The following is a 230686-nucleotide window of genomic DNA, read 5'->3' on the forward strand; positions in this document are numbered from 1 at the left end:
TGGAACTTCTCACTGACACGATTAAGCAATGACGCCGGCAATGGAGAATAACGAAGTAGATCAAGCATAATATCCGGCGTAATCGCATTTTGAAGCAATGGAAGCAGTTGTGTGATAATGCCAAAGGTGCGTTCTTTCTCATTCGGGCTGGTTGGCGCATCATCGACAACAATGTCATACTCAACACTCGTTACTTCTTCACGCGTCAAAGGAATATATTGCGCATTCTCCTCACCAGATATCCGTACCAAACGACCATCGGACAAGTAATTCTGTATCAAGTGCAAAATAATCTTACCTTGCCGCTTGCGGTACAAACGTAAACCATCAAACAGACAAGCAAGCAGATTTAAACTGGATTGGCGTCGTTGTGCCTCCAAAATACCGGCTTGTGTCACTTCTCTTGTGCCAATGAATTCGGGCGATAAACCAGTCACCTGATTAATTGCTTCCTTAGCTTCATTAAACAGCTGGAAAAAGCCTTGTGGAAACTGTGCTACGGGTTTGGGTTGGATCTTTCCTTGTGCCAATGCGTTAGGTTTAACCCATGTAATACTGTCTGACCGGCTTAAACTTTTTGCTGCTTCTCTCTCATCCTTAAATGCACCACTCTCTGCCATTATCCCGCCTTTGGATTGGCTATTAAGGATATACATCACTTGACTGAAATATTTATTCGCCCACCGTTGAGGGTCTTTTGTAGGACGCACAACACCATAAAATTGCCGTTCTATCTTGTCAAAATAACCGGTAATACACTCCCAACCCAATTGACCAGCTGGAACCATGGGTTGATCGGGCGATTCAAGCAATTTCCTCCCTAAAAAAGCACGCCTTACAACCTTTTTATTGAAAGCTGCCCCTTGAATATTAGGCATCATGCATTGGAACCGCTTAAATTCCTCTTCGCTATAGTCACGAAGTTCCCCCGTTTCTAAATCAGGTGCCTTGTAATATCGCTCGCTTTCAAACCAACGGCATTCAACAAGCGTGACCATCCGACGACCATTTTCAACATCAATGCTCCCCTCATCACTGTAATAATCAAGATCATTATGGTGAACACCTTCATGAGAACTCCCATCCCTTGCCCAATCTGCACTCAGCTCTGTCCAATGAGATTTGGGAAACATCTGCTTGGCTACTTCCAAAGGCTTGCGGTCCACATACCACAAACGTTGCGCATCGGTTAAGTTCGGTTGCACCGCTGCACTGTCCCAAACCATTTTTAAAGGATCTAAACGCGTAATTACCGGTTCACCATCAAAGCTGTTTTCATAATCAAGACGCGTATCAGTCCACCCCATGCCGCAGATAACCGCATCTTGGAAAGCGTCACTATCAGCGTATTCTGCATGCGCCATGTCCCGAAACCATTCTGCCGCACCGGTAAGCAGTTCACTAGGCAATGCCTTACCTACTTGACGTGGAATAAACTGCACTTCGCGCTTGTTATTGCGCTCTGACCCCACAACGGCATTGACCAATGGGGCAATACGATTAAAGGTCATAACGGGGCGGCGTTGCTCTTTTAACGCCGCTAAATCAGCCTCATTCCACTGATCACCATTGTAAAAACGAAAATCCTCCCGCGCATGTTCACGCCATTTATTCACATGCTCCACATCTTCTTTGTACCAACTGACAAGCTTGCGAAATAAGCCTTCTGTCGACAGATCTGATGCGTTACTTTCTTTATCTAAATGCTCTTCATCATACATCATTCTGCCATCCATGAGGTACTCTCATATTCCGTTCTGCCGCTATAAGCTGGTCGCCTTTGTATCGTCGGAGGTTCTTCATAAGCCACGCACATCAATCCAAAGGCATCTGCTCCATGACTGGACCAATCATGCTCTGCTCCCAAGCCAATATTGCGCTTCTCATCCCATTTCTCATGATACCAATTCAGCGCCTTACGCCCTGCTACCGTCGTCTTTTCATTGAACCAAACAGACGGCAAAATACGACGCACCGCCTCTATACGCATCTTAACCGCCCCTGCTCCCTGATTGGGAACAACCTGTGTTTCAAAGCCCGCATCATTTAAAGCACTCTCAAAACTCACATTGTGCACACGGTCTCTGGTCGCACCATCATGGGGCAAAACCATCAGTGCCTTCTCATAACCATTTTGACGTAACCAGCCTATATGTTCCGATAAAGGCTGTCCCTGTGCTTCGTAATAATTAAGCACTCTGATTTCTCGACCAACAAATTGCGCTATCCATATCGCTGTGGCATCTGCCTTAGCACCCGTGCCCCCAATATCCCAAAAGGCGCGTATTTGCATTAAAGGATCACGAGCAACACGCCCTATCCGCCCCTCCTGCTCGGCTGCCAACATTTCCTTTTGATAATAAGCGCCTTGAACCGCTGTAAGATAAGCCCCTTCCCAGATATGCTTATAGGTCTCTGGACGGTTTCTAAGATCATCAAGCCGCGCTTCATTCAAGATCTTGGGAAACTTCGGATTGTCTGACCAGTTGATCTCAACACGCTTAATTGCCTCATTGTCTGAAAAGCGAAACCGCTTCTCAACGGGGGCATTCTCTCGCAATGGGTTCCATGTCACCCATAACTCTGCTCTCCACCCCTCTCCCTCTTCACGCAACGTCGGTATAAGCGTTTGCCAAGCTGTCTCTGTAACGGGCTCTGCCTCATCAACCCAACAAAGCAAAATACGCCCCATGGATTTGATACTTGCAATATTCCGGTCAAGTCCAGAAAACTGAAAGGCTATACGACCATCAATCGACTTAATCGACGACTCCCCAACCTTGTAATAGTCCTTTAAAAAGTCATGCGCTTCAATGGCGCGCTTAATTTCCTCCAATGAACTTTCTGCCAAAGAATTCTGAAACTGACGTGCACAAAGAATAGTTCCTGATATCCCTTGCATACCAAATTGATAGCCTTTTAAAGCAGCCATCAAGGCAAATGATCTTGTCTTTCCAGACCCTCTCCCTCCCCATGCCGCCCGTACCAAAGCGTCCCCTGCAAAAATAGGAATGAGTTTTGGTACAATACTAATCTGTCGTGTTGTCATTGACCAAAGGCGCGATTTCTACACGCGTTATCACCTTAATGGCTCCCCCATCTTCACCTGTTACCTGTAAAGGCAACACCTTACCAAGCAACGCTAAATAAGCAGCGGGGCATTCCATAGCCTGCTTTTCCAAATAAGAAATCAAACCATCATTGCCAATTTTATTCCCAGCATTCTCAGCAGCCTTAACCACTGCTTCTTTTAAAATGCGCGTCATCTTATTCGGAACGCCTTTGACACGCCCTTGACCTGCCTTTGGGGGTATACGCTTTTTAATCGGTTGTGGAGCCTGCTGTGTATTTTCTGATGTCATAAAATACGCCCTCCAAATAATAAAAAACCCCGCATTTGCGGGGATTCCAAACTGCACTGCCTCTCGTCTAGACAAAATACGCCTAAGTACAGCAATGTCATTAAATACGATTTGCTACACTTTGTCAACACTAAAATAACACATATTGATAACTTCAAAGGGAATCAGTTAAACAGCGCTTATAATAATTAGGGATTCAAAACGATGAAATCATTATCCATAACACGCATCATAACATTTATAGCTTTCTTTTCTATATCAGCGCTACCTGCATCAGCGTCATTTGGATTTATAGACAAATTGACGCGTATGTTTACAAGTGTAGATACTAAAGAGAAGTATAATCAACTTTACAACAAATACGTAAGTGAATCATATATTGGCTCTATGCATTCTGAAAAGATACGCAAAGCAGAAGAACTTTCACTCAGCACGGGCACAGAATATTCGTTTTTTAAACAGGAAGATATATTGTATCGTCACATATCAGTTGTTGGTTGTGCATCCCTTATGAGTTTATTGCGGGGTGATTATAATAAGGAGATGTCGCAAATGGATCTACCCAATGTAATAAAGCGTTTACGCGATGAATATGATTGGAGTGAAAGCGATTTTATGTGGGCATACGACGTGGTCAATGATAACGAGGATCCAATGATTTATTATGCAAAAAAATTTATGATGGCTATAGATAAGCGTTCCGATTTAAGAAAAGAACAAGTAAATAACATAGTATCTCAAGTGAAAAGAAATGATCATAAAAGTTTAAAGGAATCCATTGAATTTTGCAGAAACTTACAAACGATATACAATATAATGAAACCGTAATAGAGATTGTCATTTACGATCAAAATGTTTCTGAAGAGCATTAAGAGCAACACGTAATGAATTCACAAGATATGGTAGCATTTGATCTTCTATCACGAGGTACTGTAGTGCTGCGTGAAGATTGTACTGTCTATAGAGGCATTGTGCTTCTTTTATTGCCTCTTGCATATTGAAAAACTGCTCTGTAGCAAATTCTACCCATTTGTCTCTTGCCTTATCATCTGATGATGAGGGCATCTCATCATAAACAGCACTTGGAAAGCCTTTTGCACAAAGGTAATCGTTTCTGATCTGTAGATATTGTTGCGCGGCGTCATATTGCTCTTGTGTAAGCACACCTTGCAAACAAAGTCGCCCTATGTAAGTACCAGAGAGTGGATTTTTTGCCTCTTGTAGCGTTAAACCGAAGCGCTTTGCACGCATTTCTATTGCCAATTTATCAACGGCTTCACGTAGTGCTTTTGCACGTGATATACGTCCATTTGGTTCTCTTACCTGCCCTGCTATTTTAGGGCGTCCCCTTTTTTTATTTTTTTTCACAGATAACCTCAGACACCTGTTTAACGTTTTCCCAAATTTTCTCTGAGTTTGACCGTGTCTCTCCACCCAAAATCACTACAAATAACAGTAACACTACTGATATACCAAAGGCTGCTAATTTTTTCCAATCATCATCATCACGTATCATCCACACGAAGATAATGACCATCATTACAATTAGAAAGTCTGATGATATATTACAGAATGTCTCAATCTTATTATTATGTTGTAATGATTTTATCTCTTGCTCTGTAATAGTATAGTTATAAACTGGCTTAGATTTACAGATTGCACTAAAGGTATGGAGCGGCGGCTTATCAGACATTTAAATACCCTCTATTAAAAAGGAACACTGTCATTCATAACGGTATGGGGTGTATCAAGAGGTCTGTAAATGCTTCTGTCATAAGTTGATGACGGCTCTTGATTATCATCATTTTTGCCATCTAAAAGCTTTAACTCGCCTTTGTACTGAGGCAATATGACTTCTGTTACATACCGTTCAACACCGTTTTTATCTTGCCATTTACGAGTTTGTAGTCGCCCCTCGATATAAACTTTGCTACCTTTACTGAGATACTGAAGTGCTACTTTTGCCAAATGTGGATTAAACACCACAATGGAATGCCATTCAGTTTTGTCTACTTTCTTATTGGTTGCCTTGTCTGTATAGCTCTCAGACGTTGCCATTCGAAAATTGACCACCTCGATGCCAGATGACATTGTTTTGCTTTCTGGATTGGCACCTAAATGACCAATTAAAATCACTTTATTAAGCATTTGTTTTCTGTCCTTTAATGGAAAATAGTACTTAGAACAAAACAAACTCACAACTGATGATAGTATAACACATTATGGGGTGTAATTACAAACGAAATTTATTATAACCCACTGAATCTAAAGAATGAATCTCATTTTTATTTTACTTAACAGCTTGCGTTTTGATACGTTTTGTGTAATAAGGAGACGTTCTTTTATATTTCGATTGGTTATTTTAATCGTTTATTTAGATCGCTAGCTGTTTTGATAATAAAAGCCGTGTCTTAAAGGACGCGGCTTTTTTGCTATAAAGAAGCCCCCCGCGTTATTTAAGCAGCGTCTTTTAGTGACAGATTATCATCACAGATATCATTACGAATTTTTGCACGGCTATTGACAACAGCATTGCCATAAATTTGCACATGATGATCAATATTTGATTTGCCATAGACCTTGGCATGATCATAAATCCTTACAAAGCAACCAACACGAGCCGAGCCAGAAACCTTGGCATGACCATAGATACTTGAATAATCCTTAATCCAGGCATTACAAAAAACATGGGCATTATCATAAACGCGTGCCCAGACATAAATGCGTGACTTGCCATACACATGGGCATTGCCAAAAATATAGCCACAAACATAGGCACTTTCATAGACACGGGCATTGTCATAAACCTTGGCACCATTAGAAATAGTAGCATTATCACTAATTACGGCATTACCATAAACATGCCCACAGACCTTAGCGTTATCATGAATTTTTGCGTTATCATAAATATGAGCGGTTGTATCAAAAACCAATGCCTTGCCATTAACGATAGCATTGCCATACACCTTGGCACCTCTAAAGATTTTAGCATCATTATAAATTTTAGCATTTTCATAAACAGTTGCATCGAAAAGAACCGCGGCATTATCATAGACCCAGCAATTGCCATCATGGGATAAGTTACTTTCATTTTCAATAAAACCGCCGAGGTCTCCCGCCTTAACATCATCAAAATCTCTTAGAGCACGTATGCGGTGTAAAGTAAGACCATCAAAAGTGAAGTTTTCATTAGTAAATTCATATTTTTTAGATACAGTTGTAGTGGTCATAGGTAGCTCCCTAATCTAATATTCAAACAAATTTTTAAATGAAATGGTTATAAGGAGGCGCCCCCGCCGCGCCCGCGCCGTTATTTAAGCTGTTTTCCTATGAGGACGACACATAACAAAGCAAATTTCACCATAAGGAGAAAGGCGTTCTGTATAAACATTCTTCATTGTGTCACCACAAATATTCTTAGTAACAATAGCCATGCCACATGCATTGGCATTTTCATAAACATGCACTTTACTTACAATTTTTGCACTATCGAAAACATGGGCATTATCATACACATGGGCATTGGCAAAAACCTTTGCTGAATCGTAGACGCGAGCATTACCATATACAAAACCACCAACACCTGCATTGCCATAAACCTGCGCATTTTCGTAAACACGACCAGGGCTCACAACAATGGCCTGATCACCAACCCAGCAATTACCATCATGGGAAAGATTTTCTTCAGATTCAATATAGCCACCAAGTTGACCAGCTTTAACATCACCAAAATCTCTTAACGCCTTAATGCGATAAAGTTTTTTACCCTCACGAAGAATTGTTTGATTGGTGAGTTGATATTTTGGAGATGTTTTTTGATTTTTAACTGTAGCTTTCATGCTAGTAATCCTATTCAATAGAGTTTTTAATTGACAACCCTAAAAGGGCGCCGGGCGCTAAAAACACGGTGAATAGTCCGCCGCTATGCTTTTCCCTCGCGAAGGGTATTGTATGGCATAGCTACACCCGACATAATCATTATACGCTCTTAAAGCATAAAAGAAAGCCAGTCTTTTAAAGAAATGGGAGAAACCTTATCGTGGTTTACTCGCTATTCATATAGTGTTTTTAGCACTTGACGCCTTTCTAAACGAACCTTTCCTTAATGTCAATACGTATTTTTTATTTTTTTCAATTTTTTCATTTTGATACCTACCTAGTTGAATATCAAGTGCTTTTAAATTTTACTTTTGGTTTTTAGTATAAAAATGTAGTGCGTAAATGGACATGTTTATTAAACTGCGTGTATGCAACATGAGAAAGAATGAATAAATTAAAAAAAAGTACCAAATAACGATATCTAAATACCAAAATACAGTATAACTATTTGGAAAAATTAAAACGACAAGTGCTAAACTTATTAGCTTTAAGAGTCGGTGCATATACTGTTGTAAATCACGTGTTAATATCTTCCAACCTGTTGTATCATCATCTTTTTTATATTTTGGATTGTTCTGCAACTCAAAAGGAATATGAGAATTGCATAAAATTACAAAAATATTTGTTATTATTATCAAACCAAAAGATGCAAATATCAAAATACCTTGGATAAAGTAGGGATTTTTTTTAATTCCTAAAAAGCATAAAAATATAAAAATTATAATACCAAACAAGGCTCTTAGCTGCTTATCTGTAAACATATTTATTTCCTGCGGTTTTTGATAATTTTTTGATCTCTTTATTGATCTCGTCTATAAGAGGTTCGTAATTGAGAACGCTTTGCGGAATACCACCCCCATAAACCCATGCTTTCACTTGCGCCTTGGTACTGTAATCAACTTTACAAGGCATCTCATGATACTGACCACCGTCAAATTCTTCGTATTCTCTTGTGCCATCATCATATTCGTAAAGATTATAAAAATACTCTGCTACCCCTAATCCCCATGGTGCATGACCGACCGCCGTTGCAACCCACTTTTTTTGCCCTTTCTGTTTACGTTTTTTTAAAAACATCTGGTTTAATATCCCCTATCTAAATCCATAACTTTACCAATGGGTTTATTTGCCTCAAAATGGACTGTACAGAAGCGTTTTTAATTTCAATGTGGTTTTTATCATAAAATCTTTAAATCGCTCTGTACGGTGCCTTTCTGTCAATTTAAACGCATGTCTATTCTCAAAATCATCAGCAAATTTCACTACTTTGCTGTTTATCCTTCAATGCCCTTTAAAACCTCTTCAAGACTTCTATGAGGCTTTTCAATGCGTTCTGATGGCATCGGTGCCTTTTGATTTGTTCCCTTTTCAGGCTTTTCAAGATTCCTAAGAATGTGTTTTGCACGAAAGCGAATATCGCTTTCAAGCTTTTCGCAGTAACGATAAAAATCTGCTGTTGAGGGCATAAAGGTTGCATTCAAGCCCTCGGCTTTGCCTTTCAAAGCGTTCTTTGTTGCCGTTTGCAATACCCAGCTGCTTATGCCTTCAAGAGCGTAAAGATACGCAAGCGCTGTCGCTTTTTCATCTGATCCCATGGGGCTCTTAAGTCCATTTGAAAGGACAAGATACGTTGTTTGAATTTCTTCTTCAGTCGCTTTCTTTTCAAGCTTTTGCAATGCATCATGGACTAATGAGGTAATTCTCTCCGCTTCTGCAATCAATGGTTTTTGCCCCGTTTTCCAAAGGAATGGTGGTTCGGTTGTCATCCTCGAATAAAAATTTGTACACACTATCTGAATTTTTGATATTGGACATGTGCTGTGCAACGCGATAACTCCATCCACGCTGCTGTTCTGTTGTTTCAGTGCTTGGCTTTCCATAGTTTTTTCCTTTCTGTAAATCTTCAATTGCCTTGCGTACCCAATTGCGCCATGTTGCTTGCCAATCCGTTTTGCATGCGTCCTTACCTGCCTTGGCATTCCAATAATCTCTAAATTTTGCGATTTCGACTTTCACACGCTCTGGAGGCAAGCCCTCTCTAATCGCAAAATCGCAATCGGGTTCAAAATCCGCAGGCAATCGACAGCCTCTATCGGTTTTAACCCGCTTGGCTTTCTTAGGAACGCTTTCTTGCTCGTGAATGATTGGTTGGTTGGTTTCTAACGTTTCGATTTGTTCTGATTGGCTGTCAACAGCAGCAACCTCAGTTGGCTCTTGAACCAAATTAGTTGTTTCTAAACTTTCAGAACCAATTTCTTTTTTTGCTAAAACGATAGTTTTAGTTTTTTTATATATATTGTTATTGTTAATGTTATTGGCATCATTTAGCATTGCATATGCATTACTTGTGCATTGCTCATGCATTGCACGTGCATCATCATTACTTTTATCTTTGTTTTTATCCCATCTAGCTTTTGCTGCTTTTGAAGCCTTTTCCGAAGCTTTATCTAAATTCTCATTAGAGTTATTGAGTTCTTCCTCAACATCTAAATTCCATAAGCGACCATCTGCTAAACGAATGAGATATCCTTCTTCAAGCAAAACATTCAGTGCCGCTTCAAACTTCTTCACTGAATAACCAGTGTAATGAGATAAAACTTTAATATTATAAAAAAGAGGTTCACCAGTACGCAACATACGTAACCGTAATCGCATATAGATATTGCCCTCTACAGCAGGCAAATAATCAACAACTATTGCCCACTTGTCTGCAAAAAGCCTCGTCCATGGTAATTTACTGGACATACCCCAATTCCCTTTCTTTAACTAAATATAAAATTGCTAAAGCATCTGCTTCGTTATCATCTTTCGGATTGTGCCCTTTTGCACGCACCGCCTTAATCATCTCTTCTTTCGACGCATTCCCCTTGCCTGTCGTCGCTTTCTTAATCGTACTTACTGGTATTCCCTCATACGGTATCTGATGATGTTCACACCACGCCGTTAACGTTGCTAACAAACCTCCGTAAACATGCGCTGCATCCGTGCCAACATGACGCCTCACCTCCTCAAAATACACTGCGTCAATTTGACCTGCTGTCTGCTTTATTTCTGATAGCCATTGTTTAAAACGCAAGTAACGCATTCCACCGCCTTCAAAACGGCGTGATTGAAAATTCACGGTACCACTGAACATGTCACCACTTGCACCACGTATCGCCCACCCCGTTTTGGTACCTAGATCAAAACAAAGAATCGTGTTAATCACAGCGCTACTCCATACACAATGTGTTTTATTAGGTTGTTTTTTTCCGAAAATGAAAGAAAGAACGGTGTGTAAAATATGCAAGCAGTTTTAAATTGGATAGAACAGCATCCTGTATTATTTTCAGCGTTTTCTGTATTATTTTCAGCACTTTCTTCGGTTGGTGCTTTATTATCAGCAATTTTTGCTTTTCGTTCTATTAAACAGACATTGAAATTAAGAAAGGAAGACAAAATAGAAGCTGAAAAATTAAGAAAAGAAGATCTAGAAAAGTTTAAAGCTGAATTAGCTAATGCCATGAACATAGCTAAATCAACTAAACAACAAGCACAAGCGCTAGAAAAGCTTACCAACGTTCTAGAAAAACAGACAGAAATTTTAGAGCAAAGAAAACTTAATGTTTTGTCACAATATATGCGAACATATAAAGATCCCGATAGTGACGTATTTTTATTCATCGATATAGCTTTATTCATTGCAAATCCTACAAAACAACCAATTACAATCAATTCGATTAGTATAAATAAAGACAGCCTTTTTAGATTTATTCATGCAACATATAGTATATCCTATCCTTTTCCTCCTTATAAAAAGGTACACACCATCTCCCCCAAAAATTTCAAACTTCTCTGTTTTAAAAAACCTAAAGTAGAACCTAAAATATATGATACTCTTAATGTATTTAGCCTTGATGTTTCCGGCTCGCTATACTTGGTTCTTACTATCGTACCTATAAATAATAATACACCATCTAGACTAACATTCACTTTAGAACACACTGCCGTAGATCCTCAAAATCCACCAGAAAAAGTGAATTTTCCCGTCCGCGATATTCAATACTTTGAACCAGAACCAGAGCTCTTACAGCTGTTACGTTCAAAGAATAATGGTTTTCCAATTTGAACAATAACGCTGTTGTTCCTCAATACTTTTTTCAGCCAACTCAGCCCATGTCAGTGGCTTTGGCCTCACAAGATGAAATAATAAATATTGCGATCTATCCCATTTATTAACTTCTTCAATTGTAACGGTTTTTTTTGCCATAAACCATGTATGGACATCGTTAATAATTTGAATTGCTTCATTCTTTCTCTGTTCATCCATCATTAATTGTTGCAATATCTTTCGTGCTCTATCATCATCTTTTTCATCACTATATTCATTTATAATTGGAGCTTTGTTTACAAACTCTCTTACAAGCGCACGAACATCTTCAGGCTCTTGAAGATTGTCATTAATATTTTCATATTCAGTCAAATATTCTTGCTCTTTAGATTTCTTCTGTTCAGATTCCAACAAACGTTCTTGCACTTCTTTTTGTAATTTTTGTAAATGTTGTATTTTCTCTTCATTTTCTGCTAGCTGTCCTTCCATCAACGCTTTTTGTGACGCTATTAACTCATCTCGTTCTTTTATCGCTTGTCTAAGCATTTTTATGTTTTTAAAATTGGTATAAACCGCATAACATGAACACAAATTAGCAATACAAGATATAATAAGTGCAATTAAGCCCATCCCTCTCTCCTCACTTACCCTTCTTCTTACTCTTCTTATTCTTATGAGCCGGCGCTTTTACTACTTCATCACGCTGTTTAAGCTCTTGTGTTAGTCTTTCAACTTCCTCGTCGCGTGATTGAACATCTGCTTTTAGTGCCTGTATCTTTTCACTGTTCCGTTTAAACTCTTCTCGGTACGCATCTATCTTTTGTTTAAGTTCTTCAATTTCCTCGTCACGTTCTTCAATCTCTTGCTTCAGTTCTTCCATTTCCTCGTCGTCACATTCTTCCATCTTTTGTTTCAGTTCATCAATTTCCTCGTCGCGTTCTTCAATCTCTTGCTTCAATTCTTTAATTTCCTCGTCGCGTAATTGCACATCTACTTCGAGTTCTTTAATTTCTTGCTTCAGTTCTTTAATTTCCTCGTCGTCACATTCTTTCATCTTTTGTTTCAGTTCATCAATTTCCGTATCACGTGATTGAACATCTGCTTTTAGTGCCTGTATCTTTTCACTTTTCCGTTTAAACTCTTCTCGGTACGCATCTATCTTTTGCTTAAGTTCTTCAATTTCCTCGTCACGTTCTTCAATCTCTTGCTTCAGTTCTTCAATTAGCTTGTCGCATTGTTCAAGATCCGCATCACATTGATCAATTGTCTGCTTGCTTTCCTTTAAATACCTAAACTCATTCTCTCTCATTTCTTTCTTAAGATCTTGAACCTGCTCTTTAAGTGCTTTAACTTGGTTGCGATAATGCAATGCAATACGAAACATCACTCCGCTTAAGAGCAAAACTGAAACCACTGCTATCCATAAAATTTCATTCGAACTCATCTTTATCTCCTTTAATTTTTATGAGGGCGGTCATCATGACCAATCTGTTGTGCTTCGCATTCCATTAAAAAAAGAATGCAACAAGCCGCATGTGCCAAGTGTGATAAATCACTCTCAGCATCCTTATGCTCTCCACCAAACCATGCTAATAAATGACGTAAAGCAGCACCGTGTAACCTGCTCCAGTGCATGCCATTACGCCAATTGTTTGCTCCGTACTTCTTTGCCCCAAACTCTAAAACTTTACCGATTTCAAGCAGTGCCAACGGCGGTATAAGCTCTATACGAGGCTTACCAGCATCATCCTTATGCGCTTCGTTTGTGCTATATGAAACGTGTTTACGTATGTAAACTTCGTCGTTATCGCTAACCTCTCCATAGCCACAAACCTTGGTATATCCACAAACCTTGGCATTTCCGTAAACACGAGCATTTTCACAAACCTTAGCATTCCCATACACATGCGCATTGCCATAAACCGAAGCATCATTACTAACACAGACATAGCCACAAACCTTGGCATTGCCATAAACACGGGCATGGTCACTAACATGCGCATGCCCACTAACACGAGCATTTTCATAAACTCTAGCTCTGCCATAAATATGGGCATTGCCATAAACATAGCTATCTCCATAAATAAAAGCATCTATACCAACACGGGCATTGCCATAAACACGGGCGTTTCCATAAACGTTGGCTCCATTAAAAACCCATGCATTTTCATAAACCTTGGCATTATCAAAAACACAAGCCTTCGGAGCAACCCAACATTCACCATGATGACTTAAGTTGCTCTCTTTTTCGATATACCCCCCAATCTCTCCAGCCTTCACATCTCCAAAATCTCTTAAGGCTTTAATACGATGAAGTGTGTGATTACCAAAAACACGTGTCTCATCCGTGAATTCATATTTCTTTTCTACAGCCATCTTTATCTCCTTAAGGCTGCAAAGTCTCACGCGCGCTATCAACGCTGGAACTTTTGCAAATTTTCGTAATTGGGGGGTGTTGCTCTTGCATTAATCTCTGCAAGCGCTCGGGATAAAAAAAATCTTCTGGACGCAAATCTATCCCATGCTCACGTGCATAGTTCAAAAGCATAATTTGGTATTTAGCTGGAATGATGCCGCCTTTACCCTCTCGCTTTTCAAAGGGGTAAGTCCATTTATAAACAGCAGACACATGGCATTGAGAAATCAACGACACACGTTTTGCACCACCTAAATATTTTATAATCATAACTGCTGGAGTAATCATGTAATCCAAAATTTCTGTCATATATTTACGTATTACGCAAATATACGCAAAATTTTCGTAATACGCAATATTGATTATTTAATAATTTTAAGAGAGAAAAATAAAATGGATTTTCAAAAGCTAATAAAAATGTGGATTAATGAAAAATTAAATGAAATGGGGCATGGAAGCCGTAAGGCTTTAGGGCAACATTTAGGATTGAGTCCATCATCTATTACGCGCTTATTATCGATTGATGACTCTGACTCTAAAGCCTACCGTGATATCACCGCAGAAGAGCTAGTGAAGCTACACAGTTTCTTTAAGGAGTATCCTCCGTATCCGGCTTTAAGCAAGATAGATCAAGATTTTTATGATCTATATTCGTCTTGCAATGAAGAAGAACGGAGGGCAGTTTTAGCGTTTCTTCATACTTTAATCGAATCAAAAAAGCGATAACTGCTATTTTTTCTTCATTTGACAATTGTAAAAATTTTCTTTTGGCAGTCTTATAACCTTTCATAAAATCTCCAAATATCTATAAAAACACACTAATCTTTAGATGAATACTCATAAAATAATTTTCGTTATACGGTATTTTTATGTTGACATTACCGTAAAGCGAAAATATATTCACTCCATATCTTAGAAAATAACTTTTGCCAATAGGCTCTATGGAGGCATTTGTGACAAAACCAGTGTTTATAAAATCTGATGAAATTCTCTTAGTGATGTGCGAAAATGAAGAGCAAAATCTCGCTAAATATGGAACTTTCTTCGAAGAAAAGGACATTATCAATTTTATCGACCAAGCCGATAATGCTGTCCAAATCTTGCGTATTGAACCAACGACTAATCGTTGCGAAGACATCTCTGAAGATATTGCCGAATTCTATCTTAAAGAATGTGAAGAGCAGTGTTTCAACGGAAACATTCCTCACGACTTTGTTACGCATAGTTCAGCATACGGTTTTTTTTTAGATGATATAAAACAGCGCGAATATGATGATGCAATGTATGGTTCTTACGAAAAACAACACCGTTTGCGTCCTTGTGATGTGCTTTAAAAGCTAAAGGCGTTTTTAAAAGACGCCACCTTTTCAAAAAATTCACCACACAATGCAATGCCGTTCTTTTGCAAGAACGACAAAGGCAGAATCTAACTTAAAGGAGTAAAACCATGGAAAAAAAATACGAAATGACTGATGAAACAATCGAAGTTGGGCGCAGAACGCTCCGCCGCATTCGTGCATTAAGGGATTTCGATGATGTCAAGGCTGGTGATCTTGGCGGCTATATCGAGAAAGAAGACAATCTAAGTCATGATGGCAATTGCTGGGTTGGGGGCTATGCCAAGGTTTATGATGATGCTAAGGTTTACGAAAATGCACAAGTTTACGGTTATGCCGAGGTTTACGACAATTCTCGTATTTATGGCAAAGCAGAAGTTTTCGATGAACCATGCATTTACGGTCATGCAGAAGTTTACGGTGAGGCATATATTTGCGGTGAACCGCATGTCTTTGATAATGCAGAAGTTTATGGCAATGCACAAGTTTACGGTGAGGCATACATTTACGACAATTCTCGTATTTATGGAAGTGCACAAGTTTACGGTGATGCGCATGTTTACGGTCATGCAAAAATTTACGGTGATGCATGTGTATGTTGGGACGACTGGATTAATGACAATAGAAGAATCTCAACTAGGAAACAAACCAGATGAGAAAATACGAACTTACTGATGAAACAATTCAGTTTGATGGAAAAACTCTTCACCGTATTCGTGCTTTAAGGGATTTTGATGATGTCAAAAAAGGAGATCTTGGTGGTTTTATTGAAAAGGAATATAACTTAGGTCATAAAGGTAATTGCTGGGTGTATGATGATGCCAAGGTGTATGAAAGCGCTACCATTTTTCATAATGCTAAGATATTTGATGGCGCTTGTATTAGTGGAAATGCTTCAGTTTATTCTGATGCACAAGTTTACAGTCGTGCTGTTGTTTACGGTAATGCCAAGGTTTCTGGTAGAGCACATGTTTTTGGTGATGCTGTTGTTCGCGACAAATCTCATGTTTGCGGTGATGCAGAAGTTTACAATGACGCACGTATTTATGGTGACGCAGCAGTTTTTGAGAATGCACGAATAAAGAATAGTGCCAAGGTTTACGACAATGCTCGTGTATATGGGAACGCAATAATTTGTGGTCCTGCTCTCATTTATAACAATGCTAAAGTTTATGGTGATGTCATTATATCATGCTCCAATTTCACGTATGAGGATGATGTTAATTATGGAAATGTTGAGATTTTTGGAGATGCAAAAGTTTATGATAGTGCTCGCATTTATGACGCAGTCAAGATTTTTAGAAATGCCGAAATTCGTGGATTAGCTAATATTCGCGGAAACACGAGAATTCCTCAAGACATAAAAATTTAACAACCAACCAGCCTTTTAACAGATGCGTGATTCACGACACGGGTGAATTGCGCGCAATGTAGGAAATCAAGATGACAAATTCTACTTTTTTAAAAGAAATGGCAGAAAAATATGGATTTTCTGCTGAAGAATTTCGAGCCACAATCATAAAAACTTGTATTGGAGATAAAAATGCTAGTGTCATCACTGATGCAGAATTTGCCGTTTTTCTTTTTGTTGCCAATACTTATGGACTTAACCCTTTAACAAAAGAAATCTATGCACTCCCTAAAAAAGGCGGCGGCATCATACCCGTTGTTTCTATCGACGGTTGGATAAAGATCATCAAATCAAATCCTGACTTTGATGGCATGACCTTTCAAGATCAACTCAATGAGGATGGGAATATCATTGCTATCAAATGTGCTATTCGTCTCAAAGGCATTAAAGACCCTATCGAAGTCACCGAATATCGCAAAGAATGCGAACAAGCCCACAGTGAACCTTGGAAAAAATACCCCGCACGTATGTTGCGCCATAAAGCCACTATACAATGTGCTCGCTATGCTTTCGGGCTTTCCGGTATTTATGAAGAAGATGAAGCCGCACGTATCCATGAAGCAAACCATAACGTACAAACGAAGTTAGTTTCTTATGACGTGCTTACGCAAATCAAACAATTAATAAACATCACTCAAACAGAAGAAGAAAAAGTGCTTGAGTATGGACGAGTCCAAAAGCTTGAAGATCTTCCTGATGAAAGAGCACAAAGGATTTTGGATGTTTTGCAAAAGAGACAGCATGAAAAAGAACAATCTTTCCTACAACAAAAGCAAATAGAAGCGCCTATACAAGATGCCGAATATATTCACGTCCAAGATATAGAATATGCACCACAAGAACAAAGAACGGTGGTGTGAGATGGAACAAAGAACAGCAGAATGGTTCCAAGCACGCTTGGGTAAAGTCACCGCATCTAATGTTTACAACATTATCAGTAAGACAGCAAAAGGATTGCCTACAAGCAAATATGAAGACTACAAAATCAAACTCATAACAGAGCGCTTAACAAGAGAAACAAGCCCCTATTATGAAACTGAAGATATGCGTTGGGGTATTGAGCATGAAGAAGATGCCTTGAGAGAATATGGCTTCATTTATGATGCCGATATAACAAAATGCGGCTTTATCCAACACCCCACAATCCAAATGGCGGGGGCTAGCCCCGATGGTCTCATTGGAGAAGACGGTTTAATCGAAGTCAAATGCCCCAGATCAGTAACACATATGCGCTTTTGTATAGGTGACGAAATCAAACCAGAATATCACGCACAAATGCAATTCCAAATGGCTTGTACAGAACGAAAATGGTGTGATTTCGTAAGCTATGACCCACGTTTTACGGGGGAATTCTTTCACTTACGCATGAAAGTCAAGCGTGTTTTCCGTGATGATCAACAAATTGAACAGATTAATCAAGCTGTTGAAACCTTTTTAGCAGAGATAGAACGAGAGATACAACAACTCTCAACAAAAGCTGCTTAACCTTATGGGGGTGTTTTGTTCCCCGCATATCTACGAGCACCCCCACCCTTCCTAACAACTTTCAACACAAGCGTGATTCACGCCACACGTGAATTGCATCTCAATGTAAGGAGAAAAGATATGGCGCCTCGTCCAGCTGCTATAACGCAACCAGCCATTGCACGCGCTTTAAGAGAAGCTAAAAAACAAGGTTGTGAACTCGTAGAAATCAAACCTACCGGTGAACTGCTTATCTATCTCAAATCCGATATTCCACTACCAAATTCAGCAGCGCATCCAGACAAACTTTTAGATTTGTCAAAGAATGAATATTACGAAACCGCGCTCTCTAAGATGTAAAATTGATTATGCCAAAACCACGCCCTCCTCATCTTGTCAAACAAATTACTCAACATGGCAAAATTGTATGGTATGTACGTATTGGTCATGGCAAACGCATTAGAATACGCGGTACCTATGGAACGCAAGAGTTTGTTGATAACTACAAAAGCGCACTTGCCGAGTTACAAGGACTTATACTTCCTAAATCCAAAACCGGTAAACTTGTTGAAGGTTCATTTGCATGGCTGCTTAAACAATACTTTAACAGCTCTAATTGGCATAGCTACTCTAATACTACAAAGAAACAAAAAGAATACATTCTTATGAAGATATGCGACTCCATAGGAAATATTCCATACCAAGCAATTGAAAAGAAACATATCATAGCCGGTGTTGAACGGCGCAAAGAAACACCAGCAATGGCTAGAAACTTTCTGAAAGCCCTTAATGGACTTTTTAATTGGGCAATTGATCAAGGTCTTTTGGAAAATAATCCAACTTTAGGCGTCAAAAAACCTCCTCTTAAAAATAAAAGCGGCTTTCCTATTTGGACAGAAGAAGATGTTGAGAAATATTATCAAAGATGGTCCCATGGTACCCATGAACGCGTTTGGATTGATGTTCTTTTATATACGGGCTTGCGTCGTGGTGATGCGGTACGAATTGGTTGGAAAGATGTGAAAGATAATATCATTCATCTTAAGACAGAGAAAAGTAAATTCCAAACAGATGTCTTTCTACCTATTTTACCGGAATTAGCCAAAACGCTTGAAGCTGGTCCTATTGGAGTAGAAACATTCATCTGTAGTAAAACTAATCAAAAACTCTCCAAAGAAAGCTTTGGCGATACATTTAGAGACGCTTGTAATGCGGCTGGCATTAAAAAATCGGCGCATGGATTAAGAAAATTAGCAGCAACACGCGCAGCTAACTCTGGTGCAACAGTATCACAACTCAAAGCAATTTTTGGCTGGACAAATGATGCTATGGCATCTCTTTACACAAAGAGCGCAGATCGTAAAAGACTAGCTCTTGAAGCTATAAAAAAGCTCCAAAAAGATGAGGGATAGAGGCAAAAAAACTCAATAGAATCAAGATTCACCTATTCCCCCATATTAGACATAACTATTTTATTTTACTTGCTTTTTATATACCATTCACAGACGCCGTCGCGAAATAGGAGTTGAGTTCCTTAAGAAAGCTTTCTTTAAAAAAAAAGCACAGCTCAAATTGCATACAAAATATATGAAATAATGCACTTTCATTATCAAAACAACAAATGTTCCCTTGTCAAACTTTTCATCTTAAACTGAAGTTTATTTTAGTTTATAAACTTCATTATCCGCTGGGAAAGCACGAGATGTGACATCCTTTGCATAATTCTTTATTGCAGTTTCCATGGCTTGTTCAAGGTCTCCATAACGGCGTACAAATTTTGGCACATGAGCACCATAGCCCAACATATCTTCCATAACCAATACTTGTCCATCGCACTGATTGGATGCACCAATACCGATCGTAGGGATAGAAAGCTTTTCTGTCAGTTTTACTGCTAAAGGTTCGACAATCCCTTCTAAAACAATAGCAAAAGCACCGGCCTCCTCAATTGCAGCCCCATCGGCTTCAATTCTTTGCCAATCACTCTGTTTTCGTCCTTGTGTTTTGAAACCACCAAAACGATTCACCGCCTGGGGTGTGAGACCGATGTGCCCCATCACTGGAATGCCACGTTTACACAAAAAATCAATTGTTTCCGCTATATAAACACCACCTTCAAGCTTAACTGCACCACACCCCGTTTGAGCAAGAATACGCGATGCATTAAAAAAAGCTTGCTCTGGACTTTCCTCATAAGAGCCAAAAGGCATATCAATAACCACAAGAGCTTTTTGAGATCCACGCACCACGGCTTGTCCGTGTAAAATCATCATATCTAAATTAACAGGAAGCGTTGTCTCAAACCCATACACAACCATACCAACGCTATCACCAACCAAAAGGATATCGCAATATGGATCAGCAATCCGCGCAGTATAAGCTTGATAAGCTGTTAAAGAAACAATTGGCTGTTGTCCCTTTCTTGCACGTATTTCGGAAGATGTTATACGCTTTACGGTTTTATGTACACTCATTTTCCGCCCTTCTCTTGCAATATATATTGATCAATCAGCCTTACCTCTCCAAAGCGAACAGTAAGAAGTAAAACTGCTGGTTTATTCAATGTTCCTTTAACCACGCATAAAGTTTCCATATCCCGTAAATCTATTGCTTCAATGATTGCACGCGTTTCTTGTTGTAAAATATCACGAACAGTTTTGCATAATTTATCAACCGACCGTTCACCTTCATGGTAAAGCTTTTCAGCTGCTTTCCCACTTTCAGGAATAATTTTGGCAGCTTTACGATCTTCTAATGTTAAAAACTGATTGCGTGAAGAACAAGCTACACCATCTGACTCCCGTAGAATAGGAACTCCAACAATTTCAATAGGAAAAGCCAAATCTTCAACCATACGCCGAATAATTAAAATTTGTTGAAAATCCTTTTCCCCAAAAAAAGCCTTATCTGGTTGGACAATGTTAAAAAGTTTAGCAACAACGCTTGTCACACCACAAAAGTGCCCTGGACGTAATTTTCCCATCAAAATACGTGATAATTTTTTCACTTGCACAATTGTATCATTTCCCAGTGGCCACATTTCATCTACAGAAGGGGCAAAAACACATTCAACACCTGCTTCTTCTAACAAAGCACAATCGCCCTTCAAATCTCTTGGATATTGAGCAAAATCTTCATGAGGTCCAAATTGCTTTGGATTGACAAAAATAGAAACCAATACGCGATCACACATTGCTCTTGCATACTGTACTAATGCAAGATGACCATCATGCAATGCCCCCATTGTTGGAACAAAACCAATCGAAAAACCTAAACGTCGTTCCTCTGAAGTATATTGTCGGACTTCAGCAATTGTCTTTAAAACTTTCATTTTCCCATTCAATTATCATCAGATTAATAAATTAATGCTTGTATATCAAATTGGCGCTCAAATAATTGTATCAAATTCATGCGCACTGACGGCTGCTTTATATCTCGTGGCTCCCAGACATGACGCATAAGAAAAAAACCCGTCAGTATAAAACCATTTATTATGTCACTAGAATCAGTAGGACGAGTCGTTCTTTGCACAAGAAATTGTGGTAGAATGAGAAGCTTTTTTTTCCAAGGTTCCCCTGCTTCTTCACAGACAGCCCGTCCAGATTTTGGTGATACGTAATGAAGCCTTTCCTGACGACCTGTTGCAGCACAACAAGATAAATCAAGACCAAAACCAAGTTCTTCAAGAAGCCGCATTTCAAAACGTACAAGCAATTCTGCATTTACAAATGGTTCATCAAAATTCTGCATAAAAAGGTGTAAAATATCATATAAAACGGGGTGCGGATCACGTTCGGGAAGAAGTCGCAAATGAAAAGCTATCAATTGCAAAGCATAAAGTGCTTCTGGTAGACAGATTAATCTTGCCGCATGTAAATCAAGAGCTTCAAGCCGAAAAAGTCCCAAATGTTCTTCTAAACGAGCCCACCATTCAGCCTCCACAAAATTTCCAGGTTGAAGAAGAGCTGCCATACGACGCGATCGCCCCCCTTTTACCACTCCCATATAACGACCATGTTCACGTGTCATAACCTCAAGAATAACACTTGTTTCACCATATTGGCGTGTACCAAGAATAACAGCTTGTTCTTTCCACTTCATTTTACTTTAATTATTTTTAAAAATCTTATTTTAAAAAATCCAATCCCATTTCGCGATAACGTTCTGGATCGGTATCCCAATTATCGCGCACTTTCACAAAGAGAAAAAGATGAACCTTTTGATCCATAATTTCCATGAGTTCTTTACGTGCTGCTTGACCAATCGCTTTAATTGTATCGCCTTTTGCTCCTAAGACAATTTTTTTCTGACTCTCACGCTCGACATAAATAACTTGATTAATTTTAACGGAACCATCTGAACGCTCTTCCCAGTTTTCTGTTTCAACCGTTGAGGAATAAGGAAGTTCATCATGAAGACGAAGAAAAAGTTTTTCACGCGTAATTTCAGCAGCAAGATGACGCATGGGCATATCGGAAATTTGATCTTCCGGATAATACCATGGTCCCTCCTGCATCATATTACTCAACGCATGAAGTAAATCCTTGCAACCAGAACCGTTTAGAGCAGAAATCATAAATGTTTGCGCAAACTTTACACGTTCATTTATTTTAGTGGTTAACGCTAGAAGAGATGATTTAACAACTGTATCAACCTTATTAAGAACAAGAACTTTTTCTTGTTTCATGTTGTTTACAATATCTAACATCATATCAACTTCATCCGAAAGACCACTTTGAGCGTCAATTAAAACGAGCAGAACATCCGCGCTCTTAGCCCCTCCCCAAGCAGCAGAGACCATGGCACGTTCTAAGCGCTTATGGGGACGAAAAACACCCGGTGTATCGACCAACACAATTTGCACATCATCATGAATGACAATACCGCGGATTAAAGTTCGTGTTGTTTGTACCTTATGTGTTACAATTGAAACCTTTGTTCCAACCAATTGATTAACCAATGTCGATTTACCGGCATTAGGCATCCCAATAAGCACAACAAACCCAGAACGCGTTTTCATAACGTCACTCATGATCATTTTTTCCCACTGTTTTCCATACACCCTCTCGTCGCAAAATTTTTTCAGCTGCCATTCTTTCGGCATATCTTTTGGAGCTTCCCTGCCCAATCTCTGAAGCAAACCCAGAAATACTTACCTCTACCATAAAAACAGGATCGTGATCTGGACCTGAACGTTTTATAACCTGATAATGTGGTTGTGCATTGCCTTGGATATGCGCCCATTCCTGTAATTCGGTCTTGGCATCACGCCGACCAGCATCCATTTTCTTTGCCCGACTATGCCAATATTTTTGAATAAAAGGGCGAACGCTTTCCAATCCTCCATCGAGATATATCACGGCAATCAAAGCTTCCACGACATCTGCATGCATATTGATGAGTCGACGCCCCTCGAAATTTTTCATCTCAAAACCAACACGGATCATATCAGGCAGCCTCATTTCACGCGCAATATCAGCACATGTCTGGGCATTGACCAGATGATTCAAACGGACTGATAATTCACCTTCACTTGCCTGAGGAAAAAGTTGATACAGCATTTCTGCAATCAAAAGCCCTAAAACCCGATCCCCTAGAAACTCTAGTCGTTCATAATTCCCCTGTTCCGAATCTTGTACACTCGAGTGTGTTAATGCCTTCTTTAACCTCTCTTCATCTTTAAAACGATGCCCCGTCAGCTTGAAAAGCTGATCAATCATTAGACGTTTCATCGTTGTTTCCTTGCTTGATAAGCGGCAAATCATGAACCGTATTTATGAAAGAAAACAAACGCTTCCAACGCACATCAAATGGCCAGCGCCAAACCTGCCAAGCACTTGAACCGTTACTGATAGAAAAGAAAATCACGCTCGCGCGACCAATAAGATTTTCTTCTGGAACATAGCCTACATCTAAACGACTATCATCTGAATTGTCGCGGTTATCTCCCATCATAAAGTAATGTCCTTGAGGAACTTCAAAAACTTTTGTATCATCAACTTTCGGGATGAAAGCTAAATCAAGTGTATCATAACTAACACCGTTAGGCATTGTCTCGCGATAAACCTCAACAGGATAGTTAACCTCTGTTATATCAGAATTATCAATCTCCCCCATAAAGTGACGTGAAACAGCCTCATCATTAATATAAAGAACACTTTGACGGACTTGTATACGATCACCTGGTAGCCCAACAACGCGTTTTATATAATCAATCTTCGGATTACTTGGTAAGCGAAAAACGACCACATCTCCACGTTGAGGTTGAGATGCCCAAATCCGTCCAGAAAAAAGAGGAGGAGAAAAGGGGATGGAAAAACGAGAATACCCATATGCATACTTAGAAACAAACAGATAATCTCCCACCAACAAAGTAGGACGCATTGAACCGGACGGAATACTAAAAGGCTGGAAAAAAAGTGTCCGAATAACCGCTGCTAAAAGCAGAGCCTGTACTAAAACAGAAATAAATTCACGAACCCCGCCTTTTTTTTCTTTTTTATGCACTTTATCTTTTTGGATCATCACCAACTGCCTTCTCATCACAGATATAATTTATTTCATCATAATATTCAAATAACAAAAGCACAATCTCTCACACCATCTATCCACGTGGAAGTGCTTCGATAATAATAAATGCCTGTGCCCAAGGAAAATCATCTGTTATGCTAAGATGAATAACTGCATCATGATGAGGAGGTAATAACTTTTGAAGTTGCACTTGCGCACGATTTGTTAATTGCATTATTGGTTTACCAGATGGCAAATTAACGACCCCCATGTCTTTCCAATTGATACCACAAGCGATTCCCGTTCCTAAGGCTTTAGCGCATGCTTCTTTAGCAGCAAATCTTTTTGCATAGGAAGAGGAGCTTTTTTTGAGATTTTCGGATCTATTCCTTTCAATATCCGTAAAAATACGTTGGGTAAAACGCTCACCATAGCGAACCAACATTTTCTCAATACGTCGTATATCAACCAGATCATTTCCAAGACCAACAATCATACGGTATTACCCGATCTTTCTTCCGATGAACGCTTCTTTAAACGCCTTTTTTTTATAATCTTTTGATATCGCTTTTGTTTAAAACGAACCGTTGCTCTGTAAACACCTATATAAGATAAACCACCAAAAACAATACCTAAAAGAGTTCCACCTAAAATCATAGGACTCATAATTGTGTCCCATGCGCCTTTAAAGAGGAGAGAGAGATTTGACAATGTCAAACCATTAAATAGAGCACGAATTTGCGAAAGAGAAATCTCTTTGACATCGCTAAAAAGTGATAAACAAAAATACCCTACTTTATAATCAGCCATGACAATCAATAAAAATGTGAGTGGATTAGAAAAAATCGTCCCAATGATTGCGGCAGCAAAGTTTGCACGCAAAAGCCAAGAAAAAAATATTGCCAAAATAATATGCAACCCAAAGAAAGGGGAACAAGCTAAAAAAATGCCAACAGCAACCCCTAATGCTACTTCATGCGGTGTTGCTGATATACGCAAAATACGTTTATGTATGTAGCAAAATGAGCGAGAAAATGAACGACGTGGCCATAACCAAAGTCGAATACGCGTTACAAAATCTATTGGTTCTCGACTACGAAAAAGCATATGACTCTCAATATACATCTTTTGATGATGAAATAATTTATATCATCCAAATTAATCTTTTTAAGCTTTTGCACAAAAAAAATAGAACGACAATTAAATATTTCGACTGCCTGGTTTAATCGCTGGAAGAACAGAAAGCTCTGCAGGAAGTGCATCACTAGTATAAGAGGTTATCTCATATTCAGCAAGCGCAATCAATGGAACTCCAACATTGACCTTACCACCAGAACGATCAAGGATACATGCACTGGCCAATACCTCTGCTCCTGCTGCAACAAGCGCCTCAATAGTCTCACGAATGGAAAGACCCGTTGTCACAATATCTTCGACAATAACAACCCGTGCACCCTTCTTGATTTCAAAACGACGCAATTCAAAGATGCCATTTACACGCTCTACCCAAAGAGAAGGAACACCAAGTTGACGTGAAGTTTCATAGGAAGGAATAAGGCCGCCAATTGCGGGACCAACAACATAATCAATTTTTCCCTCGATAGATTTTTTGATTTTTTCAGCCAATCCACGACATAACTTTTCCGTCAAGTCAGCATGCATGAATACTTTCGCTTTTTGCATATAAGTCGCACTATGGCGCCCCGATGTTAAAATAAAATGCCCTTCTAGAATAGCATCTGCTTGTTTAAAAATATCAATGACATCTTGTGTATTCATTGCAAAATCTTTCTTTTTATCCATGAACTCGCCGTACTGTACTTACTGAACCTGCCTCTTTTAACTGAGAAAAAATACGATTCAAATGTTTTAAATCCCACACTTCCAAATCAATCATAATTTCTGTAAAATCCGGTGCTGTACGGATAAAAGATAAATTTTGGATATTGGCATCGTTAGCAGAAATTATTTGTGTAATTTCAGCCAAAGAGCCAGGACTATTTACAACCAAAATATTTATCCGTGCAGGAAAACGTTCATTCATTTGGGCATCAATATCCCAGCGGACATCAATCCATCGTTCTGGCTGATCATCATATGCCATCAAAGCTGAAGACTGTATTGGATAAATAACGATCCCAGCTCCGGGCTGCATAATACCAACAATCCGATCTCCAGGTACTGCTCCTTCCGGTGAAAAACGTACGGGTATATCTCCACGGGTTCCTCTAATAGGCAATGCTTTAGATTGATGATTCTCGACCATTGCATTTTTTTCATTTTCTGGAACTTTAAAAATCATACCTTGAGCATTCTCAATATTAAACCAACCTTCTTCCCCAGGCTTAAAAGATGACTTTTGTACCACACGGTGATCTTGATAATCAGGATAAACCGCTTTAATCACATCAGCGGAAAACAGCTCTCCACGCCCAACAGCAGCCAATACATCCTCTACATCTTTACGTGCTAAACGTGGCAAAACTTTCTTCAAAACGTCTTTTGAAAATTGTTTTCCCATATATTCAAATGAACGCTCGAGAATACGATATCCTAAACCCGAATATTGTTTACGTACCGCGGCACGACTTGCTCGTCGAATAGCTGAACGTGCTTTACCTGTGACAACAAGAAATTCCCATGCAGCTGGCGGAATTTGAGCGTGTGAACGAATAATATCAACCTCATCACCATTTTTTAATTTGGTCATTAAAGGCATAATACGACCATTGATTTTTACACCCACACAAGAATCACCGATGTCTGTATGGACGGCATAAGCAAAATCAATAGGCGTAGCTCCTTTAGGAAAAGCAATTAATCGACCTTTCGGCGTAAAACAAAAAACTTGGTCTTGAAAAAGCTCAAGCTTTGTGTGTTCTAAAAATTCTTCCGGATTATCTCCATCTGACAAAGATTGAATCGTTTGACGCAACCATGCATACGCATTTGTTTCATTTGATAACCTCGAAGCCGAATAATTAGAACCTTGCTCTTTATAAATGGAATGTGCCGCAACGCCATATTCAGCAATTTCATCCATAGCAGCAGTTCTAATCTGCAATTCAACACGTTGTCGCGATGGTCCCACAATCGTTGTATGAATGGAACGATAATCATTCTGCTTTGGTATAGAAATATAATCTTTAAAACGACCAGGAACCATTGGCCACGTCGTATGAATGACACCAAGAGCGCGATAACAATCATGCACTGTTTCAACAATCACACGAAATCCAAAAATATCGGATAATTGTTCAAAAGAAAGCGCCTTGCTTTCCATTTTGCGAAAGACGGAATACGATTTTTTCTGACGGCTTTTAACATTCGCTTTAATGCCATGCTCGAAAAAAAGTTTTGTCAACTCGTTTTCAATTGTGGAAAGCAAATCACGATTGCGTTTTGATAACTCAGAAAGACGATTGGTAATCGTACGATAACCTTCTGGATTTAAATAAAAGAAAGAAAGATCCTCTAATTCCTCGCGCATATCTTGCATACCCATACGACCAGCAAGCGGCGCATAAATATCCATCGTCTCCTCAGCAATTCGCCGACGTTTATCATCACGCATAACACCAAGGGTGCGCATATTATGAAGACGATCAGCAAGTTTGACTAAAAGAACACGAACATCATCAGAGATGGCAATAAGAAGCTTACGAAGATTTTCTGCCTGTACGGCTTTCTTTGATACAAGATCAAGCTTATTAAGCTTTGTAAGTCCTTCAACCAACTTCCCAATTTCAGAACCAAAAAGCTGATCAATTTCTGCTCGTGTAGCGCTTGTATCTTCAATTGTATCATGCAAAAGAGCAACAGCAATCGTCGCCTCATCCAACCGCATATCTGTCAAAATAGCAGCAACTTCTAAAGGATGAGAAAAATAAAGATCACCTGAAGCACGCTTTTGATGTGCATGCTTTCTCATTGCATAATCATAGGCCCTGTTTAAAAGAGCCTCATCTACGTCAGACTTGTAACGTTGAACACGTCCAACAAGCTCACACTGACGCATCATACGAGCATATCCTTTATCTTTTCACACCCCTAATCCTTATTGAACACGTCTTATCAATAAAAAACAAGAAAAATAACTGCTCCTTACAGACAAGGTATCTTTACTCCTGTAATATAATATCTTTACTCCTGTAATATAAAATGCCGCAATTAATAATCGTCACTTTTTTCTGGAACGACCAAACCTTCAATACCCGCTAAAAGCTCTTCCTCTGACATATGATCAAATGAAGTACCTTCTTCTTGCGACGACGTATTAAAAACACTTTCAGCTTCACCTGAATGGGTAATAAATTCACTTGCCATTTCTGGCTCATCTACTTCCACATGCTTTTGCAGCGAATGAATAAGGTCTTCCTTTAAATCAGCAGGCGACAATGTTTCTTCTGCTATTTCACGCAAAGCAACAACTGGATTTTTATCATTATCACGATCAACCGTAATCTGTGCTCCTTGTGAAATCTGACGCGCTCGATGACCTGCTAAAAGTACCAATTCAAAGCGGTTGTCAACTTTATCAATACAATCTTCTACCGTTACGCGGGCCATTTATGCCTCTTTCTCAAATAAAAAAATTTAATAGCGGATAGAGGAGTATATACAATAATCAAAATAAAACACAAGAAAAACAACACAAACTTTTATATTTTTTGATTAAAGAACTTATTTAAGAAAATTCTTGGAAAATTTATAAAAATGTATAACCTATTCATGCTCGTTATCAAAGCTGCTCTTAAAAGCATTCCAATAGATTGGCTTCAAACAAGGGGAGGTCTTTCTTGACAAAATACTTGTCTGGAGTCTTCATCCTTTTAAAAGGAACACCAGCTGTTTAAAATCCTTTGCAATAACGACAGCCTTATGCATACTTTTTATGATAATATCTTTATTTAAAGAGAGAACTTTTTTTCTTTGAACATCATGTGTATTGTACTCTTATTCATCAAATAAATTACTGAAAGATTACCTCTCTGTACATAATAATTAGCAATAAGTTTATATTAAACTTTATTTATATTCATTATAGATTGTTTATCAAAACATAACCCGTCATATACGCTATACAAAGACTCAAAAAAATAGAAAAAATGATTGATGCCTAACACCACGAATAGCCAATTAACATCGCTTTGCCCAGAACCACCCCAAAATTGCAATTTATGTCCTAGGCTCCATCAGTTTATCGCTGACTGGCGTATCAAAGAACCAAGTTGGTATAACGCACCGGTGCGCCCCTTCTTTCCTTATAAAGGAGCAGACACAACGCGCCTTCTTATTGTCGGGCTTGCTCCTGGATTACGCGGAGCAAATCGAACTGGACGTCCATTCACTGGTGATTATGCTGGGCACTTACTTTATTCAACTTTAAAAAAATTTGGTTTTGCCCAAGGAACCTTTGAAGAAAGAGCAGACGATACTCTTGAGCTGATTGATGCAGCAATCGTCAACTCTGTTCGTTGTGTTCCCCCAGAAAATAAACCCACCGGTGCAGAAATTAACACGTGCCGCTATTTCTTCTCACCTCTTTTAACAAATCTTCCCAAACTTAAAGCCGTTATTACCTTAGGCACCATTGCGCACCATTCAACGATACGTGCCCTTAATGCAAAAGTTTTAGCTCACCCTTTTGGACACGGCGAAATTCATAACATCGGCAGATTACGCATCTTTTCGAGCTATCACTGTTCTCGTTATAATACAAATACTGGACGCTTGACAGACGCCATGTTTCACCAAATTTTTCAAGCAGCAAAAACATACTTAGATCAATGCTAAAACTGTTTTAAACCAGCGCTATAAATAAAGGATATCTAAATCGCATCCGTCATCCATATCTTTTTAAAAGTCTTGCTTTTTCACGTCCCCAATCGCGTTTTTTTTCCGTTTCGCGCTTATCATGAAGCTTTTTTCCCCGCGCTAGAGCAATCTCCAACTTAACACGCCCTCGTTCATTAAAATAAAGTTTAAGAGGAACAAGTGTCATTCCTTCACGAGACGTTGCATTAAAAAAACGTGCCATCTCACGTTTTGAAAGTAATAACTTGCGCAAACGTCGCGGTTCATGATTAAAACGATTAGCCTGCGTATATTCAGGAATATAGCTGTTTACTAACCATAATTCCCCATTCTCAAAACTCGCATAGCTTTCAGCAATATTGGCATGATTAGAACGTAAGGACTTTACTTCCGCTCCCTGAAGGACAAGACCGGCCTCGAGATTATTAAGGATTTCAAAATTAAAACGTGCTTTACGATTGTCAGCAATTATTTTCCGTACGGGCGCGTTCTTTTTTTTATTCATGGCTTTGTCAATATCATTTTATGCTTTTAAAATACCAGCATGACTGAGGGCTACATCAATAATCTTCTTTGTTCTTTCTGTTAATGGAACAATCGGAGAACGCACAGTATCACCACAAAATCCTAATTTTGCAGCAGCATATTTAATACCCGCTGGACTAGGCTCAATAAACACAGCACGATTAAGAGGCATCAAGCGATCATTTAATTCTCGTGCTGTTTTATAATCACCACGAAAACAAGCAGCTTGAAGCTCTGCACACAGCTTTGGAGCAACATTGGAGGAAACTGAAATACACCCCATACCTCCATGTGCATTAAAACCTAACGCTGTACAATCATCACCGGAAAGCTGTACAAAATCCTTCCCACACTTTTCACGTTGTTCACTAACGCGTTCAATTCTGCTCGTTGCATCTTTTACACCAATGATATTTTTAAAATCTTGATAAAGGTCTTTCATCGTTTCCACAGCCATATCGATAACAGAACGACCAGGAATATTATAAATTATAATCGGAATAGAAACAGCTTTGGCAATGGAAGAAAAATGTTTGTATAAACCAGATTGATTTGGTCTATTATAATAGGGAGTGACAACCAAAACTGCATCTGCACCAGCTTTTTGCGCGTATTGTGCAAGCTCTACAGCCTCACTTGTGCTATTTGATCCCGCTCCAGCAACAACAGGAACACGCTTTGCGACCTGCTCAACACACAATTCTATAATCCGCTTATGTTCTTCATGACTTAACGTTGCTGATTCACCGGTTGTCCCAACTGGGCTTACACCGTTAATCCCTTGTGTGATCTGCCATTCAATAAAATCACAAAACGCCTTCTCATCAATTGCGCCCTTATTATCAAACGGTGTAATAAGCGCAGTTATAGCTCCCTTGAGCATGATAAACTCCCTATAATATTCGCTTTTATTTTTTTAATAATCGCCTTTTATAAATTTTAAATAGAGCATAATCTTGCTCTATCATTGAAGCAAGATGAATTTCAAAAAAAGCCCTCATAAGATGAAAATGTCCCTCCTTAAATGTTGCACATTTATTTAAAATAAACCGTCTATATTAACGCGTTTTTCATGCTTGTGTTCTATAAATCCTTAAGTTTTTACAAAAAGCAAGGTCTCAAGGTCTTTTCTCTATGCGTGTATTTTCCACCTCTCTTTTCGTATCAACCTTTACTGCACTTATACTGGCAATAAGAATTTTATTTTCAAGTGCATCCGCGCAAACACCTCTTTTGCACGGGAAAGCGCCAATCCCTTTGGTGCGCCCTACTCTCTTTCCCGAAAAAGGAGCTCAAGAGCCTCTTCCACAGATACACACGACATCACACAATACTGCTACACTTCAGCAACTGAAAGCTGGGCTAGATGCACTAGCAAACAACAATATTGCAAAAACAATAAATCTTCGTAATTCAATGGAAAAACATAGCCTTGATCGTCATATTTTGACATGGGCGCTGGGGATATCAAACAAAGCTAATATACCAAGTTCTGAAATATTTAATGCAATCAACATGCTAAAAGGATGGCCCGGTATAGAAACGATGCAACGCAATGCTGAACGTGCTTTTCTTAACGAAACCAACGTCTCACGCGCAATCATCCAAAAATTTTCTCATCACCCGCCCCAAACAGCGCAAGGAATGGCTCTCTTCGCTAAAGCACTTATCGCAACGGGACAAACCACTCGTGCTCAACACGTTATTGCACCGTGGTGGCATAAGACACAGCTTAATGCAAAAGAAGAAATATTTGTTCTTAAAAATGCAAGCGTTGCATTAAAACCTATTGATCATTTGAAACGCATGCAATTTATGCTGTATGCATATCGTTTTGATTCAGCAGCACGCGTTGCAAAATTAGCCCATGCTCAATCTCTTTTTGATGCTTTTGTGGCCGTTGAAAAAAATGACCCTAGAGCTACACAAAAATTAAAAGCTGTAGAGAGATCATGGCAAAAAGATCCTCTTTTTCAGTTTGCTCGAATACGCCATCTTCGACGAACAGAGCAATATAATGCAGCCGCAGCACTCATGATGAAAACATCAAAAGATGCATTCCGCCTTATGAACCCTCATTCATTGTGGAAAGAACAACGCGCCCTTTCTCGTGAAATGCTCGATTTAAATAAACCAAAAATTGCTTACCAACTCGTTGCAATGCACACTGGTATAACATCTGCATTAGCTATCGATGCTGAGTTTCATGCAGGATGGTACGCACTACGGTTTCTTCATAACCCTAAATTGGCAATGCAGCATTTTTCACGTATTCCTCAACTCTCTTCTTCACCTTTTTCTGCATCACGTGGATATTACTGGATGGGACGAACAGCAGAAACGCTAGAAGAACATAAAAATGCCCAGCATTACTTTCATCGCGCAGCTCATTTTGGTGCAACTTACTATGGTCAATTAGCCGCTGCACGACTCAACCAAAAAAAGCTTAAAGTTTTCTTTCCCAAACCAACAACCGCTGAGCGACAACATTTTAGTGCACGAAAAGCGATCAAAGCAATTCAACGTCTTGAAGCAGCCGGCTATGCTGATTTTGCTAAAATTTTTTATAGAGAGCTCGGAAAAAAAATAGAAAGCCCCGGCGAATTAGCACTTCTGGCTGTTATGGCAGAAAAAAATGGAGACTATTATACCAGCCTCAAAATTGGAAAAATGGCTGTTTTTCAGGGAAAAAATGTCGGTGCACTCTCTCATCCTCTGGGAGCTATACCAGCTTCTACTAATATTTCTGTAGAAGAAAAATCGCTTATCTATGCCATTGCACGCCAAGAAAGCGAATTTAATCCAACAGCCATATCAAAAGCAGGCGCACAAGGTATACTCCAATTGCTTCCTACAACAGCAAAAGCATTGGCAAAAAAATACTCAATCGCATGGTCTCCTAAAAAATTTAGCAGTGATGCTCATTATAATGCAACATTAGGTGCCCATTTTCTCAATGAACAATTGGAACGTTTTAATGGATCCTATATACTAACTCTTATTGGCTATAATGCGGGTCCCCGTCGAGTCAATGAATGGATAAAACGTTATGGCGATCCTCGAGGACAATCTCTCGATAACGTCATTGATTGGATTGAGCGTATTCCTTATACAGAAACACGTAATTACGTGATGCGTGTCATGGAAAATTATGGTGTCTACAAAGCAAGACTCACTGGGAAAATAGATATAAAAACCGACCTGCTTTCTGGTCGACGGAAATGATATGCCTTAACTTCCCAAATAGTATTTGAAAGTGTTCATAAGAAGTGTTTTTATTCCTTTTTAAATAATACCCACATACCAACCTGCTTATGATATATATAAGCAAGTAATTTTAATTGATTCAGTATCAATAAATTCGAAATGAGAAAACCCTACGCTATTCAGATCTTTTATTTCAAACACAAAATGATAAATTATCATTATAAATCAACATGTTGTACAAATAGTTCATTTCTTCTCAACATAAACGACAATATCATAGATGATTACAAATAGGTCATTTTTTTACTGTTGCTTATTAGTGTCAATATTCAAATCTTGTACAACAGCATATTTTAAGACTATTTTGTTCTGCTTATAACATTTCTATACCAAATAAGAGTACGTTATTATGTATATCGTTTGGATTATCTCTAATAACAGAAAGACAGACTCATTGAGTTAGAAAGCTTTAAAGACAAACAATTCTCTTCTACCCCTTCCCTTTTCATTCGGGTTTACGACTTTTAAATATGTCAATATCTTTTAATTTAAATATGTCAATATCTTTTAATGATGAAGATAAAGCTTTGCTTTTTCCCCCATTTTTACATATAAGCTCACATCCTTCACACAAAACAGAGCATCTCAAAATAGTATGTTTTTCTTATTTATATTCTTGTTTTATTTTAATGTTTCTAAGGCCATTTCACAACGGTGTATCTGAAAAGTATTTACGAAAATCCTCTCACGAATGGTATAAAAATCGATGAGACACGATTAACCTTTACTGAATAAAAGCTATAGCTCTATCATCCCTTAACTCCCAATGTTGTAACAGCCCTTTCATTTAGAGCATTCATAAGAAATATATTCACTGCTTTTTAGAAGTTTTATATCCATGCTCCCCCTCAACTTGTGTCATAAGTAAGCGAATGGTTTTGATTGATACAACGTCAAAAAAATCGAACGAACTATATTTTAACTTTTGTTAAAATTATAAATAATTATTATAAATCAATATATTATAAGAATAAGCGCCCTATATAAAAAATCAGCTAAATATCAGGGATACTCTGATTATTTTATTCACTTTTGATAGTGGTGGTGGTGGAAAAGAACCAACGCGTTGAAGTGCCGCCATCGCTAATCGATCAAGTTCCGGATTACCAGCAGAGACTGCCACACGACTAGAAAAAATACTTCCTTGCTCATGCACCATAAATTCTAACTTCACCGTTCCTTTTGCACGACTGGTACGCTGTCCCACAATATAATTTTTTTGCCTTTCTAATTGTGACTGTACCTTTGCTAACCACTCCATTAACAACATATCTTCAAGCCCTGCCGTACCGACGCCCTTGTTGGTGGAAGAAGAACGTACCGCCTTTGCATTAGAGCGCTTTACTACAGCCTTTGTCATCGGTATTGTTTTTTTGATAAACGCTTTATGCTCCACTTTTTGAGGAAGCGGTTCTTCCAAAGACTTTAAGTCATCTTGTTCTATCATATGCTGAGGTTCTTCCGATTGAACTTCATCCACGGATTCCAATTCCTCTGACTCCTTCTCTAAAAGATCAGACTGTAATACTTTTGGCTCTGTATTAATATCCGACTCTGTATGAATATCTGACAAGTCTGTATCAACATCCGGATAGATAGTTTCTTGCACAAAAGTCAGCATAATCTCCGAAGAGAGCAAGCCATTACTTACACCCGTACTTTGAAAATAAAACTGCGCTCCCAATAATACATGCAAAAAGAAAGCTCCAATAAATGCACCAATCCAAAGAGTTAATAATTGCTTCGTATTTGCAAAATTCATCGTTTCTTCTGCCACTATTTTAAGCTTAGTATTGGTGTCCAATCTCATTAAAACAGGCTATTTTGAAATTGCAACTTTTTTCTTGACTGATTTTGTCATGTTTAATATGGTTTTCTAGTGGTTTTGTGTTGTTGTCAAAATCATTTCTACTTGGCTGGCAAGTTTTAATCAGCGGGTCCAGCTTTTTTTGTATGTAAATAAAATTTCAAAACAGAGAGGGGACGTTTAAAAGGGTTGTGATGTGTTATGCAAATAAGACGAAAAAATATCTATAGAAGCTGTGTGATTTTAAGTGCATTATCGGTCTGTATGCCTTCATTTGTTTTGGCACAAAATAAAGATGGAGGTTCTATCACTGAACTCAAGCCAATTGTTATTAAAGAGAAAAAAATAGGAACGGCCTTGGATTCGGTCACTATTTTGACAGATCGGAAAACCGCGAAGGATATTCGTGAGAAACAAATAACTGATGCCTATGATATTAGTCGTCTTTATCCAACCGTGGGGTATAACCCAAGCAATAACAGTTTTGTCATGCGTGGTTTAGAAGCAAACCGTGTTCTCACAACAATGGATGGTATTGTTCTTCCATGGTTCAATGATATATTGCGTGAGAACAGTGGTAACACAATGTTTGACTTTAGTGCGCTTTCCACACTTGATGTTATTCAGGGATCGGATTCTAGTCTTTATGGCTCTGGTGCACTAGGAGGAGTTGTTGCGTTGCGTACCCTTGATCCTGAAGATCTTATCACAGAAGGAAAAAATTGGGGTGGTCTTATAAGAGGTGGTTATCATTCTGTTGATAATAGTTGGCACGTAGATCAAGCTGTTGCAATGCGTGCTCAACAAACGTTTTTGCTTTTCCAAGGTTCTTATGCGGAAGGTCATGAGCGCAAAAATATGGGAACTCTAGAAGGCTATGAAGAGCGCACACGTAAAAACCCTGCTCATTTTGACCAAAATAATTTGCTCTTTAAAATTCACCAATACCTTGATGACAATCACCGGCTTGGTTTTACAGCAGAGCGTTTTGGTCACAATATTGATACACATTTATTGAATGCTTCTGAAAGATCTTATGCCCGTGGTTCCGTTTATGATAAGAGCGACAAACTCCGTGAACGCCTTTCTCTTTCTTATGACTATAACGGCAATGAAGATGCTATTTTTGATGCGTTTCGTGGACAGATTTATTGGCAAAGACAGTCAAGTCATGATATTACGACTTCATTTCGTGTTCGGGCGCCCAAAGGGGATTTTTTGAGAGATAATTTTTTGCGTAATACCAATTATGGTTTCAATGCTGATGCTCTCAAGAAAATTCATATTGGCACTGTAGATCATACGTTAAAGATTACCGCTAACGTCTTGTCATCTAAGTTTCATCATTATTTGTTCGGGAAAGATAATTGTCACTTGCCGGAAAATGCACGGGGGTGCCTCTTTGTACCCGCTAATCGGTCAGATTCACCAGATACAAATGGCTATAATTTGGGTTTTGTTTTTGAAGATGAAATTGGCTTTGCTGATAACCATTTCCGTATAACACCTGGAATTCGTTATGATTGGTATAAGTATATCCCTCAGAAAACGTCTTCTTATGAGAAAGCTCTGCTTTCTGACAAATTTCCTCCAGAAAGAAATGGTTCACGTTTTTCTCCCAAATTACGTATGGAGTGGGATGTTCGTGATCAAGTAACACTTTATGCTCAATGGGCACAGGCTTTTCGTGCACCACGTGTTGCAGAACTTTACGTCTCTTATATGAAACCCCCTGCTTATTACTCGAAGGGCAACCCTGATTTAAAAGCAGAAACGAGCAATGGGTATGATGTTGGCATAAGGTATGGAAATGGAAATTTCGGTGGTTCACTCAGTGCCTTTTTCAATCAATACAAGGACTTCATAGATACTGTGGATATAGGGCCATCAGAGGAATACCGATTGGGACGTCGCCATTATACAAATCGTGCGAATGTGCGTATTTATGGTGCTGAAGCAAAAATACATTTGGCTCTTAATGATGGATTCCATAGCAATTTTTCTCTTACCTATTCGCAAGGAAAGGATCTTGATAAAGATGAATATCTTAACTCAATTCCAGCTTTAAAAGTGATTGCTGGGATCGGATATGCAAAAGAAATCTGGGGAGCAGACGTCGTGCTTACCTCATCTGCCAAACGTGATAAAGTTGCTAAGGAATCGGACTATCAAAAAATTCCAGGTTATAATATTATTGATGTGTCAGGTTGGTTGAAGCCCTTTGGTGAAAAGGGTCCTGTTATAAGGGCTGGTGTTTATAATCTGTTCAATCAAAAATATTGGAATGTATCAGATCTTCCTTCCGGTGAAAGCTCAACGCCGAAGGATTATTATAGTCAGCCTGGTCGCAACTTTAAAGTTTCGTTCGTGCAAAAATTTTAGTCACTTTTGTTAACCATTAGATCAATGAAAAAGGTTATATCGATAAAGAATAAATTGTTGCGTTTCTATTCTTATTGTTCTTTGAACAACAAATTTTGAGGTTTGCGCTTTAACTCTTTGTAATTTATTGTTTTTTATTGTTCTATTGTTGATAAAATAAGGGCTTGTTTGGTGGTGAGTTGAACCATTAGTTGATAGTGGTTCAACTCACTTTCTTTGATTTGAAAAATTAAACAATTAACCTTTAAACAGGTAACATAAGGATAAGCCTATGTCATACACAGCCGAAATGATTATTCGCTTGCGTGAAGAAAAAAAAGAGATGCGTAGCCGCGATTTTGCGGACTCTATTGGTATATCCGAAGCAGAACTCATTGCGGCTTATTGTACAATTGGAAAAGCAAAAAAACTACGCGCTGATGTCGCTACTCTCTTGGAAAATGCTCCTAAACTTGGAATAGTCATGGCATTAACACGGAATGAAAATGCTGTCCATGAAATAACAGGATGTTTTGAGAAGATTGTTCAAAGTCAGCATATTCCGATAACACTCGGTGAAATTGACTTGCGTATTTTTTCAAAACAGTGGAAGTTTGGTTTCGAGCATGACGTGACTATTCTCGGAACACCTATGAAAAGTCTGCAATTTTTTGATCAATATGGCATTGCTATTTTCAAACTCTATTCTCAAGACGCAACAAATATGGAAGAATGGGCTGCACTTGTTGAAAAGTTGCTTCATGACGATCAATCATCCGCACTTGATATTTCTCCCGCTCCTACTCCAGTACAATGTGATACGGCAAAGTTAGATGTTGAAAAGTTCCGAGATCGTTGGCGACAGATGACTGATGTGCATCAACTTCATGGAATTATTTCTGAACTGAAAATTAATCGACATAATGCTGTAAAACATGCCGGAAATGAATTTGCCGATGAGTTAAAAATAGAAGCTGTTGAGATGATGCTCAAACAAGTTGTACGAGAAGAGTTACCAATTATGTGTTTTGTTGGAAATAAAGGATGTATCCAAATTTTCACTGGACAAGTAAAGAACATTAAGCAAATGGGACCTTGGCTTAATGTTCTCGATCAGAAATTTCACCTCCATTTACTCGTTTCTGGAATCAAGAAGGTATGGCGTGTTCGCAAACCTACAATTGATGGGTATGTCAACTCACTTGAAGTTTTCGATAAAGATGATGAGATGATTATTCAATTCTTTGGCGTACGCAAGGAGGGCCAAAAAGAACGTGACGATTGGCGCTCTTTATTGAATGGTTTACCATCGTGTCAAGAAAACAGCAGTAACTAAGATAAGGTAAGGTCAGACATGTTCATATCTCTTTTGCATAGGTTATCAAACCTTTTCCTTATATGTTTACTGCTCTCTCTTACCTGTTTTTCTAAACAAGTGATTGCTGAACCTACAACCCGTTTTCCTGAAAATGCTCGAATTGTTTCTATCGGCGGAGCACTTACAGAAATTGTCTATGCATTGGGAGCCCAAGATCAACTTGTCGCCCGTGATAGTACAAGCGTCTACCCACAAGAAGCGCTCAAGCTTCCTGTGCTTGGATATATGCGTGCTCTTTCACCGGAGGGTGTTTTATCACTTGCCCCAGAGGGCATATTACTTGTTGAAGGAAGCGGTCCCGCTTCAACAATTGATATTCTCAAAAAAACATCAATACCTCTGGTGATCATACCAGAAGACTACTCCCGTGAAAATGTGATCGAAAAGATTCGCCTCGTTGGCCAAGCTATTCATCGAGAAGTGCAAGCGGCTGCGTTAATTGAAAAATTGAAGCGTAATTTTTTAGAAAACGATGCGCTTTTGGCGAAAGTAACAACACCAAAGCGTGTTCTTTTTGTTTTCTCTGTGCAAAATGGACGCGTCATGGCATCTGGAACAGGTACTGCAGCTGATAGTATGATAAAACTTTCAGGTGCTATCAATGCTATCACCGATTATAAAGGATATAAACTTCTCAATGGCGAAGCGTTATTGAAATCAGATCCTGATGTTATCTTACTTGTAAAACATGGTGCAAGATCAACCAGCATTGATAAGATTTTAGCCATACCGGCAGTTCAAGCAACAACAGCAGCAAAAAATCATGCCATAAAACAGATGGATGCTATGTATTTTTTAGGATTTGGTCCACGCACTGCAGACGCATCAAGAGAGCTTATTGAGATACTTTATGGTGCAAATCAAAACGGTAAGAGCTGATAAAAATGGTAGACGGTACATCCATGATGCATTTACCTGAAGCAAAAGAAGGTAAAAAAATAAACCGTTCAAAGCAGGGGAAGATTTTATTATTAAGCTTAATAATATTCCTTATCTTCAGTATTTTTGGTGGGCTCTTGAATGGTGCCGCAAAGGTTTCTTTCGTTGATCTCCTCCATGTAATGCTTACACAAGATTTTTCAGTAAGTAGTAAAACGCGTGATTACCTCGTGCTTATCGACATAAGGCTTCCCCGTGTTATCTTTGGATTGTTGATTGGAGCAGCTTTAGCTGTCTCCGGTGTTCTTATGCAAGGGCTTTTCCGTAATCCTCTTGCAGATCCTGGAATTATAGGTGTATCAGCAGGTGCTGGACTTGGAGCAGTCTTAGCAATTGTTGTCGGTATTGCTTTTCCTATTTCATTTGCACCTTTTCTAGAGCCTTACAAAGTTATCATAGGTGCTTTTTTTGGTGGACTTTTATCAACGATTATTCTCTACATAATAGCAACGCATAATAGTTTTACCTCTATTGCAACCATGCTGCTTGCTGGTATTGCTCTTGGTGCATTAAGCAGTGCAGTTGTTGGAACATTGATTTTTATCGCAAATGACCAACAACTCCGTGATATCACTTTTTGGAGTCTTGGCTCTCTTGCGGGCGCTACGTGGTTGAAAGTATGGCTCGTTCTCCCTTTCATCGTTATTGGTCTTCTTTTCTCTCCCTTTTTATCACGAGCACTTAATGCCCTTGCTCTTGGAGAAGCTGTTGCTGGCCATATTGGTTTCCATATTCAACGCGTTAAAAATATTGCTATTCCCCTTGTTGCTCTTATGTGTGGTAGTGCTGTTGCTGTCAGTGGTGGTATTGGTTTTATTGGTATTATTGTTCCTCATATTTTACGTCAACTCATTGGTCCTGATCATCGCTATCTCATTCCTTGCTCTGCTCTCTTGGGAGCAGCATTACTTATTTTTGCTGATACGTTTGCACGCTTAATTGTTGCCCCCGCAGAATTGCCAATTGGAATTGTAACAGCACTTTTTGGTGCACCTTTCTTTCTATGGATCCTTATATGCAAACGAGGAACAGACTTTTCATGATTGAAGCGACAAATATTTGTGTTCAGCGCGGAAAGAAGCAGATTCTTAAACACATTAATCTTCAAGCTAAAAGTGGTGCTTTTACCATTATTATTGGTCCTAATGGATCAGGAAAAAGTACTTTTATCAAAGCTCTGAGTGGTGAAATTCCTTACAGTGGAAAAATAACCTTAAATGGTTATAATGTATGCCAAACAAAAACTCATGAAATGGCCAAAATGCGCGCTATACTACCACAATCAACAACGCTCGTATTTCCATTCTTAGTCCATGAAGTTGTAGGGCTTGGCCTTTCTGTAAACCAATTTACCATTACCAAAGCCGAAGTGCAAAATCTTATCCAAAAAGCTTTAGAGTGCGTTGACCTTGCTGATTATGGCAACCTATATTATCACCAATTATCAGGCGGAGAACAAGCTAGAGTACAACTTGCCCGTGTACTTTGCCAAATCTGGAAACCTGTTCATAATGGAATTCCTCGCTGGATGATATTAGATGAACCTATTGCTAGCCTCGATATTCAACATCAAATCATCGTTATGGATATTGCCAAAAATTTCGCCCATTCTGGTGGCGGCGTTCTTGCTGTTCTTCATGACCTCAATCTCGCAGCACATTATGCAGATAACATGATTTTGCTCAAGGAAGGAGAGGTTTATTGCGAAGGAAATGCAACTAACGTTTTAACAACACAAAATCTCCGCGATGTTTATCATTGTTCTTTAAACGTTTCTGAATTACCTAAAGAAGATATCCCTTTTATACTCCCTCAAACGGCATCCTCCTATGAAATTAAATCTCTAAGCTATCGGTTTCAATCTAAAAACTAAAGTCCATAGAAAAATAAAACATGCAAATATTCAAGAATTTTTTTATTTTTATATGAGTTTTTTTTGTCATCTGTCATTTTAAAAAATTGTTTTTTTCGACTCTCTCAAGTATCATATTAACAGTATAGATTTCCTCTTCATACGCTAGAAAATAACGCGGAATTGCTCTGCGTTAACAAAATTATCAGGGTGGATGAATTATTATTACTCAAACATACTCATGATTTTATAGCATAGACAACGGTTGCATTAACAGGGCGCGTTTCTGCCTCACCCGTATGGGAAAGAGTTACCTTGTGTGTATGTGCACCAGCAGAACCTGTTCTCCCTTTCAGGGTCGCATTATAAGTATAATGATTCGGTAGTCTCCCAATATCACCAACTGGCCATCCTACCCCTTGATACTCAAAATTATGCGCATGCTCGCCTGCATTTTCAATACTCCCAATATGCGTATGCGATTTTATGCTATCTTGTTGTTCATCTGCAAATTTTCTACCACCATCTAAACCCCGACCATTATCAAAGCCGCGTAAAAACATGCCTCTAAAATCAGGAACTTTAAAAGTTTTATTGCTGTCTTTTCCCCATTTATCACCTATTGCGTTGAATAACTGCGGATAATCTTCACGCTTATAGGCCTTACCATCACACAAAAGCCAACCATTTGGCACATTTTGCATAGCAAATGTTGCAATGAATCCAGAGGGAAAACTTTCTATCTTTGGTGGTGTAGGATTTAATAAGTACCACCCCTCATGCTCTTTTATTAAAACACCATTATTGTATACCATTTCATAAATGCCATCTGTTTGAAGTTCTCCACCTTCTAATGGTATAACCCCCACATCAGTTGCTTTATAGATAAGCTTTTCTCCTATATTATTAACAGTTATTTTTGTCGCGCCAATATTTACACCACAAGCTTTAAAACGTATGACGATATCATTGTTGTATTTCTTTATAGGCGAAACTGTCTTTAAGGTAATTAATGTTGTTTTATCTTCCACATTTACTATAAAGCTTGAATTAATAGATCCACCATTATCTGCAAGATATTCACGCACGCGCTGCATCATCGCCCGTGCACTATCATTAACAGAACTAGGCGGCTGACCTTCTGCCCAATTAATGATACTATCTGAATAAGCATTTTCATCAGCCTTTAGAGACCAATCGTAAATATTAGACATTATAAATCCCCCATTATTTTCATAGTTTTTTTAACAAATTCTCGTTCTGTGCACTAAAATGTGCTGCCGCTGTTGATTGGTACATCATAATCACTGCACCATCCGTATTTACGCATTTTACCTCTCTTCACTCCTTACAATTTAATAACCTAAATTCACCAGATGCTTTTCATAACATTAGTATTAATGTTTTCTCTTCTAATGTGTAATGTAACACCTCATCTGATGTTACTTAATATCTTGTTTTGTTGCTTTGCTGTTGTTATATAATTATTTTTTAAATCTTGCATCTTGTTGCAAAATTTATAAATACTGTTCAAAATTTTCCTTATTATGGATTTCATACAACCATTATCGAATGTAATAACTTATCATCCACATAGAAAGTTTCTGATTTAAACATTATCTTTTTTTATTTTTTTTCAATAGTTTAAATCTATCGCGTCGATATTTTAAAACAAAAAAACTCTATCTTTTGGCTATCACTTGTATTAAAATTTTAAAAGTTAGCTTCAACTTCGTTGCATGCTTCATTATGTTTTTATTCACATGCAGATGCTTTGTTATATTTTATTCAATTTATTCCTGAAATTGTATTACAAGGTCAGCACCAATGTTTTTTTGAACAAGCTTTTGTCTAATCTAAATGCACCATAGAAAATATATTCAATATGGACATTTCTTCACACTTTCATTGAACTGGAAATGAAATACTTTGAAATACTAAAGAAACACCACACACCCTCACCAAATCTGAAGGTTGTATCCAATCCGGAAAATATTAAAAAACATAACCTAGCACCCTCCCCCAATTTTTATGAACAATACCCTTGTTTTTTAAACGCCCCGTAATCAAATTCTCCCCTCCCGCACTTAGCATATCTCTATATATATTATTATATGTATATTTTTTTTGCAAGAATAATAAATCATTCTCAACAACATCTTGCAATTATTGGTGCTCTTCTCTATTCTTTCCGGCGTTTACCTCATTATTTAGTATAAGTGCACTACTTAAAAATGATTTTTTTACAAGATCTAAAAGATAAACTGTTTTTTATATCTTTCATAATGTTCATAACCAGTTTTATGGTATTAGTGGGACAATGCAAAGCGATTATAGAATGCTATAATAGTGTAGATAAAGAACTTACTAACGAATTTACCTATGAGTCTCTTGTTAACACATTTGTCTATCTCTGGAGTATACCAATCATCTTTTCCTGTATAGCTGCAGCTTTTATATGGCTACCAATTGTAACATTGCTAATAATAGCAATATTAGTGGGAATTTGGTTACTCCTCCTCATAATTCCCTACTTATTCCAAAATTAGTTTTTGGCTTTGTTAATCATTATCATAATAATTCTTTGTTTGCGTTTGTTTTATTTATTACCTATTTTAGTGTTTAAAAATTTTTTTGATGAAAATTTACTCAATTTTTCTCTTGTTCTATTATAATAATAAGAGCACTTCGTTATAATTAGAAAGCTTTTTGTATATAATTAATGATTTTTTATCTGTAATATTGTTGCATGATATCACATGACTATTGAATAACTTTACCTTGAAAACAAAGAGCTTTATGTCTCAGAAAATGAATTTTTGCCTCGTCTTAAGCTAAAACACAGCGCTTTGTGCGCATTTCTATTGCAAACTAATTAATGAATTTACGTAGTACTTTATGCTGAGATACATCCTTTTTCTTTCCTCTCTCTTCCAACTCTTTAAAAGTGTTGATGAAATTTCAAGATGAAAAGCCTTTGTTCATTTTCATCATCATTTTTTAATTCCGCTTTACGATTTTTAAAACATTCAAGGCAATATTATTTTTAATAATAAAGATTAGGTATTGTTTCACGCTTTTGTTTATCGCACTCTTAATGGGAACATCCCCTCATGAAAAATAGAATGCCCCACACAAAATATAATGATATTGCATATCACGCACTTTATTAAAGAAATATTGCTTAAAATATACTCCGTTCATTTTACGACAGCGCACGTCAATGATACAATGATAAGCTATTACAGATCATCATCTTTAAGCTTTTGAAGATACAAGCTGGAACCCATCATACATTTTGTTGGCCCCCACATTGCGATAGTCCTCGCATCTGAGAATGTTCATGAATGACTTTTGGCTTCCTTTCTTCAAGTATTTTGCCCCATATGCTCCCACTTATGACGTGCAAGGAAGTGATTTTATATGAAAAGATGTATGATGAGAGAATCTTATAGTATTCTGAGTTATTATTTTAATATGAAAAAATCTCAATCAGAGCTATAAACTATCTACTTTTTCCTTGATAATCCGTTTTTAACTTTATTCTTGTTTATAAAAGCTTCAATATCACAGTTTATCACTTCATAATATCTATTTTCACTCTTAAAAAACACACCAAAATCGTTTAAATATATTTTTATGATTGACAATATAGATATTTAAGCCAACCATATTCGTATTAGCAAAAATACTTTAAGTGGGAGGAGGCATGCAAATATGAGAATAGATATTGTATCAATTTTTCAAAATAAATTTTCTTGATCTTTATTGGGTTTGCTTTGCTATAAAGCAATACTATTCCTATTCATCCGAATACTCGTGATTGATAATTTGAATACATCCCCATTAACATCGTAACCTATTTTTGAACTCTGTGTCTATAAGGAAAAAGTTTGTGCAGAAAAATACTCCATCAATTAGTTGTAGCCCCTTTCCCGCTTCACGCAAAATTTATCAACAAAGTCCTATCTTTTCTGATGTGCGCGTACCATTGCGTGAAATTTCACTGACTGATGGCAGTGGTGAGAAACCTTTAAACGTTTACGATACTTCTGGCCCCTACACAGATAAAGATATGATCATTGATATTACAAAAGGCTTGCCAGCAATTAGCTTGCCTTGGCTCTCTAAGCGGGATGATACTGAAACTTATCCTGCACGATTAGTAAAACCTGAAGATAATGGATTGGCTTCTGATAAAAACCTTACACCAACATTTAAACAAAAACGTCCCATTTTACGAGCAAAAAATGGCAAAGCAATTACACAAATGGCTTATGCGCGCGCAGGCATTATTACAGCGGAAATGGAATATGTGGCTATACGAGAAAATGAAGGATTAGCAGTAAAAGAACGGCAGAATGTACCATCAAATGAAACATTTTCTGGATCAATACCAGAAATTTATACTGCCGAATTTGTTCGCAATGAAATTGCTTGTGGACGCGCCATTATTCCACAAAACATTAATCATCCAGAGTGCGAACCCATGATTATTGGGCGTAATTTTCGTGTTAAAATTAATGCCAATATTGGCAATTCAGCAGTGACTTCATCTATGGAAGAAGAAGTTGATAAAATGGTTTGGGCCATTCGCTGGGGAGCAGATACAGTTATGGATCTCTCAACAGGTCGAAATATTCATAATATTCGTGAGTGGATTATTCGAAATGCCCCTGTTCCCATTGGGACTGTTCCACTTTATCAAGCACTCGAAAAAGTACAGGGTATTGCCGAAAACTTAACATGGGATATTTTCCGTGATACCCTTATTGAACAAGCAGAGCAAGGTGTTGATTATTTTACCATTCATGCGGGATTAAGATTACCTTTTATCCCTTTAACCGTTGATCGGGTAACAGGTATTGTTTCACGAGGTGGTTCTATTATGGCAAAATGGTGCTTGCATCATCACAAAGAAAGTTTTCTTTATGAACATTTTGATGAAATTTGTGATATTGCACGCACGTATGACATCTCTCTTTCCTTGGGGGATGGATTGCGCCCTGGCTCTATTGCCGATGCCAATGATGAAGCCCAATTTGCAGAGCTTAAAACTTTGGGAGAATTGACAAAAATTGCTTGGGAAAAAGATGTACAGGTTATGATTGAAGGTCCTGGGCATGTCCCAATGCACAAAATTAAAGAAAATATGGAGCAACAATTAGATCTCTGTCACGAGGCGCCTTTTTATACTTTGGGACCTCTTACAACCGACATTGCTCCTGGTTATGATCATATTACATCAGCAATTGGTGCCGCTATGATTGGATGGTTTGGAACAGCTATGTTGTGTTATGTAACACCTAAAGAACACCTAGGACTCCCCGATAGGAATGACGTAAAAACTGGTGTGATCACTTATAAAATTGCTGCTCATGCCGCTGACCTTGCCAAAGGTTTGCCTAGAGCACAATTGCGCGATAATGCTCTTTCGCGTGCACGATTTGATTTTAGATGGCATGATCAATTCAACCTTTCTCTTGATCCGGAAACAGCCAGTGCCTTTCATGATGAGACAATGCCTAAAGAAGCCCATAAATTGGTACATTTTTGTTCCATGTGTGGACCAAAATTCTGTTCTATGCGTATTTCTCATGATATTCGTGAGGCAGCAGCAATAAGAAAAACAAAAGGGGAAGGTATGATCGCCATGGCCGAGAAATATCAGAAAAATGGTGACCTTTATATGGAAATTGTTCCTCCTCAAAAAGAGAAAGTAAACAGTTGAAGAACATTCTTATCAAAGGTGCAGGTGTAGGCGGCTTAACGGTTGCCTTTATGTTACAGCAAAAAGGTGTTTCTGTTACTATATCAGCTCCCCCTCATTCTCCTATAGGAAGTGCTAGTTGGTATGCAGGAGGAATGCTCGCACCTTACTGTGAGAAAGAAAATGCGGAACAGATTGTTGAAGATCTTGGTATACAAGCTATACAGTGGTGGCGTAAAACGCTTCCCAACCTTGTCATACAAAAAGGCACTTTAGTGGTTGCACCTACACGAGATAGAGGAGAGCTTGAACGGTTTTCTGGACGCACGCATAATCACAAAACCATAGATAATATAGAAATAGCTCATCTTGAACCAGATCTTGCGGAACGTTTTAACTGTGCGCTCTTTTATGAAAATGAAGCCCATATTGATCCTCGCAAAGCACTTATGGCTTTAAAAGAAAAGCTTCTCAACAATGGAGCGTGTTTTGTTGATGTAGAGACGGCTGAAACAAATTTTGATATTGTTATTGATGCAACAGGAATAGCACGTTTAGGAAAAGATAAAAATATACGGGGCGTGCGCGGCGAAATGCTTCTCGTGCGCTGCACCGATATTAAAATTTTGCGTCCAATTCGTCTTCTTCATCCACGGTTTCCTCTCTATATTGTACCTCGACAAGATAATATTTTTATGATTGGTGCAACAATGATTGAAAGTGACTTTGATGGTGCAATCTCAGTGAGATCAATGATGGAACTGCTCAACGCGGCTTATACTTTACATCCTGCTTTTGCTGAAGCAGAAATTATTGAATCTGGCGTTGGTGTTCGTCCATGTTATCCTGATAACTTCCCTTCTGTGCATAAAGATGGTAATTGTATTTCTATTAATGGATTTTATAGACATGGTTTTCTTTTGTCTCCAGAAATGGCAAAACGAGCAATGAAATTGGCATTGGAATAAAGCATGCAAATATTTGTTAATGGTGAAACAGTCCAAACAGAAGTTATGACTCTCGGTCTCTTACTTGAAGAATTGGGGTATGAAGGAAATTGGCTTGCAACCGCTGTTAACGCTGAAGTTGTTTCCATAGATGCACGAAGCCAATTTGTCTTGCATGAAGGAGATAAAATTGAAATTTTAAGCCCAATGCAAGGAGGCTAAAATTATGCTGAATCTTTATGGACGACAATTCTCTTCCCGTCTTCTATTAGGTACAGCGCAATATCCTTCACCAGCAATTCTTCGTGATGCTATTCATAAATCGAATACGGAAATTGTGACTGTTTCCTTGCGTCGTGAAACGGCAGGTGGAAAACAAGGTGGACAATTTTGGCAATTTCTTCAAGAACTTGGGGTAACAGTGCTTCCTAATACTGCTGGTTGTTATACTGTTAAAGAGGCCGTAACCACAGCGCAATTAGCAAGAGATCTCTTTAAAACAGCTTGGATTAAACTCGAAGTGATAGGAAACCCAGACACCTTACAGCCAAATATTTTTTCCTTAATCGAAGCAGCGCAAATTTTAAACAATGAAGGTTTCAAAATTTTTGCTTACACAACGGATGATCTCATTGTTGCTGAAAAACTTTTCGACATTGGTTGCCGTGTTATTATGCCTTGGTGTGCTCCTATTGGTTCTGCCAAAGGACCTCATAATACTGATGGATTGCGTTCTATCCGTGCTTACCTTCCTGACGCTACTCTTGTTATTGATGCCGGCATTGGACGCCCATCACATGCCGCCATTGCGATGGAACTCGGTTATGATGCAGTACTGCTTAATACCGCAGTTGCTAAAGCAGGTGATCCTGTCTTAATGGCTGAAGCATTTTCTAAAGCTGTTCAAGCAGGACGTATGGGATATAAAGCTGGCATGATCGAAGCACGCAATGTAGCAGTCCCTTCAACGCCAGTCATTGGAAAAGCAGTATTTTCATGAAACTGGATCCATTTTACCTCATCGTTGATAACGCTGATTGGATTGAACGTTTGCTCCCTCTTGGCATCAAGCTCGTACAATTGCGTATGAAACATGAAAATCAACAAATAATCCGTCAACATATCAAGCGCGCAAAAAACATATGCAATAAATTGGGAGCACAATTAATTATTAATGATCATTGGGAAATAGCAATTGATGAAAAGTGCAATTTTATTCATCTGGGACAAGAAGACCTAAGCAATGCTGATCTTCACGCAATTCGTAAAAGTGGTATAAAAGTTGGTCTTAGTACACATGATGAACATGAATTGGATATCGCACTCTCTGTTAATCCTGAGTATATTGCACTTGGTCCTATTTATCCGACAATCTTAAAAAAAATGAAATGGATGCCGCAAGGACTAGAAAAAATCAAACAATGGAGAAAGCGGATTGGTGCTTTACCTTTGGTGGGTATTGGTGGTTTAACACCAGAACGCGCAGTTGGTGTTTTAAAAGCGGGAGCAAATAGTGCTGCTGTTGTGACTGATATTATCCTCCATAAAAAACCTGAAGAACGTGTCCAACAGTGGATAAAAGTGACACAAACATGGCGTTGATACCTTCCATTCTTATTGTTGCAGGCACGGATCCAACAGGAGGTGCCGGTATTGTTCGTGATATAGAAACCGCTGCACATTTTCAAATAAAAGCAAATTTGGCAATCACTTGTGTTAACGTACAAGATGATAATCGCGTTGCCGAAATCATTCCAATGCGTGAAGACCTCGTCGCTGCGCAAATGCGTGCTGCCCTAGAAGCAAATCCAATAAGCGCAATAAAAATCGGTATGATGGGTACAAAAGCAATTATAACAGCAATCTGTAACGTACTCAAAGACTATCCCCATGTTCCAGTTATTTTGGACCCCGTACTTGTCGCTTCATCAGGAGGAAAACTAACAACGGAAGCAATCATCGACACGATGATCGATAAACTGCTTTCTCATGTTACTCTTTTAACACCGAATAGAGAAGAACTTGCTCTTCTTAGCCAAAGTCCATTGGCATCTCATGATGAGCAAGCAATACAACAAGCAAAAAAACTTTTGTCATTGGGAGCTCGATCTATTTTAGTAAAAGGGGGACATGCAGAGGGTCCTCTTGCAATTGATAGCTTCATTGACAAAACTGAAGTCATAAATATTTCTACGCCACGTTTAAAAGGAACAATGCGAGGAACAGGTTGCATTCTCTCAAGCGCTATTGCTGCGCATTTAGCATTAAATGAACCTCTCATTTCAGCTGTAAAAAAAGCAAAAGCATATATCTACACATTGCTTTTAACCCATTGCAAAAACAGTTTGTAAAGTCTTAGTATTTTCTCATATATCTAATATTTTCTCATATAAAAGTAATATTTATATATCTCATTAATATATTTAATATTTTTAATAAAAATTATTAAAAAAAAGATAAAAATATAATAATAAAAAATTTATACTTAATTATTACAAATAAAATACTACAAAAATCACTTTCATTAATTATTAAATATAGAATATAATGATCAAAAATGTTATCATACCACTTGCATTCAGTAGAGAATTCTTTTATTATAAAGAGCTTAGTCTGTTTAAAAATTTAAAATAGCGTAATTTAAACAAATTGTACATTTAAAGATGTATATAATCGCGAACACTCGCATTTTACGATTTGCCTTTTTTGTGAAAAGAGAGAATCCTATCAGCGTTCTTGTACATTAATGGCTAGCGAATACATTTATAAAACTTGAAGGATAATTTTGTTTGATCTATAGTTGCTAGATCATTAGAAAAAATAAAATGTTAAATCAAACGCCGTGCTCAATTTCCTATGAAGAACTCTTAAACTTTTATAAAGAAAGTGGTGCGGATGCTGTTCTGACAAATTTCCCTATTAATCGTTTTAAGCAGTCTGCTTGTTCAGAGAGCAAATTAATATCTGTCGTGAACATTTCTCATAATCAACAAACATCTCCCACCGTAAAATCAGATCATCGTCCGCTGCATAACTCTAGGGGGGCTATACAAAATGAACCCACAGCTATAGAGAGTGCAAACAATGCAAAAACACTTGATGAATTAAAATCTGCGCTCCTCGCATTTAATGGCTGTTCACTAAAATTGACAGCAAAAAATACCTGCTTTTCAGATGGAACAGCAGGAAGCCCCCTGATGCTTATAGGCGAAGCACCAGGACGAGAAGAGGATATACAAGGAATTCCTTTTGTGGGAAAAGCAGGGATGTTGCTTAATAAAATCCTCGCATCAATTGGCTTAACAAGAAATAATGTTTACATTGCCAACACTATTCCTTGGCGTCCACCAGGAAATCGTACACCAACACCAAGAGAAGTTGCCTTGTGCCGCCCTTTTATTGAACGGCACATTTATTTAGCGCGTCCTCGTGTACTTATAGCACTGGGAGGCATTGCTGCACAGTTTCTTACGGGATCTCAAAATGGGATTATCCGAACACGAGGGAAATGGCATATTTATGAAAGTGAGGATAATATAAAAATACCTGTTATGCCAACTTTCCACCCTGCCTACCTTCTCCGAACCCCTAGTCAAAAAAAACTTACATGGACAGACTTCTTAGAAGTAAAAAATCGCCTCGATAGCCTTTTGTAATTCTGTAATCTTCTTTGACTCTAAAATTAAACACCTTCTTTAACTCTTAAAATACGAATGGGAAAAACTATGGAACAGCCAACAACATCTATTTATCGTTTGGAAGACTACCAGCCAACCCCTTACGCTATCCCTAAAACACAACTTTCCTTCCAATTGGCACCAACAAAAACCTATGTTACAGCCATATTGTCTATTGAACCCCGTCACAATACAAAAGAATTAACACCTCTTGTTCTTTCTGGTGATGATCTTACTTTAATTTCCGTTTCTATCAATGGTGAGACGTTAGCTCCAAACACTTATAAAGTGACGCCTTCACGTTTAGAAATTACAAACCCACCAGCGGCTCCTTTTACATTGAAATTGGTTACGGAACTGAATCCTGAAAGCAACCGCCAACTTATGGGCCTTTATCTTTCAAATGGTGTTTATTGCACACAATGCGAATCGGAAGGCTTTCGTCGTATTACTTATTTTTACGACCGCCCAGATGTTCTTTCTATCTATAGAGTGAAAATTGAAGCAGATTCCCAAACAATCCCAATCTTGCTTTCAAATGGTAATCTAGTGGAAACAGGAACTTTAGAGAATAATCGCCATTTTGCCATTTGGGAAGATCCTTATCCCAAACCATCTTATCTCTTTGCTTTAGTAGGTGGAGATCTTGATAAGTTAGAAGATCATTTTACAACTGTATCTGGACGACGTATCGAGCTTGGTATCTATGTGGAAAAAGGAAAAACCAAACGCGCAACCTATGCAATGGATGCTCTTAAACGTTCCATGCGTTGGGATGAACAATGTTTTGGGCGCGAATATGATCTTGATGTTTTCAATATTGTTGCTGTGTCCGACTTTAACATGGGAGCAATGGAAAACAAGGGACTTAACGTTTTTAATGATAAATATGTTCTGGCAGATCCTGAAACAGCAACCGATCAAGATTATAGAAATGTTGAACGTGTCATTGCACATGAATATTTCCATAATTGGAGCGGTAATCGTATTACCTGTCGCGATTGGTTTCAACTCTGTTTAAAAGAAGGATTCACTGTTTATCGTGATCAGGAATTTTCATCAGATCAAAATGTACGCAGCCTACAGCGAATTGAAAATATAAAAACATTAAAAGCTACTCAATTTGCCGAAGACGCTGGTCCCCTCGCTCATCCTGTACGTCCTCGTCAATATAGCCAAATTAACAATTTTTACACCACAACTGTTTATGAAAAAGGTGCTGAAGTTGTTCGCATGATACGGACTATTTTAGGACCCTCTCTGTTTCGTAAAGGTACTGATCTTTATTTTCAACGTCATGATGGACAAGCTTGTACAATTGAAGATTTTATCACCTGTTTTGCTGAAGTATCTGGTCAAGACTTTTCCCAATTCATGTTGTGGTATGAACAAGCTGGAACACCAAATGTAGAAATCGATAGTCATTATAGCGATGGTGTTTTAACAATTCATGCAAAGCAACATATTCCGGCAACCCCACAACAAAATACAAAAAAGCCCATGCTTATCCCTATATTATTTGGCTTGTTAGGACCTAATGGAGAAAACCTCACCTATGAAGCGGATACAGATATTCAATCAAACGTTATGCTTTTATCCAAGGAAAACCAAACGTTTACATTAAAGGGTCTGCGTGAAAAACCTGTTTTATCACTGCTTAGAGACTTCTCTGCGCCAATCAATCTACAAACTCCATTCAATGAAAGCGAACTTATTTTTCTTGCACAACATGATGACAATCACATCAATCGCTGGCAATCTCTTAATCATTTAATGACGCAAGCTTTGATTCAAAGCATTCAAGATGAAACAAAAGCAAAAGAGGGGATGCCCTCTGCTTTGATAAAATTGATTGAAGCTATCATTACAGATGAAAGTCTTGAACCTGAGTTTCGTGCATTTTGTTTAAGTTTACCGAGCGAAGTTGAACTTGCCCATACACTTGGTAAAAATGTTGACCCAGAGCGTATTCATCATGTGCGCAATCAGTTTTTAGCTTCGCTCGCACATACACATCAAGGGCTCTTCACAAAATTTTATGGGCAAATGCAAACCAAAGAGCCCTATTCATCAAACACTGTACAAGCTGGAAAGCGAGCATTAAAGAATATAATACTGGATTATCTTTCCATTACTGAGGCCAATCCAAATCGTGCTGCCGCACAATATGCAACAGCTGATAATATGACTGACCGTATGGCTAGTATCGCTGTTCTCGTGAAGCGTTTTAATGAAAGTGAGCAGGCGCAAAATGCCTTAAATGATTTTGAAAACCGCTATCACCATGATCCTTTGGTCATGGATAAATGGTTCTCCATTCAAGCAATGGTTGCAGGGGCATCAACGCTCGAGAATGTTCAAAAGCTCATGCAACACCCGCTATTTTCAAAAGACAATCCCAATCGTGTGCGTTCCCTAATCGGTGTCTTTTCCTCTAACAATCTCACGGGCTTTAACAGGATGGATGGAGCATCTTATCATTTTCTTTGCCAAATCATTTTGGAAATTGACAAAAAAAATCCACAGCTCGCTTCACGATTATTAACGACGATGCGCTCTTGGCGACAATTAGAACCCATTCGACAACAAAAACTTGAAACTGAATTAAAAACAATTGCTGCTGCGCCAAAATTATCAAGCGATGTCGCTGATATTATCAACCGTCTGCTCACTTGAAACGAAAAATTATTTTAAATCAATATTCTATAATATTTTTTAAATAAATTCTACAGACTATTCGATCATCATTAAATCTATAAACAGGCAATCTAAGCCTGTTTATAGATCATGTTTAAAGTGCCTTTTCCTTTTCATATTCCAAGTTCATAGAAGTAAAATTATTTTTTTTAAAAAAAAGACTGGACAGAAGACTCCTGTTTTGATTCATTGCACTCGATGGGGTTACTATGAATATCGAAGCAGTTTTTAAATCACATTATTCCATAATTAAAGGAACTGGAAATGGCTAAATTGGACGCATATCATGCGCCAACGGAGGTGTATACTGATTCAAAATCGAGCGCTCCAAGTCATAAAGCGCAGAAAAAACGTATTCATCTGCTTTCTGGCTCCGCCTATCAAAAGCTTCTCTTTATTGAACCTTGGTTGCGTCGCTCGCTTCCGTTTGTTATTTTAGCATTTCTTATTGTACTTGCATCAATTCGTTTTATATCACTCTATGATTGGCGTAACACGATTGATAAGAACACGCGTTCTACCATCACTTTCTTAGCTTCTCATATTACCAATACAATTAATCATGACTTACTGGCTGTTTCTCAGAAAGGAAAAGTCTCTGCCCTTTCTCATAGTCATTTCCAAAATATCCTCACCACTTTTCGTAATCAAGATCTTATTAATCCTAGCACTCTGATCGCCATTATTGATCAAAAAGGAAATGTCTTAGCTTCATCCAGTTCAGAGATTTCTTTAGGAAAACCTTTGCAAGATTTTATCTCTGACAGCATTGCTTTACAATCTCTTGGACAGCACGTTGGAATTATGAAAATCACAATAGGAAAAGATGCCCCTGCTCTTGCTTCATTTCAGCAAACAGAAAATGGGCAATATGGCGTATTCATTAGCGAAAAAATGCAAGATAGCGCCATGGAATGGCGGAAAATTCTCTCGTTAAATATAACCCTGTTCATTGGAACTAGTGGCGTTATCCTCGCTCTTCTTTATGCTTATTACAACCAAATTGTACGAGCACGCAAAACGGATCTTGTCTCAGAAAAAATTCAAAACCGTATTGATATGGCAATGATGCGTGGACGCTGTGGACTATGGGATTGGAATATGGCAAGTGGACGCGTCTACTGGTCACGAGCAATGTATGAAATGCTGGGCTATGTCCCTCAAGATGCATTGCTCTCAATTTCCCAAATTAGCGCCATTATCAATCCAAATGATGCGAATTTTTTTGATCTTGCTCAGGAATTAATGAGCGGTAAAAAAAAGCATATCGATATTAACGTTCCCATGCGTCATGCCGATGGCCATTATGTCTGGATGCGCATTCGTGCTGAAGTTACTGAAGAAGAAGAACCCCATTTGGTTGGTATTTCCTTCGATATTAGTGAACAGCAACAATTGGCTGAACAAACAGCGCAAGCCGACCTTCGTATCCGTGATGCAATTGAAAACATTTCAGAATCTTTCGTCTTGTGGGATTCAGAAGGACGTTTAGTCATGTCCAACAGCAAATTTTGCGAATATGCTGCTATTCCTAAACAAATTCTACAATCCGGTATCCAACGTGCAACCGTCGAAGCCATGGCACGCCCTGCTATCAGTGAATATCCCCTTAAAGATGATGGTACTGGTAACTTAACCAGTATTCGCCAAACGGCAGATGGTTGTTGGCTCAAAATTAACGAACGGCGGACCCAAGACGGAGGATTGGTTTGTATTGGTACTGACATTTCTGAGCTTAAACAACAACAGGAAAAATTTGAAGACAGTGAAAGGCGTCTTTTTTCTTTTATTCAAGAACTCAAACGTGCTCGAGGAAGTGCTCAACAACGTGCCTCAGAAGTTGAAAAACTTAATAAAAGTCTCAAGGCAGAAAAAGAGCGTGCTGAAAGTGCTAACAAAGCTAAATCAGAGTTTTTGGCTAATATGTCCCATGAATTGCGCACTCCTCTTAACGCTATTCTCGGCTTTTCAGATATCATGTTGCAATCGACTTTTGGACCTCTTGGCTCACAACGCTATAAGGAATATATGCATGATATTTACAATTCGGGAACCCATCTTCTAACCCTTATCAATGACATCCTTGATATGTCAAAAATTGAAGCTGGAAGATTTTCGCTTGATTGTAAAAATACCGATCTTGAGCCCATCATTAGTGAAGCAGTACGAACACTAACGCCTCAAGCTCAAGAAAAAAATATTGTTGTTACAACAAACATTACGCCAGAACTTCATGCTGAAGTTGATGGTCGTGCTATGAAACAGATTTTCCTTAATCTCATCTCTAATGCCGTTAAATTTACGCCTTCTGGCGGAAATATTGATGTTTGCGCTTTCAAGAAAAAAAACAACCTTATTTTTAAAATTACAGATACAGGTGTTGGTATTCCCCAATCAGCAATTAAAAAACTTGGGCAACCTTTTGAACAAGTTGAAAATCAGCTTACTAAATCTCACACGGGCTCAGGTCTTGGCTTAGCCATTTCACGCTCCTTGCTAGAACTCCACAAAGGAAAACTTGAAATTACCTCAAAAGAAATGAAAGGGACAACTGTAACGATTATAATGCCCATCACACAAAATTAAATTCCTCCATTTTGTTCTCGTTGTAGCAAAATCTGTTTCCGTTTGGATCCCCAACGATACCCTGAAATAAAACCATTTTTACGCACAACACGATGACACGGAATGATAACAGCCAATTCGTTACGTGCACACGCATTAGCAACGGCACGAAAAGCGTTCGGTATACCAATACGGCATGCTAAGACTTCATATGAAATTGTTTCACCACATGGTATATCACATAATACTGCCCATACTTGTCGTTGAAAAACTGTACCATTTATATCTAAGGGAAAATTATATTTTTTGACCAACTTAGGTGTTTCTATCATAGCTATAATATGAGCAACTTCTCTCTTAAATGTATTGTCACCTACAACTTGTTGTGCATTGCCAAATCGTATCGTAAACTCCTGTAATAATTGTTCTATAGTATCTCCTAACGCTATATAACAAATCCCTTTTTGAGACCTAGCCACCAAAAGCTTTCCTATTGATACATCTTTCAGACAGAATATTCTCGTTTGGGAAATGTTCAGCATTTTAGCCTTCTTTATATTTTTAAATATTTTTGAACATCATCCATAAAGTAAAGAGAGAGTATTCACTATCTTTTAACAGCAAACAAAATCATTCTGAAATTATCTCCTTAGCCATTGTATTAAAATACACTCTCACCCTTTTATGAAATGGAAATATACATCAATTGACTTTCTTCCTACCCTAAAACGGAAAATTCGACCAGAACAGATCTATCAACAATCTTGCTTTTTATATAACAGATTCCAACTAAGACCATTTCATATGGTTTATTTCACAAGCTCTCTAAAAACAAATCCCGCCCTGAATTCTATCATATACTCTAACAAAAAACACCTTAATGTGGTAAATTTTCATACCTTATATCACAGCTCTAAACGGCAGTATTTTACGGAACAACAAGATAAACTTCCCATTTTATTTTACGAAATCCCATCGAACCATCAATAGTGGCTTATGTTTTACAAGAAACAGAAAAAGTGCGCGCCCTCTCTTTAGGAAAACAACGTCATAAAACACAAAATGTGCCGGCAATGGACTGAAAAGATGTTCCGGCTTTTATTCTCCACAGTATGCTTAAATATTCTAATTTGTTGGAGTACTACTATTATTTTTTTATCAAAGATCATACTTTTGATATACTTACGAGATGACTCAGCTCAAAAAAGAAATTTATCTTCAATTTTATGAAAAAAAGCATGGAAAAGGTATTTTAGTGCTTACTTTCTTTGTCACTTAACTTATAAAATGACTGTAGCCTCAGAACTGAAATATTTTACCCGCAACAATCGCGCACAGATATTTGTCATAGGAAAAAGCCATGCCCAAACGCACAGATATAAAATCTATTCTTATCATCGGAGCAGGACCTATTATCATTGGTCAGGCATGTGAATTTGATTATTCAGGCACACAAGCCTGTAAAGCATTAAAAGAAGAAGGTTATCGAATTATTTTGGTAAATTCTAATCCTGCCACGATTATGACAGATCCAGATCTAGCTGATGCAACTTATATAGAGCCCATTACTCCTGAAATAGTTGCCAAAATTATTGCCCACGAACGTCCCGATGCCCTTTTGCCCACTATGGGAGGACAAACAGCCCTCAACACTGCTTTATCATTAAAGCGTATGGGTATTTTAGACCGCTATCATGTTGAAATGATAGGGGCCAATGCTGATGCTATTGATAAAGCTGAAGATCGTGCTTTATTCCGCCAAGCGATGGCAAAAATCGGTTTGGAAACGCCACGCTCTATGTTAGCCAATGCAACAGAACTAAAAGAAGAAAATCGCCGACAGCACGCAAAAACGCGTGCTGAACTTAAAGCAAAACTTTCTGGTGCTGCACTTGACAAAGCACTCGAAGAACTTGAGCGCAACTGGCGACATACCGAAACTGATCGCAAACAACATTATATCGCCCATGCAACAGCAAAAGCAGTTCAAGCTCTTGATGTTGTTGGACTTCCAGCTATTATTCGTCCTTCATTTACCCTTGGTGGAACCGGTGGTGGAATCGCTTACAATCGTTCTGAATTTTATGAAATTATCGAACGCGGTCTTGAAGCTTCGCCTACAACTGAAGTTTTAATTGAAGAAAGTGTTTTAGGGTGGAAAGAATATGAGATGGAAGTTGTTCGTGATAAGAACGACAACTGTATCATTGTTTGTTCTATTGAAAACATTGATCCAATGGGGATTCATACCGGTGATTCGATCACTGTAGCGCCTGCTCTCACCTTAACAGATAAAGAATATCAATGTATGCGTAATGCTTCGATTGCTGTTTTGCGTGAAATTGGTGTTGAAACGGGGGGATCCAATGTACAGTTTGCTGTCAATCCTGAAAATGGGCGCCTCATTGTTATTGAAATGAATCCACGTGTTTCTCGCTCTTCAGCGCTTGCCTCAAAAGCAACGGGGTTTCCCATTGCCAAAGTAGCCGCTAAACTGGCTGTTGGTTATACTCTTGATGAATTAAAAAATGATATAACGGGTGGTGCAACACCAGCATCATTTGAACCTTCTATTGACTATATTGTGACAAAAATTCCTCGTTTTGCTTTCGAAAAATTTCCCGGTTCATCACCTGTCCTCACAACTGCGATGAAATCTGTAGGAGAAGTCATGGCAATTGGACGCACTTTTCAAGAATCGTTACAAAAAGCACTCCGTGGACTTGAAACAGGACTTACGGGTCTTGATGAAATTGTTATTCCAGAGCATGCTGAAGGTGATGAAAAAAGTTCTATACGCTCCGCCATTGCAATACCAAGCCCTGATCGTCTACGCTATATTGCTCAAGCCATGCGCACAGGCTTACCCTTAGATGAGATTCACCAAATTAGCAAAATTGATCCGTGGTTTTTAGAACAAATAGCCTCCATCATTGAAATGGAGCAGCGTATCCGCGTTCATGGATTACCCCAAGACGCAGATAACTTACGTATGTTAAAAGCTATGGGATTTTCAGATGCGCGATTAGCCTCCCTTACTGGAAAAGAACCCGATGATATCGCAGCTTTACGCAAATCACTGAATGTTAAACACGTCTTCAAACGGATTGACACTTGTGCCGCTGAATTTTCTTCTCCTACAGCCTATATGTATTCAACATATGAAGTTCCCTTTGCAGGTATAGAGCACTCGGAAGCACACATTTCTGAACGCAAAAAAATTGCTATTTTAGGCGGTGGACCAAACCGCATTGGGCAAGGTATTGAATTTGATTACTGTTGCTGCCACGCTGCTTTTGCACTGCGTGATGCAGGCTTTGAAGCGATTATGATTAACTGTAATCCTGAAACAGTTTCAACCGACTATGATACCTCTGATCGCCTTTACTTTGAATCTTTAACAACAGAAGATGTTATCGCTATTTTAGAAGCAGAACAGGAAAAAGGAGATTTGGTTGGAGTCATCGTCCAATTTGGCGGACAAACACCCTTGAAATTGGCAAGCGCTCTAGAAAAACACAACATTCCCATCTTGGGTACTTCACCTGACGCTATCGACTTAGCAGAAGATAGAGATCGCTTTCAAAAACTGTTATTTAAACTTAACTTAACACAACCTCAAAATGGTATTGCTCACTCCATCGAACAAGCACGCCTCATTGCCCACGAACTAGGCTTCCCATTGGTTGTACGTCCCTCTTATGTTTTAGGAGGACGTGCTATGCAAATTATCCGTGATGAACGTAGCTTACAAAATTATTTACTTGAAAGTGTCCCAGAATTAATTTCAGAAGATATCAAAGTCCGTTATCCTAACGACACAACAGGACAAATCAATATATTGCTTGGTAAAAATCCGCTTCTCTTTGATACCTATTTAACAGAAGCAATTGAAGTAGACGTTGATTGTCTATGTGATGGCAACGAAACACTGATTGTTGGTATTATGGAACACATTGAAGAAGCTGGTATCCACTCTGGTGATTCAGCATGTTCTTTACCAGTCCGTACGCTCTCAAATAAAATAGTTACTGAATTAGAGCGCCAAACCAAAGCATTAGCACAAGCACTTCATGTTCGCGGCTTAATGAATGTACAATATGCTATAAAAGATGACACCATTTATGTCTTAGAAGTCAATCCCCGTGCTTCACGTACTGTCCCATTTGTTGCAAAAACGATTGGTCGCCCTATTGCTAAAATGGCTGCACGTATTATGGCAGGAGAAACACTTCATGATGCTCTTCAAGCTTATGGTGGATTACCTTCCTTGCAGAAAAAACAACATATTGCCGTCAAGGAAGCAGTGTTTCCTTTTGCTCGTTTTTCAGGTGTTGATACACTTCTTGGTCCAGAAATGCGCTCAACCGGTGAAGTTATGGGACTTGACTATGAATTTTCGCTTGCTTTTGCTAAAGCACAACTTGGAGCTGGTGTAAAACTCCCTAAAGAGGGAACTTTGTTCGTTTCTGTAAGAGATGAAGATAAAAAACGCATCTTAAATCCTGTAAAACGTTTAACTGAGCTTGGCTTTTCTGTTGTTGCCACAAGTGGAACACATAAATTTCTTACCGAACACCACGTTGAAGCAACAAAAATCAACAAAGTCCTAGAAGGGCATCCTCATATTGAAGATTCCATTCGTAATCGCCAAATTCAATTGATTTTTAATACAACTAGCACTGCCAGTGCCATCTCAGACTCAAAATCATTACGTTATGCAGCACTCATGCAAAATGTTCCCTATTATACAACAATAGCTGGAGCCGAAGCCGTCGTAGAAGCGATCAAAGCACTCAAAAAAAGGCGCCTTGAAGTACGTTCACTACAAAGTTATTTCAGTTGAATTTTTTCTACTCAGCAAAAGGTACACTGCTTTCTTATTTTTTTTATATAAAAATTGATTAAGACTTGCTTTTTGTTCTAAAGACTTTTATAGAGGTTTCATCGAATTTTCGGTTACGTGACTTTCTTTCCTGTGCGATCTGCACTTTTGACGAAACTTCTCCCACCTAATTTCGATCTACAACCGTATTGAAGGAATGAAAGCTTCAATACTCAATATAATTATATATTCTAAGGAGTTTCCTATGTCTACAGGAACAGTTAAGTGGTTTAATACAACAAAAGGTTTCGGATTCATTCAGCCTAGTGATGGTAGTGCAGATGTATTTGTACACATTTCTGCCGTTGAGCGTTCTGGTCTAAACAGTCTTAATGAAGGGCAAAAAATTTCTTATGATGTTCTTCAAGATCGTCGTTCAGGAAAATTTGCCGCTGGCAACCTTGCTGCCCTTTAAAGTTTAAATTCTGCAGTATTTTATTTAAAAATCTTCGTCTGTAACGACGAAGATTTTTTATTTTGTATAAAGCATCATTTTACCTTGTTAAAATAAAAGACTGCTTACCTCCTTTGCACAATTTATCAAACCTCCCTTATACTTCCTCTAAAACTTTCATAAAATCTAAGAAGAAATTATCTTGTAAAAATCTCAAAAAAGAAGAATGTAAAGCCCGTGTAAGAGTATTTTGGAAGTTTTTTATTGCATACAATATAATCTCTTATAGAATATCCTTAAAGCAATAACTATTTGTTGATATAATATAAGGATTTAAAATTATGGCTTTTATTGCCGACAAACTGTCTCGTATCAAACCTTCTGCAACAATTGCTGCTTCCCAAAAAGCCCGTCATTTAAAAACATTAGGGCGCAACGTTATTGCTTTAAGCGCTGGAGAGCCAGACTTTGATACCCCAGACAACATCAAAAACGCGGCCATTGAAGCTATTCGAAGAGGAGAAACAAAATACCCTCCCATATCTGGAATTCCAGAATTGCGCCAAGCAATTTCTGCAAAGTTTAAAAGGGAAAATAATCTCAATTATGAACCAGAGCAAATTATTGTTGGTACCGGTGGAAAACAAATTCTCTTTAATGCATTGATGGCAACTTTGAATAAAGGGGATGAAGTCATCATTCCATCTCCTTATTGGGTAAGTTATCCAGAAATGGTTGCACTCAACGGTGGTACGCCTGTCTTTTTAGAAACAAAAGCCGAATTTTCTTATAAACTCCAACCACAAGAGCTAGAAGCTGCCATTACCCCCAAAACCAAATGGTTCATCTTTAACTCTCCTTCAAATCCATCAGGTGCCGCTTATACACATAATGAATTGAAAAAACTCACAGATGTTTTAGTAAAATATTCTCATGTTTATATTCTTTCCGATGATATATATGAACATCTCACATATGAGGGTTTTACCTTTGTTACTCCAGCTCAAGTAGAACCAGCGCTTTATGAGCGTACACTCACAATGAATGGTGTTTCCAAAGCCTATGCGATGACGGGATGGAGAATCGGCTATGCAGGGGGACCACAAGAATTAATTAAAGCTATGGATACCATTCAAGGTCAGCAAACATCTGGAACAAGTGTCATTTCACAATGGGCTGCTGTTGAAGCACTCAATGGGCCACAAAGCTTTATCGCTAAAAATAAAAGTATTTTTCAAGCACGCCGTGATTTCGTTGTTTCCATGCTAAACCAAGCTCCTGGCATTCACTGTCCAACGCCCGAAGGTGCTTTTTATGTTTATCCCTCTTGCACAGGACTTATTGGAAAGAAAACACCCAACGGTCAATGTATTACGAATGATGAAGACTTTGCCATAGCGCTTCTAGAAACAGAAGCTGTTGCTGTCGTCCAAGGATCTGCTTTTGGACTTGGATCAGCTTTTCGTATTTCTTATGCAACATCAGAAGAATTACTTGAAGAAGCTTGTATACGTATACAGCGCTTTTGCAACAGTTTAATTTAAAATTTTTAATATCATCTCTTGTGATCGTTTTTTTTGCCGAATGTCAGTATATCCGAGAAAATATCGGAAATTGTATCATGGTCTGAATCAATCGATTCAGTAAAAATATCCATGAATAAACACAACAATAGAGGCTGTAGATAAAGAGCAAAAAAATCTAGCGATCAAATAAATGAATCGGTTTATTATCATGAGAGATGAAAAAACTATTCTGCTTTCTCTATTCAATTTATAACTCTAAAAAAGATCGAGCACTTTTAAACACAATTGCCCTTATAATCAAATCTTTTCTATTTCTCGGCTTCTTCTTCGTCCTAAAATGAAGAAGAAGCCTCCTCCCGTCGTTATGTAAACAATCCAGTTTCCTTTAAGTTCTATCTAATAACGACTTGATTTACTTCATAGGCTTTATGAACAAGACCTGCCTTAAATATTCACCTCTCACTCTAATAAAAAGCACCTCAATGTATAAAGTTTTAAATATTTTATATCACGCCCCTAAAAGACAGACTTTTATGCTACAACAGAATAAATCTCTCTCAAACTCCTTATTGAATTTTAGTATTCTTAAAAAATTGTTGGATATCCACAAGTTTCGAAATTTTTTCCTTATCATCCTCCCATATATTGCAATTTCTAGGAGCTCTTTCAAAAATAAAAAAAAGCCGGACATACGTCCGGCAAATTTGGAAAATCCTCAGAGATAAAATCAATCTGATAGATCTTCGTAAGGGAACACTCAAGAAAATGCACTGGGAGGCAACATAATCAAGAGATAGCATTCTATGTCATTTTATAAGAAAAAGTACAATAAAGACTTAAGCGTATCTGCTATGCAATAAACACATAGCTTTAAATTTGTCTCCATCATGTACCACTCTTTATTAATTAAATATAAAAATGTAAGCTACACCATCACACGATTGTCCAGTTTTCAATATATAATAACTCTCACATTTGCTAGCATTCATAAAAAACATTTATCCCTTTTTTCAAAAGTATTTTTCCACACGGACTCCATCCACTTTTAATGTGCAACGAATAGTTTTAATTGATTCAATATGGGCAAATTTAAAACGAAAGAATATTAGGGGAGTCTCAAATTGTAAAAAAGTTAATTATTCCTTATAAATTAAGGCATTAACATTAAAAAGACCACTGACGGGCTTTTAAAAAAATATAATCTCGAAAAGCATTTAACCTTGCCAAATTCTTTAAATTATAAGGATAACAAAAAAAAGTATCAAAAGAAGGAATATCAACCATATCAGGAAAAAGACGCACCAAATGCTCATCATTATTGACGATATAATCAGGCAGCACAGCAATCCCAAGATCACGCATAAGCGCATTCTTTATTGAGATGATATTGTTGATTTGTAGAACTGAAACGCGCAATGATCCATCACTTCTACCAGCCTTTTCCAACCAATTTAAACCAGACAAATAAGGTGGGACAGGTTCACCGAACGAAATAATACGATGCTCATCGAGATCAGACAATTTTTCCGGCTTTCCATAATTTGCAATATACTTTTCCGAAGCATAAACATGCATATGAATTGTAAAGAGTTTTCTTTGTATAAGATCAGGTTGTTGGGGTTGATGTAAGCGAACAGCACAATCCGCATGACACATTGTCAAATCAAGCTCTTCATCGGAAAGCAAAAGCTGAACCTGCATATCAGGATAAAGACTAAGAAATTCTGGCATACGCTCTGCAATCCACCCTGCCCCCATTCCAAAGGTCGAGGTCACACGCAAGTGCCCCGTTGGTTTTGCATAGCTTTCACTTAGTTGCAAACGTACACTTTCAAGCTTCATCAAAACATCATGAGCTGTACGATAAAGAGTTTCTCCCTGTTCTGTAAGAATCAAACCACGCGCATGACGTTGAAATAAGGATACCCCAACCTCTTGTTCTAAAGCCGAAACCTGTCGTGAAACTGCTGACTGAGATAAATGAAGCTTTTGAGCAGCATGCGTAAAAGATCCCGCTTCTGCTGCAGCGTGAAAAACCCTTAACTTATCCCAATCCAACGGTGGCGCCACAATTAATTCTACCTCTAGATTCTTTATGTTCTCAATGAGTTACTAACGCTTAGATATATCTAAAAACCGTTCTGCCTCCAACGCTGCCATACATCCTCTTCCCGCAGCTGTTACAGCTTGGCGGAATATTTCATCTGTTACATCCCCAGCAGCAAAAACACCAGCAATGCTTGTTGCTGTTGAGTCCGGTGCTGTCCATAAATAGCCGCCTCGTTTTTGTTTCAGCTGTCCTTCAAACAGAGAAACAGCAGGATCATGCCCTATAGCAATAAATATTCCCTCTGCATTCACGGTCATCTCGTGACCTGTCTTAACATTTTTCAGACGTGCCCCTGTTACAACAGCGCCCACTGGCCCCTGTGCTGGCAGCCCCACAATTTCTTCCACCACATGATCCCAAATGATACGTACGTTCTTGCAAGCAAGCAACCTATCTTGCAAAATTTTTTCTGCCCGAAAATGATCTCGGCGATGAACCACGCTTACACTTTTAGCCAAATGCGATAAATAAAGTGCTTCTTCAACAGCGGTATTTCCTCCTCCCACGACAATAACGTCCTTATCACGGTAAAAAAAGCCATCACATGTAGCACAAGCGGACACACCACCGCCCATAAAGGTTTGTTCACTTTCTAAACCAAGCCAGCGCGCTTGAGCTCCTGTTGCAATAATCAGTGCATCACAAGAATATTGTGTTCCTGAATCCCCATATAAGACAAAAGGATACTTCAACAAATCAGCCTTTATAATTGTATCATAGACAATTTTTGTCCCCATATTCTCAGCTTGTTTCGCCATTTGTTCCATCAACCACGGTCCTTGAATGGGATCTGCAAAACCTGGATAATTCTCAACATCAGTTGTAATTGTCAATTGTCCACCCTGCTGCAAGCCCGTCACCAAAACCGGCTTAAGCATTGCTCTTGCTGCATAGATCGCCGCTGTATAACCAGCCGGACCTGAGCCAATAATCAGCAGACGAATATGCGATTGTATCATTAAATCCCCTTCACTTTATTATAACTTAATTATTCTATAAATGATAACGGAATGCAGCCTTTTAAAAAAATATTTTTCAAGAGCCTCGATTATGTTATATGTACTTCATTTTCAAGTTTTATGAAAAGGTCTGATTACCAATTCATCAAGGCATGCTAATGTTAAGGATTAATCTTTATCCTATAAAGAGAAAAACGTAAATTCTTATGAGCACAAAACCATAATAAAAAGAGATACAAAGATAGGGAACGGTCATTTTTCAGTTTATTATCAATGTCTGTGCACGTTTTGCGTTAATCATGGCAGGAGCAATGCTTTTGCCAATTTTTGTGGATCTGCACGACAACAATCGTAATTGGATAACCTTTCTCTATTCTTGTGCCATAACCACCATGTTAGCAACGCTGATTCTTTTAGCAACTAAGGGAGCTACTTGTCGTTTTTCAGCACGGCTTGGCTTTATGCTCACTGTTTGTCTTTGGCTAACAGGAAGCATCGTAGGTGCCTTACCTCTTTATCTTTCTCCTCTTCCCATTTCTCTAGCAGGAGCCATTTTTGAATCTGTTTCTGGAATTACAACAACAGGCTCCACAGTCCTTTCTGATCTTGATAATTTATCGCGAAGTATTTTGTTATGGCGTTCTCTTATATGCTGGATTGGGGGCATTGGTTTTATCGGTTTAGCCCTCTTACTTTTGCCTTCACTGCGTGTGGGTGGCGTACGACTTTTTCATATGGAATCATCTGATAAATCTGAAAAAATATTGCCTCGCATCAACCAAATTGCTAACGGAATTATCATCGCTTATGTTGGTCTCACATTGGCTTGTATGCTTTCTTATTTTGCTGCAGGCATGAATTTATTTGATGCCATTAACCATGCAATGAGTACAGTCGCAACAGCTGGTTTTTCAACGCATGATGCTTCTTTTGGTTATTTTTCAGATAAACCAGCCATCTTAATTATTTCAACAATCTTCATGTTGCTTTCTGCTTTGCCCTTCGTACTTTATGTTAAATTAGTCCTTCCTGGACACTCCAAACGCTTCCTTGACCCACAAGTGATTGTTTTTCTCCATATCGTTCTCCTTTTCAGCTTTGCTTTAGCGGCATGGCTACGGTTTTATGATCATCGCGCGTTCCACTTGATTTTCCTTGATGTCATTTTTCACCTTTCATCCATTATTAGCACCACAGGTTACAGCGCTGAAGATTATCAACTTTGGGGACCGTTTGCGCTTGGAATTTTCTTCATTGTTTCTTTTACAGGCGGATGTGCTGGTTCTACTTCTGGTGGCATGAAAATCAATCGCCTCATTATTCTTTGGCGTATTACACAAACAAATATAGAAAAACTTCTTTCTCCTAATGTCATTGTAAAGGCGCGCTACGATCACTCAAATATATCAAACGATGTTGCACAAGCCGTTTTGTTTTTTGTCTGTCTTTATATGTTTTGCCTTATTATCGGCACTGCACTTTTGCTTACAACCGGTCTTGACTTTACTTCTGCCTTTACAGGGGTCTTAACCGCACTTTCAAATGTTGGTCCAGGCTTTGGAGATATTATTGGCCCCGCTGGTAATTTCTCTACAATCAACGATAATGCTTTATGGATTTTAAGTTTTCTAATGTTAGCTGGACGCCTTGAAATCATAACAATATTCGTCCTTTTTATTCCCGCTTTCTGGCGTGAACAATTCTAATGCATAGAGCATTTTATTCTACCATGATAAAAAATTTACAAGATAAAAAAGCGTGAACAGTATGAGTCATAATATTCACCCCTCACTCAATCCACTGAAGATTTCCTAAAATTTCATACAAATCATCATATCAATGATATAAATGTTGATATAAAAATAATTCGACAAGAGCAATCAAATACCAAGAGCCTTCAAATCCAGAACATATAAAACTTCACTTTATTGATCTTCTTTATCAAATAAAGTGGGCACATAGAACATCCTTTTTTTACGAATAATCTCTCATGCAAAAAATATGAATATTTGCTGATAAAAGTGCGTTTTCTCTTTAATAGAGTTACATCCTTATAGAAAATAAAATGCTATTATATTACGAATTCACAAGCTTGTTTGTAAAAAACATCTCACAATACTCATCACCCCCATTTCACGACAGCTCTCATGAAAGATATAAAATGGGCACCATCATTTTTACTTAAATAATAATAAGGTGCAAGGCGGTACCACAAAATAAGATATAAATTAGTACCACCATACTATTTTCTTTCTGTTAATGTCGTAACAGCCTGCATTTCAGACAATTTATAAGAAATTTCTTTATACCCTGTCTTCAATAGTTTTTATCCACCACATGCTTTCTTCCAATTGTGATGTGCAAGAGGATAGCTCTTATTCAAATTAAAAAGGTAAATTATCTATAGAAATCATATATATATATTGATCTTAGATCCATCTTATTATGAATTTATTGAAAATATGTACGACTATTTTACCCATGGAGACACCATAAATATCTTTTTAAAGACAAGAAAACGTTTTTTCTATCTATTTAAGTCTTCCAAAACGAACAATATCAGTACGACACCGTATATCTAAACTTGAGTTAAAGCATTATTTTCTTATTCTAAAATATCACTGAATAAAAATAATTTTCCTCTCTCCTAGTATGCTTCATCATAAAGCACATATTGCTCTCAAGCGTATACATTTTTAATCTTTTATCCAAAATTTTGAGAACTTCTTATAGCGTTCTACTAAAGACAATATAAATTTTGTAAAATAACATTTATATCATTGAGCTGTTTTCTTGATGACTATGAAAAACCTTTAAGGAAGACACTTTTTATCACTCCTCAAAAAGATTTTTGATATAATAATCAAAGTGTTTTTTCCGCAAACAGTTCTTTGTAAACACGCTCAATCTCGGTTGTCTCCTTTTCCAAAGGAAAGTGTGTACGAACATGGGTTAAAGCTTTCTTTCCGGCTACCAATGTTTTTTCTACATCAGCAAAATAAGGTTCAATTGCTGCTGTTAAAGCCGCTCCATCTCCTGCTTTTACAACTGTTCCTGTTCCCTCGACCACCAATTCTTTATAAGCTCCTGCATCACTCGTTACAACCGCAACCTGTGATGCCATTGCTTCTAATGGTGTTAAACCGAAACCTTCTGTACGAGAAGGTGCAACATAAAGCGATAAACGACGATACCACAAAGGGATATCCAGAATCTCACCAAGAAAAATAATGCGATCATCCAGACCAGCCTTAGCAATCTTTTGGTGTAATTCTTTTTCAAAATGATAATATTGCTCTGTCGTACGACCAGCGATAAGTGCTGTCCATTCAGGATAGTCAGGCAATAACGCTATCATGGCATCAACAAATAAATCTGTTCCCTTTGAGTAACGCAGACGCCCAAAACACCCTACCGCGTATTTTCCTGGAAATCCTGTCGAAAAAAAGCAATCATCAAGAGTCTGTGGTGGAGTAAAACGCTTCACATCCACCCCATGCATAATAACCTTATGAGGCACTTCTAGATAAGCGCCCGTATGTGTACTGGTAGCGATAACCCTATCCATACAGCGAATCAACCATTTGGTAAAAGGCTTATGATGGCGTTGTGAAGCCGATGTAAAGATAAGTTTCAGCTTCATTTTCAAGATATCGCGCAAAAAGATCCCAAAAAGCATCTCAATATTGCGTCGTGCATGCCAAATACGAAATGGCTTCCCTTTCGGACTTTTCCAAAGTCCGAAAAGGTCCTTAAAAGCAAGAGCCGGCAAAGTTTGTGGTAAACCAAACCCCAAAGTGGATATACGCACACCCTGTTCGCGTTGCAGTGGAATAAGCTGAATAATCGTAGATGTTACTCCCGATAAACGCCTTTTAAAGTGAGGCGCAATAATCTCAGTTTCATCCAAAGATACACGCATAATAATCCATATGTTATTTAGATGTACTGAACCTTAATGATCTCGTAATTATGCGCACCACCGGGTGCATTCACCTCAATCACATCACCTTCTTGCTTGCCAATGAGTGCACGTGCAATAGGCGAAGAAATAGAGATTTTACCAACCTTTACATCAGCTTCTTGATCTCCTACGATCTGATACACTTTTTTTTCTTCAGTATCCTCATCCAAGAGTTTAATGGTTGCTCCAAATTTTATTTTGTCGCCTGAAAGACGCGTGACATCTATAACTTCTGCTCGTGCGATATAATCTTCAAGCTCATTTATACGCCCCTCATTATGGCTTTGCGCTTCTTTAGCTGCATGATACTCAGCATTTTCTGATAAATCACCATGTGCACGCGCCTCAGAAATTGCTTCAATAATTCGCGGACGCTCCTGTTGTTGACGCCAACGCAACTCTTCTTTAAGACTCTCAAAACCAGCTGTAGTCATCGGAACTTTTTCCATAATCCGTCCCTTTCTATTACACGGAAGGTTTAATAAAAATACAAAAAACGGCTTCCAAAATTACTTTTGGAATCCGAAAACTACGATCTTTTTTATTATATAGTACAGTATCGCTATTTTCCATACAAAAATAAATAAAGGAAACAAAACATGCACAAATAGTGATTAAAACATCTCATTTTGGTGTTTAAACCGTTAAACTTCACTCTTCTCTTTAAAGTCTCCTAAAGAAGAAAGAATTGTATTTTTTTCTGTTTTATCATAATCTAGGAAAAGAAATCATATGGGATACAAAGAGAGAAGGATAGAAAATCTCTAAAGAAATTCTTTACAGAAGAATGAAAAAAATCGTCATTTTTTTTATGTTTGGCTTTTTCTTTTTCGCCACAACAGTATCTGAAGCTGCGGATGCTTTTGTTACGAGGAATCTTAATTTTAGAACAGGTCCCAGCACTCAGTATGCACTTTGCGGCTTAATCTCTGCTGGAGAATTGGTTTTTGTTAAAAACTGTGAAGGAAATTGGTGCCATATCCGATATAACACTCAAATCGGTTGGGTGTCATCTCGTTATCTTTCATTTAAAGATGGAAATGATCTTTATCACACATACACGATGTCTTTAGTACCCAAACGTACCGATTATTCTCCATAACAGCCATAATAACTTATGCCATCTTAAATATCATCATGGCAAAAATGCAATAGTGTCCACGAACAACCACAAATATGCTCCTCCAAAGAAACACTTCGAAGAATTCGTCTCATAGAAAAAACTTGATCAATATCCTAATGAAAGCTCCAATAAACCAAAATAAATCTGTTCAATAACGTTTTGCTGTTGTCGTGATGAAATTGTAAAAATTAGTATTTTCTTTAAAATCACCAGCACTTTTCTATCAAAGGATACAACAATGAAAAATGGTGTTACAGCAACAGTTGAGGCTCTTTCTGCTCTGATTGCTTCAGGTAATCCTCTTTTTAAGAATGGTGCATTATGGACACCTCACCGCCCTATTCGTCCTGAAAAGTCTGAAGGTGGTATTCCATTTCAACTCGAAACCCCCTTTGAACCTGCGGGAGATCAACCTCAAGCCATTAAAACTCTGGTTGATGGAATTCAAAAAGATGAACGTACACAAGTGCTTTTGGGTGTTACCGGCTCAGGAAAAACCTATACAATGGCTAAAATCATTGAAGAAACACAGCGTCCAGCTTTAATCTTAGCACCAAATAAAACTCTAGCAGCACAGCTTTACGGAGAGTTTAAAAGTTTTTTTCCCCACAATGCCGTCGAATATTTTGTTTCCTATTATGACTATTATCAGCCAGAAGCCTACGTTGCACGCTCTGATACCTATATTGAAAAAGAATCCTCAATTAATGAACAAATCGACCGTATGCGCCATGCTGCAACACGTGCTGTTCTTGAACGTGATGACGTCATTATTGTCGCATCTGTATCCTGTATCTACGGGATTGGTTCAGTAGAAACTTATACTGCTATGACCTTCAAAATAGAAAAAGGTGATAAACTCAATCAACGGCAATTACTGGCCGATTTAGTTGCCCAACACTATCATCGACAAGATATTAATTTCATTCGTGGTTCCTTTCGTGTTCGAGGGGATACAATTGAAATTTTCCCTGCCCACCTCGAAGATCGTGCTTGGCGTATTTCGCTCTTTGGCGATGAAGTGGAAACAATTACGGAATTTGATCCTCTCACAGGACAAAAAACAGGCGACCTTCAATCGATTAAAATTTATGCCAACTCACACTACGTAACACCACGCCCAACACTTAACCAAGCGATGAAATCGATTAAAATGGAACTCGTTCAACGCCTCGATGAGTTGAACGCAGCTGGACGTCTTTTAGAAGCACAACGTTTAGAACAACGTACAATTTTTGATTTGGAAATGTTGGAAACCACCGGCTCATGCTCTGGAATCGAAAATTATTCACGCTATTTAACAGGACGAAAACCCGGAGAACCACCACCAACCTTGTTCGAATACATTCCAAACAATGCTCTTGTTTTTATCGATGAAAGCCACGTAACCATTCCCCAAATTGGAGGCATGTACCGAGGTGACTTTCGAAGAAAAGCAACCCTAGCAGAATATGGGTTTCGCCTACCTTCCTGTATGGACAATCGCCCTTTACGCTTTGAAGAATGGGATGCCATGCGCCCACAAACTATTGCCGTCTCTGCAACACCAGGACGCTGGGAAATAGAACAATCTCATGGCACTTTTGCAGAACAAATTATTCGTCCAACAGGGCTCATTGATCCACCAACAGAGGTTCGTCCAGCCAGCAATCAAGTCGATGATGTTGTGAATGAAATTCGTAAAACAATTCAAAAAGGCTACCGTACATTGGTGACAGTTCTCACAAAGCGTATGGCCGAGGACTTAACTGAATATCTCCACGAACAAGATATTCGCGTACGCTATATGCATTCTGACATTGATACATTAGAACGCATTGAAATTCTACGCGATCTGCGGCTTGGCACCTTTGATGTCCTCATCGGTATCAACTTGCTCCGAGAAGGCTTAGATATTCCAGAATGTGGTTTTGTTGCCATTCTAGATGCCGATAAGGAGGGCTTTTTGCGCTCTGAAACTTCCCTCATACAAACAATCGGACGTGCTGCACGTAATGTGGATGGCCACGTTATCCTCTATGCAGATACAATCACAGGCTCCATAGAACGAGCCTTACAGGAGACACAAAGACGTCGACAAAAACAAATAGCCTATAATGAAGAACACCATATCACACCGAAAAGTATCAAAAAAAATATCGGAGATATTCTCAATTCAGGCTATGAAAACAACCATATTCGCACAAATATCCCTGATGTCATCGAGAAAAAAAATATGGTTGGCAACAATTTGACATCTCATATTAAACACCTTGAAAAATTAATGCATGAAGCGGCTGCTGATCTCAACTTTGAAGAAGCAGCGCGACTTCGCGATGAAATCAAACAATTACAAAAGATAGAACTAGAAATCGCTGAGAGCCCCTTAACACATCATAGCGAACAATCCACCCATGAGCCCGTGTTACAACCAAGCCTTTTCTCCAAACCAGACCTTGCACATATGGGACCAACCATAGACACTGGTATTTTGGAAAATCGAAAAGGAAAATCTGGTAAAAACACCCCTAATCAAGCAACAATAAAACGAAAAAAACACAATCAATAAAGGAGCAAAAAATTTCAAACCGCCTAAAATAATCTTCAGCTCTTCTAAAAAACGACTAAAGCTCAAAAGCAAACAGCACTATCCGCAAAACAGACGACCTCAAACATCAAGGGAGCTCCAGTTTATCTAAAACACCATGAGAGAGAACATTTTACAAAAAATGCCCAAACTTTATTGACTTTTTAAGCAATTTTTCTTGTTAAACCGCGTTATAAAAAATCCCTAAAAATGTAAAAAACTTCTAAACTCTAAAAAAGAAGACAAATTTAAAGAAAATTTTTTATATATATCAAAAAAATCATAAAATGTATTATCTTTATACAGTTATACTATGATATAGAACTCAAATATTATTTAGCCTTACAAGAGAATATTCAAACAGGATACTGTTCTATAACACAAATAAAGTAAAACAAGAATTTATCATAGCACCATAAGCTTATGATAAAAAATGATATAACTTTTATTCATACACCTATTATTCAATTTATATTGTATCAAGTGATACAAAAAGTATCCCTAAATAAAGAGTTTATATTCCATAGTAAAAAATCGTGGACTCTTAATACAAACTTATTAATTAACCTCAAGCAGAGTACATTAATTGAAATCAAAATTCTGTCATGATTTTATTTTACTGTATCTTCGATAGGTTTAACTAAATGAATTTTCATTTGTTTTGCCACAATAAAGTCCAAAATTATTCAGGCTCTATTCAGTTTGAAACGTGTAGGATGTGAAAAATACGAATTTACACAAGGAGCATCATTATGAAAAAGGTGATCAGGTTAGCGGTATTATCAGCAATGTCAACTGCAACCGTTTTCATGCCGCTAAATGCAACGCTTGCGGATATGGTACGGTATCAAATGAGTGAAATGAAGAGGGAGGCTGGTTTACCGTCTCGCAATTTTAGCTCCCATTCTTTTCATAGTAAACATCACTCTTTTGATGATCCCCACAAGCGTCATTATTTCAGCCAGACATGGAGAGAACAACATCAGCATCACGTTGAAAGCAAGACATATCATTATGTCGAACGCAAAAAGACAAAACACAGTAATATTCAAGGAAATGCTTTAGCATTGGGCATTCTTGCTCTTGCAGCAGGTGCAGTTCTTAGTAAAGTTTTTAAAAAACCAGAACAGCCACAAATTGTCTATCAAGACGCACCACAAAATCAGGTGATTTATCAAGTGCAGCAAACGGTGGAATATGAGCCAGTACAACAATCATCAGAATCTGATTGGCTTCAATATTGCAAGAAAAAATACCGTTCCTTCAACCCTAAAACAGGGACTTTTCGAGGCAGTGATGGCTTAAATCATGTCTGCTATGCTCCAGTAAATTGAATTAACATTGAGAAAAGCCCGCTCTAAAGCGGGTTTTTTATGCCCTCCCCCTTAGATCTTTTGAAGAAAAGGATTCCATTGGCGTTCATAGCCTATGTTACTTTTGGGACCATACCCACAGATAAAATAAACGTCGTCGCCTAAGGACAAAACTTTTTCTCGAAGGGATTGCATCAATTTTTCATGGAAACACAATGGGATGCCATGCGCCCACAGACTATTGCCGTCTCTGCAACACCAGGACGCTGGGAAATAGAACAATCTCATGGCACTTTTGCAGAACAAATTATTCGTCCAACAGGGCTCATTGATCCACCAACAGAGGTTCGTCCAGCCAGCAATCAAGTCGATGATGTTGTGAATGAAATTCGTAAAACAATTCAAAAAGGCTACCGTACATTGGTGACAGTTCTCACAAAGCGTATGGCCGAGGACTTAACTGAATATCTCCACGAACAAGATATTCGCGTACGCTATATGCATTCTGACATTGATACATTAGAACGCATTGAAATTCTACGCGATCTGCGGCTTGGCACCTTTGATGTCCTCATCGGTATCAACTTGCTCCGAGAAGGCTTAGATATTCCAGAATGTGGTTTTGTTGCCATTCTAGATGCCGATAAGGAGGGCTTTTTGCGCTCTGAAACTTCCCTCATACAAACAATCGGACGTGCTGCACGTAATGTGGATGGCCACGTTATCCTCTATGCAGATACAATCACAGGCTCCATAGAACGAGCCTTACAGGAGACACAAAGACGTCGACAAAAACAAATAGCCTATAATGAAGAACACCATATCACACCGAAAAGTATCAAAAAAAATATCGGAGATATTCTCAATTCAGGCTATGAAAACAACCATATTCGCACAAATATCCCTGATGTCATCGAGAAAAAAAATATGGTTGGCAACAATTTGACATCTCATATTAAACACCTTGAAAAATTAATGCATGAAGCGGCTGCTGATCTCAACTTTGAAGAAGCAGCGCGACTTCGCGATGAAATCAAACAATTACAAAAGATAGAACTAGAAATCGCTGAGAGCCCCTTAACACATCATAGCGAACAATCCACCCATGAGCCCGTGTTACAACCAAGCCTTTTCTCCAAACCAGACCTTGCACATATGGGACCAACCATAGACACTGGTATTTTGGAAAATCGAAAAGGAAAATCTGGTAAAAACACCCCTAATCAAGCAACAATAAAACGAAAAAAACACAATCAATAAAGGAGCAAAAAATTTCAAACCGCCTAAAATAATCTTCAGCTCTTCTAAAAAACGACTAAAGCTCAAAAGCAAACAGCACTATCCGCAAAACAGACGACCTCAAACATCAAGGGAGCTCCAGTTTATCTAAAACACCATGAGAGAGAACATTTTACAAAAAATGCCCAAACTTTATTGACTTTTTAAGCAATTTTTCTTGTTAAACCGCGTTATAAAAAATCCCTAAAAATGTAAAAAACTTCTAAACTCTAAAAAAGAAGACAAATTTAAAGAAAATTTTTTATATATATCAAAAAAATCATAAAATGTATTATCTTTATACAGTTATACTATGATATAGAACTCAAATATTATTTAGCCTTACAAGAGAATATTCAAACAGGATACTGTTCTATAACACAAATAAAGTAAAACAAGAATTTATCATAGCACCATAAGCTTATGATAAAAAATGATATAACTTTTATTCATACACCTATTATTCAATTTATATTGTATCAAGTGATACAAAAAGTATCCCTAAATAAAGAGTTTATATTCCATAGTAAAAAATCGTGGACTCTTAATACAAACTTATTAATTAACCTCAAGCAGAGTACATTAATTGAAATCAAAATTCTGTCATGATTTTATTTTACTGTATCTTCGATAGGTTTAACTAAATGAATTTTCATTTGTTTTGCCACAATAAAGTCCAAAATTATTCAGGCTCTATTCAGTTTGAAACGTGTAGGATGTGAAAAATACGAATTTACACAAGGAGCATCATTATGAAAAAGGTGATCAGGTTAGCGGTATTATCAGCAATGTCAACTGCAACCGTTTTCATGCCGCTAAATGCAACGCTTGCGGATATGGCATGGGACTTTACTCACCCTCTCACGAGAGAAATAGATGATATGAAGAGGAAGATGCGTAAAGAAAGAGATGATGCGACAAGGGAAATTGATAAGAAAATTGATGATATCTGGCGTTCCCGTTTTTCTAGCTCCCATTGTTCTGATAGCAAAAATGTCTGTCATTCTGATGATTTCCAAAAGTTTGTTGATGATTTCCGCAAGCTTTCTGAAGAAAACTCTAGAAGATTTAAAGCCAAACATAATAGGACGGAACAACAACAACAACAACAACATCAACATCATCATCAACATCATCATCATCATCATCATCATCATTATTATCATCATGTTGAAAACAAAACATATCATCACATTGAGCGTAAAAAGACAAAACACAGTAATATTCATATAGACAACTCAGGAGATGCTTTAGCGGTGGGTATTCTTGGTACAATTTTAAAAAAACCAGAACAGCCACAAGTGGTTTATCAAATAGTACCACAAAATCAGGTAATTTATCAAAAAGTTCCGCAAAATCAAAGAGTTTATCAGGTGCAGCAAACGGTGGAATATGAGCCACTCCAGCAATCATTAGAATCTGATTGGCTTAACTATTGCAAGAAAAAATACCGTTCCTTCAACCCTAAAACAGGGACTTTTCGAGACCGTAATGGTTTGGAACACATTTGTTATGCCCCAATAAATTAACTTCTGTTCTACTAAAAAAGTCTTAAATGGCACAAAAAAACGCTTCAAAGCGTTTTTTTGTTTGCTCATATATTAAAATCTTGAAGAAAAGAATTATTTTGGCGCTCATAGCCTATGCTACTTTTAGGACCATGCCCACAGATAAAACAAACATCATCGCCTAAGGGTAAAACTTTTTCTCGAAGAGAGTGCATCAATTTTTCATGAGAACAGAAGGGGAAATCAGTGCGTCCAATAGAACCACGAAAGAGCACATCACCCAAGAGAGCTAAGCGTTCTTTTTCATTGAAATAAATAACATGACCAGGAGAATGTCCTGGGGTGTGAAAAACCTTAAACACATGTCCAGCAAAATGAACGCACTCACCATCTTCTAACCATTGGTCAGGAATACAGATGCACGCATCAGTGATGCCGTAATTTCTTGCGCTTTCGCTCACGGCATCCATCACAGGCTTATCATCGCGATGTGAACCGATAATTTTTACATTAAGCGCCTCTTTCGCTTGCATTGCTGCTCCCACATGATCAAAATGACCATGTGTTATCCAAATAGCCTCAACGATAACGCCATTCTTTTCGATTACGTCTTGAATCCGCGGCCAATCACCACCGGGATCAACGAGAACCCCCGTTTTACATTCACTATCAAAAAGCAAAGTGCAATTTTGTTGGAATGTCGTAACTGGAATAATATGTGCACTAAGATTCCCCATGACGTCCTTTTCAAAAGTAAAATTTTACTAAGTTTATAAGGAGCATTCCTCTCCCTCTACAAAAAATAGTCTGCTCGACAGCTTTATACAACTTATGTAAACTTGCATCTTGTGTAAACTAAATTTTTATCAAGGTTTTTAAGAATGACCAATCACGTTCAAGTTTTGTGTGACGATGCCCCTCACCTTCTTGTGATTGATGATGATACTCGCATTCGCAATCTTTTATTTCAATTTCTCATTAAAAATGGATTTCGTGTTTCAGTTTCAGCCAATGCTAATGAAGCAAGACGACTGTTGGCAAGTTTAGATTTTGATCTTCTTATTGTTGATGTCATGATGCCTGGTGAAAACGGTATTGATCTTACTCATTCACTCCGCCAAACAAAAGATGTTCCCATTCTCATGCTAACAGCTTTATCAGAAATAGACAATCGTATCCATGGCTTAGAAGCGGGTGCAGATGATTATCTTGCTAAGCCGTTTGATCCTCGTGAACTTCTCCTTCGTATCAATGCCATTTTACGGCGTGGCTTTCCCCTTAGCCAACCAAAAATTGAGCAGATCGTTTTTGGACCTTATATATTTTCAATTTCACGACGCGAACTCAAAAAAGGAGGAGAAATTATTAAATTAACAGATAAAGAACAAGAAATGATGGTCATTTTTGCCGAAAATGCAGGCGATACAATTCCGCGCCATAAATTCGCGGCCGATGACAGCAATATAAGTGAACGTGCCATTGATGTACAGATCAACCGCCTTCGTCGTAAAATCGAAAAAAACCCAGCACTGCCTATATGGCTCCAAACCGTGCGAGGAATAGGGTACAAACTCTCTATTGAATAGGCACAAGAATGATCAAACCTTTAAGATTTTTTCTTCGATGGTTAACGAAAAAAATGCCTAAACGGCTTTATGCTCGCTCTTTGATCATTATTATCGCTCCAATGGTACTGCTGCAAACAGTCATTGCTTATGTCTTTATGGAACGCCATTGGCAAATGGTAACCGAGCGTCTTTCAATGGCTGTCGTGCATGACATTTCAGCCATTATTGATATTCTTGAAACATATCCACAACAAGATAACTATGGAGATATCAAGCGTATTGCACAACAACGCATGGGATTAAACATTTCTATTCTATCTCCTACCTCCTTACCCCCTCCAGGACCTAAGCCATTTTTTGCAATTCTTGACTATTTTTTAAGTGAAGAAATCACCCGCCAAATTAACCGTCCCTTCTGGATCGATACCGTAGGAGATTCTGATCTTGTTGAAATCCGTATCCACCTTGGTCACAATATCTTACGCGTCTTTGCTCCACGCAGCCAAGCCTACGCTTCCAATACTGCTATTTTTTTAAGCTGGATGGTAGGAACAGCTCTTGTTTTATTACTGATAGCAATTTACTTTTTGCGCAATCAAATTAAACCTATTCAACAATTGGCTGAAGCAGCAGAAAGCTTTGGACGCGGTCGTCCTTTACCAAAAGGATTTCAACCACAAGGAGCTGATGAAGTCCGTCGTGCTGGCATTGCTTTTTTACGTATGCGAGAACGTATTGAACGCCAAATCGAACAACGCACCATGATGCTCTCAGGAGTAAGCCATGATTTAAGAACCATTCTTACACGCTTTAAACTTCAGCTAGCATTAGTAAATACTGACTTTGATACTAAACCGCTTGAGCAAGATGTAAGTGACATGCAAAATATATTAGAAGATTATCTTGCTTTTGCTCGTGGTGAAGGAAGTGAAAGTGTCAAGACTTTTGATTTAAATGCTCTTATGCAAAAATTCTCCGCCGATGCTCATCTTCACAAACGTCAATTTTCTTACACCATTGAAGGTCCTACAGAAATACAAGTACGTCCCCGTGCTTTCACACGCTTGGTCAGCAATCTTGTATCAAATGCATTTTGTTACGGCACAACCGTTAAACTAACAGCTAACTCTCAACAAGAATCTTTTATATTGATAATCGATGATAATGGACCTGGAATTCATGAAAATATGCGTACAGAAGTTTTTAAGCCATTCTTTCGACTTGATAAAGCACGAAATCAAGATGCAAGTGGAACAGGACTTGGTCTTTCTATTGCTCAAGACATAGCACGCAGCCATGGTGGCAATATACAATTAGATGAAAGCCCACTTGGGGGATTACGCGCTATTCTTGATATCCCCCTATGAGCAATATTTCAGCAAACCATCTGTAAAAATAACAGACTGTGTATTTTAGGCATTCCCTACAGTTTCAAACAAAGTGTACTGCAGTGCCTTGTAAGCACTTTCTCCCGACAAAGCAACCATCTGAAATGCAACATAATGGCTTTCACAGACTTTAAGTGCATGTATCAACAATGTTTCAACCTGTATATGAGATGGATGCATCCCACCAGCCAAAAGAAGACCTTGCCGATAAATAACTGAATTATTCCTTTGCCAGTAATCAAAATGTCCCAACAACAACTTTTCATTAATTGCTAGCAATAAGCGCTGTATTTCAGCTGTTCGAGCATTTTTAATAGAGAGATCAAACGAACAAGCCAAATGAAGTGCTTCATGCTCTTCCATCCATGAAAAAGCAAGACGATAATTTGCGCGCTTTCCTTCCACACAAACGCTAATTTCATCTTGCGCATCCCGCTCAAACGACCAATCATATTCACAGGCAATCTGTTCGATAAAGTCAACAGGGTGCTCTTTTCTCTCTGTGGCGCAAAATGCAAGCCTCATCACAATCCTCAATCATCTTAAAAACATTGTCAACAGAATATAAACCGCCTAAACTGTAACAATATTTTGCTACAATCAGAACCTTTACACCAAACAAATACACATAAAAACATCGACAGTACACAAACACCCAGAACACAATCGCGCTGTTTAGGGCAACCTGATAGTCATAAAACGAATCATCAAGTCTTTTCAGTGTATTGATACAATTTCATAGCGCCAGCCCCCCTGATTCAAAAAAATGTATTTTACCCAAAAAAAAATCAAAAATAAACAAATGCTCCACTCTAACAGACTCAAGATTAAGCATTTTTTAGTTTCACGCATCATATTGAAAAATTGGGGATATTTTTTTGAAGATTCTTTTTTTTTAAGAAACTATCTTACTTTTTTGTGTCTGCGTTTTTTAAATCATCTTTTTTTAAATCATCAAGGCGCCTTTTCAAATCAGCATTATCAGCATGGATTTTCAGCACCATCTCCTTAAAAGTCTCAAACTCTTCGCGAGAAACAAGATCAAGTTTGTTTGCTATCTTTTCAGCCTGCACACGAAAAGCTGTTCCAGCTTCACGTCGTATACCTTGCGCGACGTCAGCAGCATCTGTTGCTAATTTTGCTAATTCATCAAGAATACGATTTGATCCATTACGCATAACATTTTTCCTTAAATTTTAATTATTGACGCACGCATTATAGCGTATTCTCATAACATTTAGATACTGTAATTTGTTCCTTTTACCCTATATTTTACATACTGTGCAGATTTTTCATGACGATCTTTTTAAGATTTTTTAATATTTCTTTTATCACCATATTTTTTTACCGCGATAAACCAGTGGAAATCTATCCCCCTTTCTGACTAGCCTCCCTACTGACTTGACCATTGCGCATTCATCTGTCATTTCTGACCATTAGAGTCACTTCATATTCATCTCGTATAATGTAAGATGCTTAATTCATGAATAATCTGTCTTGTCCAGCCATTGCTTTTCCGTCTTTTCTTGATCCTGTCATTATCCAGCTAGGTCCCATAGCACTTCATTGGTATGGACTTGGTTACGTGGTGGGTATTCTTTTTGCTTGGTGGTATGCGCAAAAATTATTAAAAAAAACATCTCTATGGTATAGAGACCACCCTCCTATGGATAAAGAAAAGATCGGAGATTTTGTTGTCTGGTCTGCCATAAGTGTTGTTGTCGGAGGGCGTTTAGGACAAGTTCTTGTATGGGATCCCATTTACTATTTTAACCATCCAAGTGCTATCATTGCCGTATGGGATGGGGGAATGTCCTTTCATGGCGGACTTATTGGTATTATCATTGCTATGATCTGGTTTGCCCGTAAAAATCATATAAACATACGAGCCATGTTTGATATCATTGCTGCAGGTGCTCCTATCGGTATCGGCATTGTACGAATTTGCAACTTCATTAACCAAGAGTTATGGGGCAATATTACTACACGTCCTTGGGCTGTTTGTTTTCCTCTCGATCCTCACTATCTACCGCGCCATCCAAGCCAACTTTACGAAGCTTTCATGGAAGGATTTCTTCTCTTCATCATCTTATGCCTTATCATTTTTGCCTTCAAAGCATTAAAGCGCCCTGGAGCTGTTGCAGGAACATTTATTATAGGCTACGCAGTAGCGCGCAGCATTTCTGAAGTTTACCGTGCGCCTCAAGAAGATCCAGAATGGTTTTCGACTCTTTTCCATTCTACTGGTTTTACCTATGGCATGGCTTTATCTCTTCCCATGCTTCTTTTAGGGTTTTATCTTCTTCTCCATGCCTTTAAATATAAATCGACAGAAAATGGCCAATCTAAAAGAAAAAATTAAAGAAATTATTGCCCTTAATGGACCAATCACTGTTAGCCAATATATGACGTTGGCACTTACCGATCCTCAATTTGGTTATTATCAAACACAAACACCTTTTGGACGTACCGGTGATTTCATTACAGCACCTGAAATAAGCCAATTATTTGGAGAAATGATCGGGATTTGGGCTCTCGCAAGCTGGAACGCTCATGGTTCTCCTCGCCCTTTTATCCTCGCTGAAATAGGTCCAGGACGTGGAACTCTCATGGATGATGTTTTGCGTACCATTCAAAAATTATCCACGACAGCATTTGAATCTGCTGAAGTTTTTCTCCTTGAAATAAGTAAAAAGCTTGCAAAAGAACAAAAAAAGCGCCTTTGCCCTTATCAAAAACAAATCCATAGCATTGAAAATTTTAATCAAATTCCTTCAAAACCTCTCTTCCTCATAGCTAATGAATTTCTCGATACACTCCCTATCAACCAATATATTAAAGTCAATGGAGAATGGAAAGAGCGCTGCATTACAGTCAATCAAGATGGAGATCTCATCTTTATTGCTGCCCCGCATAAACTTCCCTCTTCTTATCTACAAACCTATTGTTCTAAAGTGCCTGACGGAACAATTTTTGAATATGCCCCCTTACGGCATCAATTCATGCAACAAATCAGCCACCATTTAGTGCAAGTGACAGGTTCTGCTTTGCTCATTGATTATGGTGCTGCTGATCTTGCATTTGGCGATACCTTGCAAGCACTGTCAAAACATAGATTTCGTGATATTTTTGATGCCCCTGGTGAACATGATTTAACATCCCATGTTGGTTTTTCTTTTTTAAAAAACATAGCCCTTGAACAAGGTTGTTTTGCTGAAATCTTCGAGCAAGGAGATTTTCTTTTAAAAATGGGGCTACTGGAGCGCGCAAAACAGCTTGGAGTTGGCAAAAGTGCTCCTTTGCAAGACAAAATCCGCCAAGACATCGAACGGCTCGCTGGTCAAGATCAAATGGGAAAATTATTTAAAGTTTTACATTTCAGTGATAAAAACATCTCCATACCTCCCCAATTTTGATGATCGGCGCTTTTGTCAATAAGCACATCATTATCTGAAATATTCATTGATAAATATGAACATCTCCACCCTCACTTCAAATAATCTCCATAAGGAACTTTTATGAAATCTATCCCTCATCCCATTCTTGCAAAAAATCTTTCTACTTTACACACCCATGGGATAGAACATGGTTTTTTTACTCGTCAAGGTGGTGTTTCAAAAAGCCTTTACCAAAGCCTTAATGTTGGACAAAGCTCAAATGATCACCCTGAACATATTACACAAAACCGCACTTTGGTCGCTCATTATTTTGATGTTGAGATACAAAATTTAGTCACTGTCAATCAAATACACTCTTGTGAAGTCATTGTCGTTGATAAAGCTTTTATCGGCTCCCCTCCTAGAGCCGATGCTCTCGTTACCACCACACAAGAACTCGTAATCGGCATTCTTACAGCAGATTGTGGACCCATTCTGTTTGCTGATCCACAAGCAGGTGTCATCGCTGCAACTCATGCTGGCTGGCGCGGAAGCTTAAATGGAATTATCGAGAAAACAATTGCTGTTATGGAAAAACAAGGTGCCAAAAGACAATCAATAACAGCAGTCCTTGGACCTTGTATTGGTCCTTGTCACTACGAAGTAACAAGTGAATTTTACGACCAATTTATTGATTGCCACTGCAAATACCAAAAATATTTTATAAAAACAGACAAAATAAATCACTTTTACTTTAATCTGTGGGCATTCATTATGAATCAACTCATCAAAGCAGGCGTTAATGCTTCTTGTGTGGAGCTTTGTACCTACAAAGATGAAAAGCGTTTTTTCTCCTATCGCCGTGCAATCCACCGCAGCGAACCTGATTACGGACGGCAAATTTCTGCTATTATGCTAAAAAATAAAAAATGATCCTCTTTTATGCTTTAAAACAATACCAAAACTGCAAAACTAAACTTTTTACTCAAATGTAAAAATAAATCCCATTGTATTTTGCTTTGCTTTTTTTACAAAATTATTTACCAGCCCATAAAATATGATAGCTTTTGCTCTGAATCATTTTCAATGTTTGGTTATAATGATTGAAGGCAAGATGATACTCCTCTTTTTTACTCCTCTTCATTCATCTTAAATATGAAACATTCCCCATATTGAAAGCATTTTTTTATAAAGTAATAACCAAAAAGCTTAATCAATACGTATTTCTTTGTCACATGGAGAAAAAACTTTGCTCTAAAAGAAACAAACTTTTGGAAAAAGAGAAAACATACCGCATAGCTCTTTAACAATAATCGATAAAATTGTAAGGCTTTTGTAATTGTTCTCTTGCAATTTAATAAAAAGAAATTAAAAACCGTGTTGCATTCCCACCATGATAATTCAGAGGTTCTACTATGAAACTTTTCTGCGGAAATTCTAATCCACGCCTAGCTGAAGATGTTGCAAATTATTTGAACATCCCCTTAGGAAAAGCCACCGTAAAACGTTTCGCTGATCAAGAGATTTTCGTAGAATTGCATGAAAATGTGCGTGGACAGGACGTGTTTGTTTTGCAATCTACATCCTATCCAGCCAATGATCACTTGATGGAATTACTCATCATGATTGATGCGCTTCGTCGTTCTTCGGCACGTCGCATCACAGCTGTTATCCCTTATTTTGGCTATGCCCGCCAAGACCGTAAACCTGGTCCGCGTACTCCCATTTCCGCAAAACTTGTTGCCAACCTGATTACTGAAGCAGGGGCCCATCGTGTTTTAACATTGGACCTTCATGCAGGACAAATTCAAGGTTTTTTTGATATCCCTACGGATAATCTCTATGCTGTTCCTGTTATTTCTCGCGATGTCAAAGTACATTATTCTCTTGAAAATGTTATTGTTGTTTCACCTGATGTGGGTGGTGTTGTACGCGCACGCTCGCTCGCCAAGCGTTTGAATAGTTTGCTTGCTATTGTAGATAAACGTCGTGAACGTCCCGGTGAATCAGAGGTTATGAATATCATTGGAGATGTATCGGGAAAAGATTGCCTTTTGCTTGATGATATTGTTGATTCAGGTGGAACTTTATGCAATGCAGCAAGTGCTCTGCTTAAACATGGTGCCAATAGTGTCACGGCTTATATCACGCACGGTGTTCTTTCTGGTAATGCAATCGAACGAATTACCAATTCAGAGATGAAAGAATTGGTTATTACAGATTCAATTATGCCAACACAAACTATTGAGAAAGCCCATAATATTCGTGTTTTGCCCATTGCCGACCTTATTGGGGAAGCAATTGCAAGGACAGCAGCAGAACAATCGGTTTCCAGCTTATTTGGTTAAAGGGGTTCCTTGGGGTCTCCTGGTGCTGTTTCAACACCAAGATCAGGAAATGCAACAATACGTTGGCCACTAAAATGCGTATGAATAACAATAAGACCACGCTCTTCAAAGTAGGTTAAAAGTCGGCGTGCACGGCTTAAAGAATGAGTCCCATAAAGACGTGCTAAAAATGCATCGGATGGACATGGCTTTCCCCCTAATGCAGCCTGTGCTACATTCAAGAAGACTCCTTGGACATCTTCTTCTAAACTTTCTGATATCTGCAAAATATGTTTCCAATGTTCACTGACAGCCGTTTGTTCATCAACAAAAGCCTGAGCAATAGCCAATTTACGCCGAAATTGTGAAAGATTAAAAGGAACCTTTGACATACCATGGATACGACAACGAACTGAAAAATCTTGATAAAGCACCGCTGTTGAACGATAAAAAGCCTCAGAATCCTCAAGAATTTCCCGAATAATATGTTCTGCTTGGCCGTCATGCTCAACATCAGAAAGTTCAGGAAATAAACTCGGGGTTTCTTCCAACAACTCTTGTTTTTTATGCACTACCTCCTCTAACATCTCGTGCATTGATTTTTCCCTCATCGGCTCTCGTGTTTGTTTAAATGGCTTTAAAATTTCCTCTGGTGAAGCAGTAAAAACGAGCTCTTGCACATCATCCCGCTCTGTTGGAAGTGGCATTAATTTAGGGCTAGAAGAGCGTGCCAAAGTTTCAACAGAACCGATAATGATTGGTAAGGGACGTCGTGATAAAGCGGGGCCTAAAGCTATAAAATTCCCCCGCTCAAGATCTCTAAACATTTCCGCTTGGCGGCGCTCCATTCCCAAAAGATCAGCAGCGCGCACCATATCAATATCTAAAAAAGTCCGCCCTATTAAAAAGTTTGAAGCTTCAGCAGCAACATTTTTGGCCAACTTAGCCAAACGTTGTGTCGCAATAACACCAGCAAGACCACGTTTACGCCCTCGACACATAAGATTGGTCATAGCACTAAGAGAAATCTTACGTGCTTCATCAGAAACTTCTCCTGCTGCAGTTGGAGCAAACAATTGTGCTTCATCGACAACGACAAGCATAGGATACCAATAATCACGTTCCACATCAAACAGTGCCCCAAGGAAAGCCCCTACAGCACGCATCTGTTGTTCAGTATCCAAACCTTCAAGATTAAATACCACTGAAACCCGATGTTGTCGAATGCGATGGGCAATACGAGTCAATTCTAATTCACTACGTTGAGCCTCTACAATAACATGACCAAATTTATCTGCCAAAGTTACAAAATCGCCTTCTGGATCAATTACACAATGCTGAACCCACTTAGCACTTTGCTCCAAAAGACGGCGTAAAAGATGTGATTTCCCTGAACCGGAATTACCTTGTACAAGAAGACGTGTCGCCAATAACTCTTCCAGATCAAGAAGTGCTGGCATCGATTTATGCAAAGCACGACTTTCTGACATCTCACCCAAGGCAATCTCAACCTTCATAACATCTCCAGTGTTTGATTTTGAACATATCAGTGCCAGCGCATATTGGCTGATTCTCCATCCACACCGTAATTTGTAACATTTCCTCCTTTTTAACGGTAGAAATCATCGATTTTTCCCACAACTCTTGCATCTATGAATAGTTTGAATTATAGAACAAACTTCTGTGTAGACACCCTTGGAGGCAACGCAGAATGGAGCGATCGCTGTTGGTTAGCGCATATCTTCATATCCATGCAAAAACTATTACTGTTTTTGAAGGATCTCCAATCATGTAAAAAGGACTTAAATTATGAGCAAAAGCTACACTCTTAAGGCCGAAAAACGCGAGCGGGTTGGTAAGGGGTCCTCCCGTGAACTTCGCCGCAACGGTCTTATTCCTGCTGTCATTTATGGTGAAAAACAACCTCCTTTGGCAATAACAGTTCCCTATAAAGAAATTTTCTACAAAATTCATGCCGGTGGCTTTCGTACCACCATTGCAACGATTATTCTTGACAAGCAAAAAATTATGGTTTTGCCAAAAGATTATCAATTAGATCCCGTGCGTGACTTTCCCCTCCATGTAGATTTCTTACGCATTTCAGCAAAATCCGTTGTAGAAGTGAATATTCCTGTCCACTTCCTCAATGAAGATACAGCACCTGGACTTAAAAAGGGTGGTGTCCTCAATATTGTTCGGCACGAAATTGAATGTACGGCTCCAGCAAGTGCTATTCCTGAAGCTATTGAAATTGATCTCGCCAGCTACTCTATTGGTGACTCTATTCACATTTCAGCAGTGCAACTGCCAAAAGATGTGACTCCCATCATCCAAGATCGAGATTTTACCATTGCAACCATTGCAGCTCCTGCTGGCATGGATGTCAGTGATGAAACTTCTGAACAAGAAGATGAAGAAGAAGACACGCAAACTTCATAAAACTCAAAAGGCGGGAATTTTTTCCGCCTTAATTTATGAGACATTACCCTTACTCATACTTTGACTGAAGATACACATGTGGCTTATTGCTGGTCTTGGCAATCCTGGTTTACAATATCAAAATAACCGCCATAATATCGGTTTTATGGCTGTTGATGCCATCTATCAGTCCTTCTCTTTTTCTCCATGGTCGAAGAAGTTTCAAGCAGAAATCTCTAATGGTTTCATAAATAATGAGAAAATTTTTCTTATAAAACCGCAAACTTTCATGAATCTCTCTGGTCAAGCTATCGGTGAAGCTTTGCGATTTTATAAATTAGATCTGAAGAATTTGATCATCATTTATGATGAGTTAGACCTGTCACCGGGAAAAGTTCGTATAAAAATTGGTGGAGGAAATAATGGGCATAATGGTATTAAGTCTATTGATGCCCATTGTGGCACTGACTATTGTCGTATACGCATAGGAATTGGTCATCCTGGAAGCAAAGAACTTGTTCATCAGCATGTTCTGGGAAATTTTACCAAATCTGATCAAGAATGGTTATCCCCTCTCTTAGAGACAATTGCAAAAAATATCGCTCTCCTTATAAAAGATGACAAATCCCTCTTTATGAATGAAATTTCACAAACGATAAAAAACAATCAAAACCATTGACTTGCGTGTCACAGTCGCGTGAAGCATATGGATAAGAACTCTTGAAAAAAATGTCTCTTATACACACTTTTGAAAAAGAAAGGCTTATATTCTCTTTTGAGAGAAAGAGAAGATTGAACAGCAAACCAAAATACTCAAACAGTTCTCTTCAATTTTCTCCCCCAAATTAAAAAAATTCATTTGGCTGAATGGTCGACTGTAGCGGATCATAGCCATTTGATTGTTGACTATAAACTGTAGGAATACTCCTATTGTTTTGTAAGACCACAACACGCGAACCAACGGGAACACGATTATAAAGATCAATAATATCTTGATTAAGCAAACGAATACACCCACTTGAAATAGCACGCCCAATTGACCACGATTCGTGTGAGCCATGAATACGGAAAAGTGTATCTTTCCCATTTTTGAACAAATAAAGTGCCCGCGCACCTAATGGATTATCGGGTCCTGGTGGCATTCCTTTCCCAAGATGACCATAACGTTCTGGTTCTCGAGCCATCATAGCTGCAGTAGGAGCCCAATTTGGCCAACGACGCTTGCGCTGTACAACCCCTTCACCTTCAAATGCTAAACCTTCCTTACCGACCCCAATCCCATAACGTAAAGCCTTTCCATTTTCACCAATAAGGTAAAGAAAACACTCTTGCGTATCTACAACCAATGTTCCAGGTGGATAAGATGTATAATAAATCACTTCTTGTCGCCAAAACTTTGGATCAATTGTCGCAAGATCAACAGCAGGTAACAAATAGGTCTCATTCGTTACAGGACCGTACAAAGCCTGTATTTCTGGTGGAATGTATCGAACTTGTTGAAAAGGAACTGATGACATATCTGACTGATGTGTAGCACATCCAGCTAAAGCCAAAAGTGCTGCAATTAAAAAGACACAACGAGATAACACTCTTCTATTTTCTCCGATTAATTATTTATGCAGATTTGCATACCATGAAAAACTTAGCACATTATTAACATTAATTCGAAGTTTTCTTATCCTTGAGACTAAGGAGAGCATTAAGATAAGAAGAACTAAGGTAAAAAAAGCAAATTATCTGTTACTTTAGACTTTTTTCTCACTTATCGCAACACAAAGACTATAACTCTTCTAAAAATATGCTATAAAAAAGAAGCTTTATCTTGACTATAAAATCAAAAGAAAAGAAAGACTCTCATGGGCTTTAAATGCGGTATTGTCGGATTACCTAATGTTGGGAAATCAACTCTTTTTAATGCATTAACAAAAACAGCCACTGCACAGGCTGCCAATTATCCTTTTTGTACCATTGAACCCAATACCGGTGAAGTTGCTGTTCCAGATTTACGAATGGAAAAAATTGCATCAATCGCTGGTTCAAAAGAAATAATTCCTACACGCATTAACTTCGTCGATATTGCGGGGCTTGTACGAGGAGCTTCAAAAGGCGAAGGTTTAGGAAACAAATTTTTAGCCAATATTCGCGAAGTCGATGCCATTGTCCACGTTTTACGCTGTTTTCAAAATGAAGATATTACCCATGTAGAAGGACGTATTGATCCTGTTTCTGATGCCACAACCGTTGAAACCGAACTCATGCTTGCCGATCTTGAGAGCCTTGAGCGACGAATCGTACAAATCCGTAAACGTGCGACCGGAAAAGACAAAGAAGCTCTCACAATTTTACCCATTATGGAAAAAGCATTAAACATACTGCAACAGGGAAACCCTGTCCGGTTATTACTCAAAGATATCTCTTCCGATGAACACCACATTCTTAAGAGTTTGAATCTTTTAACCTCCAAGCCTGTACTTTATGTTTGTAACGTAAGCGAAAATGACGCCGCTCATGGAAATAGCTTTACCCAAACAGTTGAAAAAATGGCAACAGAGCAAAATGCGCAAAGCATTATCATTTCTGCTTCTATCGAAGCGGAAATCACACAACTGAGTGATGCTGAAGCATCAGAATATCTCAATGCTCTAGGACTCTTTGAACCAAGTTTAAATCGCCTTATTCGTGCTGGTTACCATTTACTTGATCTCATTACTTACTTCACCTGTGGGCCTAAGGAAACACGAGCATGGACAATTACGCGTGGTACAAAAGCTCCCCAAGCAGCTGGCGTTATTCACTCAGATTTTGAGCGCGGTTTCATTCGTGCCCAAACCATCAGCTACAATGACTATATTGCTCTGGGTGGAGAAAGCGGTGCAAAAGAAGCAGGAAAAGCCCGCGATGAAGGAAAAGAATACATTGTGCAAGATGGCGATGTCATGTTATTTAAACATAATACTTAAATCTTCACTCTGTCTTAATAGTTTATCTTGAAAACTTTGTAATAGGTCCTTGGAATCTTGTCGCAAAAGCTCCCAAGAATTTTTTGAACAAAAAAAACGTTGCTAGCATATTATTATGATAGCAACAGTTTTATCCATTAAAGAATGGGAATATAAAATTAGCGCGTCCAACGCCCTTCGTATTTAAATGTTGGAGCGTCCTTTAAAGAATCCTTTGTCGCATTTGTAATGAGTTTCCATTTACCATAATCATTTGTCATCTGGATTGTTTCTGGAGAAACGACCACATAACTCTCGCCTATGCCAAGAAAACCACCAACAGCAACAACAAACCCTGCAATATTATTTTCACGTAAAATAATATCTTTTACTTCACCAATATTTTCATCTTCTATATTATATACATTGGCGCCTATAAGGCTGGAAGCAACAAAATCCGTTGCTAAAGGTGTCACATAACGCACAGACTTATCTACCCCCACCTGTACAATACCCGTCGAAGAGATCATTTCAGGTTTTGAAGGCACTTCAAAAGACTGAGCGTAAGTACTAGAAACCATCAAAATTGACATAAGAGTAGTACATGCAATTTTTTTCATTTTAACATCTCCGTTTTTACTTTATAAAACCTCAATGCATCATAAACAGATTTGTTCCTTATGCTCTTTATACTCTATACTCTTTCAAGCCTTGTCGCTTTATCATTTTCTCTTTATTTCGTCTTTTGTTTCTTTCTCTAACTCTTCTTCTAAACCACACCAAATACGATTTTTTAAAATATAAACAAGCCCTGCAAAAATGATTAAAAATAAAATAACACGAAAACCGGTTTTTTTACGAATTTCCATATGAGGATCGGCAGCCCACATCAAAAAAGCAGAAACATCGCGCGCGTAATGTTCAATGATTTCTGGGGTTCCATCTTCATAAGCAACCATACCATCACTCAAAGGAGGAGCCATAGTTAAAGAATTACCGGCAATAAAATAAGGATTATACCAATAACCATCCGCAATTTTTATCTCCTTCGGTGCCTTCTGATATCCTGTTAAAAGAGCTGTAATATAATCTGGACCAGCTGTATCATAATGAGCCAATGCATCAGTAATTAAAGCAGGAAACGGCAAAGATACACCACGTGCACGTGCCATCAATGACAAATCTGGAGGATAAGCACTATTTAAAATAAATCTTGCTTCTTCTTCATGTGCAAAGGGAGAAGGAAAATAATCCGTTGCAACCCCAGCACGTTTAAAAAATTTTCCTTCTCGATTAGGACCATCGCGCACTTCATATTGCCGCGCCAAAGCTTTAATCTGTTCTTGATCATACCCAAGAGCTTTTAAATTGCGAAAAGCCACATATTTTAGCCCATGGCAGCTGGAACAAACTTGTTTATAAACCTTTAATCCACGCCTCAATTGCGCCTTATCATAAAGCCCAAATGGACCTGAAAAACTCCATTCTTGTTTTTTAGGAATCCTTAAAGGAAAAGAAATAAATTCCTCCTCCTGATCAGAGGCATCCCCCGCTAAACTCTGAGCAGAAAAGCTCATAGCAACGATAACAATCAGTCCGACAAAAACATTTACCATAGTCTCTTTTTTTTCTGTTTTAAATCTTGCATAATTGAAGAAGGAAGAGAACAATTTTTTTCAAACGCTGGCAAAGTCGGCAAAATAACCAAAAAAAATATAAAATAATAAACCGTAGCTAATTGCGTCCATAAAAGGATTTTGTCATTTATTTCTCTTGACCCCAACCAACCAAGGAAAACGACATCAATAACCAACGCCCAAAAGAAAATTTTATAAACAGGTCGATATCTTGCTGAACATATTTTAGAGCGGTCTAACCATGGCACAAAAATTAAAATGCAAATCGAACTGACAAATAAAACAAAGCCCACAAAAGTTGAAGGGAAAATACCAATATCAAAAGTTATAGCACGAAGTATCGCATAAAAAGGCAAAAAATACCATTCTGGAACCACACGAAGAGGTGCCTTTAAAGGATCTGCCACACTATAATTTTCAGCCTGCCCCATATAATCAGGCATATAAAACAAAAACCAGGCAAAGAAGATCAAAAAAACAGTAATAGCAAAAATATCTTTGATAAGCGCATAAGGTGAAAATGGAACCGTTTCCTTATCTGATTGTATAGCAAGACCCGTTGGATTGCCTTGCCCAACACAATGGATTGCCCAAATATGCAGCCCCACAAAAAGAAGCAAAACAAATGATAAAACATAATGGAAAACATAAAAACGATTCAACGTTGGTTGTCCTACGCCATAACCACCCAGAAGTGTCTCATGCAACCATGTCCCCACAAAAGGTATCGTTTTTAAAAGCCCTGCAATCACTGAAGCCGCTGAAATAGACATCATCCCCCAAACAAGCACATAACCAAAAAATGCTATTGCCATCATGATGATATAAATAAAAATACCTGTAACCCACACCATTTCTCGCATATTTTTATAAGAACCATAATAAAGTCCACGTGCCAAATGGATATAAACAGCAATAAAAAAAAACGAAGAGCCTACAGAATGCCATGGACGAAAAAGCCAACCAAACTGCCCTTCACGCCGAAATCGTTCACTAGTTTCAAAAGCCAAATGAATATCTGGAACATAATGCATAGCCAAGACAATACCAGTCAAGAGCTGTGATAAAAGCATAATGGTCAAAATACCGCCAAATGTGTAAAAGTAATTAAGATTACGCGGAACAGGAAAAATCACAAATGTATTATAAAAAAAACGAGGAAGAGGAAAACGCTTATCAAACCAACGAGCAAGAACATTTTTAGGACAATAAGGAGGAAACCTTGTCATAACCTTATCCTATTTTGAGCAAAGTATCAGAAAGAAATTGGTAAGGTGGAATAGCCAAATTATAGTTAGCTGGACCTGACCGCACTCTTCCAGCGGTATCATAAACAGACCCATGACAGGGACACAACCATCCTCCAAATTTACCCGACTGCCCAAGTGTTACACAGCCTAGATGCGTACAAAGATTAATAACAATAAGCCAATTTTCACGTCCTTTACCTGCTGAACGCGCAAAATCTGTTGCTTCTTTTTCACCTTCAAGATTAGGATTGCGCGCTTGACGATCTTTTAGAAGACTCAATTCAGTAGCGCGCGCATCAGCAATTTCTTTTGTCGTACGGTTTCGAATAACAACAGGCTGTCCTCGCCACTTTACCGTCACCGACATCCCCTCTTCAATACCAGAAAGATCAACCTCAACAGAGGAAGATGCCAAAACAGCTTCATCTGGACGCAACTGACGGATAAAAGGCCACGCAACCGCTCCCATTCCAACTGCTCCTGCAACAGCTGTTACCAAAAACAGAAAATCCCGCCTCGTTTGCTCACCCATGGACTTAACTTAAAGAGACTATTTGCTAAAACATTCTTCTACCATACCCTCTCCCATTGTACAATGCTTGATCACTCAGTTGCATCAACCATAAAAACATCCCCGTAAAAAACTTCTGCCATTTGTATGGTCTATACAAAAAACTGTTTTATAATGATAATTCATCGTTTTACAGAGTGAATGAAATCCTGAAACACCGTAAGTTTCTTTCATTTCAAACCTATTCATATTAATCAATCAAAATTACTCCCCCGCCTGTGAAAAACGGAGATAGCGTGTAAATAAACACTCCTAAAGAAAGAAACATAGTCTTATTATGACCAGATCTCAGTAAATAAGTTGAGCTTATCGGTTATTTCTTTAACACATTTACAGCATCTCTCCCTCCCTCAATTCCAACTGGTTGAATGAGTATTTTTTCCGCTTCTGCTTTTGCATAAAAAGCATATTTTGTTGATTTTCATTAAAATGGATGATCTAACCTCATTAAATATCCCACTTTTCAACATAATGAGCCAATCCATTTCATGTATCGCTCAATAAAAGGAAGTCCCTAATAGGGAGATTCTCTCTTATCCCAAACAAACCTGTGTACATAACTTTTTCCCTGAAATTTAAAGTGAATAAAAATAAAACATAAAAAACATGTATTTCTCAAAGCATATTTTTCGAATAAATTGTAACGCTTCTTTACAAAGTTGAAAGAAAAATCATATTACAGAGAACATGACACTTCATATAGCTCTTTTCCAACCTGATATCGCTGGTAATACTGGAACGATTTTACGTCTTAGCGCTTGTTTTGGTTTACATGTGCACATTATTGAACCCGCAGGCTTTAATCTGTCGGATCGTAATCTCAAACGCGCAGGATTGGATTATCTCGAATATGCTTCCTTAGAACGACACATTGATTGGCAACATTTTATAAGCTCCATGAAACACTTTAACCGCCGTCTGTTGCTTTTAAGTACAAAAGCAAAAACATGCTATACGCAGATATGCTATCAAAAAAATGATGTTTTACTTTTTGGTCGTGAAACAGCTGGCGTTCCCGATTATGTTCATGAAACGGCCGATTACACATTGAAAATTCCCATGCAACCACAGGCACGCTCTCTAAATCTCGCCATGTGCGTAGCCATAACAACGGGAGAAGCATTACGCCAAATTGGTTATCATGAAAGAAACTGTAATCTATAAAAACACAACAATTCCATTAAAATCTTTAATAGAACAATAAAAATACATGAAATATGGTTTTAAATAATTAAAAAATCTTTTTTATAGAATATAGATAGTAATTAAAAGCTCATAAAGTTCAATAATACTTTTGGAATAACTTATAGAATGCCTATAAAAACTCATAAATTATCACGAAAAACAATATACAACATATCAAGAATAGTTAGAGCGTATAACGCTTATCATTTTCCAACAATCAAGTGCTGATAAAATAACATTTCTTAGTGCCCATCACATCCATTTCATATCACCACTTATGAATGATTAAATACTCCTCATAGTAAAAATCCATTGGACATCCCCCTCTTTATGCTCATACAAAGTGCAAACTGCTATCATTATTCTCTTTATCCGTTTTCACTTTCGAGAATCCTTATCTTTGAGATGGTTCATAAGAGACATTTTTTCTCTCTGTAATCATTTTTCCTCACACGGCTTCCCCCACTTGTAACGTGTAAGGCTATAATTTGGATTTATGTAATATGAACAGGTTTGAAATAACCTCACAATATTCGGAGCTCTTGTTTCACATGACGAATAATGAATTATTATTATAAATCAATTTTTTCTAATAATGCATGACGATCCATTAAAAATCCGCTTTCGACCCATATCATTTCTAACTCTTTAAGCTTTTTTCCTAAAAGCACACCTTTAGCAAAACCTTTCTTTATTAAATCGTTACCATTAATGGGAAAAGTTGGAATCTGCCATTTTTTGGCAAGCTGATGAAGCTTGACATAATCCTCTGCTCTTTGCAAAGCATCACTTTTTTCCAGATTATCGAGATGTGATGCAGCGACAGACAACGATAATTGATCTAAAACTGGCTGTCGTCCATGAAAATAAATCAGTTTTTGCACAAAATGATCAGAACAGTTTTGGTTTATTATTTCTAACTCTGCCCATTCTTTTAATCGTGTTGTTTCTTTATGGGAAAAATGCAAGCGCTGTGCCATTTCATGAAGACGTATGGGGTCAGGAGGAAGAAGGCTTTCTAGCCGTAACAATGGATCAACTTTCCAACCAAAAGCGTGTTCTGTCTTCACCAATGCGTGAATTGCATCAATACCCCATCGTTCTGTTTCAGGAAAAATAAGTGCCAAAATTCTGCTTTGTCGCATCCATAAAAGAGCACGCGTTGGATCAAACGCCGCAAGAAGCTTTTTCATTTCTGCCCAAATACGTTCAGAAGAAAGTTTTTTTAAACCGTGTTTTAAACTAACACATGCCTTCAATCCTTGTACATCAGGTCGCCCTGCTCCATACCATGCAAAAAAGCGAAAAAAACGTAAAATACGCAAATAATCTTCGCAAATACGATCTTCTGCAATCCCAATAAAACGAACTGTTCGGCTAGCAATATCACTCAAACCTCCCACATCATCATAAAGATTGCCAGCAGCATCACAATAAAGCGCATTTATCGTAAAATCCCGCCGTTCAGCATCTTTTTTCCAATCACGACCAAATGCCACTTTTGCATGACGACCATCTGTTTCAATATCGCAGCGAAGCGTTGTAACCTCATAAGAACATGAATGAGCAACTACTGTTATTGTACCAAAAGCAATCCCTGTAGGAATAGCTTTAAATCCTGCTTCTTCTACACGTGTAATAACCTGTTGCGGCAAACAAGTTGTTGCAATATCAATATCACTAATAGGCTGCCCTAGCAGTTGATTGCGCACTGCTCCCCCTACAATACGCGCCTCTTCTCCCTCCAAAGACAAAACACGAAGAAGTGTTTGGATATCCTTTTGTTGTAACCACGCAACCTGTTTGAAGTCCTGTCTTATATTCACCCTTTAACCTTTCAAAAAAGTTGTCTTCATTGCTTTAAAGAACTCTCTTCATAAAACAAAATTTTTAAGACATCCCTTATAAAACACGTCTATTCCTTCCAAAAAAAACTTTTCTCTTCTTGTATACGAATATGAAAAAAATGGCATATGATACTTCATTTCTTCTCATTTTCTGTTACAAACAATAAAATATCCATTATCATGCAGAGAAAATTACCATTTTTGCGACAAACGCCTTAAGGAAGAAATATGAGTCAACATGATCTATCATCCAATTCTGTAAAAAAGGTCAATATCAATCATGAGGCTCAAGTCATTATTGATGATATTGATATGGCACACAAAGAATTGGATATTTTACAACAAGAAATTGACAAAGTTATTTTTGGGCAAAGTCAGGTAATCGAATATGCTTTAATCTCTATTTTTGCTGGTGGTCACGCCCTTCTTGTCGGTGCTCCAGGACTTGCAAAAACACGTCTTGTTGAAACATTGGGAACAGTCTTAGGGCTTGATGAAAAACGCATCCAATTTACTCCTGACTTAATGCCATCGGATATTATTGGTTCTGAAATTATGGATTCCGATAAAGACGGTAAACGTTCTTTTCGGTACATTCAAGGTCCTATTTTCACGCAACTTCTCATGGCCGATGAAATCAATCGTGCTTCCCCACGGACACAGTCAGCCCTTTTACAAGCTATGCAAGAATATCATGTTACTGTTGCAGGTATCCGTTATGATTTGCCACAACCTTTTCATGTTCTTGCAACGCAAAATCCTCTCGAACAAGAAGGGACTTATCCACTTCCTGAAGCACAACTGGATCGCTTTTTGATGCAAATCGATATTGACTATCCTGACCTCACAACAGAGCGACGGATCATTTTAGAAACAACAAAAGAAAAGAAATCAAATGCAAAACCAATTTTGTCCGCCAAAAAATTGCAAAAAATTCAAAATATCGTTCGCAAAATGCCTCTTTCAGAAAATGTGATCGAAGCTATTTTAAAAATTGTCCGCTCAACTCGCCCTCATAAAGACAATAGCCTTGCTAATACTTATGTTTCTTGGGGACCTGGTCCACGGGCATCACAAGCCCTTTCACTTTGTGTTCGCGCCCGTGCTCTTTATTATGGACGCTTAGCCCCCTCACTTGATGATGTTGAAGCATTGGCCTATCCCGTATTACAACACCGCATGGCTCTTAATTTTTCTGCCCGTGCTGAAGATGTAACTGTAAAAGATATTATCAATAACCTTGTGAAAGATGCTCTTTGAATGGCTATTGGCAAAAAAGTTTTACAAAAGCCTCCATTGTCGCTGGCAAATGAACTGGATAAGGATACTGGCAAAATGCCATATTTCCTTTTACAAGCACGTCATATCGCTAATACACTGATAACCGGATGGCATGGACAACGCAAACGCGGTAATGGGGAAAACTTTTGGCAATTTCGTCCCTATGTTGAAGGAGAATCCATTACCCGCATTGATTGGCGGCGCTCAGCGCGTGATGAAAATACATATCTCCGCGAACACGAATGGCAAATGACACAAACCGTTTGGCTCTGTCCTGATCAGAGCGCATCAATGCATTACTGTTCGCGCTTTTCTAAAATCTCTAAAGGTAATCATGCCATTATTCTTACCCTTACCCTAGCATCACTTCTTGCTCGCAGTGGCGAACATATTGCTATTCCAAACTTAATGTCCCCCACAATGACATCCAATGTCGTAGAGCTAATAGCCTTTGCTTTAGAAAATCATTCAGATGAAAATTCATTTCCGGATTTTTCAACGATTACACGCTTTTCACATGTCGTTATAATGAGTGATTTTCTCGACTATCCTGAAAAAATCATCCAACATTTAACCGTTTTAACTACAAAACAGGTGACAGCTCATTTAATTGAAATTTCTGATCCCGCAGAAGAAAGCTTTCCCTACGCAGGTCACACAGAATTTTTTGATCCTGAAACGAAAGAGAAACATGTTTCCACAAAAGCAGAAGATCTTCGTAAGAGCTATTGTAAACTATATCACGCAAGGCGACAAGAGTTGGCAAATTTTTGCGCACGTCAAGGATGGTCTTATCACGTTAGTAAAACGGATCAACCTTTAACAGAGACCATTTTTCATCTTGCAAATACAATGGGCGACTCTCCATTGCAAAAAAGGAGGGCCCTTTGAGTTTTGCTGCTCCCTTTCTGTTACTAGGGCTTTTGTTCCTACCGATCATTTGGTGGCTGTTGCGGATAACTCCTCCATCTCCGCGTAAAGAGCTTTTTCCTCCGTTACGCTTCTTACCCAAACCAACTCATCAGCAGGAAACAGCAAAACATACACCTTGGTGGTTGCTCTTGTTGCGTTTAACCATAGCGGCACTTGTTATCATAGCGTTAGCACGCCCCACGTGGGATCAAAAACCAATCAGCTTTTCCGGATCTCAACCCCTTGCACTCATTATTGATAATGGTTGGGCTTCTGTAAAAGAATGGAAAAAGCGCATCTCTATCGCTGAAATGCTCCTTGCTCAGGTAGAAAAACAGCAAAAAAATATTTATCTTATTGCAACGGCTGAAAATGATATCTCCAATATAGAGCCGCAACCCGCCAAGATTATAAAACAGCATTTAATGCATTTGCAACCGCGTCCTTGGCCTGTCAACCGTGTGCACGCACTGAAAAAACTCAGAAAAATAACCAAAGGAAAACCTCTTGATGTTGCTTATTTAAGTGATGGATTACAAACAAATGAAGATGAGCAAGCTTTTGCTTTGCTTGAAGAATTAAAACCTGAAAAATTCTTATGGTATTTGGCTGATATTTCCGATTTAATCGGCATAACATCCGTAGAAAATAACGATGGAAGCATGGTCGCGCGTATTATCCGCTCAACAACACACGGCAAAACTTCCGCTACACTCAACCTCTACGATTCAAACAATCAACTTCTCGGTCAATTTACGAAAAATTTCTCTGAAGGAGAAACAACAGCTCTTGTTCCTTTTGATGTGCCACTTGAACTACGTAATGATATCGCTTGGATAAAAATGAATAATCAAAACCATGCTGCTGCAACTTTCTTGGTAGACAGCCATAACAAGATAAGCCGTGTTGCTCTTCTATCACCCGATACCAATGAAATGGCACAGCCTTTACTTTCTCCATTTTATTACATTATCAAAGCATTACAGAAATATACACAGCTTATAACCGCCGGTGGAAGAGAGCTTTCAACGGATATTGATTATTTGCTTAAACAAAATCCATCTGTTTTCATTATGAGCGACATGGTTAACATGCCTGAAAAAGCAGAAAAAAAACTTTCTGATTTTGTGAATAAAGGGGGAACACTCATCCGCTTTGCAGGAGAAAAACTCAGTAGTGCAGAACATTATGATAGTCTCCTTCCGATACAGCTACGTCAGGGGCAACGTTTCCTTGGAAGTATTATGTCTTGGACGAAACCACAAAAGCTTGCCCCTTTTGCAAAAAATAGCTTTTTCTTTGATCTTCCTTTTCCAGAAGATGTCACTGTCTCGCGCCAAATCCTCGCAGAACCAACCCCAGATCTTTTTGAAAAAACGTGGCTTAGCCTTTCGGATGGAACCCCTCTTATTACCGCAGCAAAACGTGGTAAAGGAACCCTCATTCTCATTCATGTTGCTCCTGACCCCACATGGTCTAATCTTCCTCTTTCTGGCTTTTTTGCACAAATGTTGCAAAAACTAATCACATTAGGGTCTAACGAAAACACAAACCTAACACACAGAGAAAAAAGAACAATGGTACAAAACCCGTGGCGAACCATAACCGCTGACGGACAATTACAAGTACCGCCCTCTCATGTTGTTCCACTGGTCTTTGACTCTCAAAATCCACCCCATCCTTCCTATAATACTCCCCCAGGACTTTATGGTGTCAAAAGCGATTTTTATGCACTCAATCTCTTAACTCGTTCGTCGCACTTGATGAAACAATCATCATTGCCAACTTCTCTTAATAAAAGCCCTTTATCTTACGATACAAAAGAAAAAAATCTTATCGGTCCACTTTTAGGATTAGCCATCTTATTATTCGCCTTTGACAATTTTCTCATTTTATGGATGGGAGATATTTTTTCTTTCATGAAACGGCGTAATATGTTTCTCCTCCCTTTTATAAGTCTTATTGCCTTGTTTTCATATGATCCAACTCTTTATGCACAAACGAAAGAAAATCATCATGATAGTGTACAAGCTGCTGGTGCAACACATCTTGCCTATGTTATAACCAATAATCATGAAATTGATACAACGAGTAAAAGTGGTCTAGAAGCGTTAAGTCAATTTATCGCAGAACGTACAATGCTTACCCCAGGCTCTGTTACAGCACTTAATCTCGATAAAGATGAACTCTCTTTTTATCCTCTTATTTACTGGCCAATTGATGTTAAGAGTCCTATACCTACTCCCAAAAGTCTTGAAAAAATAAATAACTTTATGAAACATGGGGGAACAATTTTATTTGACACACGCGATCAGATAAAGAGCAATCTTAATCTTGAAGGAGATGCCACTCCAGAAACGCAACGATTACGAGATATCTTAAAAGAGTTAAATATTCCATCCATTGAGCCAGCATCAACGGATCATGTTGTTGCACGTTCTTTTTATATTATGCCAGATTTTCCTGGTCTCTACCGTGGTTCACCTTTATGGATTGAATCCTCATCAACAAACAAAAAAAATAAAAATTCTCTTGCTAGCGGTGATAATGTAAGTTCTCTTCTCATCACCGCCAATAACTTTGCCGGTGCTTGGGCACTGGATGAAAAAGGGACATGGAAATATCCCCTTGTTCCCAATGATCCAATGCAACGTCTATGGGCATTTCGTGCAGGTTTAAATATTGTCCTTTATGTTCTTACAGGAAACTATAAAGCGGACCAAGTTCATGTTCCAGCACTCTTGGAACGCTTTAAAAGAGAAAGAAGGCAATGATATCATTTTTCACTTTTCAGCCTTTTTTACCACTCATTTGGATTCTGTTCTTAAGTGGAATATCGATGCTTTTTGTCGTTGTTGGTCTTGTTACGCAACGTCAAGGTTCTTTATTTCGTCTGATGGCATTAAGCGCCCTCATCCTTGCTTTGCTCAATCCAATGATCATAAAAGAACAGCGCGAACCACTGAAAAGCACAGTAGGTATTGTCATTGACCGCAGCAAAAGCCAAACATTTGGAACACGTACAAACGATAGTGATGAAGCGCGCGCGCAATTAACGCAAGCATTGGCGCATTATCCACAATTTGAACCACGCTTTATTGAAGCTGGAAAACTTGCTGATAATCAGTATGCGCCCTCAACGAATTTGTTTGATGCTTTAACACAAGCAGTATCTGATGTGCCGTCCTCTCGTTATGCAGGAACCATTTTTATCACCGATGGACAAGTACATGACATCCCTTCCATTTCAGACCTTCATCATAAAGCACCTCTCAATGCTCTGATTACAGGACACTCAGATGAATTTGATCGCCAAATCAAGTTTATTTCTCCTCCACGCTTTGCCCTTGTCAACAAACCACAAACGCTCTCCATTTTGGTAGAAGATAAAGGCCCCGCCAAAAAAACAATACCACAGAAAGCAAATATTACACTAAGCGTCAATGGACAAAACATTGGCCATTATTCTGTAACTCCTGGCGTGATTTTTCAAACTGAAATTACCCTTCCTCATGCTGAAAAAAATATTATCCAAGTGATAACCGATCCACACAAAGGTGAACTAAGCTTTGAAAACAACCGCGCCATAACAATCATTGAAGGAATCAGAGAAAATTTACGCGTTCTTCTTATTTCAGGTGCTCCTTATAATGGAGAACGGACATGGCGAGACCTTTTGAAAGGTGACTCCAATATTGATCTTGTTCACTTTACTATTTTACGTCCTCCCACCAAAGCAGATAATACGCCCTTAAGCCAATTATCCTTGGTGGTCTTTCCGACAAGAAAACTCTTTGTTGAAGAGATTAATAACTTTGATCTCATTATCCTTGATGGCTACCAGCACTCTGCTGCCCTACCCTTAATCTATTATGATTATATCGCCCAATATGTACAAAAGGGGGGTGCATTGCTGATGGTAACAGGACCTGAATTTACAAAAAACAACTCACTTGCGAAAACACCTTTAATAAGCATTCTACCGGCATTGCCCAATGGAACTATTATTGAAAAGCCTTTTCGCCCCACATTAACCAAAGAAGGTGAACGCCATCCTGTCACAAGGGGCCTTGCAACACTTAACCTTCCAGCTTCTCAATGGGGGCAATGGTTGCGACAAATTGCTATTCAAAACATAAATAACGGAATCGCCCTCATGAAAGGAGCCGATGAACAACCACTTTTACTTCTCGCGCATGTTGATAAAGGACGTGTAGGCATGTTGCTCTCCGATGAAAGTTGGCTTTGGGCACGAGGTTTCGAAGGCGGCGGTCCTTATGCAGCTCTTTATCGTCGTATTGCCCATTGGCTCATGAAAGAACCAGAGCTTGAGGAAGAAAAATTAAGTGCAACTAGCAGCCATCATCATTTAACAATTCACCGCCAAACTCTAAAAGACCATCCAGAACCCGCTGAAATAACCTTTCCTTCTGGAAAAAAAGAACATATCACTCTCACCAAAGAGCAAGAAGGTCTCTTCAGCGCAACTGGGACCACTAATGAAACAGGAATTTTTACCATTAAAAATGGCGATTTAACAATACTTTCTTCTGTAGGGATGCTCGATAATCTTGAATTGTTTGACTTAATTTCAACACAAGAAAAACTAGCCCCCATTATTAAACACACCGGTGGTTATATCGGACGGTTACATCCTGAGGGAAAAGAAAACATTCATCTTCCTCCATTCAAGCTGATTCAATCAAAAATAAACCCGTCTTCTTCCCCAGCACATTCAATTATTCTGAAAGAAGCGACAGAAACCCGTTTAATTAATACCTTTTATTTTTCGATATTTTCTGGTTTCTTGGCGCTGCTTGCTTGCCTTTTACTGTTGAGCAGCATGTGGTATCGTGAAAGCCGTTGAAAAATCTGAAATTTCGTATAATAGTCTTAAAATTTAGCTTATTTTTTTGTGTATTTTCTTGTCTTTTACAATTAGATAAAAACATTGATCTATAATGATAATTTATCATTATAGTCATATTGAGTCATTATTCCCTGTAGGATTTTTCTTTTTTGTAATACTTTCTATATTAAATTAATTAAAATCACTCGCTTGCACATCATTAAAAGAGGTCTGTATGAATAAAAACCATTGAAGAAAAGAGTAAAGTACCTCTTATGAATCCTCTTAAAGCAAGGATTTTCACAAAATTGGGAGGGGAATAGTATAATGGTTTTACTTTGCACCTTGTATAAATGTAAAATGGTGGCGCATAATAAGCCTTATAAACGGGGCTTTTCATAGTATTGAGAACTTTCGTGAAATGGAATCAAGCGCACTGGGAAATATCTCTTCAAAACAAATATATGAATGTACAGCACAATGATATTTTATTTGGGATATTCCTCTTGAATCGTTCTGTTTTGCGTGAAAAAATCTCCCATTAAAAGCAATACATGGCAGCCCAAAACCGTAAAAATTCCTGATAAATACAATACATTCTTTTGCATTTTATACTGAATAATTAGATTTTTTATGATAATGTGTAGTCGTATAAAAGCTATTTAAAAGTCTTAAAACTTTATGATCATCATTTTAAAGTCTATCCCATCATACAAAAGACATATCAATTGCCAAGAATGATATGTTGTATTATGTTGCTCTTTTCATAAAAAATACAATACAGCGTTAATTCTTCAAAGAATTTTCTCATATTTTCAACAAGCTATTTTTCATTTTACAATCCTTCTTGCCTTTAAGTATCAACTTATCTTATGCTTATGCTCTAAATCATTTTTAATACTCTACGAGCTTTTATGTTTTATCTTGCCCATATATCGGATGTACATCTTTCCCCTCTCCCGCAACCTTCCCTTTTTGAACTTTCTGGAAAGCGTCTTACCGGTTATCTGAATTGGCAAAGAAAACGTAAGAGTCAAATGGTAACAAATGTCCTAGAAACTTTAATAGATGCCTTAAACAAAAAAAAACCTGATCATCTTGTGATCTCTGGTGATCTTGTGAATCTTGCTCTAGATAAGGAATTTGAACAAGCACATCGTTGGCTACTTAACTTAGGACAACCTCAAGATATTTCCTTGACATTTGGAAATCATGACGCCTATGTCCGCGGTGCTTTCCAAAAAGCATGTACTCTTTTTAAACCTTGGATCACAGGTGACGTCCCTCAAAAAAGCGCCTTTCTTTTTCCTTATATGCGCATTCGCAAAAATGTCGCCATTATAGCAACTTCTTCAGCCATCGCGACACCACCTTTTCAAGCTTCTGGTTATTTTGGTAAAATACAAGCGCAAACTTTACCACTCTTTTTAAAGGAAGCAGCACAGCGTAACCTTTTTCGTGTCGTCATGATTCACCATCCCCCCTTTCCCAAGGCAACATCTTGGCATAAAAAACTACGAGATATAAAACGTTTTCTAGACGTTATCAAATATCACGGTTGCGAACTTATTCTTCACGGACATACTCATTTACCTACATTGAATTACATTGAAGGACCTATAAAAAAAATTCCTATTGTTGGTGTTCCTTCCGCATCACAAGCTTTTGGTGATAAAAAACCACCCGCAGGCTTTAATTTATTTTCCATTGAACGCTTACAAAATCAATGGCACTGCCAATTGCAACGTTATAGCATTATAACCCCCCAAAACGAGATTGCATGTACTGAAACAATTAATCTTTAAACACCTTCATAGTTGCCAAAACAACCAAAAACGAAAGTATTTTTATTTCATATCCCTTTGGAAATCATAATTCTTATTTCTCTTTAAACGACAAAGTTCCACTTTCTCTGTCGATAAATCAATTTCTCTCAGAGAATTCCATCTGCTACCCCTCTTATATGACTGGCTTTACAAACTCATTGGTTTACTTCCTTCCCGTCCTAAAGGACGAAAATTTCTACCACACCCGATCTATAAATAATCCAGATTCTTGTCGCACGGATTCCACCTGCTAATTGTGCATGTGATTTGCTTCACAAAGCTCTACACACAAATCCCGCCTTGAATTTCATCATACACTCCTCCAAAAGCATCTAATGCGTAAAATCCTTATACCACTACAGTGATGATATTTTATAGAATAACAGAGAAGCTCATTCAGCTTCTATACCTGAAAATCAATGACTAAAAAATCCCAATAATAACTAAAGTATATAATTTCAATAACCCAACCTATTTGTAATTCATAAACAAACGATGCTGATTGATTTATCGTAAATAGATTTGAAATTATTCTCTCCTATTTCACTCGACATTTATTATCGTACATTTAAAAGATTTATAAAAAATTATAGATTCTATTTCGATAACAGGCATAGGTAATAATGTTTTTTATGTCTCGATAAAGTTCTAATTTTCTATCTATTTTTCCTATAAATCACTTTATAATACTCTTTATAATTATTATTTATAATATTACATAAAATATCTAATAATAATAAAAATTATAATATGAATTTTCATTATTATTGAGTTATATTGCGGATGTAATTTTACGTACTTTAGAAATTTTTTTGTTATTAAATAAAATATTTTACGATAACGAAAAACAGAAAAGTCGATTGTATGAAAGGTATTTCAAATAAAACAAAACGCCATTAAGTTGCCAATTCATGTGTTTGTTAAAAAAGCATCTTTTAAAGCACCCAAATCCATTTCCCCATGGCACCTATGAATAATGTAATGATAAGTCCATTTAGTAGCACCATCTTTACATTTATGAAAAAGCAAACTAGTATCAAATCTCACACTTTGCCAACCCCAATCTAGCGACAGCCTTTGGCACTTGAGATGGTTCATAAGAGGCATTTTTATTCTTTCTTTAATGTTTTTTATCTCACGGCTCTCCCTCCTTTGACGTACAAAAAACATGGTTTTGATTGGTTCAACATGGTATAGGTTAAAAATGAGAAAATCTTATGATACTTGGGGCTCTCACTCAACATAAAAAGGTAAATTATATTTACAAATCAAAGTATTGTTCGAATAAAATAGTAGCTCTTTTGAGTGAAGGATATTTTCCAGCACATATCTAAAAAATAAAAGCCTCATTCGAAAATGAGACTTTTGAATTTTTAATTCTGCAAAAATTTAAAATTTATAAGCTACACCTACGCGGAAATCGTTTGTCTTGTAGCCCATTTCAAATTTATCATGCACGAACTTCTTTTTACCAAAATCTGAATAACGGTATTCTGCACGCACAATAACATTATCAGTCATTGCAAAATCAACACCACCCCCGAGGGTATAACCAATCATGGTCTTTTTTTCATCATGCAACCAATCAGAAAAATTAACTGCTCTGTTGTTGCTATCAGCAACTAACCCAAAAATATTCTGAAGCTGCGTATAAGCAACCCCTCCAGAAACATAAGGCATCACACGCTCAATCGCAAAACCAACTTTCACCCGCGTAGCACCAGCCCATTTTTGTTTTAAAGTATGGCGTACAGCTTCAATAGGTATTGCCGAATCCTCCTCATGAGAATCTCTTGTTAGATTTGTTTCTTCTGAAGAAGCTTCTTCAGTTTGACTTTTTTTTGGTCGATTAATGTCTTTTGTACTCTTTTTATCAGCCCACATAATATCCGTATCAATACCTATAATAAAACCATTATCGATATCAATATTGGAACCTGCATAAACTCCCCCTATAAAACCAGAAAGTTTAGGTAAATCCTCCTTTCCAATTGGATTCCATATCCCCGTCTCATCTTTTAAATAACTTGCAGTTGTTTTACCTGAAAAGCTACCAATCTGTCCTCCAAGATAAAATCCTGTCCAAGAAAAAGCAGGAACTGCAATAACAGGAACAGGCTGTTCAGGAGTAATGACATCCGCCGCTTGTACTACAGAAATTGAAATTAAAGAAAAGATAGATGTTGAGACTAAATACTTTGTAATCATAATTGCTCCCCTAAAAGCTAATGTGATACATAAATAATAGTAAATCGTTTCACATTTTTTTTAAAAAATCTATAGCAAAAATGACACAGTTACAAAAAAATAAAAGTAGTTTTAATAAATAATATTATAAAAAACTTTAAATATGCTTTGTATTTCCATTAATTATTACATATTATCTTTTATAGCTTCATATTAATCATTATTATCCATAATTATACAAATAATTATAATGTCATTTTTTTGAAAAAATGAGGTATGTAATCAATAAAGCTTTTTATCATATTGATTTCAATATGTTGGTATTATTAGTGTAATGAGACATAATCTCTATAAGTTTTTATATAAATCTGTACGATCAAATACGATCAAAATACTCTTGCATATATTCTTGTGTTGAATATCTCTTAATTCATAAATGTATCTGATATACTGCTGCTTAATAAATGACCCATATGCTTTTTCATATACAGGAGATAAGATTCATAAAGAATATCATTCACTAAACTCGTCACTCATCGCTTTTTGTATAAAGAATGACACCTAGAATGGCACATTTAACAGAGAATTTTTTTCATCACACTTGAGAAATCAGTAGAGAACTTCACTCTAACCCTCTCAAGCGTGTAATGAAATAAAAGACAAAAATTAATATATAAAAACGGAATTAATAATTTTTATTATTCTTATAGAATTATTTTAATGTTTCATGATTTTTGTAAAAACTGAACAGACCAATTGCCCAGTTTCTGCAATTAACTTTTCAACACGAAGCAAATCAGGTTCCCCAACACTATTTAACAAAAGGTCACTTAATCCAGGTGGCATATTATTGGGATCAAGAGAATCATTTAAGCAAAGCCGTATAATTTGACTCAAATTTGTATAAAGACGATAGGCATAATGTAAATCAGCAATACATGACTGATTAAGAAAACTGTTTGGTAAGTGATCTAAAATATCAGCTGTTGTTGCTCCAATTTGAAACTCAATGACATGCGTAATAAGAGAAAATTGAGCAATAAACTCCAAATCCATAATGCCACCAGACATCGTTTTTAAATCCCATTGATTTTTTGGCGGCTTTTCTTTTGCAATCAAGGAACGCATTTCACATACTTCTTTTGCAACTTCCTTCTTATCACGAGAAATAGCAATAATTGCACACACTTCATTTTCTAGCTTTTGTAAAAAATCAGGATCTCCTGCAATGCCTCGAGCCCTTGTTAAAGCAAGATATTCCCATATCCATGCTTCTTGGCGATAATACTTTTTAAAAAATGGAAAAGAAACAGCAACAGGTCCTTTATTGCCTAACGGCCGTAACCTTAAATCAACGACATAAAGAACACCTTGGCTTGTAAGAGTGGATAAAGCAGAAATGAGGCGCTGTGCTAAACGCGTATAATATTGAGAGATATAAAGAGGCTTTTCTCCATCAGATATTTCTGCATCATCATCGTGTTCATAAAGCAAAACGAGGTCAACATCGGAATCTGCCGTCAATTCGCGACTTCCAAGCTTCCCCATACCCAATATGCCAACACGCCCCCCTTTAACACTACCATGAAGACGAGAAAATTCCTCTTGAACGGCAGCAAATGTTTTTGTAATCATAAGATCAGCAAGCGCAGTAAAAGCAAAACCCGCTCTTTCTCCTGTAATTGCACCATTCAAAATTCGAATACCAATCAAAAAACGTTGTTCATCTGCAAAAATTCTTAAATGATCGAGAATTTCCTCATAAGGAAAGATATTTTCAAGAAAATATTCAAGCCGTTTTTCTAAATACGTTTTTGTTGGTAATTCTGAAAGAATATTCGGATCTAACATTCCATCAAAAACATGGGATCTGCGTGTAATAATTTCTGCAAGACGTGGAGCAGCGCCCATAATAAGGACAAGCATATCCAAAAGAGAGGGATTAGACTGCAAAAGACTAAAAAGCTGAATTCCTGAAGGTAAGCCCTGTAAAAAACTATCAAAACGCAACATCGCCTCATCAGCTCGTTTTGTCCCACCAAAAGCTTTCAAAAGAGCTGGTGTTAATTCCGTTAATCTCTCGCGTGCTTCGGCTGATTGCGTTGCTTTATAACGACCACAATGGAGAGTACGCATAATACGACAAATATCACTTGCTCTTTCAAAGCCTAAACGGCTTAACGTTATTAATGTCTCCGGATCATCTTCTTCACCTGTAAAAACTAAATTACCAATTTCTAAACCAAGTTCTTGCTCATTCTCAAACAGTGCTGCATAATGTTTTTCAACAACCTGAAGTGTTTTTAATAAATCACGGATAAAACTGCTGCTGTCTTGATAACCCATTAAATAGGCAACACTTGTGAATTGAGCAATATCATTTGGAAGAAGGTGTGTTTGTTCATCGAAAAGCATCTGAATACGATGTTCCACATTTCGAAGAAAAGCATAACTTTTTATAAGGCTATTTCTGGTTTTCTCACTGATCCAACCAAGCGTGTGAAGTTCTGCTAACATTGCAACTGTCTGGCGTCCACGTAATTGAGGAAAACGCCCACCAGCAATGAGCTGTTGTGTCTGAACAAAAAACTCAATCTCACGAATACCACCACGCCCTAACTTTATATTATGCCCATAAGCTGCAATTTGACCGTAATTTTTATGCGCATGAATTTGACGTTTGATCGAATGAATATCAGCAATAGCAGCGTAATCTAAATATTTCCGCCACACATAGGGAAAAAGCTCTTTAAGAAAGTTAAAACCTGCCCTCTTATCGCCAGCAACTGGACGTGCTTTAATCATGGCTGCTCGTTCCCAATTTTGCCCACGCCCTTCGTAATACCGCAAGGCAGTCCTTACTGGTAGAGCCAAAGGAGTTGATCCTGGATCTGGACGAAGCCGAAAATCAAGACGAAAAACATATCCTTCCGCAGTGCGTTCTTGAATGATACGGATTAATCGGCGTACCATTTTAGAAAATACGTCAACACTTTCAGAAAGATTACCAATATGAGGTGATGTTTCATCAATGAAAACAATAAGATCAATATCAGAAGAATAATTAAGTTCCCCTGCTCCTAATTTTCCCATCCCTAAAATAATTAAACCACAGTCTTTTTCTGGATTTTCACGGCTTAATAAATTGATCTTACCATGATCATGCGCTTCTCTTAATAGAAAACGCAGCGCTACACTTAATGCTGCTTCGCCCAAACGTGTCAACCAAACACATGAAACTTCGTAAGTAAAAACACCACTCAAATCAGCTAAAGCAATGAGAACATGCGCTTCTCGTTTTTTGCGCCTTAAAGCAGCCATCAATGAAGTTTCATTTATAGATTCATCCTTATCAATAGCCGTAATATCATCTATAATTTCGCTCAGCCTTGTTTCTATATCAACATTTAATAAAGCACTAAGATATGATGGATTGGCAATTAAAACCTCACGCAAAAAAGGAGATAAGGTCATAACCGAACTGATAAAAACTATCTGCGTTCCACTCTCTGAAATAAGGGAAACAAGCGATTCTAAACCTTCTTTCCTTGCTTGTTCTTCCATGTCTTTTAACCATTGGGAACCACTTTTATCGAGAGGGCATAAAGGGAGAAGCTGTGTTTTTAAAAAAGCTTGTTTCGTCTGCGCTCCCTTGAAAAGCATTTTGCCTTCCTTTCTATTGCTTTATACTTTTAAAATAGTTGTTACGTATGAAAAGAGAAAAGTGAAGAAAAATGTCTTTAAGGAAATAACAAAACAGCCCTAAGCCCTGGATTTGCATTTTCAAGTAACAATTCACCCCCGTGAAGCTTCATAACTGCTTTTGCTATACTTAAACCAATCCCAAACCCAGGTTGTGTACGGCTTTCTTCAAGACGAACAAATCGTTCTGTCACTTTTTCAAGTTTATCCTCTGCTATTCCTGGTCCATTATCACTCACAACAACTAACAAATGTTCATCACGATATTCCATTGATAAGCAAACCTCCGCTTTCCTTTTACCTTTAGAAGCATATTTAATGGCATTATCTATAAGGTTAAAAATTGATTGTGCAACAAGCTCACGATTCAACTTAAGCTCTTTATCAAATATATTCCCCAACCGAAGTAAAACACCTGACTCTTCAGCAAAAGGTTCGTAAATCTCAACAGCATCTTCAAGGATCAGTTTCATATTCATCATTTCAAGATGCTCAATTGCACTGCTGGCCTCAATACGTGAAATCATTAAAATCGCATTGAACGTACAAATAAGTTGATCTGATTCTGCAATAACCCTATCAAGGACCTGACGATATTCAAGCTTTGTCTTATTTCCTGAAAGCGCTTCTTCAGCGCGATTTCTAAGACGCGTTAACGGCGTTTTCAGATCATGAGCAATATTATCTGATACTTGACGTAAACCAATATTTAACTCTTCAATGCGGTCTAACATAACATTAAGATTAGTTGACAATCGATCAAACTCATCCCCTACTCCAGAAACAGGTAAACGCCCACTGAAATCACCATCCATCAGGCGCTGTGATGCAGCCGTTACATGATCAATCCTTTGTAAAGCTCTCCTGCCAACAAAAAACCATATGAGTAAAGCGCCTCCAACCATTGCAGCAAGTGCAATGATCACAGCTTTACGAATAACCACTGCAAAACGTTCTGGCTCATCCAAATCGCGTCCTATAAGAATCTTCATAGCATTAGGTAAATCAACAATAACCGCCAAAGCGCGATGTTCACTTGTTTTGCCATGTTCTCCAAAACGAGAATACAAAAAAGAGGTAGAAATAAAACCACTCTGATTCAAAAGACCTAATTCAATACGTGCTACATTTCCTGCTAAAATACGCCCCATAGAATCCGTGACAAGATAAAGAAATGCTCCTGGTTGTCTTGAACGATAATCAATAGTGCGCATTAATAAGGATAATCCCCCATAATTATAAGCATTTTCAATATACTTTAATTCTTCATGTAAAGCCTGTTCAGTTTGCTCTGTTAACAATGAAGCAGAAAATGCCGTCATATAAATAGAAAGCCCTGTTGCCACCAAGCCAAACAATAAAATATAAAGTGCTGAAAGCCTTAGCGCCGTCGTGCGCATTATATTAATCAAACGATTCATGCTTTGTTATCTGGTGCTTTCAGCATATATCCAGCTCCACGCACGGTATGGAGAAGGGGAACATCAAAATCTTTTTCAATTTTGGCTCTCAAACGGGAGATATGGACATCAATGACATTCGTTTGTGGATCAAAATGGTAATCCCAAACATTTTCCAAAAGCATAGTGCGTGTAACAACCTGCCCCGCATAGCGCATCAAATATTCAAGTAAACGAAACTCTCGTGGTTGCAATAGGATGTTTCTATCACCCCGTTTTACCGTATGTGCTAGCCGATCAAGTTCAAGATTACCTACACAATAAACAGTTTCTGCTTCTTTAGGATTTTTCCGCCGTTGTAAAACTTCAACACGCGCAAGAAGTTCAGAAAAAGCATAAGGCTTTGTCAAATAATCATCTCCCCCTGCACGCAACCCCGTTACACGATCATTAACTTGCCCTAAAGCCGAAAGGATAAGAACCGGTGTTTCATTGCCTTTAGCGCGCAATTCAGCAATAATAGAAAGGCCATCACGATGCAAAAGCATTCGGTCAACAACCATAACGTCATAATTTTCCGTGGTCGCTAAAGCGTATCCCGTATCCCCATCATAAGCAACATCAACAGAATGCCCTACTTCCAAAAAAGCCTTTTCGAGATAATGCCCCGTCTCATGATCATCTTCAATAACGAGTATCTTCATAAAACGTATCTCCATTATTTTATTATGTTGTAGGACAAACATTTAATAAACATTTGTCCTACAACTAAAGCCTTATTTTTTCAAAATTGGAAGAGCAACAAAACGATTTTGATCATTTGTTCGCACTTGTAAGAGTATAGCCTTTCGTCCTAACTGCTGAGCATTTTTGATTGTGCTAACAATATCAGAGACTTTTTTAACCGGTTTATTATTTACTGTCACAATGATATCTCCAGGGCGTATCCCTTTATCTGCAGCATCTGAATCGGTATCGACATCCGTTACCACAACCCCTACACCATCATCAGAAGGTATAACAATCAGACCATAATCTTCCAATGTTTCATCTAAATCACCCCGTTCATTTGAATGTTTTGAAGCCTCTTTCTTACTTTCATCTTCAGACATTGAAGCGAGTTTAACCTTGATACTTTCCTCCTTACCTGATCTCCAAATCCCTATGGTTACCGTTTCTCCTGGTTTAATATTTGCAATACGTTTCGCCAGATCACGCGCATCAGCAACCTTTTCATTATTCACGGAAATAATTACATCACCCGCTTTAATACCAGCCTTTTCTGCCGGCCCTTTTAACGGATCAGTGACCAAAGCACCTTTGGCTTCTTTCAAACCTATTGAATCGGAAATCTCCTTTGTTACCGGCTGAATCTGAACACCTAACCAACCACGTTGAACTGAACCTTTTTCAATAAGTTGTTGTACAACCTGTTTTACAGTCGCTGCCGGAATAGCAAAAGCAATCCCAACATTTCCTCCAGAAGGAGAAAAAATTGCTGTATTAACCCCAACAACCTTTCCATTAAGATCAAATGTTGGGCCACCAGAGTTTCCTCTATTAACAGCAGCATCAATCTGAATAAAATCATCATACACACCAGTGCCAATATCACGTCCACGTGCAGAAACAATACCTGCTGTCACAGTTCCACCAAGACCAAATGGATTCCCAATGGCAACAACCCAATCCCCAACACGAAGCTTTGAATCATCACCAAAATCAACATAGGAAAATTTTCTTTTATCACTTACTTTTAATACGGCAAGGTCGGTTTTGGGGTCTTTCCCAATAAGCTTTGCGTTCAATTCTGTACCATCATCAAGAACAACAGTATAACTTGTTCCGTCAGAAATCACATGATCATTGGTTACAATGTAACCATCAGACGAAATAAAAAAACCCGATCCAAAAGCAATAGGACGGAGTCTCCGTGATTGGTGGGGAAATTTATTTTTAGGTTTATCAAAATCATAAAACTCTTTAAAAAATCTTTTCAAAGGATGTTGGTCTGGTAATTGATCAAATCCTGGACCACTAAAAAAGTTGCTAAAGAACCTATCTTCTTTCTTTTTATTGCTCTTTACTTGTACTGCTACAACTGCTGGTTTCACTTGAGCAACAATATCGGCAAATCCCTGTTGTTGCATTAACGAAGTAAATACAGAACTTGCATGAGCCTTTGTCATCAACAAGCTTGATGTACATCCACTAAAAAACAGTGCACTTTCCAATATCGCAGAAAAACTCACTGCGACAAACGTTTTAAAGAAAGCCTTTTTAATCATTTACTCTATGCTCCTATTCAATTATACCTTTATTCCAATTGCGATCACTTATAAAATACTAGACCTTACCGTTTTCTGTCTAAATTATTAAAGTTTTGTAAGGTTTCAGTATCCCCTAATATAATTATAATAAGATTGTATGCTCATTGCAGATGAGCCGATTTTTTCTTTTATGTAACATCTTTTTTAATGCAATGGCATTTTTGACTGTCTTTTTCATTCAGATAACTCATTATTTTCTCATGATTATTCCGTTTTAAGTGGAAAAATATGATATTTGTGCCAATGATGATGATGATCAAAGGCGAAAACCATAAAAACCAAGTTATTTTATTCAATGGTGGTTTCAAGAGAATAAATTCACCATATCGTTCAACAAGAAAGTCAGTGACTTGCTGGTTACTATAGCCCATTTTTAGCCTTTCCCGAATTAAAAGCCGTAAATCACGTGCTAGAGCAGCATCTGAATCATCAATTGATTGATTTTGACAAACCGGACAACGTAAATGTGATGAAATATGGCGTGCTCGCGCTTCAAGAACCTTATCCTTTAAAATCTCATCCGGCTCTACTGCTATTGCTAATCGAAAAGGAAACGTTGCAATTAAAAAAAATAAAATCCAAAGATTTTTTTTCATCTCAATGTCTTTTCCAAAAATTTAAAGCAAGCAGTACCCTATTGTACATGCCAATGCGAAACCAATACCCCAGAAGAGAAAGACATCCGCCTACAGCCATCATGAATGCCCCTAACCAAATACATATTACATAAGGCTTCCACCATATGTGTACAACAAGACCCCGATTATCGGTATGCCCTGGTACAATATATAGCTGCGATAAGCCATGATTTTGAAGACCAACTTCTGTTGTTGATGTATTTTGGCTTGAATAAAATCGCTTTGAGGCTGTTACATGACCCACAATGTTTTTATTTTCATATATTTTAAAATAAAACTCCATTGCCGAATAATTCGAACCAACACCTTCATACACTGCATCAAAATGAAGCGTTTTATCCGCTATCGTCACCCTATCCCCTACGTTCATGATTAAAATACGTTCTTGCCCAAAACTTGCCACACAAACAATACCAAATAATGTAACACCTAATCCCATATGTGCTATTGCTGCACCAAAAGTAGACCATGGCAATCCAAGAAATCTCTTAACGCGTATTGAAAAAGCTCTCTTGCCATATCCACTCTTTCCCCATAGATCCGCTAAACTGCCTAGAAAAACAAACGCTGAAAGCCCAATCCCTAAAACTGCAAAGATATCACGCAAAGATGTCGCATAAAATATTATAAAACAGACGATAGCAGCCAATACAAAAACAAACCATAACCGTTCAAAAACTGCAAGAAAATCACCGCGTTTCCATGCCGTCATTGTTCCAAACGGAACAAACAACAACAGCAAAATCATTAGCGGTCCACAGGTAAGGTTAAAAAAAGCAGCCCCTACAGAAATTTTTTGTCCTGTTAATATCTCAATAAAATAAGGATAAAGCGTACCAATCAATACTGTTGCTGTTATTGTTGTAAGTAACAAGTTATTTAAAACAATAAACCCTTCACGTGAAATTGGTTGAAAAAATCTTTCTGTTTTTAAAATAGGGGTGCGCAAAGCAAAAAGAAGAAAAGCCGCTCCCGTAAAAAAAAATAAAAGCGCAAGAATTGCTTGCCCCCGTGCTGGATCAACAGCAAAACTATGAACAGAAACTAAAAGCCCCGAACGCACAAGAAAAGTTCCCATCAGAGAAAGAGAAAAAGTAAGCAGCGCTAAAAACAAAGTCCAACTTTTCAATATTTCTCGTTTTTCGAGAACAAGAGCAGAATGTAAAAGAGCCGTTCCTGAAAGCCAAGGCATAAACGAAACATTTTCAACAGGATCCCAAAACCAATAGCCCCCCCATCCTAGCTCATAATAAGCCCAATAGGAGCCAACCATAATACCCAATGTTAAAAAACACCAAGAAAGTAAAAGCCACGGACGAATCCCACGCGCCCAAACTCTATCAACATGTCCCATAATCAATGCCGCAACGGCAAAAGAAAAACAGAGTGAAAAACCAACATAACCTAAATAAAGTAGCGGTGGATGAATTGCTAATGCGATATCTTGTAAAAGAGGATTGAGACCATTTCCCTGCAATGCTGGTGGATTCACACGTAAAAATGGATTGGATACAAAAAGAATAAATAAAAGAAAAGCACTTGTAATCCAACTTTGGCAAATTAAAACAAGCGTCTTAAAATCTTCTGGCAAATGTTGGCTAAAAAAGGCCATCAATGCACTAAAAAAAGCAAGACTTAAAACCCATAACAACATAGAGCCTTCGTGGTTGCTCCAAACACCGGTAATTTTATAGAGCATCGGTCTTTCTGAATGAGAATTCTCAACAACGTTCAAAACAGAAAAATCAGATACAACATAAGCATAAATTATCACTAAAAAAGATAAAAGCAGTAATGTAAAAGTGATATATGTTAGAGGAACAGCTGTTTGCATTAACAAACGCTCTCTCCACCAAAAACCTAAAGCAGGTAAGAACGCCCCTAATAAGCTTACTGAAAATGCTGCAGCTAAAAAAATATGACCCAGTTCGACAAGCACACTCGAATTATTTCTCCATAATGTAATGTTTTTTTAAACGATCAGCTGTTTCTTTAGGCATATAAGTTTCATCATGTTTTGCTAAAATACGCGTCCCTACAAAAAAACCCTGTTTATCGAAATGCCCTTCTACAATCACCCCCTGACCTTCACGAAAAAGATCCGGTAAGGCACCGTTGAAAACCACTTTTTCATGTTTTTTGTTATCCGTTACAAAAAAAATAACGCCTCTCTCTCCAACATATTGAACAGTCTCCTTTTCAACAAAGCCACCCAAACGCAAAGGGCGCCCCGTTAAAATATCTTCTCTTGTAATTTCAGAGGGCATTCTAAAAAAACTGACCGCATGACGCATTGCATACACTATAAGACTTGCTGCAACTGTCATAACCAAACAACATAATAATATGATCAGCAAGCGCTTTTTTTTTCGCTGCTCTAAAATAACCTTCAACGAAGAAGAATTCTTTAAAGATTGACTTTTCATAGACACTCTACGAAAAAATTAAATATGTTATAATGAGTATCGATATTTCATTTTTTAAGAGCTTTGCACATCTTCTACATAGGTGCAACTTTTTATCCAATACCTCACCTTTGCTAACAAGCTTATCAATATCTTTCTTCCTTTTTTAGTTTTACAACCAATTTTTATTTAACCTATAACCACTTATATCACGCTCTTTACATTCTTCATTTCTGTTCTTCAATCTTCTTCACAAACACCTACTTCTAAGAGATTACTTCTCTTGTCTTTCTAAACAGCATTTCTCTTTATATTTCATCATCTCAATTGGCGATGATTGCTTTTCTTTGTATGCTCACTCGATAAATCATGTAACTGAATCATCATTTTTTTAACACGTGATTGTCCTGAAAAATTTTCAGGCATTGTATCAAGAAAGCTTTGTAAAAATTGCACTGCCTGCGCAGTTTTTCCTGCTTGATGCAATGCATCGGCCAACAATAAACGTGGATAAAAATCTGTTGGCGCTAAATCTGCTGCTTTTTGAAAAGCATTTTGTGCTTCTTGTGTTATCACTCCCCCTTCATAACCAACCAATGCTAAACCATATCCTACAAGCCTTGGAGCTGTTTCTCCATTCAAACGAAGTGCGTCTAAATAAGTATTCACAGCCTCTTGAAAAAGGCTTTCTTCGAGATACCCTACCGCTAACGCATCTGCTAGCTTGCCATCATGAGGTGCACGGAAAAAAAGCACTTGTAAACGAATAAGCTTTTCTTGCTTACTAAGAGTTTTAGGATCCTTATCCATTAATTCGCTAAAAAAATAACTTTTCACTTCTGGACTGCCTGTCAGCCCATAAATATTCCATGTCATAAGAAGAACAAATAAAATACTTAAAGCCTTAAGAATATTTCTTTTTTTATAATGCATATAAAGCTTGTTAAACTCAATCGTATGCTTATGACTTCTATAACCATCCACGGTTTGAACTTTCCATTCTTTCTTTATCTCATCGTCAAAACGTAGTGAACGAAAAAGAATACTTGCCAGAAAAGTCAGAAAAAATGCTGCAAAAATTAATAAGAGCATATCACTTTTTTCCAATACGAACAGAGAATGTCTCGCTTACATTTTACCCTCTTCATGAGAAGAGTGATGTGAATTGATAAAAATTCATTTTTTCATGGAAAATATTATAAAATCTATTGTCCATTTTTCTTGTATATATCAACTAAACAAAGAAACTAAAAACAATGTTTCCCTACTCTTTATGTATTATCTGAAAATACTGCTTTACAAACTTTATAGACATTTCTTGCTTAAGGAGAAAATATGTTATTCTCCCATCTTAGGTAATAAAACTTTTGCATACAACCCACCCAAATCAGAACGTGATAAAAAGAGCTTGCCACCATATTCACTGACCATATCTGAAACAATTGCTAGCCCTAAGCCTGCCCCTAGTTTACTTTCATTAAACCGCCGCCCTCTTTTTAATGCTTCCTCCATTTTGTCTTCTGTTAAACCAGGGCCATCATCTTCTACAAAGATACTAAAATATTCTGTTTCTTCAACATTTTCTTCTAAACAACAAGAGATCAAAACCTTTGCTCGAGACCACTGAGTAGCATTTTCAATCAAATTCCCTATAATTTCTTCTAAATCTTCCTTCTCTCCAGAAAAAACAATATCATCAACATCCATAATAAATTGAATTTGTTTTTCAGGATTAAGCTTTTTCATAACCCGCACCAAACGTTCAAGCACACTGCGAACAGACGTATGATAGACAATACTATCGCATTGTGCTGCAATCCGCGCACGCTGAAGATAATGATTGATTTGAGCTTGCATTATTTGCGTTTGCTCTCTCAACAAACAAGCCTTTTCTCCGCGCATCTTATCTGTCTCATTCATAATCACGGATAGAGGCGTTTTCAATGAATGCGCAAGATTACCAACCTGTGTGCGAAATCGCTCAATAATACGCTGATTATTATTAATGAGAGCATTCATCTCTTGTACAAGCGGCATCACTTCGCTTACTAAATTCGTATTCACATAGTGAACTCTTCCTTCGCGAATATCATTCAATGCGCGTCGAATAAGCTTCAACGGTTGAAAACTAAAGAAAATAATAGCAATATTAATAAGAACACTCCCGATACCAAAACTCCAAAGAAAAATTTGCAAAGTTCGCTTAAATTCCTTTACTTGGGCATGAGCTTCATCGATATTCCCAACAAGCCGAAAACGTGCAATATGATTTTCATTATCAAGAACAACATCACTCTCAATCACTTGTAGCTTTTGACCATTGTTCCCCTTTATCCGATAAGAGCGAAAGAACTTATTGTCAAAAGGTATATCAACATCACTTGGTGTAAATATCTCGCCTGTTCCCAATGAGGGGGATGTCAATCTTCCTTTTAAATTATGAGATATCGCAACAACTTCCCAATACCATCCTGTTGTTGGATCAGAATAACGAATATCATCAATCCCAGCCCCTCCTCTCAAAGTACCTTCCGATGACACCGTCACTGTTGCAATAAGACTGTAGAGTTGAGCAGAAAGAATACGCTCTAGGCTTTGTTCAGTTGAACGTTTATAAAATAAAATACTTACTGCAGAAATCGATAAAAGAGAAATAACAACCCATAATGTTGATAAGACCATAACACGTAAACTGAGAGATCGAGTAATTACAAAAAAGAACCTCCTACACCAATTATTCTTTTCGAAAGTATTCATTAATCACCTAGCGTTCTCACGCGATACCCCATTCCTCGAATAGTTTCAATCAAATCCACTCCAAGCTTTTTCCGTAACCGACCTACAAAGACTTCCACCGTATTCGAATCCTTATCAAAATCCTGATCATAAAGATGTTCAGTAAGTTCTGTTCTTGAAATGACCCTGTCACAATGATGCATGAGATACGAAAGCAGTCTGAATTCATAAGATGTTAGTTTAATCAACTGACCATCCACAAAAACACGGGACGTCTTCGTATCCAACAAAACATTTCCGCAACATAATGCACTTGTCGCATGTCCCGTAGCGCGACGAATTAATGCTCGTAAACGCGCCATCACTTCCTCCAAATGAAATGGCTTCACAACATAATCGTCAGCCCCAGCATCAATACCGTGCACCTTATCAGACCAACGGTCTCGCGCCGTTAGCATTAAAACAGGCATGGAGTGCCCTTCTTGACGCCATTTTTCAACAACACGAATACCATCAATATACGGTAAACCTATATCAAGTATCACCGCGTCGTAAGACTCTGTGCTCCCTAAAAAATAAGCCTCTTCACCATCGAAAGCACTATCGGAAACATATCCTGCACGTCTTACAGCTTCTGCTAATTGATGATGAAGATTCCGATCATCTTCAACGATTAAGATACGCATCACAACACCATCTGCCAAAGACTAATCAGCAGGAACAAAAAACTCAACACGACGTAACTTTTCCCCATTACGGGCTGGTACAACAATCACAATTGCACACATGCCCTTTCCATCCTGAACAACTGGGTTTGAACGGACGAGAACCCCGCTCTCTTGCGCAGCAACCTTCTTACCTACTTCAGCACACCCAGAAGCTAGAACAGAATCTGCTCCTAAAAAAGCTGCTATTATTACGAACAAGAATTTTTTTTTCATCATAAATATTTCACTAACCCACCTCTTCTCTTCCTTGATAAAGGATAAAAGAAATAATGGCTTTTTTGGGTCGATTTAAAAATCACAAATGGAAATAATTTATCCTCTATCTTACAGAAGAATGCATTAACATTACTTTAAATTTTTAAAAACTCAAAATAAAATATTTTTAATAATGAGAATAAAATTTATTAGATAAAATAATAAAATCTTAATACACTATCTTACGAAAAATGAATAATTCTAAAATAAACTCTTTCTCTGTTAGCACTATAGCAAAAAAATACTTCTACTCCATATAATTATTGTAGATTTGTTTGGTTGTATTTCTTTGCCATAGGCTCTCTTTAAATGTTTGATTTTTTTAAAAAAAAGAAAAGGCAACACCGTAAGCCATTTCACAGTCCTGCTCTCATTGAATTAGACGCACGATTAGATACAGCGCTTTATCACATTCGTTCTGCTAACAGTTTTTTCTGGAAAAAGGCAAAAATCATCTCACAAAATTTTCATCTTCAAGGATGGAAACGTTTTATCGTTGAAGTTCTCGATGAAATACTGACATTAGGGTTGATGGGATTTACTCTTTTCACTATTTTGGGCATTTCTGTTTTTGAACTGACCAAAACAGATTGGTCTTCTCCTAAAAACTTTTCCATTCTTTTTCTAGATCGCTATGGAAATTCCATTGGGCACCGTGGTGCACTGCCGGCAATCTCTGTCCCCGTTGAAGAAATGCCTGACACTGTCATTAAAGCGGTTCTTGCTACAGAAGACCGTCGTTTTTTCGATCATTGGGGTATTGATTTTCAAGGACTTACACGGGCAATTTCACAAAATATGCAAGCTAAAGGTGTAGTGCAAGGTGGTTCAACTCTCACACAACAATTGGCTAAAAATTTATTCTTAACAAACGAGAGAACCATAACACGTAAAATCAAAGAAGCTTATCTTGCTCTTTGGCTAGAAGCAAATTTTAGCAAAAAACAGATTTTGCAACTTTATCTTGACCGCGCCTATATGGGAGGAAACAATTTTGGTATTGCAGCAGCTGCAAAATTTTATTTTGGAAAAAACATACGTCATGTATCTTTAAGTGAATCTGCTATGTTAGCAGGACTCTTTAAAGCTCCAACAAAATATGCTCCTCATAGTCATCTCTTTGCAGCTCAAACACGTGCCAATGTAGTCCTTTCTAATCTTGTTAATAGTGGCTTTATGACGAAGAGCCAGATTATCAATGCGCATCGCCACCCTGCTAGGGCACTTCCCCAAATAGAAAATAATCAGGCTGATTATTTTCTTGATTGGGCATTCGAGGAAGTCAAAAAAATGCGTAATCAACTTCCAAGCCATAGTTTAATTATTCAAACGACCCTTGATCCGAATATTCAAAAAGCAGCAGAAGAATCAATTGCATATCATTTACATCAATATGGTCAACAATATCGCGTAACACAAGCTGCCACTGTTATACTCGATAATAATGGTGCCGTATGCGCAATTGTTGGAGGACTAGATTATAAAAAGAGCCAATTTAACAGAGCGACACAAGGCGGACGGCAAACTGGTTCTTCATTCAAACCTTATGTTTACGCAACCGCACTGGAACACGGACTTTCTCCCTCAACAATCGTTTTAGATGCTCCTATTAATTGGGGAGGTTGGACACCAAAAAATAATTCTGGTCGTTATTTGGGGAAAATTGATTTAGCAACAGCTTTAGCTTTTTCCATTAATACAGTCCCTGTGTATCTCACCTATCAATATCTTCACCGCGATACCAAACCCATTATAGATCTCATCAAGAATATGGGGATTAACGCGCATATTTTATCACACAAAACGATGGTTCTTGGCACTTCCAACATGACCCCCATGGATCAAGCAACTGGCTTTAATGTCTTTGCGAATGGCGGGATAGCTGGTAATCGGCATGGGTTCATGCAAATCAGAACAATCGATGGGCATGTGATATGGGATTTCGAGCATAACGGAAATAAGTTACACCGAGTTCTCAGCAGACAATCAGCTGCCTATATGAACCAAATGATGGTGGGTGTCACAACACGAGGGTCTGGTAAGCGTGCTGCTCTGCCCATGACTCTTGTCGCTGGGAAAACTGGAACATCACAATCCTATCGTGATGCTTGGTTTGTTGGCTTTACAGGCAATTATACTGGAGCGGTATGGATGGGAAATGATAACTTTTCACCGATGAATCGTGCTTTTGGAGGTGGCGTTCCTGCCATGATATGGCAACGCATCATGCTTGCTGCACACCAAAATATCATGCTCAAACAGCTCTATGGTGTTAAAGATTCTCTTCTTCCTTATCATTCCCCAATACTTTCCTCCCATGTAGATTCTGAATTTTTTCCCCAAACACCCTCTACGCTTTCTCCTGAAACATTAAATATCGTGCGATTGATTAACAAAGATCTGAAAAAAACATCTGCAATTTCTTTGAAAATGAAAACAACTGGAGATTCAACATTTTGAATTCAAGATATTCTATGATGTTTTTTAATATCACCATTTTCTTTTTTATCTTCGCTTTTTCTATTTTATGTGGAAAATTGAGTGTCGATTATGTGCTCAATTCCTTTCATCATTTTGGACTCTTTAGAATTGGAAAATGGAGTGCTTATCCACAAATTGGAACCGCCAATATGGATCCTTATACCCGCGCCCGCACCGCTAAACAAGGCATTGTTTCACTCGGACGCACTGAAGGCATTCAATTCCAGATTTGGCAAGATAACCAAGGGCGTCCACTCCACTCTCGCTGTCATTATTTGCTCAAAGGCACCATTCCTGAAACCCGTCTTTTTACCCTTTATACAGCTGATAAGTCCCTAAAGCCCTATACTTCATCGAAAGAAATACCTTTTGAACTCCATACGAACGCTGTTACTTATGAGCATGATGGCTCATTGCACATCAATATTTCACCTACACCGCAAGCCGGCAATTGGCTTGCAACAGTTAGTCAAAAAGAATTCGGGCTTATTCTTACCTTATACGATACCTCAATCATCTCTGCAACGGCATTACAAAAGCTTACAATGCCCTCAATAGAACAAATTCCATCAGGACAAATAAATTGTGACTAGATTCATTTATATCGCACTTCTTGCAATCATTGGCGCTATTATCGTTCATATTTGCGTTCTCTTTCTGATCCCCTATTGGGCACAAAATAATATATGGACAGCACTTAAAAAATCCGGAGCCCCTTATCAATTTGTTGCTTTTACTCCCGATAATCCTATTCAACAATCTGCTGATCCACTCTTTCTTCTTAAAGTCTGCAGATTTAATCTTGAAAATGGACCTGTTCATTTAAAAGCTTTGAAAACACGACAATTTTGGACATTAGCAGCTTACACACACAACGGAATTATTTTCTATAGCCTTAATGACAGAACAGCCCCTGATAATATACTCGATCTTATTATTGGAAAACCAATACAAATAATAGAACTCAAAAAATCAAAACCTAAAAAAAATGCTAATTCAGTTTTGCTTGCTAAAAATTTGAATGAAGGTTTTGTCATTTTACGTATTTTTGCTCCTTCTTCACTTGCAAAAAAGGAAAGTGAATCTTTCCTTTCATCTGCGACCTGCCGCATATTTTATGAATAAAAACGGACTAACCTCTCATTTGTACAACACCTTACTTTCTATACAAAATAAACAAAGCCTATCAAAATGGTTATCTTTTTCCTCTATTAATCGAATATTCGAATTCAGGTTTGTCTGATTGTAGATCCCTAAATTTTTTATTGAAGTAGTATGAAATCTCTGTTGCACATCATCATATCCTATTTGATACACATTATCTGACAGAAAATACTCCCCGCAATCAGAAGAGAAAAATCAAAATTCTAAATAAATATGCTACTAACAACCGTAAAACTTGTTATTTGAATTTATTTCTTTTTATTTACAAACATTCCCATAAAATTCGCATCAATGACATGATAAACTATAGAAGAAATACTGATTACCTTCAATGAAGTGCCAAAATAATCGCTGGAAACTTATAAGACATTACGCATCCTTGACCTCAAAAATAAGTGCTTTATTTTTGTTTTATGAGCATAAGCTTTTTGTAAGGTATACACTCTGAAAAAACTTGGCTTATAGTTTACAATTGAGGGGAAAAAACTTCATGAAGAAGAGATATGTTCGGTTCGTTTCAAGAGCAGCAGTATGGTCCCCTCGATTTGGTGGATTGGCGTTCTTTATTTTATTATTTTCAGTCATTTTACAACGTTTTTCCGTCATTAACGTAACCGACTTCATAATTTTGATAGGTATCTCTACTGGCTGTGTGATTATTTCTCTTTTTCTTGCTGTAAAAGCACTTTACAGCTTATGGGTCTATGGAGCCCTAGGGGGAATGAAAGCTTTAAAAGGGATCATTTATTCATTAATAACTGCTACACCATTGATGTTATTTTTTGGACTTTGGTTTACCTTACCGGCTCTTTACGATATTTCTACCGACACACAAAGCCCGCCAGCTTTTTTTCGCACAATACGTCCCAGCGATGCTTTACCGCTCAAGAGTGTATTGACTGAACAAGCAGCAATACAGATCTCACAATGGCCAGAAATGTCAGGGCGCCGTTATGATGGTTCACCTGATCGTATTCGCGAATCTGTTCTCAATGTTTTAGCAGCCTATGATTGGCCTGTTGTGGCACAACGAGAGTTTAAAGGTGAAGAAAATGCGCTTTATATTGAAACAATGGCAAAAACTTTTTACCTTGGTTTCATTTCAGACATTATCATTCGTTTAACTGATGAAGGGGATACTACTTTTGTTGATATGCGTTCTGCTTCTCGTTATTTACCAAGAGATTTGGGAACGAATGCTGCTTTTATTATCAATTTTATGGATGCACTTGATACAGAAATCGCCTCATTTCCTCTTTCTGAAGATAATGAGTAGAGGCTAGAAGTATAGTAAGTTACATTTACTAAATTAGCTTATTTCAAAAATAAATTTTGAGACGTGCGGAAACGAACAAATCAGTTATCGTCTCTCGACGGCCATAAGCATTACTGACAAGTTCTTTGAACACCCAAAAGCAACTTATAGCCTCTTTTTAGCGCGTGACATATAGATAAAATATTTGAATTCAAATTCTAAACTTAAATACTATAATTGATTTTACATATATTTTTTATGCTCAGAAATCTCATCATAAAAGTAAGAAAGAAGACTTCTCTAATAAGGAAATTAAGCATTTCTTACAGGCTTATTTTTCCAATGAAAATAGAAAAATATATCTTCATCAAGAAAGATGAAATACATTTATCATAAAATATAACGCATATGTAATATAGTTACAGAAAAATCAACAATAAAATACACATAAATTCATCTGTATTTTATAATAAATGATTATTGCAATTTCATAAAGAAATTTTATAATAATAAAATAAAAATTATATATAATTACAAATAATATAAACTTATTTAAATGAAAATCATTTTTATAAAACATAATTTAAATATAAATACTAATATCTAATATATTTAAACGCAACATAAATAAAACAAAACGCCAAAAATAACAAAAATAAACCACTAAATGTCTTAATCGCTTCCTTTATACTATTTTTCCAACTGTCACCACTGTATCTATAAATTAATGAAAATGAAAATATAAAAATAAATATTGAAAATAAAATATCAAAAAGATTATTATATAAAGATAATAAATAATCATTTTTCATATAAATAACGTATACAAATAAAAACTGTTATAGAAAGTAATATAACAAATATAATGAACAAAAATGTGCTTAAAAACATTTTTTTCACAATTTCTTTGTTACTATAACCTTTAAATTTATACCGTAAAAACATTGCATAGAAAAATATAAAGAAAGCACATGTAGAAGATAATAATTCTGCAATAATACGAATAATATCACTCATAAAAAAATCCAAATTAAATATATAATTTTGTAAAATTATGCACCTAAACCTTCCTGTCAAGTTTGTAGATACATAATTATGCCTACAAGCTTGTTCATTTTAGAAATATCTGCTGATTTTTATATTAGCGATAACATCCATAGGCTGTATTTCCTATACCTGTAGCAAATCCTACTGCAGAGCCAACTCTTCCTCCTAACCATAAACCTTCCGCAGCGCCTATTGGTCCTCCAGTTACCCCCCATAACTCCACCAATTACCACTCCTATATTATGTCCCCTATGTCCCATTGAAAATCCTGCAGAGAGATAATCTCCAACGGTACACCCAGGTCGTGATCCACTGCTTGAAAAATTCATTGATGTAAAATTAGACCAACCATTAGAAAAACTAGTATCGTTCTCTTGGTTTACAAGAACAACAAAGAAATATATTTATTATGTCATCGAACTCAGTTGCGTTGCTGTTGTTTTGCAGTTGCTGGGCTTGGTAAATCCTTTTATTTTTCAAGCGATTATCGACCGCATTCTTCCTTTTCAGCGTATTGAAAGTCTCTATGCTATCGTTGTCTTGATGGTTTCTATCATGCTGTTTAGCACGGCTCTTAGCACTCTATCTGGCTACTTATGAGCTTATTTAGCCAATCGGCTTACGCTAGAATTTGGACGGCGCATTTACACCCATCTTTTAAGTCTCTCTTTGCCCACTTTACGCCATTGGCAAGTGGGGAAACTGTTGTCACGTATTGGAGAAGTTGATACAATTTGTGTTTTTTAAGAAAAAACTCTGTAAAAAATATATTTAGCAAATTTCATTATAAACTTATAGCTACATAAATTTATAGATACGCAAATAATCTATAACAAAAAATAGAATTCTCATATAAAATTTTGTTTTTTATATCTCTTTTTAACTAAGGCAACTCATTTTTTGAAATGTAAAATTCTACATAGATATAAAACAATTAATAAAAATAAATCTTATTTAAACTGATAAAAAACATATCATATATCATAATATTTTAATTTAAAATAATTTATCTATTTTACGAATGATTTTATATATATAGAAATATAGACAGAAATTGAGAATGCTATAAATAATAAACTTAACTCAATTAAATATGATTTTATATATTTTTTCCAACTTCTGAATCTAAGTATATAAGAAAAAATTTTAAAAAAAACAAATAATACTTATTAAAACTAACACAGTTTTAATAATTTCTAAAGTATCCATAATAAGAAAGTCCAAAAATATAATATATTTATCTATAATATAGATATATTATAATAATAATTAATGTAATAAAAGAAGTTATGGCCATAAATATTAAAAATAACTTAACTAATGATAATAGTTTTTTCTTAGTTTCTTTTTTACTGTATCCTTTAGATTCAAAATACAAAATAATTAAGAATATAACAGTAAAAACGATAAGAATTGAACGCAATATTTCTAAAATAAAGTTAATAAAATCTATCCACATCAATAATATCCACCATAACAATTAGAAACTAAAATATACAGATATTTCAATAAAATCTATTTACAACACCGTATTGACTCTTATAAAGCTTTCATTATACGATTTTTACAGTTGAAAAAGTAGGAATAATGTTAATAATTATGAAATAATTGATACTAATTAAACAAATAATAAAGTCCAAAATATATTATACAGTATGTAATAATGATAACTGATCCTAATTTTATAGACTGCCACCAAGTAGGAAAATTTAATTTATAAAAATATATACTTAAAAGTACAAAAATATTTGTTGCAAACAATGCGTTTTTAACAATAAAAGTAATATCAGTTATAATATTTCCATTAAAATATATTTTAAAAAATAATATATATATATAAAATATTTTATAATCTTTATTAAGTAACCCCATTAAATAAAAATTAACGAAATAAAACAACATAAAGAATAATATAAAAAATGAAATTACTCTTATTAATGATTTTTGTATAATGTTATTTTTAATATACGACTTAGATCCATAATATAATTTAAATAAAGATATAAATATAACTATAGAGCTTAATGATAAAAATAAATTATTAATAATATTTAACTTATCCATAACACTTAAAATTTCTTAATTAAAATATATATTATTTTATCAGTGATATGTAGACATGTTTACTGATAACATGTCTACAATATTATCATAAATTTAGATATATATTGCTAAATATTTCATAATTTACCGGAAACAAAGATAAGTATGATGTATAGCTCCCACGCCTGCTCCTAATAAAGAGCCACTGAGAGCACCGCCTGCTGCACCTACTACAGAACCTGCTGCAGCCAACGGAAGGATCGTCGCTGCACCTATACCGGCTGTTCCAACTGTCGCAGCTGTTCCTGCGACTGCTCCAAGCACAGATCCTCCAGCTGCCCCAACAACTGTGCCTACCTCTCCTCCTACTGTTCCTGTTGTTTTTATTTCGTTCCAATAACCCGAAGGGCTACATGAAAGCTTCGAGTCATGTGACGAGCTTGAACTAGCCATTTTTAGTCTCCTTTTAATTATTAAAAATAACTGTATCAAAATGATGCAGTGACAATTTCATTATTGTGCTGTTTAAAAAATATCAAATATAATTTGTATAAATAACAATAAAAATACTGTATAAACAATAAATACATTTTGTTTATATTATATTCACACAAAATGTATATTTTGTATAAATATAATACTATTTACAATACTGTTTAAATATGCGACATCCATCGCTCTTTCTCTTAAACAAAATCATAAATTCAAATGAGTCATTCACAAGAAAAACTAGTATCATTCTCTTGGTTTACAAGAACAACAAAGAAATATATCTATTATGTTATCGAACTCAGTTGCGTTGCTGTTGTTTTGCGTTTGCTGGGCTTGGTGAATCCTTTTATTTTTCAAGCGATTATCGACCGTATTCTCCCTTTTCAGCGTATTGAAAGTCTCTATGCTATCGTTGTCTTGATGGTTGCTATCATGCTGTTTAGCACAGCTCTTAGCACTCTATCAGGCTACTTAGGAGCTTATTTAGCCAATCGGCTTACGCTAGAATTTGGACGGCGCATTTACACCCATGTGTTAAGCCTTTCCTTGCCCACTTTACGCACTTGGCAAGTGGGGGAACTGTTCACGCGAATCGGAGAGGTTGATACAATTCGCGGTTTTCTAACAGGAACCATCGCCACAACTGTTCTAAATGTTCTGTTCGCAATCATTTATCTTGCGGCACTCTTTTCCATTAGTCCGAAACTGACCTTTATTGTCCTTATCATTTTACCCTTGCAAATGGGCTCTTTAGCGCTAGTCGGTCCCTTCTTGCGCCGCCAATTACGCCGTGCTTTCACTCTGCAAGCTGCCCATCAATCGCGCCTCATTGAAAGTTTTACCAATCTTGAAGCCATAAAAGCGCATGTAAAGGAGCCAGCCCATACAATACGCATGCAAGAAACTTTAGCCCGTAGTTTAGATCAAAGCCTTACAACCAGTAAATTGCATCTTCTCAATGGAGCCATGAGCCATATTTTTGGTGATCTTTTCACTATTTTTATTATCTTTTTTGGTGCTCAGGCAGTTCTTCAAAACCAGATTACGCTAGGGCAACTTATTGCCTTTCATCTCCTCGCTGGAAATGTTTCTGGTCCTATCTTAAGCCTTGCATCCCTATGGGAAGAATGGCAGCATTTGAAAATCTCTCGTCTTCGTTTGGGCGATATTCTTAACTCCCCTTCAGAATGGGAAGAAGAAAAGCCGCCTCTTCAACTCAGCGCTCCTCCTCATCTTGAAGCCAAGGATCTCTGTTTTTCTTATGGAGATAAGTCCATTATCAATCATCTTGATGTCTGTTTACAACCTAGGCAACCGATTATGTTACTTGGTCCTTCAGGGTGCGGAAAAACAACCTTGGCGAAGCTCCTTTGTGGGCTCTACCCCCCAACAAGCGGAAAGATATTGATTAACGCACAACCTTTACAGAATTTTGATGTCCGTAGCGTGCGTGAAACAATTGCGTATTTTCCTCAAAATCCTTGCCTTTTTTCCGGAACCATTCTTGAGAATATGCTTCTTGCCAAACCAGATGCCACTAAAGATGAAATCGACGCTGCACTATATGTTAGTGCTTGCCATGATTTGATTGCTCAGTTGCCTTTAGGACTTAATACTCAAGTAGGAGAGCAAGGTGGTTTTTTATCAGGTGGTCAGCGCCAACGCTTGGCTTTGGCTTGTTTCTTTCTGATAAACCCAAGCCTTCTTATTTTGGATGAACCTACTTCCGCATTGGATGACACTGTCAGTGCACAAATTGTTGAGCATTTATATAAACTTTCGCAAGAACGTATTGTTCTTGTTATTACCCACAAAAGTGACCTCTTTCCTCAGCATGCAACCGTCTTAAACTTTACTGATTTGGAGGCAAAAAATGGCAGATAAAGCTCCCTATTTGCGCCCTTTGTCACCAACGCTTCATATGGTTGTTGCTGTTTTAATTGCTTTATTTCTCTTTATTGTGATCGGCAGCTTTATCGCAAAAACAGAGATTGTTGCACGGGGGCAAGGAAGTGTTATTCCCACCGCTTACGTTCAGCTGGTCCAAGCGCAAAATACAGGACGCATTGAGAAAATTCTTGTAAAAGAAGGGCAATTTGTTCATCAAGGCGATCTCCTTATTCAATTAGATCCCCGTGAAGCCCTCAATGAGTGCGCACGTGTTCAAGCAGATATCGCGCAACAAACCCTTCAAGCACAAATTGCAACAGCTATTTTAACAGCTTTGCATGAAAGTGATCCTTTGGATGAAGATTTTGTGACCAAAGGGCTTGCCTATCTGCCAGCTCCTCCTTCTGGCAATCAGACTGCAAGAATAGAAGGGGAAAAACTCATTAGCGCTACCCTTCAATCTCTCCAAGATAAATTAAGAGCGCTAAAAGCACAAGCGGACCGCGTCGAGCGCAGCGGTGCAACACAACATGCGCAATTAGATAGGTTGGAAGATGATCGTCAATTAAGCCAAGGAAAATTAAAAGCTGCAAAAAGCCTGATGGAAACAAAAGTCATTAGCCAAGCCGTTTATTTAGAGCGTTTACATGACTTTAAAAATGTCGAGCATGAAATTTTAACCAATCAAAGACGTTTGGAAGAAAATGCCGCCGAAATAAACACCCTCCGCCAACAACGGAAAAGTCTCATTTCCGATGAAATCGCCCGCTATCGCCAACTTTCGCGTGAAACAGAACTGAATCTTCAAGGATTAAAAGCAAAGCTTGATAGCACTCAATACCATCTTGACCACTTATCACTTTATGCACCTGTTGATGGACGTATCGATGATTTAAGTATCCATACTTTGGGCGGCTTTGTAGAGGCTGGAAAAACTCTTATGCGTATTGTCCCTGGTGCGGGTGGTCTCATTATTGAAGCATTTTTTGATAATCGAGATATTGGTTTTTTAGAAAAGGGCCAACGTGCTTACATCAAGTTTTCTGCCTTTCCGCCTGAACGTTTCGGTGTTATCCACGGTACAGTCGTTAATGTAGGCGCTACAGCACGCTATGATAAAGAAATTAATGGTGTCTATGCTGTTTTAATCAAAATTGACCAAGATCACATCACTTTGAATAACAAACATCTTAAATTTATCCCTGGCATGACTGTGACAACGGATGTCATTACCTCAAAACGGCGTCTCATTTCTTATTTCTTTGAACCTATCACCAAAATTTTAGAACAGTCCCTAAAGGAAAGATAATGTCTGTAAATGAAAATTCATCACCTTCACTCATAGATCCTCTTACAGCGTTAGGAGCTATGGTTGTTTTAATGCTTACATCTCCCTTATACCGCCGCTGGCGAATCTGGGATATAGACCGAAATTTAGGACCAGCTTTACAAACTGGGCAATATAAACTCTATAAAAATGAACGTGGAGAATTTTGCGCCTTTATCACTTGGGCTTTTTTAGATGAAAAAAATCATCAATCTATGCTTGAAAAGGGAGAGCTTTTGTCCGATGCGGATTGGCAAGGCGGAGAATATATGTGGTTTATTGATTGTGTGGCACCCTATGGACATGCTGCTGGTATGGTACGTGACATGCAGCGGCATGTGTTTCCTAATCAGCATTATTGCTACGCTGTTCGGCGTAATGAAGATGGTGGAATACGGAAAATCACCCGCTGGTGTTGCTATAGAGCACAAAATCCAGTCAAATAGTTTTTCTAAAGCAAGTGCGCATAAATCATTTATCCCTCGTCTTATAGAAAAGAATCTTTTAAAAGAGCTCTTTGAGCGATAGCTATAGTAAAAGAAAACCTTACCATATTTAGAGCTAACCCGCTACAAATGGGTATTTTTCAGCTTACCATACTTGCTATGAATAGCAACAGATGGTTAAGGGGGTAATCCACTCTCTCAAGCTGAAATTTGATAACTAATTTCACCAGAATTGGCTGGGGTACCTGGATTCGAACCAGGGAATGCCGGTACCAAAAACCGGTGCCTTACCGCTTGGCTATACCCCAAAAAAACACGCTTTATAGCGACTCTTGCACCTTATAGCGATTCCTGTGATTGGACGCAATATCTGAAAATCAAAGACCTTACTTTTTTATCATAAAGTGCCTGATTTATCATAAAGTGCCTGAATCTTGTATGGCATTGCATCAATACAAATTCGTAGCAGAAATTGATATACTGTTGTACTTTTAACACAAATAGAAAACATTTATCCACCAATAATTATTTTGCTCTTTGTATTGATTTTTTAGGAACAGAAAATGAAAATCTTGTAGTTTACTCATGTATCTAATAAATTAGCATATGATTTACTTTTCTTGATATATTCCAATCTCATCTTGCTTCATTAAGATAAAAGCTGTCACCATATTGGAAACTGGTAAAGTGTGTGATAGTTGCTGTGCTCTTTCATTAAGCGTAAAGATGATAATGTCCACTGGTTTTTACATTATATTATTCATGAGTAGCGCCATAAAATGAAATCAAGCACATTGAAAAATATCTCCTAAAAATAACACTTAAATATTCTATTGCAAACACTATGACACACCTAATAGGTTAGAAGAATTTTGCAAAAATTAAAAATATTTTATCTGGCATTTGAAAAAATAAAGATATAAGAACAAGGGATAATAGCTATTTCTATTTACTTTTTATTCAAAAGATAATGATATTTTTATCGGTTCATAGATGTAAAAAAATCTTCAGAAACAATCTTTATATAGACTAATGCCTTTTTTGATTGATTAGCATACATTTCCTAAAAGCTCCTTTTACAAAAAGAGAGATATTAAAATTAATTTCACACAAATAGGTATTCAACATTTGCTTTTCAATTCTGTAAATGGCAAATTAGACTTATGAAATAAGCTTAACAATTAGAATCGAGGAGATTTTTAATGGCTTTTGAATTGCCCCCGTTGCCTTATGATTACGATGCCCTTTCACCTTATATGTCACGCGAAACGCTTGAATATCATCATGATAAGCATCACCTCGCTTATCTTAACAATACCAATAATTTTGTGAAAGAGTTAGGCTTAGAAAATGAAAGCCTTGAAGATATTGTTAAAAAAAGTTTTGGAAAAAATATTGGTTTGTTTAATAATGCAGCACAGTATTACAATCATAACCACTTTTGGCTTTGGATGAAAAAAGATGGGGGTGGCCAAAAACTTCCTGAAAAGTTAGCAAAAGCTATTGACACTGATCTAGGTGGTTACGACAAATTCCGCGCTGATTTTATTGCTGCTGCTAGTGCCCAATTTGGTTCTGGATGGGCATGGGTTGCTGTTAAAGATGGCAAGCTTGAAATTATGAAAACACCTAATGGCGAAAATCCCTTAATTCACAATGCTCGACCTATTTTGGGTGTCGATGTGTGGGAACATTCCTATTACATTGATTATCGCAATGCTCGACCGAAGTACCTCGAATCCTTTGTAGACCATTTAATTAATTGGGACTATGTTTTGAAACTTTATGAAGAATGTGAATTTTAAGCTATCTAGATAATTTTTTTAGTGTATGAAAGTCCCTATAATCCAATAAATTATCGGGGACTTTCAAACAAAGATATTATGGATTAGCAACAGCCTTTTCCTGCTATCTTGAGAATATATGCATAGATATAGGCAACTTCTTCTAGCTTTGAAAAACGTCCAGCTGCACCAGCGTGCCCCGAATCCATATTAATACGTAATAAAATTGCATTATCGTCTGTTTTTAAGTCTCGTAATTTTGCCACCCATTTTGCAGGCTCCCAGTAAGTTACACGAGGATCTGTTAATCCTGCCATCACAAGTATAGGGGGATAGTTTTGAGCTTTGACATTATCGTAGGGTGAATAGGAAGCAATAAGCTTATAATCTTCTTCTGATTCAAGAGGATTCCCCCATTCGGCCCATTCTGGAGGTGTGAGTGGCAATGAAGCATCTAACATTGTCGCTAAGACATCAACAAAAGGCACATTCGCTACGATTCCAGCAAAATCCTGTGGAGCTATATTGGCAATGGCTCCCATCAACATCCCCCCTGCTGAACCACCATAAGCAATAAGCCGGTCGTGAGAAGTGAATTTATTGTTTACAAGGTAACGTCCACAAGCAATAAAATCTGTAAATGTATTGTGCTTAAAGAGATGTTTTCCTTTCTCATACCATTCTACTCCCTTTTCTTTTCCTCCGCGAATATGAGCAATCGCGTAAATAAAACCTCTGTTTACTAGAGAAAGTACATTACTATTGAAACTGGCAGGAATAGAGATCCCATAAGCACCATAACCGTAAAGAAGACAAGGCGCACCACCATCAAGAGGAGTGTTTTCGTGATAAAAAAGTGAAATAGGAATCTTCTCACCATCGTCTGCTATTGCTGTAATACGTCGTGTTACATATGCATCTTTATTATGCCCAGAGGGAATTATTTGCGTTTTTAAAAGCATTCGTTTACGACTTTTCATCTCATAATCAAACACTTGATCAGGTGTTGTCATAGACGAATAGGAAAAACGAATAGTTGGACTGTTATATTCTGCAACCCCTTGTAGACCTAAAGAATAAGCCTCTTCAGTAAAAGCAATGGAATTAACTTTTTTAGTGGTACGTTCCATTACTTTTATACGTGGAAGCCCCTCAAAACGTTCGATCCAGACAAGAAAATCTTGATAAGCATCATGGGATAATATTAGGCACCCAAGCTGATGTGGGACAAACTCAGACCAATTTTCTGATTGTGGAGATGTATATGGCGCTACCATAATTTTGAAATCTTTTGCATTATCTAGATTGGTCAGAATATAAAAGACATCACCACCTTCTGTAAGTGAATATTCAATACCTTTTTGTCGTTTCCGTACACATTGGGGAGTAGTAAAAGGCGCCTCAGCAGGAATCAACCAGATCTCTGATGTTTCATGATCATGAATATTAATATAAATAATATCATTAAGCTTAGAGCCGCTTACATCTAAGAAAAAACCTGGATTGTCTTCGCGAAAAATAAGCTTATCTTGTGATTGATCAGTGTTTAATCGGTGATAATAGAGCTCTGAAGGTCGGTGATTTTTATCCATTTTAGTATAGAAAAAACCTTCAGATCTAGCATCCCATACAATTTGACCAGATGTATCAGTAATTGTATCCATACAGTCAGACAATGTCTCAAAATTACGAATTTTAGCTGTATAGAATTCTGATCCTTTGTCATCATAGGTCCATACCACATGTGTATGGTCAGGAGATTCTTGAACTGAACCAAATTTGAAATATTCTTTGCCTTCTGCCAAGACATCACCGTTAAGGTAAACGGTTTTTTCTCCGCCATTCCTTGGTGTCCGAAAATAATGCGGTTGTTGACCTCCGGTAACATAAGAGAATCCGTAAGCAAAAGGACCATGTTTTATAGGAACAGAACTATCATTCTCTTGGATCCTGTTTTTCATTTCGGTAAAAAGCAAATCTCGTAATGGTTTTGTATCAGCCATTTGAGCTGATTGATAAGCATTTTCTTTTTCAAGATAATGTCGAATATTTGGATCAAGACAGTTAGGATTTTTAAAAACATCTTGCCAGTTAGACGCACGTAGCCAATGATAGGGATCATCACGAAAAATACCATGATATATTTCCTTATGAGTGATTCTAAATGCTTTGGGAGGAATTGCAAAAGTGCGGGTCATACACAATCCTATATTAAAATATGTTAACAGCTTCGTTTATATGTTAGAATCATAATTATTGATGCAAGTGTAAAAATCTATAAGTTCTATTCACTTGTAAAAATAGCGCCATGATAATTTTTAAAACTAATACCTTTCTGTCCATTACATATCACAGCTATTGTTTTCTAGGGATATAATACCACTTTTATAATGAAAGTGATTGGTAAGACAATTAAACTATGAGAAAAAGAATTGATTTTTTTTGAAACAGTATAATATTATAATTTTATAGAAATTAATAACTATATTTAAAGTATTTTTATTAATGTATAAAACATAAAAATATTCTATGTCGTTTTAATGAATAGTTTTATATTATAAGTAATGCTATTGTGTCTTATTTATAATATAGTACGTTATTTATTATTAAATTTAATAAATATAAATAATAAAAATAAATTTAAAATTTAGAAAAATAAAATTACTAAATTATAAGTATTCAAAATAAAAAATACTAATTTATATATTATATTTTTATAATTAGTAATTTTATTTTTACGTTCTCAAAAAAAATAAATAAATTTTATCCTATATTTTTTTATATTTGTGATGTATTGTATGTTATGTATGATATGTTATAGGATAAAAATATATTTTAGCATGTAATAATTTCGTTTTTCTTATTTTATATTATGACAAAAAAGAGGTATTTATTTGATTTTTTTGTGTTTTGGCAATTTTATAGAATAATTGAATTGACAAAAAAGATTTTTGTACAATATGAAGCTCATGTGCATGAGATCTTTATATCATGAGTATATGCACTATATCTCGATTTTGAATTACTCAATTTTAAATTAAAGGAAACAAGAATGGAACATCGTGCAGTCTTAGAGACTGAAAGCAATTTAGTTATTACATTGGTTGCTGATATTGTTGCTGCCTACGTGAGTAATAATTCTATTCGACCGACTGAAGTGCCAAGTTTAATTGCTGATGTCCATGCTGCTTTTCGTAAAGCAGGGAATTTAGAGTTAACAGAAGTCGAAGTTGAAAAACAAAGGCCTGCCGTTAATCCAAAGCGTTCAGTATTTCCTGATTATCTCATTTGCCTTGAAGATGGGAAAAAATTTAAATCTCTAAAGCGTCATCTCATGACACATTATGGAATGTTGCCAGAGGAGTATCGTGAAAAATGGCAGTTAGATAGTTCTTATCCTATGGTGGCGCCTAATTATGCAAAAACACGATCAGCTTTGGCCAAAGAAATGGGTCTTGGACGCAAAAGTAAACGGAAAAAAACTAAATAATCTTATTTTGCGAAAAAATGGTTTCGTGTATAAATTTGATTTCAGTATACATGTTTTGTGTGAAGCTTTTGTATATATAGCAATTTCTATCAAGGGGATTATACATAGCTTTCGTTACGAATCCGTTTAATCATTGATTTCAGACCATTTGATCGTTGTGGTGTAAGATTTTCATTTAAACCAAGTTTTTCAAAGAGCTCTTGAGCATCGGAATTGCGAATTTCAGAAGCTTTTTTGCCTGAATAAAAAGCAAGAAGTATGTAAATGAGTCCACGCACAATATGAGCATCGGAATCACCTTGAAACGTCAATATTGGATCTTCTGAGTTATTACGTGAAGATAAAAGCCACACTTGGCTAACACAACCAGGAACTTTGTGAGCATCGTTTCGAGCGCTTTCCGGAAAAGGTGGCAATTCATGGCCAAGCTCAATGACATAACGATAACGGTCTTCCCAATTATCCAAAAGCGAAAAGTTCTCTATGATATTACCGATTGTTTCCGCCATTATTTTAGTCCTGTTTTGTTTGAATAATCATTCTTAAATACACTTATAAAAAATAAATATTTATTCTTCCTAACATAAATAACACGAAGAACGTTAAAAATCCTTATTTCAAGATAACATTGTATGGTTTTGTAAGAACTCTTGTATTGCGATTTTGCAAGAAACATTAAGGGAAATCTCTGATATTATTGTTGTTCCCTAATATGTTGCCTAAATATTCATAAGCAGCTCTTGCACCGTAATATGCGCGTTCACCAAGTGAACTTAAAAATGATTTTCCTACTTTGCAGGTTTCTATATTACGGTCACAAAATGCTCCTAGGTCATTTAAAGCTTCTTTAAATGACCTAATCACATCGCTCGTTGTTGTCTCATTATTTTTGGGGCTAAAAGAATAGTCACTGGTTGGATTTGCTACAAAAAATGAAATAATGACAAAAATAAAAAATAAAAAAAATGATAATTTGATTAAAAAACGTATCATGGGCAATCAATGTACCGCAGTGGTAAATACAATAAAAGAAACATTTTATACACTGTTTCTTTATAAACAATTTATAAAATTTGTTTTTTATAAAATTGAGTATTCATTTATTGGATCTATATCATTGGCTTTTTTATAAATATGGCACAATGCCGCTGTATAAAATGGGATACATTGTCTATTCAGTAAAAATTTAACATCCCAATTATACACTTACAGGCTGATCATATTAATGAACATACCATGATAAAAAATGAGAGATATAACCATGATCGTGCATAAGAGTTAAGAAATGTACCCCCCACATTTATAATCTTTTATTCCACAAGAAAGTGTAGCAATGAGATAAGGATTAAACACAGAGTCCAATTTCTTTTCCATATTGTGTACATACTTATTTTAAATAATAGTTCATCATCTTAGCTTAGTTGAAAAGACTAAAAAGAGTCAGACTCTGTTATTCTGACTCTAGTAGTGATAAAATATTTATATTATCTATAAAATTTTTACTAGAACATCACCAACATGATCAATATGTCGATCAAAAGATCAAACAATAGCTTCATCTCTTATAACTCCATCTCAAGATCTCAAGACAAGTTTTTCTATAACATTGTAAACATCAATTTAATTGATACAAAAGTAGCTCCACCAAAATATAATAACCTTAAGAGACCAGTATTCTCACCAAACCGTTTACAGAAAAGTAACCCTATATATGTAAATTGTAAAGAATATAATGACTCTTATCTTTTTAACGTTATAGAAAAATAGTCTCTAACTTGTTTTTAAATGATAGGCAAACATCTGCGCCAAAAATGAAGAATAACGTGATATTATTATTGAGATGATTATATGTGATAATGCAGTTTGCAAACACTAAAATGCTCTTGAACGTTAATCATTCGATGTTCTCTTTATACATATTGAAAGATTTGTAAAATCTGAAATTAATAAAAATTGATAAGAGCTCTTGTTGATTGATCAACTTATACATTGATAGAATGAAGCTGCTTATTCTAGGAGTTTGAAAGGAAAAAACAATAATGTAAATGCATTTCTCTCTAGCGAAAAGTAAGAACTAATTTGCATTCGTTTCTTTGTGAAACATAAACGCAACTGAAAATAAAAATGATGACAACAAAACGAAAGACGACCCGAAAAAAAACTGTAAAACACCGTAAATACTATAGTAGTATTGTTATAACACTTCTTCTTATAATTTTTCATTTTATTTTTTGGATAGCAAAAACTCTTTATTTCTATACACGAAAAAATACTTTATTTTTTGTTGGATCTCTTCTTTTTAGCATTAGTTTTTTATTTATTTCATTTAATGCTTTATTTTCGCAAATGACAACGCATCAAAATATTTTAACTCAAATGAAATTTTCCTCCGTTCAAAGTATAGGGAAGAGCTCTACTTTATTGGAAAAAGAAGCAAAATCACAAGAACTCTCTCGTGTAACTTCTCTACATTCTCCAAGTCATCACCATACAAATTCACCTTTACCTCCTCAATCAGCAAGCATTCTGGAAAAGCAAAAAGAACTAGTAAAATTAGGACTTTATGATGGACCTTTAGATGGACTGGAAGGACCTAAAACACGCCGAGCTATCACTTTATGGAAACAACAAACTGCTCAGAGAATGCAAAAGAATGCTCTATCTAATCCCACAACAGATGAAATTGCGATATTAATTAAGCAGAGCGAAATAGAAACAAAAAATATGACGCACTTAAAAGAAGCTATTTCAGAGCCTTCTGTCGAAGATATTATACAAGTGCAAAAAGCTTTACATATTTTTGGGAATGAAGAGGTTATTGTCACAGGAATAGAAGATCAAAAGACGATAGAAGCCTTAAAACAGTTTCAAAAAATGTTTGATCTTCCTGTAACAGGTAAAATTAATCACACAATTTTAATGAAAATGCGCGAAATTGGTTTATTAAATTGAGGCTAATCATCTATACTATAAAAATAATCTCTTAATTTATAATGATAATTCATCTTTCGCTTGTTTAATGCCCCCCCAAACATTCCTTCATCTCAAGCCCTCTTATATTCAATCAATCAGAATGGTTTTCTTACACATTATATATTGCGCCATACAATCTGCTGTAAGAAAACCACAACCAATTGCAGAAAAAGAAATATTGCAAAATAACAAACGCGCTTGTTCTAGCATTTTTATTACTTCTGATGATAAAAGGACACGAAATTTTATTGTAGTATCATGTAAACCTTTCATATTCTCGAGCCACGAATTGTCCACATCTTATCGTCAATTTGATCTTTATAAATATGACGCAAAGAATTTGTGCAAACACCTGTAAGGATAAGTAGACGTAAAGCTAGTTGTGTTATGCTTGTTGTTTTGCAAAGTGTCTGATAAAAAACCGGCACTTCTCTCCAATCTATTGCTGGAAAGTTTTGTGTTTTATGACGTTGTTTTCTAAGAGAGCGTGTGCTTTTGGTGTCGTCTAAAAATCAACATCCAAACCTAACGCAGCAGTATGTTTGAAGCAAATGTTAAGACAGTTTAGTACTTTCTCAACTGTTATAGCTTTTGTATGCCAAATGGAGGCAAGAGCATTGCACATCTCTGTTTGTATAATCTCTGAAACAGAGAGACAGTCTAATTTGGGAAGAATATGAAATTTTAAGGGTAGAAACCAGTTTTCATCTTTGCCATTTCCTTTTAATTTAGCTTTACGACTTTCAAAGACATCTAAAGCAATGTCTTTAAAATAATGGAGATTACCTATTGCCTCATGCTTTTATTTAGCTCGCGTCTTTTTGGGCCCCCCCTCACGTAAAACAAAATGTCCTAAACGGAATATACGTGGATTGCCATTCACGATCTTTCTTAAAAAAACATTTCTAAAGCACCCAAGCCCATTTCGCAACAACGGCCCGTGAATAATAATAGCAGCCTTCTCTGTGCGCTATCATCTTTACGCTTGTGAAGAAGCAAACCGGCACCATTACACACTACCTACCTTCAATTTGTGACAGCTCTTGACACTTGAAGAAGCATATCCTTGCTTTATTTTTTTATCCATAGACGCTAGTTCCGCCTGTAATATGCAAAAAACATGGTTTTAATTGATTCATTATCAAAGAAGTTGAAATGAGACAATCTTGTGATATTTACAGCTTTCGTTCAATATGAGAAATAAAAAATTATCATTATAAATCAACATATTGTATAACTTTGATATTCCTTCAGGAATGTAAAGATGATAGCGCATAGTAGAGTTTATATACTTTGGGAAGATTTTTATAAACTTACGGGGAGTTTTACATAATCCCCATTCCACGAATGTCAATGTGAAATGGGGCATCCACTGAGAGATGTCTATCTCAAACAGCATGATGTGCAAAAAAAATGCATTTGTTTGGAGCATTCTATTTTGCGTGAGGAGTCCATTACCCTATAAAAAAGCAAACGTGTAAATTGACTGCACAATAACACGTTTCTCTCTATCAAGAGGTTCGTCAATAGAAAGTGTATTAATAATACATCTTTGTCTATCCTGCTTTATATTTTCTCTCATAAACCTCTCAAAAATACACTTTCTCGCGTAACATAACTTATCGTGCATTTTAGAAGCAATTTTATTTCCTTTATTAAAGAAAATAAAAGAATATATAAAAAATTATTTCAGTAATAACTATACAACAAAAAAATATTAACCCATTATATCCTTTTTGCTATTGCGGCCTGGGCTGCTGCTAAACGAGCAATTGGTACTCGAAAAGGAGAACACGAAACATAATCTAGGTTATTTTCTTCGCATAAAGCAATAGAGGCCGGATCGCCTCCATGTTCACCGCAAATTCCTAATTTTATTTTTGCACGCTTTGATCGTCCACGCTGTGCAGCAATGGTAATAAGTTCTCCTACTCCATCACAGTCAATAGACACGAAAGGATCTTGCTCTAAAAGACCTTTTTGAAAATAGGTTGCCAAAAAAGGAGCAGCATCATCACGGGAAATCCCAAAAGTGGTTTGTGTCAAATCGTTTGTTCCAAATGAAAAAAATTCAGCAGTTTCAGCAATTTCATCTGCTCGAAGCGCCGCCCTTGGAAGCTCAATCATCGTCCCAACCATATATTGAATAGTGCTTCCCTTTTCTTTCATCACTTCCTCAGCAACCTGATCAATACGTGCTTTTACAAAATCGAGTTCAGATTTAAGCGCAACAAGTGGCACCATAATTTCAAGCATAACAGGAGATCCAGATTTTTGGGCAGCTTCTGCTGCTGCTTCAAAAATCGCCCGCGCTTGCATTTCTGCAATTTCAGGATAAGTAATAGCTAAACGGCATCCACGTAATCCAAGCATAGGATTAAATTCATGCAACTGCTGAGCGCGTTCAGCAAGCACTTCAGCAGAAACACCCATAGCTGTTGCAACATCAAGAATTTCTGTTTTCGTTTTAGGTAAAAATTCATGTAATGGTGGATCTAGCAAGCGGATAGTAACAGGTAAACCACACATAATTTCAAATAATTCACTAAAATCTGAACGCTGCATTGGCAAAAGCTTATCTAGTGCTTTACGACGACCATTTTCATCATGACTTAAAATCATTTCACGCATGGCAACGATACGTTCATCAGAAAAAAACATATGCTCCGTACGGCAAAGACCTATACCTTCAGCCCCAAAGGAACGCCCCATACGGGCATCAGATGGTGTATCAGCATTAGCGCGAACTTTGAGACGCCGCATTCCATCAGCCCATTCCATTAATTTTGCAAAGTCTCCGCAAAGCTGAGGTTGCAACATTGCAACTTTCCCTTTGAAAATTTCTCCACTTCCACCATCAATTGTAATAATATCACCTTTTTTAAAGCTTTCTCCTGAAGCAAACAGCGTATTTGTGTTATAATCAATCCGCACACTTCCAGCACCAGAAATACATGGTTTCCCCATCCCCCGCGCAACAACAGCAGCGTGACTTGTCATACCGCCACGCGTTGTTAAAATTCCTTCTGCAGCATGCATACCATGGATATCTTCTGGGCTTGTTTCTACACGGACCAAAATAACTTTGCGACCTTCCGCCGACACCGTTTCTGCCTCTTCTGAAGTAAAAACAATTTCACCAGTTGCGGCTCCAGGAGAAGCAGGTAAACCACGTCCTATAATAGAACGTTCTGCTTTGGGATCAAGTGTTGGATGCAAAAGTTGGTCCAGCGACTTTGCATCAATACGCATCACAGCCTCTTCATGGTTTATTAACCCCTCTTCAACCATTTCAATTGCTATCTTGAGAGCCGCACGAGCCGTGCGTTTTCCTGAACGAGTCTGAAGCATCCATAATTTACCTTTTTCAATGGTAAATTCGAGATCTTGCATATCCCGATAATGCTGCTCAAGCTTCTGCGCTATCTGACATAATTTCAAAAAAGCCTCAGGCATAATTTTTTCTAATGACGGCCTATTTGAACCAGCAACAATACGCGCATTTTCTGTAATATTTTGAGGTGTTCGAATGCCCGCCACAACATCTTCCCCTTGCGCATTAACTAAAAATTCACCATAAAGTTCTTTTTTCCCTGTCGATGGATTGCGTGTAAAAGCAACACCTGTTGCCGAATCTTCACCCATGTTGCCAAAAACCATAGCTTGCACATTAACTGCCGTTCCCCAACTTTCAGGAATATTATGTAAACGGCGATAGGTAACTGCACGTGCTGTCATCCAACTTGAAAAAACGGCTCCAATTGCTCCCCATAACTGCTGTTCAGGATTTTGTGGAAAAGGTTTTCCTAATTTTTCTTCAACATATGCTTTATAAGAAGTAATAATATTCTTCCAATCACCTGCTGTCATTTCTGTATCAATAGTGTAACCATTGCGTACTTTTGCTTCATCAAGAATTTCTTCAAAATACGCATGATCTAACCCCAAAACAACGTTAGAATACATTTGGATAAAACGCCGATAACTATCATAAGCAAAACGTTCATTATTAGCTTGTAAAGCAATGGCTTTTACAGTCTCATCATTCATGCCAAGGTTAAGCACTGTGTCCATCATCCCTGGCATAGAAGTTCTAGCACCTGAACGAACAGAAAGCAAAAGTGGCTTTTGCTCACTCCCAAATTCACGTCCTGTTTGTTCACCAATGCGTCTTAGTGCTTGCTTAACAGATTCCTGTAGCTCTTCTGGATATGATTTGTCATGGGCATAATAAAAATTACAAACTTCTGTTGTCAGCGTAAATCCGGGTGGTACGGGCAAACCAAGATTACTCATTTCTGCCAAATTAGCCCCTTTACCTCCGAGAAGATTACGCTCACTTGCACTTCCTTCTGCCTTTCCATCTCCAAAACTATAAACCCATTTTTTCATTGTACAAATCCTCCCATATCAGCATCAAAACATCATTCAACCTAGGCTCACTTAAAAGCAATGATTTGATTCAAAATCGGCTCAACAAAAAATATTGCTTCATAAATGCATAATATTAATCCTTCCAAAAGCGATAATGACTAAAAGTATCACTATCTATCTTCTGGAAGATTAAGATTCATTTTTAAGAAAACTATCAATCACCGAAAAAAAGTCTTCTACTTTCATGGCACCTTCATATTTACTACCATTAATAAAGAAAGTAGGCGTTGCTGTAACACCAAGTTTTTTACCACGCTCAAAGGATGCATTCACTTCATCTAAAATGGCTTGATTTTTCAAACATGCAGTAAAACTTTCATCTGTAAAACCAGCCATTAAGCCAATTTTTTTCAATGGTGTTAGAGCATCTTTTCCGAAAGCCCATTCATTTTGTTTTTGAAATAAAACTTCTATTAAAGGAAAATAGCGATCTTCTGGTGCACACTGTGCCAACATAAAACCTGCTGTTGCCCGAGGATCAAAAGCATAATCGCGGAAAATCAGTTTTACTTTTCCTGTTTTGATATATTTTTTACGAATTTGAGGAAGTATATCATTATAAAAATGCGCACAATGGGTACATGTCAACGAAGCATACTCAACAATGACGACTGGTGCATCCGCCTCTCCCTCAAAGCGATCCTTTACTTTACCCGATTGGAGAATCTCTTCCATATCAACAGTTGCCACTGGTTTGGGATCACGCGCTAAAGCAACTGTTACACTGTTTTGTACAATCGTTATGAAGAGAAAAATTATCCCGAAAGATAAAAAAGAACGATATTTTACCATAAATAATACTTTTCTGTTGTTATTAACGAATAAGAATCCAACGCTTTCTCATATATTAAAGAAAAATATATAAAATATCTTGCTATTTATTATTTTTTTCCAAAAAAATGCAACAGCCAAGTTTATAAAGTGATTGGCGCAAGCTTTTATCTTCAATTCCTTCAAGCATTTCTCCCACGCATTTTTTGTCTTGTTCACTCAAAGACGATTTTAGAGGCAAGTGATTCATAAAAACCGTCATACTCCTTTGCTCAATCTTGATGCGATCAATAGCAATATAGCCAAAAAATCCGTTAATTCTATGAAGTAATTCCTCTGTTTCATGCATCAATTTTAACGCAGCAAATCCTTCACATGCGACAACAAGTGTTGCTGGCTGAAAAACATCATCTTGATCTGCACGACGTTTCCAAATAATTTTAAGCGGCATTGTATGTTCACTGATATCATAGCCCGCAATTTGTGGCCAATGTTCTATAAGCGCTACATTAAGCCCTGTCCGTTTGCGTAAAACTGGATCAAGTATTTTGTATACCGTCTCAGAAAGAGAATAAAAGATATGTTTTTTAAGTTGTTTTCTCATTTTTAGATCATTGTTCAATCGCTTACTAAATTAAAATCATTTGTTTCATCTAAAAATTATTGCCTCCTCAATTTATGAAAGATCAACAAAATAAATAATTTTTTCTTTTGCATTTTATATCTTCCTATGCTTGAAAACAATCATGTATGAAATTTCTTCGCACCTCCTTGCTTGGTACGATCAAAATCACAGACATCTCCCATGGCGGATTACCCCCGAAAAGCAAAAACAAGGTATCCGTCCTGATCCTTATCAAGTTTGGCTTTCTGAAATCATGCTTCAACAAACAACCGTTGAAACAGTTAAGCCTTATTTTAAAAAGTTTCTGAAACTATGGCCTGATCTTTCCTCTTTAGCAAAAGCCTCACAAGATGACATCATGAAAGCATGGGCTGGACTTGGTTATTATTCACGCGCACGTAATCTTAAAAAATGTGCGCAACAGCTTGTTGAAAACTACGCGGGACAATTTCCACAATCTGTAAAAGAATTGCGAACTCTAGCCGGTATTGGAGATTATACTGCCGCAGCCATTGCTTCAATTGCTTTTAATCACCCTGTAGCAGTGGTTGATGGTAATGTCGAACGTGTGGTAGCGCGCCTTTTTGCTATCACTTCAATATTACAAAAAGCAAAAGTTGAAATTAAAGAAAAAACACAAAAAATTACTGCTTTAAATCGTCCTGGTGACTTTGCTCAAGCAATGATGGATTTAGGAGCAACAGTTTGTACTCCACGCAAACCATCTTGTTATACCTGCCCTCTTCAATGTTTATGTAAAGCAGCAAAGACGCAACAACCGGAATCTTTTCCAGTCAAAGCCCCTAAAAAAGAACGCCCTTCAAAAACAGGTATTGCTTTTGTGGCTCTTAATAAAAAGAGACAAATTTATTTGGAAAAACGACAGACGCAAAAGCTCCTTGGTGGAATGACCCAAATTCCTAACAATATTGGCATAAACAACGAAAATGGGCTCCAAAATGCACCCTTTACTGCCAATTGGCAATTCAAAGGACAAATTACGCATGTTTTTACTCACTTTTCTCTAAAACTCGATGTTTACTATACTGAGGATATTCATGAAATGAATTGTGAAAATGGTTGGTGGTGTAACATTCAACATCTTGCCGAAGAAGCACTACCTACTGTTATGAAAAAAGCCATTTCCGTAGCACTTCCCAATTCTTTCAGATTTAAATAACCTTCCCTATTCGTAAAAATGTTTTCTAACGGAGACTTTTGTATCTCTAACGATCATTTATTAAGTCATTTATTAATCTGTAAAAGAAAAACTTAAAAAAATGAAATAACCAATTTTTTCTACAGATAAGAATTAAGGAGGGGTAAAAAAGCTTAGAAAGCTTAGATTTAAATTTCAGAATCTATCCTTTTTTGCTTATGAAGGAGCAAGTCAGCACCATCATTATATTTACCAGTCCCCTACAACAACCCTTGGCACTTGAAACGGTTCATAAAAGGTACTTTTTAGTTCTTTCTTTAACAATTTTATTCACACGCCAACCCCGCTTATGACATGCAAGCAAGTAAATTTTATTGATTCAATATGAAACAGGTCTGAAATAAGAAAATTTGACGATATTCGGGGGGAACTCAATATGAATAACGCTAAATTATCTTGATAAACCAATACATTTTACGCACTTTATAGATGCACATATTACCTCAAAAAAGCACTTAATTTTGAGCTTCTGAATGAGCCTTTTAATTTTGATATTTCATTTTTATAAGATTATATTAAAATTTTACTGTTTTGGAACTAAAATCAGAACATAGAGTGAAAGTTTCTCATTTTAATTTCTTCTACAAGAAGCAAAAAATACTCGCTTGCCGCTTACAAGCGAGATTAGTGTGTTAATAAAAAACATCTAAGAAAGGCATAAAATGCCCTCACGTCCATCTCAATCAAGATCAGGTACATTGATGATCACTCTAGAATGAAGCGATCAGCTTAGTTCATAAAACACCCGTTTTTAACATTTGTGAACGTATGATCATTCTTAAATGATCTATGGACTTCAACCGTCCATTTTCCTCATAATACCAAAATGTCCAACCATTACAACTCTGCGAATCTTGAGCCTTTCTTCCCATTGCGTGAATTGAGCCCGCTTCACCACCATGCATAATCGTACCATCAGCTCTTACAATAGCAGACACTTGCTTCTTACGATCATAAAGAACTTCTCCAGGATAGAGTAAACCTGCTTCAAGCAAACTGTTGAATGCTACGCGCGGTTCTGCTTTTTTTCTATCCAAAATCGCTAGTTCTGGTTGCGCTAAAGGTTTAACCGCTGCAATTCTCTCACATGCTGCATCAATGTAATCTTGCTCGCGTTCAATCCCAACAAAATCACGCCCTAAAAGCTTGGCAACAGCACCTGTTGTTCCCGAACCAAAAAACGGATCAAGAATAACATCACCAGGTTTACTAGAAGCCATAATAATACGCGCTAATAACGCTTGCGGTTTTTGTGTTGGATGTAATTTACGCCCTGAATCATCCTTTAAACGTTCAGCTCCAGTGCAGAGAGGGAAAAGCCAATCTGAACGCATTTGTAGATCTTCATTGGCCGCTTTTAAGGCATCATAATTAAATGTGTACTTTTTATCTTTTTGATCTCGCACGGCCCAAATAAGCGTCTCATGAGCATTTTGAAAACGGCGCCCTCGAAAATTAGGCATCGGATTATTTTTGCGCCAAATAATATCATTAAGCATCCAAAAACCTAAATCTTGTAATGCCGTCCCAACTCGAAAAATATTATGGTAAGATCCGATAACCCAAAGTGTTCCGTTGGGTTTTAATACACGACGACAAGCAAGCAACCATGCACGGGTAAAAGCATCATACGCAGCAAAACTCTCAAACTGATCCCATGCATCATCAACCGCATCAACAAGCGAATGATCTGGACGGTATAAAGCTCCGTCCAATTGCAAATTATAGGGTGGGTCCGCAAAAATCATATCAACGGAATGTTTTGGAAGTTTTTCTAGAACGGAAACACAATCTCCTTTAAAAATTTTATTGCGCCATGGCATCTGTGAGGGAGTACGAAGAAAATCTTTTTGAAGCTGAATAACTGTCATGAAAAACCCAACAAAATTAACTGAATTTGCCCTATAATCAACCAAAATAGTTTATAGGCCCGCATTACCAATCCATATTTACAAAATAGCGTAAACGTATCGTTAAATTTCTACAAAATTGATAATTGTTTTTGTTTTTTTAAGTAAAAAAACTTTCATATGAATGAAACCTTATTTTTCTTTTTTTCAATGTACTGTTCCCATATCATTTATTTCGTAAAAGAATTAAGAATCATTTTCAAAGCGTATTTTTATGAAATAAGATCTTCTCAATATCGTTTTCATAAAAGTTGTCCATCTCGTAACATGTAAAGGAATATCTTATGCCTCAGATAGATCTTATTATTTTTGATTGTGACGGAGTTCTCGTCGACTCTGAATATCTTGCAGCAAAAATTGGATCTCAATTGCTCAAACAAACAGGATATGAAATATCATCCGAAGAATTGAGTGAGCGTTTTGCAGGACTTATCTTTCCCGATATTCTTAAACACGTTGAACAGGAAACAGAAAAACCAATTTCTGCTCATCTCATAGATCAGATGACTAATATTTTTCGTACACAAATAAAAACTAAATTACGGGCTATTGATGATGTAAGAGAAGCCGTAGAAATTATTCAAACACGCTATCCCTACTGTATCTGCTCTAATGCAAAAAGCGTAGATATAAAAGAGATGCTCACCACGGTTGATCTCTATGACCTTTTTGAAGGTAAAATATTTTCAGCACCTGAAGTTGGAACAAAAAGAACGAAACCAGCCCCTGATGTTTTCCTTTTTGCCGCACAACAATTACAGGCAGAGCCCCAAAACACTATCGTTATAGAAGATTCACTTCATGGTGTACACGCAGCCATAGCAGCAGGCATGCGTGTCATCGGCTTTACGGGAGGATCACATAGCTATCTTGGCCACTCCAATGCACTTGCAGAAGCTGGAGCAGAAACAGTTATCGCAAAACATGCTCATTTAGGAGAAGTCTTAGAAGCAATGGCAGTATGGCGAGATCTATTATAAAAAATCTCTTGAATATATCAGTTTGTAAACTCTTGTAAGAAGCATTTTTACTCAAATGCCCTTCTCTTCTCGCTACTTCTTTTATAATAACTTTAGTAAATGCGTAATTCAGGACATCTTTCTTCTTTATAAACGTCAAAGATTCTGATGCCCTAAGAATTTTATATTATGGGGCTTTATCATCATATCTATTAATTGCAAAATAGACTTGAGTACCTTGAGAAGGATTTCTTAAAAAAGCACATAAATATGAAACATAGAACAACGTAAAGAGATACCTGTAGTTGCTCAAAATTTTCTGAAAGCACTTGTATAGATTTTTTAAATAAGCAATGAAATCAGATCTTTTCAAAAGTAATCCAACTTTAGGAAAGGCATCCTTTCTAAAAATAAAAGTGGCTTTTCGGTTTGGAAAGAAGAAAATGTTGAAAAATATTATCTAATGCCGATCTTTCAGCACTCATAAATGTCTCTGAATTGATATTCTGCTATACACTGCTTTACATCACAGTAATATGCTGTTCACATTGGCGAGAAAATGATAATATCATTTATCTCTATCCAATTCGAGCTCTACTTTATACTATGAGCGAAATGTATATTTTTAGTATCTATAAATGTATTTAAAAAAATAATATTAATATCATTTTATAAAAATTATGCGATCACCACATGTTATTTATATATAACACATAACGAAATATTTCATAAAATTTTAAAAAATATTTTTGTAATTATTACTGTTACATTTTTACAATAATGTTTATAAAAAATTATATTTATATTTTTATATGTATTTTTATTATTGACTAAAAATACATATTGAAATATCTAAATTATATATAGTGTGAGATATATAAACATTATGTATATTTTCTTACATATATAACTTAAAAATATTTGAGGTAAAGTTATGGTCAAAATATTTAAAAATTATATCTTAAGCACTTTTATAGCGAGCACTTTTTTTATTTCACAAACTGTAACTGTTAATGCAAACTATTTGAAAAACGATACTCCAAAAGAGGAACTTTCTGTTTCCCCAATGGAACAAGTAAAGTATGCGAAATCTGATGTAGTTTCTACGACTGCTTTCTATGTTCCATCTGTAAATTATCAAACAGAAAATGGAACAAAAGGTGAAGGGAAAATTGAAAAGGTCGTTGAGCCTATGACTGTAGGAGTGGGACTATTGTTTGCTGGATATGCAATGAGCTTTATAGGATCGATAATAAGTTGGATAAAGGACATAGTGTTGATGTTCAAATAATTCAACCTCGTCTAGAACTCTAGAACAATAGCTTCATAATGAAGCTATTGTTCATTGTAAGTAATTACATAATGGAGCTTATCTTGCTACAAAATATAAATGTTGTAGATTATATCCAAATATCCAAAGTATAAATTTACGCATATATATATTGAATAGTATAAAATATTTGAGGTAAATTATGATTAAATTGTTTAAAAATCATATGTTAAGTATTTTCATTATGTCTGCCTTTTTTCTTTCACAGGTTGTAAATGTGCATGCAAACTATTTGCAAAATAATACTCATCGTGAAAATATTTTTGTTTCTGCAATAGAGCAGAAAAAACAGGATGCAGTCCATACCGTTTCTCTCTATAGCCCCATTCTAAGTCGTGGAGTGGATAATGAACCTACTATTGAAGGAAAATTTGAAAAGGTCGTTGAACCTCTTACACTCGGAACCTTTGGTGTTGGGATGGCAATTGGATATGCATCAAGTACGATAGGCATGTTTTTAGGATGGATAATAGGTAAAATAATATCGTATTTTAAATCTCGTTAAAATTGAAATCTTATCAGAATAAAACCTTCTCATACGAAATATAAACTATGGATATATTCTGTATTTATCCATTGTTGATGACAAAAAACTAATGAATTAGTGCACATTAAGAATGAAAAAGCTTTAAATGCTTCTGTTTCTCTTAATGTGCACTAATTCTGCCGATGCATCTATTCAATTCAGAGTAAAATAAAAGTAAAAGTATTGGTGATAAATTATGATTAAAGTATTGAAAACTTACGTATTAAATATTTTTATAGCAGTTTCTTTTTTGCTTTCACAAGTTATAAATGTTCATGCCAATCATTTGAAAAATGATTTTCAATGGGAAACTGTCTCTCTAATAGAACAAGGAAAGAAAAAAGCTATCAATATAGCTACTCTTTATGTACCAAGTTTCACTCATGGAGCAAAAAGTGAAACTGCCATTGAAGGAAAATTTGAGAAAGTGTTTGAACCAATTACGTTAGGAGTTTTTTCTACAGCAGGAGCTTTGGGTTTTGGATTCTTGACTGGATCTATTATGGCCATATTTAGCGGGATAATCGGATGGGCAATAGGAAAACTTAAAGGCAAATAATTCAAAGATACTCAGTTATTTTTTCTATTTAAAATAAGAATATTTTACAGCCTGCTTCACATCATTTAGCAGGCTGTCGTATGTTTTCTATGGATAAAAGTTAGGTTACCATACTGTATAGAACAAATATAATATCTATAATAATAATTAAGCTAAACAAAAATTATTCAAAGTATAGATTTGCGCACGCAATGCCATAAAATTACCTTACAAATCTTCCAGTGTGAATTTTGATCTGTATCATTTCAATATTCATTTTAGCAGATTTAATTGTTACAAAGTATAAGAGCATAAAATAACTATAAATGATTGAGTTTTACAAAAAAAAGTTCTTCAATAAATACCATTCTATCTATTTGATTTTATTATTTAAGAAGATGCACAAGTGAAGATACGTTGTAAAATTTAAGTAAATGAATAATAGAGGGAAAATTTTCGACTTTAACAGATTTTCTGTGAACATTTGACGTTTATATCTCAAAAATAAAAATGCTTAAGAATATTTCCTTTCATTATTGAGTTAAAAACTCTATCCATTTAATAATTTAAATATTATGAAAAACGTGAAATAAATAACTTCACCAATTTGCCAGAAATAAAAAAAGGATAAAACGTATGGAATATATCAGCACGAGAGGTGAAGCTCCTGCTTTAAGCTTTACGGAAACGATCATGACAGGATTGGCAATTGATGGGGGACTTTATCTGCCAGATAAATTTCCTCAGCTATCATTTGATGCGTTACGAGCACTTCGTGGTCAGTCCTATACAACAATTGCTAAAACTATTCTGTGGCCCTTTGTGAATAACGAAATCGAATATACAGCTTTTGAAAATATGATCGCTGAATCTTATGCAACCTTTCACCATCCAGCAATCTGTCCGTTACGACAAACTGGAGCAGATGAATTTATCCTTGAACTCTTTCATGGTCCTACTTTAGCTTTTAAAGATGTCGCAATGCAGTTTCTTTCTCGACTGATGGATTATGTTTTGACTGAAAAAAATAGATGTGCAACGATTATTGCTGCAACATCAGGTGATACAGGAGGGGCTGCGATACAAGCTTTTGCTGGAAAAGAACACTCAGATATTTTTATTTTATTTCCTAAAGGACGTGTATCACCTGTTCAACAACGGCAAATGACAACCAATCAATGTTCAAATGTTCATGCCATTGCCATTGAAGGAAATTTTGATGATTGCCAAGCTCTTGTCAAAGCAATGTTTAATGACCACAATTTTCGTAAAAAAAGAGCGCTTTCAGGTGTTAACTCTATAAATTGGGCGCGCATCATGGCGCAAATTGTTTACTATTTTTCATCTGCACTTTCCTTAGGGGCTCCTGATAGAGCTGTTTCATTTACTGTTCCTACTGGAAATTTTGGTGATATTTTTGCAGGTTATGTTGCAGCCCGTATGGGATTACCCATTGCTCAACTGGTCATCGCAACGAATGATAACGACATCCTTGCACGTACATTGACCAGCGGTACTTACGAAACACAACCAATAGTCCATACAACATCACCTTCTATGGATATTCAGGTCTCTTCTAATTTTGAACGTTTGCTCTTTGAAAGTGGTAATCGTGATCCAATGTGGATTCGCAATGCAATGGACAACTTGAAACAATCAGGACGTTTTACTCTTGATGAAAAGCAACTCAAAAATATTCGTTCCCTATTTTCTGCTGGGAAAAGCAACATGGCTGCAACAGCTCAAACAATTAATAGTGTCTATAAGGAAAGTGGCTATCTTGTTGATCCACATACAGCCGTCGCTCTTCAAGTAGCGCGTAAAAACAAAAAACCGCATATTCCAATGATCGTCCTTGCCACGGCTCATCCAGCTAAATTTCCTGATACTATTAAAAGTGCTTGTGGACTTCATGCCCCATGGCCATCTCATCTCAATGATGTAATGAAACGCAAAGAACACTTTATAAGTCTTGCTAATGATGAAAAAATAGTAAAAGATTATATCTCTTTAAAATCGCATGCATCTTATTAAAGTTAGCTGCATTAACTTAAATCAAGAATATTCTAATACCCTTACAATGAGGTATTTAACTTATTTAATGGAGTTGTAAATACATGGATGTAGATATATGTCGCCTTAGTAATGGCTTGACTATCGCCACACATACAATGCAACAAATTGATAGTGTTGCCCTCGGAATATGGGTTAAAGTGGGCTCACGCAATGAAACCTCCACACAGCATGGTATTGCTCATCTTCTTGAGCATATGGCTTTTAAAGGAACCGAAAACCGCACTGCTTTTCAAATTGCAACCGATATTGAAGATGTTGGCGGTGAAATCAATGCCACCACCAGTATTGAAACAACAGCTTACTTTGCACGTGTACTTAAAAGCGATATCCCACTTGCTATAGACATTTTAGCCGATATTTTAATGCATTCAAAATTTGACGACAATGAACTAGAACGAGAAAAACAAGTAATATTTCAGGAAATTGGTGCCGCTCATGACACTCCTGATGATATTGTTTTTGATCACTTTACAGAAACAGCCTTTCGTCATCAATCCCTTGGACGCTCTATTTTAGGAACAGCTAAAACTATCCAATCATTTACATCTACTGATCTCCATGATTTCATCAATAAACAATATAGTGCAGATCGTATGATTGTCGTTGCTGCAGGAGCTGTAAAACACGAAAGTTTCTTGCGAGAAGTTGAAAGTCGTCTTGGTACTTTTCGCTCCCATTCAACCGCACCTCTTACTAATCTTGCAAATTATGTTGGTGGCGACTTTCGTGAATATCGCGATTTAATGGATACACAAGTTGTTCTGGGGTTTGAAGGGCGTGCTTATCACGCGCGTGATTTTTATGCGGCCCAAATTCTTTCAATCATTCTTGGTGGTGGTATGTCTTCACGTCTTTTTCAAGAGGTAAGAGAGAAACGTGGATTATGCTATTCTATTTATGCTTTTCATTGGGGATTTTCAGATACTGGTCTTTTTGGTGTTCACGCAGCTACCGGACAAGAAGGGCTCAAAGAACTTATTCCCGTGATTCTTGATGAACTTTCCAAGGTCAGTAAAAACATTCACGCCAATGAACTGCAACGAGCACAAACGCAATATCGTGCGAATCTGACAATGTCACAGGAAAATCCCTCTAGTCAAGCACATCTCATTGCTCGCCAAATACTCCTTTATGGTCGACCAATTCCAATATCGGAAACAATTGAACGCCTCAATCTCATCACTCCTAAAAGATTAACTGATTTAGCACATCGTCTTTTTACAAATTCCACTCCAACACTAACTGCTGTCGGACCTGTAGGACCCCTCATAAATTTTGATGATTTAACGTCAACTCTTTCATACAAGCTAAAGTAAAAAACTTCTTTTCAAAACAGCATCACAATAACATACACATATTTTATCGTAAAATTTACCACAAAAGCTCTTCTCATTAAATAAGTTTTGGAAATATTGGGCAAAGAAGCGTACAAAACTACCCAATTCATACTTCATGTGATAAAGATTCTAATGAGTGAAGGTATATCCATGAAATCTGGAAATTCATGGTTTAACTTTGCCCTTTTAACATATAAAACTTCATTCGCTTCAAGTTCCATTGAAGCAAATGGACATGTGGTCTATTTGTATACAAAACCACATAACTTAAGAAAAAGTGATAACAATTTATTATGTAAATAAATTATAAAAGGTGGACGTTTTTTCTCAAAAATCGAAATGAAAATTAAACATCCTAAAATATTGAGAGTGGGACATTGTGAAGAGTTTGCGTAAAATAATTGATATCATTTTCATTGTAGTCGTTAGTTTTCTTGTCCATCTTACATCAGTACAAGCAATTGAGCCAGTTAAAATTTCTTCTCAGGATGCTGCTCTTGATCTCTCAAAAGCAATTGAAATTCACCATACAAACAGCTCTATTTTTCAAACAAGTACAGCGCCAGGACCAGATGGTATTGTATGGCGTATTGAAGTGCAGGCAAAAAATGAAAAATTTTCCGGAAATTGGGCAGTCTTTTCTCTTGCAAATCCAACAGATGAACAAGTCGATCGTCTCATCGTTGCCCCCCATTACCGCATGGCGCGTTCTGGATTTTTTTGGCCAGATCTTGGATCAGAAAGGATTCAATCCATAACGCCAAGCGAAGGGTTTTCCCTCGATCGTCAACTTAGTGCAAACTCTGACATCTTTCGTATTACCCTTAACCCTGGTGCTGTTGTTACATTTGTGGCCGAACTTAACTCTGCAAATCTACCGCAAATCTATTTATGGCAACCTGAAGCTTATAAAGATGCAATTAATTCTTATACGCTTTATCATGGTATTCTTCTTGGTATATCTGGTCTCTTAGCGCTTTTGTTAACTGTTCTCTTCGTCGTCCGTGGAACAGGGCTGTTTCCTGCAACAGCAGCTGTTGCTTGGGCTGTGCTTTTTTATATTGGTATTGACTTCAACTTTTTAAATAAATTCTTTGCAGTTACACTCACAACACAACCAATCTGGCGTGCTGGTACAGAAGTAGCACTTACTGCTACACTCTTCATTTTTCTTTTTACCTATCTCAGCCTTAACCGCTGGCATTATCATTTTAGTTACGGTGCTATCGCTTGGACCATTGCCTTTTGCAGTCTAGGAGCCTTTGCTATTTATGATCCAATCAGAGCAGCTGGAATTGCGCGTTTGTCTTTTGGTCTTACCGCTGTGCTTGGTATAATATTAATCATCTATTTCTCAATCAGAAGCTATGACCGCGCCATTATGCTTATCCCAACATGGTTGCTCATTAGCTTTTGGTGTGTTGGAGCCTATGCCTGCATAGCTGGATATTTAAACAATGATATTATCCAGCCAGCATTAGCGGGAGGATTAGTGCTCATTGTTCTTCTCATCAGCTTTACTGTCCTGCAACAAACTTTTTCTAATGACGCTTTCCATGAAGGAATATTTTCCGATCTTGAACAACAAGTACTCGCAGCAAAGGGAGCTGGAAATATTATTTGGGATTGGAATATTGAGCGTGACCGTATTGTTGTACATCCAAACATGGCAACCCTTTTTGGTACTGAAATTCATAACCTCAATGGACCTATGCGCAACTGGATTTCAGCCTTGCACCATGATGATCGTGAACGCTTTCAAGCCGTATTAGATATCATTCTTAAAAATAAAAAAGGGCGCATTGATCAAATTTTTCGGCTTTCTTCCGGTGGTGGTTATTATCATTGGTTTTCTCTTCGTGCACGTCCGGCTATGCAAAAAGATGGGAAAATCACACGTGTCATTGGAACCATTGTCAATATTACTAACCACAAAAAATCCGAAGAACGCTTATTGCATGATGCAATCCACGACAGCTTAACCGGCCTTCCTAACCAACAAATTTTCTTCGATAGACTACAAAATTATACCTCTTTGGCGAAAGCAAATATCAAAATTAGACCGACTGTCTTTATGATTGATTTTGACAATTTTCGCCAAATTAATCGCAAATTAGGCATAGCAGTTGGGGATACTGTACTGCTTATAATCGCACGTCGTTTAAACCGTCTCATTAATTTTCAAGACACCTTATCGCGCCTTTCAGCAGACCGCTTTGCAATTATTTTACTCAGTGAAACTGAACCACAAAAAATTGCAGCATTTGCAGATCATTTGCACAAAACAATTTCAGCACCTATTTCACTTTCAGAAAACAAAATAATCCTTTCAACGTCTATCGGATTGGTTACATGGAGTGAAAGCCGATCGACGGCTAAAGATATTTTTAATGATAGTGAATTAGCGATGATTCGTGCAAAACAAATGGGTGGAAACCATATTGAACCTTTTCGTCCTAATTTTCGCACTTTGGGTCTCGAACATAATACTCTGGAGAAAGATGTTCATTATGCCATAAAACGTAATGAGATAAAAATCCTCTACCATCCTATTCTTAATTTATCAGACGGACATATTATTGGTTTTGAAACAATTGTAGAATGGCATCATCCCACTTATGGAAATTTAAATGTCTCTGATTTCATAAAAATCGTAGAAAACGAACAAATTGTTATGAATTTGTCACAATTTATCATCGATAATGCCATTATCGATCTTATAAATGTACAAGAAAAGTTTTCCCAACAATCTTTCTTTATTTCAATTAATTTACCAAGCGCAGAAATGATTCATCCTCGTTTTATCAGTCAATTGCGCGCCGCTTTGCTTCGTCATCCGCTCCACAAAGGACGTTTGATGATTGAAATATCTGAATTTGTCTTAAGAAATAATCCTGAACAATCAGCGCACTTTCTCGAACAAATTAAAACACTTGGAATGAATCTCGCACTCGATAATTTTGGAACAGGTTATTCGTCTCTGACCTATCTCGTACGTTATCCATTTGATATGGTTAAACTTGATCGTTCACTTATTTCAATCGACTCCCTTAAGAAGAAAATTGTTCTCAAGTCTATCATTAATATGGCAACAGATCTTAATTTGCAAATTATCGCAGAAGGTGTTGAAAATGAAAAAGAAGCGATCTTCCTCCGTCAAGAAGGCTGTAAATATGTTCAAAGCACACTTGTAACGAAACCGATTGCCATAGAAGAATTAATTACGCTCGTTCAGAGCCATTTCCCTTATAAAGTAAAAACATAAGGGATAAAATAACGTGTAAAGTTAAAAAGCTTAGAAAAAACTCTATGCATGTCCCATTTCAGAAGCAAGATAAGTTGGATCGATACCCATGCGTGTTAAACTTTTATCATACTTGCAGCTTAAATCGCTTTCAAAAAGAAAACTAGGTGATGTAGAACTGATTAGCCAACCATTTGTAGAAATTTCTGCCTCAAGTTGCCCCGCTTTCCATCCAGCATAACCTAATGCTACCAGTGCATGTTGCGGACCTTGTTCGCAACTGATCGCTTTTAATATATCAATTGTCGCAGTAAAACAGACCTTATCTGCAATAAAAACAGTTTCTTCACAAGCATAATCATCTGAATGAAGGACAAAACCACGCGAAGGATCAACAGGACCACCATAGCGAACTGGAAACTGTTTTATTGGTTCAGAAAGACTTTTTTTTTGGCCACTGTCTATGACTCCCAAGTGAAGCAAAAGCTCTGGAAAATCAATATGATGCAATTGATTGAGAATAATGCCCATCGCACCGGCATCAGAATGCGCGCAAATGTAAATAACAGAACGAATAAAGCGTTTGTCATTCATCCCAGGCATTGCTATGAGTAATTGTCCACCTAAAAAGCCATTACACCGCTTCATTAATTTGTTATTCTCCATAATTTACATGATAAAAGTTTGTTCATTTAGTACACTAGGAAAATAAAACTCCAATGAAAAAAAGTCATATATTTACAAATTTACAAAATATCGCAACTTTCTTTTATAAAAATCTTTTAGTTACTTTAAGCTTAACATTCATAGTTTTAGAATTACTTAACATTCCTGTAAATGCTCAAAAAGGACAAAAACTCCAGCTTTTCGCAACATCTTGGTATGAATCAGATGGTGGTCGTATCCGATTAGCGATCACCGAACCTTCTCTTTCTGGAATAAGAGAAGGCATTATTGAGATTGTGCTTAAACCAGGATGGAAAACTTACTGGCGTAATCCAGGTAATTCTGGCATGGCACCGTTTTTTAATTTCAACCAACAGGTTTCTTATGAAATCTTTTATCCTACCCCACAGCTTTTTGAAACAGAAAATGATTGGTCATTAGGCTATAAAGATAAAGTAATATTGCCCTTCAATCTTTCTGGTTCAAGCAAAAATTTAAGTGGTGCTTTCACTCTTGGATTATGTAATAAAATCTGTCTTCCATTTACTGTTAACTTTGATTTTTCGCCATCTGCTCTTAAAAATAAACATCTTCCTGCTTCCTTCTTAAAAAATGCCCAAGATTCTTTGCCCCGCATGATGCAGAATGCACTAAAAATAAGTGCCGAAAAAAATAACAGTACCCTTCTTATAAAAATACAAAATAACAACAAAACCACTCCTTCCTCTCTCTTTTTAGATGGAGGAGAAATGCAAATTGGAGCAGCAAAAAAAGTCAGTGATAACGCAGAATATACACTCTTCAGTGCTCCACTCTATTTCGCTCCAGAAGAAATAAACCAAAAAATTTTTTATACAGTTTCTTTTAAAGATTACGCCTTAAGTGGAACATTCATATTCCATACGCAGCCAACCCCTCTTGTGACTCCGTAATAAAAGAAAAAAGCTATCAAACAGCAATTATGCTGTAAAATGTCCATTTTCGCGATATTGAGTAATTGCTTTGCGAGCAAGGGCATCTGCGCGTTCATTTTCTGGATGTCCCGCATGCCCTTTTACCCAGTGCCATCTGACTGTATGACAAGAACAAGCATCCTCAAGAGCTTGCCATAGCTCCATATTTTTAACAGGCTTTTTTGATGCGGTGCGCCAATTATTCTTTTTCCAATCTTCAATCCACTTAGATATACCGTTACGCACATAAACTGAGTCTGTATAAAGGTCGACCAAACAGGGCTCTTTAAGCGCCTTTAATGCACAAATTGCCGCCATGATTTCCATTTGATTGTTTGTCGTATGGACCTTACCGCCATAAAGCTCACGTTCATGACCATTCCAGCGTAAAATTGCTCCCCATCCTCCAATTCCAGGGTTCCCTGAGCAAGCACCATCTGTATAAATTTCAACGACTTTTTGTTGAGTTGCCATAAAATTTAAAAACCTAATTCACTTAGCGAATTTACATTACTGAAAAAACAAAGCTTGTGCCAATACTCCCATGGATCTTTCTTAATAACAAAGCTATTAGGCGGTGTATTAAACCAATCATAAAGACGTGTGAGTAAGAAACGTAAAGACGCACCACGAGCTAACAAAACAATCTTGTCCAATTCTAAAGGGATCAATGGTCTTATTTTTTGATAATTTTCCAATAACTTACGTGCTTTGGCCAGATTATAGGAATGATCAGGCTCAAAGCACCAAGCATTTAAACAAATCGCTAAATCATAAGCAAAAAAGTCATTACAAGCAAAATAGAAATCTATCATCCCAGAAAGACGATGATTCACAAAAAAGACGTTATCATTAAATAAATCTGCATGGATAATGCCTATTGGTAAATTGAGCGGCCAATTTTCCTGTAAAAAAGCCAATTCAAACTCAATTTTTTGTCCAAATTCTTTTAATAATGCATCTTCTTTTGTTTGACAACGTTGCCACAATACCTGCCAATCCATAACAGAAAGAGTATTTTTACGACTGAGTGTAAAATCCTGTCCTGCTAAATGTAATTGTGCGAGCCCCGTCCCCACTTCACCACAATGATCTATAGTGGGCTGGCGGACCCACTCTCCTTCCAGAAAAGTAATAATAGCAGCAGGGCGTCCTGCTAATTCACAGATCATCATTCCATCATTTTGAATAACAGGTTGAGGACAAGGAATTCCACGCTGTCCTAAATGCTGCATCAAGCGACAAAAAAAAGGTAAATCATCTTTTGAAATACGTTTTTCATAAAGTGTTAAAATAAATCGCCCTTGTGTTGTCTCTAACATAAAATTAGAATTTTCAATCCCCTCCTCTATACCTTGATAAGACAAAAGTGACCCTATTGCATAACGTGTTAAAAACACTTTTAAATCATTTGAATGAATATCTGTATAAACGGCCATTATTCTGCTTTCGTTGTAGACATGTCTGTATTCTGATTTTCATTTTTTGCATTATTTGCTTGACCATTGACGAAAGCCATATCTTGAGACGTTAAAATGACGTCACGTAATTCGCGACTCACTAAAAATTTTTCCGTTTCTACCGCTGTTTCAGCTAATTCTATTGTGACATCATAACGCTCACGAAACGCTGAAATAATTTCATCAATAATAATTTCAGGAGCCGAAGCCCCTGCTGAAAGACTGACAATAGAAAGAGCTTTTAGGTTTTCAAAATTAATTTCATCAGCGCGCTGAACTAAAATAGCTTGCCGCGCACCAGACTTTTCAGCAACCTCTACTAAACGTCGTGAATTAGAAGAATTTGGCGCTCCAACAATCAAAAACAAATCACTCCCCTTTGCTGCTGCCTTAACCGCATCTTGTCGATTCGTTGTAGCATAGCAAATTGACTCAGCCGCTGGGGCCGCTAATGTAGGGAAACGTTGTTGTAATATATCGAGAATTCCTGCAGTATCTTCAACAGAAAGCGTTGTTTGTGTAACAAATCCTAATTTATCTGGATCATTGGGTTGGTAATGCAAAGCATCTTCTATCGTTTCAATAAGCGTCACAGCCCCTTCTTCAAGCTGTCCCATTGTCCCTATCACCTCAGGATGACCAGCATGACCAATCAATATAACATGACGACCATGACGTTGATGTCGTATCGCTTGTTTATGAACTTTCGAGACCAACGGACATGTTGCATCGAGATAAAACAAATTATAGCATCGTGCTTCTTCTGAAACAGATTTTGGTACACCATGAGCAGAAAAAACAACCGGTTGATTGCGATGTTCTTCTGGAATCTCATCAAGTTCTTCAACAAAAACGGCTCCCCGTTGTTGTAATCCCTCAACCACGTAGCGGTTGTGTACAATTTCATGACGAACATATACTGGAACACCATATTTTTTTAATGCAAGGAGAACAATCTGGATAGCACGATCAACCCCTGCACAAAATCCACGTGGACCACAAAGACGTATCGTTAAAGGGGGAAGTCCAGACATAAATCATCCTTAATCTCTACAGTTTTAGCTATATATTCAAACAACCTATCGTTATACACGAATAAGCAATGTAAAAAAACTGGCAATACCATCTTTTGCATAAGAACACACTCTATCGTGTTTTCTTACAATATGTTCTTGCAACAAAGCTCTTTTAAAATTTGTTCTTTCATTTTACGCGACTAAAGAGCGATAAAATACCAAACAAGAGATTCAATCAAAAGAACTCCAAAGATAGCTGCCAAATAAAGTAATGAAAAGAAAAACAGTTTTTTTGCCATCAAAATAGTTTCATTATGTGTATCAGCTTTCCACAAACGATAGGCAAAATAAACAAAGATAATGCTTAAAATTGTTGAAAAAATACCATAAAAAATTCCACCAAGACCAGTAAAGCAAGGAGCAGCTGCGCATAATGCCATCAAAATAGTATAAAATAAAATCTGTTTTTTTGTTGAATGTTCACCTCGTACATTAGGCATCATAGGGATACCTGCTGCCTCATAATCAAGAGATGAAAATAAAGAAAGAGACCAAAAATGAGGGGGGGTCCACATAAAAATGATTAAAAATAATAAAAAGCTATCAATACTCACTGTCCCTGTTGTCACGGCCCATCCAATCATTGGTGGAAAAGCCCCAGAAGCACCACCAATAACAATATTTTGTGGTGTGATACGCTTTAACCAAATTGTATAGATAACAACATAAAAGAAAATCGTAAACGCAAGAAAAAATGCCGCAAACCAATTAATGAAGCTCCCCATAACCAATACCGAAAGCATAGAAAGAACCATGCCAAAAATAAATGCTTTTCGGGAACTGATTTTACCCATAGGAATAGGACGCTTTTTGGTCCGTTCCATCACGGCATCAATGTCAGCATCATACCACATATTCAGTGCTCCCGCACCGCCACCACCGATAGCAATACATAAAATCGCTAAAAAACCATACAACGGATTGATAGGAACAGGCGATACAAGCAAACCAACCAGAGCCGTAAAGACCACAAGAGACATAACACGTGGCTTTAATAACGTGATATAATCACCAATACCGGATTTTGGTGGCGTTGATTTACCATTCACAACCGATAACTCTCCTGAAACTGACATTCCGCTCAAAGCCCTTTTCCATTTCTGTCATTCACAAACCAATATTATCTGACAAATATTATCTAGCGTATGGAAATGATCAATTAAGACCAATCGTATTTTTGAGAAAATATGAAATACCTCGTTCGCACGTATCCCCTAAAAATAGATGGAAATATTGGCAACAAAAATACATTTTTTCAATCAACATTCTCTCCTACATTACAAATGTATCATAAAAATATATCCTATGGATTAATATATTTGGGTAAATACTGATTTTGTGTTATAGTTTTTATGTGGGGAATTCATTTTTTTATGTAAATCTATGCATGGTTGTGTGTGTGTTGAGTCGGATAGGATTTTCTGTGATACTTCATAAATTACTCAAAAAAAGTTTTTTTATTGGTGCTGTTCTTTACACACTTTATAGTAGTTTTATCAATCATGCATTTGCACAAACACCCTATGCGCAAAATGTCCCTGCTCCACAAACCTATGGTGCATGGACAAAAGTTTGTACTCTACCGCCAGGTACACCTAACATGCAGTGTGAAGTTGTACAAAACGTTCATACACAAGGTCGTCATGATATTACCTTGCGCGTTACATTTTATAAACTTCCTAAAAAGCAAGGTGCTTTGATGCGTGTTTTTGTTCCGATTCGCGTTGAATTACGTCCTGGTGTTGGAATTAAAATTGACGATAAAAATATGGGCAGAATGGAATATCGTCGTTGTCTTGGTGATAATTGTGTTGCTGAAGCCTTTCTTAAAGAAGACATATTGCAGCTCTTTTTAAAAGGAAAAATGGCAACTTATTTTATTTTTACAACTCCTGAACAAGGGATTGGAGGTTTCGTTGACCTTCATGGTCTTGGCGACGCCTATGCAACCTTACCTACATGAATGAAATCGATACACTTTATACGATTAAAATCTCATCGTATATTTTGAAAGCTTCTTAAATTAGATTAATAAAAATCTTCTAAGTCCCCATAAAAATAGGATAATTCTTATGAAATCGCTGATTGATCATTTTGATATTACTTCCTCTAAAGTGCAATCACTTGTACAAGAAACGCTTCATCATGCTGATGACGGTGAGCTTTACCTTGAGTATACAGAAAGCGAAGCTCTTTTATTTGATAATGGACAGCTTAAAAACGGCTCTTTCCATCAAGATATGGGATTTGGTCTGCGTGTCGTTGCTGGAGAAGCTACCGGATATGCATATTCTAGTGAATTATCAGCTGCTGCACTCAAACGTGCCAGTGAAGCAGCTAAAGCTATTACCTATAATAATCATGCAGGGACTTATAGCATAGCACCTCAACAAACAAACAAGAGACTTTATCAACCGCATAATCCCCTTGATGCTCCATCATTTGAAGAAAAAAGTGCTCTTTTGCAAAAAATTGATGCCTATTTACGTGCTAAAAATGATAAATTGCATCAAGTGACTGCTTCTCTTTCCGGCTCGCTACAACATGTTGAAATTTTACGTGCAGATGGTTATTTGGTTCGTGATATTCGTCCCCTTGTGCGGCTTTCTATATCTGTAGTCGCAGCTGAAGGCAATCGACGTGAAAATGGTTTTTATGGATGTGGAGGGCGACAAGCATTTGACCAATTTATTCATGAAGACAATTGGAAAAAAGCTGCGGATGAAGCCTTACGTATGGCTTTAACAAATTTAGAAGCAGAAGCAGCACCTGCAGGATCTTTTGATGTTGTCTTAGCCAATGGATGGCCTGGCGTTATGCTCCATGAAGCCGTAGGTCATGGTTTAGAAGGTGACTTTAACCGTAAAAAAACATCCGCTTTTGCTGGACTTTTAGGACAACAAGTTGCGGCAAAAGGTGTTACAGTTGTTGATGATGGAACAATTCCACAATGCCGTGGTTCTCTCACTGTCGACGATGAGGGGACCCCTTCAGGATATAACGTTCTCATTGAAAATGGAAAGCTCGTTGGTTTTATGCAAGACAGGCTTAATGCACGGCTTATGGGAAGTAAATCAACTGGGAATGGACGGCGTGAATCTTATGCTCATGCACCAATGCCACGAATGACCAATACAATCATGCTAGGAGGAGATAAAACACCTGAAGAAATCCTTTCTTCACTCAAACATGGTATCTATGCTGTTTCATTTGGTGGAGGACAAGTTGATATTACTTCTGGAAAATTCGTCTTTGAATGTACTGAAGCATACCGAGTAGAAAATGGTAAAATTGTAGCACCAATCAAAGGCGCAACTCTTATTGGAAATGGACCGGATGCTATGAAACGTATTACAATGATTGGTAATGATAGTAAACTTGATAATGGTATCGGTCTCTGTGGAAAAGCTGGCCAAAATGTCCCTGTTGGTGTTGGTCAACCTCATCTTCGAATCAATAATATGACAATCGGTGGAACTGCGCTTATAAAGGAATAAGCGTTCTCATTCCTTCCCAATATTGCCTCCTTCTCGTCTATCACGACCACTTTGTGAGGGGGGGGGTACAATGCGTTGATTTATAAAGATAATCTATCGTTTTTCATATTGAATTAGAACCTTGAATTCCATAAGATTCTCTCATTTCAAATCTGTTCCATGTTGAATCAATCAAAATCTTTCGTTTGTACGTTACAGGTGGGGGGAGTTATATGAATAAAAACTGTAAAAGACAGGACCAAAGATTCCTCTTATGTCCCCTCTCAAGTACCAAGAGTTGTAGAAACATTGAGAGATGGCAAATATAACACTAGCACCGGCTTGTTCAGATACATCTTCTTCGTAATACATTAGTCTTTTGTGTGGGATAATTTACCTTTTATATTTCATAATAAAAAAGTTTAAAATAAAAAACACTTTCTACATTCAGTGCTCTTAATTCAACGAGCAAAAGGTTATTATTATAGAGAAATTTTGGAGAGATTTTTATAATAATACTCAAGTAAACTTTTAAAAAAGTCTTCATGGCATTAAAAAATTTTAGGCTAAAGCTTCCAAGCTTTCTTTTTTTTCTTTTTGCTCAAAACAGCAACAATTTCGACATGTGGTGACCATAAAAATTGATCAATCGGTATGATTTTTTCTACTGTATACCCCCCTGCAACAAGAAGAGATAAATCACGAGCAAATGTAGTAGGATTACAGGAAATTGCTACAACACGTGATACTGTTGTCTTCGCTAATTCACGTACTTGTTGCTCTGCACCAACACGGGGAGGATCAAAAACAACACTCTCAAAACACTCAAGTTCCTTTACAGAAAGGGGATGTCGGAAAAGATCACGTTTTTCACAAGTGACCGTTTTTAAACCAGTTGCAAAACGTGCTGCTGTATTTAGATTTCTTAATGCATCTTCATTATCTTCTACTGCATGAACATTCATCTTTTTTGCCATACGCAAGGTAAATGTTCCTATCCCTGAAAACAAATCAACAGCATTCTTTGCTTTTTGTAAATGAGTCAAAATAATATTGCCCATTATATTTTCAGCTTCGCAAGTTGCTTGAAGAAAACCACCAGAAGGAAATTCAACACGGACATCTCCAAAGTAAATCTCTGGTTTTTCTCGTTCAACCAAAACTTCACCGTCAACAGATAAACGTATAATCCCATATGAAAGAGCAGCACTGATCATTTTCTGACGAAGTGATTCATGGTGTACAATGCAACCGCTTAAAGCAACATCTAAACCATTTTCAACACGTGTTATTGTAACATGAAACCGTTTGGCAGAGCTGCTTAGAAAAGCACAGAGCTCTCTAATATTATGCAACTGAGAAATAAGCTCTGGACGGCTTACTGGACATTCCTCAAGAGCTACAATCTCATGAGAGAGATAACGGTTAAAACCAACTTTTTGCCCCTGTGGGGTCATAGATGCTGTTAGAGTAATCCGCCGTCGGCTATAAGGTTTACATTCTATTAAAGGCGCAACAACATTATTAAGTCCATACTTTTTAAGCGCATCAACAACCAATTGTTGTTTCCATACGCGATAAGCATCCATATGCCAATGCTGAAGAGTACACCCTCCACATTCTCCAAAATGCTGACAAAGAGTATCAATGCGTTCTAATGATTTTTCTTTTAATGCTATACATGTTGCATATTTTCCATGAACAGTAATTTCAGCACACTCTCCTGGTAAAGTAAAAGGAACATAAACGAAGCCGTGAGACGTCCTAGAAGTACCATACCCATTTGCTCCGATATGGTCGATTATGACATTGTCACTCACTCTTGTTTTTCTCCGAATAGTAAATATTCCACGTTGCCATCACCACCTGTAATAGGGGAAGAAATTAAACCTTTTGCACTCCACCCTGTTTGTGTATTTAACCAAACAAAAAGCGCCTCAGCAGTTTCTTTAGCTATTGATGGATTTAATATTCCCCTCTTGCTAAAGTGTTTACGACCAACCTCAAACTGAGGCTTTACCAGTAAAACAGCTTGGGCACCCTTCTTGGCTAAAGACAAAACGGGAGGCAATGCAAGTTTGAGAGAAATAAAGCTAACATCTGAAACGATAAGATCAATTTCTCGCCCACCTAAATGTTTATGTTGAAAATCTCTAACATTCAAGCCTTCTAATAACGTTATAGCACTGTTGCCCAATAAACGTTTATCAAATTGATGATGCCCAACATCAACGGCAATTACATGAGCCGATCCACGCTCTAAGAGAACTTGTGTAAAACCACCTGTTGATGCACCAACATCAATGGCCGTCACTTTATCTGTTATAATCGGAAATGCATCAAGTGCAGCAATCAATTTTAACGCTGCCCGAGAAACATAATTCTGCGCTGGATCACAAACAGCAATCTCTGCATCATCAAAAACGATTTGCCCAGCTTTAAAAACGATTTCGCCGTTAACTTTAACAGTTTGACGCATAACAGCATCACGTGCGCGTGAACGTGTCGTAAAAAAGTTTTTTTCAACTAAGAGAATATCGAGCCTTTTTCTGGCAGCCATATCATACTCGAATTTTTTATCCTGTTCGAATCTCGCGGCCTAAAGCAACAAAAACCGTGTTGACAATACCCATAGCATCAAGCCCGATACGTGAAAGAACTTTTTCTGGTGCACCATGATTCAAATACTCATCAGGAAGTTTTAGTGTACGAGCTTTCAAACCATGCTCTAAGAGCCCTTCTTGCGCTAAAAATTGTAATATGTGCGCTCCAAAACCACCAATTGCCCCTTCTTCAATTGTCACCAATACTTCATGCTCACGTGCCAAACGACACATCAAATCCTTATCTAAAGGTTTCGCAAACCGTGCATCTGCAACCGTTGTAGATAATCCTTCAGCCTCCAATGCATCAGCAGCTTGCAACACTTCTGACATTCGCGTTCCAAAACAAACCAAAGCGATCCTATTTCCTTCACGCAGAACACGCCCCTTTCCAATTTCTAATAACTCACCACGTTGCGGTAAATCTATACCAATACCCTCACCACGTGGATAACGAAAAGAAATTGGTCCCTGATCATAAGCTGCAGCTGTACGCACCATATGCATCAGTTCAAGCTCATCAGAAGGTGCCATAACAACAAACCTAGGAAGAGTGGACAAAAAAACAATATCAAAACTTCCAGCATGTGTTGCACCATCTGCCCCCACAAAACCTGCACGGTCAATAGCAAAACGTACCGGTAATTTTTGAATTGATACATCATGAATAATTTGATCATAAGCACGCTGTAAAAAAGTAGAATAAATTGCAACAAAAGGCTTGTACCCTTCACAAGCAAGACCTGCCGCAAAAGTTACGGCATGTTGCTCAGCGATACCAACATCAAACATTTTTTCAGGAAATTTTTTCGCAAAAGAATCAAGACCTGTCCCTGTTGGCATCGCTGCTGTTATGCCAACAATCTTATCATCATGGCGAGCTTCTTCTATTAAAGCTTTAGAAAATACCTTGGTATAGGGTAGAATATTACTTGATGCTTTAACCTGTTTTCCTGTCATGACATCAAAACGATTAACACCATGATATTTATCAGGTGAGGCTTCTGCAGGTGGATATCCCTTTCCCTTATGTGTGACAACATGCACCAAAACAGGACCACTAGGATATTCACGAACATTTTTTAAAACAGGCAATAAATGCCCAAAATTGTGCCCATCTATGGGTCCAACGTAATAAAAGCCAAGCTCATCAAATAAAGTTCCCCCAACCAAAAGTCCACGCGCAAATTCCTCTGAACGACGCGCCTTATCCAAAAAAAACTTTGGCAATTTTTCGCTCAACATCTTTACGCGTTCACGCAAATGACGATAAGAAGGACGAGATACTAATCGTGCAAGATGTGCACTCATAGCACCTGTAGGTGGTGCGATAGACATATCGTTATCATTAAGAACAACAATCAAGCGTGCATCCAAAGCACCAGCATTGTTCATTGCTTCATAAGCCATGCCCGCAGACATTGCACCATCACCGATGACAGCTATGATATTGCGTCTTGTCTCTGCTTTCAAAGCACTTGCCACCGCCATGCCAAGCCCCGCTGAAATAGAAGTAGACGAATGACCCGCTCCAAATGGATCATACACACTTTCTGAACGTTTTGTAAAACCTGATAATCCGCCCTCTTGACGTAATGTGCGAATTTTTTCTCTACGCCCCGTTAAAATCTTGTGTGGATAGGTTTGATGACCAACATCCCAAATAATCCTATCCTCTGGTGTATTAAAAATATAATGTAATGCAACAGTGAGCTCAACAACACCAAGTCCCGCCCCAAGATGACCACCTGTTACAGAAACCGCATCAATTGTTGCAGTCCGCAACTCATCAGCCAACTGTACCAAATCAGACTCAGGCAATGCCCGCAAATCTTGCGGAAAACAAATACGGTCAAGCAATGGTGTTAAGACCTGAGACAAAAAAAACCTTTCTATTATCTTAACTCAAGAAAACGAAACGATAAAAATATATCTTCTCTACTCTTATTTACAGTTTTGCATCTTTTTTACTGAAAAATGCTCTTTTCTATTTGAGATGAGCTATACTTTTCTCATTTTTTACTTATTTTATAAAAAAGAAATCAATCGATTTAATTTTCTATAAAAAAGGTTATTATATCTCCTCGTTTCACAATAAATATCCAAAATATTTAATATTATTTAGCATCAAGTGGTTCTACTCCTTCTGGAAAAGCGTCTTCTGAAAGCTGTATTTTTTCAACTTTAGCTTCAGCAACTCTTAAGAGTTTTTCACAATGCTTTTTAAGCGCTTCACCGCGTTCATAAATATCAATGGATTGTTCCAAAGGCACATCGCCACGTTCCAAATTTTCGACAATAACTTCAAGTTGCTTAAGCGCTTGTTCAAAGCTTAAGGTCGTAATATCCCCCTCTTGTATCTCTTTTTTCATATGAACCTCAAAAAATATCTGTTCTAGATATACGAATTCCAAAACCTTCTAAACCTACATGATGATGCTCTTTAGCAGCATAAACAATAACAGAGCCTATTCCTAGATATTTTAAAATTTGTGATCCTAAACCAATTTTGCGCCATTCTTCTTCGCGTTCAATCGCCTGCACATGGTTTTCTGAACTGTCTCTTGCCATATTTTGAATATCAATAGTTGATTGCATAACAGATCCTTTACGCAAATAAATAAATACGCCACGTTTTTCTTTTTCCATCATACGCCGCATCACCACCATAATATCTGAAGATTGACAAAAAACGTCATTTATAATGTTTTCATGATGTAAATACACAGGAATATCCTCACCCTCACGGACATCACCAAAAACAATTGCAATATGCTGAACGGCTTCCCAAGGGAATTGATAACTTTGAACAATAGCGGGACCTACAGATGTTTCAATAGGCATTTCTCCAACATGCTTGATCAATATTTCCTTACGTTGGCGGTAAGCAATTAAATCTGCAACCGTTATCATATGTAACCGATGTTCTTGTGCAAATTTCATGATCTGATCGCCATGTTTAACGCTGCCATCATCATTGACCAACTCACCAATAACACCAACTGGTGGCAAACCAGCTAATTTACATAAATCAACAGCGGCCTCCGTGTGACCTGAACGCATGAGCACTCCCCCTTCATGCGCAATCAAAGGAAAAATATGTCCTGGACGGACAAAATCGTGAGCACCAGCATTTGGATTAGCAAGATTACGAACTGCCAATGTGCGGTCATGTGCAGAAATACCCGTTGTTATCCCATGTTTAAAATCCACAGTAACAGTAAATTGCGTCCCATGTGCAGAGTTATTATCTGGTACCATAGGAGCAAGATTAAACCGTTGTGCTTCTTTTTTTGGCATAGGTGTACACACAATACCTGTTGTGTGACGAAGAATAAACGCCATCTTTTCTTCTGTACAATACGCTGCAGCAACAGTTAAATCACCCTCATTTTCACGGTCATCATCATCTGTCACCACAACAATTTCACCGCGTTCAAAAGCTTTAAGTGCAGAAACAATTTTTTTTTCATCATACGCCATTGTTCACCTTTTCAATCACCCAATTTGACCGCGATGTCTTAGATAATGGTCAGCAATAGCACAAGCAACCATCGCTTCACCAACAGGAACGGCACGAATCCCAACACATGGATCATGACGTCCCTTCGTTATAACATCTATATCATGACCATCAACATCAATGGAGCGACGAGGCGTTAAAATTGATGAAGTAGGCTTTACAGCAAAACGTGCAACTATTGGCTGTCCACTCGATATTCCCCCTAAAATACCACCAGCATGATTGGATAAAAAAAGCGGTTTTCCATCATTTCCCATTCGCATTTCATCGGCATTTTCTTCTCCCCTCAGGCGGGCTGCCGCAAAACCATCACCAATTTCCACACCTTTTACCGCATTAATCGACATAAGTAACGATGCAATATCTTGATCAAGCTTTGCATAAATAGGGGCTCCTAAACCTGCCGGAACATTTTCTGCAACGATCTCAACAACCGCACCAACAGATGTTCCCTCTTTACGGAGTTTACTGATATAATCACTAAAAATGGGAACCATCTCTGCATCAGCTGTAAAAAAAGGATTATTATCAACCTCTGACCAATCCCACCGATCACGATTAATATTATGAGGACCAATTGCTATCACTGCTCCTCGTACAATCAAACCAGGAACGATTTTACGAGCAAATGCACCAGCTGCAACACGTGCTACCGTCTCCCGTGCTGAAGCACGTCCCCCACCTCGAAAATCACGAATGCCATATTTAATATCATAAGTATAATCCGCATGTCCTGGACGATACTGATGAGCAATCGAGCTATAATCCTTCGAACGCTGATCTGTGTTTCGAATCAACAGAGAAATTGGTGTACCTGTCGTCACCAATGTTGTCCCATCGTCTTGAACAACAACTCCTGAAAGGACCTCTACTTCATCTGGTTCTCGGCGCTGCGTTGTATATTTTGATTGTCCTGGTTTGCGTTTATCAAGATAAGCTTGAACTTCTGCAAGAGTAAAAATAATTCCAGGTGGACAACCATCAATGACACAACCAAGAGCAGCACCATGACTTTCACCCCATGTTGTTACACGAAACAAATGACCAAATGTATTATGCGACATGCAAAAAGATCCGTTTCTCTGTCAAATATATACAACGACAACGTATGTTGTGTGCTATACACAAGGTAGCTCGTTGCTCCCAAATACCCTTAGCCACTTTAAATTTGGTCAAATTACTGCTGTCCAATAAAATCCCATAAACCAAACTTTATTCTTTAACGACAGAAATGTCTGGTGCATCAACTGCTTTCATACCTATGATATTATAACCCGAATCGACATGATGGACTTCACCGGTAACAGAACGAGACAAATCTGAAAGAAAATAAAGCGCAGAATCACCAACCTCTTCAATTGTTACCGTACGACGTAATGGAGCATTATATTCATTCCATTTTAAAATATAACGAAAATCACCAATACCAGAAGCCGCTAACGTTTTAATTGGTCCAGCAGATATAGCATTAACACGAATATTTTGAGGACCTAAATCTACCGCTAAATATTTCACGCTCGCTTCAAGAGCTGCTTTGGCAACCCCCATTACATTATAATTGGGAACAACCTTTTCTGCACCATAATAGGTCAGTGTCAAGATTGACCCACCATCTGGCATCAATTTCTCTGCACGCTTCGTTAGAGCTGTTAGGGAATAAACGGAAATATTCATGGTCATCATAAAATTTGATTCGCTGATATCAATATAACGACCACTTAATTCGTCTTTATCAGAAAAACCAATAGCATGAACTAAAAAATCGAGTTTTCCCCATTTCTTCTCTATTTCTCTAAAGACCGTATCAATAGAGACACTGTCAGAAACATCACAATGTCCACAAACAAACCCCTTTAATTCTTCAGCCAAAGGCTCAACACGCTTTTTCATTGCTTCACCCTGATAGGTAAAAGCAAGCTCTGCCCCTGCGCTACTTGCCGCTTTAGCGATTCCCCAAGCGATGGAGCGATTATTGGCCAACCCCAAAATTAAACCACGCTTACCGTACAACAAACCATTACCCTTAGCCATCAGCACTGCCCCATTGTTACTTAAAATTAATATTATTCATCTGCCTATGACACAGGTCAACTTTTTCTTCAAGCAATTGGTTTAAAATCAAACAAAAACTACGCTTTTGTATATAAAAAATTTTAAAATTAATCTTGTTGCATTTGCAAAAACTGTTCTAGCGCGGCATTTTCACCTTCCGGCAACATAATGCGAACATGCACATAAAGATCATCTCTTGTACCATTTTTTAAACGAAGCCCTTTTCCTTTCAACCGTAAAACGCGATCAGAACTTGACCAAGCAGGAATCGTTAAAACCACACGTCCCTCCAACGTCTCAACTTCTTCTTTTGCTCCCAAAACAGCATGTTTAAGAGAAACTGGTAAATCAAGATGAAGTGCTCTTCCTTCAACCCGAAAACGAGGATGTTTTTGAATCTGAATGGTTATCAACGCATCTCCTGCTTGCCCGAGAGGTACCTCTTCTCCCTGACCTTTTAAACGAATAGTCTGTCCGTCTTCAATATAATCTGGAAGTTTAATTTTTAACTTTTTTCCATTTGGAAAAACAGCTTCCACCTTTTCTGCGCCAACCATCTGCTCTAATGTTATGGCAAGATTAGCACGAACATGTGCTCCTTGTTGGGGACGGTTATAGTGTGTGGAATTCGAAAAGCTACTACCTCCTCCAAACAGATCCCGAAAAATATCACTCGCATCAAAACCTGCACCACCTGAAGAGGAAAAATCAAATCCCTTTGCTCTTCCTGAAAAGGGATTTTGTTTATTGCTAAAATTTTCACCAGTACCATAAGCTTGATAAAGCGGTTTTCCTTCCATATCAATTTCACCGCGATCAAATTGTGCCTTTTTATCCTTATCACCTATAATTTCATAAGCTTGATTAATTTCAGCAAATTTTTCTTTAGCCTTTGTATCATCTTTATTATGGTCTGGATGATACTTCTTTGCTAATCTTCTAAATGCCGATTTAATCTCTTGCGATTTTGCGGTACGTGCCACACCCAGAATCGTGTAGGGATCACGCATATTGCCCTCTTTTCAATTTTTTCGTTTTCAAAATATCAACTGATCCGTTGCTCAATATCCCTTATATCTTCATCAGTCTATTCTAGAGAATAATTTCTTCTTTCCTTTTTATATGTCTATCAATAAACTAAAATACCAGATAAAATGAGACATTTATTTAATATAGCTCATTGTAGCCTATGCTAAAGTAAAAATAATTAAACTACCATAGAAATACACAATAGCATTGGCTTTTTGATGATAAAGTAAATGAGAAAATGCCTCGCCCATACTCACTGATATTTGGAGAAACTATGAGCAACAAAATACCAACAGATGATCATTTTATGAAAATGCAAAAACCTTTTGAACTTTTCGCAAAGTGGCTTGAAGAGGCAACGATAAGTGAAATAAATGATCCAAATGCTATGGCATTAGCAACAGTTGACGAAACAGGACTCCCTAATGTTCGTATGGTTCTCCTCAAAGACTACAGTCCCCAAGGCTTCGTCTTCTATACCAATTATGAAAGCTGTAAAGGACAAGAAATTTTAAAATCAATGAAAGCATCTTTAGGTTTTCATTGGAAATCGCTCCGTCGTCAGGTCAGAATTAGAGGAATTGTTGAAAAAGTAAGTCAACAGGAAGCCGATGCCTATTTCCAATCGCGACCACGTGGTAGTCGAATTGGTGCATGGGCATCTAAACAATCTCAACCTTTAGACAATCGTTTTGTGCTCGAAAAAGCAATTGCTCAATATACTGCGCGTTATGCTCTAGGCAATATTCCACGACCACCTTATTGGTCTGGGTTTCGTGTTAACCCCCTTTCTATAGAGTTCTGGTGCGATCGCCCATTTCGTTTACATGATCGTCTGCTTTTTACACGCGATTGTGTTGAACACAGCGATTGGAAAAGACAAAAACTTTATCCCTAATCCTTCAAACTTCATCGTTATAAAGATTTTTTCTTCCCAACAGTTAAACAAGTATTTTTTATTTGAAAAATTCTAAAAGAAGATGATTTATTTTATTTAAATAGAAGAAATTCATTTTCACTGTAAAAGTTGATTGGTAATATTTTCTACTGTATTGCTTAAAACAGATTAGCAACAAGCTTATTTAAAAGAAAATACTGTATTCAGCAGAAACTATGATTTTAGCTAACTTATTTTTAGACCGCAGGATAAAATATCGTCCATATACCCCCACATACCAAACCAGCAAAAATCACAAAACCAATAAGCGAATTAGATTTGAAAAGCCTGAGGCATTGTGAACTGTCATCTATATCAATGACTTTAATTTGAATAAACATATGGATGCTTGCCACAAAAATCCCCAAAAAACTAAGAACAGGGACTCCAGCTAAATAAAATGCTAAACTAACGAACACCACAAAACCACCATACAAAAATACTAAAGCACGCTTGGTTCCTTTACCAAAGAGAAGGGCCGTAGAACGGACACCAACAGTAGCATCATCTTCTTTATCTTGATGTGCGTAGATTGTATCGTATCCTATGGTCCACAAGATTGATCCCACATAAAGCAAGATTGGTGCCCAGCTTAAACTTCCAAAGACAACAGCCCACCCCATTAATGCCCCCCAATTAAACGCAACGCCTAAAAAAAACTGCGGCCAATATGTTACGCGTTTCATAAAAGGATAAAATGCAACAGCTATCAATGACGAAATACCTAGAAAAAAACTAAACCTATTAAATTGTGATAAAACGACTAAACCAACCAAACATTGCATAAGTATAAAAACTCTTGCTTGAAACCGACTCACATGACCTGTCGGCAATGGGCGAGAACGTGTCCTTTCTACCTGAGCATCAATTTTATGGTCAATAAGATCATTCCAAGTACATCCTGCCCCTCGCATAGCAATAGATCCCAGAAAAAAAAGAAAAAGATACCAAACCCAGTGAAGAAACATTGATAAAAGAGTATCGTAATGCATGTTATAAGAGAAAAAAGCCATTGTTGTTGACCAAAAACAAGGCCACATCAACAATTGCCATCCGATAGGCCGATCCCAACGCGCCAATTGCGCATAAAACCATAAAGAACAGGGAAGGAAATTGTAGACCCATTGTTTGGAAGATGCATCCATAACCCGTCCCTGACTCTCACAGGATTGAACATGCGCGATATTTTTATTTTTTTTCATCAAATGATTTACCTTTGGTCTTGCGATAGAGACATTTCATTCTTATGAGAAGGAGATGAGATTAATCATCTTTTATGAGAGGAGCAAGCAATGAATATTCTTCTTATTGGCTCAGGTGGACGAGAACATGCTTTAGCATGGAAAATAGCTGCATCACCACTGCTAACAAAGTTATATTGTGCTCCTGGAAACCCTGCAACAACAGAATTTGGTGAAAATATTAATTTAAACATTGATGACCATCCCCTTGTTATTGATTTTTGTAAAAAACATTCTATTGATCTTGTGATTGTAGGACCAGAAGCACCATTGGTTGCGGGTATAACAGACTCTCTTAATAGCGCTAACATCTGTGTATTTGGTCCTACTCAAAAAGCTGCTCAACTAGAAGGTTCTAAAGCTTTTACAAAAGATTTATGTCGTAAGAATAACATTCCTACAGGAAGTTACCAATGCTTTAATGATGCCTCTAAAGCTAAAGCTTACATTCATCAACAAGGTGTTCCCATTGTTATTAAAGCTGATGGCTTAGCAGCTGGCAAAGGTGTCGTGGTTGCAACAACTATGGAAGAAGCATTTAACGCAGTCGATGCCTGCTTCAAAAGTGCATTTGGAGATGCAGGAAACAAAATTGTTGTAGAATCTTTTCTTGAAGGTGAAGAAGCAAGCTTCTTCTGCCTTTGTGATGGTAAAGTTGCTCTTCCTTTTGGTTCTGCTCAAGACCATAAACGTGTAGGTGATGGCGATATTGGAGCAAACACCGGTGGTATGGGTGCTTATTCACCAGCGCCCATCATGACCCAAGAAATAGTGAATCGTACCCTCAAAGAAATTGTTGAACCAGCTTTAAAAAGCATGAAAGAAATGGGCGCCCCCTTTAAAGGTATTCTCTTCGTCGGATTAATGATAACGCAAAAAGGACCCGAATTAATTGAATTTAACGTACGATTCGGTGATCCTGAATGTCAAGTTTTAATGATGCGCCTCAAAGATGACATTTTGCCAATTTTTCTTGCTGCAGCTCAAGGAAAACTTGAAAATAAGCCTCTTCGGTGGTCTGAAAAAACTGCTCTCACCGTTGTTATGGCTGCCAATGGTTATCCAGACTCTCCCCAAAAAGGTACTGTTATCCGTAACGTTGATAAAGTAAACAATCTTCCCGATGTGAAAGTTTTTCAAGCTGGTACAGTATTGCGTGATGGAGAACTCATTGCAAATGGTGGACGTGTCCTCAACATAACAGCAACAGGAAAAACGATTACGCACGCACAAAAACGTGCTTATGAAGCTGTTGATTGTATTGATTGGCCAGAAGGTTTTGTTCGTCGTGATATCGGATGGAGAGCCATTGCGCGAGAAAACTAAATCCTTTGAATATTCTTTTTTCCGATTTGATTATTTTATATAAGAGCATGATACACAAATTTTCTTACTGTTTTACGTTGACCATAATTTTGAAAAAATGAGTGTGCTTTCCTTTGAACAATCAAATATTGTAAATAGGATATCTACTCATGATAAAATAGGAAATTTCTCTGAATATAACACTGTGATATAAACTGATCATTTTACTGTTGTATTTAATTTAAACGTATTTTCTCATCATCTTTATAAATACTTTCTTTCTTATAAAACCCTGAAGAAAAACATATATACTATCATTTCTCTTATTTATTGCGTTTTTTAATGAAATTCCGCTTTTACGAAAAATAAAATGCCAAAAAAAAGATACTGATGTTATTCACGTACAAATTCTTAAACAATATCTCTCATGCTCGTCACTCCCATTTTACGACACTACCTGCAAATAGTATAAATCCATTCTGCCATCTTTCTGAAATAAAGATAAAAACCGATACTATCATTGTATTTTCCAACTCCCAATATTACGATAACCCTTTCTATCTAAACGCTTTATCAGAGAGTGTTTACTCTTTTTTAATGATTTTTATCTACACTCTACCCCTTCTTATAACGTGCAAAAAAATGATTTTGATTATAGGAGAGAGATGAAATAAGAATATTTTGCAATATTCAAAGCTCTCATTCAACATGGAGAAATGATTTATAAAAAAGTAAAAAACACTTCCAGCAATCTGCTCGTGTTTTAATGATGTGGCAAAAACCAAAAATTACACCGCCAAAAAAACGGTTTCTATTGTTATGAAAGCCGTTTTTACCTCTCCGAGAAAAGCGTTTAACATAACCGATTCCTGCTGCCAATGTATGGTGTCAAAAAACTCTCATTTACAATCATTGACTTCCTCTTTGCCTTAAAGAACCAAAAGTTACACCAAATCCCATCTGTAAACGTCCGGATTCTCATTGAGCGGGTTCCTCTTGGTTCCTACTCATATGCTTCACTTACACAAAGACCGACAAGCAAACTTAAGAATATTCGCCATGTCCTCTAAAAATACTTCATGTGTGAAGTTTACACGCCTTATATTACCGCCCCAAACAACGATGTTTTACGGCACAACAAGATAAATGCTTACGGTAGTACAAAAATGAATGCATATTAATATTACTGGAGTGCAATTCGATTCGCAATCACCAAACGCAAGCCTAACGGATTGCTATAACGAAGTAAAAAACGCTTTTGTTTAGAATGTGCTGTTGTACCAAAAAAACGATGTAAATCAGAACGATCTTTTACAACCAGAATGCGATTATCTTCATTGATCATAAGCATGGGGAGTCCATAAGTATCCGCCCATAATCGCCAATCCAGAAGAACATTATTCAAATCTCTGGAAACCAAAAGCGGTATACAAGCTTCCTCATCGGCATGAAGTAATTCTAATGCAACAGCTCTTTCTCCTGAACGCGTTTTCACGGTACGTGCTGCAATTCCTTGGAAATGATAAGGGGGTATTAAATGCGATAAGCTTGAAGGCATATCCGTTTTAAAAGAAACACCACGCTCATTTAACGAACAAATAACCTGATTACCCGTTTTGGATGAAAAATATGTCGTCGTTTGTGGCAAATGGCACGGATCTAACCGAAATTCAAGCACCGCTTTTGCCTGATTAAAGCATTGATTAGCCATATACATTATCCCAATTTATCTTAAATAACATACACCCTTTAGCAGCTTTTTCTCATTGGATTATTAAAAGTTTGAATAAAAAACAACTGGTTTCTTTTTTGGTTATTAAAATCTAAACAAAAATACATGATCACTATTCTTGAATTATAATACTTTTCCGGGATTCATTATCCCTAAAGGATCGAGCGTTTTTTTAATCCCTTGCATAATATCCAATGCGACAGGCGATTTAAAAGAACGAAGTTCTTCGCGCTTAAGCTGACCAATTCCATGCTCAGCAGAAAATGCACCTCTATAGTCCATCACTAAACTATGAATGCGATGATTCATTTTTGACCATAACTGCAAGAACACCATCGTATCAGCTCCTACAGGTTGTGTAATGTTATAATGTAAATTTCCATCGCCCATATGTCCAAAACAAATCACCCGTGCTCCTGGAGCAATATCTTCAACAATAAGCGCTGCCTCAGCAATAAAATCAGGAATAGAAGCAAGTGGGATCGCAATATCATGCTTAATGGACCCTCCTGCTAACTTTTGTGCATAGGATATACTTTCACGCAACTGCCAAAAAAAATCTTGCTGTTTTAAAGATTGTGCAACAATTGCATCTTCTATCACCGCATTCTTTAAAGCTTCTTCTAAAATAATACTCAGTACTGATAACGCCTCATCATCGCCTTGCAATGATGAAATGTTCATTAATACATACCATTCATGCTTCCGCTGAAGAGGAGGCTTCTCACACATCTTATAATCTAAAGCCATTTGCAAACTGAGATTTCCCATGAGCTCAAAACCTGTCAACATCCCTCCTCCATATTTTTGAGCCAGAGATAAAAACTCTAAAGCCTTCGCCGGACTATATAATCCCACCAAAGCAACAGCTTTTCCTTTTATTTTTGGAAACATCTTCAAAACGGCTGCGGTTATAACACCTAATGTGCCTTCTGCACCAATAAAAAGATTTTTCAAATCGTAACCGCTATTATCTTTTTTAACAAAACGCAAATCATCTAAAATACGGCCATCCGGTAAAACAACTTCCAAACCAAGACAAAGATCACGCATATTGCCATAGGCTAAAACAGCTGTCCCTCCAGCATTCGACGAAAGATTTCCCCCTACTTGACAAGAACCTTCAGAAGCCAAAGAAAGAGGGAAAAAACGACCTGATTCATCCACTTTTTTCTGTAAATCCTGTAAAATAACACCTGCCTCTACAACAACAAAATTTCCCTCAAGATTTATAGTTCTAATCTTATTTAATCGTTCCATGGATAAAAGAACGCTCCCTCCTCTTTCATCTGGTTGTTGTCCCCCCACAAGCCCTGTATTTCCACCCTGTGGCACAATCGGTGTGCGTGTTTTGCTCGCTAGCTGCATAATCGATGAGACCTCTGCGCAAGAAGATGGACGTAAAAGTAAAGGTGTTTTTCCATGAAAAAGCCCACGCTCTTCAAGCAAATACGGTGCAATCAACGCTTGATCTGTTATAGCATGCTTAGCACCAACAATTTCTCTAAACCCCTCAATTAATTTCTGCTCCATGTTTGTTTCTCCTTTGGAGCCGCAGCCCGTATAAGACGATCATTGATCGCCTCCCCTAATCCGTATGATGGAATAGGTTCTACTGCGATACATCTCACTTTAAATGAATCTAATTCCTTCATATATTGAAATAAATGAAAGGCTGCCTCTTCCAACTTTCCATCTTCGCTAAGATTTAAAATAGAAACGGCATTTTCAGCCCCCATAACGCGCTTTGAACCAAATGCTAAAAGCGCTTCACCATTTTCCACCTTTTCTACATTCAAACGAATCGTAGCATTGGGAGCATAATGCGACTTTAACATCCCTGGAGCTTCAATCGCCGCCCTTTGATCTATCCGTTTTAAAGACTTCCCCACAATTTCTTCAATTTTATCAGCCGCAAGCCCCCCTGGACGCAAAAGATAAATATTTTCATCACAAATCTTAATAATCGTTGATTCAAGCCCTATTTTAGCAGGTCCTCCGTCCAATATCAAAGGAACAGATTCCCCCAAAGATGCAAAAACAGCCTCAGCTGAAGTAGGGCTAAGACGCCCCGACTGATTCGCACTAGGAGCAGCAAGTGGTCGGCCAAAATGTTGTACTACTTCCGCAAAACGACTGTCTGGAAAACGAACAGCCAAGGTATTCAAACCAGAGGTTGTTAAAGGATGAATATTATGCTGTTCCTTTAAAGGCAAAACCAATGTCAAAGGCCCTGGCCAAAATTCCTCCATTAATTGGCGTGAAAGAAAGTCAATTTTCACATAACGTTCCGCCATTTCGATGCCGCTGACATGCACAATAAGAGGATTAATTTGCGGACGACTCTTTGTAGAAAAAATAGAAGAAATTGCCCTCCCATTGGTTGCATCGCCCGCTAATCCATAAACAGTTTCCGTTGGTAATGCTACTAACTTCCCTTGTTTAAGAAGCGCTATTGCCTCTCTTATCGAAGCACTATTGAGTGGTAGAATCGTCATGACACACCATTTCTATAACACTCTTTTAGTGGTGCAAAACTATAACGATGTAATCCTATAATTGGTCCATATTTATCAAGAGCTGTACGATGTGCTAGTGTTGCATAACCTACATGCTTCTCTAAACCATACCCTTTATAAACTTGTCCTGCACACTCCATCATCCTGTCACGCGTTACTTTCGCAATAATAGATGCGGCTGCAATTGAAACCGAACGCTGATCGCCCTTAATCAACGCCATTGCAGGACAGGACAACTCAGAAGGAATATCACGTCCATCAACAAGGACATAGTGGGCTGGAATGGCTAACCCTATAATACAGCGACGCATTGCTTCTAAAGTTGCTTTTCTAATATTAGATTGATCAATTGTACGAGCACAAAGACTAGCGACTGAAACCGCTAATGCACTTTGCAAAATTTCATGATAAAGTCTATTTCGTTGGAGAAAAGAAAGTTTTTTTGAATCATTTAACCCATTAGGAATATGGTCTTTATCCAAGATAACTGCTGCCGTTACCACAGGTCCAGCGAGAGGCCCCCGTCCTACTTCATCAACACCTGCTATATGAAAAAAACCCTGTTTTTGCAAATCCAATTCGCACGAAAAATTTGGTTGAAGCGGAACATTAAACATCTTTGATAAATCACAATACAACAAACATACATCTATTTCTGTAGCCTGATCATTTTTTGCAAGCATTACAGTTTTAAATGGCTCTCCAAACATTATGCGAATTCTTGCACAAAAGATAAAAAAATACATTTCTTTGGTTACCCTCTTTCACTGTGTATAATAAAATCAGGACGAAATAAAAGCTTTTATATTTATTTATCAAATATTTCCTAAAGTCATGATAGGTTTTACAAACCAATTTGGGTGCATTGATTTGATAAAAAGAGCTGCTTGTTGCGCTGTTTGTTTATTTTTAAAAATGCCAAAGCAAGTTGCTCCCGTTCCAGATATACGGGAAAAAAGAGCCCCACATTCATCTAATACAGATAACACTTCAGCTAACTGAGGTGCTATTTTTAATGCAGAAGAAAAAAGATCATTACGCGTTTCTTGTAAAGCTTCAACCAATGAATCAACACTCTTTAAAGAATCTGTATTAATTTTTAAAGAAGGATTATGACGCTTCTCTAACGCTTTAAAAACAGTTTGTGTTGAAATCTCTTGTCCATGATTAACCAATACTATTGCAAGAGAACAGGCTCCTTTTAGTTGTATCATCTCTTGACCAATTCCTTTGACCAAAAGTGGCTGCTGATATTCTAATGCATAAAGGCACATGGGAACATCAGCACCAAGAACTAAGCTCATTTTTGCTAATTCTTGGTAAGAGCAATCAAGATTCCACTGTTGACGCAACATGCTTATAACCCCAGCTGCATCACCTGAGCCACCACCAATGCCTGAAGCAACAGGTAATGTTTTTACAAGCCGAAAAAAAGCAGGTTGAGCACATTCAGGAAAAGTCTTATGCATAAAATCCCGTGCGCGAATAACCAAATTATCTAAATGAGACACAAGGCCTTTTGCAAACGGTCCCGTCAAAACAAATTGATTATTTTCGCAAGGTGCATAGTGTAGACAATCACCGCTAAGACTAAAATAAACCAAACTTTCTATTAAATGATACCCATCAGAACGTTGCCCCACAACATGTAGAGCTAAATTCAATTTAATAGGTGTAAATAAATAGGAATGTCCTTGGAACGAAGCTTGTACATTTGATATCATATGACGTAATATTCACCTACATAGGGTTCTTTTACAAATTCCCCCTTTTATCCATACTTTTATTAGCACAAACCCTATAAACAGCTTGGAATATTCTTAATCGTTTTCTAAACAAACAATAAATATAAAGAGCACTCATACAAAATAAACGACATGTTCTCATTCGTATCATTTCAAGCCTTTTTTCTTCTAGAATCTGTTTTTAGATAACAATCCCTCTGGCTTGAATAATCCTTTCCATTACAAACCATAACGCTGCCAAAGTGCTCGCTCTTCTGCTGCCATCAATGCACTGTCAACGACTGTATAAACCGTATGTGCCGTCACTCCTGAAGGCGTTTTAGGTCCTAAGAAACTTTTTGGAGGCATAATAAGTCGAAGTTTTGCATCATTACCAAAGCGCTCCTTAATAACAGAACGTACATCATTCAATCCATCAACCAGACCAAGCTCAACGCTTTGTTTTCCACTCCAAAACATTCCTGTAAAGAGATTCGAATCATTTGATAATTTTTCAGCACGGCGTTCTTTAACCAAATCGATAAAAGTTTGATGCACTTCAAGTTGGAGAGATTTCAAATGCTCGATATCCGCCTTTTTTTCTGGCTGAAATGGATCTAATGTAACTTTGTTCTTTCCTGCTGTGTATACACGCCGTTCGATACCAATTTTCTTCAAAAGTTCCGGAAAACCAAAGGAAGCTGAAACCACTCCAATGGAACCAACAATTGAAGAAGGATCTGCAAAAATTTCATCCCCCGCACAAGCAATCATATAACCACCGGATGCTGCAATATCTTCAATAAACACAAGAACCTTTTTATTTTTTTCTTCTGCCAAGTCACGAATACGCTTGAAGATAAAACGCGATTGTACAGGTGAACCACCAGGAGAATTAATAATAAGTGCAACAGCCGGTGACTTTTTGTGTGCGAAAGCCTTCTCTAAAAGATTTGCACACCTACTGAGGGAAAGGGTACGAGATATAGACGCTGATGAATCCATAATTGCTCCTTGAAGGCGCACCACAGGAATTTCAAGTTTATCGGAAGAAAAACGACGTGGAATAAAACTTTTAATAAAATCCATCAAAACAAAATCTCCTTATAAATTAAGAACAATTAAATAGGAAAGGACAACAAAGAGGAAGAACGCGATAATATCCAAAAGCGCCAATCAATCCCCACATTACAAGCAGAAATATAATTTCACCCAAAGTCAAACCTCCCTAACAACAAAGTTTCGACTTTAAATAATAAACTAAAAAACACAAGATACTATTAGAAAAGTTCCCACAAGCTTATATATCCATTATTAATTGCATCAACTTGGGGTGAAAAAGTATGGTCATTACCTTCATGTATAACCAATGCCGGTAAAATAGATAAAGCTGCTCTGCTTCCTCGTTTTGCGTAAAATAAAAGACGAATTGCAGCTGTTTTCGCACGTGCATGCACAGGAATTATACAAATATCACCAAAACGCCCTTCTAAAGCACGCAAGATATCTGTCAGCGATTGTGGACGTGCAATGAGCCCTAAGTATCCACCTGGCTTAACAATGGCCGCTGCACTCCGCAACCAGTTATCAAACATCGCTTCAGACATAACATGTGCTTCAGATTTTTGTTTATCAGGTGTCTTGCGATCAGTAGGATTATTAAAAGGTGGATTCATAATCGCAAAATCAAAGCTATTATCTATCAAACCTGCTTTTATACGGGCATTCCCTTTGAAGGTAACATCTGCTTCTAGCAAACAAACTCGGCTAGCAAATTGTTCATTTTGTTTTAGCATAAGCGTTTTTTGAGCGTAAGATACCATAAAAGCTGAACGTTCAACTAAGGTAACATGAACTTTCAAACAACGCGAAGCAACAGCCAACCCTGCAGCTCCAGCACCTGCACCTAAATCAACAACCTTGCCCTTTAAATTACTTGGAACCAAACTAGCTAATAACATCGCATCCATTCCAGAACGATGACCATATTTATGGGGTTGAACCAAATAAAATTTCCCGCGGTGAAAACTATCAATTGTTTCACCACTCTGATTCGTTGTTTTATCCATTTAAAAGCCTAATGTTCACCTTTATAAACTGCATTTTTGCCATTCAGCTGCTATTTTAAATTTTTTTATTATTTCATAACAACAAGATTACACTCGCTAAAGAACATTTATTGCCAATAACATTCCAAGCTTACACTTCAAAGCGCCATCAAAAGCTTGAGTCAAACACAAACCCCCTTTATGCTAGTAAATAAAGTAAATTTTATATATGTCCATTGCAATACTCTAGGAGTAAACACATTGAGCGCAGCTATCAAACCAGAACAAATAAGAAATAATCAAATTTCTCTTCAATCTCTTGTCAATCTTACTCAAAAAGATATGGAGCGCGTAAATCAATTTATTCTCTCTATGGCAGAATCAGAGGTTGAGATGATCCCTGAAATTTCCAACCATCTTATTTCATCAGGTGGAAAGCGATTACGCCCAATGATTACGCTCGCTTCTGCTCATATGTTCGGTTATCAAAGTGACGGGCATATAAAACTCGCAACAGCTGTTGAATTTATGCATACAGCAACATTACTACACGATGATGTGATTGATGAAAGTAATTTGCGACGTGGAAAATCCACGGCACGGATGATTTGGGGGAATCAAGCAAGCGTACTTGTTGGTGATTTTCTGTTGGGTCAGGCTTTTAAAATGATGGTCGATGTCGGTTCCATAGAAGCGCTCTCTGTCTTAGCGAACGCTGCTGCAATTATTGCTGAAGGAGAAGTTATGCAACTTTCTGCTGCAAAAAATATCAAAACCAGCCCTTCAGACTATCTCAAAATCATCAATGCCAAAACAGCCGCACTTTTTTCAGCAGCCGCTGAAGTAGGACCGATTGTTGCTGGCTATGGACATAAAGAGCGTTCTTCATTACGTGAATATGGAACATCTTTAGGTTTAGCTTTCCAATTGATTGATGATGCACTTGACTATAGCGGTAGTGCTCAAAACTTAGGAAAAAATATAGGGGATGATTTTAGAGAAGGAAAAATAACAATGCCTGTTATTATCGCATATGAACGTGGAAATATAGTAGAAAAAAATTTCTGGAAACAAGCACTTGAAGATGGCAATAACAATAATGAAGCCTTCGCATACGCGCAACACTTAATAGAAAAGTATGATAGTATCACAGATACAATAGAACAAGCACGCATCTACGGAAAACATGCAATTGATGCTCTTATTCCCATGAACGAAAATCTTGCTTACAATGCTCTCGTTGAGACTGTTGAATTTTGTATTGCGCGCGTAAACTGAATTCTTTGCAAGAATCGCAGTATTTCTCAATAAAGTAATGAGATATGATCTATAAACAACACCATCGATTGATTATCTTGAAAAGGATTAGCTCCATGTGCTCTGCAACGGTATCCCGAATTTTTACCCTCTTTATCGTGGGTATCATGCTGATGCCATTCCCCACCTACAGTAAAATAAGCACCGCAATTCATACAAGCTCATTTACAGGTGCTTATTTAGCTGGAAGGGTTGCAAATCATGAAAATAAAACAGAACTTGCTATCAATTACTTTAAACAAGCACTCGTTTATCAACCTGATAACATTGAAACACAAAAAGAGCTCCTTGAAGCTATGCTCTCGGTCGGAAACTTTAAAGAAGCTGTCCAACAAGCCCAAAAACTCAAAGAGCAAGATGTTATAACTCCCTTTGTTTCCTTAACTTTGTCAGTAGAAAGTCTCATCAAAAAAGACTATAAGAATGCCAATTTTCTTCTACAATCAAAAGAACCTCCGAAATCCAATAATCCAATACCTGAACTCATCGGTGCTTGGATTAAATTTGGATCTGGACAAAAATCTCAAGCAATCGCTGATCTTAAGAAACTCAAAGGTCCTGTCTGGTATGACCTTTTTATATCTTATCATCTAGCACTTATGAGCGACCTTGCAGAACAGCCAAAGGATGCAAAAAAATATTTCATTAAAGCACTTAGTAACAAACAGGGGACTCTTATCGCTCCTAATACCTATGAACGTATTATCATAGCCTATGCCTCATTCCAATTGCGCCATAATATGCGTAACCAAGCTCTTCAAACAATCCAACATGGCGAACAAATGTTGTCAGGTCGAGAAGTCCTTAAAAACTTTCGAGAAAAAATTGAAAAAAACTCTTTCTTAGAGAGAGTTATTAAAACACCTCAACAAGGAGCAGCCGAGGTACTATATAATTTTGGAACAGCCCTCAACCACAAAAACTCAGGGCGAATTGCACGTATTTTTAAGCAATTATCTTTCGCCTTATACCCTCAAAATGACGCAACACTGTTTCAGCTCGCACACATTTCTGCTAAATTGAGTGATCCTCATAAAGCAATTAAACTTTATCGCGCTTTATCCCCTAAATCTCCTTATTATAAAGATGGACAACTTCATCTTGCATTCCTTCTTGCCAATAACAATAATTACAAAGAAGCAATAAAATTACTCACATTGTTAAATGAAAAATTTCCCAATGATCGTAATATTTTGATAACGCTCGTTGCTTTTTATATGCAGGACAATAAATTTCTTGAGGCCATTAAAACTCTAGACACCGCTATTGCCCAGATAAAAAACTTTCAGCAGGACGATTGGAAACTCTTTTATCAGCGTGGTATTGCTTTTGAACGTTTAAAGCAATGGCCAAAAGCAGAAATTGATTTGAGAAAATCGCTTGAATTTTTTCCAAACCAGCCGCAGGTTCTTAATTATTTAGCCTATTCCCTTGTAGAACGTGGTGAGAAGCTTGAAGAATCGCTCCGTATGCTGCAAAAAGCTTCCGCTTTGCAAACTCACAACAGTCATATTCTCGATTCTTTAGGGTGGGCTTATTATAAACTAAAAGAATATAATAAAGCAGTGCAAATATTAGAAAATGCTGTCAGATTACAACCTGAGGACCCAACACTGAATGATCATTTAGGTGATGCCTATTGGAAAGTTGGACGTAAACGTGAAGCAATCTTTCAATGGAACCACGCAATTGACGGAAAACCAGAAAATTCTGAACAAATTCAAGAAAAGTTGAAATTTGGTTTGCAATAAACGATGCTTAACCATAAACCACATGAAATAATAAACAGAGAAACTAAAATTACTTTGGTTTTTTGTTTAGTCCAATATAAAGAGTATAAAGCGTGAAACTGCCTGAACATCTTAACCCTAAACGTTCTTTTCAGGGACTAATCTTAACTTTGCAAAATTATTGGGCACACTATGGATGTGCAATTTTGCAACCTTACGATATGGAAGTCGGAGCTGGGACTTTTCATCCAGCAACAACATTACGCTCCCTAGGTCCACGCCCTTGGAAAGTTGCTTATGTCCAACCCTCCAGACGTCCAACAGATGGACGATATGGTAAGAATCCAAATCGTTTACAACACTATTATCAATTCCAAGTACTTCTCAAACCCTCTCCGCTCAATCTACAAGAACTTTACATAAAGTCGCTACAAGCTATCGGACTTGATACAAAACTGCATGATATTCGCTTTGTTGAAGATGATTGGGAAAGTCCCACCCTTGGTGCTTGGGGGCTTGGATGGGAATGCTGGTGCGATGGGATGGAAGTCTCTCAATTTACTTATTTTCAACAAGTTTGTGGCATTGAATGCGCTCCAGTTTCAGGGGAACTCACATACGGTCTTGAGCGTCTAGCGATGTATATCCAAGGGGTTGATAACGTCTATGACCTTAACTTTAATGGTTTGGAGGGAGAAAACAAAATAAGTTATAGAGATATTTTTTTACAGGCAGAACAGGAATACTCATATTACAACTTCGAATTTGCTGATACAAAATTGCTACATCAGCATTTTATCGATGCAGAACGCGAATGCAGGGCACTTCTTGATGCTGGAAAACCAAATAAAGAAAATATATTACATCGCTGTGTTTTTCCTGCCTATGATCAATGTATTAAAGCGAGCCATATCTTTAATCTTTTGCAAGCACGTGGCGTTATTTCTGTAACCGAACGACAAAATTACATTCTTCGCGTTCGTGATCTCGCGCGCCGTTGTGGGGAAGCCTTCTTACTCACAGAAGCTGGACAAATATATACTGGAGAAGCCTAATGTCTGATCTTCTTCTTGAACTTTTCAGTGAAGAAATCCCCGCACGTATGCAACGAAAAGCTGCTGCTGATCTCAAAAAATCTGTTACAGATCAACTTGTGAATGCTGGATTGATCTATGAAGCTGCTCGTGAATATTGGACACCTCGTCGGCTAACATTGGACATACGCGGACTTTCCATACGCTCAAAAGATATCCATGAAGAACGAAGAGGTCCTAGTATAAAATCACCACAGCATGTAATTGATGGTTTTCTACGTGCAACAGGATTAAACGATATTTCTGAAGCACATATTGGACATGATGATAAAAAAGGTCATTTTTATATTGCTAAAATTGTTAAAAAAGGTCGAGCTGCAGAAGAAATTATTGCCGATATTTTACCGAATATTATCCGCAACTTTCCGTGGCCGAAATCTATGCGTTGGGGAAAAGATTCAGCACAAAGTGGTGCTCTGAAGTGGATTCGACCCTTACAAAACATTCTTTGCGTCTTCGGACCAGAAATTGGTGAAACACATGTTATTCCGTTTACAATTGGTTCTCTTAAAAGCAATAATTTAACTTATGGTCATCGTTTCTTAAGTGATGGAAAGCCATTTCAAGTGCGCCGCTTTGATGATTATGTTACTCAACTTGAAACCCATAAAGTCATTCTGGATGCCGAGAGACGAAAGAATATTATTTTAGCTGATGCCCAAAATCTCTGCTTTGCCAACGGTTTAGAACTAGTTCAAGACAATCCCCTCCTAGAAGAAGTTGCTGGTCTTGTTGAATGGCCTGTTATCCTGATGGGTGATTTTGACCAATCATTCCTTGATATTCCTCCAGAAATTATTCGCTTGACCATTCGAGCTAATCAAAAATGTTTTGTTACCCGTAAACAAGGAGAAAAAGTAAAACTTTCTCATCATTTTATTCTCGTTTCTAATATTCTTTCAAATGATGAAGGCAAAGAAATTTCAAAAGGAAATAGTAAGGTTGTCCGTGCCCGTCTTTCTGATGCACTTTATTTTTGGCAAACCGATCAGCGTGATTTGCCTGATATTCAACAATTAGAATCTTCTATAAAAAAATTTGATCTTGATATAAAAAAACCTCTCGATCAAAGAATGGCGCGACTTGATCATTTGAATGTAACTTTTCATGCTAAATTAGGTACGCAAGGTGCAAGAGTAGAACGCATTGCTACACTCGCACAAGAAATTTCACCTTTGATACAGACAGATCCTCTTTTAGCAAAACGTGCAGCAATCCTTGCAAAAGCTGATTTGCAAACAGAAATTGTCGGAGAGTTTCCTGAACTACAAGGGGTTATGGGGCAAAAATATGCCCTTCTTCAAGGGGAAGATCCTCGCGTAGCTGTAGCAATTGAGGACCATTATAAACCTCAAGGACCAACAGATCGTCTTCCACAAGAACCGCTTGCTATAACCGTTATGCTCGCCGACAAAATTGACATGCTCGTTGGCTTTTGGCTCATTAATGAAAAACCAACGGGCTCAAAAGATCCCTATGCGTTAAGACGAGCAGCACTGGGAGTTATTAGGCTTGTACTTTCGCGAGATTGGAAAATCAATCTTATGCCACTGTTTCAGTTAGCAATGAATCTTTTCTTACAAAAAAAAAATAAATATGAAATCTCTCAAAGAGAAAATTCACAATTGCTGAATCTGCTTCCAGAAAAAACAGAATATATTTTATCAGACCTGTTATTCTTTTTTCATGACCGTTTGAAAATCTATCTAAAAGAGGAAGGTGCTCGTTACGATGCCCTTGAAGCCGTTTTAAATAAAGATTCTGATGATTTTTTATTGGTTGCACGTCGTGTCGAATCGCTTATCGCTTTTATCAATACCCATGATGGAATGAACTTTGTAGCCTCTGTAAAACGTACTGCCAATATTCTTGAAAATGAATTTCAAAAAAGCACAACAATAGTGAATGAAATTAATCCTGAGCTCTTTGTCGAGAAAGAAGAAAAGCAGCTCTATCATGCAATTTGTGAAGTAGAAAAACAGGTTCTTGCTCCCATCAATGCGACAAATTTATCATTTGTACTCAGTGTGCTAGCGCCACTTGGAAAATTGATTGATATATTTTTCGAAAAGGTATTGGTGAATGATAAAAAACCTGATGTTCGTGCTAACCGTTTTGCTCTTCTCAAACGTATTCACATTATTACACAATCGGTTGCGGACTTTTCAAAACTTGTCATTTAGAATCAAAATGTCCTATTAATTGATAAAAATAATGAAGATAAATTTTTTTATGACTTTTATTAATGAATCTTGAGAAAATTATGCAACCAAAGAGGACATTTTTTATCTCTCAAATATCATTAATTAAGATATGTTTTCATTTTGATAAATGATTCTTTCTCAAGAGACTCTTTAATAAGTTCGTCTGCCTTGTCAGAATCTAATTCCTTTGCAATAAGGATACGTGCTGTAGAAATTGCCAAATCAATAGCCGATGAAGAAACCATGCGTATCGCATCCGCTTCTGCTTGAGCAATTTTTTGCTCTGCCAATTTATTGCGGTTTTTTACATATTCTTCTGCTTTTGTACGAGCCTCAGCAATAACAGATTCAACTTCATGTTTTGCTGCTGCAATAATTTCTTGCGCATCTTTTTCTGCTTCTGCATGTTTGCGTTGATATTCAGCCAATATTTCCTGTGCCTCTTCACGAAGACGCAGAGCCTCATCCAGCTCATCTTTGATACGCTTCGCGCGCGCATCAAGATGGTGTATAACCCTCTGTGGAATTTGGAAATAGACTAAAAGAGCTAAAAAAAGAACTAACCCAACAAATGCCCAAAAAGTATCAGTCATTTTTGTCTTCCTCAATAATCCGCTGTTTTAACAACTGAACGAACAGCCTCTTTGCTGATATCAACGTCAATCAATTTTTTCACAATTTCAAGAGCCACTTCTTCAGCGATAGAACCAACATTTTGCATCGCCTTATCCCGAATTTTTGCTATCTGTTTTTCAGCATCTGCGAGTTTTTTTTCTAAACTCTCTTCAATTTCTTTCCGTTCAAGCTCTGCTTTTTCTTTTAATTCTTCACTAGCTACCTGCGCTATAGCATGCGCTTTCAAACGCGCTTCTGCTAATTTCCGCTCATAAGTTTCAACAACAATGTCTGCTTCCTGCTTCATGCGCATTGCCTGATCTAAATCAGATGCGATTCGATCTCGCCGCGTTTCAATAACACCACCAATACGTGGTACAATTACACGAGAGATAAAAAGATAAAAAAGTCCGAAAGAAATCGCCAACCAGAAAAAATGCGAACCAAAATGTACAAAATCAAAAGGCGGAAACACGCGATTTGCATGTTCTGCCACCTTTTTAATATGTTCTATCGACGTTTCAGTGTTCTGTGCATAAGCGCTTGAAACAAACATCTTCTTTCATCCTTTAAATAGCTTATTAAAGCCCTCTATAACCGATGATAACTGACTGACATCTCTCTGGTTAAGAGCTAAAAGGGTAAATCTTTCCTCATGCAAGAACAGATATACCCTTTTGATGATGATTAAACCCCAAAAAGAAGTAGTAAAGCAATGAGCAGTGAAAAAATTCCCAAAGCTTCTGTTACAGCAAAACCAAAGACAAGACGTCCAAACTGACTATCCGCTGCTGATGGATTTCGTAATGCACCAGAAAGATAGCTACCAAAAATATTACCAAGTCCTAAAGCTGTTCCAGCCATACCAAAGCAAGCAAGACCAGCGCCAATATATTTTGCTGCAAGCACCATTTCCATGTTATTCTCCTTTAAAGCGAAATTGCATTATTCGACGGAAAACCGCCAGTTCTATTAATGTCCTGGATGAATTGCATCATTAAGATACATACAAGTTAAAACCGTAAAGACGTAAGCCTGAAGAAATGCGACCAAAAACTCAAGAGCAGTAATCGCTACAGTCATAATAAGCGGTAAAACCGAACCACCCACACCTACGAGTCCTACCCCAATCATTGAAACAACAAACCCAGAAAACACTTTGAGCGTAATATGACCAGCAAGCATATTCGCAAAAAGACGAAGAGAAAGACTAATTGGACGGGAGAGAAAAGAAATAACCTCAATCATTGTCACCAGAGGCAAAACCACAACAGGAACTCCACTGGGAACGAACAGTTTCAAAAAACTGACCCCATGCTTATAAAAGCCATAACCAATCACCGTCAAAATTACCACCATTGCTAACGAAAACGTGATCATGATCTGCGATGTAACCGTATAAAAATAAGGAAAAAGACCAATAAAGTTAGCAACCAAAATAAAAGTAAACAGAGAAAAAACTAAAGGAAAAAACTGCATTCCCTGTACACCAGATGATTCCCGCAGAGTCGATGCTACAAACTCATATGCCATTTCCGAAAGAGACTGCATCCGCGTTGGAACCAATCCACGACTTGATGATGAAATGAAGAGAAAAATAGAAGTTATAACAACCGTGAGAACTGTAAACAATGATACATTTGTAAACGATAAATCCATATTTCCTATGGAAATCTTAATCAGCCTTGAAACCTCAAACTGATGAATAGGATCTGGAGCGTGCGCTGTCACTTCAACCTCATTTATCGGACCTCTCATTGGCCCCTTTATCTTGTTTATCTTGGCGCAATACGCCTTTTTTTCCTAATTGACTGGAGGAAACATACCCCACAAACCGAAGAATACTCACTACACCAGCAGCAAATCCAAAGAAGAGAAAAAATACCAATCCCCAAGGATACGAACCTGCTAACTTATCAAACCCTAACCCTAAAATAACACCAACTATAACACTCGCCAGAAACTCACTGGAAAGCTTAATTGCATTTGCCATCCCTCCTTGTGATTTTTCTCGCTTATTCTTATGCTCCCGCTTCTTTAATGCCCGCTTGCGCACTAAAGCTACGCTTAAGTTCCTACTACGACATTCCAAATCCTCTGAATGAAGACACTCTCCTTGCTTTTCCTCTTCAGCCTCCTTACGGCTTATAACGGGTTTCTCGCCCATCGCCATCATTGGCTCCTTAATTAAAAAGCAAAGTAAGAATGCATTTCATAAAACCGTGTGCATCATATTGTTCCCGAATTTATTCGTCAAGATACTAAAAGAAATCTATCACAAATTATCGTATAAATTTTATTGTATAAATAACGTATTTTTTAATTTACATCTTTCTTAAAAAGATATTCTGAGCACCTAAACCGATTTCACGACAGCACCCGTGAATGTATAACGAAAAGTTCCCGTGAATGATATAAAACTCATAGAACAGCCACTTTTACGCTTAACAAAAGGTGTAAACTGATACCATCTTATTTTCCAGCTCCCAATGTTATATCAATTCTAGTTTTGAAAGAGAACATAGAAAGCTAAAAACAGTATGAGAGCGTTGTTTTGTTCCTTTTATTCAAATAAACTTGCACTTTTTATTTTATGAAAATGATCAATGGTTTTTATATGATCCTATTCGCAAAGTATTTTACATATGCCATCACAGAACCCATCACTCAATGAGCTTGAGGGTATTAAGAGAGGTTCCTTTAAATACGATAAATCTAAAATTTCAAATAGGTCAAGCCAATAGAACACAATAAAATTTAAATAAAATCACCATACTACTTTATACAATTTTAATCCACTTTTTTGAATTTCGCCCTTTACAATTGAATATCGGTAGATTCAGCAAATATTTTTGCTTTTTATTTAGACAAACTATCGTAAGCAAAAGCGCTTATTCATAATCTTTATTTTTATAAAACGATAATTTAATGCTTCTTTTCAAACGAGCATCATAATTGTATTTCCCTACCCTCATATTTGCATCTATTCTTGCATTTAAATAACCCATTAAGAGGATGATGTACTCTTTCTTAAATACTCCCTATTAAACTCTTCTCATAACATGCAAATAAATGATCTTTATCAAGATGAGAGAACTCTATTCAATAGCGCTCATGGTAAATGATTATCAATAAAATTAAAACTTTAGCAAATAAAAATTTTTTCTTTTATGAAAAGAACGATCATTGAAAAAACTTATTTTTAAGATTCTTAAGTATAGATTTCATCACTTAAAAAAATTAAAGAGTTATCATTTCTTTTTGGAACGTGTCGCAAAAGGATTATCAGAGGCTCGTAATGATATGCGAACGGGTATACCAGACATATCAAATGTTTCACGTAACCCATTGACAAGATAGCGCAAATACGACTGTGGCATACTTTTGGGGCGCGAGCAAGAAATCATAAATCCAGGAGGACGTGTCTTAACCTGTGTGATGTATTTAACCTTAAGTCGACGTCCAGAAACCGCAGGAGGTGGATGATGTGCAACAACAGTTCCAAGCCATTGGTTCAATTTAGCCGTCGAAATGCGACGATTCCATACACGGTGCATCATCATGACATTTTCCATCAGTTTATCAATCCCTTGACCATATTGTCCTGATAAAGGAACAGCTCTCAAACCACGAACTTGAGGAAGAAATCGCGCACATTTTTCATGCAAATCAATCAATGTGGTCTGACTATTTTCAATAAGGTCCCACTTATTGAAAGCAATAACTGGAACACGCCCTTCACGAATCACAAGATCAGCAATTTGTAAATCTTGCTTTTCAAAAGGTATCGTTGCATCAAAAACAATGACCACCACTTCTGCAAAACGAATAGCACGTAAAGTATCTGCAACAGATAGTTTTTCTAATTTTTCTTGAATTTTCGATTTTCGACGTAAACCTGCAGTATCAAAAAGTTTAATATGACGACCACGCCATTCCCAATCTACAGAAATAGAATCACGCGTAAGTCCTGCTTCTGGTCCTGTTAACAAGCGCTCTTGTTTCAACATACTATTGATAAGAGTGGATTTTCCTGTATTGGGACGCCCTGCAATTGCAATCCTAATGGGCTTACTTTCATCGTAAATAAGCTCTTCTTCTTCCAAATCGTTTACATCATCACCAACAGATGCAAGCTGTATCGTAATATCTTCTTCTTTGTTGTTGCCAAAAGCATGCTCTGACCCCACAGCATCTATAATTGCATCACGCAGATCACTAAGTCCCAAACCATGTTCAGCCGATATTAGGCACGGCTCCCCCAAACCTAATGACCACGCCTCATACTCTCCTCCTGTTGCCGCTCTTGACTCAGACTTATTAGCAACAAGCACAATTGGCTTTCCTGATTTGCGAACCAATGAAGCAAAATTTAAATCACTTGGTGTTATCCCGCTCTTTGCATCAAATACAAATAAAATAAGATCCGCTTCATCAATCGCAGCTTTTGTATGAGAACGCATACGCCCCTCAAGTGTATGATCACCTGCTTCTTCCAGCCCAGCCGTATCAATCACATCAAAACGTAGATCTTGAAGTTTTGCCGCATGAATACGTCGATCACGTGTTACACCAGGCTTATCATCAACCAAAGCCAATTTTTGCCCAACCAAACGATTAAATAGTGTTGACTTCCCAACATTGGGACGACCAACGATAGCAATGGTAAGGCTCATCGATTTATTCCTTATTTGCCTTGCCCTCAGCTTGTATCAGCTCAAGCATTATTCGAGCCCGATCTGTTATTTTTGAACCCAAAGCACCTTTTTCAGAAATTTTCTTAAAATAATAAACCGCCTCATCCATTTTATCCGCCTTATAAGCAGCTAAACCTAAAGCCTCTCTTGCAGACATATGCATAGGATCGGTATCACTTGTCATATCTTTGATACGCTTTTCAACATCAGCTAATGTCCCTGTATCAACTAGGATATAAGCCGCCCGAATTTTTGCAACTTTCTGCAAAATCTCTGGTGCTTTCTCATCCGCTGCAACAGAATCAAAAATCTCCACTGACTTAATAATGTCACCCTTCTCCATGAGTAAAGAAGCCTCACGTAAACGAGCAAGAAAAGGATACCCCCCAAAATGAGAGGTTTTAACAGTTTCTAATTGCTTTATCGCTTTATCAAAATGACGTGTATCCGCAAAATCAAGACTTTTTACAAATGCATCACCAATATAACCGGCTTTCTTTATTTGCTGATGATGGTAAATTTGATAAGCAACTATCATGAGTATAAAAAGAATAGCTGCTCCAATAATTGAAAAACCATACCGCCTCCAAAAAGCAAGCGCCTTTTCCTGACGAAATTCTGCATTCACTTCAGCAATAAAACTATCATACGACATATATCATACCTTGAAAAAAGTTACTTTCCCTGTGCTTTTACGCATAAATGGACAAAGATGGTAGTCCTAATTAACTAAAAATCTTTAAATTGCTCGTTTATTTATTTTAAATCAACATGTAGCCAAATCAATCAGATTTTTGCAACACTCTTAATCGAAAATGATGCAACCGCCCTGTTGTTCACATTACAGCTTTTATATAGCTTTTATATATTGTCTTGAGTCTTATAAAAAATTCACTGCTTTAATATCTATCATGATTGCCTATCATCTCAAGCGGACTTGCTCCCCATTATATAGAGAGATAATCTTTTAAAGTCTTCAACACAATCGTTGATAATATTGGATTGTAGAATTACAATAGAAAAACCAATTCTTTAAAAACTTGAACAAAAAGTAAATTTTCACGAATACCTACTAAAACCAAATAGATAAATTTTACCTGTATAAAAAATACCGAAGCGCCATGATAAAGTGTGGTATAATTTCAAATCTGCAGTTAAAGCTCTTTATACAAAATGTATCCCTTCAACTTATCTTCATACGATTAACAACCTTTTGTAATTGATCCTTAAATTTTCTAAAAATATCCTATTGTAAGGGCCAAACCCACATAAGCATTGGAACAGCAATAATAACGATCAACACCGCCAATGGAGCACCCAAACGTGGATAATCACTAAAACGATATCCTCCTGGTGCCATCACGAGCATATTACTTTGATGTCCAATAGGTGTAAGAAACTCACAGCCCGCACCAATTGCAACAGCCATCAAAAAAGCTTCAGGCTTATAATGTAGGGAATGAGCAAAACTTGACGCAATTGGTGCTACCATCATCACTGTTGCTGCATTATTCAAAAATGGCGTGACCAACATAGCTGTCACCAACATAAGTGCTAAGGCACCAGATGGCGGGAAAAATATTGCCAATTGGCTCAGCCATTGACCAATGAGATCCGTACATCCTGTTTTCTCTAACGCTTCACTTACTGGAATAAGAGCCGCTAATAGTACTAATATTTGGCCATCTAATGCCTGATACAGATCACGCGCGGGCAAAACGCGAAAGATAACCATTGCAGCAGCAGCAGAAAAAAAAGAAAACGCAACGGGAACAATATGAAAAGCTGTAAAAATAATTGCTATAAATAAAACAGCTAAAGAGATGAAACCATGTCGTAAATTTCCAAACACAATATTTCGTTTTGCTAGGGGCAGGCATTTCAATTCTCTTAATAAATTTGGAATAACTGCATCCTGTCCTTGCAAAACAATCACATCGCCAAGATGGAAAATAATATCATCAAGTCTTCCCCGCACCCTTTCATGTTGACGACTTAATGCAAGCAAATTTACATTATAGTGATCAAATAGGGAAAACTCTTTCGCACTAATACCAATAAGAGGTGAATTATGGGTGATGACTGCTTCAATAATATCGATGTCACTGTCCTTATCACCTGCAGCAATAGTTCGCCCCTTAGAAAACTCTAAACGAGCAGAGTTCATCACGCTATCTAACCCTGTATGCGACCCTTCCAGCAAAATAATATCATTTTCAGACAAAACAAAATCTGGTAACGGTGAAATAGATACTTTGTTTCTGATGATTTGAATCACCATAACGTCACCACTTGATGGCTTAACCAAATCAACAATATTTTTCCCTATAATCGGTGAATTTATTGGAATACGCACTTCTGCAACATAATTACGAATATCAATGGCATCATCAAATGATACACCTGAACGCACACGTACAGGCAAAAGCCAATAAAAAAAGACTAAATATACAACACCAGCCGCCGCAATAACCGCACCAACTGGTGTAAAATCAAACATAGTAAAAGGTGTTCCTGCTAAACGTTCTTGCATCGCTGAAATAACAACATTGGGAGATGTTCCTATCTGTGTCATAAGCCCCCCCAACAAAGAACCAAAGGCCATGGGCATCAAAAAGACAGAAGGAGAAACCTGAGAACGACGTGCAAACTGAAAAGCTATCGGAAGCATAATAGCCAAAGCACCAATATTTTTAACAAACATTGATAATACAACAACAGAAAGAACTAAAAAGGCTAATTGAAGACGCACAGATTTCACGTCTGTCCATATCCGTTGAATAATAAATTCCATTATACCAGAACGCGATACGGCCGTACTGACAACAAACACACTCCCCACGATAATAACAATATCATTACTAAAACCGCTAAAAGCTTCCTTCGGACTGACAAGACCAAGAGCACAAGCTATTAATAACGTACAAATAGCAACAAGATCATAACGAAATCGATCCCAAATAAAAACAACCATCATGAGACCAATGATCGAAAAAGCCATTATTTGATTTTCTGTCATAACACTCACCTCTCCCCATTAAATTATAATGCACAAAAACATATTTTTTATGTTTTAAATATTCCTATAAACAGCAGCAAGATAAAAACAGACATCGGAATATTTTAGGATAATTTTAAAATGATAAAAAATTATGATGCGCATAAACTTACCTCTCCTTATTATGCGTTATTATGCGTTCTTTTCTATAAAGAGCTAAACTCAAAGAAAATTGATAAAAGTTGATAAAGCTCTATTGCAAAAAAGATGAGAATAACTCTAATATAGAGAGTAGATAATTGTTGAAACTGATACACGCTATATTTAAACCTTTGTCGTTGCTTAAAAGAATTTATCTTCACTCTCAATTCAAAGAGTGATAAAAATGAAAGAAGAAAGAATGCTCAATCTTAATAGTGGGTATCAAAGTAACCTCAGATATTGGCTCACTTGCATTATTGGATTTGTTGCTATTTTGGCAATTATAATTGTTGGTGGATTTTATATCGCAAAACCCTATCTTGACAGTTTTGTAAAACAAGAAATAGCCCGTCGTGGCATAAAAGCCCGAACATCTGAAGTAAGCATTCTAGGTAGAGTCAATTTGAAGAATGTGACATTACCTGTTCCAGCTGGTACATCACTTAGAATTGGTGCCATTTCTGCCCGTCCTCCCCTTTCCTTTATTCCCGGAACTTTTACATTTTATAATGTTGATTTAAAGCATAATAATATTCATGTGCAAATTCCCCAAATTTCTCTTCGGAGTGTATCCTTAAAAGAAAAAGATAGAACGATAACATCACGGCTTTTACAATCAATGATGCGTATTGAGCTTTCCTCAATTATTGCTCCCAATATACAACTTTCTATAGAAAATAAAAACAACCGAATAGAAACGGTTGAAGTCAAGAATTTCCAGCTTTCTGATTTTAAAAATGGCCATATCCGTTCAGTTAGTATTAAAAATATGGATCTTAAAACAGTTGCAGTAAATGGTGCCAAACAGATGCAGCTTATGGCTAAAAGTGATACAATAAAGGCCCATGATATCGACATCAACTATGCCTATTCTATCATTTTTGGAAAAAACAATGCTCTCAACCAAGGTAAAACCGTCACTGGCCCCATTTCTCTGAATAATGTAAGTGTCGATGTTTTAGAAGAAGCGGAAAAAAGCAGTTCTTTCTTCCTCGGACAGTTTAAAACATCTGGTTTAAAAATGAAGCCGCTTGAACAAACTCCTGAAAAATTGATCAAAGCTTATCTTAATGCAAGAAAAGAGAATAATAAAATCGCTGAAAAAATAGCACAAAATGGTCTTCTTCTAAACATACTGCTCGCCATTACCTCAGCGGATGCCAAAATTGATAATATCACCGTTGATATACCGCAGTTGAAAGCAACACTCGAATCACTCCAATTTAAACCAACCTTGTGGAAACAACCTATCCCCAAAAAGCTTTTTCTTTCTCTCAATAACCTTTCTGTTTTACCTAAAAAAATGAATGAAAAAGACTTAGAGTTCTTCAAAAATCTGAACTTTGAGCGCTTTGACATTTCAGGAAAAATTGATATTTCTTACGATGAAAAAAAACGTATGCTCCTTCTTGATGCAATGTCTTTCAATATGAGAGACGTTGGATCTGGGAACATATCAGCTAAGGTTATTGATGTTGATGAAAAGCTTTTTTCTGGTCAGCAAAATGTAATGATTGCTGCTTCTCAAGACTTTGGCATCAATGAAATTGATGTGCAATATAGGGATGCAGGTTTCATTGAGAAGCTTTTTTCTTATCTTGCGCAAAATCTTAATGACAACCAACATGATCTTAAAAAGGAGCTCTATGACGATTTCTATCTAATGATGACGCAGACCCCAAAAATGCTTCTAAAAAATCATGACGAAGCAGAAAAAATTTCAAAATCCTTAGGGGAATTTGCTAAAAATCCACAAACATTGATTGTTAAAATTAAAGCAAAAGATAATAAAGCGCTCACAATGGTTGATCTCGAATCTGCTCTACAAAATGATCTATCCAAGGCTTTAAACAAAGTACATCTCACTATTAAAAATGAAGCATCACCTTAAACATTTTGTGCTTTAAATATGATGATTTTGTCTATAAATTAAGAACTTTATTCCTCTTTTTGCTTTTATATGATACAGAAGGTATCATACAAAGTCATTTACACAGAGAATATAGAATCTAAAATTGTCGATGCTTGGAGTTGTTCATGTCTGATTTATCTTCAAATCGCCTACCTAATCGCGCTTCTCGTGTCACCAATCAAGCGCTTTCTGCGATCGAGCGTTTTCTCCATATTGAAGCTCTTAGTGGTATTGTTCTTTTATTAGCTGCTGCTGCTGCACTTATTTTTGCCAATTCTAAATATGCTGCTTTCTATGAATCTTTTTGGCATACACCTCTTGGCTTTAATTTGGGTCATTTCACTCTTTCATGGGATTTACATTTCTGGGTTAATGATGCTCTTATGACTATTTTCTTTCTCGTCGCAGGAATGGAAATTCGACGCGAAATTCATGAAGGTGCTCTTGCCGATTTTAGACAAGCAATCTTACCAATTGTTGCCGCAATAGGAGGCGTTTGTGTTCCCGCAATTATTTACTTTATCTTCAACTTTAACGAGGGGCATATACGCGGTTGGGCTGTGCCAACAGCAACAGATATTGCCTTTGCTCTAGGTATTCTTGCTCTTCTTGGAAAAAAAATTCCTTCTAATCTTCATATTATTCTTCTATCATTAGCGATTATTGATGATATTATCGCTGTTCTTATTATTGCTTTTTTCTACTCAACAAACATTGATCCTAGCGGTTTAATGATTGCAGGAGCAGGTATTGCTTTGGTGCTATTTTTTCAGTGGATCGGACTTGCATCAGCATGGCTTTACATTTTACCTGGTGCAATCATCTGGTGGGGTTTAATGGTAACAGGTGTTCACCCATCACTTGCTGGTGTAATCTTAGGAATGATGACTCCCGTTCTTCCTACCCGTACTCTTGTGGCGCCACTCACCATGCTCAGTAACGCTATGCAAATTCTTCAAGAAAAAAATACAAAAACAGATCTGCATCATATTTCAACCGCATTGAAAAAAATGCGCAAAGGACAACGGGCCATGATTGCTCCAGTAACACGCGTTCAAAAAGCGTTGCATCCATGGGTTGCATACGGTATCATGCCGGTCTTTGCCTTCGCAAATGCAGGAGTAAGTTTTGCAAACTTTGATCTTTCTTCTGACAAATCATTCTTGATTGTTTTGGGTGTTGTCATTGGTCTTTTCGTTGGTAAGCCTCTTGGTATTATCACAGCCAGTTATATAGCCGTAAAATCAGGGCTATGCCGCCTACCCCCTCATATGACATGGACAGGTGTTTTACTCATTGGTTTTTTAGCAGGAATTGGCTTTACAATGTCTATCTTTGTTTCAATGCTCGCTTTTAAAGATATTATTCTGCTTGATGCTGCAAAAATTGGGGTCCTTTGTGGCTCTGGTTTATCTGCTCTTATCGGTCTGGGATATGGATTTATTTATATTAAGCGCAATAAAGGAATTTCTCATAGTTCCTAACAAACTAACTGAAAATACATTTTTATGCAAAACTCTTAAAAAGTGATTTTGCTCATTTGTTGGATTCGGACAATATTTAATGTGAAATCCGTTGTCTCACCTCATCTTTACACTTATGAAGGAGAAAACTAATATCATCATACTATTTACTAGTCTCTAATGTCGCAACACCTTTGACACTTAAGAAGATTCATAAGAAATATTTTTATTCCTTTCTTCAATAATCTTTTATTCATACACTAACTCCAATCGTGATATACACAAGAATGATTTTAATTGTTTCAATATAAAAGGCTTCGTGGTTTCAGAGAAGCTGCCTTTCGTCGGGAAGTTATTCACTATAAAGAAGAATTTAATTATTATAAATCAATATCTTATCTTTAATTATACAAAACAGATAAGAATAAGCAAAATTCCGTAACCAGTTAAGTAATTCCATGGCTTATTTTTTCCCAATAAACCACCCTCCTCGTTACTGATTTTATTGCCGGTATTCTAAAAAACTTTAATTTTTATCTTCTTAAAAGGCACATTATTTTTTGGTAAAAATATTCGATTTATAATGATACTTTATCATTATAAATCTTGAATGGACTCCAAATATCGTAAGATTTGCTCATTTCAAATCTGTACATGATCAATCAATCAAGACTATTCCCTTACACGTCACCAGCCAAGGAGGAATATGGAGTCACATTATTTGAAGAAAGAAATAAGAATGCTTCATATCAACACAAGAGCTGTTCAACACGAAAACTAAAAATAAAATGATGACGACCAACTGACACCTTTGATCTAAGTAAAGGAGATGGTCCCCAATAAATTTTACGTTACGCCATCCACAAGCGCCGTAATGGGCTTGGGGAGAAATATTTATTTAAAACAAGCGCGTAAATTGGCAATATAATAGCGTTTTGTTTTACGTGAAAGGCATATACGATTTAAATAACGCAATAAACAAAACGTGAATCAATATATAATATCCATTATTTCAAAGATATTTCTGTCAATATCTTTGAAAGTTGTAAAGCAGAATTAAAAGGAAGTTGTAAAATGGAAACTGGTTTTCACTTTTATGGCTTCATATTCTCCCCCAATTAGGTTTTATCTCCATTTCAGAGGTTCCCCCAACAAGTATACGCAACACCCTTGTTCCTATCTGGCATACAAAAACAGGAGTTGCTCGTAGTCCCCTTATCCGTCTCAATATATATATCATCAAACGTGCATCTGCGCTGACATTAGATATTGATACAGGTAACAAAAAACAAAAGATTTATTGGGAATAACAACGTCATAAAATCACTACTCGATTGACAATGGAGAGAAAAAATATCCTCGTTTTTTATCATAGACACATCACTTGTCTCCCTCCATGAAAGAATTAAACTTGAAGCATTCTTCCATAGGGAGCGCTCTAGTTTACGTAATTAACTCTCGGGAAAAAAGAAAACCCTAGTCATTTAGACTATTCTAAAACATACGATCAGTGGAAAAATAAAGCATATATATCGTTGCACTCCCCTTTTCCCGCTCTTAGTTGATATTTATTTTCTTTTTGTTTACAGAGTTAGCTCTATATTTCTTGATACCATAAAATAATCTTTACAGATAATTTAAAAAACAATATTTCCGAGACTTTCGAATTATACAACGCCACATTAAATACAATAAGAGTAAAATAATATTTATAAAAATATCTTTATTGGGAATAAGTGTATTAATTACTGCACTTTGATAACATATCTTATATTCACTTCAAATGGATATCCCCATTCGAATGCATTATGCTATTAAAAAGTAATTACAAAACAAGAGAATACGTTTCACATTCATATACTGAATAAAAACAAATTGTGAGAAAAAATATTTAACAAAATTAGAATAATAAAAATGGCTATATTTCTTACAAGAAGAGTTTTACTTACAAAAACAACCATTTGAAAAATATGTAAATATGATAAGAAACTAGCACGATATACGGCACAAACGAAAGAATGTATTTCATGCGTGAGTGGCAGTATGACAAAGAAAATACTTGTAATAGAGTAGTTAAGGGAAGAAAGTTAACCTAAAGAACATATAGAGGCATCGAAAACTCTGAAAATCTTAGTCATAATTCAAAAAAAGATAAATAGACATGAGAAAAAATTTAAGTAATGAAATCATGAAAGCAGCACACTATAACATTATCATTTAATTTTGATCTATCGTTACATGATTTTATGAAAAGTGCTTCTGAAGAGCTATAAGCCGTAAACGCATAAGATATAGTAATTCTACAACTTATAGCGCAACATAAATATTGTCTATAGAGATATATTTTTATTGCCTCATAATACGGAAAAAAATAAATTTACAAGATACACATAAAGCTATAAACAACCATTTGAGACAAGCTAAATATCTCTAGGAAATACATCTTCGATTCTATTTTTGATAATTCCGTCACTAATCCAATGAGCTCAAATTTCTCTAAGATTTATAATATTAAATCTGTATTCACAAGGCTGTCCCTCATGTCACATGCATCCTTTGAATAAACGCAGTGCCATTGTTCCTTATTCTATTAAAGCTTATTGTGAAGACTTCACTATCCCTCTCTATAGGCTTTAAAACGTTTATAGACGGCATATTTTATATCCCTTCTTAAACATTTTTTACCTAAACATCTTTCTCTTGTCATGTATAAGCAACCATTTTTAAATTCATCATGAACAAGTTTAAAATGAGAGAGTTTTGCTGTATTAAATATTCTATTTAAGTTAAAAATATAAATTGTCCTTAACAAAAATTATTAATATATATTAAAGCTTTATGTTATTGAAACTTTGTTAAAACTAAAAAATGCTCATCCCTTATCAAGTGCATAAACAGCATGTAATGTTCTAACCGCAAGTTCAGTGTAAGCACTATCAATCAAAATAGAAATTTTAATTTCTGAGGTCGTAATTGCTTGAATGTTAATACCCTTTTCAGCCAAAGCCTTAAATGCTGTAGCGGCAACACCTGCATGGCTACGCATTCCAATACCAATCACAGATACCTTGGCAAGATCACTTTCAAATTGGAGAACATCAAATCCAATTTCTTTGCGATTCTTCTCAAGTAGTGCAACGGCTTTTTCTACATCTGATGATGGTACAGTAAAAGTCATATCAGTTTTTGAGCCATCTTCAGAAATATTTTGCACAATCATATCAACATTAATGCGCTCTTCAGCCAAGGGACCAAAAATTGCTGCCGAAATCCCTGGACGATCGGCAAGCCGACGAAGGGAAATTTGCGCTTCATCCTTAGCAAAAGCAATACCAGTAACATTTTGTTGTTCCACGATTTCATCCTCATCGCAAATAAGTGTTCCAGAAGAACTCATTGGATCCTCCATGCCTAACGCATCAGGATCCTCAAAACTTGAACGCACAAAGGTACGAACCTTATGAACCATTGCCAATTCAACAGAACGAACCTGTAAAACCTTTGCACCAAGAGAAGCCATTTCCAGCATTTCTTCAAAAGCTACTTTTGGTAAACGACGCGCTTTCGGTTCTATACGTGGATCCGTTGTATAAACACCATCTACATCCGTATAAATATCACAGCGATCAGCTTGTACAGCCGCGGCTATAGCAACAGCACTTGTATCTGATCCCCCACGCCCTAAGGTAGAAATCCGGTTATCTGGAGCTAACCCTTGAAAACCAGCAATAACGGCAACCTGACCTTCCTGAAAACACTCGATTAAAAAAGATCCATCAATATCAGTAATACGTGCACGTCCATGCGCATTGTCTGTATGAATAGGAATTTGCCAACCAAGCCATGAACGTGCATTCACACCCATTTCTTGAAGTGTCAAAGCCAACAAACCTGAAGTAACCTGTTCACCAGAAGCAACCACAACATCATATTCACGAGCATCTCTATGCTTGGAGGAAGCATCACACGTCCACTGAACAAGCTCATTGGTTTTACCAGCCATCGCAGATACGACAACGGCAACCTCATTGCCTGCATCAATCTCTCTTTTGACATGCCGTGCAACATTATGAATACATTCAATATTTGCTACAGATGTTCCACCGAATTTCATGACAATGCGCGCCATTAATAACACTCTTACCTTTACATCTTTTATCTCAAACGGTAATGAGAATTAGATGCTGTATCAACTAACCATTTTCTCGACATAGCGAATATCTATCATTTGTGCAAGTTTCATTATGATTATATTAATTTCTCTTGACTTTGTATAAAATCTACTGGACTTGATCATTAAAAATAAAAGGCAGGCAACATGATAGATGAAACACAAACAACTATTGATCAAAGTGAAATTGATCATTTTTCACGTATTGCTACAGAATGGTGGAATCCACAAGGAAAATTTCGACCTCTTCACCAATTTAATCCAACACGCCTTGCTTACATCAGAGAAAAAATCTGTTTAGAGTTTAATCGTGACCCTTGTTCATTTACGCCCTTTGATAATTTGAAAATTCTTGATATTGGCTGTGGAGGAGGCTTGTTATGTGAACCAATGGCACGTCTTGGCGCTATGGTCGTAGGCGTTGATGCTGCACAAACAAATATTGAAGTCGCAAAAACCCATGCAGCTCAAAATGATCTTTCCATTGATTACCGCACGATGACAGCAGAAGCTCTTGCCAATGAAGGAGAAAAATTTGATATCATCCTTAATATGGAAGTTGTTGAACATGTCGCTGATGTTAATCTCTTCATAGCAGCTACAGCAAAAATGTTGAAACCACAAGGGTTAATGTTTGTCTCAACACTCAACCGCACGTGGAAATCATGGGGGCTTGCTATTGTAGGCGCTGAATATATTCTACGTTGGCTTCCTAAAGGAACACATGATTATAAAAAATTCCTAAAACCTCTAGAACTTAAAAATTTCTTATCAAAAAACGCCCTAACTATCATTGATGAGATAGGGATTACTTATAACCCATTAAACGACAGCTGGAATCGCTCAAAAGACATGAGCGTTAACTATCTCCTTCTCGCAAAACGGTCTTAAGGATATGTAATTTACAAATATTATACGCCTTGTAATAAAGAATTGAGCTTTCCCTCAGCCTCTAAAGCATAAAGATCATCACAACCGCCAACGTGATAATCACCTATAAAAATTTGTGGAAATGTATTACGTCCATTTGCACGCTGTACCATTTCTTGGCGAAGGGATGTGGAAGCATCAATATCTGTATACTTTACGCCTTTTTTATTAAGCAAATCACGTGCTTTTGTGCAATAAGGGCAGTTAGGGCGTGTATAAATTATTATCTCTTTCATAGTATTATCCTCCAATATTTTTTAATAATATTCACTTTAAATTCCTCTTACGAGGAGGGAAAAATAGAATCTTCTTTGAGAACACGCGAAAATGTTAGCACATCGACCTGTCGCGCACCTGCATATTTTAATGCAGCAGCTGCTGCTGTAACTGTTGCACCTGTTGTAAATACATCATCAATCAGCAAAACAGAACATCCTTTGAGATATTTTTTAACCTTATGCGAAACCTTAAAAGCATTTTTTACGTTAAGTTTTCTCTCTCTCGAAGAAAGACTAACCTGCGGACGGGTATGCCGACAACGAACAAGCCAACTCGGTTTTAAAAGCTTTTTTTGTGATGCTGCAATATAACGCGCAAGCTCAGCAGATTGATTATAACGTCTCTCCCAAAAACGACGAAAATGCAATGGAATGGGAATAATAACATCACAATCATCAATAACCTCGCGTCCAGCAAACATCATCCAGTTGGCCATAAATGATGCCAATTCTATATGATCACCATATTTTAAGCGCGTTACTAAAGCTCGTGCAAGCCCTTTATGAACAATAGCAGAACGGACACGTGAAAAAGGATGAGAATTACGAAGCGCTTCACCACTGAGAAAACCATCCCCCATATCACAAACAAAGGGAGTCCCCATAACAGGACAATAAGGTTTAGTGATAAATTGAAGGTCTTTCCAACATTCGGAGCAAATCGTGCCATAAGTAGAAACATTTTGCTTACATCCAGGACAAATTGGTGGATAAAGCACCGTTTTCAAGCGTTCAATGAACTTACTTAGTATATCCCCACTACTTAACGCCGCTTCTCGAAAATACAACATTATAAATTTAGGCTTTTACAAGTTTCCCTCAGAACAAAAGTTCCTTTGTATTTCCTCAATTTATAATTTTAATTCCTTTAAAAATTCTTACCTTCTATAAATTTATTTTTCTTTTATATTATAAACTTGACAGAGCTTGCACAAATAATGAACCTTTTCAAAATATATTCTTTCATAGATCGAAAGTGTTCCACAATATGTCGCATCCTTTAATTTTTGATCATAACCGCATTGAACAATTCCGAAAACGTGCCTTTCAAAAAGCAAAAAAAGGATACGACTTTTTACTCTCTCACATGGCAGAAGATCTCTATAAACGTCTTAGCACTGTTGATCGCCTCTTTACATTAGCTCTCGATTTACACAGCCATACAGACCTTGCTGCGCAAGCTTTAATGAAATCTGGAAAAGTTTGTTCCATAGAACGTATTGAGACCAATACGCTTTATCAAAGCCATGATAAAAAATTTCATTTACGTCATCGGGAATTTCTTGATTTACCTCAAAGTTACTGTGACCTTATTGTTTCACTTCTTTCATTACAATTGACCAATGATACCCCTGGTGTTCTAAGCCAGATAAAAAACACCCTTAAACCAGATGGCTTATTTCTTGCTGTTATGGCAGGAGCTGGTACATTAAGAGAATTGCGCGAAAGCCTTCTGCAAGCTGAAAGTGAAATTTATGGTGGAGCAAGCCCTAGGATCTATCCTTTTGCCGACATTCGTGATGCAGGCGCTCTTTTACAGCGTGTTGGCTTTGCCCTGTCTGTAGCAGACGTTGAAGATATCACAATACGTTATAATACAATGTTTGACCTTATGCACGATCTTAAAGCTATGGGAATGCAAAATGCACTCATCAATCGTTCACGACGCCCTGTATCCAAACGTTTTTTTCTCCGCGCAGCTGAAATCTATGCACAACGATTTAGTGATCCTGATGGACGTATTCGTGCACATTTTTCTTTCATTTGGCTCTCTGGTTGGGCTCCTCATCCCAATCAACAAAAACCCTTACAACCTGGTTCAGCGCAAATATCTCTTACAGATGTTTTACAACCCCAAAAAACATAACCTAAAATCATTTTTTAAAAATACTTTTATCTGTTGTCTGTAACATTTGACTGGTGATCGTTCCAGCTATCATTGAATCGCTCACGTTTAGAGCGGTCCGTCCCATATCAATTAGCGGTTCGATAGAGATAAGTACAGCAACCAAAGTAACAGGAAGCCCCATAATTGGTAACACAATCAATGCAGCGAAAATAGCGCCTCCCCCCACACCAGCAACACCAATAGAACTCAATGTCACAACCCCAATAAGCGTAGCAATCCAAGTAGGATCAAGAGGGTTAATACCCATAGATGGTGCAATCATGGTCGCAAGCATCGCTGGATAAAGACCAGCACAACCATTTTGTCCAATTGTTGCCCCAAAAGAAGCTGCAAAACTCGCAATGGGTTGTGGTACACCTATCCACTGTGTTTGCGCTTCAATATTCAAAGGAATACTTGCAGCACTTGAACGACTGCTAAAAGCAAATGTTAAAACAGGTAAAACCTTTTTGAAAAAACGAAAGGGATTAACCCCAGAAATACCAAGCAATACACCATGAATTCCAAAAATTAAAATAATACCGACATAAGAGGCAATGACAAAAACCAGTAAATTTAAAATATCTGCAATACGCGATATTGCTCCTACTTTCGTCATAAGTGCAAAAATACCATAAGGCGTCAAAGCAATCACAATACGGACTAACCGCATAATCCAAGCTTGTCCCACTTGAATAAATAAAAGCGCTTTTTCTCCTTTTTCTGGCTCATCTTTCTTTAAAAGAAGAACCGCTGCACCTAAAAATGACGCAAAAATAACAACACTGATAATTGACGTACGTTTAGCTCCACTCAACTCAGCAAATGGATTTTTAGGAATCATAGACAAAATCATCTTTGGTATATTCATATCTCCAAGTTTAGAAATATGACCTTCAAGAATAGCAGAAACATTTTGCCCTTCATGCACTAAACCATCGGCTGTTAATCCAAAAAAATTAATCACAAGAACACCAACCAATGCTGAAAGAGCCGTTGTAAAAAGCAATATTGAAATTGTTATTATACTCATCTTTCCAACAGCATAAACAGAATGTAAATGAGCAACTGCTGAAACAATAGAGATAAAAACCAGTGGCATAACAATCATTTGCAACAATAAGATATAGCCCTCACCAACAATGTTAAACCATTCAACGGATTTCAATAAAGTGCTTTCACCCTCTCCATAAATAAACTGCAAAACACTTCCAAAAATCAAGCCAAGGATAAGCCCTAGCATAACACGTAGTGAAAGACTCCATTGCATTCTCTTACTTTGAGAAACAAACAATAAAAAAATAACAAATAGAAATAAATTGACGAAAAAATTAAATGTCATTGTCTATGCTCACTTACTATTGTTATGATTGACGTCAATAATCTGCATAATTCAAAATCAATGCATGATATTTAAAATTAACATAAAGCTTACCAGGCTTTTACAAAATCATTATTTTTTTAATTTATAGATTAAAAGAGAATTTTTTATCTACTAATAACTGTTTAAAGAAAATAAATAAAATTATGTTCCTATTCTTTAAATTTATGCTCTCATAAAATAGTTAAAAAAGAGAAATATAAACAACATTCATTGCATCTTAATACCGAACAATTCCAGCATATCTTATCCTATCAATATCCTTACCTCTCTCTTTTGCTATTTGAACTGAAGCGAGCTTTTCAAGAAAGGATGAATTAACAATCGAACATTCATGATTTTTCTAGAAAATACCTTTCATAGATTCTTTCTTTGCTTTCAATGAACGCTTTTTTATTTTTCGAATTTTTTTTATAGTCATAAAAAAGACTTTAAAAGCCACAATGCCTATTGAACGACAATACATTGATTTATAATAAATAATTTACTATTTTGCATATTAAATGAGAGTCCCGAATAACGTAAGATTCTCTCATTTCAAACCTGTTTATCTTGAATCAATCAAAATCATTTTCTTGCACGTCACAAGCAGAGCTGGCGTGTGGATAAAAAATGTATAAGAAAGGTGTAGAAATACCTCTTATGAGTAGAAATACCTCTTATGAAACGTCTTAATGCAAGAGCTGTCGCAACATTGGAGGACGGAGCTTGGGCAGAAAATATAAATAATATGATTGCTTTTTATAATAGCGCAGTAAAACGTTTTAACGATACATATCTATATGCTGATCGAACAACACGTGTACGTGCCGTAGATAATTTTATCACTTTAGATATAAAGTTGTAGTTATAATGTTAAGCAAGAACTAATAAGAGGAAGGGTTTTTGAATTTGAAAAGACATGCCTCATGCAAAGTTCGTATCGTTCTTTTACACGACTATGGCTTTATTATAATCGTATCTTCAATGACGGAGTTTATCAGATACCACATGTATTCCCTATGGGGCAAGCAGTAGAAAATAGAGTCATAGAAATTACAAGCATAGGAGCACGAAGCGGTTTTTCTGTGTTGATAGCTAAGAATTTACCTAATCTAGATGCAATAGATACAGGCCAATGCTTTCCACGGTATCTTTATAAAAATGTTGAATCTTCTATAACTGATCATGATGAGAAACAATCCCATTTGTTTACAAATTCAATAAAGGAAAGAAAAACATCTGGTTTACAGAGGCGTGATGCCATCACTGATAAAGGATTAGCGGATTTTAAGCTGCTTATCCTAGTGAGACCATAACTAAAGATGATCTATTCTATTACGCTTACGGATTATTGCATTCAAAAGATTACCGTACTCGCTATGCTCATAATTTATGAAAAATTTATGCAAAGAATTGCCTCGTATCCCTTGTGTAAAAAGCGCTGAAGATTTCTGGATATTGTGACAACAGAGTGTGAATTTGATCACTTGCACATGAATTATGAAAGTGTGGAGCCTTATCTTGTGACCTTTAAAAAAGGGTAATCCAAAACTGACTGACATCTCTAATCCCGAAAAGTTTTATTACGTGACAGAAATGAAATTCGCAAAAATTAAAAATAGTAAGGAAAAGGATAAATCTACTTTATTTACAACAGCAATATCATCATGACAGACATCCTTCTTGAAGCTTATGAGTATATCGTTAATGGCAACCCCACTCTTGAATGGGTTATGGAGCGTCAATGTGTAAAGACAGATAAAAAGAGTGGCATTGTTAATGATGCCAATCGCTATGCTCTTGGAACCATTAGTAACCCTGCTTATCCATTAGAGTTGTTTCAAAGGATCATACTATAAATTTAGAAACAATGAAAATTATTAAGAAACTACCAAAATTAGAAGTGTGAGAAACCGAATAGACTTATGAGGTTAACACACCTCATAAAGGTCTCTTGTGTATTGCTTTAAAACGGCAGTCTATAACTTTAATCATCTTATTAAGTTTATTACCTACAATCTTAAAAGGATAGCTTATCATGCGTTATTCTAAAAAAGAAGCTTTGCACTTTTAAACACTGTTATTTGGATTGCTTTTAAAAGATTATATCGTAATCTAAAATGATAGCTTTATTGTTTTGAAAAACTCTGTTGAAAAAGAGCTTTATGTATTCATTTTACTTATAGATTTTGAAGGTGTCTAAAATCCTAAAAATCTTCAAAAATCTCAAAACTAATAACCATAATGGTCTTAATAGCATTTTTTATGACTAGAACCTATCTTTTGAAATGGCTTTAAAGAATCACATGCTTTTCATAAGATTTAATCACTCACTAAAATGATCTATTTTGTCGGTTCAATTTACTGACAGAAAACTGACAAAAATGACAAAAGTCTATTAAAAGGGAGTTTGCTGACCTCTATAATTATCAGTCTCTCTTTAGATGTTTTTATAAAAGGCAATAAAGCGCATTATCATCTTTATCATTTATCTTATGAAAATGAAAAATGGTGCCATGACTATAAAAATATAATAGCTATAGAGCATGCGTGAAAAAAGCAAGTTTTCATAATCACAATGCAAATGAACGCGTTGGTTATAAAGAGCGCGGTGCCTATTAAAGTTGTTCAAATTAGAGCCCCTTATAAACAAAATCTACAAAAATCATTTAGTAAAAAACTGATACGTTATAAAGCTAAAAATACGCATGATGAGAGCGTTTATAAATATTATTAATGTTATAGATAATAAATAACGCAATTGTTTAATAAATTCCACAATATATCTTTAAAATACATAATAAAAAATAATCAAGTAATAAGCATATAAACAATATTTACACATAATATATTTAAAAAATATAAAATTATAAAATATTTATTTACAATAAATACGTATCGTGTTACATAAATTCTAGATATATTAGTTTATATGTTACGAAAAAGCCTTTTCCATACCTTTAAAATACTGATTGTCTTTTATGCTTTTGTTAGTATATGAGTACTTTGTCGGGTGTAGCTATGCCATACAATACCCTTTTATGGGAAATGCAACGCCACTCGTGATCTACATATCATTCAATATAATTTGAAACACAATACCAACAAAAATATCACATATACCATTGATATAACCAAATTAAATGATATCAACCGTCGTAATAGCCCCTATTCAATACCGGCCTATTTATCGAAGATAAGGAGTTAAATCACTCATGAAACGTACCGTAACATTTATTGTTTTATCTTCTCTATTGATCATTTTGTTTGCTGTATTAATATCACTTGGATATACTAAAGTGAATGATCTGAATCCGTACAACGAACTTTATCAGTCATACCTAAAATAACAACTATAGAAATTCAGAATATCGCTACAAAAAGGAAATAGCAAAAGAATAAATTATCTGTATAGAGAAAATGATACCCTGTAATTTTCCTACCCGTTTTAGAAATACATCTATTGCCTTCATGCTGACTGTATAACTATATCGTATAATGGTACAAAAAGGTATAAGAATCCCCTTGAGATCTAGCTACTAAAAAATGGAAGAAGAAAAATTTAAAAGCGCACTAGATATGTTTAGCTAACAAAAAAGTTTTTGTTGCCCGTCTCTGCAAAAACTGAAATTTTTTATTTTTATTCCATACTTTACTCTTGTAACAACAGAATAACACATATTGATATAATATAATCAAATACATGGAGTGAGAATAATAACTGTAAAGAAAAATATCTCAAATGCTGTTTTTCTCATGCATAAAAATTCAATTTATTAATATTTAATGATGTAATTAACACCTTAATTCTATATATTATAATCTCTATTTCTATCTCTTTACATAATATATTTCTTTTTTATATAAAAATAAATTTGAGTTATACATACACAGATCTATCGGCATTTTTTCTACTGTCTTTTTAGCTTACTGAACGATTGATATCGTAATTTTTGTATAATAAAATGCTCTTTCATATAAGCATCGTACATTGAATTATAATAACGGACTATTAAACGCAAATTATATTTTTTATCCCTTTTAAAAGTGAAAAATATTATTTTCAGACCTATTCATAAGTGGGATGAGCTATGTGAATAAAAAATGTTTGATAATAAGCTTAAGTATATCTTTTATGAGCTATCTTTAGCACAAAGGTACAACATTAAGATTACGGAAATATCGTGATATTATTGGGTATAAAAATCACACTGCCCAAGAGATTTTTGTATTGTACCCTTTATGAGAAATGTTAAAAGAAAGGCAGGATATGCTCTCTAGAGCAAATGAGTGAATGAGCCACCACGGTGATATGCATTTTTTAAAAAGTAGGAAGTCTCTTTTCTTCAAATTTAATAGGCACATTCTAAAAATAAAGGTTCTACAGATTCATTCCAAATAGAATAGTAATAAGACAAAAATTTTTCAGCATCTGTTTGTCCCATTGCAACAACCTCTTCTAAAGGATTAAGAAAATTTGTTTCATCAAAACCATTCGTATCATACTGTTTGCGATTTTTTAAGCCTTTGCGGGCAATAGCAAGAGCTTGTCGTGCTAACTCTAAAAGAATAGTTTGACGAAAAGGAGTTTTTAACCCTTCTTTAGGAACGCGTTGGCGCACATCTAAAACTTCTTCAAAACACCAATCTTTTGTCAAAGCTTCTGCCTCATTAAGTGCTTCCCTATCATAAAGAAGCCCGACCCAAAAAGCCGACAACGCACAAATGCGCTTCCAAGAACCGCAATCAGCTCCTCTCATTTCTAAAAATCTTTTTAAGCGGACTTCAGGAAATAACGTTGATAAGTGATTAATCCAATCTCCCATGTTTGGAATTGAATTTGCAACTTGTCCTTTTAATGCTCCATTCATAAACTGACGAAATGTTATATGTGTACAATCATAATAACGACCATCACGCACAACAAAATACATTGGAACATCAAGAGCCCATTCAACATAATCAGCAAAACCAAAACGCTCAGAAAATATAAAGGGAAGAACGCCTGTCCTCTGATTATCCGTATTACGCCAAATTTCAGAACGCCACGACAAAAAGCCATTTGGGCGTCCTTCTGTAAAAGGTGAACTTGCAAATAATGCTGTTGCAATGGACTGTAACTTCATAGATACTTGCATTTTTCGCCGCATATCACTTTCAGATGAAAAATCAAGATTAACCTGAACTGTTGATGTGCGATACATCATATTAAGACCATTATGCCCCACTTTAGGCATATAATCAGTCATAATCTGATAACGTGATTTAGGCATTCGCGGCGTTTCAGCTAAAGTCCACTTTGGACTAGCTCCAAGACCTAGAAAACCTATACCCAATGGTTCTGCAATTTTTTTGAGAAGAGTTAAATGCTCCATCAACTCGTGATATGTATGGCCTACTGATTTTAATGGTGCACCAGATAATTCAAATTGTCCTCCAGGTTCCAAAGAAATGGCTCCCTGATCAACTGATCCTACAAGCCCAATAATATTCTCTTCATCTAAAATAGGTTTCCATCCTAAGGCGCTTTGCATCCTCTCTAAAAGCGCTTGGATTCCCCTCTCTCCTTCATAAGGAACAGGGTGAAAACCATCTTTATAAAACGGAAACTTTTCATGTTCTGTACCGATACGCCAATCATCTTCTGCTTTATACCCCCCTTGGAAATAGCTAACCAAGGAATCTAAGTTATAAATTTCACTTTCATCAGTTATATCAAGCGCCATAACTTATCGTATCCTATCATTGGTATCATCATCTTAAATGAACTGTTTAGAATGATTTTACAGATTTCTCAATCCATTGCCCAATCCCCCACGGTAGCATTAAGAAGAGCCAAAGCAGCAACAGCGGCAGTGTCAGCGCGTAAAATACGCGGACCTAATGATATTGGAACTACAAAAGGATGTTTTTTTAAAAAGCTCCGCTCTTCTTCACTAAAGCCACCTTCTGGTCCAATAAGAATACCAGGTGTTGTAACGTCACGCTTTTTAAAAGAAGGTAATGGATTATGCGATTTATGCTCTTCATCACAAAAAAATAAAGGCTGTGTCTCATCCCACCGTACTAAAAGTTCTGCTAATGATAGAGCAGATACGCATTCAGGGAGAGATAAAATGCCACACTGTTCAGAAGCTTCAATAACATTGGCTTCCATACGCGCCATATTGATACGCGTAACCTGCGTATGATGCGTTATAACAGGCTGCAAAGTCGATACCCCCATTTCAACAGCTTTCTGCACCATATAATCCAACCGAGCGTTTTTGAGTGGAGCAAAGCAATAAATAAGATTGGAATGCGTCGTTTGTAATCTTTCTTGATGGATAAGTTGAACCACAACAAATTTTTTCTTAACAATGATAAGTTTAGCAAGCCACTCACCATCCTGTCCATTAAAAAGTAAAATTTCTGCTCCTTCTTTCATACGCAGAACGTGCACAAGATAAGAAGCTTGTGCCCCCTCTATCTTTATTTCTTCATTCAAAGCCAATGTCTGTCGTATAAATAATCTTTTAAGTTTATAATTTATGCGCATAAAAATTTTGCCAATGCTCACTATCGTCATCGAAAAAACAAAGAAAAATATATAGCAAAAAGAAAAAATTATATCTATAGAACTATAATATATTAAAGAAATATAGAGTTTTTTTAGCTTTATGAGATAATAATAGGAACTTATAGATCCTTAAGTGATTCTACTTTCATAAAAGTTTAAATAATGCACCATTCATCTTTGCATTCAGTCATTGATGCATCCGTGGAGGAAAAATATGTCTGCTAAAAAAGCTACAATTATTACGATTACAACCCTCTTAGCCTTTATTTTGATTACAGTGGGAATTGGTTCTGTTGGAGCAGATGGGAAGCATACAATTACCAAAGATGGTTATGGTATTTCTTCTGGGATTCAGTAAGCACTGGCCGACATCCCCCTTAAAAATTTAATGTTTTTTAGAAACTTTTATAAGATTTGCATCAATATTATGAATTTCTTGTATTTGAAAGATTCCATAAGAAGGATTTTTATTCCTCTCTTCAATCATTTATCTATATCAACCACACTTATGACGGAGAGAACGATTTTTACTGCTTCACCACGAACGGATTTAAAATGAGAAAATCTTCCGATAGAGTGGGACCTCTGATTTAAATTAAAAGACAATTTTAAGTTGCAAAAAGACGAATTACTATTATAAGATGGAGTGCTATATAGATAAAAAACAATTCTCAATCTGCGTCAATGTCTTTTGTAACCCAAAAATTACCATGGTTTTGCCCTTTAGAGCGTAGAGAAAATGTAAAAGGCCATGCAAGGCTATTAGCGAGACATTGGACATCTTTACATAAAGTTTCTGATCTATAGTTTTTGCGTAGTTGTGCCTGTAATATCAATTCATTCTGCTTCCCTTGCGCGATATCAGTTGCAACGGTTCCTTGAATGGATAAGCTCAAGTCTGCTGTACGCATTAATGACTCTGTCACCTTCATCATACCTTCTGAAAAGCTTGTCTGAATATCCCAGTGATCAAATGTTGTTGAAAAAGTATCATTAGTCATTAAAAGAAATTGTTGTTTATTTAAAAGTCTTGTTTGTAATTCATTCAAATCATATCCTAAGAGCCGACCAGAAGACATCTTCAGTGTTAATTCACCCTGCATTTGCGTAAAAATTTCTCGCCAAGAATCAGCAAGTGTTCGTATCGTTGCAGTAAAATTCGTTTTGCTTTGTATAAATGGAATCAATCCCAAGGTTTCTAAAGTCTCCTGCATATCAATAGAAGCACCTGAAATATTTCCTCCTATACGCACTTTCTGTCCAGCTGGCGTAACTTCAATATTACTTTGCACGGATCCACCAAAAATATTCGCATGTCCAAGATCAAAAATACCATGCCCATTTCTTATTTGTATTGCAGCAGCTAAATTTGTGAGGGAAATATTTCCTATTTTAGCTTGTGGCGCAGAAAGTCGTATATCCACGCCAATACGATCAAAAATTGTCATATCAAAGAAGGAATTTTTCTTTTTACCTGAAAAAAACATTGAACCCAAGAGGCTAAGATCTAGGTTATCAAAGGCTAACGAGCCCATAACATTTGGTACATAATCTTGAAAATCGAGTTTTAAAGCTCCTCGCGCATTGGCTTTCCCCATCGTAAATGTAACATTGTTCATTTGAATATGCATTGGCTGCGCTAAAAAATGAGATTCCCATACAATGGGTATTTTAAATTTATGTCCCCAAAACTGATTTCCACCAACCCAAGACAATGTCTGATTCCATCCCGGAGAACGCATCGATACTTTTCCGTCAAAAATATAGTATTCAGATAACCGAGCCTTTCCTGTAAAAGTTATTCCCCCACGTACAGAATTGAGACTTGCCCTAATATGACTTTTTCCTCCTGCAAGAAGCAGCAATGCTTGAGAAGCATCAATTGATAACTTTGTAAATTCTCCGCGCCAACGCGCATCTGCACGTAACCGTACTTCCTGAGTCGATTCCGGCCAATGTAAAGTCGCATTTAATCCTGTTATTTTTTCTGCCATCCCCGAAAAACTATCGTGATACACAAGAACACCATTTTTAATGACAATCCGCCCAAAAGGTTGTTTTAAAAGGTGCTCTATCTCTGGATGTTCAGGATTATGTTTTAATATTTCACGCGTATTGCGTATTGCCAACCCTAATGCACCTTGTGAGCGAGAAAACCGATCAAAAAAATCTGCTATTGTTTTAACAGGCTTTTCCATAACAAATTGAGGACGCATAATCCGCGTCTCTGAAAAAGAAACATGTCCCCAAAGAAGATCGACGACAGAAAGATCAACTTCTATTGATTCAGCTTCCATTAATGGCGCAACATCATCCATTTTTGATGTTAAAGTAACGCCAGAAAGAAATGCTTTAGGATAAGGAAAAAGATGTAACCGCGGTGGATCACGCAATTGAACATTGTAACCGGTCCATACACTCAAATCCTGCGCTAAACGAATACGAATCGCATCTGTAGAGATAAGATAAGGTAAAACGAGAATCCCCACTCCAAATAAAAAGATAATTGTAATAAAAATTCCGCTCAAAAATTTTATTATTCTGATGCGCACAATATCCCTCTATATTTATCCCCCCCTATAACAGATTAAAAACAAACTTAAATGATTATAAAAAGTTTTTATAACCCTATAATTCACTATATCCACTTTGTATCTTCATTATTTTTGTTCTTTATCCAAAATTTATTCAAACAGCAATGTTGCTGCTTCTTTATAAAGCAATTATTTAAAAGTCTTCAAAACTATAAATCCACAACATTATAAAACCATTCTTACTGTTCTCACATGAATATTGCTATAAAACTCTATCGTATTATTAGAAAATGCTTTACAAAAAAACAAACAGCCTTACCGAAAGGATCTCTGAATGAATAATATTATCGATGGAAAAAAACTTGCTGAAGAGATTATTGCGAAAGTTAAGGCCGAAACAATAAAGCTCCGCCATCACTATAATATACAACCTAGTATCGCTGTTATTATCGTTGGAGATGATCCCGCAAGTCAAGTATATGTCACCTCAAAAAATAAAAAAGCCGAAGAATGTGGGTTTCTTTCAATCAAACATGTCGTTTCTAAAGAAACGCAAGAAAAAGAACTCCTTCAACTTATTGCAACATTAAATTCTGATCCAAAAATTCATGGTATTTTGGTACAGTTGCCTCTCCCTGCTCATATGAATACAAATCGCATAACACAAGCCGTTGCTTTCCAAAAAGATGTTGATGGTTTTCATTATATTAATGTAGGAAAACTCGCGGCAAATGCACTTGAAGATGCGATTATTCCCTGTACACCAGCTGGTGCCATGATGATGATTGAACGACACTGTGGGCAAGATTTATCTGGACTTGATGCTGTCGTTGTTGGACGCTCTAATATTGTTGGAAAACCTATGGCTGCCCTTTTAACAGCAGCCAATGCCACTGTGACAATTGCCCATAGTCGTACCCGTGACCTTGATGATGTGTGTCGAAGCGCTGATATTTTAGTCGCAGCTGTAGGCCGCCCACAAATGATTAAAAAAGACTGGATAAAAAATGGTGCAATTGTTATTGATGTTGGTATTAACCGCGTTGCTGCACCAGAAAAAGGTGTAGGGAAAACACGTCTTGTTGGTGATGTCGATTTTGAAAACGTAAAAGAAAAAGCTGCTGCGATTACCCCTGTTCCAGGAGGCGTTGGACCAATGACAATTGCCATGCTTATGGTTAATACACTCAAAGCCGCCGCGCGATCACACAATCTGCCTATACCAAAATTCTAAGAATTGTAACAATTCCTTGTATATGGTTTTATTGTACATGATTAAGCTTGTTTATTTTTGCATTTTTCATGTCATAAAAACAGATGCCCCTTGATCTGCACGATTAACGGATTGACGAAAAACATGAAAAAGTTCGCGTCCAACACCATGTTCGTTTTTTGAAAGATCAGGAGGTATGATTTTTCGCGCGTTAAATTTTGCTAAATCCTCCAAAAGAGTTAGTTTACCCTCATGAGCATCAAGAAAAACAATATCACCATCCTGCAAACGTGCAATGGGGCCATTATCCATTGCTTCCGGTGTCACATGAATGGCAGCAGGAATTTTTCCTGACGCCCCTGACATACGCCCATCGGTTATCAATGCTACCTTTTGACCGCGATCTTGTAAAACGCCTAAA

The 230686-nt window shown here is 37.1% G+C and carries 190 protein-coding genes, 1 tRNA gene and 4 pseudogenes (1 of these 195 cut by a window edge); 85 read left to right on the forward strand and 110 right to left on the reverse strand.

Translation table 11 applies throughout. The features are described from left to right. The 3 genes from ACFIJ9_RS02495 to ACFIJ9_RS02505 all read right to left on the reverse strand — a co-directional run. A partial coding sequence (locus tag ACFIJ9_RS02495; protein ID WP_375635666.1) for a portal protein occupies nucleotides 1–1736 on the reverse strand: 1736 nt, incomplete at its 3' end. After that, nucleotides 1721–3049, reverse strand: a complete 1329-nt coding sequence (locus ACFIJ9_RS02500; protein ID WP_375635667.1) for a PBSX family phage terminase large subunit — start codon at nucleotides 3047–3049, stop codon at nucleotides 1721–1723. The genes ACFIJ9_RS02495 and ACFIJ9_RS02500, both read right to left, overlap by 16 nt. After that, complete coding sequence (locus tag ACFIJ9_RS02505) at nucleotides 3030–3362, reverse strand: hypothetical protein (RefSeq protein ID WP_375635668.1); 333 nt, start codon at nucleotides 3360–3362, stop codon at nucleotides 3030–3032. The genes ACFIJ9_RS02500 and ACFIJ9_RS02505 overlap by 20 nt, the downstream gene beginning before the upstream one ends. A 204-nt stretch (nucleotides 3363–3566) precedes the next feature. Between ACFIJ9_RS02505 and ACFIJ9_RS02510 the strand changes: the two genes are divergently transcribed. After that, complete coding sequence (locus tag ACFIJ9_RS02510) at nucleotides 3567–4190, forward strand: hypothetical protein (RefSeq protein ID WP_015856175.1); 624 nt, start codon at nucleotides 3567–3569, stop codon at nucleotides 4188–4190. Between the two features lie 9 nt (nucleotides 4191–4199). Here the strand turns inward: ACFIJ9_RS02510 and ACFIJ9_RS02515 are convergent, their stop codons facing one another. The 10 genes from ACFIJ9_RS02515 to ACFIJ9_RS02560 all read right to left on the reverse strand — a co-directional run bounded on the left by ACFIJ9_RS02515 (nucleotide 4200) and on the right by ACFIJ9_RS02560 (nucleotide 10449). Then, on the reverse strand, nucleotides 4200–4730 hold the full coding sequence (locus ACFIJ9_RS02515; protein WP_375635669.1) for a hypothetical protein: 531 nt from the start codon (nucleotides 4728–4730) through the stop codon (nucleotides 4200–4202). Next, complete coding sequence (locus tag ACFIJ9_RS02520; RefSeq protein WP_375635670.1) at nucleotides 4717–5055, reverse strand: hypothetical protein; 339 nt, start codon at nucleotides 5053–5055, stop codon at nucleotides 4717–4719. The genes ACFIJ9_RS02515 and ACFIJ9_RS02520 overlap by 14 nt, the downstream gene beginning before the upstream one ends. Nucleotides 5056–5069: 14 nt before the next feature. Continuing rightward, on the reverse strand, nucleotides 5070–5510 hold the full coding sequence (gene ssb / locus ACFIJ9_RS02525) for a single-stranded DNA-binding protein (protein ID WP_375635671.1): 441 nt from the start codon (nucleotides 5508–5510) through the stop codon (nucleotides 5070–5072). A 308-nt stretch (nucleotides 5511–5818) separates the two neighbouring features. Beyond that, nucleotides 5819–6592 (reverse strand): hypothetical protein, encoded by a 774-nt coding sequence (locus ACFIJ9_RS02530; protein ID WP_375635672.1) that lies wholly within the window; start codon nucleotides 6590–6592, stop codon nucleotides 5819–5821. Nucleotides 6593–6676: 84 nt separating this feature from the next. Continuing rightward, nucleotides 6677–7201: a hypothetical protein gene (locus ACFIJ9_RS02535; RefSeq protein WP_375635673.1), complete on the reverse strand. Its 525-nt coding sequence runs from the start codon at nucleotides 7199–7201 to the stop codon at nucleotides 6677–6679. 345 nt (nucleotides 7202–7546) lie between these two features. Beyond that, complete coding sequence (locus tag ACFIJ9_RS02540) at nucleotides 7547–8002, reverse strand: hypothetical protein (RefSeq protein ID WP_375635674.1); 456 nt, start codon at nucleotides 8000–8002, stop codon at nucleotides 7547–7549. Further along, nucleotides 7989–8318, reverse strand: a complete 330-nt coding sequence (locus ACFIJ9_RS02545; RefSeq protein ID WP_375635675.1) for a hypothetical protein — start codon at nucleotides 8316–8318, stop codon at nucleotides 7989–7991. The genes ACFIJ9_RS02540 and ACFIJ9_RS02545 overlap by 14 nt, the downstream gene beginning before the upstream one ends. Nucleotides 8319–8515: 197 nt before the next feature. Then, nucleotides 8516–8962: a hypothetical protein gene (locus ACFIJ9_RS02550; protein ID WP_208431280.1), complete on the reverse strand. Its 447-nt coding sequence runs from the start codon at nucleotides 8960–8962 to the stop codon at nucleotides 8516–8518. Continuing rightward, complete coding sequence (locus tag ACFIJ9_RS02555) at nucleotides 8922–9986, reverse strand: hypothetical protein (protein ID WP_375635676.1); 1065 nt, start codon at nucleotides 9984–9986, stop codon at nucleotides 8922–8924. The genes ACFIJ9_RS02550 and ACFIJ9_RS02555 overlap by 41 nt, the downstream gene beginning before the upstream one ends. Beyond that, complete coding sequence (locus ACFIJ9_RS02560) at nucleotides 9976–10449, reverse strand: crossover junction endodeoxyribonuclease RuvC (protein ID WP_375635677.1); 474 nt, start codon at nucleotides 10447–10449, stop codon at nucleotides 9976–9978. Before ACFIJ9_RS02560 ends, ACFIJ9_RS02555 begins: the two co-directional genes overlap by 11 nt. A gap of 75 nt (nucleotides 10450–10524) precedes the next feature. On the opposite strand from ACFIJ9_RS02560, the gene ACFIJ9_RS02565 reads away from it, so the two are divergent. Continuing rightward, on the forward strand, nucleotides 10525–11349 hold the full coding sequence (locus ACFIJ9_RS02565; RefSeq protein WP_375635678.1) for a hypothetical protein: 825 nt from the start codon (nucleotides 10525–10527) through the stop codon (nucleotides 11347–11349). On the opposite strand, the gene ACFIJ9_RS02570 is transcribed toward ACFIJ9_RS02565, so the two are convergent. From ACFIJ9_RS02570 to ACFIJ9_RS02590, 5 genes and pseudogenes are all read right to left on the reverse strand, one after another. Continuing rightward, nucleotides 11323–11961: a hypothetical protein gene (locus tag ACFIJ9_RS02570; RefSeq protein WP_375635679.1), complete on the reverse strand. Its 639-nt coding sequence runs from the start codon at nucleotides 11959–11961 to the stop codon at nucleotides 11323–11325. The genes ACFIJ9_RS02565 and ACFIJ9_RS02570 overlap by 27 nt on opposite strands. 10 nt (nucleotides 11962–11971) lie before the next feature. Further along, the gene (locus ACFIJ9_RS02575) at nucleotides 11972–12775 is read right to left on the reverse strand and encodes a hypothetical protein (RefSeq protein ID WP_375635680.1); all 804 of its coding nucleotides are present in this window, start codon (nucleotides 12773–12775) and stop codon (nucleotides 11972–11974) included. A gap of 11 nt (nucleotides 12776–12786) precedes the next feature. Beyond that, complete coding sequence (locus tag ACFIJ9_RS02580; RefSeq protein ID WP_375635830.1) at nucleotides 12787–13122, reverse strand: dATP/dGTP diphosphohydrolase domain-containing protein; 336 nt, start codon at nucleotides 13120–13122, stop codon at nucleotides 12787–12789. A 213-nt stretch (nucleotides 13123–13335) separates the two neighbouring features. Beyond that, nucleotides 13336–13707: pseudogene (locus ACFIJ9_RS02585) on the reverse strand (hypothetical protein); the annotation flags it as partial. Nucleotides 13708–13717: 10 nt separating this feature from the next. Then, nucleotides 13718–14035 (reverse strand): hypothetical protein, encoded by a 318-nt coding sequence (locus ACFIJ9_RS02590; RefSeq protein ID WP_375635831.1) that lies wholly within the window; start codon nucleotides 14033–14035, stop codon nucleotides 13718–13720. Between the two features lie 105 nt (nucleotides 14036–14140). Between ACFIJ9_RS02590 and ACFIJ9_RS02595 the strand changes: the two genes are divergently transcribed. From ACFIJ9_RS02595 to ACFIJ9_RS02630, 8 genes are all read left to right on the forward strand, one after another. Further along, complete coding sequence (locus ACFIJ9_RS02595; RefSeq protein ID WP_375626997.1) at nucleotides 14141–14473, forward strand: hypothetical protein; 333 nt, start codon at nucleotides 14141–14143, stop codon at nucleotides 14471–14473. A 227-nt stretch (nucleotides 14474–14700) separates the two neighbouring features. Further along, nucleotides 14701–15081 carry a hypothetical protein gene (locus ACFIJ9_RS02600; protein WP_375635681.1) on the forward strand — a complete coding sequence of 127 codons (381 nt, stop codon included), beginning with the start codon at nucleotides 14701–14703 and terminating at the stop codon, nucleotides 15079–15081. Nucleotides 15082–15194: 113 nt separating this feature from the next. Next, entirely contained in the window at nucleotides 15195–15740 is a 546-nt protein-coding gene (locus ACFIJ9_RS02605) for a hypothetical protein (protein WP_375635682.1), read from the forward strand. Further along, the gene (locus tag ACFIJ9_RS02610; protein WP_375635683.1) at nucleotides 15737–16456 is read left to right on the forward strand and encodes a hypothetical protein; all 720 of its coding nucleotides are present in this window, start codon (nucleotides 15737–15739) and stop codon (nucleotides 16454–16456) included. The genes ACFIJ9_RS02605 and ACFIJ9_RS02610 overlap by 4 nt, the downstream gene beginning before the upstream one ends. 71 nt (nucleotides 16457–16527) lie before the next feature. Next, the gene (locus tag ACFIJ9_RS02615) at nucleotides 16528–17355 is read left to right on the forward strand and encodes a RecT family recombinase (protein WP_375635684.1); all 828 of its coding nucleotides are present in this window, start codon (nucleotides 16528–16530) and stop codon (nucleotides 17353–17355) included. A gap of 1 nt (nucleotide 17356) precedes the next feature. Further along, nucleotides 17357–17980, forward strand: coding sequence for a lambda exonuclease family protein (locus ACFIJ9_RS02620; RefSeq protein WP_375635685.1), 624 nt, complete (start codon nucleotides 17357–17359; stop codon nucleotides 17978–17980). Nucleotides 17981–18100: 120 nt separating this feature from the next. After that, nucleotides 18101–18319, forward strand: coding sequence for a hypothetical protein (locus ACFIJ9_RS02625; protein ID WP_273723922.1), 219 nt, complete (start codon nucleotides 18101–18103; stop codon nucleotides 18317–18319). Nucleotides 18320–18327: 8 nt separating this feature from the next. Then, nucleotides 18328–19371 carry a tyrosine-type recombinase/integrase gene (locus tag ACFIJ9_RS02630; RefSeq protein ID WP_375635686.1) on the forward strand — a complete coding sequence of 348 codons (1044 nt, stop codon included), beginning with the start codon at nucleotides 18328–18330 and terminating at the stop codon, nucleotides 19369–19371. A 246-nt stretch (nucleotides 19372–19617) separates the two neighbouring features. Here the strand turns inward: ACFIJ9_RS02630 and panB are convergent, their stop codons facing one another. The 11 genes from panB to rpoZ form a co-directional block, all read right to left on the reverse strand. Continuing rightward, nucleotides 19618–20433 carry a 3-methyl-2-oxobutanoate hydroxymethyltransferase gene (gene panB / locus ACFIJ9_RS02635; RefSeq protein WP_375635687.1) on the reverse strand — a complete coding sequence of 272 codons (816 nt, stop codon included), beginning with the start codon at nucleotides 20431–20433 and terminating at the stop codon, nucleotides 19618–19620. Continuing rightward, entirely contained in the window at nucleotides 20430–21290 is an 861-nt protein-coding gene (gene panC, locus ACFIJ9_RS02640) for a pantoate--beta-alanine ligase (protein ID WP_375635688.1), read from the reverse strand. The genes panB and panC overlap by 4 nt, the downstream gene beginning before the upstream one ends. A 23-nt stretch (nucleotides 21291–21313) precedes the next feature. Beyond that, on the reverse strand, nucleotides 21314–22060 hold the full coding sequence (gene recO / locus ACFIJ9_RS02645) for a DNA repair protein RecO (RefSeq protein ID WP_375635689.1): 747 nt from the start codon (nucleotides 22058–22060) through the stop codon (nucleotides 21314–21316). A 25-nt stretch (nucleotides 22061–22085) separates the two neighbouring features. Further along, complete coding sequence (gene era / locus ACFIJ9_RS02650; protein WP_012754937.1) at nucleotides 22086–22991, reverse strand: GTPase Era; 906 nt, start codon at nucleotides 22989–22991, stop codon at nucleotides 22086–22088. Beyond that, entirely contained in the window at nucleotides 22984–23691 is a 708-nt protein-coding gene (rnc, locus tag ACFIJ9_RS02655) for a ribonuclease III (RefSeq protein ID WP_012754936.1), read from the reverse strand. Before rnc ends, era begins: the two co-directional genes overlap by 8 nt. Next, nucleotides 23672–24484 carry a signal peptidase I gene (gene lepB, locus ACFIJ9_RS02660; RefSeq protein WP_375635832.1) on the reverse strand — a complete coding sequence of 271 codons (813 nt, stop codon included), beginning with the start codon at nucleotides 24482–24484 and terminating at the stop codon, nucleotides 23672–23674. The genes rnc and lepB overlap by 20 nt, the downstream gene beginning before the upstream one ends. Nucleotides 24485–24563: 79 nt before the next feature. Next, complete coding sequence (acpS, locus tag ACFIJ9_RS02665) at nucleotides 24564–24965, reverse strand: holo-ACP synthase (protein ID WP_375635690.1); 402 nt, start codon at nucleotides 24963–24965, stop codon at nucleotides 24564–24566. Continuing rightward, the gene (locus ACFIJ9_RS02670; RefSeq protein WP_375635691.1) at nucleotides 24962–25576 is read right to left on the reverse strand and encodes a DUF2062 domain-containing protein; all 615 of its coding nucleotides are present in this window, start codon (nucleotides 25574–25576) and stop codon (nucleotides 24962–24964) included. The genes acpS and ACFIJ9_RS02670 overlap by 4 nt, the downstream gene beginning before the upstream one ends. A gap of 93 nt (nucleotides 25577–25669) precedes the next feature. Next, on the reverse strand, nucleotides 25670–26248 hold the full coding sequence (gene pyrE, locus ACFIJ9_RS02675; protein WP_375635833.1) for an orotate phosphoribosyltransferase: 579 nt from the start codon (nucleotides 26246–26248) through the stop codon (nucleotides 25670–25672). 16 nt (nucleotides 26249–26264) lie between these two features. After that, entirely contained in the window at nucleotides 26265–28490 is a 2226-nt protein-coding gene (locus ACFIJ9_RS02680; RefSeq protein WP_375635692.1) for a RelA/SpoT family protein, read from the reverse strand. A gap of 149 nt (nucleotides 28491–28639) precedes the next feature. After that, nucleotides 28640–29038, reverse strand: a complete 399-nt coding sequence (gene rpoZ / locus ACFIJ9_RS02685; RefSeq protein ID WP_273791104.1) for a DNA-directed RNA polymerase subunit omega — start codon at nucleotides 29036–29038, stop codon at nucleotides 28640–28642. A gap of 546 nt (nucleotides 29039–29584) precedes the next feature. Between rpoZ and ACFIJ9_RS02690 the strand changes: the two genes are divergently transcribed. Continuing rightward, a complete protein-coding gene (locus tag ACFIJ9_RS02690; RefSeq protein ID WP_375635834.1) occupies nucleotides 29585–30265 on the forward strand; it encodes a uracil-DNA glycosylase in 681 nt (226 codons plus the stop codon). Between the two features lie 49 nt (nucleotides 30266–30314). Here ACFIJ9_RS02690 and smpB read toward each other — a convergent pair whose 3' ends face one another. After that, nucleotides 30315–30791: an SsrA-binding protein SmpB gene (gene smpB / locus ACFIJ9_RS02695; protein ID WP_012231306.1), complete on the reverse strand. Its 477-nt coding sequence runs from the start codon at nucleotides 30789–30791 to the stop codon at nucleotides 30315–30317. Nucleotides 30792–30809: 18 nt separating this feature from the next. Continuing rightward, nucleotides 30810–31694, reverse strand: coding sequence for a 4-hydroxy-tetrahydrodipicolinate synthase (gene dapA / locus ACFIJ9_RS02700; protein WP_375635693.1), 885 nt, complete (start codon nucleotides 31692–31694; stop codon nucleotides 30810–30812). Between the two features lie 251 nt (nucleotides 31695–31945). Between dapA and ACFIJ9_RS02705 the strand changes: the two genes are divergently transcribed. After that, nucleotides 31946–34036 (forward strand): lytic transglycosylase domain-containing protein, encoded by a 2091-nt coding sequence (locus tag ACFIJ9_RS02705; protein ID WP_375635694.1) that lies wholly within the window; start codon nucleotides 31946–31948, stop codon nucleotides 34034–34036. Nucleotides 34037–35069: 1033 nt separating this feature from the next. On the opposite strand, the gene ACFIJ9_RS02710 is transcribed toward ACFIJ9_RS02705, so the two are convergent. Beyond that, a complete protein-coding gene (locus ACFIJ9_RS02710) occupies nucleotides 35070–35840 on the reverse strand; it encodes an energy transducer TonB (RefSeq protein WP_375635835.1) in 771 nt (256 codons plus the stop codon). Nucleotides 35841–36086: 246 nt separating this feature from the next. On the opposite strand from ACFIJ9_RS02710, the gene ACFIJ9_RS02715 reads away from it, so the two are divergent. From ACFIJ9_RS02715 to ACFIJ9_RS02735, 5 genes are all read left to right on the forward strand, one after another. After that, nucleotides 36087–38267: a TonB-dependent hemoglobin/transferrin/lactoferrin family receptor gene (locus ACFIJ9_RS02715; RefSeq protein WP_375635695.1), complete on the forward strand. Its 2181-nt coding sequence runs from the start codon at nucleotides 36087–36089 to the stop codon at nucleotides 38265–38267. A gap of 271 nt (nucleotides 38268–38538) precedes the next feature. After that, nucleotides 38539–39582, forward strand: a complete 1044-nt coding sequence (locus tag ACFIJ9_RS02720; RefSeq protein WP_375635696.1) for a hemin-degrading factor — start codon at nucleotides 38539–38541, stop codon at nucleotides 39580–39582. Nucleotides 39583–39600: 18 nt separating this feature from the next. Continuing rightward, nucleotides 39601–40503: a hemin ABC transporter substrate-binding protein gene (locus tag ACFIJ9_RS02725; RefSeq protein ID WP_273788426.1), complete on the forward strand. Its 903-nt coding sequence runs from the start codon at nucleotides 39601–39603 to the stop codon at nucleotides 40501–40503. Nucleotides 40504–40508: 5 nt separating this feature from the next. Then, complete coding sequence (locus ACFIJ9_RS02730; RefSeq protein ID WP_273788425.1) at nucleotides 40509–41606, forward strand: iron ABC transporter permease; 1098 nt, start codon at nucleotides 40509–40511, stop codon at nucleotides 41604–41606. Beyond that, a complete protein-coding gene (locus ACFIJ9_RS02735) occupies nucleotides 41603–42436 on the forward strand; it encodes a heme ABC transporter ATP-binding protein (protein ID WP_375635697.1) in 834 nt (277 codons plus the stop codon). Before ACFIJ9_RS02730 ends, ACFIJ9_RS02735 begins: the two co-directional genes overlap by 4 nt. Nucleotides 42437–42654: 218 nt before the next feature. Here ACFIJ9_RS02735 and ACFIJ9_RS02740 read toward each other — a convergent pair whose 3' ends face one another. Together ACFIJ9_RS02740 and ACFIJ9_RS02745 are read right to left on the reverse strand one after the other, a co-directional pair. Continuing rightward, complete coding sequence (locus ACFIJ9_RS02740; RefSeq protein ID WP_375635698.1) at nucleotides 42655–43629, reverse strand: phage tail protein; 975 nt, start codon at nucleotides 43627–43629, stop codon at nucleotides 42655–42657. Nucleotides 43630–44410: 781 nt separating this feature from the next. Then, the gene (locus tag ACFIJ9_RS02745) at nucleotides 44411–44581 is read right to left on the reverse strand and encodes a hypothetical protein (protein ID WP_155914971.1); all 171 of its coding nucleotides are present in this window, start codon (nucleotides 44579–44581) and stop codon (nucleotides 44411–44413) included. Between the two features lie 1729 nt (nucleotides 44582–46310). On the opposite strand from ACFIJ9_RS02745, the gene thiC reads away from it, so the two are divergent. The 9 genes from thiC to ACFIJ9_RS02790 all read left to right on the forward strand — a co-directional run bounded on the left by thiC (nucleotide 46311) and on the right by ACFIJ9_RS02790 (nucleotide 58032). After that, nucleotides 46311–48146, forward strand: coding sequence for a phosphomethylpyrimidine synthase ThiC (thiC, locus tag ACFIJ9_RS02750; RefSeq protein WP_375635699.1), 1836 nt, complete (start codon nucleotides 46311–46313; stop codon nucleotides 48144–48146). Beyond that, complete coding sequence (locus tag ACFIJ9_RS02755; protein WP_375635700.1) at nucleotides 48143–49093, forward strand: FAD-dependent oxidoreductase; 951 nt, start codon at nucleotides 48143–48145, stop codon at nucleotides 49091–49093. Before thiC ends, ACFIJ9_RS02755 begins: the two co-directional genes overlap by 4 nt. Nucleotides 49094–49096: 3 nt before the next feature. Next, nucleotides 49097–49294 carry a sulfur carrier protein ThiS gene (gene thiS / locus ACFIJ9_RS02760; RefSeq protein WP_012754917.1) on the forward strand — a complete coding sequence of 66 codons (198 nt, stop codon included), beginning with the start codon at nucleotides 49097–49099 and terminating at the stop codon, nucleotides 49292–49294. Nucleotides 49295–49298: 4 nt separating this feature from the next. Next, complete coding sequence (locus ACFIJ9_RS02765) at nucleotides 49299–50072, forward strand: thiazole synthase (RefSeq protein ID WP_012754916.1); 774 nt, start codon at nucleotides 49299–49301, stop codon at nucleotides 50070–50072. After that, the gene (locus ACFIJ9_RS02770; RefSeq protein WP_273723616.1) at nucleotides 50069–50674 is read left to right on the forward strand and encodes a thiamine phosphate synthase; all 606 of its coding nucleotides are present in this window, start codon (nucleotides 50069–50071) and stop codon (nucleotides 50672–50674) included. Before ACFIJ9_RS02765 ends, ACFIJ9_RS02770 begins: the two co-directional genes overlap by 4 nt. Continuing rightward, the gene (locus tag ACFIJ9_RS02775; protein ID WP_012754914.1) at nucleotides 50665–51423 is read left to right on the forward strand and encodes a hydroxymethylpyrimidine/phosphomethylpyrimidine kinase; all 759 of its coding nucleotides are present in this window, start codon (nucleotides 50665–50667) and stop codon (nucleotides 51421–51423) included. Before ACFIJ9_RS02770 ends, ACFIJ9_RS02775 begins: the two co-directional genes overlap by 10 nt. Before the next feature lie 474 nt (nucleotides 51424–51897). After that, a complete protein-coding gene (locus ACFIJ9_RS02780; RefSeq protein ID WP_375635701.1) occupies nucleotides 51898–52728 on the forward strand; it encodes a uracil-DNA glycosylase family protein in 831 nt (276 codons plus the stop codon). 69 nt (nucleotides 52729–52797) lie between these two features. Then, the gene (pepN, locus tag ACFIJ9_RS02785) at nucleotides 52798–55425 is read left to right on the forward strand and encodes an aminopeptidase N (RefSeq protein ID WP_375635702.1); all 2628 of its coding nucleotides are present in this window, start codon (nucleotides 52798–52800) and stop codon (nucleotides 55423–55425) included. Between the two features lie 285 nt (nucleotides 55426–55710). Then, nucleotides 55711–58032: an ATP-binding protein gene (locus tag ACFIJ9_RS02790; RefSeq protein WP_375635703.1), complete on the forward strand. Its 2322-nt coding sequence runs from the start codon at nucleotides 55711–55713 to the stop codon at nucleotides 58030–58032. On the opposite strand, the gene ACFIJ9_RS02795 is transcribed toward ACFIJ9_RS02790, so the two are convergent. Further along, on the reverse strand, nucleotides 58029–58553 hold the full coding sequence (locus tag ACFIJ9_RS02795) for a methylated-DNA--[protein]-cysteine S-methyltransferase (protein ID WP_273788414.1): 525 nt from the start codon (nucleotides 58551–58553) through the stop codon (nucleotides 58029–58031). The genes ACFIJ9_RS02790 and ACFIJ9_RS02795 overlap by 4 nt on opposite strands. Nucleotides 58554–59371: 818 nt before the next feature. Here ACFIJ9_RS02795 and carB point away from each other — a divergent pair. The 3 genes from carB to ACFIJ9_RS02810 all read left to right on the forward strand — a co-directional run bounded on the left by carB (nucleotide 59372) and on the right by ACFIJ9_RS02810 (nucleotide 64834). Further along, on the forward strand, nucleotides 59372–62857 hold the full coding sequence (carB, locus tag ACFIJ9_RS02800; RefSeq protein WP_375635704.1) for a carbamoyl-phosphate synthase large subunit: 3486 nt from the start codon (nucleotides 59372–59374) through the stop codon (nucleotides 62855–62857). A 244-nt stretch (nucleotides 62858–63101) separates the two neighbouring features. After that, the gene (locus ACFIJ9_RS02805) at nucleotides 63102–63311 is read left to right on the forward strand and encodes a cold-shock protein (RefSeq protein WP_012754908.1); all 210 of its coding nucleotides are present in this window, start codon (nucleotides 63102–63104) and stop codon (nucleotides 63309–63311) included. Nucleotides 63312–63631: 320 nt separating this feature from the next. Continuing rightward, on the forward strand, nucleotides 63632–64834 hold the full coding sequence (locus ACFIJ9_RS02810) for a pyridoxal phosphate-dependent aminotransferase (protein ID WP_375635705.1): 1203 nt from the start codon (nucleotides 63632–63634) through the stop codon (nucleotides 64832–64834). Nucleotides 64835–65980: 1146 nt separating this feature from the next. On the opposite strand, the gene ACFIJ9_RS02815 is transcribed toward ACFIJ9_RS02810, so the two are convergent. Then, nucleotides 65981–66886: a LysR family transcriptional regulator gene (locus ACFIJ9_RS02815; protein WP_012754906.1), complete on the reverse strand. Its 906-nt coding sequence runs from the start codon at nucleotides 66884–66886 to the stop codon at nucleotides 65981–65983. A 42-nt stretch (nucleotides 66887–66928) separates the two neighbouring features. Continuing rightward, nucleotides 66929–67885 carry a thioredoxin-disulfide reductase gene (trxB, locus tag ACFIJ9_RS02820; RefSeq protein WP_375635706.1) on the reverse strand — a complete coding sequence of 319 codons (957 nt, stop codon included), beginning with the start codon at nucleotides 67883–67885 and terminating at the stop codon, nucleotides 66929–66931. A 311-nt stretch (nucleotides 67886–68196) separates the two neighbouring features. Here trxB and ACFIJ9_RS02825 point away from each other — a divergent pair, with 311 nt between their 5' ends. Continuing rightward, nucleotides 68197–69591 carry a TrkH family potassium uptake protein gene (locus tag ACFIJ9_RS02825; RefSeq protein WP_375635707.1) on the forward strand — a complete coding sequence of 465 codons (1395 nt, stop codon included), beginning with the start codon at nucleotides 68197–68199 and terminating at the stop codon, nucleotides 69589–69591. A 1157-nt stretch (nucleotides 69592–70748) separates the two neighbouring features. Here ACFIJ9_RS02825 and ACFIJ9_RS02830 read toward each other — a convergent pair. Both ACFIJ9_RS02830 and greA read right to left on the reverse strand, forming a co-directional pair. Continuing rightward, complete coding sequence (locus ACFIJ9_RS02830; protein ID WP_375635708.1) at nucleotides 70749–71807, reverse strand: glycosyltransferase family 4 protein; 1059 nt, start codon at nucleotides 71805–71807, stop codon at nucleotides 70749–70751. A gap of 17 nt (nucleotides 71808–71824) precedes the next feature. Beyond that, nucleotides 71825–72298: a transcription elongation factor GreA gene (greA, locus tag ACFIJ9_RS02835; protein WP_012754902.1), complete on the reverse strand. Its 474-nt coding sequence runs from the start codon at nucleotides 72296–72298 to the stop codon at nucleotides 71825–71827. Between the two features lie 338 nt (nucleotides 72299–72636). Here greA and ACFIJ9_RS02840 point away from each other — a divergent pair, with 338 nt between their 5' ends. The 3 genes from ACFIJ9_RS02840 to ACFIJ9_RS02850 all read left to right on the forward strand — a co-directional run bounded on the left by ACFIJ9_RS02840 (nucleotide 72637) and on the right by ACFIJ9_RS02850 (nucleotide 76872). Beyond that, on the forward strand, nucleotides 72637–72951 hold the full coding sequence (locus ACFIJ9_RS02840; protein WP_375635709.1) for an SH3 domain-containing protein: 315 nt from the start codon (nucleotides 72637–72639) through the stop codon (nucleotides 72949–72951). 259 nt (nucleotides 72952–73210) lie between these two features. Then, complete coding sequence (uvrB, locus tag ACFIJ9_RS02845; protein WP_375635710.1) at nucleotides 73211–75520, forward strand: excinuclease ABC subunit UvrB; 2310 nt, start codon at nucleotides 73211–73213, stop codon at nucleotides 75518–75520. A 770-nt stretch (nucleotides 75521–76290) separates the two neighbouring features. Beyond that, nucleotides 76291–76872 carry a BA14K family protein gene (locus ACFIJ9_RS02850; RefSeq protein ID WP_375635711.1) on the forward strand — a complete coding sequence of 194 codons (582 nt, stop codon included), beginning with the start codon at nucleotides 76291–76293 and terminating at the stop codon, nucleotides 76870–76872. Between the two features lie 51 nt (nucleotides 76873–76923). Here the strand turns inward: ACFIJ9_RS02850 and ACFIJ9_RS02855 are convergent. Continuing rightward, nucleotides 76924–77070, reverse strand: a pseudogene (locus ACFIJ9_RS02855) (MBL fold metallo-hydrolase); the annotation flags it as partial. On the opposite strand from ACFIJ9_RS02855, the pseudogene ACFIJ9_RS02860 reads away from it, so the two are divergent. Further along, nucleotides 77065–78111, forward strand: a pseudogene (locus ACFIJ9_RS02860) (helicase-related protein); the annotation flags it as partial. The pseudogenes ACFIJ9_RS02855 and ACFIJ9_RS02860 overlap by 6 nt on opposite strands. A 770-nt stretch (nucleotides 78112–78881) precedes the next feature. Then, complete coding sequence (locus tag ACFIJ9_RS02865) at nucleotides 78882–79658, forward strand: BA14K family protein (RefSeq protein ID WP_375635712.1); 777 nt, start codon at nucleotides 78882–78884, stop codon at nucleotides 79656–79658. Between the two features lie 65 nt (nucleotides 79659–79723). Here ACFIJ9_RS02865 and ACFIJ9_RS02870 read toward each other — a convergent pair whose 3' ends face one another. Beyond that, nucleotides 79724–80374 (reverse strand): MBL fold metallo-hydrolase, encoded by a 651-nt coding sequence (locus ACFIJ9_RS02870; protein WP_375635713.1) that lies wholly within the window; start codon nucleotides 80372–80374, stop codon nucleotides 79724–79726. Nucleotides 80375–80518: 144 nt separating this feature from the next. Between ACFIJ9_RS02870 and ACFIJ9_RS02875 the strand changes: the two genes are divergently transcribed. Then, nucleotides 80519–81223, forward strand: coding sequence for a response regulator (locus ACFIJ9_RS02875; RefSeq protein WP_375635714.1), 705 nt, complete (start codon nucleotides 80519–80521; stop codon nucleotides 81221–81223). Between the two features lie 8 nt (nucleotides 81224–81231). Further along, nucleotides 81232–82572 (forward strand): ATP-binding protein, encoded by a 1341-nt coding sequence (locus ACFIJ9_RS02880; protein WP_375635715.1) that lies wholly within the window; start codon nucleotides 81232–81234, stop codon nucleotides 82570–82572. A gap of 45 nt (nucleotides 82573–82617) precedes the next feature. On the opposite strand, the gene ACFIJ9_RS02885 is transcribed toward ACFIJ9_RS02880, so the two are convergent. Together ACFIJ9_RS02885 and ACFIJ9_RS02890 are read right to left on the reverse strand one after the other, a co-directional pair. Then, nucleotides 82618–83118 carry a YbjN domain-containing protein gene (locus ACFIJ9_RS02885; protein WP_012754893.1) on the reverse strand — a complete coding sequence of 167 codons (501 nt, stop codon included), beginning with the start codon at nucleotides 83116–83118 and terminating at the stop codon, nucleotides 82618–82620. 383 nt (nucleotides 83119–83501) lie between these two features. Continuing rightward, nucleotides 83502–83771: an accessory factor UbiK family protein gene (locus ACFIJ9_RS02890; protein ID WP_012754892.1), complete on the reverse strand. Its 270-nt coding sequence runs from the start codon at nucleotides 83769–83771 to the stop codon at nucleotides 83502–83504. Between the two features lie 305 nt (nucleotides 83772–84076). On the opposite strand from ACFIJ9_RS02890, the gene lgt reads away from it, so the two are divergent. From lgt to ACFIJ9_RS02910, 4 genes are all read left to right on the forward strand, one after another. Next, nucleotides 84077–84955, forward strand: a complete 879-nt coding sequence (lgt, locus tag ACFIJ9_RS02895) for a prolipoprotein diacylglyceryl transferase (RefSeq protein WP_375628150.1) — start codon at nucleotides 84077–84079, stop codon at nucleotides 84953–84955. Then, nucleotides 84930–86009, forward strand: coding sequence for a class I SAM-dependent methyltransferase (locus ACFIJ9_RS02900; protein WP_375635716.1), 1080 nt, complete (start codon nucleotides 84930–84932; stop codon nucleotides 86007–86009). Before lgt ends, ACFIJ9_RS02900 begins: the two co-directional genes overlap by 26 nt. Nucleotides 86010–86111: 102 nt before the next feature. Then, a complete protein-coding gene (gene pgeF, locus ACFIJ9_RS02905) occupies nucleotides 86112–86903 on the forward strand; it encodes a peptidoglycan editing factor PgeF (protein ID WP_375635717.1) in 792 nt (263 codons plus the stop codon). 482 nt (nucleotides 86904–87385) lie between these two features. Then, nucleotides 87386–88318, forward strand: a complete 933-nt coding sequence (locus ACFIJ9_RS02910; protein WP_375635718.1) for a ribose-phosphate pyrophosphokinase — start codon at nucleotides 87386–87388, stop codon at nucleotides 88316–88318. On the opposite strand, the gene ACFIJ9_RS02915 is transcribed toward ACFIJ9_RS02910, so the two are convergent. Continuing rightward, nucleotides 88315–89814 (reverse strand): helicase HerA domain-containing protein, encoded by a 1500-nt coding sequence (locus ACFIJ9_RS02915; RefSeq protein WP_375635719.1) that lies wholly within the window; start codon nucleotides 89812–89814, stop codon nucleotides 88315–88317. The two genes, ACFIJ9_RS02910 and ACFIJ9_RS02915, sit on opposite strands and share 4 nt — an antisense overlap. Nucleotides 89815–90106: 292 nt before the next feature. On the opposite strand from ACFIJ9_RS02915, the gene ACFIJ9_RS02920 reads away from it, so the two are divergent. Then, nucleotides 90107–90736 carry a 50S ribosomal protein L25/general stress protein Ctc gene (locus tag ACFIJ9_RS02920; protein WP_012754886.1) on the forward strand — a complete coding sequence of 210 codons (630 nt, stop codon included), beginning with the start codon at nucleotides 90107–90109 and terminating at the stop codon, nucleotides 90734–90736. Nucleotides 90737–90812: 76 nt separating this feature from the next. Then, nucleotides 90813–91394, forward strand: coding sequence for an aminoacyl-tRNA hydrolase (gene pth / locus ACFIJ9_RS02925; RefSeq protein WP_375635720.1), 582 nt, complete (start codon nucleotides 90813–90815; stop codon nucleotides 91392–91394). A gap of 166 nt (nucleotides 91395–91560) precedes the next feature. Here the strand turns inward: pth and ACFIJ9_RS02930 are convergent, their stop codons facing one another. Next, the gene (locus tag ACFIJ9_RS02930; protein ID WP_375635721.1) at nucleotides 91561–92304 is read right to left on the reverse strand and encodes a L,D-transpeptidase; all 744 of its coding nucleotides are present in this window, start codon (nucleotides 92302–92304) and stop codon (nucleotides 91561–91563) included. A gap of 267 nt (nucleotides 92305–92571) precedes the next feature. Here ACFIJ9_RS02930 and ychF point away from each other — a divergent pair, with 267 nt between their 5' ends. Next, a complete protein-coding gene (gene ychF / locus ACFIJ9_RS02935) occupies nucleotides 92572–93675 on the forward strand; it encodes a redox-regulated ATPase YchF (protein ID WP_012754883.1) in 1104 nt (367 codons plus the stop codon). 158 nt (nucleotides 93676–93833) lie between these two features. Here the strand turns inward: ychF and ACFIJ9_RS02940 are convergent, their stop codons facing one another. The 4 genes from ACFIJ9_RS02940 to petA form a co-directional block, all read right to left on the reverse strand. Then, nucleotides 93834–94274 (reverse strand): PRC-barrel domain-containing protein, encoded by a 441-nt coding sequence (locus ACFIJ9_RS02940; RefSeq protein ID WP_012754882.1) that lies wholly within the window; start codon nucleotides 94272–94274, stop codon nucleotides 93834–93836. A gap of 102 nt (nucleotides 94275–94376) precedes the next feature. Then, a complete protein-coding gene (locus ACFIJ9_RS02945; protein ID WP_375635722.1) occupies nucleotides 94377–95270 on the reverse strand; it encodes a cytochrome c1 in 894 nt (297 codons plus the stop codon). Then, entirely contained in the window at nucleotides 95264–96520 is a 1257-nt protein-coding gene (locus tag ACFIJ9_RS02950; RefSeq protein ID WP_375635723.1) for a cytochrome bc complex cytochrome b subunit, read from the reverse strand. Before ACFIJ9_RS02950 ends, ACFIJ9_RS02945 begins: the two co-directional genes overlap by 7 nt. A gap of 4 nt (nucleotides 96521–96524) precedes the next feature. Further along, nucleotides 96525–97073, reverse strand: a complete 549-nt coding sequence (gene petA, locus ACFIJ9_RS02955; protein ID WP_330167301.1) for a ubiquinol-cytochrome c reductase iron-sulfur subunit — start codon at nucleotides 97071–97073, stop codon at nucleotides 96525–96527. 726 nt (nucleotides 97074–97799) lie between these two features. On the opposite strand from petA, the gene ACFIJ9_RS02960 reads away from it, so the two are divergent. Next, the gene (locus ACFIJ9_RS02960) at nucleotides 97800–98276 is read left to right on the forward strand and encodes a tRNA (cytidine(34)-2'-O)-methyltransferase (RefSeq protein ID WP_375635724.1); all 477 of its coding nucleotides are present in this window, start codon (nucleotides 97800–97802) and stop codon (nucleotides 98274–98276) included. Nucleotides 98277–98869: 593 nt separating this feature from the next. On the opposite strand, the gene ACFIJ9_RS02965 is transcribed toward ACFIJ9_RS02960, so the two are convergent. After that, entirely contained in the window at nucleotides 98870–100123 is a 1254-nt protein-coding gene (locus ACFIJ9_RS02965; protein WP_375635725.1) for a CCA tRNA nucleotidyltransferase, read from the reverse strand. A gap of 249 nt (nucleotides 100124–100372) precedes the next feature. Here ACFIJ9_RS02965 and ACFIJ9_RS02970 point away from each other — a divergent pair, with 249 nt between their 5' ends. The 5 genes from ACFIJ9_RS02970 (at nucleotide 100373) to ACFIJ9_RS02990 (ending at nucleotide 108991) form a co-directional block, all read left to right on the forward strand. Further along, nucleotides 100373–101404: an AAA family ATPase gene (locus tag ACFIJ9_RS02970; protein WP_375635726.1), complete on the forward strand. Its 1032-nt coding sequence runs from the start codon at nucleotides 100373–100375 to the stop codon at nucleotides 101402–101404. After that, nucleotides 101405–102316, forward strand: a complete 912-nt coding sequence (locus ACFIJ9_RS02975) for a DUF58 domain-containing protein (protein WP_375635727.1) — start codon at nucleotides 101405–101407, stop codon at nucleotides 102314–102316. Next, on the forward strand, nucleotides 102313–105111 hold the full coding sequence (locus tag ACFIJ9_RS02980; RefSeq protein ID WP_375635728.1) for a DUF4159 domain-containing protein: 2799 nt from the start codon (nucleotides 102313–102315) through the stop codon (nucleotides 105109–105111). The genes ACFIJ9_RS02975 and ACFIJ9_RS02980 overlap by 4 nt, the downstream gene beginning before the upstream one ends. Beyond that, a complete protein-coding gene (locus tag ACFIJ9_RS02985) occupies nucleotides 105108–107204 on the forward strand; it encodes a glutamine amidotransferase (RefSeq protein WP_375635729.1) in 2097 nt (698 codons plus the stop codon). The genes ACFIJ9_RS02980 and ACFIJ9_RS02985 overlap by 4 nt, the downstream gene beginning before the upstream one ends. A gap of 896 nt (nucleotides 107205–108100) precedes the next feature. Continuing rightward, a complete protein-coding gene (locus ACFIJ9_RS02990; RefSeq protein WP_375635730.1) occupies nucleotides 108101–108991 on the forward strand; it encodes a metallophosphoesterase family protein in 891 nt (296 codons plus the stop codon). Nucleotides 108992–110401: 1410 nt separating this feature from the next. Here the strand turns inward: ACFIJ9_RS02990 and ACFIJ9_RS02995 are convergent. The 12 genes from ACFIJ9_RS02995 to ACFIJ9_RS03050 all read right to left on the reverse strand — a co-directional run bounded on the left by ACFIJ9_RS02995 (nucleotide 110402) and on the right by ACFIJ9_RS03050 (nucleotide 125354). Beyond that, the gene (locus ACFIJ9_RS02995; RefSeq protein WP_375635731.1) at nucleotides 110402–111220 is read right to left on the reverse strand and encodes an outer membrane protein; all 819 of its coding nucleotides are present in this window, start codon (nucleotides 111218–111220) and stop codon (nucleotides 110402–110404) included. A gap of 696 nt (nucleotides 111221–111916) precedes the next feature. Further along, nucleotides 111917–114862 carry a bifunctional [glutamine synthetase] adenylyltransferase/[glutamine synthetase]-adenylyl-L-tyrosine phosphorylase gene (locus ACFIJ9_RS03000; protein ID WP_375635732.1) on the reverse strand — a complete coding sequence of 982 codons (2946 nt, stop codon included), beginning with the start codon at nucleotides 114860–114862 and terminating at the stop codon, nucleotides 111917–111919. Nucleotides 114863–114939: 77 nt separating this feature from the next. Continuing rightward, nucleotides 114940–116322 (reverse strand): ATP-binding protein, encoded by a 1383-nt coding sequence (locus ACFIJ9_RS03005; protein ID WP_375635733.1) that lies wholly within the window; start codon nucleotides 116320–116322, stop codon nucleotides 114940–114942. Beyond that, nucleotides 116319–117005 carry a response regulator transcription factor gene (locus tag ACFIJ9_RS03010; RefSeq protein ID WP_012754868.1) on the reverse strand — a complete coding sequence of 229 codons (687 nt, stop codon included), beginning with the start codon at nucleotides 117003–117005 and terminating at the stop codon, nucleotides 116319–116321. The genes ACFIJ9_RS03005 and ACFIJ9_RS03010 overlap by 4 nt, the downstream gene beginning before the upstream one ends. Before the next feature lie 72 nt (nucleotides 117006–117077). Next, nucleotides 117078–118589 (reverse strand): Do family serine endopeptidase, encoded by a 1512-nt coding sequence (locus ACFIJ9_RS03015; protein WP_375635734.1) that lies wholly within the window; start codon nucleotides 118587–118589, stop codon nucleotides 117078–117080. A 170-nt stretch (nucleotides 118590–118759) separates the two neighbouring features. Further along, the gene (locus ACFIJ9_RS03020; protein ID WP_375635735.1) at nucleotides 118760–119227 is read right to left on the reverse strand and encodes a cytochrome c-type biogenesis protein CcmH; all 468 of its coding nucleotides are present in this window, start codon (nucleotides 119225–119227) and stop codon (nucleotides 118760–118762) included. A 1-nt stretch (nucleotide 119228) separates the two neighbouring features. Beyond that, nucleotides 119229–121208: a heme lyase CcmF/NrfE family subunit gene (locus ACFIJ9_RS03025; RefSeq protein ID WP_375635736.1), complete on the reverse strand. Its 1980-nt coding sequence runs from the start codon at nucleotides 121206–121208 to the stop codon at nucleotides 119229–119231. Between the two features lie 7 nt (nucleotides 121209–121215). Then, entirely contained in the window at nucleotides 121216–121695 is a 480-nt protein-coding gene (ccmE, locus tag ACFIJ9_RS03030) for a cytochrome c maturation protein CcmE (RefSeq protein WP_375635737.1), read from the reverse strand. 297 nt (nucleotides 121696–121992) lie between these two features. Continuing rightward, nucleotides 121993–122766, reverse strand: coding sequence for a tetratricopeptide repeat protein (locus ACFIJ9_RS03035; RefSeq protein ID WP_375635738.1), 774 nt, complete (start codon nucleotides 122764–122766; stop codon nucleotides 121993–121995). Nucleotides 122767–123012: 246 nt separating this feature from the next. Then, nucleotides 123013–124431, reverse strand: coding sequence for an ATP-binding protein (locus ACFIJ9_RS03040; RefSeq protein WP_375635739.1), 1419 nt, complete (start codon nucleotides 124429–124431; stop codon nucleotides 123013–123015). Continuing rightward, nucleotides 124431–125096 carry a response regulator transcription factor gene (locus tag ACFIJ9_RS03045; RefSeq protein ID WP_012754861.1) on the reverse strand — a complete coding sequence of 222 codons (666 nt, stop codon included), beginning with the start codon at nucleotides 125094–125096 and terminating at the stop codon, nucleotides 124431–124433. Before ACFIJ9_RS03045 ends, ACFIJ9_RS03040 begins: the two co-directional genes overlap by 1 nt. 21 nt (nucleotides 125097–125117) lie before the next feature. After that, complete coding sequence (locus ACFIJ9_RS03050) at nucleotides 125118–125354, reverse strand: hypothetical protein (RefSeq protein ID WP_375628179.1); 237 nt, start codon at nucleotides 125352–125354, stop codon at nucleotides 125118–125120. A 348-nt stretch (nucleotides 125355–125702) separates the two neighbouring features. Between ACFIJ9_RS03050 and ACFIJ9_RS03055 the strand changes: the two genes are divergently transcribed. The 4 genes from ACFIJ9_RS03055 to ACFIJ9_RS03070 all read left to right on the forward strand — a co-directional run bounded on the left by ACFIJ9_RS03055 (nucleotide 125703) and on the right by ACFIJ9_RS03070 (nucleotide 130314). Continuing rightward, complete coding sequence (locus tag ACFIJ9_RS03055; protein ID WP_375635740.1) at nucleotides 125703–127853, forward strand: transglycosylase domain-containing protein; 2151 nt, start codon at nucleotides 125703–125705, stop codon at nucleotides 127851–127853. Between the two features lie 17 nt (nucleotides 127854–127870). After that, a complete protein-coding gene (locus ACFIJ9_RS03060; protein WP_375635836.1) occupies nucleotides 127871–128467 on the forward strand; it encodes a DUF1214 domain-containing protein in 597 nt (198 codons plus the stop codon). Next, nucleotides 128460–128999: a hypothetical protein gene (locus ACFIJ9_RS03065; RefSeq protein WP_375635741.1), complete on the forward strand. Its 540-nt coding sequence runs from the start codon at nucleotides 128460–128462 to the stop codon at nucleotides 128997–128999. Before ACFIJ9_RS03060 ends, ACFIJ9_RS03065 begins: the two co-directional genes overlap by 8 nt. A gap of 529 nt (nucleotides 129000–129528) precedes the next feature. After that, nucleotides 129529–130314 (forward strand): DUF1499 domain-containing protein, encoded by a 786-nt coding sequence (locus ACFIJ9_RS03070; RefSeq protein ID WP_375635742.1) that lies wholly within the window; start codon nucleotides 129529–129531, stop codon nucleotides 130312–130314. Between the two features lie 1120 nt (nucleotides 130315–131434). On the opposite strand, the gene ACFIJ9_RS03075 is transcribed toward ACFIJ9_RS03070, so the two are convergent. Then, entirely contained in the window at nucleotides 131435–131566 is a 132-nt protein-coding gene (locus tag ACFIJ9_RS03075) for a hypothetical protein (RefSeq protein WP_375635743.1), read from the reverse strand. A gap of 230 nt (nucleotides 131567–131796) precedes the next feature. Between ACFIJ9_RS03075 and ACFIJ9_RS03080 the strand changes: the two genes are divergently transcribed. Next, the gene (locus ACFIJ9_RS03080; RefSeq protein ID WP_375635744.1) at nucleotides 131797–131940 is read left to right on the forward strand and encodes a hypothetical protein; all 144 of its coding nucleotides are present in this window, start codon (nucleotides 131797–131799) and stop codon (nucleotides 131938–131940) included. A gap of 1587 nt (nucleotides 131941–133527) precedes the next feature. Here the strand turns inward: ACFIJ9_RS03080 and ACFIJ9_RS03085 are convergent. Then, nucleotides 133528–133836, reverse strand: coding sequence for a hypothetical protein (locus ACFIJ9_RS03085; RefSeq protein WP_375635745.1), 309 nt, complete (start codon nucleotides 133834–133836; stop codon nucleotides 133528–133530). A gap of 255 nt (nucleotides 133837–134091) precedes the next feature. On the opposite strand from ACFIJ9_RS03085, the gene ACFIJ9_RS03090 reads away from it, so the two are divergent. The 3 genes from ACFIJ9_RS03090 to ACFIJ9_RS03100 are packed head-to-tail and all read left to right on the forward strand — an operon-like array spanning nucleotide 134092 to nucleotide 137538. Continuing rightward, nucleotides 134092–135759 (forward strand): peptidase domain-containing ABC transporter, encoded by a 1668-nt coding sequence (locus ACFIJ9_RS03090; RefSeq protein WP_375635746.1) that lies wholly within the window; start codon nucleotides 134092–134094, stop codon nucleotides 135757–135759. Beyond that, entirely contained in the window at nucleotides 135749–137074 is a 1326-nt protein-coding gene (locus tag ACFIJ9_RS03095) for an HlyD family type I secretion periplasmic adaptor subunit (protein WP_375635747.1), read from the forward strand. Before ACFIJ9_RS03090 ends, ACFIJ9_RS03095 begins: the two co-directional genes overlap by 11 nt. Further along, complete coding sequence (locus ACFIJ9_RS03100; RefSeq protein WP_375635748.1) at nucleotides 137074–137538, forward strand: toxin-activating lysine-acyltransferase; 465 nt, start codon at nucleotides 137074–137076, stop codon at nucleotides 137536–137538. The genes ACFIJ9_RS03095 and ACFIJ9_RS03100 overlap by 1 nt, the downstream gene beginning before the upstream one ends. A 233-nt stretch (nucleotides 137539–137771) precedes the next feature. Here the strand turns inward: ACFIJ9_RS03100 and ACFIJ9_RS03105 are convergent. Next, nucleotides 137772–137846 (reverse strand) — tRNA-Gln (locus tag ACFIJ9_RS03105). 894 nt (nucleotides 137847–138740) lie between these two features. Between ACFIJ9_RS03105 and ACFIJ9_RS03110 the strand changes: the two genes are divergently transcribed. Then, nucleotides 138741–139343 carry a superoxide dismutase gene (locus tag ACFIJ9_RS03110; protein WP_375635749.1) on the forward strand — a complete coding sequence of 201 codons (603 nt, stop codon included), beginning with the start codon at nucleotides 138741–138743 and terminating at the stop codon, nucleotides 139341–139343. An 83-nt stretch (nucleotides 139344–139426) separates the two neighbouring features. On the opposite strand, the gene ACFIJ9_RS03115 is transcribed toward ACFIJ9_RS03110, so the two are convergent. Next, a complete protein-coding gene (locus ACFIJ9_RS03115) occupies nucleotides 139427–141520 on the reverse strand; it encodes a S9 family peptidase (protein WP_375635750.1) in 2094 nt (697 codons plus the stop codon). A gap of 854 nt (nucleotides 141521–142374) precedes the next feature. On the opposite strand from ACFIJ9_RS03115, the gene ACFIJ9_RS03120 reads away from it, so the two are divergent. Continuing rightward, nucleotides 142375–142812, forward strand: coding sequence for a MucR family transcriptional regulator (locus tag ACFIJ9_RS03120; protein WP_012754848.1), 438 nt, complete (start codon nucleotides 142375–142377; stop codon nucleotides 142810–142812). A 98-nt stretch (nucleotides 142813–142910) separates the two neighbouring features. Here ACFIJ9_RS03120 and ACFIJ9_RS03125 read toward each other — a convergent pair whose 3' ends face one another. Then, entirely contained in the window at nucleotides 142911–143321 is a 411-nt protein-coding gene (locus ACFIJ9_RS03125; RefSeq protein WP_012754847.1) for a SufE family protein, read from the reverse strand. 166 nt (nucleotides 143322–143487) lie between these two features. Continuing rightward, complete coding sequence (locus tag ACFIJ9_RS03130; protein WP_375635751.1) at nucleotides 143488–143805, reverse strand: DUF5330 domain-containing protein; 318 nt, start codon at nucleotides 143803–143805, stop codon at nucleotides 143488–143490. Between the two features lie 1134 nt (nucleotides 143806–144939). Here ACFIJ9_RS03130 and ACFIJ9_RS03135 point away from each other — a divergent pair. Further along, nucleotides 144940–145764, forward strand: coding sequence for a peptidoglycan-binding protein (locus ACFIJ9_RS03135; RefSeq protein WP_375635837.1), 825 nt, complete (start codon nucleotides 144940–144942; stop codon nucleotides 145762–145764). Nucleotides 145765–145872: 108 nt separating this feature from the next. On the opposite strand, the gene ACFIJ9_RS03140 is transcribed toward ACFIJ9_RS03135, so the two are convergent. The 4 genes from ACFIJ9_RS03140 to ACFIJ9_RS03155 all read right to left on the reverse strand — a co-directional run bounded on the left by ACFIJ9_RS03140 (nucleotide 145873) and on the right by ACFIJ9_RS03155 (nucleotide 151594). Further along, nucleotides 145873–146058, reverse strand: a complete 186-nt coding sequence (locus ACFIJ9_RS03140; RefSeq protein ID WP_375635752.1) for a hypothetical protein — start codon at nucleotides 146056–146058, stop codon at nucleotides 145873–145875. Between the two features lie 1452 nt (nucleotides 146059–147510). Then, the gene (ppdK, locus tag ACFIJ9_RS03145; RefSeq protein WP_375635753.1) at nucleotides 147511–150177 is read right to left on the reverse strand and encodes a pyruvate, phosphate dikinase; all 2667 of its coding nucleotides are present in this window, start codon (nucleotides 150175–150177) and stop codon (nucleotides 147511–147513) included. A gap of 171 nt (nucleotides 150178–150348) precedes the next feature. Next, nucleotides 150349–151011, reverse strand: a complete 663-nt coding sequence (locus ACFIJ9_RS03150; protein ID WP_375635754.1) for a DsbA family protein — start codon at nucleotides 151009–151011, stop codon at nucleotides 150349–150351. A gap of 82 nt (nucleotides 151012–151093) precedes the next feature. Beyond that, nucleotides 151094–151594 carry a DUF721 domain-containing protein gene (locus ACFIJ9_RS03155; RefSeq protein ID WP_375635755.1) on the reverse strand — a complete coding sequence of 167 codons (501 nt, stop codon included), beginning with the start codon at nucleotides 151592–151594 and terminating at the stop codon, nucleotides 151094–151096. 142 nt (nucleotides 151595–151736) lie between these two features. On the opposite strand from ACFIJ9_RS03155, the gene mutY reads away from it, so the two are divergent. After that, entirely contained in the window at nucleotides 151737–152795 is a 1059-nt protein-coding gene (gene mutY / locus ACFIJ9_RS03160; RefSeq protein ID WP_375635756.1) for an A/G-specific adenine glycosylase, read from the forward strand. 773 nt (nucleotides 152796–153568) lie between these two features. Here the strand turns inward: mutY and ACFIJ9_RS03165 are convergent. After that, nucleotides 153569–154657 carry a site-specific DNA-methyltransferase gene (locus tag ACFIJ9_RS03165; protein ID WP_372440009.1) on the reverse strand — a complete coding sequence of 363 codons (1089 nt, stop codon included), beginning with the start codon at nucleotides 154655–154657 and terminating at the stop codon, nucleotides 153569–153571. Between the two features lie 371 nt (nucleotides 154658–155028). On the opposite strand from ACFIJ9_RS03165, the gene ACFIJ9_RS03170 reads away from it, so the two are divergent. The 7 genes from ACFIJ9_RS03170 (at nucleotide 155029) to ACFIJ9_RS03200 (ending at nucleotide 164775) form a co-directional block, all read left to right on the forward strand. Continuing rightward, entirely contained in the window at nucleotides 155029–155724 is a 696-nt protein-coding gene (locus ACFIJ9_RS03170) for an HAD family hydrolase (RefSeq protein WP_375635757.1), read from the forward strand. A 913-nt stretch (nucleotides 155725–156637) separates the two neighbouring features. Further along, nucleotides 156638–156994: a hypothetical protein gene (locus tag ACFIJ9_RS03175; RefSeq protein ID WP_375635758.1), complete on the forward strand. Its 357-nt coding sequence runs from the start codon at nucleotides 156638–156640 to the stop codon at nucleotides 156992–156994. Nucleotides 156995–157175: 181 nt separating this feature from the next. Continuing rightward, complete coding sequence (locus ACFIJ9_RS03180; protein WP_375635759.1) at nucleotides 157176–157538, forward strand: hypothetical protein; 363 nt, start codon at nucleotides 157176–157178, stop codon at nucleotides 157536–157538. 217 nt (nucleotides 157539–157755) lie between these two features. Beyond that, the gene (locus tag ACFIJ9_RS03185; protein WP_375635760.1) at nucleotides 157756–158118 is read left to right on the forward strand and encodes a hypothetical protein; all 363 of its coding nucleotides are present in this window, start codon (nucleotides 157756–157758) and stop codon (nucleotides 158116–158118) included. A 615-nt stretch (nucleotides 158119–158733) separates the two neighbouring features. Continuing rightward, on the forward strand, nucleotides 158734–160131 hold the full coding sequence (thrC, locus tag ACFIJ9_RS03190) for a threonine synthase (RefSeq protein ID WP_375635761.1): 1398 nt from the start codon (nucleotides 158734–158736) through the stop codon (nucleotides 160129–160131). An 83-nt stretch (nucleotides 160132–160214) separates the two neighbouring features. Next, nucleotides 160215–161489: a M16 family metallopeptidase gene (locus tag ACFIJ9_RS03195; protein ID WP_375635762.1), complete on the forward strand. Its 1275-nt coding sequence runs from the start codon at nucleotides 160215–160217 to the stop codon at nucleotides 161487–161489. A 400-nt stretch (nucleotides 161490–161889) separates the two neighbouring features. Further along, nucleotides 161890–164775 (forward strand): EAL domain-containing protein, encoded by a 2886-nt coding sequence (locus tag ACFIJ9_RS03200; protein ID WP_375635763.1) that lies wholly within the window; start codon nucleotides 161890–161892, stop codon nucleotides 164773–164775. A gap of 42 nt (nucleotides 164776–164817) precedes the next feature. Here the strand turns inward: ACFIJ9_RS03200 and ACFIJ9_RS03205 are convergent, their stop codons facing one another. Then, a complete protein-coding gene (locus ACFIJ9_RS03205) occupies nucleotides 164818–165402 on the reverse strand; it encodes a YqgE/AlgH family protein (protein WP_012754832.1) in 585 nt (194 codons plus the stop codon). Nucleotides 165403–165473: 71 nt separating this feature from the next. Here ACFIJ9_RS03205 and ACFIJ9_RS03210 point away from each other — a divergent pair, with 71 nt between their 5' ends. Further along, entirely contained in the window at nucleotides 165474–166352 is an 879-nt protein-coding gene (locus tag ACFIJ9_RS03210) for a protein-disulfide reductase DsbD domain-containing protein (RefSeq protein ID WP_375635764.1), read from the forward strand. A 27-nt stretch (nucleotides 166353–166379) separates the two neighbouring features. Here the strand turns inward: ACFIJ9_RS03210 and rnhA are convergent, their stop codons facing one another. From rnhA to cyoE, 4 genes are all read right to left on the reverse strand, one after another. Continuing rightward, nucleotides 166380–166847: a ribonuclease HI gene (gene rnhA / locus ACFIJ9_RS03215; protein WP_375635765.1), complete on the reverse strand. Its 468-nt coding sequence runs from the start codon at nucleotides 166845–166847 to the stop codon at nucleotides 166380–166382. A gap of 5 nt (nucleotides 166848–166852) precedes the next feature. Continuing rightward, a complete protein-coding gene (locus ACFIJ9_RS03220; protein ID WP_375635766.1) occupies nucleotides 166853–167812 on the reverse strand; it encodes a homoserine kinase in 960 nt (319 codons plus the stop codon). Then, nucleotides 167812–168867 carry a 4-hydroxy-3-methylbut-2-enyl diphosphate reductase gene (ispH, locus tag ACFIJ9_RS03225; RefSeq protein WP_375635767.1) on the reverse strand — a complete coding sequence of 352 codons (1056 nt, stop codon included), beginning with the start codon at nucleotides 168865–168867 and terminating at the stop codon, nucleotides 167812–167814. Before ispH ends, ACFIJ9_RS03220 begins: the two co-directional genes overlap by 1 nt. A gap of 182 nt (nucleotides 168868–169049) precedes the next feature. After that, on the reverse strand, nucleotides 169050–169985 hold the full coding sequence (gene cyoE / locus ACFIJ9_RS03230) for a heme o synthase (protein WP_375635768.1): 936 nt from the start codon (nucleotides 169983–169985) through the stop codon (nucleotides 169050–169052). A gap of 311 nt (nucleotides 169986–170296) precedes the next feature. Between cyoE and ACFIJ9_RS03235 the strand changes: the two genes are divergently transcribed. Both ACFIJ9_RS03235 and tldD read left to right on the forward strand, forming a co-directional pair. Continuing rightward, complete coding sequence (locus ACFIJ9_RS03235) at nucleotides 170297–170872, forward strand: invasion associated locus B family protein (RefSeq protein WP_375635769.1); 576 nt, start codon at nucleotides 170297–170299, stop codon at nucleotides 170870–170872. Nucleotides 170873–170981: 109 nt separating this feature from the next. Next, nucleotides 170982–172406 carry a metalloprotease TldD gene (tldD, locus tag ACFIJ9_RS03240; RefSeq protein WP_375635770.1) on the forward strand — a complete coding sequence of 475 codons (1425 nt, stop codon included), beginning with the start codon at nucleotides 170982–170984 and terminating at the stop codon, nucleotides 172404–172406. 545 nt (nucleotides 172407–172951) lie between these two features. Here tldD and ACFIJ9_RS03245 read toward each other — a convergent pair. The 8 genes from ACFIJ9_RS03245 to ACFIJ9_RS03280 all read right to left on the reverse strand — a co-directional run bounded on the left by ACFIJ9_RS03245 (nucleotide 172952) and on the right by ACFIJ9_RS03280 (nucleotide 181573). Then, nucleotides 172952–174205 (reverse strand): class I SAM-dependent RNA methyltransferase, encoded by a 1254-nt coding sequence (locus ACFIJ9_RS03245; protein WP_375635771.1) that lies wholly within the window; start codon nucleotides 174203–174205, stop codon nucleotides 172952–172954. Beyond that, on the reverse strand, nucleotides 174202–174945 hold the full coding sequence (locus ACFIJ9_RS03250; RefSeq protein WP_375635772.1) for a TlyA family RNA methyltransferase: 744 nt from the start codon (nucleotides 174943–174945) through the stop codon (nucleotides 174202–174204). Before ACFIJ9_RS03250 ends, ACFIJ9_RS03245 begins: the two co-directional genes overlap by 4 nt. Before the next feature lie 16 nt (nucleotides 174946–174961). Then, nucleotides 174962–176869, reverse strand: a complete 1908-nt coding sequence (gene dxs / locus ACFIJ9_RS03255) for a 1-deoxy-D-xylulose-5-phosphate synthase (protein WP_375635773.1) — start codon at nucleotides 176867–176869, stop codon at nucleotides 174962–174964. Nucleotides 176870–177105: 236 nt separating this feature from the next. After that, nucleotides 177106–177360, reverse strand: a complete 255-nt coding sequence (locus ACFIJ9_RS03260; RefSeq protein WP_375635774.1) for an exodeoxyribonuclease VII small subunit — start codon at nucleotides 177358–177360, stop codon at nucleotides 177106–177108. A gap of 7 nt (nucleotides 177361–177367) precedes the next feature. After that, nucleotides 177368–178471 carry a 3,4-dihydroxy-2-butanone-4-phosphate synthase gene (gene ribB / locus ACFIJ9_RS03265; RefSeq protein ID WP_375635775.1) on the reverse strand — a complete coding sequence of 368 codons (1104 nt, stop codon included), beginning with the start codon at nucleotides 178469–178471 and terminating at the stop codon, nucleotides 177368–177370. A 15-nt stretch (nucleotides 178472–178486) separates the two neighbouring features. Beyond that, nucleotides 178487–179575 (reverse strand): chorismate synthase, encoded by a 1089-nt coding sequence (aroC, locus tag ACFIJ9_RS03270; RefSeq protein WP_375635776.1) that lies wholly within the window; start codon nucleotides 179573–179575, stop codon nucleotides 178487–178489. Nucleotides 179576–179723: 148 nt separating this feature from the next. Beyond that, nucleotides 179724–180542, reverse strand: coding sequence for an enoyl-ACP reductase FabI (gene fabI, locus ACFIJ9_RS03275; protein WP_273787904.1), 819 nt, complete (start codon nucleotides 180540–180542; stop codon nucleotides 179724–179726). A gap of 128 nt (nucleotides 180543–180670) precedes the next feature. After that, on the reverse strand, nucleotides 180671–181573 hold the full coding sequence (locus ACFIJ9_RS03280) for a DnaJ C-terminal domain-containing protein (protein ID WP_012754817.1): 903 nt from the start codon (nucleotides 181571–181573) through the stop codon (nucleotides 180671–180673). Between the two features lie 293 nt (nucleotides 181574–181866). Here ACFIJ9_RS03280 and pdxH point away from each other — a divergent pair, with 293 nt between their 5' ends. Continuing rightward, complete coding sequence (gene pdxH / locus ACFIJ9_RS03285) at nucleotides 181867–182490, forward strand: pyridoxamine 5'-phosphate oxidase (protein WP_375635777.1); 624 nt, start codon at nucleotides 181867–181869, stop codon at nucleotides 182488–182490. Nucleotides 182491–182726: 236 nt separating this feature from the next. On the opposite strand, the gene ubiA is transcribed toward pdxH, so the two are convergent. Next, complete coding sequence (gene ubiA, locus ACFIJ9_RS03290) at nucleotides 182727–183731, reverse strand: 4-hydroxybenzoate octaprenyltransferase (RefSeq protein ID WP_375635778.1); 1005 nt, start codon at nucleotides 183729–183731, stop codon at nucleotides 182727–182729. Nucleotides 183732–183821: 90 nt separating this feature from the next. On the opposite strand from ubiA, the gene purD reads away from it, so the two are divergent. Next, entirely contained in the window at nucleotides 183822–185096 is a 1275-nt protein-coding gene (purD, locus tag ACFIJ9_RS03295; RefSeq protein ID WP_375635779.1) for a phosphoribosylamine--glycine ligase, read from the forward strand. A gap of 1162 nt (nucleotides 185097–186258) precedes the next feature. Here purD and ACFIJ9_RS03300 read toward each other — a convergent pair. From ACFIJ9_RS03300 to ACFIJ9_RS03330, 7 genes are all read right to left on the reverse strand, one after another. Next, nucleotides 186259–186786, reverse strand: a complete 528-nt coding sequence (locus ACFIJ9_RS03300) for a DUF6101 family protein (protein ID WP_012754813.1) — start codon at nucleotides 186784–186786, stop codon at nucleotides 186259–186261. Between the two features lie 144 nt (nucleotides 186787–186930). Further along, nucleotides 186931–188340, reverse strand: a complete 1410-nt coding sequence (locus tag ACFIJ9_RS03305) for an FAD-binding oxidoreductase (protein WP_375635780.1) — start codon at nucleotides 188338–188340, stop codon at nucleotides 186931–186933. Beyond that, complete coding sequence (locus ACFIJ9_RS03310) at nucleotides 188325–189305, reverse strand: L-threonylcarbamoyladenylate synthase (protein WP_375635781.1); 981 nt, start codon at nucleotides 189303–189305, stop codon at nucleotides 188325–188327. The genes ACFIJ9_RS03305 and ACFIJ9_RS03310 overlap by 16 nt, the downstream gene beginning before the upstream one ends. Continuing rightward, nucleotides 189302–189943 carry a ribonuclease HII gene (locus tag ACFIJ9_RS03315; protein ID WP_375635838.1) on the reverse strand — a complete coding sequence of 214 codons (642 nt, stop codon included), beginning with the start codon at nucleotides 189941–189943 and terminating at the stop codon, nucleotides 189302–189304. The genes ACFIJ9_RS03310 and ACFIJ9_RS03315 overlap by 4 nt, the downstream gene beginning before the upstream one ends. 198 nt (nucleotides 189944–190141) lie before the next feature. Next, nucleotides 190142–191050, reverse strand: coding sequence for a 4-(cytidine 5'-diphospho)-2-C-methyl-D-erythritol kinase (locus ACFIJ9_RS03320; RefSeq protein WP_375635782.1), 909 nt, complete (start codon nucleotides 191048–191050; stop codon nucleotides 190142–190144). Between the two features lie 240 nt (nucleotides 191051–191290). Beyond that, the gene (locus tag ACFIJ9_RS03325) at nucleotides 191291–192139 is read right to left on the reverse strand and encodes a S49 family peptidase (protein WP_375635783.1); all 849 of its coding nucleotides are present in this window, start codon (nucleotides 192137–192139) and stop codon (nucleotides 191291–191293) included. A 191-nt stretch (nucleotides 192140–192330) separates the two neighbouring features. Then, entirely contained in the window at nucleotides 192331–193119 is a 789-nt protein-coding gene (locus ACFIJ9_RS03330; protein ID WP_375635784.1) for a tRNA1(Val) (adenine(37)-N6)-methyltransferase, read from the reverse strand. 180 nt (nucleotides 193120–193299) lie between these two features. On the opposite strand from ACFIJ9_RS03330, the gene ACFIJ9_RS03335 reads away from it, so the two are divergent. The 4 genes from ACFIJ9_RS03335 (at nucleotide 193300) to glyS (ending at nucleotide 199422) form a co-directional block, all read left to right on the forward strand. Beyond that, the gene (locus tag ACFIJ9_RS03335; protein ID WP_375635785.1) at nucleotides 193300–194376 is read left to right on the forward strand and encodes a polyprenyl synthetase family protein; all 1077 of its coding nucleotides are present in this window, start codon (nucleotides 193300–193302) and stop codon (nucleotides 194374–194376) included. A 95-nt stretch (nucleotides 194377–194471) separates the two neighbouring features. Further along, nucleotides 194472–196166, forward strand: coding sequence for a tetratricopeptide repeat protein (locus ACFIJ9_RS03340; RefSeq protein ID WP_375635786.1), 1695 nt, complete (start codon nucleotides 194472–194474; stop codon nucleotides 196164–196166). Nucleotides 196167–196258: 92 nt separating this feature from the next. Beyond that, nucleotides 196259–197200: a glycine--tRNA ligase subunit alpha gene (locus ACFIJ9_RS03345; RefSeq protein WP_375635787.1), complete on the forward strand. Its 942-nt coding sequence runs from the start codon at nucleotides 196259–196261 to the stop codon at nucleotides 197198–197200. Further along, nucleotides 197200–199422, forward strand: a complete 2223-nt coding sequence (gene glyS / locus ACFIJ9_RS03350; RefSeq protein ID WP_375635788.1) for a glycine--tRNA ligase subunit beta — start codon at nucleotides 197200–197202, stop codon at nucleotides 199420–199422. Before ACFIJ9_RS03345 ends, glyS begins: the two co-directional genes overlap by 1 nt. Nucleotides 199423–199541: 119 nt before the next feature. Here the strand turns inward: glyS and ACFIJ9_RS03355 are convergent, their stop codons facing one another. The 8 genes from ACFIJ9_RS03355 to ACFIJ9_RS03390 all read right to left on the reverse strand — a co-directional run bounded on the left by ACFIJ9_RS03355 (nucleotide 199542) and on the right by ACFIJ9_RS03390 (nucleotide 207774). Beyond that, nucleotides 199542–200036 (reverse strand): F0F1 ATP synthase subunit B, encoded by a 495-nt coding sequence (locus tag ACFIJ9_RS03355; protein WP_375635789.1) that lies wholly within the window; start codon nucleotides 200034–200036, stop codon nucleotides 199542–199544. An 11-nt stretch (nucleotides 200037–200047) separates the two neighbouring features. Next, nucleotides 200048–200614, reverse strand: coding sequence for a F0F1 ATP synthase subunit B (locus tag ACFIJ9_RS03360; RefSeq protein WP_012754801.1), 567 nt, complete (start codon nucleotides 200612–200614; stop codon nucleotides 200048–200050). A 131-nt stretch (nucleotides 200615–200745) separates the two neighbouring features. After that, complete coding sequence (locus ACFIJ9_RS03365; protein ID WP_005773968.1) at nucleotides 200746–200976, reverse strand: F0F1 ATP synthase subunit C; 231 nt, start codon at nucleotides 200974–200976, stop codon at nucleotides 200746–200748. A 54-nt stretch (nucleotides 200977–201030) separates the two neighbouring features. Next, a complete protein-coding gene (locus ACFIJ9_RS03370) occupies nucleotides 201031–201789 on the reverse strand; it encodes a F0F1 ATP synthase subunit A (RefSeq protein WP_375635839.1) in 759 nt (252 codons plus the stop codon). A 7-nt stretch (nucleotides 201790–201796) separates the two neighbouring features. After that, a complete protein-coding gene (locus ACFIJ9_RS03375; protein WP_375635790.1) occupies nucleotides 201797–202231 on the reverse strand; it encodes an AtpZ/AtpI family protein in 435 nt (144 codons plus the stop codon). A gap of 1078 nt (nucleotides 202232–203309) precedes the next feature. Next, on the reverse strand, nucleotides 203310–204734 hold the full coding sequence (gene der, locus ACFIJ9_RS03380) for a ribosome biogenesis GTPase Der (protein WP_375635791.1): 1425 nt from the start codon (nucleotides 204732–204734) through the stop codon (nucleotides 203310–203312). A gap of 4 nt (nucleotides 204735–204738) precedes the next feature. Beyond that, the gene (locus tag ACFIJ9_RS03385; protein ID WP_012754797.1) at nucleotides 204739–205410 is read right to left on the reverse strand and encodes a tetratricopeptide repeat protein; all 672 of its coding nucleotides are present in this window, start codon (nucleotides 205408–205410) and stop codon (nucleotides 204739–204741) included. A gap of 591 nt (nucleotides 205411–206001) precedes the next feature. Next, on the reverse strand, nucleotides 206002–207774 hold the full coding sequence (locus ACFIJ9_RS03390) for an SLC13 family permease (RefSeq protein WP_375635792.1): 1773 nt from the start codon (nucleotides 207772–207774) through the stop codon (nucleotides 206002–206004). A 364-nt stretch (nucleotides 207775–208138) separates the two neighbouring features. Here ACFIJ9_RS03390 and ACFIJ9_RS03395 point away from each other — a divergent pair, with 364 nt between their 5' ends. Next, nucleotides 208139–209845: a hypothetical protein gene (locus ACFIJ9_RS03395; RefSeq protein WP_375635793.1), complete on the forward strand. Its 1707-nt coding sequence runs from the start codon at nucleotides 208139–208141 to the stop codon at nucleotides 209843–209845. A gap of 146 nt (nucleotides 209846–209991) precedes the next feature. Further along, nucleotides 209992–211350 carry a Na+/H+ antiporter NhaA gene (nhaA, locus tag ACFIJ9_RS03400; RefSeq protein ID WP_375635794.1) on the forward strand — a complete coding sequence of 453 codons (1359 nt, stop codon included), beginning with the start codon at nucleotides 209992–209994 and terminating at the stop codon, nucleotides 211348–211350. A gap of 2851 nt (nucleotides 211351–214201) precedes the next feature. On the opposite strand, the gene ACFIJ9_RS03405 is transcribed toward nhaA, so the two are convergent. Further along, on the reverse strand, nucleotides 214202–215458 hold the full coding sequence (locus ACFIJ9_RS03405) for an aspartate kinase (protein ID WP_012754793.1): 1257 nt from the start codon (nucleotides 215456–215458) through the stop codon (nucleotides 214202–214204). Nucleotides 215459–215647: 189 nt separating this feature from the next. Here ACFIJ9_RS03405 and ubiG point away from each other — a divergent pair, with 189 nt between their 5' ends. Then, the gene (gene ubiG / locus ACFIJ9_RS03410) at nucleotides 215648–216391 is read left to right on the forward strand and encodes a bifunctional 2-polyprenyl-6-hydroxyphenol methylase/3-demethylubiquinol 3-O-methyltransferase UbiG (protein WP_375628238.1); all 744 of its coding nucleotides are present in this window, start codon (nucleotides 215648–215650) and stop codon (nucleotides 216389–216391) included. 20 nt (nucleotides 216392–216411) lie between these two features. Here ubiG and grxC read toward each other — a convergent pair whose 3' ends face one another. Beyond that, nucleotides 216412–216666 (reverse strand): glutaredoxin 3, encoded by a 255-nt coding sequence (gene grxC / locus ACFIJ9_RS03415; RefSeq protein WP_273787883.1) that lies wholly within the window; start codon nucleotides 216664–216666, stop codon nucleotides 216412–216414. A gap of 47 nt (nucleotides 216667–216713) precedes the next feature. Beyond that, complete coding sequence (locus tag ACFIJ9_RS03420) at nucleotides 216714–217499, reverse strand: ComF family protein (protein WP_012754790.1); 786 nt, start codon at nucleotides 217497–217499, stop codon at nucleotides 216714–216716. 197 nt (nucleotides 217500–217696) lie between these two features. Between ACFIJ9_RS03420 and ACFIJ9_RS03425 the strand changes: the two genes are divergently transcribed. Further along, nucleotides 217697–218575 carry a methyltransferase gene (locus tag ACFIJ9_RS03425; protein ID WP_375635795.1) on the forward strand — a complete coding sequence of 293 codons (879 nt, stop codon included), beginning with the start codon at nucleotides 217697–217699 and terminating at the stop codon, nucleotides 218573–218575. Between the two features lie 7 nt (nucleotides 218576–218582). On the opposite strand, the gene ACFIJ9_RS03430 is transcribed toward ACFIJ9_RS03425, so the two are convergent. Then, on the reverse strand, nucleotides 218583–219938 hold the full coding sequence (locus ACFIJ9_RS03430; protein ID WP_012754788.1) for an L-cystine transporter: 1356 nt from the start codon (nucleotides 219936–219938) through the stop codon (nucleotides 218583–218585). Between the two features lie 751 nt (nucleotides 219939–220689). Here ACFIJ9_RS03430 and ACFIJ9_RS03435 point away from each other — a divergent pair. Beyond that, nucleotides 220690–221868 (forward strand): annotated as a pseudogene (locus ACFIJ9_RS03435) (type ISP restriction/modification enzyme); the annotation flags it as partial. Nucleotides 221869–224311: 2443 nt separating this feature from the next. On the opposite strand, the gene ACFIJ9_RS03440 reads toward ACFIJ9_RS03435, so the two are convergent. Next, nucleotides 224312–225685, reverse strand: a complete 1374-nt coding sequence (locus ACFIJ9_RS03440) for a glutamate--cysteine ligase (protein WP_375635796.1) — start codon at nucleotides 225683–225685, stop codon at nucleotides 224312–224314. A 68-nt stretch (nucleotides 225686–225753) separates the two neighbouring features. Continuing rightward, nucleotides 225754–226497 (reverse strand): 16S rRNA (uracil(1498)-N(3))-methyltransferase, encoded by a 744-nt coding sequence (locus ACFIJ9_RS03445; protein ID WP_375635797.1) that lies wholly within the window; start codon nucleotides 226495–226497, stop codon nucleotides 225754–225756. 235 nt (nucleotides 226498–226732) lie between these two features. On the opposite strand from ACFIJ9_RS03445, the gene ACFIJ9_RS03450 reads away from it, so the two are divergent. Next, nucleotides 226733–226876 carry a hypothetical protein gene (locus ACFIJ9_RS03450; protein ID WP_012754785.1) on the forward strand — a complete coding sequence of 48 codons (144 nt, stop codon included), beginning with the start codon at nucleotides 226733–226735 and terminating at the stop codon, nucleotides 226874–226876. Between the two features lie 313 nt (nucleotides 226877–227189). On the opposite strand, the gene ACFIJ9_RS03455 is transcribed toward ACFIJ9_RS03450, so the two are convergent. Continuing rightward, nucleotides 227190–229070, reverse strand: a complete 1881-nt coding sequence (locus ACFIJ9_RS03455; RefSeq protein ID WP_375635798.1) for an AsmA family protein — start codon at nucleotides 229068–229070, stop codon at nucleotides 227190–227192. A 316-nt stretch (nucleotides 229071–229386) separates the two neighbouring features. On the opposite strand from ACFIJ9_RS03455, the gene folD reads away from it, so the two are divergent. Further along, nucleotides 229387–230286 carry a bifunctional methylenetetrahydrofolate dehydrogenase/methenyltetrahydrofolate cyclohydrolase FolD gene (gene folD, locus ACFIJ9_RS03460; protein ID WP_375635799.1) on the forward strand — a complete coding sequence of 300 codons (900 nt, stop codon included), beginning with the start codon at nucleotides 229387–229389 and terminating at the stop codon, nucleotides 230284–230286. Nucleotides 230287–230352: 66 nt separating this feature from the next. Here the strand turns inward: folD and edd are convergent, their stop codons facing one another. Further along, nucleotides 230353–230686: the final stretch of a phosphogluconate dehydratase gene (edd, locus tag ACFIJ9_RS03465; RefSeq protein ID WP_375635800.1), read on the reverse strand. 1490 nt of this gene lie beyond the right edge of the window; 334 of the gene's 1824 nt are visible here — the last part of the coding sequence; the start codon falls outside the window, past its right edge; its stop codon occupies nucleotides 230353–230355.

This window comes from Bartonella sp. MR90HLJMH (assembly GCF_042194115.1).
GTDB lineage: Bacteria > Pseudomonadota > Alphaproteobacteria > Rhizobiales > Rhizobiaceae > Bartonella > Bartonella grahamii.

Bases quoted from the DNA above. Each gene is read 5' to 3' on its own strand.
- ACFIJ9_RS02500 (WP_375635667.1), bottom strand. From the start codon at position 3,049: ATGACAACACGACAGATTAGTATTGTACCAAAACTCATTCCTATTTTT.
- ACFIJ9_RS02505 (WP_375635668.1), bottom strand. From the start codon at position 3,362: ATGACATCAGAAAATACACAGCAGGCTCCACAACCGATTAAAAAGCGT.
- ACFIJ9_RS02510 (WP_015856175.1), top strand. From the start codon at position 3,567: ATGAAATCATTATCCATAACACGCATCATAACATTTATAGCTTTCTTT.
- ACFIJ9_RS02520 (WP_375635670.1), bottom strand. From the start codon at position 5,055: ATGTCTGATAAGCCGCCGCTCCATACCTTTAGTGCAATCTGTAAATCT.
- ssb (WP_375635671.1), bottom strand. From the start codon at position 5,510: ATGCTTAATAAAGTGATTTTAATTGGTCATTTAGGTGCCAATCCAGAA.
- ACFIJ9_RS02530 (WP_375635672.1), bottom strand. From the start codon at position 6,592: ATGACCACTACAACTGTATCTAAAAAATATGAATTTACTAATGAAAAC.
- ACFIJ9_RS02535 (WP_375635673.1), bottom strand. From the start codon at position 7,201: ATGAAAGCTACAGTTAAAAATCAAAAAACATCTCCAAAATATCAACTC.
- ACFIJ9_RS02540 (WP_375635674.1), bottom strand. From the start codon at position 8,002: ATGTTTACAGATAAGCAGCTAAGAGCCTTGTTTGGTATTATAATTTTT.
- ACFIJ9_RS02545 (WP_375635675.1), bottom strand. From the start codon at position 8,318: ATGTTTTTAAAAAAACGTAAACAGAAAGGGCAAAAAAAGTGGGTTGCA.
- ACFIJ9_RS02555 (WP_375635676.1), bottom strand. From the start codon at position 9,986: ATGTCCAGTAAATTACCATGGACGAGGCTTTTTGCAGACAAGTGGGCA.
- ACFIJ9_RS02565 (WP_375635678.1), top strand. From the start codon at position 10,525: ATGCAAGCAGTTTTAAATTGGATAGAACAGCATCCTGTATTATTTTCA.
- ACFIJ9_RS02570 (WP_375635679.1), bottom strand. From the start codon at position 11,961: ATGGGCTTAATTGCACTTATTATATCTTGTATTGCTAATTTGTGTTCA.
- ACFIJ9_RS02575 (WP_375635680.1), bottom strand. From the start codon at position 12,775: ATGAGTTCGAATGAAATTTTATGGATAGCAGTGGTTTCAGTTTTGCTC.
- ACFIJ9_RS02590 (WP_375635831.1), bottom strand. From the start codon at position 14,035: ATGATTACTCCAGCAGTTATGATTATAAAATATTTAGGTGGTGCAAAA.
- ACFIJ9_RS02595 (WP_375626997.1), top strand. From the start codon at position 14,141: ATGGATTTTCAAAAGCTAATAAAAATGTGGATTAATGAAAAATTAAAT.
- ACFIJ9_RS02605 (WP_375635682.1), top strand. From the start codon at position 15,195: ATGGAAAAAAAATACGAAATGACTGATGAAACAATCGAAGTTGGGCGC.
- ACFIJ9_RS02610 (WP_375635683.1), top strand. From the start codon at position 15,737: ATGAGAAAATACGAACTTACTGATGAAACAATTCAGTTTGATGGAAAA.
- ACFIJ9_RS02615 (WP_375635684.1), top strand. From the start codon at position 16,528: ATGACAAATTCTACTTTTTTAAAAGAAATGGCAGAAAAATATGGATTT.
- ACFIJ9_RS02620 (WP_375635685.1), top strand. From the start codon at position 17,357: ATGGAACAAAGAACAGCAGAATGGTTCCAAGCACGCTTGGGTAAAGTC.
- ACFIJ9_RS02625 (WP_273723922.1), top strand. From the start codon at position 18,101: ATGGCGCCTCGTCCAGCTGCTATAACGCAACCAGCCATTGCACGCGCT.
- ACFIJ9_RS02630 (WP_375635686.1), top strand. From the start codon at position 18,328: ATGCCAAAACCACGCCCTCCTCATCTTGTCAAACAAATTACTCAACAT.
- panB (WP_375635687.1), bottom strand. From the start codon at position 20,433: ATGAGTGTACATAAAACCGTAAAGCGTATAACATCTTCCGAAATACGT.
- panC (WP_375635688.1), bottom strand. From the start codon at position 21,290: ATGAAAGTTTTAAAGACAATTGCTGAAGTCCGACAATATACTTCAGAG.
- recO (WP_375635689.1), bottom strand. From the start codon at position 22,060: ATGAAGTGGAAAGAACAAGCTGTTATTCTTGGTACACGCCAATATGGT.
- era (WP_012754937.1), bottom strand. From the start codon at position 22,991: ATGAGTGACGTTATGAAAACGCGTTCTGGGTTTGTTGTGCTTATTGGG.
- rnc (WP_012754936.1), bottom strand. From the start codon at position 23,691: ATGAAACGTCTAATGATTGATCAGCTTTTCAAGCTGACGGGGCATCGT.
- lepB (WP_375635832.1), bottom strand. From the start codon at position 24,484: ATGATCCAAAAAGATAAAGTGCATAAAAAAGAAAAAAAAGGCGGGGTT.
- acpS (WP_375635690.1), bottom strand. From the start codon at position 24,965: ATGATTGTTGGTCTTGGAAATGATCTGGTTGATATACGACGTATTGAG.
- ACFIJ9_RS02670 (WP_375635691.1), bottom strand. From the start codon at position 25,576: ATGCTTTTTCGTAGTCGAGAACCAATAGATTTTGTAACGCGTATTCGA.
- pyrE (WP_375635833.1), bottom strand. From the start codon at position 26,248: ATGAATACACAAGATGTCATTGATATTTTTAAACAAGCAGATGCTATT.
- ACFIJ9_RS02680 (WP_375635692.1), bottom strand. From the start codon at position 28,490: ATGATGCGTCAGTGTGAGCTTGTTGGACGTGTTCAACGTTACAAGTCT.
- rpoZ (WP_273791104.1), bottom strand. From the start codon at position 29,038: ATGGCCCGCGTAACGGTAGAAGATTGTATTGATAAAGTTGACAACCGC.
- ACFIJ9_RS02690 (WP_375635834.1), top strand. From the start codon at position 29,585: ATGCCTAACACCACGAATAGCCAATTAACATCGCTTTGCCCAGAACCA.
- smpB (WP_012231306.1), bottom strand. From the start codon at position 30,791: ATGAATAAAAAAAAGAACGCGCCCGTACGGAAAATAATTGCTGACAAT.
- dapA (WP_375635693.1), bottom strand. From the start codon at position 31,694: ATGCTCAAGGGAGCTATAACTGCGCTTATTACACCGTTTGATAATAAG.
- ACFIJ9_RS02705 (WP_375635694.1), top strand. From the start codon at position 31,946: ATGCGTGTATTTTCCACCTCTCTTTTCGTATCAACCTTTACTGCACTT.
- ACFIJ9_RS02710 (WP_375635835.1), bottom strand. From the start codon at position 35,840: ATGAATTTTGCAAATACGAAGCAATTATTAACTCTTTGGATTGGTGCA.
- ACFIJ9_RS02715 (WP_375635695.1), top strand. From the start codon at position 36,087: ATGCAAATAAGACGAAAAAATATCTATAGAAGCTGTGTGATTTTAAGT.
- ACFIJ9_RS02720 (WP_375635696.1), top strand. From the start codon at position 38,539: ATGTCATACACAGCCGAAATGATTATTCGCTTGCGTGAAGAAAAAAAA.
- ACFIJ9_RS02725 (WP_273788426.1), top strand. From the start codon at position 39,601: ATGTTCATATCTCTTTTGCATAGGTTATCAAACCTTTTCCTTATATGT.
- ACFIJ9_RS02730 (WP_273788425.1), top strand. From the start codon at position 40,509: ATGGTAGACGGTACATCCATGATGCATTTACCTGAAGCAAAAGAAGGT.
- ACFIJ9_RS02735 (WP_375635697.1), top strand. From the start codon at position 41,603: ATGATTGAAGCGACAAATATTTGTGTTCAGCGCGGAAAGAAGCAGATT.
- ACFIJ9_RS02740 (WP_375635698.1), bottom strand. From the start codon at position 43,629: ATGTCTAATATTTACGATTGGTCTCTAAAGGCTGATGAAAATGCTTAT.
- thiS (WP_012754917.1), top strand. From the start codon at position 49,097: ATGCAAATATTTGTTAATGGTGAAACAGTCCAAACAGAAGTTATGACT.
- ACFIJ9_RS02765 (WP_012754916.1), top strand. From the start codon at position 49,299: ATGCTGAATCTTTATGGACGACAATTCTCTTCCCGTCTTCTATTAGGT.
- ACFIJ9_RS02770 (WP_273723616.1), top strand. From the start codon at position 50,069: ATGAAACTGGATCCATTTTACCTCATCGTTGATAACGCTGATTGGATT.
- ACFIJ9_RS02775 (WP_012754914.1), top strand. From the start codon at position 50,665: ATGGCGTTGATACCTTCCATTCTTATTGTTGCAGGCACGGATCCAACA.
- ACFIJ9_RS02780 (WP_375635701.1), top strand. From the start codon at position 51,898: ATGTTAAATCAAACGCCGTGCTCAATTTCCTATGAAGAACTCTTAAAC.
- pepN (WP_375635702.1), top strand. From the start codon at position 52,798: ATGGAACAGCCAACAACATCTATTTATCGTTTGGAAGACTACCAGCCA.
- ACFIJ9_RS02790 (WP_375635703.1), top strand. From the start codon at position 55,711: ATGGCTAAATTGGACGCATATCATGCGCCAACGGAGGTGTATACTGAT.
- ACFIJ9_RS02795 (WP_273788414.1), bottom strand. From the start codon at position 58,553: ATGCTGAACATTTCCCAAACGAGAATATTCTGTCTGAAAGATGTATCA.
- carB (WP_375635704.1), top strand. From the start codon at position 59,372: ATGCCCAAACGCACAGATATAAAATCTATTCTTATCATCGGAGCAGGA.
- ACFIJ9_RS02805 (WP_012754908.1), top strand. From the start codon at position 63,102: ATGTCTACAGGAACAGTTAAGTGGTTTAATACAACAAAAGGTTTCGGA.
- ACFIJ9_RS02810 (WP_375635705.1), top strand. From the start codon at position 63,632: ATGGCTTTTATTGCCGACAAACTGTCTCGTATCAAACCTTCTGCAACA.
- trxB (WP_375635706.1), bottom strand. From the start codon at position 67,885: ATGATACAATCGCATATTCGTCTGCTGATTATTGGCTCAGGTCCGGCT.
- ACFIJ9_RS02825 (WP_375635707.1), top strand. From the start codon at position 68,197: ATGCTTTTGCCAATTTTTGTGGATCTGCACGACAACAATCGTAATTGG.
- ACFIJ9_RS02830 (WP_375635708.1), bottom strand. From the start codon at position 71,807: ATGCGTGTATCTTTGGATGAAACTGAGATTATTGCGCCTCACTTTAAA.
- greA (WP_012754902.1), bottom strand. From the start codon at position 72,298: ATGGAAAAAGTTCCGATGACTACAGCTGGTTTTGAGAGTCTTAAAGAA.
- ACFIJ9_RS02840 (WP_375635709.1), top strand. From the start codon at position 72,637: ATGAAAAAAATCGTCATTTTTTTTATGTTTGGCTTTTTCTTTTTCGCC.
- uvrB (WP_375635710.1), top strand. From the start codon at position 73,211: ATGAAAAATGGTGTTACAGCAACAGTTGAGGCTCTTTCTGCTCTGATT.
- ACFIJ9_RS02850 (WP_375635711.1), top strand. From the start codon at position 76,291: ATGAAAAAGGTGATCAGGTTAGCGGTATTATCAGCAATGTCAACTGCA.
- ACFIJ9_RS02865 (WP_375635712.1), top strand. From the start codon at position 78,882: ATGAAAAAGGTGATCAGGTTAGCGGTATTATCAGCAATGTCAACTGCA.
- ACFIJ9_RS02870 (WP_375635713.1), bottom strand. From the start codon at position 80,374: ATGGGGAATCTTAGTGCACATATTATTCCAGTTACGACATTCCAACAA.
- ACFIJ9_RS02875 (WP_375635714.1), top strand. From the start codon at position 80,519: ATGACCAATCACGTTCAAGTTTTGTGTGACGATGCCCCTCACCTTCTT.
- ACFIJ9_RS02880 (WP_375635715.1), top strand. From the start codon at position 81,232: ATGATCAAACCTTTAAGATTTTTTCTTCGATGGTTAACGAAAAAAATG.
- ACFIJ9_RS02885 (WP_012754893.1), bottom strand. From the start codon at position 83,118: ATGAGGCTTGCATTTTGCGCCACAGAGAGAAAAGAGCACCCTGTTGAC.
- ACFIJ9_RS02890 (WP_012754892.1), bottom strand. From the start codon at position 83,771: ATGCGTAATGGATCAAATCGTATTCTTGATGAATTAGCAAAATTAGCA.
- lgt (WP_375628150.1), top strand. From the start codon at position 84,077: ATGAATAATCTGTCTTGTCCAGCCATTGCTTTTCCGTCTTTTCTTGAT.
- ACFIJ9_RS02900 (WP_375635716.1), top strand. From the start codon at position 84,930: ATGGCCAATCTAAAAGAAAAAATTAAAGAAATTATTGCCCTTAATGGA.
- pgeF (WP_375635717.1), top strand. From the start codon at position 86,112: ATGAAATCTATCCCTCATCCCATTCTTGCAAAAAATCTTTCTACTTTA.
- ACFIJ9_RS02910 (WP_375635718.1), top strand. From the start codon at position 87,386: ATGAAACTTTTCTGCGGAAATTCTAATCCACGCCTAGCTGAAGATGTT.
- ACFIJ9_RS02915 (WP_375635719.1), bottom strand. From the start codon at position 89,814: ATGAAGGTTGAGATTGCCTTGGGTGAGATGTCAGAAAGTCGTGCTTTG.
- ACFIJ9_RS02920 (WP_012754886.1), top strand. From the start codon at position 90,107: ATGAGCAAAAGCTACACTCTTAAGGCCGAAAAACGCGAGCGGGTTGGT.
- pth (WP_375635720.1), top strand. From the start codon at position 90,813: ATGTGGCTTATTGCTGGTCTTGGCAATCCTGGTTTACAATATCAAAAT.
- ychF (WP_012754883.1), top strand. From the start codon at position 92,572: ATGGGCTTTAAATGCGGTATTGTCGGATTACCTAATGTTGGGAAATCA.
- ACFIJ9_RS02940 (WP_012754882.1), bottom strand. From the start codon at position 94,274: ATGAAAAAAATTGCATGTACTACTCTTATGTCAATTTTGATGGTTTCT.
- ACFIJ9_RS02945 (WP_375635722.1), bottom strand. From the start codon at position 95,270: ATGGTAAATGTTTTTGTCGGACTGATTGTTATCGTTGCTATGAGCTTT.
- ACFIJ9_RS02950 (WP_375635723.1), bottom strand. From the start codon at position 96,520: ATGACAAGGTTTCCTCCTTATTGTCCTAAAAATGTTCTTGCTCGTTGG.
- petA (WP_330167301.1), bottom strand. From the start codon at position 97,073: ATGGGTGAGCAAACGAGGCGGGATTTTCTGTTTTTGGTAACAGCTGTT.
- ACFIJ9_RS02960 (WP_375635724.1), top strand. From the start codon at position 97,800: ATGACACTTCATATAGCTCTTTTCCAACCTGATATCGCTGGTAATACT.
- ACFIJ9_RS02970 (WP_375635726.1), top strand. From the start codon at position 100,373: ATGAGTCAACATGATCTATCATCCAATTCTGTAAAAAAGGTCAATATC.
- ACFIJ9_RS02975 (WP_375635727.1), top strand. From the start codon at position 101,405: ATGGCTATTGGCAAAAAAGTTTTACAAAAGCCTCCATTGTCGCTGGCA.
- ACFIJ9_RS02985 (WP_375635729.1), top strand. From the start codon at position 105,108: ATGATATCATTTTTCACTTTTCAGCCTTTTTTACCACTCATTTGGATT.
- ACFIJ9_RS02990 (WP_375635730.1), top strand. From the start codon at position 108,101: ATGTTTTATCTTGCCCATATATCGGATGTACATCTTTCCCCTCTCCCG.
- ACFIJ9_RS02995 (WP_375635731.1), bottom strand. From the start codon at position 111,220: ATGATTACAAAGTATTTAGTCTCAACATCTATCTTTTCTTTAATTTCA.
- ACFIJ9_RS03000 (WP_375635732.1), bottom strand. From the start codon at position 114,862: ATGCTTTTCAAGGGAGCGCAGACGAAACAAGCTTTTTTAAAAACACAG.
- ACFIJ9_RS03005 (WP_375635733.1), bottom strand. From the start codon at position 116,322: ATGAATCGTTTGATTAATATAATGCGCACGACGGCGCTAAGGCTTTCA.
- ACFIJ9_RS03010 (WP_012754868.1), bottom strand. From the start codon at position 117,005: ATGAAGATACTCGTTATTGAAGATGATCATGAGACGGGGCATTATCTC.
- ACFIJ9_RS03015 (WP_375635734.1), bottom strand. From the start codon at position 118,589: ATGATTAAAAAGGCTTTCTTTAAAACGTTTGTCGCAGTGAGTTTTTCT.
- ACFIJ9_RS03020 (WP_375635735.1), bottom strand. From the start codon at position 119,227: ATGAAAAAAAATCTTTGGATTTTATTTTTTTTAATTGCAACGTTTCCT.
- ccmE (WP_375635737.1), bottom strand. From the start codon at position 121,695: ATGAAAAGTCAATCTTTAAAGAATTCTTCTTCGTTGAAGGTTATTTTA.
- ACFIJ9_RS03035 (WP_375635738.1), bottom strand. From the start codon at position 122,766: ATGCTCTTATTAATTTTTGCAGCATTTTTTCTGACTTTTCTGGCAAGT.
- ACFIJ9_RS03040 (WP_375635739.1), bottom strand. From the start codon at position 124,431: ATGAATACTTTCGAAAAGAATAATTGGTGTAGGAGGTTCTTTTTTGTA.
- ACFIJ9_RS03045 (WP_012754861.1), bottom strand. From the start codon at position 125,096: ATGCGTATCTTAATCGTTGAAGATGATCGGAATCTTCATCATCAATTA.
- ACFIJ9_RS03050 (WP_375628179.1), bottom strand. From the start codon at position 125,354: ATGATGAAAAAAAAATTCTTGTTCGTAATAATAGCAGCTTTTTTAGGA.
- ACFIJ9_RS03055 (WP_375635740.1), top strand. From the start codon at position 125,703: ATGTTTGATTTTTTTAAAAAAAAGAAAAGGCAACACCGTAAGCCATTT.
- ACFIJ9_RS03060 (WP_375635836.1), top strand. From the start codon at position 127,871: ATGTTTTTTAATATCACCATTTTCTTTTTTATCTTCGCTTTTTCTATT.
- ACFIJ9_RS03070 (WP_375635742.1), top strand. From the start codon at position 129,529: ATGAAGAAGAGATATGTTCGGTTCGTTTCAAGAGCAGCAGTATGGTCC.
- ACFIJ9_RS03085 (WP_375635745.1), bottom strand. From the start codon at position 133,836: ATGGCTAGTTCAAGCTCGTCACATGACTCGAAGCTTTCATGTAGCCCT.
- ACFIJ9_RS03090 (WP_375635746.1), top strand. From the start codon at position 134,092: ATGAGTCATTCACAAGAAAAACTAGTATCATTCTCTTGGTTTACAAGA.
- ACFIJ9_RS03095 (WP_375635747.1), top strand. From the start codon at position 135,749: ATGGCAGATAAAGCTCCCTATTTGCGCCCTTTGTCACCAACGCTTCAT.
- ACFIJ9_RS03100 (WP_375635748.1), top strand. From the start codon at position 137,074: ATGTCTGTAAATGAAAATTCATCACCTTCACTCATAGATCCTCTTACA.
- ACFIJ9_RS03110 (WP_375635749.1), top strand. From the start codon at position 138,741: ATGGCTTTTGAATTGCCCCCGTTGCCTTATGATTACGATGCCCTTTCA.
- ACFIJ9_RS03115 (WP_375635750.1), bottom strand. From the start codon at position 141,520: ATGACCCGCACTTTTGCAATTCCTCCCAAAGCATTTAGAATCACTCAT.
- ACFIJ9_RS03120 (WP_012754848.1), top strand. From the start codon at position 142,375: ATGGAACATCGTGCAGTCTTAGAGACTGAAAGCAATTTAGTTATTACA.
- ACFIJ9_RS03125 (WP_012754847.1), bottom strand. From the start codon at position 143,321: ATGGCGGAAACAATCGGTAATATCATAGAGAACTTTTCGCTTTTGGAT.
- ACFIJ9_RS03130 (WP_375635751.1), bottom strand. From the start codon at position 143,805: ATGATACGTTTTTTAATCAAATTATCATTTTTTTTATTTTTTATTTTT.
- ACFIJ9_RS03135 (WP_375635837.1), top strand. From the start codon at position 144,940: ATGACAACAAAACGAAAGACGACCCGAAAAAAAACTGTAAAACACCGT.
- ACFIJ9_RS03140 (WP_375635752.1), bottom strand. From the start codon at position 146,058: ATGAAAGGTTTACATGATACTACAATAAAATTTCGTGTCCTTTTATCA.
- ppdK (WP_375635753.1), bottom strand. From the start codon at position 150,177: ATGAAAAAATGGGTTTATAGTTTTGGAGATGGAAAGGCAGAAGGAAGT.
- ACFIJ9_RS03150 (WP_375635754.1), bottom strand. From the start codon at position 151,011: ATGGTAAAATATCGTTCTTTTTTATCTTTCGGGATAATTTTTCTCTTC.
- ACFIJ9_RS03155 (WP_375635755.1), bottom strand. From the start codon at position 151,594: ATGAGAAAACAACTTAAAAAACATATCTTTTATTCTCTTTCTGAGACG.
- mutY (WP_375635756.1), top strand. From the start codon at position 151,737: ATGTATGAAATTTCTTCGCACCTCCTTGCTTGGTACGATCAAAATCAC.
- ACFIJ9_RS03165 (WP_372440009.1), bottom strand. From the start codon at position 154,657: ATGCCATGGCGCAATAAAATTTTTAAAGGAGATTGTGTTTCCGTTCTA.
- ACFIJ9_RS03170 (WP_375635757.1), top strand. From the start codon at position 155,029: ATGCCTCAGATAGATCTTATTATTTTTGATTGTGACGGAGTTCTCGTC.
- ACFIJ9_RS03175 (WP_375635758.1), top strand. From the start codon at position 156,638: ATGGTCAAAATATTTAAAAATTATATCTTAAGCACTTTTATAGCGAGC.
- ACFIJ9_RS03180 (WP_375635759.1), top strand. From the start codon at position 157,176: ATGATTAAATTGTTTAAAAATCATATGTTAAGTATTTTCATTATGTCT.
- ACFIJ9_RS03185 (WP_375635760.1), top strand. From the start codon at position 157,756: ATGATTAAAGTATTGAAAACTTACGTATTAAATATTTTTATAGCAGTT.
- thrC (WP_375635761.1), top strand. From the start codon at position 158,734: ATGGAATATATCAGCACGAGAGGTGAAGCTCCTGCTTTAAGCTTTACG.
- ACFIJ9_RS03195 (WP_375635762.1), top strand. From the start codon at position 160,215: ATGGATGTAGATATATGTCGCCTTAGTAATGGCTTGACTATCGCCACA.
- ACFIJ9_RS03205 (WP_012754832.1), bottom strand. From the start codon at position 165,402: ATGAAGCGGTGTAATGGCTTTTTAGGTGGACAATTACTCATAGCAATG.
- ACFIJ9_RS03210 (WP_375635764.1), top strand. From the start codon at position 165,474: ATGAAAAAAAGTCATATATTTACAAATTTACAAAATATCGCAACTTTC.
- rnhA (WP_375635765.1), bottom strand. From the start codon at position 166,847: ATGGCAACTCAACAAAAAGTCGTTGAAATTTATACAGATGGTGCTTGC.
- ACFIJ9_RS03220 (WP_375635766.1), bottom strand. From the start codon at position 167,812: ATGGCCGTTTATACAGATATTCATTCAAATGATTTAAAAGTGTTTTTA.
- ispH (WP_375635767.1), bottom strand. From the start codon at position 168,867: ATGTCTGGACTTCCCCCTTTAACGATACGTCTTTGTGGTCCACGTGGA.
- cyoE (WP_375635768.1), bottom strand. From the start codon at position 169,985: ATGTCAGTTTCAGGAGAGTTATCGGTTGTGAATGGTAAATCAACGCCA.
- ACFIJ9_RS03235 (WP_375635769.1), top strand. From the start codon at position 170,297: ATGGTTGTGTGTGTGTTGAGTCGGATAGGATTTTCTGTGATACTTCAT.
- tldD (WP_375635770.1), top strand. From the start codon at position 170,982: ATGAAATCGCTGATTGATCATTTTGATATTACTTCCTCTAAAGTGCAA.
- ACFIJ9_RS03250 (WP_375635772.1), bottom strand. From the start codon at position 174,945: ATGGCTGCCAGAAAAAGGCTCGATATTCTCTTAGTTGAAAAAAACTTT.
- ACFIJ9_RS03260 (WP_375635774.1), bottom strand. From the start codon at position 177,360: ATGAAAAAAGAGATACAAGAGGGGGATATTACGACCTTAAGCTTTGAA.
- ribB (WP_375635775.1), bottom strand. From the start codon at position 178,471: ATGGCGTATGATGAAAAAAAAATTGTTTCTGCACTTAAAGCTTTTGAA.
- aroC (WP_375635776.1), bottom strand. From the start codon at position 179,575: ATGTCGCATAATACATTTGGTCATTTGTTTCGTGTAACAACATGGGGT.
- fabI (WP_273787904.1), bottom strand. From the start codon at position 180,542: ATGGCTAAGGGTAATGGTTTGTTGTACGGTAAGCGTGGTTTAATTTTG.
- ACFIJ9_RS03280 (WP_012754817.1), bottom strand. From the start codon at position 181,573: ATGCGTGATCCCTACACGATTCTGGGTGTGGCACGTACCGCAAAATCG.
- pdxH (WP_375635777.1), top strand. From the start codon at position 181,867: ATGAGCAACAAAATACCAACAGATGATCATTTTATGAAAATGCAAAAA.
- ubiA (WP_375635778.1), bottom strand. From the start codon at position 183,731: ATGAAAAAAAATAAAAATATCGCGCATGTTCAATCCTGTGAGAGTCAG.
- purD (WP_375635779.1), top strand. From the start codon at position 183,822: ATGAATATTCTTCTTATTGGCTCAGGTGGACGAGAACATGCTTTAGCA.
- ACFIJ9_RS03300 (WP_012754813.1), bottom strand. From the start codon at position 186,786: ATGGCTAATCAATGCTTTAATCAGGCAAAAGCGGTGCTTGAATTTCGG.
- ACFIJ9_RS03305 (WP_375635780.1), bottom strand. From the start codon at position 188,340: ATGGAGCAGAAATTAATTGAGGGGTTTAGAGAAATTGTTGGTGCTAAG.
- ACFIJ9_RS03310 (WP_375635781.1), bottom strand. From the start codon at position 189,305: ATGACGATTCTACCACTCAATAGTGCTTCGATAAGAGAGGCAATAGCG.
- ACFIJ9_RS03315 (WP_375635838.1), bottom strand. From the start codon at position 189,943: ATGTTTAATGTTCCGCTTCAACCAAATTTTTCGTGCGAATTGGATTTG.
- ACFIJ9_RS03320 (WP_375635782.1), bottom strand. From the start codon at position 191,050: ATGATATCAAATGTACAAGCTTCGTTCCAAGGACATTCCTATTTATTT.
- ACFIJ9_RS03325 (WP_375635783.1), bottom strand. From the start codon at position 192,139: ATGGATTTTATTAAAAGTTTTATTCCACGTCGTTTTTCTTCCGATAAA.
- ACFIJ9_RS03330 (WP_375635784.1), bottom strand. From the start codon at position 193,119: ATGGATAAAACAACGAATCAGAGTGGTGAAACAATTGATAGTTTTCAC.
- ACFIJ9_RS03335 (WP_375635785.1), top strand. From the start codon at position 193,300: ATGCTAGTAAATAAAGTAAATTTTATATATGTCCATTGCAATACTCTA.
- ACFIJ9_RS03340 (WP_375635786.1), top strand. From the start codon at position 194,472: ATGTGCTCTGCAACGGTATCCCGAATTTTTACCCTCTTTATCGTGGGT.
- glyS (WP_375635788.1), top strand. From the start codon at position 197,200: ATGTCTGATCTTCTTCTTGAACTTTTCAGTGAAGAAATCCCCGCACGT.
- ACFIJ9_RS03355 (WP_375635789.1), bottom strand. From the start codon at position 200,036: ATGACTGATACTTTTTGGGCATTTGTTGGGTTAGTTCTTTTTTTAGCT.
- ACFIJ9_RS03360 (WP_012754801.1), bottom strand. From the start codon at position 200,614: ATGTTTGTTTCAAGCGCTTATGCACAGAACACTGAAACGTCGATAGAA.
- ACFIJ9_RS03365 (WP_005773968.1), bottom strand. From the start codon at position 200,976: ATGGAAATGGTGCTTGCAGCAAAATATATTGGCGCTGGTCTTGCTTGC.
- ACFIJ9_RS03375 (WP_375635790.1), bottom strand. From the start codon at position 202,231: ATGGCGATGGGCGAGAAACCCGTTATAAGCCGTAAGGAGGCTGAAGAG.
- der (WP_375635791.1), bottom strand. From the start codon at position 204,734: ATGAGCCTTACCATTGCTATCGTTGGTCGTCCCAATGTTGGGAAGTCA.
- ACFIJ9_RS03385 (WP_012754797.1), bottom strand. From the start codon at position 205,410: ATGTCGTATGATAGTTTTATTGCTGAAGTGAATGCAGAATTTCGTCAG.
- ACFIJ9_RS03390 (WP_375635792.1), bottom strand. From the start codon at position 207,774: ATGACAGAAAATCAAATAATGGCTTTTTCGATCATTGGTCTCATGATG.
- ACFIJ9_RS03395 (WP_375635793.1), top strand. From the start codon at position 208,139: ATGAAAGAAGAAAGAATGCTCAATCTTAATAGTGGGTATCAAAGTAAC.
- nhaA (WP_375635794.1), top strand. From the start codon at position 209,992: ATGTCTGATTTATCTTCAAATCGCCTACCTAATCGCGCTTCTCGTGTC.
- ACFIJ9_RS03405 (WP_012754793.1), bottom strand. From the start codon at position 215,458: ATGGCGCGCATTGTCATGAAATTCGGTGGAACATCTGTAGCAAATATT.
- ubiG (WP_375628238.1), top strand. From the start codon at position 215,648: ATGATAGATGAAACACAAACAACTATTGATCAAAGTGAAATTGATCAT.
- grxC (WP_273787883.1), bottom strand. From the start codon at position 216,666: ATGAAAGAGATAATAATTTATACACGCCCTAACTGCCCTTATTGCACA.
- ACFIJ9_RS03420 (WP_012754790.1), bottom strand. From the start codon at position 217,499: ATGTTGTATTTTCGAGAAGCGGCGTTAAGTAGTGGGGATATACTAAGT.
- ACFIJ9_RS03425 (WP_375635795.1), top strand. From the start codon at position 217,697: ATGTCGCATCCTTTAATTTTTGATCATAACCGCATTGAACAATTCCGA.
- ACFIJ9_RS03430 (WP_012754788.1), bottom strand. From the start codon at position 219,938: ATGACATTTAATTTTTTCGTCAATTTATTTCTATTTGTTATTTTTTTA.
- ACFIJ9_RS03440 (WP_375635796.1), bottom strand. From the start codon at position 225,685: ATGGCGCTTGATATAACTGATGAAAGTGAAATTTATAACTTAGATTCC.
- ACFIJ9_RS03445 (WP_375635797.1), bottom strand. From the start codon at position 226,497: ATGCGCATAAATTATAAACTTAAAAGATTATTTATACGACAGACATTG.
- ACFIJ9_RS03450 (WP_012754785.1), top strand. From the start codon at position 226,733: ATGTCTGCTAAAAAAGCTACAATTATTACGATTACAACCCTCTTAGCC.
- folD (WP_375635799.1), top strand. From the start codon at position 229,387: ATGAATAATATTATCGATGGAAAAAAACTTGCTGAAGAGATTATTGCG.